Below are 230,686 nucleotides of genomic sequence, written 5' to 3' on the forward strand. Positions count from 1 at the left end.
CGGTTAACGAAAAGGAGAAGTCCAATGGCTGAAAGGACTTACAAGAGCCGAAAGTCAAACACGACCTACATCGTGACAGGCGAACCGTCCAGGGCGTTCCTTCAGGCGACAGGAGAAATGGCGACTAGCAACAAGGTAATCAAGCAGATGGAGGACATCCGCAGGGGCGCCTACGATTTCGCAACCGTCGACTGGATGGCAAGACAGCTTTCTAACACGTTCTAATTCAAATGGAGAAACGAATCATGGAACAGAAAACAAACACCGCCGTGGCGGTATCCACGGAACAGAACAGGGTCACTCAGAAGCTCCTGATGGATTACCTGAAACAGACCAACTCGAACCTGCTCCCCAACGAGCAGGCCCAGTTCATGGCGATTGCCGGAACATTCAACCTCAACCCGTGGAAGCGGGAAGTCTACGCCGTGGCGTACGGACAGGGAAACGGTCGCAAGCTCAGCATCATCGTCGGCTACGAAGTCTACCTGAGGCGTGCCGAGGAGTTCCCCCAGTACGACGGGTACGAGACAAAGTTCTTCGGCGAGGGGGCGAACATGGGGTGCACCTGCACCGTTCACCGCAAGGACAGGAACCACCCCATCGGATCCACGGTATTCCTCCGCGAGTACTCGCAGAACAACCAGATGTGGAACACCAAGCCGCACGTGATGCTCGAAAAGGTCGCCATCGCCACGGCAATGCGCAGGGCCTTCCCCAGCGAGTTCAACGGCATGCCGTACTCCAAGGACGAACTTCCCGACAACATGACCAATGGTTCTGAGGTGCTTGACCAGCAGGGCTATGTCGAGGTGGCCCCGGATTCGCAGGAAACGCCCACCGAAGCCACGAACGCAGAAGGGGGTACCAAGGCACACACACCGCTCTCCGACGCACGCAGGGCAAAGTTCTACGAGTTTGTGGCAAGGGAAAACAGGCGTGTGGGCAAGGCGGCGTTCGACGCACTCCTTGAAAAGTACGGCGGCCTCGAAAGGCTGGTGGCCGACAGCGACCTCAGCACGAAATTCGCCCACGAAATCAGCGTTGTTCCCGACTACACCGCGACGGAAGTCAACGACGAGGAGGTGCCGTTATAATGGAAGACCTGTTTGAACAGAAGGATGCCGGAGTGACCGAAACCGCTTTGCTTACCGTGCAGGAAAGTGACAAGGAATGGACGCTTGTCGGTAAAATCGACAACTGGGAAGACTTCTTCATGGACGAATGCAACTTCCTGCCCGTGCTCAACTTTGCCAAGGAAAGGGCCAGGAACCTCGTCGCGGACCCCACCACCAAGGACGGCCAGATTACCAGGAAGGCGCTCGCGAAGCGCATCGGGCAGGTAGAAAAGGCCATCGCCGAGCGTGGACTGGAAGTGGCCAGAATCCTCAAGGAAAAACCAAAGAAAATCGATGCCGTCAGAAAAAGGGTGAAGGACTCGCTCACGGCGTACAAGGAAGAAGTACTCGCCCCGCTGAAGGAAATCGAGGCACGGCAGGCAGAAATCGTCGAAATCGACAATCTCCCCGCCCAGGGCATCGGTTGTGACAGCGAAGGTCTGAAACAGCTGCTCGAACAGATTGAATCCATGGCCAAGACACCGGAATACTGGAAAGAATCGGCAGCTGATGCAGAAAGTTCCGTAAGGGAAGCGAAACGGCAGCTCACCGACATGCTTGCAAGCGCAGAAAAGGCGGAGGCCGAAAAACGCGAGCTTGAAGAGCTGAGGGCGCAGAAAGAGGCCATGGAAAGGGCTGCAAGGGAAAAGGCAGAGGCCGAACTGAAAAAGGCCCAGGAAGAGGCGGCGAAAGCCAAGGCAGAGGCGGAACGCATCGCCAACGAAAAGGCGGAAGCCGAACGCAAGGCCAAGGAAGCCGAGGAAGCCGCAAGGCAGGCTGAAATCGCCAAGGCCGAGGCGGAACGGAAGGCTACAGAAGCCATGGCGAAACTCCCCGAAGAGGAAAGGGCTAAAGTAGACTCCCCATACGTTGAACCATTGTGGCCCGAGGACGAAAGGGAACGCAAACGCAAGGTCAACCGCGAGGCGCTCGCCAGGATGGTAGAACTTACAGGCGGTGACGAGACGATGGCGAAGGCTATCATCACGGCAATCGCAAGGAACGAGGTTCCCCATGTGAAGATGATGTACCTCTAGCCGGAAAATCCGGCACCACTCCTGCCGACTACGTGCGATGTTGCACACTTTGTTTCGGTGGTGGCAGGAGTGGTGATGGTTTTTAGCTCAACGGTAGAGCAGCGACGTAGTAAGCCGCAGATTCGGGTTCGACTCCCGAAAAACCGCTAGCCCGATGGGTGCAAGTTTACACACACGCCTATAAGTTCCGCACCCGGAGGGCGACAATTTTGCACGATGGCGGCATGAACAAACAACGAACAAACAAACTTTCAAACTTTCTTCTAAGGTCTGGTCGTTGCAATAAATTACACAAAACCGCCGCCGGAGTGCAAAAATCTTGAAAATCGCGTCGCCTATAACTGGACTTTAGGGACGCATCCACTAGGCAGGACATAACTGCCCAGCGGACCGGTGGCGAGGCGGCTTAAGTTGACTCCATTTTACTTTACCGCTTAGCCTTTCAGGCGGCATACAAGCAACGGATAGCTAGAGCCGATGAAGAAAGAGGTGACGCCACCGGATAGAAATTTTTTTGACCTGGAGAAACAAATGAAACCGACTAAAGAACAGATTGAAGCGTACAACGCCATGGCGAAGCAATCGCCGCAAACAATGGAATCCATCATCAGGGCGAACCTTGAAGAAAGTTGCCAGAAGTTCAAGGGGAACGAGGACAAGTTCGACCGTTGCATTCAACACCTCCGTGACTCAGTGCTCGAAATGCTCGGCGGTAGAAAAGCCGCCAAGAACAATCAGCTGTCAGGACCCATTCCCGCAGAAACATGCTTCCGAATCTGCCAAGATTATTTCAATGACGAGGTATGGAAGGCCGAGGACGAGGAAGAAGCCAAGAAGAAAGCCGAACAGGAAGAAAAGAAACGCAAGGAAAGCGAGAAACGGTCCAAGGCTGCGCATGGTAAGAAGTATCCGAAAACAGTTTCCATTTCTGCTTCCGTCGATGACGTTGAATCTGAATGTGATAACGAAGAAGATGAAGATGTAGTCGACAAGGATCTTGAAGACCGCAACGACCTCAAGGCAGAGTCCAAAACCTGCGAAGGTCAGCTTGACATGTTCGCAATGCTGGGGGTGTAGATGTACCGCTGTATATTTGAAGAACGGATTGAACTGGAGCAAGGCAAGCTGGTGCGCATCACTAACGCAAGATGGAATGGGAAGCGTTACGGCAGCGGCAACATGGATGTATTCAAGCTCTACGAAGACGGACGCAAGTGCTGCCGAAACCTTTGTTTTTGCTACTTAGGCGGCTACATGCTGGATGACATCGTGGATCCAGACGAAGTATGGTGCGAACCGCGTATTGAATGCAAGAGCTTAGTAGAAGGATTCAGAGACATTATTGACGATGAAGAAGTCCTGCTTATAAAGGACAAGTACCCCGGTTTCAGGTGGATGCTTGATAAGTGCAGAAACTATTGTGGCAGCATCGCTTTCATTTGGGAAGCCCTTGCAGCATGGAAACTTTGGCCCGAATGTGAAAGACTTGTAAACGGCGGATTCTACAAACTCGCCCTGAGCAGCGGTTTCGCCAAGTTGCCGTACCTGCAACAGCAAAAAATTGCAGAATGGCTAAAGCGCAACCCAAGAAGCGACTACGGCCTCAGAAAAATACAGACGATGATGTCAAAGAATCTTACTTCTGAAGAATACGATTTGATGAAGCGTAGGGTGTCTTTGGACTGCATCAAGTATTTTGGAACCCAGGTAAAGAAAGGTCTGTTTGAAACTCTCCTAATAACAAGTTGTATCTACGACGATTACATCAGAATGGCCAAAAGCCTGAACCATGACACGGAAAGCGATTACTGGAAATTTCCGAACGACCTTGTAAAGGCTCACGAAAAGGTCCTTGACGAAAATGCTCGCAAGGAAACGGCACGTCAAAAGGAGAAAATGACCCGGTATCGCAGAGCCGTCGAAAGATTCCTGCCCAAAAAATATGATTACGAAGGATTGACCGTCTATGTTCCGGAAAATTACGAAACAATCGACGCTCACGCGAGAGCCCTCCACCAGTGCCTCACATACGCAGACTACATCGGCAAAGTCTCGGACGGTAAATGCCTGCTTGTATTCATCAAGTGCGGCGATACGCCAAAGGCTACCGCCGAAATCCTTCCGGACGGAAAAGTCGGACAGTTCTACGGCGACGAAAAAGACCGTGATAATTGCCAGCCTGGCGAGAAAGAAATGAAAGCGCTTGATTTTTGGATGAAAAGGTTCAAGCCGAAAATCCGAAAGGTGAAGGAGGCTGCATAATGAAGAAGATTCTTGATATGGATGATACAGATGTATCGTATGTGGGAGGCGCCGAAACCATTATAGATGTCGACGCTACTGACACGGATCACAGCCGATACCACTACAACCCGGATTCGAACAGAAAGTATTACTTCCGGTACGGAATTGTTCTTCGGGTAGCTAAGTACAAAGGGAAACTTTTCTTCGGAATAGCAACTTACAGCGGTGAAAGTTTTTGTTCGCAACACGTCTCCGTAGACAAAGATTTCGACCTTGAAAAAAGGTTCTTGGAACTGGGCATGGAACCCCCAGAATGGACTTACCGAACAAGCGAGAGTATTGACATAGCCAAAGGAAAGGACGCCATTATCGACTTCGCTCGGGAATTTGTCAAGCGCAAAAAGGTAAAAGACGATAATGTAGATGCCTATGTTGAAAAGGTTGTCGCCAAGTTCAAGGAGATGCTGTAATGATGACTTACGTATGCGACAAGTGCCTTACAAACCGAAGTGACGAAGGCGACGTATATCACCTTACGGTTACAAAGATTGAGAATCGCAAGAATTTGACTAGCAAGATTATCATGGAAATTGACATCTGCGCTACGTGCTTAACGAAGATGATGGGAGAAAAGAAATGATTAAGACGCTCTCAAACATATTCATTTGGGGCGTCGCAATCGCTTTCACGATTGCCGCGTTCTGCACCTTCGCTGCGTGGGTGGTAGGAATGACGATTTGTCTTATGAGACTAATCAATGGCTGAACCGAACGCAAGGAGAAACGAGAAAATGGAAATGAACAAAAAGAACGAACAGAAAATTGAACAGAAGCGCTGCCTGAACTGCATGCATGAGGGTAAGATCTGCATGCGCCAGGGATGGGGTGGAGACGAATACTGGAGCGAGTGCAAGCAAGGCATGCCCGAGCGCGACCGCCGCAGCTTCGGATGCGAAAAATGGGAGGCAAAATGACACAGGAAGAACTTGACAAAATCATCGAACTGCACCAGCACTGGCTCAAAAATGATTGCGAAGGCTGGGAAAATATGAAGGCCAACTTGCGCGGGGCCAACTTGTACGGTGCCGACTTGAGCGGGGCCAACTTGAGCGAGGCCAACTTGAGCGATGCCAACTTGTACGAGGCCAACTTGAGCGATGCCAACTTGAGCGGGGCCAACTTGCGCGGGGCCAACTTGTACGGTGCCGACTTGAGCGGGGCCAACTTGAGCGAAGCCAACTTGAGCGGGGCCAACTTGTACGGTGCCGACTTGAGCGGGGCCAACTTGAGCGAGGCCAACTTGAGCGATGCCAACTTGTACGAGGCCAACTTGAGCGATGCCAACTTGAGCGGGGCCGACAGATTCCGTCTTGGCAAGGTGGTGGATGGGACGCTCACGGGCTACAAGAAAACGAAGGAAGGCGTGGTCATCACTGCAGAAATTCCCGCGGGTGCTATCGTATTTTGCATCAACGGCAGCAAGTGCCGCACCAACCGGGCCAAGATTACTGATATGGCAGGCCATGATGTACTGCACTCGCAGTATGACAACAGTTTCGAATACCGCCTCGGGCAGGAAATCAATATCAAGGACTTCAACCTTATGTACAACGTAGAATGCGCGAGCGGGTTCCACTTCTTTAAGATGAGGAAGGAAGCGGAGGAGTACAGATGACCTTTGATTTAGTATGCGACTACTGTCACTGCTCGGAACAGAAAGACCTGTACATGATTACGCTTACGGGCATAAAGAACACTAAGAACACCTGTTCCAAAATAATTTATCCAAAATGTGCCTACCACATCCAGACTCTCTTGGGCGGAATCCTTGACAAACGTGACATAGACGATACGTTGAAAGGAATTGAAGGCGACATCCTGGAGGCCGACAAATGAGCACAGAATTGACAACACCAATCAAAATTGAAATACCAGGCATCGGCACGATAGAAAGTGCTGATTTGTACCTCAAGTCCGAAGCCGACAAGGTTATTGCGGAACTGGAGGAAAGCCACAAGAAGGAAGTCGAGCAGTTGCTGATTGAGACTAAACGGCTGGAGAATCTTTGTGCGAGTTACAGACACGATTGCGACAACTTGGCAATTAGAGAGGCTAACGCACTCAAAGAGATTGGACGTGATAATAGAGTCATCCGTCACCAAAAATACAAGCGGTGCCTGGCGATGGTGAGGAGGTGCGAGAACGAAGAAAAATATCTTGAAGCAATAGCACCTCTTTTTGATCCCGATAAAGAGTGCTGGGAATACAATTCGGACTATTGGTACAAATGGCGCGATCGTTGGCTGGAACTTGCCGAGAAATTCAAGGAGGCGAAGTGATTAAATGCGGTAGATGCAGAGCCGAAATCAATGGCAACAAGTGCAGTGCAATGACGCTAAACCCGCAGTACCCTCACGACGTATGGGATTACCGATGGATGCTCTTGTGCGAGCAGTGCAGTGCAGGGCTTGTGCAATGGCTTGCTAGTGGCGACCCGATACAAGCAAGAATTAACAAAGAGGAGGCGTGAGATGAATGCCCTGCTTAGATTTTTACGACTTCCTTTAATGGCTATAGGAATTGCCATAGAGTTAATGCTGATTCCGATTGTTTGGGCGGTAAGATTCGTAGAGGAACATACTGACAAGGAGGTGAAGTGATGTGCCAGTTTTGCAATTTCGGAATGCGTGGAAAATTCAAAGGTAGAACTCCAGACTTCCTAATCCTTCAGGACCGTTTTGCCGTCAAGATAGAGAAGGACGAACCGTATGTAGGTGACTACGGTCTGACCGTCAGCGACAATGAAGACGAATGCGAATTTACCGTAGCAATCAATTTCTGTCCGATGTGCGGGCGAAAACTGACGGAGGACAATTAATGGCAATAGAATTGCACCACCTACAACCCAGCCACGACAACGAACTGTCGATACTGAAAGCCCGCATAGCAGAGCTGGAATCACTGAACCACGACCTGTGCGAGCGCGTGACCGAGAACGAAAGGATGAATGTCCGAATCGCAGAGCTTGAAGAAGAACGCCGCTGGCGCAAGTTCCCCGACGAAAAGCCGAACTGGGGTGAAGAAGTAATTGTTACAGATGACGCAAGCAAACAGTTTATTGTCCGTTTTTCTTACGATATGAAATGGATTTCTTTTGGAAATATGCACACTTGCGAAAGTAAGTACGTAAAGTATTGGATGCCGCTGCCGTCGGCTCCGAAGGAGGATAAGTGATGGCTGAATTTAGCTGGCACACGGATGAAAAACCTCACATCAGCACTTATTTAAACGGGGCACCGAAGAAACGATATTTGGTCGTGGATGGCATCGCCGTCGTTGGACGTGCTGTAATGCACTACAAGCCAAACCGCAAAGGCGGTCACTGTCACAACCACATAAGGAACGCACGCAAGCGAATGCGGAAGTGCCACATCTGTGGTGAACCGATCGTGAATGGTTGCGAATATACGGACGGAATTAGCGAGTTCCAATGCAGGAGTTGCCGAACAGAAGAATGGCGAGAAGTGGCTTGCCTTGTAGGGTTGCCTTTTGGAGGTTGCTCCTTCAAGATAAAGAGGAAAAGGAAATGACAAAGGAAAAGGAGAACGATTATGAAAGTAATGACTGAATGCCCGTTGTGCAGGACAGCATCGCAGATTGAAGTCAATGAAAACGGCTACCGAGCCTGGAAAGGCGGTGTGCACATCCAGGATGCACTTCCTGAACTTACGGCATCTGACCGCGAAAAGCTGGTGAGCGGAATCTGCGAAAAATGCTGGGACAACTTCATGCCGGAGAATGACGAATGAAACGTCAAAAATGGCAGTTCATGCGTTGCAAGATGTTCGGACATTTTTGCGTCTGGGTTCCGTGCCGTCTAGCAACGAAAAGGAAAAAAGGCAAGGATGCCGACTACATTTCCCTGGATTTTAAGCAGAGCAGGAGCTACCGCAGATTTTTGCGTAGAAGGTACGAACGCGGATTCTTCACTTTTGCAAATCCGCTTTTTCGTTACTATGAAGTAGGCTGGGCAGAGATGCCCAAAGCGCCGAGGAAAAAGAAATGAGTGAATCCAAGTACCCACGTACCGCAGAAAACGCCACCGAACGCACTTCTGCGCAAAAGAACAACGACCCGAATAAAAAGCTGCTCGTATGCGTCGATGGGCGTGTTTTCGGCATAAACGACATTTTCAAGAAAGGACGCTGAGCATGGTCTACATCATATCCAGTTGCCGTAATTGCGGATACAGGAGCGCGGAGAACGAGAGCGAACTTGTTAAGCGTCCAAGGCACGTTTCAAGATGCCCGAACTGCGGAATCATATCCCTGGTGACATTCCGAAGAAGAATCTAGGCCTTCGAATACACTTCGGGAATGCTATTTCCCACGAATAAGCTGCGAATAAGAAAAATAACACGTCTTTTTTTATCCACAATATAAATAAATCTGATTTAATTAGTTATATTTATAATAAAGGAACAAATCACAAGGAGATGAAACGATGAAGTGGTTCAAGGTTCAACTGAAAGACAGGAACATCTACAGTACATGGATTTCTGCGGACGGCGAGACGCTTCCAGAAGGCCCACGTGCACAAATAACCGAACTCACGTGGAAAACTGAAAACCGGTTCCATGCCGATGTCTGGGAACGCATTGATTCCGAATTCAAGTACTGCAACATCTTCGACGGCATGAGCATGGCCCTTGACTGGGTGGCAGAAGTGTTCAAGAAAATCGAGGGAAAGTAGTATGTGGGCTATCAAGTACCGGATCAAGGGGCAGACGGCCATGTACGAGCGCAGGTATCCGCACAAGAAGCGTTGCGATGCCGAGTGGATGCTCCAACACGATTTCTACGGGTACAGGCTCCCGGTAACACCTGAGCACGGAACACTCAAAATCGAAGCCGTTACGGCAATGGAGGATTCGTAAGATGGACTTCAACGAATACACACCGAAATGCGGATGGCTTGCCTACAACAGGAGAAGGCGCTTCGCTAAAAAGGTAAAGACGGCGGCACTCGGCATCACGTTTGCCGCGCTTTATTTTATGGCCGCAGGGTTCTGCGGATACATTGAGCTTCACTAACACACTAACCGAAAGAGGTAAAACATGATTGACGAAAAAGAAAACAGCGAAAACTTCGACGTGCTGGCTGTCACCCAGGTGCAGGTGTACCCCTTCAATGAAGGCCCGAACCTCGGACACATCAAGGGCATGGCCCAGGTAATTCTCAACGACCAGCTCATTATCAGGGGTCTGCGCATCATGGACGGCGTAAACGGACTGTTCGTCGGCTACCCCGTGGACCCGTTCTTCAAGGGCGAGGATTTACGAACCTTGGCCCAGCCGGTCACCAGGGCACTCCGCGAGCACATCGAGAACTGCGTACTCGAAAAATACCAGGCCTGCATTGCCTAAAGGAGAAACAACATGCTCTATTTCGAACTGGCTATCAACAAGGAAATGTACACCGAAAAAGAGTTCTCTGAAAGGACCTCGATTGAGGTTCGTGGTCAGAACCTTCCCGACGTACTGGAAAAAGCGAAGAAGCTGTTTGATCCGAACACGGTAAATGACAGCGAGGATTACGTTGTTTTGTTTCTGCGTACTGTTGAGACTCACGACATCCTCAACCATTTCGAATGGCCAGAGATAAGACATCTTTTTGCGGCTTAGAACTTCTCGACAGCCTGAATAGGACAGGTGCAAACAACCAAGGCTAGAAAGTGCTCGCAGGGATTCACGCCCCTGCCTAGCCCTACACAACATCGAATCGAAAGGAGACGAAAAATGGAAAAAGGCCAATGGCTAAGAATCACCCACATGGACGGAGAACCGCAATACAGCGGAAAAATCGGCAAGGTTGAACACGTGGACGATGCAGGACATATTCACGGCACCTGGGGAGGGTGCGCAATTATCCCGAAGACGGATTCCTACGAGCTGCTCACCGACGAACAGGCTGAAGCTATTATCGCCGAGGAAAAACGCAAGGCAGACGAGTATGTTCCGCCATACGTCGAAAACGCCCGGAAGGTGGAAGTACCCTTCGTTGCGGTGAGGGCGTTGTCCAGGCTTGAACGCCTGAACGGAGTGCAGGCGAAACAGTACGAGTGCAAGGTTGTGCTTGACCTCAACGGGTGCTACGAAATGAACAAGAATATCGAGGCGGACGGATATAGGGGAAGAAAGTGGCTTGTATGCGGAGTACCGGACAATATGTGCGCACGAATCTATGACCGGATCAGGCGCAACATCGGACAGGATTGCTGTCCTAAGTGCCTAGTCACACCGTGCGACTTGCGGAAGAGCGAAGACGATTATCTTCCGGCGATTGACCAGGCGTGCGAACTCGCCATGAAGGTGGTGTAATGATGAAGACTACCGAAAACGGAAACATCGACATCCAAAAAGTCAAGGCGTTCCTTGACTGGATGCAGGAAGAACGCGACACGCTCCAAAGACAATTCTTGACTATGCAAGGTCTGAATGCTTATCTTCGAGAACTGATTGACAAGGACCGACGCAAACTGATTGAAGAGAACCTTTACCTGAGAAGGCTGGCCTGCCACGCCATGTGGAAGTACGCCTGTTCCGTTGAACTCTTCTACAGAAACATGTCGCTGGACGGCAAACGAGAAACCCTCGAATGCGGAGTGAAACGGAACGGAAAGACTAAGATGTTGAACGTCCGTTGCAAGAGCCACATGGAACGAGGAATCAGAATGAAGACAAGATTCAAGGAATCGTGGATAGAACTTAAAAACCGCCGATAACATTTTCCCTCTTTCATTTATCGGCGTTCCCCCGGTGCTCTACCACAGCACCGGGGGTTTTCCTATTTCAGCGCATTTGCAGCCTCGGTCAAGTCATCCTGGAGAAGGTGCGAGTACGTGTCTAGCGTTATCTGAACCTTTTCGTGCCTCATTAGCTGCTGGACCGCCTTTATATTCACTCCTGCACGAATCAAGTTTGAAGCGAAGCTATGGCGAAAACGGTGGTTCGTGCTTTCACCGCTGCTGGCTATCCCGCTGCTGGATACGGCATCCCGGATCACTGCGTTCGAACGGCTATACTTGAACTGGGGTTCATCGAACATTCCTTCATGCAGCTCACCGTACCGTTCGATTTCCTTCCGTAACCGTTCGGAAACTGGCAGAAACGCTTCCTTGTTCCCTTTCCCCACTACATGAAGTTTGCCGTCCTCGGTAAGCGAACATGGGCCAAAAGAGCACGCCTCGGCCTGCCTTAGTCCTGCAAAAGCCATGAGCGACCAGAAAAGCCTAAAACGCGGTGTAGGGGCAGCGTCAAGAATCCGTTCGATCTGCTCCACCGTCCAGAAGTCCTTTCTGCGCTTTTCAATCTTCGAAGCCTTGACTGCCAGGAACGGCGACCATCCGTCAAGCTCGTAAGTGTCGGAACACCACTTGCAGAACTGCTTCGACACCCTCAGTATTTCACGTGCCGTCTTCGAGGAGTACTCGCTGTTTATCGACAGGGCGAACCTTGAAGCCTTTTCGCGAGTAAGCTCCCTCAATGTCAGAACGCCATGTGACTCGCCCCACGCGGTCAGGTTCTTCATCTTTGTTGCGTAGGCCTTGAAAGTGAGCGAAACGGTCCCGTGCGACGACGAAACGAAATCAAGGAAGTGATTCACGGCATCGGACAGCTTGACATCCTTCTTTTCTTCCTGCATGGATTCTGGAAGGAACTTGAGGGCATTCTGACGGTTTAGCCACTCCTGGGCGTCGGCCTTCCTGGTCACTCCCAGCGACACGTACCTGATGATTCCGTTGCATGAAATACGTCCGTACCAGGTTGTATTCCCGCGACTTTTATACCTTTGGAGAATAGAGTATCGTTTCATGGTCATTGATTGAGTTCATCGGCACACAAAAGGCACACAAAAAGCACATTTTACCAAACATCGGAACAAGAACACAAAACAAAATCTACAAAAGTTAAGCAATGTTAAAACACGGTAGAGAGCCAAATTTCTCACGAAAAAACGCCCAAATTTTATCAAAAACAAAAAAAAATGCCGAAATCTTTCGAATTCCGGCATTTCCGTGGATGATGCAGGGGTCGAACCTGCGACCCGCTGATTAAGAGTCAGCTGCTCTACCAACTGAGCTAATCATCCATTGTCGCTTGGACGCGCACAATTATAGAATTATCACAAGCGGTTGTCAAGGGATTTTCTTAAAAATTTTAAGTTTTTTTATAGCTCCCTTGTCCAAGCCTCTTCTAAAGTCCCTTGAACACCTTGCGGGCCGCTTCGACGGTACGGTCAATGTCATTTTCCGTATGGGCGGCACTCACAAAAATGGCTTCGAACTGGCTCGGCGCGAGGTAGATACCTTCATTGAGCATTCCGAGGAAGTACCTACGGAACAGTTCCAAGTCCGACTTTTGCACATCGGCAAAGCATTCCACGGGCCCTTCAGTAAAGAAGATGCAGCCCATAGAACCCACCTGATTGGCAGCAAGCGGAATTCCTGCCGCCTTGGCCGCATCCAGAAGGCCCGCAATCAGGCGCTTCGTCATCGCTTCGGCATGCGCGTACAGCTCCGGATGCACCGAAAGTTCACGCATCGTGGCAAGCCCCGCCGCCATCGCGACCGGATTGCCCGACAGCGTACCCGCCTGGTAGATTCCACCGAGAGGGGCAATCTGCTGCATCACATCGAGGCGACCGCCATAGGCGCCTACCGGCATTCCACCGCCGATAATTTTTCCGAAAGTCGTCAAGTCAGGCTTGATTCCATAGAACCCCTGCGCGCAATGGACATCCACGCGAAATCCCGTCATGACTTCATCGACGATCAGGAGTGCGCCATGCTTCTTGGTTTCTTCGGAAAGCGTCTTCAGGAACTCGGGCTTTGCGGGCACGACACCCATGTTCCCCGCAACAGGTTCCACGATGACGCCAGCGATTTCGTCGCCTATCTTATCGAAAAGTTCCTTCACGCCCGCCACATCGTTGTACTGGAGCGTGAGCGTGTACTTGGCAAGGTCCGCAGGCACGCCCTTGCTGCTCGGCTTGCCCGTCGTGAGCATGCCCGAACCCGCCTTGATGAGCAGGCTGTCGCTATGGCCGTGGTAGCATCCTTCAAATTTCACAATCTTGTCGCGGCCTGTAAATCCGCGAGCCGCACGAATAGCGCTCATGGTCGCCTCGGTACCGCTGTTCACCATGCGGATCATCTCGACGCTCGGAACAAGGCTCATCACAAGCTTCGCAAGTTCCGATTCCAAGCCGCACGGAGCGCCGAAGCTGAGCCCGTTCTGCGCCGTCTCGGAGACTGCCTTGATTACAGAATCATGCGCATGCCCCAAAAGCATCGGGCCCCAGCTACCCACGTAGTCGATATAGTCGTTGCCATCTACATCGTAGATATGACTTCCCTTCGCACGGGCGATAAACGGAGGCGTCGCCCCCACATTACCGTACGCACGTACAGGGCTATTCACGCCACCGGGCATCAGGCCCTTAGCTTCTGCAAAAAGTTTTTCGCTTAAAGAATGGTTCATGCCACCAAAAATAGAAAATCCGACCCGAAGGCCGGACTCTCTTCAAAATTACTCGATGTTATTTAGCTTATTGGAGGCTATGGCCGCCCAGATCCGCACAGGAGAAATGAGCAGAGGCATCGTCATAGAAGTATTCTACCTGACCTTCCGGAGTGTTGCAAGCATTAGTGCCCTGAGCGCAGCCTGCACCAATCGTGAACTGTCTGTTATCCAATTCGCTCATCGGAGCGCACTTGGTCTTGAAAGCATCCACACCAGCATCATCAGCAGCGATAGCATAGCAGGAATGGTTAGAAATTCCGCCAGCAGTCCTAATAACATCGCAAGAAACAACGACCTTTACATCGAGCTGGGTCTTGGAGCTACCACCATTAGAGGATGCGTTAGAAGAGGAATCATCGCCGCAAGCGGTGAAAAGGGCTGCCATGCCGAGAGCGGCAATCATCATGAACTTTTTCATTTTGTTCTCCATTGAGTTTAACTTTTATCTTTAAAAGCACTGCAAATATACTTTATTTTTACAGATAAAGCGGTAAAAATTAATTTACCAACACGATTAAGAACAAATGTATACCCCATGCGGAGAAGACACTCTATTTCAGCAGGCCCCGTTCCAGCGCTTCCTTGGCGTGATAGGTAATGATAATATCGGCACCGGCGCGCTTGAAGGCCAGCAGATTTTCGCGGATGATGGCATTTTCGTCAATCCAGCCCATTTTCGCAGCCGCCTTGACCATCGAATACTCACCACTGACGTTGTACACGGCTACAGGAACATTGCTCATGTCAGCCGTCTGACACAGGACATCGAGGAACGCAAGGCCCGGCTTCACCATCACGATATCGGCTCCTTCTTCAAGATCCAGTTCCACCTCATGCAAGGCTTCTCGACCATTACGCACATCCATCTGGTAGCTCTTACGGTTACCAAAGTGCGGAGCGGAATCCGCCGCGTCGCGGAAAGGTCCGTAGTAGGCGCTCGCAAACTTCGCACTGTAGGCCATAATCGGCGTGTCCTTGAAACCTTTCTCATCTAGTTTCGAGCGTATCGCCGCCACACGGCCATCCATCATATCCGAAGGAGCCACCATATCGGCACCGGCGTCCGCATGCGAAAGAGCGGTCTTCGCCAAAAGTTCAAGCGTCGGATCGTTATCCACATCGCCATTTTCCTTGACGATACCGCAATGGCCATGACTCATGTATTCGCAAAGGCACACATCGGTAATCACATACAGTTCCGGGAACTTCGCCTTGATGGAACGCACCGCACGCTGCACAATTCCGTCGTCATCGTAAGCGGACGAAGCGATTTCATCCTTAAAGCTCGGAATTCCGAACAAAAGAATCGACTTGATGCCAAGCGCGACGCAGCTTTCAAGTTCCTTCAAGATTTCATCGATCGAGAAACGGAACTGCCCCGGCATCGACGGGATTTCTTCCTTGACGCCCTCCCCCTCTACCACGAACATCGGGTAGACGAGAGCATCGGGATTCACGGCAGTTTCAGCCACCATATTGCGGATCGTTTCATTCTTACGCAAGCGGCGAGGACGGATAACCATAGTCTTTCTCCTTATTTTGTCTTCAATATAACAAAAAATCCAGCCCGAAGGCCGGATTCTCATAAAATTCTGCATTAACTAATCTGCAATTTTACTCTTTTCGACATCCACTTCTTCGGATGCCGCAGGAACGCTGGAGGACATCAGAGTGTAGGTCATTCCACGATCGCCATCGGGATTGATCGAGAATATGCCATCTACGATTTCAAGAGGCATTTTCATCCCTTCAAATTCAACTTCAAAGGAACCATTTTCGAAGCCCTCGCTTGCACCACTCCAAGTACCTGTCATTGCGATTTTCTTTTCGAATGTAGTACGGTCCGGTCTTTCCTTCAGTTGACATTCGGTCGCTAGGAAGGTTCCGTCCTTAAACAGGTAAACCGCATCGACATAATACTTCGTCCTGTCATTTTCGACATCCGTACCTAAATCAGTGGCATACCAGGCTGCGACATCTTCTGCCTTGTACCCTGTCGGGAAGAAAGGCTCAACATCATCGATCGAATAGCTGACATTTTCAGAGGACGTAGAACCGGAACTCGAAGAATTCGGATCAGTCGTCTTGGTATCAATCGTCTTTTCGCTAGGTTCACTCGGTGTCGGTACCTTGGAGCTCATCAAAGTAAAGGTCAATTCGGTATCACCCATAGGACTGAGCGTGAACTTTCCATTCTTGATTTCAATCGGAAGTTTCATGTCTTCCGTACGGCCATCTTCACTCTTGAACACGAACGAAATTTCGAATGAGCCATTCTCGAAATCATTCTTGGCGCCAGTCCAGGTTCCCGTGGTCGCAATACCGGTGGAAAGTTTTGTTACATCCGACTTAATTTTCAGCTTGCTTTCGGTCGCAAGGAAGGATCCATCCTTAAACAGATAGACCGCATCAAGAAGCAACTTGGTCTGATCCTTTTCCAAGATGGTATCCACATTGCTTGTATACCAAGCTACGACATCTTCCGCCTTATAGCCCGTCGGGAAGAAAGCGGCAAGGGATTCCGTAACTTCGGTATCGGAGCTTGCACTGCTCTTACCCGGATCAACAGAACCGGAATCTGCCGGATTTGAAGGATTGCTCGATGAATCGTCACCACAGGCGACCAACATTCCCATAGCCAGGGCAAGACCGAAAACGAGTGTTTTTTTCATAGGAGGCTCCTTTGTTACAATTTTCTTCCGAAAAATATACTTTTCTAAAGAAAAAAGCACACGGGCCTTTATTCCAACTTGGAATACGTGACTCTAATCACGATTCGTAGAATTCTTTTTCGACCTGTTCGAGGCCTTCGGCCCACTCGGCCTGAATTTTCTGCTTGAGCTTCTTGGCGAGCGACGGGGCACGCCCCTGGGTAGAAACCGTCACCGCAATATTTTCGCCGAAATCCATACGGGCAGGCACGATAAAGTCACCGTCAAGGTAGTCACACGCGTTATTCACCAGAATGCGACGGGCGTGGGCATCGTTAGACACCTGGGCATTGACCGTGGGCTGGTCGGTGCAGATAAACACCATAAAGACGCTGCGAAGGTCGAGCGGTTCGTATGCACGTTTAATCAACGTTACGGACGTCAAAGAGTCTTTCTGAGCGGAGCCTGTCATTCTGGAATCAGGCGTAGTCAAAGAATCTAAAGACTTAAATTCAGGGTCGAACTGCGGGGCGACCACCGTAATACGGGCTCCCGTGGGCAAAAGCGTTTTCACCTTGCGGAGCGCGATACGGCCACCGCCGACCACAAGCACATTCCTGCCTTCAAGATTCAGCTCGATGGAGAAGAAATTTGAGGCATGAGCTCGCAGCATTCTAGCATCATCCCAAGCGAAGCCTGTCATTCTGGAGCCGAAGTCGATAGAATCAGGCGTAGCCGAAGAATCTAAAGAACATCTAGATTCTTCACTACGTTCAGTACGACACATTCCAACCTGTGCATTTCGGACGCCGTCCACCACCATGCTTGCAAATTCTTTCCAGTCGCCAAGACAGGGCAACAGGGTTATCGGAATTTCCGGGAATTCCGCCTGCAAGCGGGCCACTACCTTGGGCACGTCATTCTTGGTATGCTGACCGTTCAAAAGCAGGTAAGGCAACAGCGTCACGGACTCCACGTCTTCGCGCAGGAGTGCACGAAGGTCGTTTTCGAGGTCCAGAAGGCTCGTACTGGCCACGCGGGTACCCGGCATATCGTGATGCAGCCGGTCAAGAATCTCTTCAAACCCCTTATATGCCCCCGGCAAAATGCAGTGGTGCGCAATGATCAAAATCGCTTTCATCGCCCCCAAAAATAGAATTTATTGCCCCGGAAGCCCTCGACACCCTTCAAAAAACGCATTTTAGACAACTTTTTCTAAAAAAAATGAATTTTTTTCAAAAAAAATCTCCTTTTTTAGAAAAAATTTTATATCATAGCGATAAAGATTACGAAACGCCTTTACCAAGGAGAAAATATGGCAGGAAAAAAGAGCAAGAACAACCTTGACGACGATCCGATTATTCCGAACGAAGACCTCGAATTGGAAGAATCCTCCATCTTCGAAGAAGAGGAAGACGATTCCGAAGACAAGGGTATCGACGAAATTCTCGGCGGCGCTACGCTGGGCCGTGCTGCGGGCGACCTCGACGGCTGGGGCAGCTCTGAATATGAAGACAACTAAGTGAACCGCGAGGAACTTAAAGAGAAGTACGGCAAAAAGCGCGTGCCCCACCAGTGGCGGGGCACCGATTTGTTGTCTACTCTCGTCACAACGTTCTTCGGTTCGGGCATGTCGCCCAAAGCTCCAGGCACCATGGGAAGCCTCGCGGCAACCGTTGTTGCCTACCCAATGGCACTACTCGCAGTCCATTCCGGATTTTGGCCACTGTTTTTTATAGCCGCCATCGTCATTTTCTTCGCCGCGATTCCGTTCGTGAAAAAGGCGATGAAAGATACAGGTACCGAAGACCCCGGCTGGATCGTAATAGACGAAGTCTGCGGAATCTTCATGACATTCGCCTTCGTCGAACCCGGCAGGATTATCAGCGCGCCGTGGATTTTAATCATCGGCTTTGCGCTATTCCGCTTTTTCGACATTCTCAAACCGCTCGGAATCCACCGGTTCGAAAAATTTCCCGGTGCGTGGGGCGTGATGGCCGACGACCTTCTGGGCGGCTTTTATGCAGGAGTTCTGCTAGGACTCCCGCTTTAGATCATTTAGACAATTTCATCTAGCGTCACGACCGGGACATCCGTCAGGTCGTGGAACTTACCCTGATCGGTCAAGAAGCAGTCTGCACCGCAGACGAACGCCGTCGCAAGGCGAAGGGACTCTTCCGTTGAAAGGGCATTGCCGTTCTTTGCGGACTGGTTCAGGATTTCGGCAGCCTTGACCGCAATTTCGCTATTGATATCGCAGGGCTTGACGTTCCGTGAATATTCAAAAAATTCCCGGTACTGCCTCGCAAGGACACCCTCGCCCGCAGCATACGCCTTACGCGAAAGTTCAAACAAAGTAATTTGCGAAACGAGAATCGTCGCATTCTTTTCGTAGGCGCTATCCAGCACCGCCGAAATCACGGGATAGTAATCCGGATGCATCTGCAGCAGACGCACCAGGACCCCTGAGTCCAGGAACATCATCCGGGACTGTTCAAGCACCTTATTCATAGATTTCCATATAGGCGGTATCTTCGCGCATGCCGGCTCGCACCATCTTGAAACGCTGCGCCTGCGGATAGAAATACCAGATCATCCACTCGCCCGCCATATCGGTACGCTTGGTCTTGATGGCCAAGGGCTTTTCGCCATTATAGAAGTCGCGCTTGTGCGGAATCACGTGTTCGAACGGCCTGTAAATATGGGAATCTTCACCCGCGGCGCGTTCGATGAATCCGTTGCCGTCCTTACTCCAGGTGATAGTCACGGTGCCGTTGTCATCCTTCACCTTTTCGCAGCTGTCGAAGCCGCTGCCGCACCACAGGTACTTCTTGTACTTGAAGCTCTGTTCGGGCATATTGAAGGTCTCGACGACACGGCGGTTCCCTTTATAGGTGTTATATTCGCCTTCGAGCTTGTAGTTGCCGACGTTGTATTCGGAGCAGCCCCTCTGCGCCACGCGCACCTTGCGGTCGGCGATGGCGATATCGACGGTACAACCGTCTTCGGTATAAGTCAGGCGGGCATGGCCGTTAGATTCACGCAGTTCCACGTTGCTCGCTTCGAGCTCGGCACGGCCGCCAAACGGACCATTCTGGATGGTGAACGAGAAATAGCGCGGGTTGGTCGGAGACTTTTTCAGGATAACGCTTCCGGTTGAGGAGGCGTACTCGCCACTCAAGTCCAAGGAGGCCTGCTTGAAACGGGCCAGATCGGCACGCTTGACCCAGACTTCGCCCAACTTGCACTGGATCGGCACGAAACGCGGCGGTTCCGAAGGCTGAACCTTTTCCCAGGTCACCACACGCTTGCGCTGCATCTTGGTCTTTGGATTACCTTTCTTGTCCTTCTTGACACGGCCCTTCTTGTCCTTGACAACGACCTTTTCCTTGACGACGGTCACCTTCTTGACGGAATCCATCGGAATCGGGAGTTCCTTGATATAGTCGGTAAACAGAAGCGAGCCTACGGGGGTGTTTTCGTCAATCTGCCCCCTGTTTTTCTTATAAACGCTCAGCGATTCCTGGGCGAAAGAGAACGATGCGAAAAGAGCCAAACAAATAACGGAAATAAGAATCTTTTTCAAAATAAACCTCTTGTGGCAGTAAAATTAACTTTTTAATCTAAAATTATCACAAGAAACAACAAGTGAAAGATAATTTTACTAAAATTATTCCCGTGGAATACATAAAGGAGTTCCTTATATGAAGAAAATGTTTATCGCCTCCTGCATCATGGCCGCAGCAGTCTTTGCCGCCCCTGAAGCAGCCGCCCCCGCAGCAGCTCCGGCAAAAGAAGCCCCGGCTGCAGAAGCTCCCGCCGCAGCCCCGGCCGCAGCACCCGCTGCTGAAGCCGCTGCAGCCCCAGCAGAAGCACCCGCTCCGGCAGCAGAAGCAGCTGCTCCCGCTGAAGCCCCGGCCAAAGAAGAAGCCAAGGCAGAACCCGTAGCTGAACAGCCGGCCGAACAGGCCGCAGCACCGGCAGCCGAAGCCGCCCCCGCAGAAGTTGCCAAGGAAGAACCCAAGGCAGAAGCCAAGACCGAAGCAAAGGTCGAAGAAAAGGCTGAAGAAAAGGCCCCTGCTGAAGTGGCCGCCGCTGAACCCGAAAAGAAGCCCGCCAAGAAGAAAAAGCGCAAAAAGAAAAAAATGATCCAGAACGCCGTGATGACGGTGAACCAGATCAACTTCGACATCAACGCCGACTTTGAATTGGAAGCCGGCAAGGTTCTCTGGACCAGCGAAGACGATGAAATGAGCGACAACCTCGAAACCTGGAACGGTGAAGCCAACTTTGCCGTGCTCGCCGAAGCCGAAGACTTCAAGGGCAAGATTGCAGTCGCCTTCTACCCCGGCGACCTGAGACCCGCCGACGGCAACACCGACAAGGACGTGAAGAAGGAACAGCTCCGCGAAGGCACCCGCCAGTACAGCGATGACTATTTCTCGCTGGACGAAGCATGGGCCATGCAGGAAACCGACCTGTTCACTTTCAAGGTCGGTCGTTGGGACAACACCGACAAGAGCGGTGACTACTTCGGTGGCTACATTGACGGTTACCTGAACGGATTCCTTTCCACTCAGGCTCCTGAAAACCAGTTGCAATTCGGTTTCATTCCGACCGACAACATGTCCGCCTACATTTCCTTGATCAGCAAGTCTGAAAACCTGAACAAGGGTGACATCCGCGCCGCATTCAACTTCCATGACCTCGCCGGTATCTCCGCACTGAAGGTCCAGCTCGCCTACCGTAGCAACCTGTTCGACGCCGTTTACGACAGCAAGGCCGACATCAAGCACAACGCTTCCTTGAAGGCAAACCTCCCGCTCGGCACGAACGCAGTGAACCTCTTCGCCGAAGCCGCCCTGATGGACATGGCCGACGACCTGGTGATTCCGTTGACCGGTGGTCTCGCCTTCTACACTCCGGTGGTTGACCGCATCATCATCGAAGCTGAATATGTCGGCGACCGTCACGAACACAAGGACTTCGTGAACTTCGAAGCCAAGCATGTGAAGGACGTCCTGGGAGCTATCTACCTCGAAAAGGCTTTCACCGACCGCTTCAGCCTGTCTGCCGGTTTCCACAGCTACGGCAGCACCAAGGACTACATGATCTCGGGTAACCTGGTCGGCCGCATTAACTAAAAAGACCGAGCTGGCTATACTCTATAAAACAAAAAGACTCGCGGAAAGCGAGTCTTTTTTTGCAAATTCCGAACTCTGAATTCCAAATTCTGAACTAGATTCCTTTACGTTCCAGGTCGAGCAGAAGTGACTGCAGGGAGTCTTCGACGCTGGTGCGGAAATCGGCCGAACCGAGGCTGCAGGACGCAACGACATCGGCCCCCTTGGTAATGCGGATAACGGCAAAACCACCTTCGGTCGTAAAAGAAACACCAAGACCCTTATTCAAGGCTTTTTCCAAAAGATCGCGCATAAAAACTCCTTTTTTAACGCAAAAATACACTATGTCCTTAAATTAGGCTTTTTTTATCAAAAAAACAAGAAGTTTTTTGCATTTATCTATATAAAAGCACTTTTTCCAGTATATATTAAGGGTATGAACGACTTTCACCTTCATTTGGCTAGAATTTCGAACCCGGAACAACTCGCAAGGACTCTCCTGAAGCGAGGTCTTCACTTCAATGCGGTCGCCTGCGAGCCACGGGAATGGGAAATTCTACAGAAGATGGACGAAAGGCTTTTCGAAGGTTCCACCCGCAGCTACGGGATTCACCCGATGGTTGTCGGCAACGTTACCGAAGCGGACTGGGAGCGTCTGGAATCGCTCCTAGGAAACTACCCTGAAGCGGGGGTCGGCGAATGCGGACTCGACAAGCGCTACGAAGGGTATGCCGATGACAACGGAAAACCGGGGCTTCAGGAATTGGCTTTCCGGCGCCAGGTGGAACTTGCACGCGATTACAACCGCGACTTGCAAATTCACTGTGTCGGCGACTACGGGCGCATCATCAAGATTCTGAACGAATGCGGCTACCCCGGTAAAAAGTCGAACATCAAGACGCGGAAACGCGCCCCGAAGATTCATGCGATTTTCCACCGGTTCGGCGGAGACATTTCAGTTGTCCGCTCCGCACAGGGGCTGAATCCGATTTTCTCGCTGCACCAGGATTCCTTCCACAAGAAAGCGACTCTCGATGCCATTCCGCAGATTCCGGAAGAACAGATTCGTTTCGAGACGGACGCCGACGAAACCTTTATCGCGACCAACCTGCTCAAGAACGAATCCGTCGAAAAAATCGCAGACGTTCTGATGGAGCATCTCGAAGAAACGAGCCGTTTACTCAAGAAATAAACTAACGGTCAGAGGATGACGCGGCAGAAGAATTCAAGTTTTTCACCACCGTCGAATCAGCCTTGATCACCGCAAAGGCGCGGAATTCCTTGAGCGCCTTTTCGGCGAGTTCCACGGCATTTCCCTTACCGAGTTCAATCACGACTTGCAGCGGCGAGCCGCCCATGATGCGCATGGGGAACTGCGTATTCGCATACATCTCGCTGATGATTCGCGGATCGGGCGGCGGAAATTCCACGAAGGTGGCCGCAAGCATTCCCTTGCGCTGTACCAGGCCCTGAATGCGGAGCCGCCCCGCCAAGAGCCCGATTTCGGTCACCAGCAGCAACATCTTGGCGGCTTCGGGCACAGGCCCGAAACGATCCGCGAGTTCCTGCGCAAGCCCTGCAATTTCGTCGGTATGCGTTACGCGTGAAATCCGCTGGTACATCGAAATTCGAGTGAGACCATCTTGAATGTAGTCTTCGGGGAGGTAAGCGTCTACGCCGAGTTCCACACGGGGTTGAATCGGCTTTTCGGACGGACCGCCGCGCAGCTGTTCCACCGCCTCGCGCACTAGGCGCACATAAGTTTCAAAGCCCACTTCGGCAATAAAGCCGTGCTGTTCCTGGCCGAGCAAGTTGCCTGCCCCGCGGATTTCCAAGTCACGCATGGCCAGCTGATAACCGCTACCCAAATCGGTAAACTGTTCAAGCGCCTTCAGGCGGCGCATCGATTCCGCCGAGATTTCGTTCTTCGCGGGAATCACCAAAAGCGCCTTTGCAAGCACACTGCTGCGGCCCACGCGCCCACGCATCTGGTAAAGCTGGCTAATGCCAAAGTGATGCGCGTTCATGATGATAATGGTATTCGCATTCGGAACATCCAAGCCCGATTCAATAATGCTCGTGCTGACGAGGATATCGAACTTACGCGAAATAAAGGCTTCCATCGCATTTTCGAGGTCGCGGTCGTTCATCTGCCCGTGGGCAATACCGATGTGCGCTTCAGGCACGAGCTGTTCAATATCGTCCGCCAGTTCATAAATGCTTTGAACGCGATCGTTCACAATGAACACCTGGCCGCCACGGGCCAGTTCGTCTTCAATGGCCTGCTTAATCACCATGTCGTCGCGCTTCATGAGCTTGGTTTCAACCGGCAGGCGGTTCATGGGCGGCGTATTAATCAGCGAAATATCGCGCACGCCCGTCATGCTCAAGTGGAGCGAACGCGGAATCGGTGTGGCACTCATGCTGAGCGTATCGACCGCGAGGCGCATTTCACGCAGTTTTTCCTTCTGCTTCACGCCAAACTTTTGTTCTTCATCGATGATTAAAAGGCCCAGATCCTTGAACTGGTTCTTTTCGGAAAGCAGGCTGTGCGTACCGACCAAAATGTCAACCTTGCCTTCGCTCACCTGCTTGAAAATTTCCTTCTTTTCCTTGGCGCTCTTGTAGCGGTTCACTAGCGCAATGTTCACGCCGAAACCGGCAAATCGGTCCATGAAGTTTTCGTAATGCTGGGCCGCCAAAATGGTCGTCGGCACCAGGAGCACCACCTGCTTCTTGCTCACCACGCACTTGAACGCCGCACGCATGGCGACTTCGGTCTTACCAAAGCCCACATCGCCACAAATCAGGCGGTCCATCGGGCGGCGCGATTCCATATCGCGCTTGATATCTTCGGTAGCCTTCACCTGGTCGGGTGTCGGGTCGTATTCAAAGGCGTCTTCAAATTCTTTCTGCAGCTTGCCATCGGGCGGGAAATCGAAGCCTTCCACCAGTTCGCGCTTGGCATAAAGTTCCACCAGTTCGCGCGCAATCTGAATGACCTTTTTCTTGACGCGCTCCTTGAGGTTTTCCCAGGCCTTGCCGCCCAATTTATCCAACTTGGGAGGGGTTTCTTGCGTGTCGAGGCGTTCAATCTTCTGCAAGTCCGCTACAGGGAACTTGAGTTTGTCTCCGCCGGCGTATTCCAGCAAGGCACAGTCAACCATGCCGCCGTTCACGTTCACACGCACAAGCCCCAAGTACTTGCCCACGCCGTGATCTTCGTGCGAAACGAAATCGCCGCGGTTCAGCGATTCTATCATCAGGGCGCTTGAAACGGAGCCCGCTATTTTGCGTTTACGGGTCTTGTTCGAATGACGGTTGAAAATGCGGGTTTCGGTCAGGAAGGCGATTCCGTCATCTTCGAGCCAGAAGCCTTCGGACATGTTGCCGACAATGTAGTCTTCGACCGGCAAGCCCTCGAGCATCTGCTTGATGCGCCCAAGCGCACCCGCCGTCGGAGCCACCACGTAAACGGTTCCGCCGCGGGCGGTAAATTCCTCGATTTCCTTGGCCACGGAATCGGTTCCGTTCGACGAGAAATCCTGCGGTTTGCAATTCAGCTCATGACTGTTGCCGTCGTTGAGCTGCACGCGGGAAACATCCATCGAGGTACGGCCCACAAACTGGCGCAAAAGTTCGCCCATCTTGAACCAGGTATGCGCCGGGTCCACCGCTTCGGTATCGACCTCGCGAACTTCCCTGAAGGTGTTCTCGCAGTTCACATAATACCTAGCCGCATTCTCAGACAAAAGCGAAAGTTCTTCAAACACCAACGAAGCCTTCGGCAAATAGTCAAGCAAGCTGGAATTCAGCGTCTGGTAACGCCCGCGGTGCCACCAGAGCCCCGAAAGGTCGCCGTTGTAGCAGGCGGCCTCATGTTCCTTGACGGTAAACTCGCCCATCGGGAAAAGCTTCACCGACTTCATGGTCTCTACGGAACGCTGCGAGAAAATGTCGAAGCTACGGATTGATTCAATCTCGTCGCCAAAGAATTCGATACGGATCGGATGCGGGTACAGAAGGCAGTTTACGTCGACAATGCATCCGCGAATGGAGAACTCGCCCACCCCCGAAACCACAGGCTGTTCCACGAATCCGTGATCCAGGAACCAGGGGCGAAGCGACGAAGGCTCGGCAACACCGCCCACCTTGAGTTCAAGGCAATCCTTCATCACCGTATGCGGTGCCGGAAGCCGCATCAGGAACGAATCCAGCGGACAAACCGTTACAAAAGGATTCGCGCCCTCTACATCGCGGAAAAACTTGAGGCGTTCTTCGACAACGCCTTCGAACGGCACCTTCTTTTCGTAAGGTTTCAAGCCAATCGACGGGAAAAACCGGACAAAATCTTCGCCCAGCAACCCTTCCAGATTTTCGACCCAGTTCTCGGCGCTCTTGTAATCCTTGGCCACCACCAGAATCGGGTTCGGCTTTTTAAGGAACCGTGAGGCCACCATCATGGCTGCTGCCGGGACCGTCGCCCCGTTTACATGAATTGCGCCCCCTTCAGCCTTGCTGAAGAGGTTGAGCGTTTCGCTACGGGCAAACGTAATAAATTCTGAAAGGGATTCTATCACGCACCCAAAAATAGAAAAAACTATTCTTTGGCGGCTCCGCGAATCAACATCAACTGAGCAGGAACATAAGCGAGCCAGATCATATTATTCGCAATGCACGAAATCAGCTGAAGTACACTATGGTCTTCACCAGAAAGCATCGACAAACCGACAAGAACATCCCCTATAAAGAAAGCTACTACACCCCAGCGGATAAAGAGAGCGTTCTTCTTTGGGAAATAGGCCTTACGGGGAGCCAGAATACCGACAACCATCGAGGTGATGACAAAACCGCCATAGACAAGCACTTCGGCAACAATAGCGCCGATGATTCCTGCGACAGCGAGTCCGGCAAAAAGAGCCGCGAGGGCAACGATAATCCAGAACACCTTCGGGAAACTCTTGTCTTGTTCGTCTTGACGGGTATGCCTGTAAATGAGAATCGTCTGGAACACCATGAAAAAGCCTATGCCGAGTACCGTACTCAAAGACCCGTTATCGGGGAAAATGATATTGAACACACTGAATCCGAAATCAGCCAGTAGCGAGAAGCAATAGGCCAGGCGCAGAAAACGTCCATCGCGAGCACAAAAGGCCCTATTCGCCATAAGATAGGCAAGAACAGTCAGGCACGACGACATGACAAACTTCGTAATATACTGCATCTGCCCTGCCGCAGAAATGCACCGCCCCACTGCGCCGCATGTATAGAAATCGTACCAATCCTTACCGATTGTGATGCAAAGGAATGCCAAAAGTATGGCGAAAAAGATTTTTTCCAAATTTGTTCGTATAAGCATGAGCCAACAATAGCAAAATAAAGGGGGCCTAAAACAGGTTTTGTCACAAAAATGTCAAAAAAAATGTTTATCTTTGTATCGTCTAAAATTTTTAGTATAAAACAAATTTCTACTAGACTGGAGATGCCCTGTCATCCTGGAGCCTCAACGAGGCGATAGGACCGTCGGGCATGACAGGCTGGAAAAAAGAGAGTTTCTAATTACTATGGCAGCAGCAAAGTATACCGAAGACAGCATTAGAACACTGGAATGGAACGAACATATCCGTGAACGTCCGGGTATGTACATCGGCAAGCTCGGCGACGGCAACAGCCCAGACGACGGCATTTACGTGCTGGTGAAAGAAATTATCGACAACTCCATCGACGAATTCGTGATGGGTGCCGGCAAGCAGATTATTATTGACATCGAAGACCACAGCGCCCGCGTACGTGACTACGGCCGCGGCATTCCGCTGGGCAAGGTCATCGACTGCGTATCGAAGATTAACACCGGCGGTAAGTACGACTCCGAAGCCTTCCAGAAATCCGTGGGCTTGAATGGTGTGGGTACCAAGGCGGTGAACGCGCTTTCGACCAAGTTTATCGTGAAAAGTTTCCGCGACGGCCGCGTCAAGGAAGCCGAATTCAGCAAGGGCAAGCTTGTCCGCGAAGAACGCGAGAAGAACACCACCGAAAAGAACGGTACCGAAATCTATTTCGAACCGGACGCTAGCATTTTCAAGAATTTCCGATTCTTGCCTGGCTACATGGAAGAAAAGGTCTGGAACTACGCCTACCTGAACAACGGGCTTTCGCTCGTGATGAACGGCAAGACCTACAACAGCCCGAACGGGCTCCTGGACCTGTTGCAGAACCACGTGGACGATTCTATCCGTTACCCGGTGGCTCACTTTAAGGCAAACGATATCGAAGTTGCCTTTACCCACGGCAACCAGTACGGCGAGCACTACTACAGCTTTGTGAACGGCCAGCATACCACCCAGGGCGGCACGCACCAGCAGGCCTTCCGCGAAGGCATTGTGAAAGGCGCCCGCGACCACTTCAAGAAGGACCTGGACCCGGCCGACGTGCGCAACTGCATTATCGGCGCCATCTCCGTGCGAATCCAGGAACCGGTTTTCGAATCGCAGACCAAGACCAAACTCGGCTCGACAACGGTCGCTCCAGGCGGCGCCCAGCTGCGTACCTGGATTGTAGACTACGTGGCCTCGCAGCTCGACAACTACTTGCACAAGAACCCCGAAACCGAAAAGGCACTTTTAAACCGCATTACGCAGAACGAACGCGAACGCAAGGAAATCGCGGGCATCAAGAAGCTTGCGAACGACCGCGCGAAAAAGGCGAACCTGCACAACCGCAAGCTCCGCGACTGCAAGATTCACCTGACCGACACGAAGAACGCCTTGAACCGCGAAACCATGATCTTCATTACCGAAGGTGACTCTGCATCGGGTTCCATTACCAAGGCCCGAAACGTGCAGACGCAGGCCGTGTTCAGCTTGCGCGGTAAGCCGCTCAACAGCTTCGGCATGACCAAGAAGGTGGTATACGAAAACGAGGAATTCAACCTGCTGCAGCACGCACTCGATATCGAAAACGGTCTTGAAAACCTCCGCTACGACAAGGTGATTATCGCGACCGATGCCGATGTGGACGGTATGCACATTCGCCTTTTGCTGATGACCTTCTTCTTGCAGTTCTTCCCCGAGCTGGTGGAACAGAAGCACCTGTTCATTCTGCAGACGCCGCTTTTCCGCGTGCGTAATAAGCAGGTGACCAAGTACTGCTACGACGAAGTGGAACGCGACAAGGCCGCCAAGGAAATCGGCAAGACCGGTCTCGAAATCACTCGATTCAAAGGTCTCGGTGAAATTTCTCCGGAAGAATTCGGCCAGTTCATCGGTGAAGACATGCGCCTCGAAACGGTGGTGCTTCCGCCCGATGCCTCGTTCGGCAAGATGCTCGCCTACTACATGGGCAACAACACGCCGCAGCGTCAGGACCACATCGTGCAGAACCTCCGCGCCGAAGCCGTGGAAGAACTGTAAAATCACCGATTTTTACGAACTTGAAGCCCGCTCAAGGCGGGCTTTTTAGATTTTTTATCTCAATTTTTATATATTTTCACTACAAATTAAGACACTTTTTGGGAATTGAAAAGGAGAACAGGATGAAAAAAGCGTTTTTGGGCGCATCCATGGCATCTATGGCGATTCTTGCGGCTTGCGGCGACAGCGATAGTGGAACCTCCACTGCGGCATCGGAACCGCTGCCCGAAGGCATTGTGAAGACCGTGAGCGAACTCGGAGTATGCAACAAGGCCGGTGAAACCCAGCAGGTTCTCGCCACGGGAAGCTACTACCGCTGCGAAAACGGCGAATGGGTCGAAATCGGCTGGGAAAAAGATAAGCAGGTTTCCTCTAGCAGTGTTCGCCGCGACGAGACCGCCAGTTCCAGTTCGAAGGCCGTTTTCAACGAAGACGACGCCATTGTCACTCCCAAGAGTTCCTCGTCCATCGACGAAGAAAGTTCATCCTCCGAATTCGACGAAGATTCCAGTTCCAGCGAAGATTCGGCAGACTCATCAACTGACAGTTCCTCCTCCGAGGCAGACGAGGAATCCAGCTCCAGCGAAGAAGAAAGTTCTTCCTCCGAGGCAGACGAGGAATCCAGTTCCAGCGAAGAAGAAAGTTCTTCCTCCGAGGCAGACGAAAATTCCAGCTCCAGCGCCGCGGAAAGTTCTTCCTCCGAGAATGACGAGGAATCCAGTTCCAGCACCGCTGAAAGTTCCTCTTCCGAAGAAAACGACGAACTTTAAATTCCTGTTCCAACAAAGTCCGGACAGGCACATTCCATAAATAGATCCGCCAGCATCTGTTTGATTGCCGGCGGACTTTTTATACAGAAAACCCGCCGAAGAAAATCGGCGGGCCAAGGAGTTAAAAGGTTCCCTTTCTGAGGAACTTATTCAATGGTATACTTCACAGATCTTGCACCGGCGATATCGGCTTCTACGCCATCGTCATTCACCGGAAGAACGATGTAGTAAACATCCGTAACACTCGAGGAGAAGTCATCCAGGTCGATCCTGTAGGTCGTGTCCGCCGTGCTGGTATAGAAGGCGAAATCGTTGACCAGGTTCGTCTTGAGGTAGATGTTGTAGCGATAGACGTCGCCCTTAGCCTCGTTCCAGGAAAGGTGAATGTAATAGGTGTAATCCGGATCTTCCGTAATCTTGAGGCCATCGACATTACCCGGTCTTGCACTGCTACTCGTAAAACCGCCACCAACCGTAAAGGAGGCGCTCACCGTCGAAGATGAGCCATCTACGGAATAAACCGTACCGCGGACACTGTAGGTTGCACCCTTGGTCCACTTTTCGGTATACGGAGAAACGGACACAGTACGCTTGTCGCTGCTCAGGGCGACAGTCACCAGGACATCGTTACCGCCCTTCGTGACAGTCCACTTGGAAACATTGACCGAGTCGGCTTCCAGTTCGGCGGCAAAGGTGAAGGTCACGTCGGAAACCGTATCGATTTCGGAAGTGTTGTCAGCCACCTTGACGATCTGGGCTGCAGTCTTCACGAGATTGATCGCCCCCACGTTGATCAGGTCGCCAGACCTATAGGAGGCGCCACCGATAGGATGCACTGCATCGCCCACATACTTCTTGGAGTCGATGAGTTCCTGGCCCACGGAAATGGCGATTTCTACACCTTCGGGAAGGTTGTCGAAGGTGTATTCACCCTTGTCGTTGGTCTGGGTAGAAAGTTCGCTCGGAACGAACTCCGGGGGCAGGTTGGCGTAAACGGTAACCTTCGAAGCGGCATTCAGCTTGCCCTTGTCGTCGTTATACAGGACGATACCCTTGGCCAGCACGCCGGACTTGTACATCGGGACCGTCTGGACGACATCGCCCACGCGCGGAACATCGCCCTGGCCCTGTTCGGCAAGAGTCACCTGCGTATGAACGGTGGCGTAACCATCCTTGGATACCTGGAAGCTGTGGTCGCCCAAGGCACGCTTTTTCCACACGGAACGGCCCAGGGAGTCGCCCACAACCGCCTTGTCGTCGGTCACGGAATAGACTGTCGCACCGGAAAGAGCAGCTCCGGAATGGTTGTCCACCACCATGATGGTAATGTTGCCTTCGGCCTTTGCATCGTCGTTGGTGTTGGTGACGGTGCTATCGCAAGCTGCAAGCAAGGCAGCCGCTGTAACTAAAGAAAATGCATATTTCAAACGCATTTGTCCTCCTCATAAAAATACAAACAAAATATAACAAAAAAAAGCACAAAATCAAAGAAGCGATTCGGACTTTTTGTTTATTTCGTCTATACGAACTTGAGGAGAGTCAGGAGAACGGCGCTGAAAGCCAGAATGTACTTGACTGCGAAGTCAAAGAAAAAGAGTTCATTTTTTTCTTGTACAGCTATGTTCTTGATTTTCATGCCTTAAATGTATGTTTTGTCAACCCTTAATTAAAGAGACGGAAATCACACTGAGATTTCCGTCACATTAAGAATGTTCGGCAAGTTCTGCACTGGATCCCGTCCCCCCCCCTTCAAGGGTCCAGGATGACAGGCTGCGGTGCGCGGGATTACTTTTCTTCGATTTTGACGACGGGTTCGTCCATCATCTTTTCGGCGATGACTTCCGGAGTTTCTTCGGCCACAGCGGCATTCGATTCTTCGGGCATCCACGGCTTGTCGAGGTTCTTTTCCCAGGACACCGTCGGAGCCTGCTGCACTTCGTGCGAGGTATCGACAATCGGAAGGCCGAGGAGTTCGCGGGCACGGTTAAGGGCGGCATCGATATTGCCGAGGGCGTTTTCTTCGCCAAGCTGCTTGAGGACGCCTGCACGGGTAAGCGCCACCACCGGCTGAGCATGCACGCCCGAAAGCAAGAGCTGCGTCCCTTCGCGGTTGCAACGGTTCAGCAAGTCTTCGATCATCTGGATACCGGCGGCATCGATGCTAGACACGCTACGCATACGCAGGATAAGAATCTTCGGCTTGTCCGAGATGCGGGCCATGGTATCCTTGAACTTGTCCACCGCACCAAAGAAAAGGGAACCGGCGAGTTCGTACACCACCACACCCTTTGGCACCTGGCGGCTGAGATCGTTGTGGGCGGCTTCTTCGTCGTCTTCCTTGAGGGCTTCCGTCACCGTTTCCATTTCGGAAACGTCGCTCATGCGCTTAATAAAGAGCACCGCAGCAAGGAGAACGCCGACTTCAATCGCGACAGTCAGGTCGATAATCACCGTGAGGAAGAAGGCCACAAGCATCACGATGACGTCGCTCTTCGGAGCCTTGAACATCTTGATGAAGCTGCGGTAGCCGCACATGTTGAAAGCGACCTGGAAAAGCACGGCGGCAAGGGCTGCCATCGGAATCATTTCGGCGTACTTGCCGAGCACGAGCATAATAAGGAGAAGCACCACCGCATGCACCAGGCCCGAAATCGGGCTCACGGCACCGTTGCGGATGTTGGTCGCCGTACGGGCGATGGCACCCGTGGCCGGGATACCGCCAAAAATCGGCGAAAGGATATTCGCGACACCCTGGCCAAAAAGTTCGGTATTGGAACGGTGCTTGGTCGAGGTCATACCGTCAGCCACCACTGCCGAAAGAAGCGATTCAATTGCACCGAGAATAGCAATCGTCAAAGCAGGCTGGAACACCTTCTGCATCATTTCGAGGCTGATGTTCGGCAGGTGCGGCATCGGGAAACCGCTCGGGATGTGGTTTTTCATGCCGATGGTCACCACGCCGTGGCCCGTAATCGGATCGTCCCAGCCGAGAACCTTCACCATGACCGTCGCCACGATAATCGCTATCAGGGAACCGGGGACTTTCGTGGTGATCTTCGGCCACAAGATGCAGACGGCGAGCGCCACGAGGCCCACAATCACCGCATAAATGTTGATGGTATCGAGCGAAGAAGCGTAAAGCTTGATCTTACCCACGGCATCGGCCGGGTCCTTCGCCAAAAAGCGGAGCCCGAAGAAGTTCGGCACCTGGCCAAGCGCAATGATAATCGCGATACCGGCGGTAAAGCCCACGGTCACCGGGAACGGAATGAACTTGATGATGGCCCCGAATTTAGCGAGACCGAAAATAATCAGGAGGATACCGGCCAGGAGCGTCGCCGAAGCGAGGCCGTCGTAACCGTACTGGCTCACGATACCGTAAACGATCACGATGAAAGCACCGGTGGGACCGCCAATCTGGAAACGGGAACCGCCCAGGAAAGAAATCGCAAAGCCCGCGATGATGGCCGTGTAGAGGCCCCGTTCCGGACCCACGCCCGAAGCGATAGCGAACGCAATCGCAAGCGGAAGTGCGAGAATGCCCACGATGAGGCCCGACATCAGGTCGCTGATGAAGCTTTTCTTGCTATAGCCCCTGCGTACCGTGCGGAAAAGTTCAGGGGTGATGGTCGTCTTGACGCCAGCGAGGAAACTCTGGAGGGATTCTTTGGCGTGTATATTGGGCATGGGCACTCCGTTCTTAGGACGGCGCCAAATTTAAAAAAATTTACACCCTTTGTTAAGGGTGAAAATGAAAAGAATTGGGAGGCTTCGGCCGCTTTTACTTGGGTCTCCCCGGGTCGTCGGGGTTCTTGAGGATGTACAGGAGCCAGGCCGTCATCATTTTTGCCTGATCCTCGGTAAGCGGAGTGATTTCCATGGCAGGCCACTCGTCGGGGTGCTGCGGAGTCGGGTGCATCAGGTAACGCACCATGCCTTCCGGATTTCCGGCATAATGCTCCACATTGTCGCGCATCGGAGGGGCGGCAAACTTGCGCGCCCAGCGATGACACCCCTTACATTCATTATTATAATAGTCCTGCGCCTCTTTTTTGAGTTCGGGAGTAACCGGCGGAAGCACGAACGCATCCACCGCAAAAAGCGCACACACCGAAACAAAGACTATGACAGCAACACGCAGTTTCAAAACGCCATCCTTTATAAAATGTCATGCCCTGCCCAGACAGGGCATCTCCTTTCTTTTCACGAAATAATATAATTTTTTATCTTTACGTTAGGAGACACAAATGAAAAAAATCTTATTTTGCTTAATGCTTTTGGCGGGTTTTGCAGCATCAAACACCTGTACAGATTTAGTCGTCAACAATAACGAATCGTTCTTTACATTTGCGAATGTTCACCGCGATTCTTCCTATTTCTTTGTAGACAGCATGGCCGGGTCTTACAAATACTTTTGGAGCGATGGAAAACTAGATAGTATGCGTACCGACCGCATGATAGAGGGGCTGTCTTCTTCTGTCGAGTACATCTATTGGGATGTAGACGAAACCGCCTTGACAGGAAAAAATTACGAAGCCATCATCTCGCAGAGTAAATCCGGCGACACCGTTATATACACTCAAAAGAATTTCTATGTGGGTGAACTGGAAGATTCTATCACGTACAAAAAAATCGACGGTCACATTTACTCGTTGAGCTTTGCCCCCGGAGGTCCGGATTGGGATGAACTCTGGGATTTCAGCGACTTTTACCTTTCCAACGACACCGTATTCTATAAAAAGACCTATGACTACTATACGGATAATCCCAGGTACTACACACAGTTTATTGTAGGAGACCCCGAAAACGATTTGAGATGCTTTGAATACGAGATGAACGAAAACGAGGCTACGGTTCGCGATACAATAGAACTCAGCTACACCGACAAAGGATTCATGTTTAAATACTATCGAAGCACGGAGGATTACTACAACTTTCGCGAATACTTCTTTGTGTATGATGAAGAGGAAACTACGGCAATACGCAAACATCGTCCGGCGGTAAAGATTTCGCCGAAGGCTAGGTACTTCGATTTGTTGGGTAGGTATAAATTCAGTAAGTAAAATGGATTGCTTCGTCACTATCGTTCCTCGCAATGACGTTTTAAGCAACAAATATTCTACGCAATGACGTTCTTATGGGCATTATTGAAATCATCATTATCGCGATTGTAGAGGCAATGGACTGCTTCGCCGTCGCAATCGCCACGGGACTTTCTAAAAAAGGAATCAAATACAGCCGCGCCATGCTCCAGGCGGTTAGCTTCGGAGTATTCCAGGGCGGCATGACACTGCTCGGGTATTTCCTCGGGAGTTTCGCCGAGCGCTGGTTCAATTCCGTGGGCACTCCCATCGCCTGCACCATCCTCTGCATTCTGGGCGGGCGCATGATTTGGGGCGCCGTCCGCGGTGATGCGGGCGAAGAAGAAGGCGAACAGATTGCCGCGAAAAACTTGACGATTGCAAACATTTTGCTGCTTTCAGTTGCGACAAGTATTGACGCATTCGCTGTCGGAATTTCGTTTGCATTTCTGAACGCGAACATGGTGCTTGCCACCAGCGCCATTGCACTTGCAAGCTTTATCATGGGCATTATCGGCTACGAAATCGGCCGTCACGCCGCCAAGCGTTTCAAGACAAAGATTCCTGAAATCATCGCAGGAATTATCCTCATCGGCATCGGCGTAAAGATGCTCATTGCCTAAAAAACGGCACCGGCTTAATTTTCACAAAATGTAATTTCAGTAATTTTATTACACATTGTGTAATTCAATTTGTGTAAACGAAGGCGTTTTGCATTGTCGAACGCGCGATTTTAACATTTTTTGAGCGTTTTACATCTTTGGCACGATTTTTGCATTCATGGCACCGAAAACAAAATTCATAGGAGATTGCCATGAGCAACGAATACAGATTAAAAGCTATCAAGGAAATCGCCAGCGAAAACGCCGGCGCTAACCTCCCCGCAGCACCCGCAAACATCGACTTCTACGGCGAAGATGTCTTCAACGCCGAGGCCATGCGCGCATATCTTCCCAAGGACATTTGCAAAAAGCTCTTCGCCACCATCGATGGCGGCGCACCGCTTGACCCGAGCATCGCAGGCGAAGTCGCCCACGCCATGAAGAAATGGGCTATTGACCGCGGCGCCACCCACTTTACTCACTGGTTCCAGCCCCTTACCGGTTCTACCGCCGAAAAGCATGACTCCTTCCTTGAACCCGAAGACGGCAAGGCCATTCTCGCCTTCAGCGGCAAGAACCTGATCGTCGGCGAACCGGACGCATCGTCCTTCCCCAGCGGCGGCCTCCGTTCTACTTTCGAAGCCCGTGGCTATACCGCCTGGGATCCGACCTCTCCGGCCTTCATCAAGCGTCACGGCAACGGTGCCACCCTCTGCATCCCGACCGCTTTCTGTAGCTATACCGGCGAAGCCTTGGACAAGAAGACTCCGCTCCTCCGTTCCATTCAGGCTCTCCAGAAGTCCGCCGACCGCCTCATGGGTCTCTTCGGCGTGGCCCAGCAGAAGGTGACCGTCACGCTCGGTGCCGAACAGGAATATTTCTTGATTGACAAGCGTTTCTACCTGCAGCGCCCCGACCTGTACCAGGCCGGCCGCACCTTGTTCGGTGCCGCTCCGGCTAAGCACCAGCAGATGGAAGACCACTACTTCGGTAGCATTCCGGCACGCATCATCAACTTCATGAACGATGTGGAAAAGGAACTCTGGAAACTCGGCATTCCGGCCAAGACCCGCCACAACGAAGTCGCTCCGGCCCAGTTCGAACTTGCCCCGATGTTCGAGGAAGTGAACCTCGCTTGCGACCACAACATGCAGATTATGGAAGTGCTCCGCCAGGTTGCCGACCGCCACGGCCTCGTTTGCCTGCTGCACGAAAAGCCGTTCGCCGGCATCAACGGTTCCGGTAAGCACAACAACTGGTCCGTAAACTACGGCAAGACAAACCTCTTGAACCCGGGCAAGGACCCGCACCAGAACGCCATCTTCCTCACCACGCTCTGCGCTGTCATCTACGCTGTCGACACCCACGCCGACTTGCTCCGCATGGCAGTCGCTAGCGCCGGCAACGACCACCGTCTCGGTGCCAACGAAGCTCCTCCGGCAATCATCTCCATGTACCTCGGCGACCAGCTCGCCGACGTCATCGACCAGCTCGAAAAGGGCGATCCGAAGTCCAGCAAGCAGGCCGGCGCCCTCAAGCTCGGTTCCGACACGCTGCCGCCGCTCCCCCGCGACGCGACCGACCGTAACCGTACATCGCCCTTCGCCTTCACCGGCAACAAGTTTGAATTCCGCGCTCCGGGTTCCAGCCAGAGCTGCTCCGAACCGAACGTCATCTTGAACACGATCGTCGCCGAAGCCTTCGACATCATCGCCGACAAGCTCGCCAATGTTCCTGCCGACAAGTTCCACGAAGAACTGCAGAACCTGCTGCAGAAAATCGTGAAGGAACACAAGCGCGTCATTTTCAACGGCAACGGCTATACCGACGAATGGGTGGAAGAAGCGGCCAAGCGCGGCCTCCCGAATGTGCGCACCACCATGGAAGCTCTCCAGGCACTCAATAAAAAAGAAAATGTGGCCCTGTTCGAAAAGTACGGCGTGTTCAACAAGCGCGAACTCGATTCCCGCTACGAAGTCAACATGGAAGATTACCACAAGAAGATTCACATTGAAGGCAAGATTGCTTTCGATATCGCAAAGAACGTGGTGCTTCCGCAGGTGCTCTGCGCCTACAGCAACGCCCTCAAGACCAACGAAATGGCCAAGACCCAGGGTTTCTACGCTGTGGACGGTTACGCCCGCGAACTCGGCGAAAAGCTCAAGGAACTCGAAGCCGCTGTGGCCCAGATGGAAGCCGCTCTCGGCGACAAGCACGAAGCGATTCTTGATGCCATGGCTAATCTCCGCATTATCGTCGACAAGATCGAAAGCATCGTGCCCGACGAAAAGTGGCCGTTGCCGAAATATCGTGAGATGTTGTTTATTTACTAAACAACATCGGCTGCGCGTCAAAGGTGCGCAGCCAAATGCCAGTTCATCTACTAAGCAACATTGACCGTCCCAACCAAATTCATATACAGAACCTCAAAATGCAATCCGCCGGTGAAAGCCGGCGGATTTTGCGTTACTCGCATCAAATACAAATAAATTCTGTAGTGAGAATATTTTGTCGCAAATTATGTAGCGAAAAAAACTATTCCATCACGCAGCGGACAAAGTGGAAATCTTCGCGGCAAAGCATCGCTTCGCAATAGTCGGTACCGCCAAAACGATAGAACCGCAACTGTTTCACTTCGACATTTCCGTCTTCGTCAGGCCACAAGGGAATTTCCTTTGAATCCGAAGTCCAGTACGACGAAAAGGCAAACTTTTCGCTGCTTTCTTCGGAACATTCGCTATCATAGTAATGTCGCGTCAATGTGGAAAAATTCAACCCGTAGACATCGGTCGGATAGAAAAATTCCTCGACATCCGTTGCATAGCCCTGCTCGCGCCCCGGAGTCTCTTCTTCACGAATGGAATAAAGAGGCCTACGGAATGACGCCGCAAAGAAATCATCAAGAGTGGACGTTTCAGGAAACGCCGTTTTCAGGTCTACGAATTCGGATTCCGTCGGAAGGCGCCAACCTTCGGGGCAAATTCCTTCAATATCGGATTCAGGATATTCGAGTCCCGCATCGGCAGGCAAACGCAAATTAGGCGCATCAGCATCCGTAAAAGGACGACTGTCTGGTGTCTTGTAGCGCAAATCCTGGGCCATCCACACGCGTTCCCCAATCTTGACCGTCTTGTAGCTTTGGCCATCCCGAGGATCAGTCAGCTGCGACGTCTTGAGCTTACGAGGCAACCTAGGGAACCCCCAAAACTTAACGAGCGCAATGCACACATCGTTCCAGGCCTTACCCGGATAAATGTCTTCAATTTCGATAATAATCTTGAATACATTTTGCAAGGGCTTTTCGAAAACGATGATGTCGGGATGCGGATTCTTGAAACCACCCCACTTCGGCTTGGAGAGCGTGAGCGACCGCACCAAATTATCCGACGAGTTCTGGTAAATCTTTATATTCTTCGCAAGACTGAAATTCGTATAGAACGAGGAATCGCGCATGTACCCGTTGAACAAAGTTATCACGTCAAGACGCTGCGCCTCAACAATGAATTCCAATGTAATGGGCTTGTCCTTGTACTTAGCGCCCCAAACCTGATAGAACGGATGCACGTTCTTTTTCATGACCATATTTTCGGGACGGAAATTCCTCTGTCCCAAGTCAGGCAAAGTGGCCGAAGCCTTGACGCCATTAATAGGAATAGACGTAATCGCATAAGACAGCGAAAATCCGACCAAAAGGGCAAAAACAGCCACCTTTGTCGAAATTTTCAAATTATTCAAAAAATGTACCATGCGGAATCTCGTCTGGAGGTCGGGGCGAAAATATAAAATATTTTCAGACTCAAAGGCGAAATCACTCGAACACTTTCTTCTTGCGTTGGTCGCGGCCTATGACAACGAGCGCGACGACCACACCGGCGAGAAGCACGAGTGAAGTCACGATTAATGCGACGGAATGCCCACAGGTCACCTGGAAGAACAGTACCGAAAGACTCCAGCCGATAACCGTCTGAAGCACCATCATGAGCGTTCCGTAGAAGCGACCGAGTTCGCGGAAGGCGGTTCCCATGGCGGCGAGGCATGGCACATAGAGCAAGATGAACAGCAGGTAAGCCAGCACCTGGAAGCGACCGAGGTTGAAATGTGCCTGCATCGTCTTGTACGCACCTTCGTTTCCGGCATTTTCGGATTCAGCAATCGCATCCTTGACGCCCAGCGGGTTCGCAATCGAGGTAAAGACTTCTACCAGGTTCGCCGGGACACTCACGAGAGCTTCTTTCACCGTCGACTTGAGGCTAAACGACGACTCGGGTCCCTGAGCCTGCCGAAGGGCCACACTCTCGTCTGGAGCTGCGCCGGCCTCCCCCGCTTTTTCGGCAGTGTTAGCGTCGCCCGAGCCCTCGATGGCATACAGCGAGTTGAGCGTTCCGACAATCGCCTCTTTCGCGAAGAGCCCCGTAAAGAGCGCGACAGATGCAGGCCAGTTGTCGCGTTCGACACCGAAGGGTTCAAACACCGGCGTAATCACCGTACCCACGGCACTCAGCACCGACTTTTCGTTGTTGTCGTTGCCGAAACTACCGTCCGTGCCGACGGAGCCCATAAAGCCGAGCACCGTCACCATAATGAGCACGACCTTGCCCGCGCGGAAAACGAATTCCTTGAGGCGGAGCCATGCGTGGCGGAAAAGGTTGCGCACCTTGGGCAAATGGTAAGGCGGCAGTTCCATGATAAACGTCGATTCCTTGCCCATGAAAACCGTATAGCGCAAGAGCAGGCCGTAAATCAACGCAATCACAATGCCCGTCAGGTAAATCCCGAACACGAGCGTCCCCGCGCTTTCACCGAAGAACGCCGCACCGAACAGCGCATACACCGGGAGGCGCGCGCCACAGCTCATGAACGGCACTAGGAACAAAGTAAGGAACCTTTCACGCTTGTTTTCGAGCGTACGCGTGCCCATGAGCGCCGGCACCGAGCAGCCAAAGCCCACAATCATCGGCACAAAAGCCTTGCCCGGGAGCCCGAGGAACCGCATAAAGCGATCCGCCACGAAAGCCGCACGCGACATGTAGCCGGAATCTTCAAGGAACGAAAGGCAAAGGAACATGAAGAAGATAACCGGAATGAACGTCGATACCGTCTGGATGCCCGTACCGACGCCATTCGCCAAAAGCGCCACGACAACGCCCGGAGCGCCAACCTTCGTCAACAGTTCCGTCATGCCGTCCACGAAAATTCCACCGAACAAAATGTCGAAGAAATCGATGAACGCGCTGCCGACCTTCACCGCAAACCAGAACACCAGATACATGGCAATAAGGAAAAGCGGAATTCCCAGAATGCGGTTCAAGAAGAGCTTGTCGAGCTTGTCAGTTCGCGTGCGCTTGGTAGTGTTGTCGCGGATGACCGCCTTCGCGATGTCGCGGGCGTAGGAGTAGCGGGAATCGGCCAGCGCAAATTCCACCTCTTCGCCCAAGTCCTCCTCAATCTTGTCATGCGGGATTTCGACACCGAGTTCATCGGCAAGTTCCAGCACGCGCCCGCTATGTTCCAGGTACTGCACCGCCGTCCAGCGCGGGCTTGCGCCGAGTTTTTCAGCTACGGGCTTGAGTGGCTCCGCAATTTCTTCAATCAGCTTTTCAAGAACTTCGGAATGCTTGACCGCCTTAGGGAGCGGAAGTTCGCGGCTGTTATGCAGCAGCTTGTGCAAGTCATTCACGAATCCTTCGCAGCTCTTGGGCGAAACCGCCGTGAGGCCAATCGCCGTCACGCCGAGGATTTCTTCGAGCTTGTGCAGGTCCACATGGATGCCGCGACTCGCCGCAATATCCATCATGTTCACCGCCAAGACCATCGGCACGCCCTTTTCCATCAGCTGGCTCGTGAGGAACAGGTTGCGTTCCAGGTTTGTGGCATCCAGAATGTTCACGACCAGGTCCGCCTCGCCCTTGAGCAAGTAATCAAGAGCGGCGCGTTCGTCTTCGGAGTTCGCGAACAGCGCGTAGATGCCCGGCAAGTCCACCACGCGAATCGTGTGGTTGTCGAGCTTGAACTGGCCTTCTTTCTTTTCAACAGTCACGCCCGGCCAGTTGCCCACAATCTGGTTCGAGCCGGTAAGCGAGTTAAAGAGCGCAGTCTTTCCGCAGTTCGGGTTGCCCGCAATCGCAATCGTGAAAACCTCTTTCTCGATAGGCATCAGATTCTCCTCAACTTGAGCACATCGGCTTCTTGTTTACGGAGCGAAAGCCTGTACGAAAGCACGCTGACCTCGACCGGGTCACCGAGCGGGGCCACCTGCAAAACCTGCAACACCACGCCACGCACAAGCCCCATCGACAAAAGTTTGGACTTGTAATGCGAATCACCCGTGTTGTATCCAATAATTTCGGCCTTGTCGCCTTTTTTAAGTTCCGAAAACTTCGGTTCGTTATTCATACACCAACGATTTACTTTTTCTTAGATTTAGCGGCGTTCGACTTTTTCGCCGTCACACCCGTATTGGGGGAGTTCACGAACTCCTCGATTTTCTCGAGAGTTTCCGCCGAAAGAATGTGCTCCATGTTGCAGGCATCCTTGTCGGCAATTGCCTCGGACACGCCTAGCTTGATAAGAAAACCCTTCAGCAGAATGTGACGGTTCAGAATCTGGGACGCCACCAGCGCACCTTCCGAAGTGAGTTCAACACCGCTGTAAGGTTCCTGCGTCACAAGGCCGAGCTTCTTGAGTTCGATTACCGCCTTGGCAACCGACGGCATCTTCACCTTGAGCGCCGCCGCAATGTCGCGGACACGGGCAATCCCGTTCGCAAGGCGCAGCATGTGCACCATTTCCAAGTAGTCTTCAAGGCTCTGGCTTAACTTTACTTGTTCCATAGGACGGCTCCGATTAGACAAAAACACACCTTATTTATTAGTCCACGCTAAATTTAGAAAGCATAGGCTAATTAGTAAAGGCTAAACTACGGAAAATGGGGGTAAAAAGGGGGCTCTAATGAGCTCAAAACGTTCACTAGGGAACAAAAGCTTTTTCAATGCAATTTTCACGAAAAATAAGTATATTATGGTTAACCAGCCCAGGTTCAACAAGACCGTTGACGAAATCGTCGACCCCGTTGATGTTTGGCTCTACGTACTCAAGCACGCCAACGGAAAGCTGACCGATGAAGAAATCTCTGATATGTCGGAAATTCCGCTTGAAGAAATTAAGAAACGCAGGGCACTTCGTGAACGAGGGCTTTAAGCTCGGACACAAAAAACGCCATTAGCGGCTACATTTCCAATTTCAATTCAGACTGCTATTACCAGAATCCAAGCTACCTTGAAGAATACTTCAAGGCAGGAAAGTTGTTATTTCAGAATATCGAAGCGTGCGCATTCTAAGCGTTTTGGAGATTTTTTAGCTATTTTGTTAGGAAAGAGTTTTCACAAACATTATTTCAATCGACAAACAATTTCATCAACCAACGCGTTAACAGGCCATTTCCCAGAACGATCCATTCCAATCACTTTTTTAAATTTTGGATTAATAAATTTACATTCAGAATCAAGATATAGACGTTGGTGATTTTTTCTTATTTTTTCACCATCTTCTGTCAGATCATGATAAGCCCGGCCTCCCAAACATACAATCAATTTAGGTTTTACCAAATCAATTAAAGTTACTGTTTTATCAATAAAAAATTTGCGTATATTCCATCGTTGCTTCTTTCTTGATAAATTATCAGAATTCGGGAACAAAGTATTTCCAATAAATTTATTTAAAAGCGATAAAAGATTATTGAAATTGTCTGTCGCTATGGGATAAAGATTTATAAAAGAAATTTTCTTGCCAAAAGTTTCTGCCCATCGAGGCATCTTAGATTCATTTATACATTCACTTTCATTTGGATATAACTTTTCGGCACAGCCCCGTACAATATCAACAATTTGTTTGGAAAAAGAATTATTCGAATGTTCTGAAAATTCAAACCAATGCGTAGGTTCTCGTTTATTTTCGAAACGGTTCTTGTTATAACGAGCATTGTTGTCTTCAAAAAATACAGGCGGTCTTTCACCCACATCGGGAAAATGAAACACATTTTGATTCCAATTTTTTCCATAATTCGGATTTATACCAACGAACAAAATGTCTGGCTGATAAATAAGTTTTGATTGCAACCAAATCCATCCTTTATAACATTCATATTTATCCTGATTCTCGGTAAGTTCATCAATCAAAAGTCTATATTCTTTCTCAAGAAGATAAAATTCTTTACAACATTCAAATTCATTCATATCAAGATTTTTCTTTTTTAACAATTTCAAAAAAATAGCACGCAGGTTTAAGTCATTTTCTATACACTTGGGTTATTAATTCACATACAAAATTCAATCTCTTTTGAAAAGGGCCGCACCACTCGTGGCTAGACCCGGCGCAGGCCTAGTCCTTAACGCAACGGATAGAGTATCCATCGTCACTGCTCTTTCCGCCAAATGTGCGATATATACTTCCGTCAATACCATTTCCAATTTCCACTACATACATCATATTTTCGTTATACTCGTTAGGTGTTATAAAAATTGTATGAAGATCATCTCTACGATTAACAAATCTACCAGACATTCTTTCGCCAGCAGGAAGAGCGGAAAAACCATAGGTATTTGTGCCATTGCAGTCAGTATCATAGTATGAGCATTTCCAACCATACTGCGACTTAAGTTGTATGCCGGCATAAGATGTTCCACATTCAGCCGTCTTTCCTAAAACGAACTCGGAACCAACTGTAGCAAATAAGGTTTCCCATTCGGTATTATTTGGCAAATGCCAACCTTCGGGACATATTCCTCGTACTTGATTAGTGCGCCAACATGTCGTTTTATAGCCACATCCTTTTCCATGTGTACTAAAAAATCCCACGCTATCCATAGCGACAGACCATGAGTACAAACGACCATATTTTGAGCAACTGTCTATATCGTTGTTATAGCACCAGGAACGGTCTTTCATTTCTATGTATGTGGTGCTATCAGAATAATTTAAGTTCTCAGCCATCCATGTTTGTGAGCCAATAACGGTTGTTTTGTATGTCTTTCCATCTCGGTTATCCGTTAAAGAACCATATCCAACAAATTCTTTAGTAGCATTCCACAAACTATTGCTGCATGAATATACAGAATCATATGACAAAGACAAATGTATTCTTATTTCATCCCCTTCTATATAGCTGACACACCCTTTGTTAAGGGATACTTCTAAATCATTAACATCTCTGAATACTCCAGAATCGCAAACATATTTGTATGAAGAATAAATCTCACCGTTCACAATTGATCCATCTGTCAAGCAAGTTTTTCCATAGGTATTAAGTTCCAATTTTGTCGCTATAGTCCAAATCATTGACTTGCATATATAATAGTTGGTCCCAGATTTCCCTACTTCACCCTCGCGACCTATCGTGCAGCCACCCAGATTTTTTTCCACACTCGTCGCAGCCTGCCATTTGCCATTCTTGTAGATGTAATAATTATATGTATACACACTCCCTACTTTAACTTCGCCCTCCGTTCCTGCATTCCAACCATATGTATCACACTCCAATGTTGTCGCATCAGTCCAAACTTTCGACTTACAAATGTAATAACGATAGGAAGAACCGTACGACGAAGTACTCAACACCATTTTTTCAATAGAACCCTCTCTACTGACCACGCAGGCTCCCAAACTATCTTCAATTTCATTGGCAGAGGCTCGCCACGCTCCATTTTCATACACATAATGCTTATCTGCATTTACCTTTCCCGCTCTAACTTCACCTTCTGTACCAGCTTTCCAACCATAGGTATCGTATTCCAAAGCCGTTGCGACTGTCCAAGTTTTTGACTTGCAGATGTAATAGACATTATTCAATTTACTAACAATTCCCTCGTTCGTTGTAGAGCAATATCCGAGTCCAAATTCTTCAGCCGATATCTGAACCCATTTTTTTGATTCACAAAGATAATACTTACCATTGAGAGAATTCTTTTCATTCTCCCTACCAGTCACACAAGCGCCTAAGCTATCTTCAATTTCATTGGCAGAGGCTCGCCATACTCCATTTTCATACACATAAAATTTACCAGCATTCACACTCCCTGATTTCACTTCGCCTTCCGTACCAGATTTCCAGCCGTAAGTATCATACTCTAGCACAGTCGCCGTTTCCCAAGCACTATTCTTGCAGATGTAATATATTCCGTCATATTTGCTTACCACTCCTGCGTTATTTTTCGCGCAAAGGCCGATGGAGGTTTCCCTTTTAGAGACTTCCCAATTGGAGCCATTGAAAACATATATGGTATCTGTCACGTTTCCTTTCTTGAATTCGCCAGATTTTCCTGCAGACCATCCGAAGGGATCCTTCTGATAGGTGGTTGCGTCGTTCCAATGACTACCATCACAGATAAAATACTTGTTGTAGTTCTTGCTCAACTTGTTGCTATTCGGAGCAACAACATTCAGGCGCTTATCTGAACATCCGCCCAATCCATACACATTATTCCAGAAGGTTTCCAATGGGTTCTCAAACTTCGGAACATCCAGAATGTTCCAAGCCTTGACATTTGCACGAATTCCTGAAATATCAATTTTCGTTGCAAAATCAGCCATCGCAGTTTTTGTTTCAGCATCATCCCAAACGCCGTCCGATTCGAAATCTACGATAAACGAGTCTATCGCAGCCGTGATTTCAGCATCAGTTCTTTCGCCAAGGAAAAGCAGACTCAACACCATCAGACTCGCGTTGGCATAATTCATATTATCGTCCTGACTATCCTCAAAGACGCTCAGATTCTCGCTGTACTTGACTGTGGTCGGCAATTCAAAGGCGGTCATAATTTCCTGGTCAGCCTGTTTCTTTGCCGCATACACGCTATAACCCTTGCGCACCAAATATAGAGCGCGACTATATTCCAGATGGGTCAACAGATTTACATTGACCTTATTTCTAGGCTCGTTTTTCTCATCCGACAACGCAGTCTTTAAATCGGTCAAAGCAAACAAACTGATGGAGTCCCTGGAATATTCACCAGTTATTTCATTCCGGTACTGGCCATGAACCTCAACACACGCATAAGGCGAAAGCAGGCTCACATTAGGAATCACAAAATCACCCTTATTACTGCTAACTTCATCCTCATACACCATCCCGGTGTATTTCAGACTATCTTCGGTCAGTTCGCGCAAGTAAACGGGAGAACCGAACATAAAGGGGCCCTTCTGCGCCACACCAAGAATCGAACGATTCTTCACGACCAGACTATCTCCAGAGTAAGCTTCTTTGTTAAGGGACGAAGAGCTTGCAACCGATTCAGAATTTTCCGATGTCGCAGATGACGAAACCGACATGGCAGAAGATGAACCAGGCATGACATCGGGAGGATTGTTGCCATCCGAAATTTCACTCAGGTCAATCCAAGTATTGTTTTGACAAAGATAGTCCGTCAGCTTTTCGGCAACATAGACCGTATCGCCCTCGCGCTCAATAGTACAACGGCCCATTTCCGCAAGGGTTCCCACCTCACGACCATCATCGTTAACAGTCGCCTTTGATGAGTTGCTAGAATCGCCACCGCAAGCGAACAGATGGGAGCAACAAGAAATCGTCACGCCAACCTTTAGCAAGTTCATAACAACATACTTATTTTTCATACTTTTGAGCCAAGCCATGATAGCCTCCATCAATCAACATCCTTGAGACAACGAACAGAGAAACCACTACCTTTAAATTCATCTATTAGGCCCGGAAAGTCTTTGTAATAACTCAAACATATGTAGTTCGCGTAAGAAGAGCCATTCTCTGAAGACGTCCAGAAATAAGCATTGTAGCCTATGCTTGAGTAATCCCCAAAATCCCTGCCACCGACAGGGAGCGCCGAAAAACCGAAGGCATCGGAACCTTTTCCATCATCCTCCCAGCCTGTTGTAGATTTAAGGACTTTTGCCGCAATGTGTTGCCCACCAACAGCCTCAAACAAATCCATCCACTCACCAGGCGTAGGCAGATGCCATTTCTTAGGACAAGCAGTCATTGCGGCATTCCAAGAGTAAAACCGACCATAAGAAGCACAATTGGAAACTTCATCATTGTAGCACCAACTACTATCTGTTTCGTAGTTCAGGTTCTCCGCCATCCAGGTCTGCGAGCCAATAGTAACGGTCTTATAGTTCTGGCCATCGCGACCATCGGTCATATACCCCTGAGTCACTTCCGAAATCACACTAGGTGATAAAACTTTAGCAGGGCCCTTAATACAACGAACAGAATTGCCATTGGTCGAGTTAACTTCAGTCAGACCAGTGAAGTTAACATGAGACCCGCTTTCCCCATTAAGTCCAGTCCACCACCACTCCGACCATCCCACACCATACGCTTCGTAAACAGTACACTCGTCGTAAGAACCATCGCAAATTTTTGAGGCACTCCAGAAGAACGTTATATGACTACTACCATAATAGTTTTCATAGGCACCCTGGCGAATTCCTGCGGGAAGAGCAGTAAACGCGTAGGTATCTGTGCCATCCGCGTCAATCATCCAGCCTGATACAGATTTTAAGGTTTTATCTGCAGATTCAGATCCACCTACAGTTTTGATTAACGAATCCCATTCGTCATACGTGGGTAAATGCCAATTTTCAGGACAAACTTCCATAGCTGCATTCCAAGAATAGAGGCGACCATATGCCGCACAATTAACGGGATCGTCATCGTAGCACCAGCTACTGTCTACCGAATAGTTCAGATTTTCCGCCATCCAGGTCTGCGAACCGATAGTCACCGTCCTGTATGTCTGACCATCGCAAGAGTCTAACAAGATATTGTCAGTATTATCAGAAGAGGAAGACTCTCCAATATGTGAATCACTTGATTTCTCTATTTCATCTTTTATGCTGGAAGAACTCAATGCGACCGATGAGGACGATTCTTTATCGCTAGAAGAAGAGTTTGTCTTGTCCACACTACTACTGGATTCACCGCTATCACTCTGAACGGAGGAGGAAGACTCTTCTTTGTTAATTTCTTGAACGTGTGAATCTAGGGAATCTGCGTTTATCCATTTACCCTTTGTGCAGACAAAGTCGGACTTTTCGTCCTTGACAAAGACAGAATCACCCTCAAGATCATCGGAACAAGCCCCCAAGTCATCAACGGACGATACAAATTCAACTTTTTCAGGAGAGCCACTACTGCCGCTATCGCCACCACAAGCGAATAGAAGTGCGCAACTAGAAATTGCCACACTAGCCTTTAGCAAGTTTTCAATGATGTTTTTTGCATCCGTTTTCTTGTTCCAAGCCATGACCGCCTCCATCATTAAGCACCTATGGAGTTCGCCCCAATCGCAAAGAATCCTGCCATATTTTGTATGAATACAAAAAAGGCGCGAGTCGTTGCATTTACCAAAGTGAGGCTGTGCAATGCCTAAGAACGATAAACGCAAACGACCCACGCCCCATAAGGGCTGTTGCCCCTTGGCCATACGACCAAAGACCGACATAAAAATCGGTACGACAAACTGAAGTATACCGCAAAACGGCATACCTGCGTGAGCGTTCGCCCTGTCCTCGTTCTTTTGAAACTTGCACATTTCACTTTGAGAACAAGAGCAAAACTCTTTTACCCCTAAAAAATAATTTAAAAATAGGCAAATAGAACAAAAAATTTACAAGAAAACACATTATTTGACGAAATAACGCATTTTTTCAATAATCAACTAAAGCGCTCATCCAATTTGGAGTAAAATTGCATGTAATTCCTTGATTATTCAAAGCCAGGCGTTGCGGGCTGGCGTCTGAAGCCCGCATAGAAGGGGTAGCGGAAGACCCGGCTAGGGCGGGTTTAATAGGAGATGCCCGACCAAGTCGGGCATGACACCAGGGAGGGGTCGGGGCTGTAGCGAGGGGAAGACATGCCCCTCTTATTTAAAACTTTTGTATATTACCTCCTAACAGGCACTGGCAGCGGAATTCCGTCTGCAAGCCTTGACTGACGAATAAGTCGGCTTTTTGGTATATCCCCAATAATTGTTGGGGTTTAGTATATCCAAAGGCCGACTTTTTTTGTTTATAGGAGCAAAATTTGTTTATAGGAGCAAAAAAAATGAAAGAAACCGAAGAAAAAGGTGAAATCGTCCTTTACCAGCCGGAAGGTGAAGTCCGCTTGGAGGTGCGTGTTGAAAACGAGACGGTCTGGCTCACGCAGGCACAGATGGCACGATTATTCGAGAGAGACCGTTCCGTTATTGCAAAGCACATCAAAAACGCGTTCAATGAAGGCGAATTAGATTCCAAAGTGGTATGTGCAAATTTTGCACATACCACTCCGCATGGCGCAATCAAAGGGAAAACACAATCTTCGGAAGTCGTCCTATATAATTTAGATGTCATCATTTCCGTCGGCTATCGAGTCAAGTCCATTGCAGGAACACGTTTTCGCCAGTGGGCAAATAAAATCCTGAAAGACTACATGCTCAAAGGTTATGCCGTAAATCAACGAATGGTTGCGACTGGAATGCAGATCGCCAATCAGTTTCAGGAACAACGGCAATTAATTGAAAACCAGGGAACGAAACTCGAAAATGTGGACAATCGTCTTTCGACCGTTGAAAAACATATTGATTTCTTTGTCAAAGCCGTCCAAACACCCACAGGAGGCATCCTTGCGACAGGAACTCGGTTTGACGGACTTGTTCTGATTGCTGATTTGGTGAAATCCGCGAAGCGGTCCGTGGTGTTTATCGATCCATATGCAAATCTCGATGTTTTAAAATTTGCCGCGATGCGGGCAAAAGATGTTAAGGCTGTCATTTATTCCGCTCATATCACACCCGAATTTAAAGCAGCCAAGGACATGCACAATAAGCAATATCCTGGTTTGGAATTAAAAACGATGCGCACTATTCACGACCGATTTTTGCTTGTGGATGATACAGTTTATCACTTTGGGGCCTCGTTCAAGGATATGGGTAATGAAATGACGGCTTTTAGCGTTTTGAATTTCGTGACGCCGGAAGAAGTCATCTCCAAAATCCAGGCAAGTATGAAGGGAAAATAATCTCGATGCTATCCTTCTAAAAAAAAGCCACCCGCGGTTAAGCAGGGTGGCCTTATTGTATGGTGATTGGACTAGATCTTAGTCAACCATCGGAACGATGTAGTAGGCGGTTCCGGTGGTCACGTCCATCTCCTTGGCGACCTTGCCGCTTGCGATGTCGTAACGGTAGATAGCGCCGCCCTTCTTGTCGGCATGTCCCAGGAGCACGCTCTTGCCGTCGGCATCCAGGTGAATGGACGGGGCAAACCACGGGATGGTCGGAGAAAGATCCACTTTTTCGACAGTCTTCTTGTAAACATCGACAACCACAAACTGCCATTCGTAATTGTTGAAGTTGCTCGGGTCGGCAAAGCTGCCGAAGAATCCCATAAACTTGCCGTCACCCATGTAGGTGCCGCCCACCATCAGGTTGTTTTCGTTCGTTTTCTTGCCATCGTATTCGGCATCGTGCATGCGGAAAATCCAATCCTTATCGAATTCGGTTTCACCCTTCTTGATACGGATCCAGCCTTCCTTGTAGCCTTCAACGTAGCAGTAAGAGGCGTTGGAATAGAAATAGATATCACCCTTTTCATCGACAAAGGACATGGTGTTGTTCATGTCGTCCATGCCGCCAACGGCTGCAACCTTATCGCTAAAAATGGCTTTTTCGACCTTGTCTGTTTTCACGTCGATAATCACCACGGAGGCGCGCGGGCCCGCGATGAATTTGTTGAAGTCGACAAACTGGCTCAAGGTCAGGAACATCTTGCCGTCACGGATTACGGCGGAGCCCGGAACTGACGTCAAAGCGCCGCTTTCTTCATCAATGTACTCGGAAAGATCGATGGTAGCCGTGGTCTTGAGCGTTGTCGGGTCAAGGGCGGTAATGGCGTCGCCCATGGACTGTTCCACGTACATCTTGTTTTCGTCAACGAACTTCATCATGATGGCGCGGGCCCCCTGGAACTTGGCCGTAGCAGAGGCCTTGGCAGGCATATTGCCGTCTTTGTCCAGTTCATAACGCGATAGAGTGCTGTTCATGGCATCATCGGTGGCGAGCACGTAAACGGAACCGTTGAAGTAAGCGACGCCGCCTGCGTTCGGAGCTTCGATAAAGTCTTCGACAACCTTGGCTTGATTATCGGAAAGAGAAGCTGTTCCGACAAATTGAGAGGCTTCCATCATGAAGGAGAGCAGGTACTTGTCCCCCGAAGAAGAGCCGTTGTCATTAGCGGAACTGGAGCTAGAGTCATCGCCGCAGGCGGCAAGCATCAATGCGGAAGACATTGTCGCAGCAACGAGGCCCTTCGACAGGCTCAGGGACCTTGTATTATTTTTTTTGAAGAGGTTCATTTGTTTTCCTTTTGTTTATAGTGTAAACTTGACTTTGGTCGCAAAGGCACGGCCGGGCTTGGATTCGCCGTACTTGTCATACACCCGGACATCCATGAAGTTGCGCACCTCGAAATTCCAGGAGAGCATGTTAGCGAAAATGGAGTATTCCACGCCTAAATCTTGAGTGAACGAGCTGGGAATGGTGCGGTCTTGCCTTTTGGAGACCTTCCAGGAGTAATAATATTCGTCAGTGTAATTGGCAAGCCAGTAAAGTTTGAAGAAATCATCCCGGTAAAGCAAATCGCCCACATGGAATTCCGCACCAAAATTCATGTAGAGCGTAGGAATATTCGGTACGGTCAGTCCCTTGGCAATTCCGTAGGCCAAATCCGCTTCGCGGCTTTCAGCTTCTTGCCTGGTGAGGTTGTAAGAAAATGAAATGTATTCGTTCACATCAACTGCGGCATCAATTTCAAAGCCGGTCGTCTTGGTGCCAACACTGTTGTAGTACGGGCGCGGAACCGACGCGTAGTTGTTCCAATAAATGCGGTCTTCCATGAGCATGTAGAACCAGTTGAATTCCAGATGCAGCTTCAAGAGCAGCGGAATCTGCCGCATATCCAGTTCGGCACCTGCGGTAAAGTTGTCGGACTTTTCGGGTTTTAAGTTCGGGGAACACTGCACATACATTCCGTCGCCAAAGATTTCTTCGCGGGTCGGGAATCGCAGGCTATGCTGGTAGCCTCCCTTGACGGCAAACTGTTCAACTACAGACAAATTGTCAATCAATTTGACGCGGAGATTTTCGCTGTAACCGAAATCCCTATTTTCGGCATAGTCGTCTGTCAACTGCTGTATACGCTTTTCGCCGTCGTCGTCAGCCTTGATGGAGTAGTAATATCCCTTGACGCCCGCCACATTCTGGATTCGTTCGTTCCAGAAGTTATTTTCGAGAGAAAGCCCCGTTACAACGGAATGGCTGTGCCCGGGGAATCCGGCACTGTTAAGCGCCTGACCTTTAGCGACGCGCTTGTCTTCCGGATCTTGCGATTCGTAACGGTAAAGGCCGCTCCAGGTGAGAATGTGGTTTTGCGTGAACGCGTAGTCAAAATTCCAGGGCGCGACAATCGTCTGGTTTTCGCGTTCGATATGCGACGCCCCACCCATAGAAATTTCGCCAAAAGCGGTATTCGCTTCGCGAACATTCTCTTTGTCCCAGCCGTAGTAATAAGTATGGCTCGTATCTATGACTGCCTCTTTACCGAAGGCGTAGCTGAACGAGAGCGCAGCCGAAAGCCCCTTCACAAACAAATTCGCTTTTTCAAGGGAAAGGTTCACGCCATACGATTGCGCATTGGCGTTTGCCTCTTCGATGCGGTGGGAATTCGACTGGATTTCTTTATCCATCGCGTTGTAAATCACGCCCAAAGTCGCCTTGTCAAAGAAATATTTTTCGAACGAGACATACGGCAATACATTGTAACTGTAATAACGGTCGTGATCACGCGTTACGGTCGTATCCATGTAAGGAGTAGTGAATTCGTAATCATTATCGGAATAGTTGTAATAGGCCGAAAGTCCGGTGGCGATAGCGCGGTTCTTGGCAGAATCGGTTACCCACACATATTTTGCGTCGAGGGAGGCCTTGTGCGTATTGAAACTTCCGAAGCTGTAAGAGCCCGTAATGGAACTCTTGGGCAAGTCATGCGTCACGATGTTGATGACACCGCCCATGCCGTCGGTCGCAAAGCGTTCGGGCACATAGCTCTTGTAGATTTCGATGCGGTCAATCTTATCGATGGGAATATCGTTGACGGAGAAATTCCCGTTGCCGTTATCGACTGGGACTCCATCGACAAGCACCTTCACGTTCTTGCCTTCCATGCCGCGGATGTTGATTTTGCTTTCGCTGCCCATGCCGCCCGACTGGCGGATTTTCACGCCCGAAGAGCGGTTCGTGGCGTCCGCGATGGTGGCACTGGAGCCTTGCAGTTCCGTGGCATCCATCACCTTGACCGATTCGGCCTTGGTTTTCTTATCGACCGGGGCAGCCTCATTGATTCCTTCGCCCTCGATTCCCATTTCGTCGAGGACCGTTACGCCGGACGAGCCCGATTTCGCTGCGGACTGTTCTGCCAGAGCGCTTTCGTTTGTGGAGGTTTCCTCGCCAAAAACATCGTCAAAATTCGTAATTTCTTCGGTAGATTCGGTGTTTTCACCGTTCGTCGATTCCTGCGCACGCGCGGCCACAGAGGCAATCGCGACCATTACCAACACGAGAGTTGTCAATTTGTATGCAAAAATGTGTTTCATCGCGCCCAAATTGAGAAATAAGCGCAAGAAAATTCTACTCCAAAAGGTTTGGTGAAAATCCGTTTGGAGTAGAACAGAAAACGGTTTTTTCCAAAATTTGATTCAGCCCTTTTGGGAGGAAACGCTATGAAAAAGAAATCTCTGCTCTCTTGGATTTTTCTGTTTGCCAAAAACAAGAAAAAGTATTACATCGCAAGCATCTTCTTTGCGCTCTTGCGCGTCGCTTGCGGAATCGCTCCTTATATCATTATCGCAAACATCGTGCGCGAACTGCTTTCGGGCGTGCGCGATTGGGATGTTTACCTAAAAGAATGTTTGATTATTGCGGCATTCTGGTTCGGAAACGTCCTGTTTCACAGCATTTCCACGACGCTTTCGCACGTAGCGACATTCAATGTTCTCGGAAACATCCGCAAGGACCTTTGCGACAAGCTATCGCGTGTGCCGCTGGGTTCTGTTCTCGACATGCCTTCGGGCGCTCTCAAGAACATCCTGGTAGAACGCATCGACAGCATGGAAACGACGCTTGCGCACGTAGTCCCGGAATTTACCTCGAACCTAATTCTCCCTGTGCTCATGTTCGTCTATCTTTTCCATATCGATTGGCGCATGGGGCTTGCCTCGCTCGGCACGCTCCCGATTGGTATGGTCGCCATGGCGGTTATGTTTGCCGGAGCGCAGAAGTGGTTCGATAATTCTATCCAGAAAACGAAGGCCTTGAACGACACCGCGGTTGAATACATCAACGGCATCGAAGTCATCAAGGCATTTGGCAAGTCAAAGTCTTCTTACGACAAGTTTGTAGTAGCCGCAAAAGAAGGGAGCGACTGTTTTGTCGAATGGATGCGTCGCTGCATTTGGCCGCATTCCCTTGCCATTACGGTCGCTCCTGCCACGCTATTGACGGTGTTGCCGTTTGGCGGTTACTTCTATTACAACGGTTCCATTACGGCCGTCGATTTTATCACCGTCATCATCGTTTCGGTGAGTATCATGATGCCGCTCCTTACCATCATGAGCTACAGCGATGACATCAGCAAGGCGGGCGTCATTTTCGGCGAAGTCGGCTCGGTACTCGAAATGAAGGAACTTGCGCGCCCCGCGACCGACAAGCGCAAACCCGCCGACAATTCCATCACGTTGAAAGACGTGCGATTCAGCTATCATAAGGGAATCGAAGGCGAAAAAAAGAAGGAGATTCTCCACGGCATCAACATGGTTCTCCCCGAAGGGAGTTTTACCGCATTCGTGGGCCCGAGCGGTTCGGGTAAATCGACAATTGCACGCCTTATCGCCTCGCTGTGGGACGTTGACAGCGGCAACATCGAAATCGGTGGCGTGAACATCAGGGATCTTTCGCTCGAAGAATACAACCGCCGCATCGCCTACGTTTCGCAAGATAATTTCCTCTTCGACATGTCCGTCCGCGAAAACATTCGGCTCGGGCGGCCTTCGGCATCGGATGCCGAAGTCGAAGAGGTGGCGCGCCAAAGCGGCTGCTACGAATTTATCATGAGTCTCGAAAATGGGTTCGACACGATTGTCGGCGGCTCGGGCGCCCACCTCTCCGGTGGCGAGCGCCAGCGCATCGCCATCGCCCGCGCGATGATGAAAAACGCCCCCATCGTCATTCTCGACGAAGCAACCGCCTACACCGACCCCGAAAACGAAGCCATCATCCAGAAATCCGTGGCAAAACTCGTGCAAGGCAAGACGCTCATCGTCATCGCACACCGCCTTTCGACCGTCAAGGACGCCGACAAGCTCTACGTCATCAAGGACGGCAACATCGACAGCAGCGGCACGCACCAGGAACTAGTCGAAAAAGGCGGTCTCTACAAGTCCATGTGGCAGGCCCACATCAGTGCCAAGGATTCCGAGGAGGATGCATAAATGTTCGATACTCTCATCAAGTTCTTTAATTTCTGCAATGCAGAAAACCGCCACAAGTTCTACGGCTCAATCATCGTGGGAATTTTCAATTCCTTCTTCATGGCGCTCCGCATCGGAGCTATGGCTGTCATGTTGCAGGGCGTCATTCGCCATGTGCAGGGAATCGCGCCGTTTACCATGGACACCGTCTGGCTTTCGCTTGGAATCATGGTGGCAAGCCTTATCGGCGCAACCGTCACCAAGCGCATCATGAGCATGTGGCAAACCGAAGGTGGCTACCGCACTTGCGCCTCCAAGCGCATCGAAATCGCCGAACACCTACGCTACCTGCCCATGGGCTACTTCAACAAAAACAGCCTCGGCTACATTACCTCCGTCACCACCAACACTATGGAACAGCTTGGCGATGTGGCAACACGCGTTGTCATGATGGTTACGCAGGGCATTCTCGACACCATTCTCATCATCGTGATGATTGCCTTTTTCGATTGGCGAATTGCGATTGTCGCGACCATCGGCTTTGCGCTCTTCCAATTCATCAACACGCTCATGCGCATGAACGTTCGCGCTATTTCGCACGAAAAAGTGGAATGCGACAGCAAGGTCGTTGAAAAAGTTCTCGAATACATCCAGGGAATTGCCGAAGTCAAGGCCTACAACATGACCGGCAAGCGCTCCAAGGAACTGAACGAAGTCATCGACAAGTGCACTGCAGCAAACATCAGCATGGAACTCAAGTGCGTCCCGCTTTCGAACTTGCAGACCTTTATTGCAAAGCTCACTGGCGTTGCCATCATGATGTTCTCGATTCATTTCTACTTGAACGGCAGCATGGAACTTGCCAACTGCGCCGTTATGCTGGTGTGCTCCTTCATGCTCTTTGCGGCCCTGGAACTGGGCGGTAGCTACGCGGCCCTCCTCCGCACCGTAGATATCGCCGTGAACCGCGCAAACGATATCTTGAACAAGCCCACCATGGACATCGATGGCGAAGACATTGCCCCCGTGAATCACGACATCAAGGCCGACAGCATCGATTTCGCCTATGATAAGCGCAAAATCATTGACAACGTGACGCTTTCCATTCCCGAAAAGACGACCACGGCCATCGTGGGCCCGAGCGGTTCTGGCAAGACGACGCTTTGCCATTTGCTCTCTCGCTTCTGGGACGTAAACGCAGGCTCGGTGACTCTGGGCGGCCGCCGCGTGCAAGATTACAGCATGGACAGCCTGATGAAGAATTTCAGTTTCGTGTTCCAGAACGTGTATCTGTTCCGCGATACGATTGAAAACAACATCAAGTTCGGAAATCCAAGCGCCACGCACGAGCAAGTCGTGGAAGCCGCCAAGAAAGCCTGCTGCCACGACTTTATTGAAAAACTCCCCGACGGCTACAACACGGTCATTGGCGAGGGCGGCACAAGCCTCAGCGGCGGTGAACGCCAGCGCATCTCGATTGCACGCGCTATCATGAAGGATTCACCGGTCATCATTCTGGACGAAGCGACCGCGAACGTGGACCCGGAAAATGAACGCGACTTGATGAACGCTATCCAGGAACTGACCCGCGAAAAGACGGTCATCATGATCGCGCACCGCTTAAAAACCGTGCGTCACGCCGACCAGATTATCGTCTTGGATAAAGGCCGCATCGTGGAACAGGGCAAGCACGAAGAACTCGTGAAGAACGGCGGAATCTACGCCCGATTCATTGATTCCCGCCGCGATGCTGTTAGCTGGAAACTGTAATGCAGATCCAACTTTCGGACCACTTCACCTACGGGAGGCTGCTTCGCTTCGTCTTTCCGTCTATCTTGACAATGTTTTTTGCCACCATCTACAGCATTGTCGATGCCGCGTTTGTCTCGAACTTTGTCGGAAAGACTTCTTTTGCCGCCGTAAACCTCGTCATGCCGGTCCTTATGCTCATTGCTGCTCCCGGCGTGATGATGGGGGCCGGCGGGCAGCGCGCTCGTCGCAAAATTCCTCGGCGAGGGCGATAACGGAAAGGCGAACAAGGCGTTTTCAACAATCGTGTATGCGACAATCGCTTACGGAATTACCGCAAGTATCACGGCATCCTATTTTATGGAAGGATTAGCCGCATTTCTGGGGGCCGACGGCGAGTTCCTTTCGCAGGCGACTCGTTACGGGCGCATTGCTGCCCTTGGCGGAATCGCCTTCGTGTTGCAACATCTCTTTTACTGTTTCATGATTGTAGCAGAAAAGCCTAAGCTGGGTTTTGCGCTTACGGTTATAGCAGGCATCACAAACGTTGTTCTGGACCTGTTGTTCATTGTCGTTTTAGAGTGGGGCATTTCCGGAGCGGCCTTGGCGACCGTTATCGGTCAGTCCGTCGGAGGATTCACCCCGTTCGTATTTTTCCTATTGCGAAACAAGACTCCTCTCCGAATCGTGAAACCCGTTTTCGATGGCCGCGCGTTGTCGAAAGCCATGTCGAACGGTGTCTCCGAGCTGGTCACAAACATCGCCATGTCCATCGTAAGCATGCTCTACAATTTCCAGCTCATCAGAATTGCCGGAGATACGGGCGTTGCCGCATACGGGGCAATCATGTATGTAAGCTACATTTTTTCGACATTCTTTACGGGATATTCGTTTGGGCGCGCTCCCATCATAAGCTACCATTACGGAGCCCGCAATACAAGCGAACTCAAAAATCTATTCCGTATGGATTGCGTGATCGTCGCGGTTGCGGGTGTCGTGCTCACCGCCTCGTCAGAAGCGTTGGCTTTACCTTTGGCAAAAATTTTCGGCGGCTACGATCCAAACTTGTTCGAAATGATTCGCCACGGCATCGTCATCTATTCATTCGCCTACTTGCTGATGGGTGCGAACTATGCAGGTTCCTCTTTCTTTACGGCCCTGAACAACGGCCTGGTTTCGGCTATCATTTCGTTCTTGCGAACATTCGTGTTCGAAATCATCGCCGTGCTTGCGCTCCCCATTTTCTTCGGGCTTGACGGCATCTGGAGTTCGTGCGCTGTCGCTGAAATCGCCTCGTTTGCGGTTACTGCAATCTGCGTCGTGGCCTTCCGTAAAAAATATGGCTACTGTTGATTTAATATTCATGCAAAATTCTACATTTAAATCATGGACAAGAATGTCATTGCGATTGGTTATGCGATAGCGGCGGCCGCATTTTATGCACTGAATGTTCCCTGCTCCAAAATGCTACTGTCCCACATTTCGCCCGTTTTCATGGCAGGGCTGCTCTATATTGGCGCAGGGCTCGGCATCGGCATCCTCTACCTGTTCCATGTCAGGCACGAGTCCCAATCGGAACGGCTCTGCAAAAAAGATTTCCCCTACACGCTGGGCATGGTCCTGCTCGACATCGCAGCGCCCATATTGCTCATGTTCGGCGTCAAGTACGGAACCTCGAGCAACGCCTCTCTGCTCGGGAACTTCGAAATCGTCGCGACAACGCTGATTGCGCTGTTCATCTTTAGAGAAAAGGTGTCCACGCGTTTGTGGATTGCCATTTTATTTATAACGATATCCAGTTTCATTCTCTCGTTTGAAAATGTTGACGGATTTAATTTTTCCGTCGGTTCCATCTTCGTTCTCGGAGCGACCATCTGCTGGGGGCTAGAAAACAACTGCACCCGCAAAATATCGGACAAAAGCACATACCAGATTGTAACCATAAAAGGCCTCTGTTCCGGAATCGGTTCCATCGTCGTTTCGCTTACCACAGACGAAATGAACTTCGCCGCAAAATACATCCCGCTCGCCCTGCTGCTCGGCTTTGTGGCTTACGGCCTGAGCATTTTCACCTACATCCGCGCGCAACATTACCTGGGAGCCGCAAAGACCAGCGCCTTTTACGCCTTCGCGCCCTTTATCGGCGTCCTGTTTTCTGTCGTACTCCTGAACGAAAAAATCACGCTGCAATACATCGTGGCACTCTTGGTCATGATCGCCGGTACCATTTTTGTGGTTTACGATACGCTTGTCCGCTCACATTCACACATGCATCAGCATATTTTCACGCACACGCATGGTGGCATAACCCATACACACGTTGTTACGCATTCCCATTTGCACAACCATGTCTTTTCCGATGCAAAGCACGGTCACAGCCACGACATCAAGGACCTAGAGAAAATCTCAACACACTGATGAGGAATTTAATCGCCGATTACCCCTGCGAGTTCTTCTTTTTTGCCCTGTATGCGATTGCGTTCACCAACGCAGTTCAAGGCAAGCGTTTTATTCATGTAGTTTGCGCGTTCTAGTTCTATTGCGTTGCGCAGAATGCTTGTAAGAAAATCGTTAGGACTTGAGCCAGCCTCGGTCGCCAACTTTCGTACTGTTTCTTGCAAGTCGTAAGGAACCTGGACGGTCATGCTCTTCATCGGAGTTATGTACAGTTCGCCACCGACGGCCTCCGACATCTTCAACAACTGCTTGTACGAAGGGTTCGTTTTCAAGGATGCAATACGCGAGATAGCGCTTTGTGTCGTGCCCATCTTGTCGGCGACATCTTGCTGCGTGAGCCCCAAGGAATCTTTCAGGAAATCAAAATCCGTCAGGAAGGCCGACAGCGCCTCGTATGTCTTGGAGTACAAATCTAGACCTTCGTCTTCGTTTTCGAGCGAAGACATAAAATCGATGACTTGATTCTTTTTCATTGCATAACTCCCTGTTTGACAAGTTCTCTGTATCGCTTCAGTTTTGTAAATGCTGTCCCGAGTTTCATCGGTTCCTTTTTGTGCTTCAATTCCGCGCATAACAAAATGAGCGTGCTGATTTCGTTTATTGCCATGCAGAAATATATTCTAAAAACTCCGCCTTTCGCCTGCTTTGGAATCCGCATCTCGTACAAGCCGTCATATTCCTTCGGAAACTTGTAAATTTGTTCATTCAGCAAAAAAGGCGACAAATCCATAACAGCAGAAAGGACCTTCAGAAAACTCTTGACTCGTAGATACAAATCTGGACGATGCCTTGACAGATCCTTTATTTCTTTGCCGACATCTCCTGTTTCGTCTTTGGGGTCTGCTTTTTCTGCCTCAAAAAATTGCACATTCGGAAAGAACTTGAACTTCATATACTAAATATAGCATATTTGCTATATTTAGTCAATATTTTTTTGAAAAAAATTTTCTAATAAGGAATTAGTTCTGCAAGTTCGCTTTGCGCAGAAGGATTATTTGCGTAGTTTCGCATGACAGATTTCATGTCGAGGAGGATGCAGGCAATTTTGTGGTAAGGTTTTGAACGATCTTTCCAGTCGCCATAGATATAGCCGACGCGTTTCATTGCATAAACGTCATTGCGAGGGAGCTCCGCGACCGCGGCAATCTCATCCCATTTCCCAGCATCCGCGCAATATGGCATAATGAATGCGTTGTAGATAGGTTTTGGCGAGGAGTCATCCTGAGCGGAGTGTAACGAAGTCGAAGGATCTCCATTCTCTTCTAAAATTTCTTTCCAGTGCGTTTCCACATATTCCGCATAAGCCATCTGCTTACACACGGATTCGGCCCCCGGCAAATGTGAATTGAATCCGGTCAAGCCGTATTTGTAGTACTTGGAATCAAGGATATACACACCCTCCCCCACAACCATTATCGTATCTGGTCGGAGTGTGGAACGTTTCGGGTCGTTCAGAACTATTTCCTCTTCGGATTCATCAAGTTTTTCATCGCGGCATCCGTCATTCCACCGTAAATGCGGATTGAATTTATCCTTGGCAACTCCCTGCGGCAACTTCCCGAAAATTTTATCCACCATCGCTTCCCAAACGGGGGCGAAGGTGTTTACGCCAAACAACGGCTCGTTTTCACTACCATCTTCGCCACGATTTTCCTTGTTTTCCAAATAACGGACCATCTTTAGCATGGCATGGAAAAGTTCCAAATGTTTGTCATTGAATGTTGCCGCAATTTTATCCTGAATTACTTCTGCAAACAATTCGTAATCAAACAAAAGTTCCGGTTCTTCGACTTCATTTTCTGAAATGCCGTAAAGCGGACCAATCAGCCGAGCAGATTCCTTGACGCAAAACTTGTGGACGAGCGTAATCAGGTTGTCTTCACGGTAACTCGTCTTGCGCGTAATCAAGTTCAGATATACAACCTGATCGTGACCTTCTTCGTCTTTGACGACCTGCGGCTTAATTCTTTTAATTGTTCGCGGCCAGCTGATTTTGCCGGAAAAACCCTTCTTGTAAATCGTTTCGGATTCCACAAAGTAGCCGAAATCGAGATAGTACTGCAATACCGAAAGATACGCGTAGAACGGGAATTCCAGTTGGGATTTTCTCAAGTCTTCTTCGGAGAAATAGCTTTGCAAGGACTTGCCATTCAATACGGCAATAAGCTGGTAGAAATCTTGCTTGCAAATATCTTCAGACGGCTTTGATGCACGATACCCCATCGGGAAATAGATTTTGGGGCGGTCATTCTCAATCCTTATCCCGACAAACGATTTGTCCTTCTTTTCGTCACTTGAACACCAAGCGTCATACACGCAGAAATCCGCAAAAGACGTGAAAGCCTTTTGTGCGGGTTCTGCGATATGTTGTGCAAACGCGTTCATTTAAGAATTTGCCTGCTTTTGCAACTTTGCCTTATCTACGTCATTCATCTTGAAAATCTTTTCAAAGGACTCAAATCCGACGGACGTTTCAAAAGCGTCTATCAAATCCGAAAGGGCGTTGACTTTGTCGTCCTTGACGAAAATCTCGCCAGACTTATTGCGCTTGAAAACATCGTCCCATAGGTACTTGAGAACCTTTTCCGCAAAGTCTTCTTTCTTGATTTTGTCCACGTCGCCGATTTTTTCGCCTGTGATGAACCAACCGCCCAGACACTTATCATCAGCCTTCAAAACAGCCATCTGTGGCAAGAGAATCTTTTCGTTTATCCATTTACGGAAATCACCCCAGTAAACGCCTGTATCGTCAATTTCGGTCTTGTACTGGGCGGATTTTTCGTCCAAAACATTCCGAATCATCTTCGATTTGAACCGGCGTTGGAACGCATTATCCATCATGAACACGTTTTGGTCATTTGTGTTCATCGTCGCGTAGATAGAAAGATTCGGCGGCAAGCGCACAGCCGTATTGTTGATGAACTTTATTTTGTCGCCGTACGGGATGGAATCGTCGTATTCAATCTTTTCCGGATTATCCGTACTTTTCTGGCGAACATACGCGTTCACATCAATGTTTGTGACGCCATAGGAACTCCAACCCGTATTGTAAATGTTACCGGAAAGTTCTTCAGGGCCGTCTTCCGGGCGAATACGGTCTAGCAACTGGAACATCTCCCCAAAAATGGCGGCCGCATTGCCACGATTGATTTCCTCTATGATTAAGAAGAATGGCTCTGCGGGATTACGATATGCCCTGCGCACGATTTCCGCAAACGGACCTGGTTTAAAGCGATATTCGACACCGCCGTTGTCCGGCTTCACGTAAGGATAAATCTGCCCCACGAAATCCGCATTGCAGTATTCCGGGTGGAATACGCAACGAACCTTGTGATATTCCTTGTCCGCGACACCGTACTTATCCAATTCGACGTTGATGACCTTATTTACTTCATAGCTCTTGCCACACCCGGGAACACCGTAGTAGATGATTTGGGTGGGGGTGAAAGAAACATTGTTTTCCTTTTCTTGATTATCCTTTTCTGATGAGATAATAGGCGTCTCATTTTGATTTTTTTCGCGTTCTTTTAATTCCCAATCAGCCCAATCAGTCCATTCCGTTTGAGGTAAGCTCAAATTAGAATAAGTATAACTATTATCATCAACGCTCACACAATATAAATGAAGTGTATCAAAATGCTCGATGAAAAAGCCATAACACATCAAACGTTCTTGATAATGTCTTTGAATTTCTTCAAAGGATTCTTGGTTTTTTATTGTATCATAAGTTGTATGAGGAGAATATTTGATTGATCGTCTCCTGTAATGAGATTTGTTAACATCTTGTATTTTCGTTAACAATAGAATGATTGGAGTATTCCGAAAAATTTTGGCATTGTTTTGAAAATGAACAATAACATTATCAAATTTTGATGCTAATTGTATTTCCTGATATTCGGGATTTAAATACGATTCGCTTGCAGTGACGAATAATTTCTTCTTGCCTAAAATGCAAGATGTTTTAGCCAAAGGGACTGAATTAAAGTACATTCCCTTTAACATATTCTCATAACCTTCCGCTTTGAAATAATACGGAGGCATATCATCTCTAGGCTCTCGTGATTGACCAAGAGCTGTTTCCCATGAAGGACATTCTCCATTTTGTGGAGTAAAAATCAAAGATCCTTGGTCAAGTCTCATAGTTGCCTCCATATATGAGCTAAAAGAATTCCAACTATATTCACGTCCCAACCATTTCCTGCTCGTTTAGACAACTGGGAATACGATTGTCCGTCGAAGTTGATTTCGCAAATCTTTTTATCGCGAGAAATGTCAAATCCCATAAGGCGAAATTGTTCGTGAACAGACATCTTTCGAACAATTTCCTTGCCTTTGTCTTTGCCAGACTTCTTGGGAGGTTCAATAACACGAAGACTATTATGTTCCGGCTGGGTGATTGTTATGCTGTAGCCATCTTTTTTGATTTTCTTGTTATACACATCAAAACACAACGGCGTTTTTACGACAAAAGAATCAATGTGATGTTTCACCTTCAAATGAGCAATTTGATCATCCGACAGATAAAGAAATTTTTCAGGGGAAATGTCTAAGAAATCTGCCATTTTCAAATCGCTATGGATTTCTGGAGGCTTTATTTCAAAGTTTTCTGGTAATCCTCCTAACCGAGCAAACATCCAAAGGCGTTCTCGATTCTGCGGCACACCGTAATCTTTTGAATTCAAAACAACCTTTGCCAATGTGTTTTCTTCCGTCGTGCCATATCCCATTTCAATCAAGTCTTTTACAAGTTGATCGTGGATGGGCTTAAACTTTCCAGAAGTAAAGCCTTTAACATTTTCCAAAAGGATATACTTCGGCTTTTTTACTCGACATATTCGAATGATATGTCCAAGCATTGCCCCTCGACCATAGGGATCTTCGGTTCCCAATTGCATTCCTGCGGAAGAGAATGGCTGACAGGGAAATCCTCCGGTGAAGAAATCAAAATCAGGTAATTCATCAGGGTTTATTTTTGTAATGTCGCCCCAGTTCTTTATAGGATTTCCCTTCTCATCTCGATGGTTTGCGTCAAAGAGTTTTGAAGCGTATTTATCGAACTCTGAATAACCAACAACAGTGTAATCAAAATTCGTCAAAGCTTTTTTTGCTCTTTTCAATCCAAAGGATGCTCCGCCATAACCAGCAAAGCCTTCAAAAACCCTGATTACATTCTTCTTCTGTCGAGTCTGGGCCATATCGCTCCGTGTTGAAAGTGAACGAGTTCACTCTCGCGGGAGCGGTTCTGGCCGATTCGCTTGGCCGGGGTGCGGGCAAAAAGAAACGGCGGGGAGCCGACTCACTCCTCGCCTAAAAGCGCGACATTTTCAAAAGAATACAATACACCCGCAAAAACCCGGGCGTATACGGTACGCCCAGGGTACACTACGCCCATGCAATACACGGGCTGTGGCGAGTCATTGTCTTATTCTTATAGCCTTGAAAGTGTCTAGTTTTCAGATGAAGAACAAGAGCGATACTCAACGAGCGTTCACCCTCGTCCTTGCAAACTATTCCAAGCATTTTCTGGATACAAAAAAGGCGTGGAGTTGAATGCACTTACCATCTGAAGGCCTAGACTGCCTGGCTATAATAAGCACAAACAACTCACGCCCCATAATGGCCGCTTGCCTACAGGCAGATTTATCAAATATGCATGTACCAAAACGATGCGGCAGGCCTAAGCCGGTCGCAGACGTGAGCGTTCGCCTTATTCTCCATAGCCTTGAAAGTGTCTAGTTTTCAGATGGAGAACAAGAGCAAAAACTCTATTTGCCTTAAAATATAGATTATTCCGCTGTCAAAAGGTGACGCCACGCCCGGAAGGCGAGAAAAAAGCGTAAAAACGCAGATTTCAACCGCCTGCGGGGGTCGATTTCCTTCAAAATTGACAAAATTTCCGCAAAAATCGCCGATTGTCATAATATGACATCCGAGGAATGTATATTTGTATCGAGAACACTTTACCCTGCCTTTTTTGCTTGTAGGCGGAAGGAGTAGAAGATGGCTAGAAAGACCGAAAAAACGGATGATATCGCACCTAACCCGCTCATGGAGTCGGGCATCGGAAAGATGATTCAAGTCATTCGAGGCAAGCAGGTGTTGCTTGACCGCGATTTGGCGGTGCTTTACGGGGTTGAAACGAAGCGTATAAATGAGCAGGTAAAGCGCAATATTGAGCGTTTTCCTATAGATTTCTGCTTTCAACTGGATGCCACGGAGCATAAATTTTTGAGATCGCAAATTGCGACCACAAAAACCGAAACCAGAGGAGGCCGACAATATTTTCCATATGCTTTTACCGAACAAGGCGTTGCGATGCTGTCTTCGGTTCTAAAAAGCGAGACAGCAATCAAAGTCAACATCGCCATCATGCGGGCATTCGTGCAACTACGTCACCTTATGATGGGTAACGGCGGTCTTATCAACCGTCTTTCAAATGTAGAAGCAAAGGATTTGGAACAGGACTGCCGCTTGACCGGTCATGACGAGCATCTGCTTGACCATGACCGTAAATTTGACGAACTTTTCGAGGCAATGGACCGTGGCGAGCTCAAATCCAAGGGTTTATTTTACAATAACCAGGAGTTCGATGCCTATGTATTTGTCTGCGACCTGATTCGTCAGGCAAAGAAAAGAATCGTACTTGTCGACAGGTACGTGACCGAGAAGACTCTGGCCATGATGCTCAAGCGGGAAAAGGGCGTTTCTGTGACAATCTACACCTATGACAAAAGCAAAGTCCTTGAAATGGACCTAGCCACTTACAACGAGCAATATCCCGACAGCCCGATGCAAGTCTTGCCAAGTTACGGAATGCACGACCGATTCTTGTTCATAGACGATACGGCCTACCACTTCGGGGCTTCGCTCAAGGATTTGGGCAAGAATACGTTCTTTTTTACGCAGGAAGATTTCACGTTGGACGAAGTGCTGAAGAAATCGCAGAAAATTCAGGCAGAAAAAGAAAGTCAGGCATTACAAGATGACAACGCGGATTAGAGTTCTGCGGGGTTGATCTTTGTCAAAATTACCTAAATTGTCAAAATTTTCGCAAAAACCGCCGTTTGTCATAATATGACACACGAGGAATGTATATTTGCAGGCGAGAACACTTTACCCCGCCTTTTTTTGCTTGTAGGCGAATTGGAGTAGAAGATGAATAAGCGTGTACCGCCTATCGGTAAGGCCGACGGAACAACTTTTGAAATCCTTGCGGAACGGGTAAAAGACGTCCATAATGCGACAAGTTCCGTAGCCAAGGGTGCCGTAAACCAGCTTCTGACTATACGAAATTGGGCTATCGGCTGCTATATAGTCGAATACGAGCAAGAGGGGTGCGACCGCGCCAAGTACGGGCTCGTTTATTGCAAAATTTGGCTGACGAACAGTCCATCAAGGGGCTTGACCGTCAGTTGTTGAACGCATGCAGGATGTTTTACGTGAAATATCCACAGATTTGTGCGACAGTGTCGCACAAATTGCAGGGAATAGACTATTTTCCCGAAAATTTGGTTGTTATTAAGAAAAAAATCAGGGAAGCAATTTGCGAGACAGTGTCTCGCAAATTCGAAACGCCGCCGGAATTGCTTGTCACTCGGCTTTCATTCTCGCATATTAAAGAAATAATGACCATTGACGACCCTATGGAGAGGTTCTTCTATGAACTTGAATGTATCAAAGGCACATGGGGCGTGCGAGAACTTCATCGGCAAATCGACACGAAACTCTATTTCAGGAGCGGAATCAGCAAAAAGCCGGAACTGTTGCTGCAAAGGGTGGAAAAAGGCGACGTTAATGCAGCCTTGTCGGTCAAGGACGCGTATACTCTCGACTTTTTAGACCTGGATGCCAAGGATGCATTCTCCGAAACCGAATTGGAACAGGCTATCATGAACCATTTGCAGGAGTTCCTGTTGGAAATGGGCAAAGGGTTGGACGGGGATAATCCCCCGATCGGGATTTTGCTCTGTACCGAAAAGGGACCGAAAATGGTCCAATATGTGTTAAACGGTATGGACGAAAGAGTTCCAAGCCCCTAGTTAAAGGAGCCCGTGTTACTTGATGCACTCAAGCGCACTCTACATAGATCAAATCAATCCGGCCTTTGATAACGCGGGCCATCTTGATGAACCAACCATTAGATTCCAAGAAGGCCTTGTATTCTTTTTCGGTCCATTCGTGTGCGAAGCGGACGCCGACAAAGCTCAGGAATTTTTGCCACAGATTCTTCTTGCCATCTTCGCGGAAAAAGAAGTTCGGCGCAATCAGCAGGCCGCCATCCTTTAAGATACGGCGGATTTCTTCAAGCGCCTTTTCCGGATTCGGAATAATATGGAGCGCATTCGCTATCACGACGACGTCGAAGGAATTGTCCGCAAAGCATAACGAAGTTGCGTCTGCAACTTCGAAACTCAGGTTGTCAGGATTCTTCGCCTTGAGTGCGGTTTCAATCATCTTCGGCGCAAAATCAGTTGCCACCACGGACTTTGCGGCAGGCGCAATATGCCGTGCAATCATCCCGGGGCCCGTCGCCAGTTCAAGAACATCTTTGCCCTTGGCGACTTCGGCAATCCGCGCATACAGAAAATCATAGATATTCTTCTGCGAACGCATCGAGAATTCATAAACCGGTGCAAAAATGTTCCATACATTCATATCAGGCCTTACTAGGGAACAATATAGTTATAAGCGACTACCGCATTTTTACGGGCCACCGCATCGTCGAGGAATTCGAACATAGTGCGGTAAGCGTAATCGCGAACATCCTTACGAGAAAGGAACAGGTCGTGCATACCGTCTTCAACGGTCACCGTTGTGACATCGGGACCCAACTTGGGAGCCCATTTTTCCAGAAGGTTCACATCCAGCATGCAGTCGCAACGCATGTAGTCTTCGTCCCACTTGACATTATCGACCGTGCAGCCGCTACGCATCATGAGCACAGGAGCCTGAATTTGCATTCCCGCGTGAATCCACTTAATGCCTCTCGTGGTGGCGCGAAGGTAGCCGAAGTATTGCTGCGGCCATTCATCACTCTTTAATTCCGTATTGAATTCCCATTCTCCCCTTTCTGTTTTCAAAAGAGACATGTTGTACTTGGGAGATTCCTGCTTAGGCGCAGCTGCATCGGGCATCAAGAGCGCGACATCCGAAAGCACGGGGAACGCCACAGTACGAACGAACCAGCTGTTTTTATAATCAAGGAAGGGGCTGTTCAAGACGAGCGCCGCAAAATCCTCACTATTGCGTTCGTTCAGGTAATTCGGCGTAATCAAGCCACCCTGCGAATGGCCTATAATGACATACGGCAAGCTGCTAGAAATGGAGTTCCCCGCAATTTTCTTGCTGAGCGCTACGGCAGCATCCAATTCGGCGTAGTATTCCTTGACGCTCCGCATGTCGGAACGCGGCTCCCCTGCGCGGTACGAACGGCCATTGTAATGCAGGTCTATCGCAAAGAACGCGAACCCGGCAGAATCAGACTTTTCGGCCAATTCTTCTTGGAAAAAGTAATCGTTGTATCCGTGTACGTACAAGATAATTCCACGTGGGCTTGAAGCTGGCGCCACTGCTCGCGGCGAACTCCCGAAGGGGTATTCAATTAACGTCGAATGGAAAACCTTGTCGTAGGGTTTCACCTCAATCGGGTAAACCGTATAAGGCGCACCAAGTTCCGGATCAACCGACTTTTGCGGCAGGGAATTATCAACAAGGGTCTGCAAAGCCGATGTCGTAATGGGTTTACTGTAGGCCTCATCACGTTTCTTTTCTTTGCAGGCAGCAAGGCAAGCATTAGCGGATGTGGCAGAAAGAAGTGCGACCATGGTCGCGGCAATGAGTGTTTTTGTCCTATTCATGCCAATACGATAAAAAATCGTACAAGTTAACTCTACTCCAATTAGGCCAAACAAAATCCGCTATGCATTCAGCATAGCATCAATCAACTTTTCCTGATTGCCTTGCAGCAGATACTGTTCCGCGATTTTTCCGTGCTCCATGCGTATAACATTGTCGCAACAGTTTAGAATGAATTCGGGGTCGTGAGTAATCACGAGTAGCGTTTTTCCAGTGGCTGCCAAATTCTGGAGAGTCGCCGATACGGCCAGCATTTGTTTGTAATCCAGGCCGCTGGTAGGTTCGTCGAACACGACAATTTCGCGACCGCTAGAAACGCCACTGCCTATAGCCACGCGTTGCTTTTGACCGCCCGAAAGCGCCATCGGGTGGCAGCTAGCATAATCTTTCAGGTTAAGCCTTTCAAGGATTTCTTGGGCGGCGTTTTCATCTTGCGGATTCATGCCCAGCAAGATTTCGTCAAGGACGCTTTCCGTAAACAGCTGGTGGTTCACATCCTGCATAATCAGGTATGCGCCGTATTTACGCGCCCTGCGCTTTTGTTGCCAAGTTCCGCGGAGTCCACACAGCACCTGGGCCAGCGTCGATTTTCCGGCACCATTATGGCCGATGATGGCTGTGATTTGATTGCGCGGGAGTGAAAGCACCGGAATGTCTAGAACCGGGAATTTGCGGTTGTAGGCGAAATGGAGGTTGTTGAAGAGCAATGACTCTTTAAGAGATTGCTTCGCAGGCTCCTTCGAACTTTCCGGCCCTTCGGCAAGCTCAGGGACCTTATTTTTAAGTTGTTCCAAATTCATGCAGCGCAGTCCGAGGCTTGCCGCATATTCCGGGCCTTTCGCTTCGAGTTCGGCGGGAGTCCATTCGTGCGCAATGCAGCCGTCTTTTACATAGCAAATCCGGTCTGCAATGTCTCGCAGGTAATGGATGCGGTGCTCCACGATAACAACGGTCTTGCCGCGAGATTTCCAGAACTTGATGATTCCGGCGAGGTCTGCGACGGTTTTCAAGTCAAGATTAGCCGAGGGCTCGTCGAGAACGAAAATTTCCGGATCGGTCGCAGAGACCGAGGCGCAGGCGATTTTTTGCTTTTCTCCGCCAGAAAGGTGGAAGATATTTCGGCCCGCCAAATGTTCTATGTGGAATTCCTTCACGACGCGATCCACGCGTTCCCGGATTTCTTCCGGATTCATTCCCAAGTTTTCACAGCCGAAGGCAATTTCACTGTCGGTATCGATGTTGAAAAACTGCGAACGCGGATTCTGGAAAACGGAACCCACATGTCTTGAAATTTCGGCAAGCGTCATGTCGGCGGTATTCTTGTCGCCGAGCAATACATCGCCTGCCATCGTTCCCGATTGATAAAGCGGAATAAGCCCGTTGATCAGCTTAGAAATAGTCGTCTTTCCGCAACCCGACTCCCCCACAAGTACAACGCATTCGCCAGACTTGATTTCAAAATTCAATTTCTTGATGACGGCGTTGTCCAAGGAATCGGTGTAAGAAAACGAGACGTTTTTGAGGGTAATGTTCATAAATTGGGATAGACAATTAAGATAGATTGCTTCGCTACGCTCGCAATGACGTAACAGCACTAATTACGAAGTAAAAATATTACAATTACCGCAATACAATAAACAAACACGACAACATCTTGAACGTGGAACCCGATTTTGACCATGCAACTACGTCTCGTTTCAGGCGAAAGGCCTCGCGTCGTCGCCGCCACCGAAAGTTCGTCACCGATTTTCGTGAGCGACACCAGCAGCGGAATGAGCCTGTATTCGAGGAACAGGAAAGGATTTTTCAAGGTCCGCAGACTGAACAGGCGTATGCCGCGCATGCGCATTGCGTTTCCGATATCGCGGGCTTCATCGAATACTGTGGGGAAAAAGCGAATCATCACCGCCAGCGGAATCGTTACCTTGTTCGGCGAGTGCATTCGCGACATTCCCGCCATGAACTCGTTCACCTTGGTGGTCGTCATGACATAGTAAAAAATAACGCTTATCGGCATCACATGCGAAACAAGCATCATCGTCGAGACAAACAGCGTGCCCGCGAGCCCGACATCCATTGTTTTTAAATAATCAAAACTGAATGCAGATATTGCGTACAAGAAAGAAAAGAGCAGGGAAAACCGCCATCTTTTTTCAAGCACCAATAAAACCGCCGGCAAAACAACAATCATGGCGCCATAAATCACTGGCGCGGAAAGAATGATGCTGTTTCCCGCAATCGTTAAGAACAGTTTTGCCCGAGGATCCAATTTCACCGGGCAAGCCCAATTCGTTCGAAGTGTCTTTTCATGATGCGGCGGGCCACAAGTCCACCGATAACGGCACCCAAGATGCCGAAGGTGTAGATTCCGACCAGGGGCCAGATGCTGTTAGAAAGTTCCGCCAGCTTCGCAACGTAACCTTCGTCGCACATGCCACGGGTATATTCCAGATATTCCTCGGTATCAAGCCAAAGCGGAAGCATCATTGAAGAACTCATTAGGCTCAAGACAATGTTTGCCATGTACAAGCCAGCAAAATTTTTCCCTATGATTTTCAGAATTGTTCCCGACAGTAGCCCAACTGCAAGGCTTATCGCAAACATGATAATGCTCTGACCCATCACTAACATTGCGCCCCCGAAAATGCCGCAAAAAAGCAGGCAGCAGAGTATCGGCCTTTCTATTTTCGAATAGAATAGGAACATGGGAATGCTTGTCACTATCGCAACAGAAGCTGTCGCAATGACAATGAATGCGGGAATATAACCGATGCTTGAAGACATAAATCCAAGCACGATATAAAGCGCCGAAAAAATGCCTACATTCACCAGGTCGCGGACCAACGTATTCGATGATTTTTTGCCGGTCGATCTTACATTACTCATAAAAGCCTCCAATAGCAAACAAATGCACGCCAAATAGAGTTTTTTTGATGCACTTTTTTCTACTCCATTTAGACAGAAAAAGGACCGTGACAAAACGCCACAGTCCCCTTTTTGCGCATTATGCGAGGTAATTAGAAGCTGTACACCGTTTCAAGACCGAAACGCAGAGCGTCATCGTCTTCGTTATCCTGCACGGCGACATCCACCATGCCGAAAGCGGTAATTTCCAGGTTTTCGACCGGAGTGATGTAGATGCGGCCACCGACATCGAACGTTGCAGCCGTTTCGTCGTCATCATCCAAGGTGTGCGTGTGGTATTCCACAGGGATACCGAACTTGATGAATTCAGCAAGCTTGAAGGCCGGTTCGGCATACACGAAGAAGTATTCCGGAATTTCGCCGTTGTCAAGGTCGCTTGCATCTTCGGCGGCATCACCCCTGTCAACAATGGCATAGAAGGCAGTCGTCTTGATATCGAACATACCCACTTCGAAGGTCGGCTCAACCAAGAAGGCATGGGCAGTAGAAGTCCAATCCTGACCTTCCACGACATCGCCATCGTCACCCAGGTAGTCGGCATGGAAACCATACACAGCCCTGAAGCCGAAACCACCGAGAGAGAGACCCGCTTCGACACCGGCATGGAGTTCGTTATGCTGAGTGGTCTGGAAGCTCTTGTAGTCTACATACGGACGCAAGTGCTGACCGGCATAATCGAATTCGTAGGCAGCGTGCACATCGTAAACCTTGGCACCTTCTTCGTCAGCCCAGTCGTTATCGCCACGACCAAAGCCAACACCGAGAATGAAGCCAGCCAGGTCAATTTCAAGACCGCGGATATCGTGTTCCTTCATACCGGCAGCGTTATCGGCAGGATCGTCGTAGTCATAGTAGGCAACGAATGCACCTTCCGAGAAGGTCAGGTCGCCCAGCTTAACCGCGAAGAAATCAGCCGGCTGGTACTGAACATAGGCACCATTGTAAATGGCGGCCGGGTCAGTCGTTTCGTCGTCGGCTTCGAGGCCAACGAATGCAGACCACTTTTCGTTGAACTTGACTTCAAAATTCAGGTCGAAGGTAGAAGCATAGCTGTGGTTCAGGTCATCTTCTGCCCAGACATTGCCTGTGTAAGCATCGAATTCCACTTCGCCATTGTACTTGACTTCCATCTGGGCTTCCGAAGTGCCTTCGTTCATGCTAGCCTTGAGCATGCCGAGAGCGTTACCGGCGGCGTCAGCGACTTCGCCCGGGTTAGTGTTTTCGGCAGGAGCGGATTCAGCGGCTTTTTCTTCGGCAGGAGCGGCAGCGACAGGAGTTTCCTGAGCCGGAGCAGCGGCAGGGGCTTCCTGGGCAGGAGCCGCAGCGGCCTGAGTTTCAGCAGGGGCAGCAGCGGGAGCTGCAGCAGGAGCTTCCGCAACAGGCGCTGCAGCGGGGGCTTCGGCGGCAGGAGCGGCATCCTGGGCAAATGCAGACGCAGCAAAGAAGGATGCGGCTGCAAGACCGAACAAAAGATTAGACGTCAAACGGTTTTTCATTTTTCTCTCCCTTGACGGATTAATTTTCTGTTTTTGTAACACTCCGTCAGGTTTTTTACAAATAGTGCTACAAAAACGCTTGGCTATCGCCTTCTGTATGCTATTGCTGCAAAATGCGTGCCAAGATGTTTCAGTTTAGTTCCAGAAATTAGACTAATCTAATTCAAGAATTTTAATGAAGGGCTGGCAGGATTTGGGCCTACCAGCCCTGTTCTTGATTCCAAAGGTTAGTCTTCGAAACGTTTTTCTTTATTCGCCTTCATGCCGAAGAGCTTGAGGAAGATTCCCGTACCCACGAGCACCACGATGGCAGCGACAATCCATGTCACGTTTCCACCAACAGGCACCTGGTAAAGGAGTACCGCCACAGCCCAGGCAAGGAGCGTCTGCACCGTCGCCATGAGGACGGCGAGACCGAGGCCGATTTCACGGGCAACCACGCCCATGGCAGCAAGGCACGGCACATAGAGCAGGATGAAGATGAGGAATGCGAACACCTGCCAGTTAAAGCCATCCACCGGGTTACCGTTCTTATCCGGATTGTGGAAGTAAGAGCGGAGGTTCGCGTAGATGTCGGCGGTTTCGGAAAGGTCGCCTTCTTCGAGAGCGCCCATTTCGTCTTCGGAGAGTTCGAGGCCAGCGGCAGCGAGCTTGGCAAACACAGCTTCGCGGGTCTTTTCATCCTCTTCTTCTTCGCCGAAGGTTTCGATGGCTGCATATTCTTCGCAGGTCAGCACCTTGGCGTCGGTAATCTTGTCCAGAGTTTCTTTCTTGAGTTCGGCGGCTTCCTGGCCTTCCAATTCGCCGGTGGTTCCCAGCGGGTCGGTAAGCGAACCGAAGACTTCGGCGAGGTTAGCAGGAATCGAGCCGAGGGCTTCGAGCACAGCGCCCTTGATGTCGGGAGCGCCACCTTCTTCCTCTTCTTCGGCAGGGCATTCGTCGACGCCTGCGATAAGCGGCTTTTCTTCTGCGGGAGCCTCGGCAGGAGCGGCTTCGGCAACCACAGCACTATCAGTTGCAGCGGAGTCAGCAACAGCGGCGACTGTCGAATCCGCCTTCACGCTATCCGCGGCGGCAGAATCAGCGACTGCAACTTGTTCCGATTCGGGACGTTGCGGGGTGTCCCCGCTAGAAGGGGTAGCGGATGCCGCGTTAGCGGCAGGAGCGAGGGGAAGGCTTTCCCCTTCCGGTTCCGCGGCCTTGCCATCTGCAGGAGCATCGGCATTTTCCCCCACCATGGAATAGAGCGAGTTCATGGTACCGATAACGGCTTCCTTGGCCAGAAGGCCCGTGAACAGGGACACGGATGCGGGCCAGTTTTCTTTCTCGACGCCGAAGGGCTCGAATACCGGCGTAATGGCCTTACCGATAACAGAAAGCAGGCTGTTTTCGGAGTCTCCGTTACCGGCGGTGAACTCGTTTGACTTCACCACCTTGGATTCGTCAACAACGAAACCTTCGGGGAGCGCCACGTTTTCAGCCTCGCCTGCTTCGTTTTCTTGAACCATCTGGTAGCCTTCATCGGCCTGGACGATTTCGGTCGTCTTGCCGTCAACATCGACATACATTTTCTCGACAATGCCGAAGCTGTTGAGGAACCCGAGCACGGCAACGGCAAGCGTAATCACCTTACCGGCGCGCCAGATGTAGTCGCGCAGGCGCTGCCAGCAGTGAATCATCAGGGACTTGAACTTGGGCAAATGATACGGCGGAAGTTCCATCACAAAGTTAGGGGCCTGGCCCTGGAAAAGCGACTTCTTCAGGAACAAACCGTAAGCGATAGCGAACAGCACACCGGCGAGGTAAAGCAGGAACACCACCGTGCCCGCCATCTTGCCGAAGAATGCCGCCGCAAACAGCGCGTACACCGGGAGGCGCGCGCCGCAGCTCATGAACGGCACCAGGAAAATGGTGAGGAAACGTTCACGCTTGGATTCCAGCACGCGGGAGCCCATAATGCCCGGCACGCCGCAACCGAAGCCCGCCATCATGGGCACGAAGGCACGACCCGGGAGCCCGAGGAATCTCATGAAACGGTCTGCAACGAAAGCCGCGCGGGCCATGTAACCCGAGTCTTCCAAGAACGAAAGGCACAGGAACATGAAGAAGATGACCGGGATGAAGGTGGAAACCGTCTGGATACCGGTACCGATACCGTCGGCGAGAATGGCCGTGACAAAGGAGGGGCAGCCGAGTACATCGCCCAGCAGGTAGCCGAGGCCATCCACGAAAATCGCACCGAACAGCACGTCAAAGAAATCAATGAATGCAGAACCGATGGTGACCGCAATCCAGAACACCAGATACATGATGACCAGGAATATGGGGAGAGCTGCCCAGCGGTTCAAGAGAACGGCATCCAGTTTGTCGGAGAATGTCTTTTTCGTGCGGACAGAAACAGTCGCCTTGCCCGCCACGCTATGCGAAATGGAATAGCGGTTTTCAGCCATCGCAAATTCCGGCTCTTCGCCCAGAATCTTCGCGACTTCGGCCTTGTCGAGCTTTACGCCCGCTTCGGCGAATTTGTCTGCATAGCTCTTCTGGTTGCCCAAGTACATGAGCGAAACCCAGCGAGCATCCGCATCCAAAAGCTTTGCGACCGGTGCCACCTTCGGTTCCAAAACCTTCACGGCCTCTTCGACCTTGTCGCCGTAAACCATCTGCTTCGGGAGCGGCATCGGGCTAGCAAGCACGTGGCCCATCTGGCTAATAAAATTAGTGACGCTCTTTTCGCTCACGGCAGAAAGCGGAATGCACGGCACGCCGTAGAAATCAGAAAGTTCGTCGAGATCCAGCTGGATTCCGCGATTTTCGGCAATGTCCATCATGTTGACGGCAATCACCATCGGAATCTTCATGTCGGCAAGTTGGCTCGTAAGGAACAGGTTGCGTTCCAGGTTCGTCGCATCGACGATGTTGATAATCAAGCTCGCTTCGCGGCTGAGCAAGTAATCGACAGCAGCGCGTTCGTCTTCGGCATTTGCGAACAAAGCGTAAGTACCCGGAAGGTCCACCAGGCGAATCTGGCGGTCGCCCAGTTCAAAGTAACCTTCCTTCTTTTCGACCGTCACGCCGGGCCAGTTACCCACATGCTGGCGTGCACCCGTAAGGGCGTTAAAGAGAGCCGTCTTACCGCAGTTCGGGTTACCGGCAATTGCAATCGTCAAAAGTTTTCTGGCAGCCATTATACCCTCCTCAGCTTGAGAACATTGGCTTCTTCTTTACGGAGCGAGAGCCTGTAAGACAGTACGCTTACTTCAATCGGATCGCCGAGGGGGGCCACCTGCAAGACTTCCATTTGAACGCCACGCACAAGGCCCATCGAAAGCAACTTGGACTTGTAAGCAGAATCGCCCTCGTTATAACCGACGATCTCTACCTTGTCGCCCTTCTTGAGTTCCGAGAACTTGGGCTCGGTACTCCACTTTTTCGTTTGCGACTTTCCGCCGCAACCACAATTACAGCTCATATCATCCTCATATAAAAACGGGAAAACCCTTGAGCGGAGCCTTCCTGTTTACTTTGTGTTTTTGACAACCCTTAGTTTTTTTACCGAAGAAACTTTTGCCGAGGCAATCGCATTCGACGGTTTCACAAAATCTTCAATCTTACCGAGCGTTTCTGCCGAAAGGATATGTTCCATACTGCAAGCATCCTTGTCGGCAATCGCCTCGGACACGCCCAGCTTAATCAGGAATCCCTTCAGAAGAATATGACGGTTCAAAATCATGGCAGCAACGCGCTCTCCCTCTTCGGTGAGTTCTACACCGCTGTAGGGTTCCTGCCTCACAAGGCCCATTTTCTTGAGTTCCACCATGGCCTTTGCAACCGACGGCATTTTCACGCCGAGAGCCGCGGCAATATCCTTGACGCGGGCAAGCCCGTTCGCCAGGCGCAGCATGTGCACCATTTCCAAGTAGTCTTCTAAGCTTTGAGTCAGTTTTGTATGGTCCATATCAACTAGCCTTATTTAGACGAGGCTAATATAGTTTAATAAAACTAATTAGGCAAGGCTAAAAATATTACCGATTTCGTATTTATTTAGATTAGACTAATTTTATAAGAAAAAATTTACATTATTTTCGCCATTTTACCCTTGTTTTTACAGTTAGTTTTATCCAACTTTTAGTTAGACAAGTCTAATTCTGAATGTCGCCATAGCTTTCGGATTCAGGCTTGTTAGGTTGAATCAAAAAATCAATTCCCTCTTTTGTGTCTCTTTGGGAATAAAGGTGCCCCCGCTCAAGTAGCTCTGAGCAGGGGCATTTTTGTTTAGACTTCCGCAATTATACAGCTTTACATGAAAAAAATGAAGCAAATAGGGATACGACAACATTATTTGTCGCAGTAATAATGTATATTAGGTTTTAGAGGTATATTATGGCAGATATTACCCGCGCAGACCGTGTATTACAATTATTCGCACTCCTGATTTCAAATCCAGGCAGGAGCTATTCTATCAGCGACCTGATGGCGGCTCTGGAAATCCCCGAAAACGAGCGCCGCAACGTGCAGCGAGACATGCAGTCACTAACTTCCGCCAACGGGGGTACCTACATTCGTGTGAGCGGTGGCCAGCGGGCTTTCCGCTACCAGTCCGCAATTAAATCGGCGGACAACCTGTTGTTTCCGAATTTTGAAAACACCATGCTGCATTTCGTGTTTCTGCAGCGCATTGCGAACATGTACCCCGCCGCAAGCGAGACTGTCACGGATCTGCTTGAAAAAATCCAGAAAAGCCTGCCTTCGAACGAAAAAAAGGCCGTGGAACAGCTCGCTCAAGACCTGAATTCGCGAATTCTTTTTGCGGGAACCCCTCCCATGTTCGAGGAAGATTCCAGCGAAAAACTCAAGGTAATTCTGCGGGCAATTCACGAACGCCGCAAAATCCTCGTCACCTATATCAGCGAAACTGGCAACATCCCTCGCATGCGAATTCCGCTGATGGTCATCTTGTACCAGGGCGAAATCTACATCGGTTGCGAGTCGCAGTCGCACCCCGGCGAAACCTACACACTCAAGTTCCGCCGAATCCAGAAGGTCGAACTCACCAAGGAAACCTTTCAGGACAACCCAAAGACACTTGAAATGTTGCGCAAGCGTGTGCAGCTCGGTTCTGCCATTTTTGGGCCGCAAGACCCGAAAGCCGAAGATGTTGAAATTGTGTTCAGCAGCCATGCGCAGCATTACCTCGAAGAAAAGCCGTTCCAACGCTCCATGAAGATGGAAAAACTCCGCGACGGCCGTCTGTTGGTCACGATGAAGGCCCTAAACGACGAGCTCCTTTTCCGCTGGGTACTTTCGTACGCCGACAGCGCCGAAGTCATCAAACCTGTCGCCCTCCGCAAAAAACTCCGCGACTTTTCGTATTTCCTCGACAGCACCTACCGCCATAATCCCTGGCATTAAAATGCCAAACGTCATTCTATAGCTTCGCTAAGGCGATGGAATCTATTTATCAAGCCCGCCTAGAGCGGGCATTTTTCGTAAAAAAATATTTTTTACACGACATTATTTGTCGCAGTAAAAACCTATTTTGATGATAAATCAAAACTGGAGCACAAATATGAAAAAAAAGAAAGATTACGTGGAGACGCTGGGACCTAACGGGACCAGTCACATATTTACGCCAAAAGAGTACAAAACTTTTATGAAGGGACTAGACGCTTATCCCGACCAACACAAGGCAGACTTATTAAAACGCATGCTTAATCCGGTATATCACAAGCCCGAAAAAGGCTAGCAACAAAGGAGGAATTATGAGCAACAAGAAAAGCCACAAAAAAGGGAGCAAGGTTTACGAAAGCTTCTCCCTAATGGACCTGATGCATAATTTTTGGGAAGCCGGGAACGGGGAACGCCTGGTAGCGTTACCATCGTTTAATGACAACGTTCCAGGACTTTTTGACAATTATAGGCCGTTCATCGAAGACGAAGATGACGACGACCCGGACGATCCTGATTCGCTAGAGATGAGCCGAATTCAGGAGGGTACCAAAATCCGTATTTTGACAGATGTCCTCAACAAACCGGATTGGCGCACGCTTTGGGACTTTTTGCAGTATTATGATATCGAAATCAGACATATCCAAAACCTGGATATGCTTCTGTTCGTTAATCTTGGAGAAAAAAGGGCCTTCAGTATCGTGAGCCCAATGCATTGCGACGGTTCTTACGATGATTTCGAAGATAATTCCATTGCAACGGAAACCAAGGATTACAAGCCATTTCAAAGATTATTCGATAATCTTTGGGAAGATGCCGAACCGATTACATGTGAAAAAATCGAGCATTTCAACAAGCTGTGGAGCGACGATAGAAAAGATTCCGACAAGGAACTCCTGCAACACACCTATTTCCTTTTCCCGAAGGGGAAAAAGGATGACTATGAATTATGGGAGGATAGGGAGGTATGCTCATTATGCCGAAGCGCCTTCAGTGGCGAAATAGAGCGAGGTGACGTCGGCATCTATAGACTTGCCTACATCGTGGGAATCAAGATTCCCAAAGATGCGGAACAAATCGTCATTTGCCATATAGACGAAAAGACAAAGTGCATCAAGCATGACCAGACCTTCCGTGTTTTCGGAAACGATCCCATCCGCGAAATAGACGAGACTCTTGAATTCTATTACCCAGAGCACGGTTTTTCCATCATTCAGGGATGGAACGATGATTCATCGGTTGCGAATACTTACCCACGCCCCAAACGCTACTACAGCAAGAATATCTACATGGCAATGCAAGTGTATGACTTTGTTCTTGACAAATACACAAAGAAAATCGAGAAAACGCTAAACAAAAAATTTCAAACGAATGCCACATTTGCCGATTCACTCAAGAAAACATGTTTCATAAAATGGAGCGAGATCATGCAATGAGAAACAATTCATAACATCCCTATAAATAGGACTTTATTATGGGTACAGAAACTTTCGATTTAATTAAACCTTTCGGCAATGGAGAAAATCACGTTGATTACGGTTTCGTCTTTGGCGGTGACCGTCAAAAGGTTTTGCTGATAAAGGCGGGACAAGGCGGTTCCATTTATGGGTATCGCAACAAGTACCTGAAACTTGCCTGCGAAATGCGCGAGCTGTGCGGATTCTCGGTGGTTTGCGCGTCCACTCCATCATCTGACATCAGCCAGATGGCGCAATTCGCCGAAGTGGTAAAATCGGAATTTGAAATCGGTGGCCATACCCAAATCTATTTTATGGGAATGTCAATGGGCGCCTCCATCGGGTGCATTGGTCGATCTCTATTTCCGGAAATCAGCCGATTCCTGTTGGTGAATCCCCCGCTCATGATTAACACGACTCGGATATGCCGCAGCGCCAAGGCATTTGACGGAGACATGATGACATTCGTTTTCGGGAGTCTTGATCCTTCAGCACATTTAGCAGGGCTTCTCAAGCTCCACGAATGTGAAAACATGCACGTTGTGGTTGTGCCAGGGCAAGACCATCATTTTTCAAGAAATGAATTTCGACTAATAGAGTTGATGAAGCTGCTAAATTCTGAAGATAAATTAAAATAAGGAGTGCGAATATGAACACCGTTCAAACATCAACACAAAAGTACAATGACTTAAAAGCCCTGGTAAAGCGTTCATACGCAGATGAGAATATGCGAAATGAAATATGGGAATATATCACGGGCTACATTCTTACGGATGACAAAAAACAAATTCAAGAGGACCGTCTAGAACAATTTACGACATTTCTCAGCCACGAAGAATGCCTAACCCACAATGACATCGTTCTCAACGCGACCGATTTCGACAAATACTCTGCCGAAAGGGATAAGGCATTTGTCAATGCCATTGAGAAAGTGTGGCCGAGTCCATGGGTTTCCATCTGCTATGGAGAATCAATCGGAACTGACCACGAACTGAACCGATTCTTCTATATGAAAAAGGAGGGGTGATGAAACTTTTTATCTCCGGTTCAAAGTCAATTTCGGCATTGCCCGAAGAAGTAAAATCTTTACTTGACGAGCATATTGCCCTGGGTACAGAATTTCTTGTAGGAGATTGTTACGGCGTTGACGCTGCGGTACAAAAATACCTGGAATCCAAAGGATACAGCAACGTAATCGTTTACTGCAGCGGTGAAACACCAAGGAATAATTTTGTTACGGGAGCAAAAGCATGTTCTTGCGCAGAAGCCGCCAAAGGCCTTACAGGCAGCGCATTCCAGTATGTGAAAGACATCCAAATGGCGCAAGACTGCGATACGGCTCTCATGATTTGGGACGGAAAAAGCAAAGGCACTGGCGAAAACATCCGCCGGATGAAAGAAATGGGGAAACCGTACAGAATTATAAACGAGAATTGACCAATCCACTAAAAATAGCCAATGACTGCGACAAATAGCGTCGCATAAGAATGCATCCGTAAAAACACGAAAAAAGTGGCATTACACCACCTTTTAAAGAGATTTTATAGCTTTTGTGGCGATACGGCCCAAAATTTTTTACACCGCATAAAGCGGAACATTCGTCAAAGACGCTTGTTCCTTATAGGGGCGCATGGAGTAGCGAATTGCCTGGAGTCCTGGCGTGTTTTGCAGCAGCGTCGAAAGGGAGTTGGAGCGCACTGATTCTCCGGACTTGACTTCGATGGGCAAGAGGCGGCCTTCCGACTGTATCAGGAAATCTAATTCTAGCCTTGAATCGTCCGTCGAGTGGTAGTAAATCGGGTCAATCCGTTTACTTTTCATTTGTTGCAAAATAAACTGTTCTGCAAGTCCGCCATTGAATTCTGCAATCAGGTCGCTCTTGATTAGAATCTGCGAAGAATCTGTATTTGCCATCGCACCCAACAGACCGACATCCAATGCATATAACTTGAAAATGTTCATTTCTTCATAAATGCTTAATGGCAAAGCGGGTTTAGAAACGCGAGACACCTTGTAAAGCAAGCCGGAATCCACAAGCCATTCGATAGCTTCTTCGTATTGCGTTGCACGGGCGCCCTTGCGGAGTGCCCCGTAAATAAACTTCTTGTTTTCCTTGAACAGTTGCGAGGGAACGCTTTTCCAAACAAGCTTTATCTTTGCAACCTGGTCTTTGGGCGCATGTTTTGAAAAATCCTGCTCATATCCACGCAAGATGCTTTTCTGTATTTCGCGCACGCTCTGCAGAGCCCCGGTTTCAGCATACTGTTTAACTGCTTCGGGCATGCCGCCCACATAGTAGTATTGCCTGAGCAAATCGACGCACTTTTCGTGCAACGGAGCAATGCTAGCAAAATCTCTTTTTGCAATGAGATCCGCAGTGTTCTGTTCGCCGATGGCGTCAAGGAATTCCATAAAATTCATCGGGAAAATGTCAAGCTCGTCCACCTTTCCGACAGGGAACGACACTCCCTGATGGAGCGAAATTCCAAGCAACGATCCCGCAACGGCAATATGATATTCGGGCGCTTGCTCGTAAAAATATTTAAGCGCCTCGATGGCTTCGGGAACATCTTGAACTTCGTCCAAAATAATCAACGTGTCACCGGGGGTGATGTCAACCTTGCTTAAGGCCCTTAAATCGCGCAAGATTCGTTTAATGTCAAAATCGCGGGCGAACACCTGTTTCACTAGTTCGTTTTTGCGACATACGATATAGGCTTCTTTCTGATATGCCGTCTTGGCAAATTCCCGCAAAAGCCAGGTCTTGCCGACTTGACGCGCCCCGTTAAGAATCAAGGGCTTTCGGTTTGCACTTTCTTTCCATTTAAGCAGATTTTCTAGGGCGATTCGCTTCATTTTACATTTTTCCGCATATATTTCACCCTGTAAAATACATTTTTCCGCACATAAAATCAAGTCACTAATACATTTTTCCGCACTTTAAGCAGTGAACAAATGTATAGAATTCCATCAAAAACTAAGCAAAAAGGCAGTCCATAGACTACCTTTTTGGCGATTTTGGCGTAATTTAGACGATTTTGGGTGTTGCAGCCCTACGTGCGCTTCAGCGGCGTCATGCTCTTGGCGCAAATCGCCATGGTCGAGAGGTTATGCAGCAGGGCCGAGGTCGAGGGGGCAAGTATTCCGAAGAATCCTGCGGCCAGGAGCGACGTGTTGAAGGCGACGATAAAGCGGTAATTCGCCTGGATGCGTTCCATAAGTTGCGTGCTCAACGTACGGAGTTCCGCGAGGTCGCGCAGGTCTTCGCTGCGAAGCGTCACGTCGGCGGTTTCGCGGGCAATGTCGCTGGCATCGCTCATGGCGACCGACACGTTCGCGGCGGCCAATGCGGGCGCATCGTTGATTCCATCGCCCACCATAATCACGCGGCGGCCTTCGGCCTTCATTTTTTCCACATAGCGGTGCTTGTCTTCGGGCAGCACCTGCGCAAAGAAGGTATCAATGCCCAAAAGTTGCGCCGTACGTTCGGCGGCCTTTTGGCTGTCGCCGGTAATCATCGCAACATGCTTGATTCCGCGTTCACGGAGCATGCGGATGGCCTCGGCCGCCTCGTCACGCGGAGGGTCGCTAATGCAAAGCACTCCCGCGAGGTTCCCGCCAATGGCAAGGTAGATCACGGATGCGGCTCCGGCGAGTTCGTCGATTTTTTTCTGCTCCGCCTCGCCCACTGCAATTTTTTCGTCTTCGACAACGAAATGCTTGCTACCGATAACGGCGCGTTCACCGTCAAGAGTCGTTGCGATTCCATGTGCCACGATGTACTTCACGTCAGCATGTTCTTCTTCGTGGTCGATTCCCCGTTCGGCGGCACCGCGCACAATGGCGCGCGCCATGCTATGCGGGAAATGCTCTTCGATGCAGGCCGCGATGCGGAGGATTTCTTCTTCGCTGCGGTTACCGAACGGAATCACGCGTTCGAGTTTCGGTTCCGCCTTGGTGAGCGTTCCCGTCTTGTCGAAAACGATGGTGTCGGCAAGCGCAAATTCTTCCAGGTACTTGCCGCCCTTTACGGTCATATTGCGGTCAGCCGCTTCGCGCAGCGCCGAAATCACCGAAATCGGGGTGGAAAGCTTGATGGCGCAAGAATAGTCCACCATCAGAATCGAGACTGCCTTGGTGATGTTGCGCGTAAACAGGAGCGTGAGCCCGAATCCGATAAAGCTGAACGGCACGATACCATCGGCAAGGCGTTCGGCGCGGCTTTGGATAGAAGCCTTCAGGTCTTCGGAGCGATCGATGAGTTCAATGATTTTTTGAATTTTAGTGTTGCCACTCACGGCTCGGACAGATACTACGATGGAACCTTCGTCCACGACGGTACCTGCAAAAACGGACTTTCCGACCGTCTTGTGCACCGCCTGCGATTCGCCCGTCATGGTCGCTTCGTTCACGAACGCATCGCCTTCGGCAACGGTTCCGTCCACCGGAATCATGCTGCCGGAACGCACACGCACGAGGTCGCCCACCTGAACATCCTGCATACGCACCTGGACATCGACACCGTCCTTGACAACCCACACCTTGTCCACCTTAACGGCAAGGCTTGCGGTAAGGGCGGTGCGGGTACGCGCCTTGGTGTAATCTTCCAGAAGGCTGCTCACGTTCAGCAGGAACATGATGGTCCCAGCCGATTCGTAATTGCGTTGCAAGATGCTCGCCCCGATGGCGGCACCGTCCAACACCTCGACAGAAAGTTTCCCTTCACCTAGGCAATTCAGGCCCTTCGCCACAAACTTGAGGCCCCTATAAATCAGGTGTGCCGTACGAATGGGGGCAGGAATCAGCAATTTGGCCAGGTAACGCCGCACAATCATGAACGCGAGCTTATTCTTGAAATCAGAATCAAGAGCCTGCAGTTGATATTCAGTATCGGGCTCGCTCTCAGGAAGGTTCGCGACGTCCAGATTCCGGACGAAATCAATCACCTGTTCACGATAGCCGTTTTCGTATTCCAGCAGAATGCCGCCGTTTTCCGAATGGACTACCGCTTTCTGGACATAAGGTTCACTCACGCATGCCTTATGGATGCGCGGTTCATGCATTTTTTCAAACGCGTAGGCCCCCGCCCGAAAGCGGATACGCCCCGGCTGATCGTAAACGATTCTAGACTTCATAACTCAAGTGGTTGGTGGTTGGTGATTAGTGGTTAGGATTACTATTAGAATGTTCTTTCTTCATTCCTGTTTACTAACCACTAGCCACTATTTACTTACCCGCTTCTTTCTTCGCGTCGTTGCAGATGTCTGCAGCCTGGTCCTTCATATCTTGGAAAGTGGCCTTGGCGTCGGCAGTAATCTTCATGCCTTCGGCAAGTCCCTTGACGGCATACTCGCGGGTCTTCGGAGCCTTGAGAATCTTCTTGATGATAGCCGGGCCAACGACACCAGCCACCACACACCAGAACTTTTCATTTTTCCATACGGACATAGCTTACTCCTTTTGTTTCGCCCTAATGTCATCCCTGACTTGGTCGGGGATCTCCATTAAAGCTTTGTTGTTCTTTGCTTAATAATCTATCTAAATTTTTATCAAAAAGCAACTTACATACAAATTAACAAACAGACTTCAAGTCCAAGTCCTGTATGGCTTCCGTGTGACTAACTTTGTTGCAAATTTGCAAATTAGTTCACGTTACACAACTTAGTTTCCATATAAATAACTTAGTTAGCGTAAACTATCCGAAGTTAGATATATCTACCTGAAGCTGTAACGAATCTTTGTAGCGAAGGTGCGTCCCAGTTTAGATTCTCCGTACTTGTCGTAAACGGTTTCGTCCAAGAAGTTGTCAACCTCGAAACTCCAGGCGAGCTTATTATCCCACACGGAATATTCAATACCCAAATCCTGCGTGAACGAAGCGTCTATTTTCCGGCTCTGGCGAGAACTGATTTTCCAGCCATAGTAATATTCATCGGTATAGTTTGCGGCCCACCAGAACTTGACAAAATCGTTCTTATTGAATATATCGCCCATGTGGAATTCAGCGAGGTAGTTCATGAAGAATCGTGGAATGTTTGGGATAATGGCATCTTCGGGAATCCCTTGCTTGGCATTGTAATCAATGTTGCGCAAATCCTGGAAAGTCCAGTTTGTGCCAAGCAGCACCCATTCATTCACATCCAGTTTCACATCGCCCTCGTAGCCCCAGCCGCGAATCGGATTCATATTAAAATACGGCACCGACATCTGAGAAGCGCCCATATAGTGAATACGGTTCTTGTAATAGGAATAGAAAACGTCGCCATCAAATCGGAATCGCGCCATTAACGGAATTTCTTGCAAATCCAAGGAGAGACCTACGTTAAAATTGTCCGCTTCTTCGGGCTTGAGGTTTGTCGCAGCACTCACGCGGATTCCATCGCCAAAGAGTTCATCGGGCTTGGGCAGGCGTACTGCATGCTGGTAAGAGCCCTTGAGCGCAAGCGGTTTCACAATCCGGAACATCAAGCTTTCATCATAGCTAAAGTCCGTATAATCATTCGTTTCCAAAGACGCCTGCTGTATCATACTTGTGGACGTATTTGAAATTTCTGCCTTCAGGTAATGGAACTTGAAGCCCAGCAGGTTCTGGAGTCTTGAATCAAAGAAATTATCTTCAACCGAAAGCCCCGTCGTCACCGAAATCGTCTTTCCCGGATACCCCGCTGTATTGAATCCGACCATTTCGGAACCCAAGTCATCTTCAGGATCTTCCTTGTGATACCGGAAAAGCGTATTCCAGTAAACAAACTGATTTTTAATAAACTGATAATCCAGATTCAGCAAATTATTGAAATCGTACGCCTGCACAGTGCGGAATTTCGGAAGTCCCATCGAAGAAAGTTCGCCCACATTCTTTTTGGCGGTATCGCAACTATACCAGTTGCGGCAATGGACACGACTCGTGTCAATAATTTTATTTTCATTATAACCAAACGAAAAATGGTCACCGAAATTCAAGTCTTTTACAAACAAATTTTTCTTATCTAATCCGAAAGTCGCTCCTAAATTATACCCTTCGGCAGTTGCTTCAACAATGCGGTTCGTTTCGCCCTGAATTTCCTTATCAAAAGCGCCATAGCTGGCACCCAGCGAAATCTGGTCAAACCAAGTGTTCATTAGGTTTGCGAAAGCCTGCACATTGTAAGAGGTGTAACGGTCATGATCGCGAACGACACTCGTATCTTTACCAGTCGAACTTTTCATGTAAGGCGAAGTAAACTTGTAATCATTATCGGAATGATTAAAATAGCCCGAAACACCTACTTCTAGGCCAACACCACCCGCAATGCTATCGATTAAATGGCTCGCACTTACCGACGCCTTGTGCGTATTGAAACTTGAAAGGCTGTAGGACGCATCCACCGAATTGGCGGGACGCTTCTTGGTAATGATATTGATGGCACCGCCCGCACCGTCCGTAGCAAAACGTGCCGGAACATAGCCCTTGTAAACTTCAATGTCTGCAATCTGGTCAATAGGGATATCGTCAAGACCCAAGTTGCCTTGCGTCTCTACGGGGACGCCATTTACCAGCACCTTGATGTTCTTGCCTTCCATGCCGCGAATGTTGATTTTACCTTCGCTGCCCATGCCACCGGACTTGCGCACCTTAACGCCCGAGGCTGAATTGACCGCCTTCGAAACGGTCTTACTCGTATTCTGCATCTCGGCTGCGTCAATCGTCGCAACCGATTCCGCCTTTTTGGCCTGCTTCGCCTGTTCCGCTTCTATTTCAGATTCCACCGAGAGTTCGTCCAACTGCGTGACGCCCGAAGCATTAGCGGCAGAAACATCTGATTGCCCCACACCATTTGCGTCATCAGTTGTCGCATTGTTTTCCGTAGCAGATTCTTCAAGAAAATCGTCTATCGAGGTAATTTCGTCATCTTGGGCACGGGCCGGAACAGCCCCCACCATAGCAAATATAAGGGCAAGCGTTGCCGCCTTGTAAATAAACATCTTTTTCATCGCAGCGCAATTGAGCAATTTTTAGGTCAAAAATCTACTCCAAACGGTTTGCTGAAAACCCAAATAGCTTTTTGAATTTTGAATTTGCGAATCAAAAAAATTCCGCCCTTGCTTGAGCAAGAACGGAAGTTTGTGTTTATGAGGATATTAGGGGTTTATGGAGAAATTTTACTTGAGCGGCACAAGCCACATCGGAATCTGCTTTACATCGGCGATCTTTTCCGCCTTTTCGGACTTAGGATCATAGCGGAAGTAGGCGTTGCCGTCTTTTTTGGTAGAGACCGCAAAAATCACGGTGCCGTCGTCATCGACGTACTTGCCGTAGCTAGCCCAGCTAGAAGTATAATCAATCGGGAGTGCCTTCATGGTTTTCTTGGCAAGATCGATTTCTACCGGCTTGCAGGTGTTGTTGTGGTAGCTATCCATATCGGTCCAAACCTGCTGCAGGTCCACCATCACGTTCAAGAAGGAATACACCTTGGTTCCATTGGCGTAGGTAGTGGGGCTCAGGTATTTGAAGTTGTCTTTCTTGGTGACGCCGTCGATGGCGACATCCTTGGTCACGAACCACTGATAATCCTTGTCAAATTCGGTTTCGCCCACCTTGATGCGCAGGAACCCGTCGACCTGGCCCGGAGCGTAGCCCCAGGAGGCATTGCTGTAGCAGTAAATGTAACCGTCAGCAACGATAAACGACTGGTTCTGGGAATCATCCAGGGAGCCCACAGCCGCGACGCGGTCATCTTCAGCCACGGCAATCACGGAATCCTTTTTGATGTCAATGATGGCAACCTGAGCCGTATTGCCGGTAGCATAGTCGCTCACATTCTGCAACAGGCCAACATAGAGCCGACCGTCCACGATTACGCCTGTACCCGGGCTCACCACGAGAGCGTCCTTGTTCTTGTATTTGGACAGGTCAATCGCGCCCGTGCGCTTCATGGTCTTCGGGTTGATGATGAGCAGCGAGTCAAGCATGCCGCCCAAGTAGGCTTTTTCTTCATTCACGAAGTAAAGGTGATTTGCCCATGCGCCAGCAAGCGAAAGTTCAGCCGTCTTGCTACCAATCTTGTTGTTTGCATCGAGGCTGTAGCGTGCAATGGTTCCCACATCAAGGTCGGCAATGAACAGGGAATTGTCGTAATAGACAACGCCTGCGCGGGTTCCGACTTCGATATAATCCGTACCGATTTCATCAGTATGGTCCAGCGACATCGTGCCGATGAACATCGTTTCGCCGGTAGAGATCGATGTCGCAAAGTCGCGCTTGTAATCGCCATTTTCACCATTGGCAGAAGAAGAGGAATCGTCGCCGCAAGCAGCGAGCATGCCAAGCGAAATAGCAAGTGCCGCCATGAATCTTTTTTTCATAAATACTCCTTGAAATTGATGCGGAAAAACCGCGTTTGTTAATTTTGCGGAGCATTTTAGAAATGATTTGAGGGGCGTTCTACTCCAAAAAGGAATGAAAAAATCCAATTGGATTATAAAGCCAAAACTTCATTTTATCAATGTTAGGCCACCATTTAACCCCATTTAGTCATTTTTTAATCCATTTAGACAGAATCGTATTCAAAATATGATAAGCTCAAAACAAAATTAGCCTTGACGAAGTTTTATTTACTAATTAGATTTGGCTTACTTTTTAAGACTAGACTAACAAAGCCAGTTTAAAGAGATTTTTGAGGGAAATATGTTGAATATTAACGGAATTGAATGGATGCACAAAGTCGGGTGCTACCATACAACGCTTGAAAGGGATCCGCTCCTGGTTCTTGAATTTTGCCGAAAGGGGCAAATCAGCTGGGCCGGCGGAGCACTCCCCTGCAATCAGCTGAAGGCAGGAGAAATGCTGGTTTACGATGCGTGGACTTCGGGAGCGCTGACGCGTTCTGCCGATTACTGCGGCGACCGCATTTTGTTCTTTGAAGAATCGATAAGGTACATCCGCGAACATTTTGCAGGATTTCTGATTGACATCAAGATGCTCGCACAGAAAATGTGCCGGCCGGGCCGACCGTTCATCGTCCACACCAAGGAAGAAGTCGCTAGCGCCTTCGAAAAAGTCGACAACAAGTCAAAGAATTTGCAGGCGGAATACGGCAGACTCGCCATTTTGGAGCTTTTGCTCACCCTGAAAAACCTAGACACGCAGCGAGAATCCATTTGTCGCGAATGCAATTTATCTTCGATGCAAATTGAAAAAATCTACTGCATCCGTTCGTTTATCTGCGAAAACATGGACAGTCATTTCACCATCGAAGAACTTTCCGACAAATTTGACATGCCGCCTACTGCAATGAAACTCTGCTTCAAGAACGTGTTCGGTTTGCCGGTATTCACTTACGCTCGCCGCGAGCGCATGAAACTGGCTGCCAAGCAACTTCGCGAGTGCGACCGTGGAATTCTCGAGATTGCAGGCGAAGTCGGTTACAACAACGGGAGCAAGTTCGCCCACGCCTTCCAGGATGTGATGGGCATGACCCCGAAGGAATACAGGAAAAAATACAGACTCACGAATGTAGCATAATAGGTATGAGCAATGAGGTCGTGCTTCGCACTCTGAGGTCGCCTTGCAAAGCAAGGCTTTGAGTAAAGTAAGACACCTTCGGCGCATTTATAAAACCTCACACCTCAAAGGGAGCGTTAGCGACCGAGCTCACACCTCACAACCTCTAGAATAATTATGAAAAAGACTTTCTCTAAACTCTACGCTTACATGGGTTCGCGAAAACCGCTGTTCCCACTAGCATTGATTCTCTCGGCATTGAGCGCCATCGCGGGGCTCGTGCCGTTTTTACTGATGTGGCTCATTGTCCGCGAGGTTATCTCTGGCGGTGACATGACGAACATCAAGATTTTCGACTACTCCATCGGAGCGGTTCTCGCATCGGTCGCAAGCGTTCTGCTCTACTTTGCGGCCCTCGCCTGCTCGCACCTGGTAGCATTCAGGCTCGAAGGAGACCTGCGTCGGTTTGCCATGAAAAAACTGATGAGTGCGCCTCTCGGATTTTTCGACAAGAATCCGACCGGCAAACTCCGCAAGATTATTGACGACAACGCCGCGATTACGCACACCTTCATTGCGCACCAGATGCCCGACATTTCGGGCACCATCTTGATTCCCATCGTGGCGCTCGTGATGATGTTCAGCTTTGACTGGCGACTTGGCCTCGCCTCTTTGGTGCCTATCGCCTACGCCATGTTCATTTTAGGCACCCTTGGCCGCAGGGGAACCAAGTTCATGGAACGCTACATGCAGGCCCTCGAAGAGATGAACTCCGAAGCGGTGGAATACGTGCGCGGGATACCCGTAGTCAAGGTTTTCCAGCAGACCATTTTTTCATTCAAGAGTTTCTACAACAGCATCGCGACCTACCACAAGATGGTGACTGCCTATTCCGACAATTGGAAAGTTCCTTACTGCATCTACACGACCCTCGTGAACGGTTTCGTACTGTTCCTGGTGCCGACGGCAGCGCTCATTATCGGTAACGACGGCGATGTAAAACTCACCATCGTGAACATGATGATTTACGTGTTGGTGACGCCGCTGTTTTCGCAGTGCGTCATGCGCAGCATGTACCTAAGCAACGCTACGAACCAGGCGGGGCTTGCCATTGACCGCATCAACGATATCGCACGCACCAAGGATTTGGAGGTTTGCGAAAATCCGGTACCGATGCAAAAGTTCGATGTAGAATTCCGGAACGTGAACTTTACCTACCCCGATACCGACAAACAGGTACTGAGCGACATCTCACTCACGGTACCGGCGGGCCATACGGTAGCACTTGTCGGACCTTCGGGCGGCGGCAAGAGTACGATTGCAAAACTCCTGCCACGATTCTTCGATGTCGATAGCGGCGAGATTACCATTGGCGGTGTTCCCGTAAAGCAGATTGACCCGAAGGAACTGATGAAGAACGTTTCGTTCGTGTTCCAGAATACACGTCTTTTCAAGATGAGCATTTTGGACAACGTTCGCTACGGCATGCCCGATGCGACTCTCGAGCAGGTAAACAAGGCGCTCGATTTTGCGCAGTGCCGCGAAATCATTGATAAATTGCCTGCTGGCATTAATACCGTTATCGGAAGCAAGGGAACTTATCTTTCGGGTGGCGAGCAGCAGCGAGTGGTGCTTGCGCGCGCTATCTTGAAAAACGCTCCCATCGTGGTGCTAGACGAGGCGACCGCCTTTGCTGACCCTGAAAACGAACGCCTGATTCAAGAAGCTTTGCACAAACTGGCCGCAGGCAAGACCGTGCTGATGATTGCCCACAGGCTTACAAGCGTGGTGAACGCCGACCAGATTATCGTTGTGGAAGATGGCGAAATCGCTGAACGCGGAACGCACAACGAATTACTTGAAAAGAACGGCATTTACGCCAAGATGTGGGCCGAATACCAGCAGTCCGTCACATGGACCCTCGACAATTCCAAGAATAATGAAGGAGGCGAAAATGTATAAGTGGGTTCAGAATACTTTTGCTCTTTCGGAAGAAGGCTCGCGCACGTTTGTCCGTGGCGTCATCTGGACATTCCTGCACTTTATTTCGCTCATGTTCCCGATGATGATGCTCTTTTACTTTTTGATGGAGCAGATGGGCGTCGGTGAATTTGCAGGCAAAACTCCGCACGGGACCTTGTTCTATGTGGGAATTGCGGTAGTCCTGTTTGTCGTGATGCTTGTCATTTACAGGTTCTCGTACAGCGCCACCTACGATAGCGTGTACGACGAAAGCATGCGCCGTCGCGTCTCGATTGCCGAAAAGCTCCGCAAGTTGCCGCTCTCGTTCTTCGGCAAAAAGAACCTTTCAGACTTGACATCGACCATCATGGACGACTGCAATGCTCTCGAAATGATTTTCTCGCATGCGGTGCCGGAACTTTTCGCCGCCATCGGAAGCGTCACCATAATCGGAATCATGCTGTTCTGCTACAATTGGAAAATGTCTATCGCGCTTTTCTGGGTGGTACCCGCAGCGGCATTGCTCATTGCGCTTTCCAAGAAAATTCAGGACCGTTGGTTCGAAAATTCATATAACGCCCGCCGCGTGATTATGGAAGATATCCAGGAAGGTCTCGAAAACGTGCAGGAAATCCGCTCGTATTCGGGCGAAGCCGCCTACCTCAATCATTTTGACAAGGATTGCATCAAATACGAAAAATCGCAGATGGACTCCGACGTGAAGGTGGGTTCGTTCTTGAATTCGGCGCAAGGCATTCTCAAGATGGGCCTTGCCACGGTGCTGATTACGGGCGCTCGCCTCTGGACCAAGGGCGAAATCGATGTATTCACCTATCTGGTGTTTATCGTGTGCGCGGCAACGGTCTACAATCCGGTTTTCCTAGTGTTCAACAACCTCGCCGAACTGTTCTTTGTGAATGTGCGCCTGCGCCGGTTCCGCGAAATGGACCAGATGAAACCTCAGGATGGCGTAACTGTATTCACTCCGCAGAATTACGATATCGAATTCAAGGATGTCGACTTCAATTACAACGAGAACAAGCAAGTCCTGAAAAAAGTTTCGTTCACGGCAAAGCAGGGCGAAATCACCGCACTTGTTGGCCCGAGCGGCAGCGGAAAGACGACTGCTGCAAAACTTGCAGCACGCTTCTGGGATATTCAGGGCGGCAAGGTGACCCTCGGCGGGCAGGACATCAGCAAGATTGACCCTGAAACGCTCCTCAAGAATTTCTCCATCGTCTTCCAGGACGTGGTGCTGTTCAACACGAGCATCAAGGACAACATCCGCATCGGCAAGCGCGATGCCAGCGACGAAGAAATCCTGAAGGTGGCAAAACTCGCGGGCTGCGACGAATTTGTGCAGAAAATGCCGCAGGGCTACGACACTGTCATCGGCGAAAACGGCGAAACGCTCTCGGGCGGTGAACGCCAGCGAATCTCGATTGCACGCGCCCTGCTAAAAGACGCGCCCATCATCTTGCTCGACGAAGCGACCGCAAGCCTCGACGTAGAAAACGAATCCAAGATCCAGCGCGGCATTTCGCAGTTGGTGAAGGGCAAGACCGTCATCATCATCGCGCACCGCATGCGCACTATCGCAAACGCCGACAAGGTCGTAGTGCTGCAAGACGGTCGCATCGCCGAAACAGGCTCCCCCGCCGAACTCAAGGCGAAAGGCGGCCTATTCAGCAAGATGCTCGAATTGCAAATGAACAAAAATTAATACAAAATTAGCCTTGACAAACATCAAGGCTTTTTTTATATATTTGTTAGAGAAATCTAACTTTACAATTTATTTGTAGTTTGCAATAAAAATGAATCGCCTTTTAGACCACCGTCTCGTTCGCCAATGCGCGCCAACACTCGCCGGACTCAAGGTCGGAAGTTTATTCTGCCTTGAATCTTCATCCAGCGAAACGCTGTGTAAACAACTCGCCCACTGGAACAAGGAACTCAACCCTCGCGGCGTGTGCGTGCGCGTTATCGCAGAACGCTGCGGTCGCAGTTTTATTTACGTCTATCGCGAAGACGCCCTGAAAAAGCTTATTGCCGAGCCGGAAATCCGCCATTTTCTCGCCGCCTACGGCTACACAGACTTTAGCACCGACTGTGCACTCGCATACATGACGGCGCGCATCCGCAAATGCCACTGTTTTCCGCACGAAGTCGGACTTTTCTTGGGCTACCCCCTCGAAGACGTGAAAGGATTCATTATCAACGGCGGCAGGAATAGCAAATATACGGGCTACTGGAAAGTTTACGGCGATGTAACCGAATGCGAAAAACGGTTCGCCTGCTTTCGCAAGTGCTTCGATGTTTTCAACAAACTATTTGAAAAAGGATATTCGCTGCCGATGCTGACCGTCCGAAACGCAGCATAGTCAACACCAACGTCATATCGAAGCAATTCAACCTCTGTGTCATCCTGAGCGAAGCGCAGCGTAGCCGAAGGATCTATAACTAAAATAATAGGAGAATCACAATGGAAAAAATCGCAGTCATTTATTGGAGCGGAACCGGCAACACCGAACTGATGGCAAAATACGTCGCCGAAGGTGCAAAGGCCGCCGGCGCCGAAGCCGACGTGTTCAGCGTCTCGGACTTTTCGCAGGGCCAATTGGGCGAATACGCCCGCTACGCGCTGGGTTGCCCCGCCATGGGCGCCGAGGAACTCGAAGATTCCGAATTCCAGCCCTTCTATGAAGCAATCAAACCCGCACTCAACGGCAAGAAAGTCGCCCTGTTCGGCTCTTACGGCTGGGGTGGCGGCGAATGGATGAACCCGTGGAAGGCCGACGCGGAAGCCGCCGGACTCGTGCTTGTGGCAGACCCGCTCGCCATCGAGAACGCACCCGATGACGCCGGCAAGGCCGCCTGCCAGGAACTCGGCAAGGCACTCGCCACCGCCTAAAAAGACTTTTTCTTTCTTATAGTGTTTTGGATTGAAGTAGCCCTGACGGAATCACACTCCGTTGGGGCTTTGCCGTTCCCCATTTTTCTATCTTTTTGCTAGTTATGTCCTATTTCGACTACACGGCAAATACCCCGGCATGCGAAGAAGCCTTGCAACGATTCTGCGAAGTTGAACGCGGGTTTATCGGCAACGCCAATTCGAATCACGAAGCAGGGCATGCAGCAAAAGCATTTCTCGCCCAGGTGACCGATTCCATCGCGAAACTTTTGGGCGTAAACCCCGACGAAATCATTTACACCTCGGCCGCCAGCGAAAGCAACAATACCGCCATCCGCGGCATCGTCCAGGCCAAGCGCCATGTGGGCAAGCACATCGTCACGAACCCGCTGGAACACTCTTCGGTAAGCGCAACGCTCACGGCCCTGCAAGAAGCGGGCTACGAAATCGAGATGGCAAAAATCGGTACCGACGGGAAAATCGACCTGGAAGACTTGAAGAGCCTGCTCCGCAAAGATACGGTGCTCGTAACAGCGAATGCAGTCGATTGCGAACTCGGGACGGTACAACCGCTGGAAGCCATCAGCAAAATTGTCCGCGAGTTCCCGAACTGCAGCCTTCACGTGGATGCAACGCAGGCCATCGGCAAAACGCCTATAAACCTGAATTTGGCAGACACGGCAAGCATCGGCGCGCACAAGTTCTACGGGCTTTCGGGCAGCGGGCTTTTGTACAAGAAAAGCAGAATCGCCATGGAACCGCTCATTTACGGCGGAGCAAGCACCACCATTTACCGCAGCGGCACCCCGACACTCGCGTTGGACGAATCCCTCGAAACGGCACTGTCGCTTGCCGTGGAGCATTTCGAAGAACGGTTTGCCCGCGTCAAGGAGCTGCGAAAGATTTTGCAAGAAAAACTCTGCGGCTATCCGAAAGTCCGCATCAATTCGCCCGCAGACGCTGTTCCGCACATTTTGAACCTGAGTGTCGCGGGAGTCCGCGGGAACATTTTCCAGAAAGCTCTTTCGGACAAAGGAATTTACGTGTCGGTCAAGTCCGCCTGCAGCGTAGATGCGCTCCCCTCCCGCGCCGTTTTTGCAGTCTGCCGCGACCGCAAAAATGCTTTGAACTCCTGGCGCATAAGCCTTTCGCACCTCACCACCGAAAAAGAAATCGACGAATTCATGTCCGCATTCGACAGCTGCTACAGGGAACTTTGCAAATAAACGCAAAAAAGGTAATGAAAATGGCAAGAGAACTTTCATTTGTCCAAAGTGTAGAACGGAGCATTTCGAAAACATACCGCGAAAGGCTCTGGACGCCATTCATTACCGCCATCAAGAACTACAAGCTCATCGAAGAAGGCGACAAAATCGCCGTCTGCATCTCTGGCGGCAAGGATTCCATGCTCATGGCGAAGCTCATCCAGATGCTTCACCGCCACAGCGACGTGAAATTCGACGTGGAATACCTGGTGATGGACCCCGGTTACAACGAAATCAACCGCCAGAAAATCGAAAGCAACGCGAAGCTCCTGGAAATTCCCATCACCGTTTTCGAGACGAACATTTTCGACGTGGCAAACAACACCGAACGTTCCCCCTGCTACGTTTGCGCCAAGATGCGCCGCGGCCATCTCTACCACAAGGCAAAAGACCTAGGCTGCAACAAGATTGCGCTGGGTCACCACCTCTCCGACGTCATCGAGACCACCGTCATGGCGATGTTCTACGGCTCGCAACTGCAGGGCATGATGCCCAAACTCCACAGCCTGAATTTCGGCGGCATGGAACTCATCCGCCCCATGTATTGCATCAACGAGCAGGATATCATCAACTGGAAAAATTACAACGGGATGCAGTTTATCCAGTGCGCCTGCCGCTTTACCGAAAGTTGCACCGTCTGTGACAACGGCGGTGGCGGTAGCAAGCGGCAAGAAATCAAGATGCTCATCAAGCGCCTCAAGCGCGAAAACCCGAACATCGAAAAGAGCATCTTCAACAGCCTGCACTCCGTCTGCATCGAGACGTTCCCCGGCTACAAGGCCGGCGGCGAACTGCATTCGTTCTTGGACGATTACGAGGAACGCCTACCGCAGAAAGGGTAAATGAGTCGTATTTTTGAACCCGTCCGTTTGGAGTAGAAAAAACGGCGCTATGGCTCTATTTTTCCCTCAAAAAATTGAGGGTTTTATGCAAGTTTCTCGTGTCAACAAGGTTTTTGCCCGATTGGGGTGTTTTCAGGTCAAGTTTCGCTGGTTAATTCTGCTAATAACGCTGGTCGTGACAGTTTTGGCGTGCCTCGGGCTCCCGCAACTGCAGATGAGCAGCAGCGAAGAAGAATGGTTCGATGACTGGGACCAGGTAAAAATCGACCAGGCGCATTTCAACGACATTTTCGGGAGCGAGGATACCTACATGGTGATGGTGCGCGCCGACGACGTTTTTGCGCCGGAGGTGTTGCAGGCAATCGACCGGCTTTCGCGCAGGCTCGAAAGCGAGGTGCCCTACGCCGACCGCGTGGTTTCGCTGACGCGCAATTTGTCGATTCCGGTCGCAAACGACGAAGGCTTCGAGGTCATTGATCCGTTCGAGGGCGGCATTCCCGATAACCCGCAGGAGCTAGCCGAAAAACGCAAACTGATTATGACCCGCGAATCGCTGGTGAACAACATCGTCTCCGATGACGCGAAGGAGACCTGGGTGATTCTTTCGCTCAAGACTTACGAGGGCGGCATCGAATTCGGCAAGGACAGCATTGCGCCATTTGCCCGCGAAGTCATCTATTCCGACGAATTCAAGAGCGACAGATACACCTTGATGCCCACGGGCATGAGCTACACCGAGATGGAAGAAGACGAGGTGGTTTCGAGAGTGTGCGCAATGCGCATTGGAATCGGTTTTGCCGTAATGCTTTTGTGCCTTATCCTGTTCGTGCGTTCGCTGCGCGGCGTGGTGGTGCCCGCAATCGCTACCGCGGGGGGCATCGCCTCGGTGCTCGGGATTAACGGTTGGCTGGGCTTTGTCGGCGACAAGACCATGGTGGCGCTCCCGGTGCTTCTGGGAATGGCTCTTTCGGTGGGCTATTCCATCCACTACATCAATTCGTTCCGCATGCATTTTAGGCGCACGGGCAACCGTCGCGAATCCGTGATTTGCGCCGTCGAGGGGACGGGCTGGCCCATTCTCTTTACCGTCATTACTACGGTCGCATCGTTGATTTCGTTCCTGTTCGCGGGAATCCGCCCCATCCGCTGGATCGGCGGCATTTCGGCAGGCATCGTCACGATGGTTTATCTGTACGTCATCATCCTGATTCCGGTTCTCATGAGTTTCGAGAAAAATGCGAAGCCGGAACCCGAGATGGTCAAGAGCGCGGGAGCCACCAAGGCGGACATCCTCTTTGAATTTTTCGGGCGCAAGGTGTGCAGGCACAGCATTGTTATCGCAGTGATTTCGGCGGCGGTAATGTTGCTGCAGATTCCGGGAATGATGCGCATCGACGTGAACATGGACTACACCGAAACCATGGGCGAAAAGATTCCCTTCGTGGTGCGGCTCAAGGACATGCTCAGCGGAAAGCTCGGAAGCCTTTACGACTTTAACGTGATGGTGGAATTCAATGACGCGGACGCGCTCAAGGACCCCGCCAACATGAAACGCATCGAGCAACTTGAACAGAAACTCGGAACGCTCCAGCTCACGAAAATTTCGGGCGACAAGCCGCGCGTGCAATCGGTGACGCGTCTCGTGAAAGAGATGAACCGCACGCTGAACGCCGACAGTATCGAGTATTACAAGATTCCTGACGCACAGGACATGCTCACGCAATTGCTTTTCCTGTACGAGATTTCGGACCCGGAAGCGCTTTTCGAATATATGGACGAAGATTACAAGACCTCATTCATCCATATAGAACTTTCGGGCTACAACGCCAACAAAATCGTCGAGGACCTGGATTCGGCCAAAAGCTACGGCGCACATATTTTCCCCGACGCAAAAGTTTCTGTCGTGGGCGAAGTCGTGAATTACGCCGAAATGAACGGCAAGCTGGTCGGCGGGCTATTGCGCTCGTTCGGAGGGTCGTTCGTGATTATCGCCATCATGATGATTCTCGCATTCGGGAGCATCAAGGCGGGCCTTATCGGGATGATTCCAAACGTCGCGCCGGTACTCCTGATCGGCGGCATCATGGGCTATTCGGGTATGCCACTCGACATGATCACGATGATCGTAATGCCAATGATTTTGGGCATCGCCGTCGACGACACCATCCACATGAACAACCACATCAAATACGGTTACGAGCGCACGGGCAGCTACAGGCACGCGCTACTGCTTTCTTACCGCGAAATCGGAAAGACCATGGGCATGACCACCTTCATCCTTTGCGCAATGTTCTTCGTGTTCATCTTCAGCCCCATGGGCGCGCTCCACAACGTGGGCCTGCTCTCCATCGTGGGCCTAGGTGCCGCACTCCTTGCCGACTACACGCTCACCACGGCACTTGTTTACCTGTGCAAGCCATATGGGAAAGGTTAATACTATCTTTATGGCATGAACGAACCTGTCTTACAAATTGCCCAAGGTCTTGCCATTCCGTTTTTAGGGACGGTTCTCGGAGCCGCATGTGTTTTCTTTATGAAGAAGCAGATGGGGCAAAATCTCAAGCGGGGTCTACTCTCGTTTGCGGCGGGAGTCATGGTGGCAGCTTCTGTATGGAGCCTGCTTTTGCCCGCAATCAGCGCGAGCGAATCGATGGGCAAACTGGCTTTCATCCCGGCGACGGTTGGATTCTGGGCCGGCATCCTGTTCCTGTACATTTTGGATAAAATAACGCCGCACTTGCATTTGGGTAGCGCCACGCCAGAAGGCCCCAAGGCAAAACTCAAGCGCACGACCATGCTCACGCTAGCAGTAACTTTGCACAACTTGCCCGAGGGCATGGCAGTCGGTATCGTTTTCGCAGGCTGGCTTTCGGGGAATGTGGCCATCACGCTTTCGGGGGCGTTTGCGCTTGCCATAGGCATCGCCATCCAGAATTTCCCTGAAGGGGCGGTGGTTTCGCTCCCGCTCCGTGCCGAAGGGGCTTCCCGCAAAAAGGCTTTCGCCTTGGGAGCGCTCTCCGGAGCGGTAGAACCCGTAGGAGCCTTAATCACGCTGCTTGCGGCTGAGGCGCTCTCGCCGTTCATGCCCTACCTGCTCTCACTTGCGGCGGGCGCCATGATTTATGTCGTAATCGAAGAAATGCTCCCCGAAGTCAGCGAGGGAGAGCATTTTGATGCCGGCACCATCCTTTTTGCCGTGGGCTTCACGCTCATGATGGTGCTCGACAGCGCGCTATAAAATTTCACTTAGAAAATCAGTAATCCGATGTGGTAGCCGATAAAGGCGAGCCCCAAAGAAAGCGCCAAATAATACCCCATGATGGTGGCTAGCCACTTGAACGAGCCGGCCTCACGGTAGGTCGTACCCATCGCCAGCACGCAGGGAACGTTGAACATCGACGCAAACAGGAATGCGAGCGCTTCGGGCTTGCTGATGGTACTTGCAAGCGCCTCGCCCAAGTTTTCACTTGCCGCCACGCGGGTCACAAGAGAGAACGCCTCGCCGGTGTGGTTGAAGAGCGTGCTCATGATGCCAAGCGATGCTTCCTTGCTGAACATGCCGCCCAGATAAGAGACGAACAGCTCCCAGCGCATTCCGAAGAACATCGTCACCGGCTCAATCGCATTGCCAATCTTGTACAGGAGCGTGTTTTCCACATTGCCGTCGCCTGCGTAAGAGAGCGCCCAGAAAAGGGCCGCCACCATCAGGATCATCTTCAAGGCCTTCTTGAAAATACCCCAGGTGCTGCGCCCGACCATCGCGGCAATCATCTTCCAATGCGGCTTGTGATACGGCGGCAGCTCCATAATCATACCCACTCGTTCATTCTGCGGGACAAGCTTTTTGCCGAACAGGCGCGAAGACAGGTAAAAGCTTGCAAAAATCAGTGCCACATAGCCGATGCCGAACAGCGGAGCCGCTGACCCGAAGAAAGTCGACGCCAGGAACAGCACCACCGCCACCTTGCTCCCGCACGGAATCGCCCACAACAGGACGAGCGCAAGCAGGCGTTGTCCGCGGGTATCGAGTACGCGCGTACCGCAAACCGCACCCGCCGTGCAGCCAATTCCAGAGAAAAGCGGCATAATCGCCTTGCCCTGCAAACCGAGGCGCGAAAGCCAGTTGTCGAACGCATACGAGAAACGCGCCATGTAACCGATTTCTTCGAGAATGCGGAATACGAAAATGATGGAGAAAATGAAACTCGTCATACAAATTGTAATACAAGTTCCACCAACAAGCACCAAGTTGATGAACGAGATTACCACAGGCCAGACGCCAAGCGCATTGCCAGCGCGTTCTACGAGCGACTGCAATACAGGCTGCATTCCAAAACCGATTCCCATGCCCGGGAAAGCGAGAATCATGCACGCAATCAGCGAGACAACCATGATGCCGAACGCAAAGAACTTGCCCTTGATATGGTGCGTCGCGATGCGGTCCCACTTGCTAAAGACCTTCTCGATGGACTTGGGCGTCGCCGATTCGCGTACGATTTTTGAGACCCAGCGGTACTTGGCCTCACCGGTGAGAATTCCGCCGTCGCGCCCTTCGTCGCTATCGAGGATCGCGTCAATCGCATTCTTCCTCGCAAACGGAAGCGATTCATTCACGATACCGCAAATGAGCTTGTCTTTTTCGAGGAGTTTTTCTGCAATCCAGATTCTTTCGCAAACGCCATATTCAAAATCACCGAGGGCGGCTTCAATGCGGCTAATGATATCATCCGTTTTTTCGCCAAGCTCTCCCCCGCTAACGAGTTCCTCGCGCAGGCTCCCGCTATCGAGGCAAACAGGCGTCTTGATGGCCGAAACCATCTTCTTGAAAAATTCAGGATAACGTTCCGTTTCGGCCGCGCTGAAACCGAGCACCGGAACGCCGAGGCGCTTTTCAATCGCAGTCACGTCAATCTTCTTGCCCGCCGCTTCGGCCACATCCATCATGTTGAGCACCAGCATCACGGGCATGCGAATGCCCACAAAATCTGCCAACATGTAAAGGCTGCGTTCCAGCTGCGACGCATCTACCAGAATGCACACGAGGTCCGCCTTGCCGCTCTGAATGTAGTCACGCGTGACGACTTCTTCTTCGGAGTTCGCCGAAAGCCCGTAACTGCCCGGAAGGTCAATTACTTTATATGTCGTACCGTCAAAAACAAATTCACCCTCGGCCTGCTCCACCGTTTTGCCGGGCCAGTTGCCCACTCGCTGGTGAAGCCCCGTTAAGTTGTTAAAAAGTGTCGATTTACCGGAATTGGGTTGCCCGAGCAAAGCAATAGTCTTGATTTCGCTCATCTTTACGATTCTACCTTGACAAAAATCTGTGAACTTTCCTTGTGGTTGACAGCGATAACCGTATCGCGGCAAAAAACGAGCACCGGCGAACGCTTGTCGTTCTTGAGGAGGGTAAAGTCGGAACCCGGCGTAAGCCCGATAGAAACAATTCTTGAAATAAAGCGGGAATCGCCCTCGATCTGGGCGATTGTCCCGCAACGATTCTCACACATTTCGGCGAGACTCAAACGGTCAATAAATTCAGCGTTTTTCATGCGCCAAAAGTAGCCGAAAAGCGCTCAAAAAACCGCTCCAAATAGGTTTTGAATACTCCGAGGAGATTGAAGGGGAAAGTGTTCCCCTCGCTTCAGCCTTGCCTAGAGCGTCATCCTGAGCGTAGGCGCAAAGCGCCGAAGTCGAAGGATCTAGGGCAAGTCTTCCGCTACCCTTTCTAGCGGGCTTCAGTCGCCAGCCCGCAACGCCTGGCTTTGAAGCCAAAGGTTCATTCCAAGTTGGACTATGCCATAAATGCCTTTTTATTGAAATTTGGCCGATTTGGGTGCTTTGCAGTGATTTTTTATAGTGGACAGTGTTCGTTTTTGTAAATATTTATGTATTTTTTAAGCAAAATAGAGTTTAGCTCTTGTTCTCACCTTGAAATCTGCAAATTTCACTTTACCGAGAGCAAGGCGAACGCTCACGCAGGCATACCGTTTTAGCGGTGTGTTTCAGTTTGTCGCACCGACTTAATAGTCGGTCTTTGGTCATTTGGCCATTGGGCAACAGCCCTTTTGGGGCGTGGGTCGTTTGCGTTTATCGGTAATAGGCTTTGCAGAGCCTCAAGGTGGTAAATGCAACGACTCGCGCCTTTTTTGTATTCAGACAAAATTTGGCAGGATTCTTTGCAACAGGGGAAGACTCCATAGGTTTTTAAACAAAGGAGTTCTATATGAGTAAGAATTTTGATTTCTTAGGCGATTTAGCAAACGCGCTGAAAAAGAATAATTGGAGCATTATGCACATATCTAGAGTTGCAGAATTGCTTAATCTGAATGGTATAAAAAATAAAAGAGGGAATGAATATAAAGAGACTGGGCGAGGAATATTCAAACTAGTATCATCTGCCTATGCCTATTTTACAAAAAAAGGTGACAAAGAAACAGCGACCAATGTTGCCAGCGCATTCACTAATGATAAGAATCAACATGTTTGGAAAAAGTAAGTCTTTTTTACACCATTTACCTAATAAAGGAAAAAAATGAAACAATTTCTTTTTGCCGTGATTGGCTTATTTTCATTAAGTTTTGCAGATGTTCATCCTGGATTAAAGAACGCCATTGACAATGGTGATGTAAAGACTGCCGAAAATCTTGTTAAGAAATTCGGCGTTAAAGACATGTATTGTCCAGCAAACCTTTCTTTTGAAAATGCAATGACTATTTATGAGAATGCGTTTTCAACAAATCCTTTAATCATGTGGAAAAACTGCGCATCTGTTTTTATAAAAAATGCAGAAAATAATGTTTGTGGAGAATCACTTCCTTTATGCAAACATTATTTGGAAACACTCTTTCAAAAAGGGGATGTTGATAAGATTGATTCTGTCTTTGCGCAAATTATCCAATCAAAGCTATACATTCAAAAGGAAAAAAGAGAAGTTGAACAACTTGAAATTGTGAAAGCATCAAAGCAAGAATGTATGGACCAACTCGATTTACATCGAAAAGAAACTGTTGATTCTCTTATAAATTGGCACGATATTGATTGCAAAATATTGTTTGATGCAACAATATGCTCAAAGTTATTTTCCACATATGGTATGGTCCATATTGATTCAATAAACAAAGTGTTTTCGTCAAAATCAAAAAATTGTAAGAAGAAGCCAACCATGACTGTAAAAAAACGTTTAGAACAAGAAGTTTTAGTTAATCCATTTCTATACGAAATCGAATATTATGGATTACTTTTATCAAACAAAATGAAGGATCCCTTTTACACAAATCCCAAGGCTGTAGAAATGTACAAAAAACTAAAAAGCATTAATATTGCAGCACAAAATTCAATAAAGAATATTAAAATATATTCAGATGTTTTAAATACAAATACAGCGGCATATTGCTTATCGATTCCTGAAAGAGGATTCAACGAAAATGCCTGTAATAAAGTAATAAATTATGTTACCAAAAATTTTAATTTAACATCTAGCAAAAATTCTCTAATCAAAGAAATATCTAATCTGTACGCAATGAACGCCTCTGTGCCTGATTCGCTAATAGCATTTTCATGTAAACTTTATCCAGATATCGACAAGTATTTTTATAAAATTATGGATGTAAACATTTTTGACTGTAATACAATAAATGAATACATGTCACGCAATGAGGCTTGCAAAAATTCAAATGAAAATTACTTTTGGACAGCGCCTTCAGGAATCCGATACGTTTGTGAAAATAGAAAGATGAGAGAACCAAGATCAAAAGAATTAGAAAATGGAATATGCGTAAATGACGCTGAAATAAAAAATGGTATGTACTGTTCAATAAAAAATGGATGGATTGAAAATACGGGGTACAAAAGATTTACTGATAAGCGTGATAGTCAAATATATCGTGCAACAAAAATTGGTGATCAAATATGGATGGCTGAAAATTTAAATTATAACATTACCGACAGCTACTGCTATGAAAATAACCCCGACAATTGTCTAAAACATGGTCGATTGTACACCTGGAATTCCATTATGTCAAAATCTGATAATGGATGTAAGAATAATTATGAGAAATGCTTAGAGAAACAACCTATCAAAGGAATTTGTCCTGATGGATGGCATTTGCCATCTGTAGAAGATTTTAATCATTTATTAGAAAATGTGGGAACAAGCAGATCGTCATATGTAGTAAAATTAAAGGCTTCCGATGAATGGGATAATGGGAAGAAAGGAAGCAATACATATGGATTTAATGCCTATCCTGCCGGATCTATGCTATTAACAGAGGAAAAACAAATATACTTCATTAATCAAAAAAAATCAACATCATTTTGGACTGTCGTAGGAGGAAGTGGCAACGCAGAAGCTTATGCCTTTTTTATCGAAAATGAATCCGATAAAAGTTCTGGTTTTTCTTATGATTGGAAAAAAAATGGTCATTCTGTTCGCTGCCTAAAAGATAAAAAATAACTTTATTGTTCGCAAAAGCATGCTGTTACAATCAACAAAAGGCCTTTTCATAATTCTTATAGCATCGTATTTCGCCATCGCAGAACAGGATGCCAGTTTGTCAAAAGAAAAAAGATGTGTTAAAACAATTATGCACTCCAATGATGGTTTTTCTGAAACAGGAAACAGATACGACGGATATTATTGTGGTGATACAACTTCAAAAGATCTTTTTGCTCGCGCATCATGTAAAGAGGGTGACTTATATTTTGCGGGAGATAAATTAGCAACATTGGAATGGGGTCAAGGTGTAGAACCGTCCGTAATCTGCGTGCCATCAAATTTCAAATGTCCTAAAGGGCGCTTTTTAGCAGAGTACAAATATGGAAAACAAATATTTTACGCATGCGTTGAACCGCCTAACAACGCCCATTTTGATTCGCAGTTAAAAAGAATTACTTGTGATAATAATTTTTCCAATCATGAATACCGTAATTGTGAAAGTGAATTTTGTGACGATAACAGCGATGACCTAATGCTAAAATGTATTCCTAAATGTTCAAAAGATAAATATCTTGATTTTATGGAAGAAAAATGCAAAGCTATACCAATGGGTGCGCGCAAAATTGATGAATACACTTGGGAATGCGATAAGAAATTTTCTCGATACAACGATAAAGATGAATGCAGACCTTGGCCTAAGAACGCTGAGCCGTCAAAAGGTTGCTGGTATAGCTCCATAAAAATTTCAGATTTAGCAATAAAAGCTAAAGAGTGTCCAGAATCCATAATAATTGATGGTGAAGAGTATTATTGTTATGATCCAGTTGATGGAGAAAATGGCTGTACATTAATCAATTGTCTTGAAAAAATGGGAAATAGCTTGCGTGCTCCTTTGGGAACTGAAGTCATCTTCAATTTTTCCAATGAAAAAATTTCTGTGAGAATGAAGCAGATCTTTACTCAAAATGAGTTACTTGGCAGATGGTCCGGATGCTGGAAATGCCCTAAAGGAACCTCTTTCAACATGAGTAAAAACGAATGTGTTCCAAAATAGTAGCCCTTTTGCGTTAGGGGGCGTCGCACCTTTGTGGCGAGACGCGTAGCGGCTCGATGAGCCGAAGGCGAGCAGCACCCGACCCGGCGCCCTTCGACAAGCTCAGGGACCTTAGCCGGGGAACGCCAAAAAAAAATACCTACGGATTTTCTTTTCCGTAGGCGTTCTTTTTTGAAAACTTCTCTAAGCTACTTTTTTAGAGCCTCGAGTTTGGCTTTGAACTCGGCGATTTTTTCAGGAGTCAAGCCCATGTCCTGCAACACGCTGATTGCATCGGCACGCTCCTCGTCGCGGGCCTTTTCAGCCTTTTCTTCAGCTTTTTGGCGTTCTTCGGCGCGAGCATCGGCAATTCGCTGGCGGTAAACGTCGCCGGCGCTAACGAAACCGTATTTCTGTCCTACGCTAACGAAAGCCATATCCAACTCCTTTTGAATATCTTCAGTGAGATACTCTGATAAATATACACTCATTTTCTGCAAAAGGCAAGTCGCCTCATTGTGGGGAATCGTTTTCAAGGCATCCTTAAACTTCGGCAGAATTTCAACCAGTTTTTCGGCATTATAGGCATATTTCATAGCGACAATCCCGTAAGAACCATTCCGCTATTTCACCCATTCGGTTTTGCACAAAACCATTTGGAGTAGAAATTTTAGGCTCATCTCTCTACTTTTTGCTCCGCAAAAAAAAGAGGATACAATGAGCCTTCCAAAGATTAACATTGAAAGAATCAACGAGCGGTTCGGCCGTTTTGGCGAATTCTTGCTCAATCACCGCGCCATTTTGCTGGTGGCGTTTGTCGTTTTGCTTGCGGTTTCGATCGTGGGCATGAAAAAAATCTACGTCGAGGCGTCTTGGGACAGCTACTTTATCGAGGGCGACCCGATGCTTGTCGAAACGGACAAGTTCAAGGAAACTTTCGGTAACGACTATTTCGTAGGCGTACTGGTCGAGAGCGACCATTCCATCTTGACGCCGGACAACCTGAAGCTTTTGCGCGAACTTTCGAACGAACTGCGCGACAGCCTCTCGTATTCCGACGGCAAGGCGACTTCAATTGTCGATTTGGAATACATGCTCGGCACCGAAGAGGGCATGGAAATCACGCAGATTGTTCCCGAAGAAATTCCGACGGACGAGGCGGGACTTGCCGAAATCGAGAAGCGCCTGGCTGACAAGCCGGAACTGGCGAAGAAGTTGATTTCGAGCGACCGCAAGCAGGCCTTCATCAACATCAAGCTGCGCCCCTTCCCCGAAGATTCCGTGTGGAAGGCCGAAGGCGAAGCGAAGGGCGTGAAGGCTGAAGCGCCCGACATGCAAACGGGCCGCGAAACGGCTGAAATCATCGCGAAGGAAAAGTATGCGCCTTTGCACCCGCGTGCCACAGGCATGCCCTACCTGAGTTTCCAAAAGCTGAAATACATCGGCGAAGAAATGGGCCGCATTTTCATCATGACGATTCTCTGCGCCATCATCGTGATGTTCCTCGTGACGCGTTCGCTCCGCGGAATTGTCTCTCCGCTGATTACGACTTTTGCGGGCGTCATCATGACCTTTGGCCTGGTGGGTTATCTCGGACTTTACATGGATGCGACCAACATCATGGTGCCCGTGATTTTGGCCTTCGCCGTTTCGATTGCATACAACATTCACATCAACTCGTTCTTCCGCAAGAACATGATGCTTACGGGCAAGCGCAAGGAATCAGTACTTTACGCCATGCGTGAAACCGGCTGGTCGGTGCTGTTCTCGGGCCTTACCACGATTGTCGCGTTGCTCAGTTTCCTTTCGGTGATGCTCAAGCCGATTCGCTCCGTGGGCATTCTCTCGTCGATTGCGGTCGGATTCATTTTGCTTGTAGCGTTGACCATTTCGCCGATTCTCCTGAGTTTCGGTAAAGACAAGAAGCCAAACGCCAAGGCACTTGAACGCGGCGACACGCGCATGGGAGTCATTCTCGATTCTATCGGCAAGTTCGTTCTCGGGCACGGAAAGCCCATCGCCATCGTATTCGCCGTCGTGACAGCGATTTCTGTTTTCGGGCTCACCAAGATAGAACCCGCCTTTGACGTGGAACGCACCATGGGCCGCAAGGTCGAATATGTGAACAAGATGCTCTATGTGGCCGAATCCGAAATCGGAAGCTTCTATTCGTACGACCTGGTGATTGACTTTGGTACAAACGACAAGGCCAAGGAAGTCGAGAATCTGAAAAAGCTCGAACAGTTGCAGGATCATGCCGGCAAGCACCCGCTCACCAAGCGTTCCACATCCATTCTTGACATCGTCAAGGATTTGGACCGCACGCTGAACGAAAACCGCCAGGACAAATACGCCATTCCCGAAACCGAAGAAGAAGTCGCGCAGTTGCTTTTGCTCTACGAAAACGCGGGCGGCAGCGAGGCAACTTACTGGATGGATTACGATTACAGGAAACTCCGCCTGATGATTGAAATTTCGAGCTACAACTCCAACGAACTCCAGAAGGAAATCGAGGACTTGCAGGATTTCGCACGCAAGCTTTACCCGAACGCGAAGGTGACTGCCGTGGGTAACTTGCCGCAATTCACCGCCATGCAACAGTACCTGGAAGTGGGCCAGATGACATCGTTCCTGATTTCCGTGGTCATCGTGGCAGTTCTTTTGATGATCGTTTTCGGCAGCATTCGCACGGGCCTTATCGGCATGATTCCGAACATTGCGCCGGGTATTTTCGTGGGCGGTTACCTCGGGCTCACGGACATTCCGCTTGACATGATGACAGCGACGCTCATCCCGATGATCATTGGCCTTTCCGTTGACGACACGATTCACTTCATCAATCACGGGCATGTGGAATTTGACCGCACCCACGATTACCGCGAATCGATTCTCAATGTGTTCCGCACGGCGGGCCCGGCTCTCGTAATGACGACGATTATCATGGTGGCGACCTTTGCGGGCTTTACCACCTCGGCCGCAACGCAGATGTTCAACTTCGGTTTCGTGGTGTTCGTGGGCCTTGTCTCGGCACTGCTCGCCGACCTGTTCGTGACACCGCTTTTAATCAAGAAATTCAAAATTTTTGGAAAATAGGAGAAAAATATGAATATGAAATTCGCAAAAACAGCCGCGACAATTATTATCGCTTTAAGCGCCATGGTAAGCGCAGAAACATTGACCGGCCGCGACATTGTGCAAAAAGTGCATGACCGCCCCGATGGCGACACCCGCAGTTCCGAACTCTCGATGACACTCATCAACAAGAGCGGAGCCAAGCGCGAACGCAAGATTACCTCGTTCGCGATGGATGTGGGCAAAGATACCAAGCAGATTATGTTCTTCCGCTACCCCAACGACGTGAAGGGCACGGGATTCCTGACAGTCGATTACGACGACATCAACAAGGATGACGACAAGTGGCTTTATCTGCCCGCCATGAAAAAGACGCGCCGCATTAGCGGAAAGAGCTCCAAGACAGATTACTTCATGGGTTCCGACTTCACTTACGACGACGTGGGCCAGCGCAACATCGACGAAGACACCCACAAGCTCCTCCGCGAAGAAAAGGTCGACGGAATCGATTGCTGGGTAGTTGAATCCGTGCCGAAAAAGGGCGACGAAATTTTCTCGAAGAAAATTTCCTGGATTCGCAAGGACTGCCTGATTGCCGCCAAGGTGGAATACTACGACAAGCTCGGCAAGTTGCACCGCTCGCTAAAAGTCGAAAACGTGGTTCAGGTTGACGGCTTCTGGTCTATCGCCAAGATGAGCATGGAAAACGTTCAGACCAACCACAAGACGCTCCTTGAATTCGGCGACATCAAGTTCAACATCCCGCTGGACGCAAAGACATTCACCGTGCCGAGATTGGAAAGAGGACTGTAATAGTGGCTAGTGGTTGGTGGTTAGTGGTTGGGGCGGCCGCTGTCGCAGCCTTCGCCCAAGAAAACCCGTTTCAATTTAACGGGTTCGTGGATACGTATCATGCCGTTCAGACGCAGCATCCTCACGATTTTACCACGTCGCGGACGCGCCTGCGCGCTGAACTTCGCGTGGATTACGAGAACGCTTACCTGTTTGCAAGTCTGAATGGCGTGCACAACAGCATTCTCGAAGACCGCACCGGCGTGCAGTTGCAAGAAGCGTATTTCAACTACCAGAACGACTTTCTTGAAATCCGTGCAGGCCGCCAGATTGTGGTATGGGGCGTCGCCGACGGGCTTCGCGTTACCGACTTGATTTCGCCTGTTGATTACACCGAATTCATGTCGAGCGATTACGACGACATGCGCATGGCCGTTGACGGTTTCCGCATCAAGTACCCCGGCGAGCGCGTGAACGCCGAAATCGTTTACGTGCCCGTGCCGCGATACTTCCAAATGCCCATGCAAGAAGAAAACCCCTGGCGTCCTGAATTGCCCGAAAAAGCGAGCATCGATTTCCCAGAAGGTCCCGATGCCAAATTCAAGAACGGAGATTTCGGAACGCGAGTTTCGTTCTTCCTCTCGAATCTGGATTTCTCCATTTCGGCGCTTCATACGCATAACCAGTCGCCCGTTACGGTCGCAGGCTACGACCCCGTCAAGGATTCTATTGTCATCCACGGCATTCACGAAACCATGACCATGATCGGTGGCGACCTCTCGATGCCTGTCGGCGAATTCGTGCTGCGTGCCGAAATCGCAGAATACTTCGGTGAAGCGCTCGGTTACGCAAGCAACCTCGATTACGCTCGCAAGAACACCTTCAATGCGCTCGGTGGAATCGACTGGTACGCCGGCGACAATTGGACTTTCATGGTGCAGTACTTACACAAGTACATCGCCGACTATTCGCATAACTTGGCCGCCGAAAAGAATTCTTCTGAAATGACCTTCCGCATTTCAAAGGAACTGCTGAACAACACGCTCAAACTTTCGCTCTACGGAATGTTCGATATTGACAACCTCGCCTATTACGCACGCGTTTCGGGCGATTACTCCGTTACTGACCAAGTCATGCTCTCGCTCGGTTACGACCACTTTGGCGGCAAGCGCGGACAACTCGCTGGCTACGACAAAAATCGCGAAATCTGGGCGAAAGCGAAATACTACTTCTAATAAGATCTAATGAATTTTGAAATTGAACCGACATCGCGCCCGCGCAATCCCTATTCTGCATTCACGATGCGGCGCGTGTTTTGCGTCGGCATTGTTGTTGCCGTCTTGCTGCATGCGGGCTTTTACGCCTGGGGATTTTTAAAGCGGACGCAGGTGGTTACCACCCGCGAAGATGCCGAGGTGATTCATGTGGAGCGTTTGCTCTTGCAGCCGCCTCCGCCACCGCCTGAAGTCAAGAAAATCGTGAAGAAGGTGGTTCGCGCGAAAATTATTCCGAACATCGTACAAGATACCGTTCCGGAACCTGAACCCGAGCCAGAGCCGGAACCGATTGTGGTTACGGATGCCGAACCCGTTGTCGAAGCGCCTCCTGAACCTGTGGCACCGCCCCCGCCGCCACCTCCACCGCCGAAGCCCTCGAAGGATTCGCTGATGAAGGTGACGAAAGCCTACCTTATCGGGCTTTCCAAGGCGTTCGAAAAGCAGAAGGACTACCCCGCTACGGCCCGCCGCTTAAAGCAGGAAGGCACTGTGCGCGTGCAGTTCACCGTTGCAAAAGACGGAAGCATCAGCGGAGCGGTTGTGGCAAAGCCCTGTCCGTATTCTTCACTGAACGAAAGCGCGCTTGCCGCCGTGCAAGCCGTGCCAAAGTTCGACCCGATTCCAGCTGTACTTGGTAAGGACACCTGGAAAATGGAGATTCCAATCAAGTATAACCTTCACTAACAAAGGAGATTCCGGCTCGGAGGCCGGAATGACATAAACATGAACTACATCTTAGACTTTATTCAACAGGGCGGCGTTATCGCCTACGTACTCGTGGCGATGAACTTCGTCGGTTATTCCATCATCGTATGGAAAATCATTTCGCTGATCCTCTTCAACAGGAGCATCCGCAAGCGCCTCCCCTCCAAAATTCTGCATCGCGTGGTGAGCCACAACACCGACCACCACATCATCATGGAAAGCATCCGCACCGAAATCGCGCTCGCCTTCTCGCCGTTACAGAAGGGCATGACCACGATTGAAAACATTGCCAGCATTTCTCCGCTGCTCGGCCTTTTGGGCACCGTGTTCGGCATCTTCAACGCCTTCAGTGTCATCGCCGTTTCAGGTCTTTCTGATGCAGGCGCATTCGCCACAGGCATCAAGCTAGCCCTCATTACGACGGTGATTGGCCTCGTGGTCGCCATTCCGCATGTAATCGCATTCAACTACCTGAACGCAAGCATGGAATCGGAACAGGACAACGTGGAAAACGATGTGCTTTTGCAGCTGGGCCGCATTCTCAAGGAAAAAGACCACCTTCGTTCCCAAAACGAGGATGCATAAATGGCCAAGCGCACCCGCCGAATCCGCCCCGACATGACGCCGCTGATTGACTGCGTCTTCTTGCTGCTCGTATTCTTCTTGGTAACCTCCGTCTTTAAGCAAGACGAATCGGTGCTCAAGCTGATTCTGCCCGAAACTCAGACCGAAACCAAGCGCGACACGCCCGAGGGCCTGTACATTGAACTTTCCGAGACGGAACTCGCATTTAACGGCCAGCGCGGAACCCCCGACGAACTCCGCGAAAAGGCGGCAACGGTGCAGAACAAGAAATCCCCTGTCGCCATCAAGATCGACAAGGGGACGACTTACGAACGCATCGCCGTTATCCTCGATATTTTACAGGTGCAAAAACTGTACAATATCCAGCTGATTAACGAAATGGAAAGCGCGGAATAAGGCCGCTTGCGGCGTCGCTACACGCGGCCCGCGAACTGGTTCGTAAACAACAACAGCCCCGAAATAAAGATTATAACACCGCCTGCGAGAGTCGCGACGGTGTATATTTTTGTCGCGATACGCGTGTGGGCACTCCCCTTGTCAATCCCCTTGCGGAAGGCAACAGCAGCAATGCCAAAAGCCACATTCGTAATCGTCATGCCGATGCAAATGACAAGCGCCCCCAAGAGCGAAAGCGCCACCATGGAATTCAGCAGGCAGAAGAGCACAATCAACGCCACAGCCGGGCAAGGTACGATTCCCGTAACGGCGGCAACGCCCAAGATTTCACGCCAGCGGGCAATCGGCGGAAGCGCAATTCCAGAGCCAGATTCCACGCACGCACCATCTTGCGCGGCCTCTTCCGCGGAATCAATCCGAGCACAACATCCACAGCCCTTATGCGACTTAATCACATCGCGAATCGCAAGCGCCACGAGCAGCACTCCCGTAAGCATAATCAGCGCATAACTCGCCCGTTCAATGCCGATACGGCCCGTCTCGAACGCGTTAAACACAGTCGCCTTGAAAATCGCGTACAAAATAAGCAGCAAGAGAACCGCACTCATGGTGTGCGTTACGGTAATGCCCGCACCAAGCGCCACACCCTGCCGCCAGCGACCCCGACGCGCTATAAAGTAACCTACCACAATCGACTTGCCATGTCCGGGGCCAAGCGCATGCAACATACCGTACACAAGGCAAATCGCGAGAAACTTCCAGATGGCATCCCAATCACCGCTCTTCATCGCCGAAATCGCCGCCGTCAACTTTTCGCGAAGCACCTTCTGCTCGTCCGCAATCACCGTATACAAAGACCGCGAATTTGCCACTGTTTTTCCAGGCTCAGCCACTGATTTCGCAGCAGGTTTCGCGACAATCTCCGATGTAACAGGCATAGGCACAGCCGTCTCGACAGAGGCACTTTCCGCAGGAGCAACCGATTCGACCGTCGTTTCCGCAGCAGTCGGAGTATCTCCCCCACCCATGTCAAAACGTTTCTTCTTGACAGCCGCCGAAGCCGCCACCGCAAGCAAAAATACAAGCAAAATTACAATAGACTTTTTCATAGAATTCCCATACAATTACACCCCGCGCATGTCGGGATCCCAAATGACCTTGTGTAGTTGCACCTGAAAGCGGGCGTTATTCTGAACCATCACCTTTTCAGAAAGCATCCACTCTACAATTTTTTCATATTCCAGTTTGCCAAAAACCGGTGAGACAAAAATGTACGGCATCGTATTCAACGTTTGTCCGACCACACAGCCATGGGTCTTGCGTTGGTGCAGTTCGCCCACCACCCTAGCGGTTTCGTCGAGGTCTTCTACGCAGCCGACAACAAACTTAAGCACATCTTCGGCTCCGAGCGTTTCAAGATTTTCCATGCGCATCTTAGCGGACATTCCGCTACTTTCGCATTTCCAGTCCATTGTGTAAAACAGCCCCGGAAAACGCCACTTGCACGGCACGGTTCCATTGGTTTCCACATTGACCAGGAACCCCTTTTCGCTCAAGGCTCGCAGCAAGTCATCGACTTCTGCGTGCAGCATCGGTTCGCCACCGGTGAGCGTCACGGCATCTACGCCACACTCGGCGCGATAGGATTCTACTGCTGCGACCACCTCGTCTACACTCATTTGTCTATAATCATCACCTTCAACAGCATACATCGTGTCGCAATAACTGCAACGCAAATTGCAGCCGTGAAGCCTGACAAACACAGCGGCAAGGCCCGTTCTCAGCCCTTCGCCTTCGATGCTCTTGAAAATTTCATTGACCTTCATGTGCCGCAAAATTCCCGCTACGAGCTAAACTTCGTATTCCACCAGGTTGCCTTCGCTTTCTTGAATCTGCACCTTGTAGCAGTGCGGGACCTGCTCGCAAATCCAGCGGGCCATGTTTTCGGCAGTCGGATTTGCATCCATCACATCGTTCAGGAACTTGTGGTCAAGCTTGCCCTTCACGATTTCTTTGATGTGCGAGAAATCGACCACCATGCCGTTTTCGTCGAGAGTTTCACTTTGGCAGTACACCGTGATAATCCAGTTGTGGCCATGAAGACCGCTACACTTACTTTCGTACGGGAGGTTCAGCCGGTGCGCACCCGAAATTTCCATTCGCTTGATGACTCTGTACATATTACCCCTCGTATTCCGTCGTATCTTCGACACCCGCTTCAGCAAGAGCCGCCTTACGTTCTAGGCAGGTTGCACACTTTCCACAATGGATTTTTCCACCCTTGTAGCAGGACCAGGTTTGAGCATAATCGATTCCGAGCATCTTACCCCTGCGGGCAATATCGGCCTTCGAAATATTCGTGTAGGGAGCATCAATCGTGATGCCCGCATAAGTTCCCGCCGCAATCGCCGCCGACATATTCTTGACAAACTCTTCGCGACAGTCAGGATAAATAGCGTGGTCACCAAAATGGTTCGCCATCATCACCTTGGTCAAGTCTCGGCTTTCGGCAAGACCCGCCGCCACAGAAAGCATAATCCCGTTACGGAAAGGAACCACGGTCGACTTCATATTTTCATCGGCATAAGTACCTTCGGGAATCGCATCCGCCCCCGACAGGAGCGACGACTTGAAATAATCGTGCATGAACTTGAGCGGAATAGTGATGTGCGGAATCCCAAGTTTTTCGCAATGAAGTTTAGCGAAGGGAATTTCACAGTCGTTATGATTGCTTCCGTAATCGAACGAGACAGCAAGGGCGATTTCGTCAGCACGGTCATAGAGCAATGTCGTGCTATCCATACCGCCAGACAGAACCAGCAAGGCGTTTTTCATATAGGCTCCTAGTTTTGTTTATCGTCAGGATGGATTTCGAACTGACGTACTCTTATATAAGCAAATATAAATATAGTTATTTACGACAGGATTAGCGAACGCATTTGGACTCCACCACAGCGGTTTTACATTTTTTGTATTTTTACGGCTATCGCGGCATCCTGTTTTACATAAAATGAAATAGTTAAAATTTTTTCTAAAAAATAAAAGCGAAACTGCTTGCGAGCGCACCTTCTTTTTACTACATTATGGTCCCGATGAAAGTATCGGAATCCATAGAGGCACATTTGAGCGCAGCCGTTGCAGGAATCTCGCAGCGGAATCAAGCGACTCTCCCCGGTTTCCACAAAATTTTTCTTATTTCCGTTTTTAATCGTCTTTATCATTTGGCAAAAGCTTTTGGCTTTTGCCTTTATTTTTTACTGTCGTTGTCATTCTGGAGCCTCGCAGAGGCGATAGAATCCATAGCATTTGACCCTACCGCCCTTACAGGGCTCCGGGGTGACAATTCAACGAAGCATTTTCATTACACAGCGAGCAATATATGACTGACAAGTTCAACTGGAAAGCGAAACGCGAAAAGAAGGCGTTTCTAGCATTGGCGGATGGCGCCGTGTTCCACGGGTATGCCTTTGGTAGTGCTACCGATACCGTCGGCGAAGCGGTGTTCAACACCGGCATGGCGGGCTACAAGCAGATTTTGACGGACCCCTCCTATGCGGGGCAGTTCGTGGTGTTCACCACGGCCGAAGTCGGCGCCTACGCGGCGAACCTCGAAAAGTCCGAATCCCGCGACGTATTCCTGAACGGCATTGTCGTGAACTCGCTGGACGACGTGAGCAAGGAAATCGGCGAAGAAAGCCTGCACGACTACATGCTCGCCCACAAGAAGCCTGGCATCGCGGGCGTGGATACTCGCGCACTCACCATCCACCTGCGTGACCATGGCGCACAGAAAGCTTACTTCCACGTAGACGGTACCGACATGAGCGAAGCCGATGCAATCGCAAAGGCAAAAGCCTGGGAAGGCCTCGACGGCCAGGACTACGCCAGCAAGGTCAGCGACCCGAAGGGTTACGAGTTCAGTACCGAAGGCGACCTGAACGTTGTCGCTCTCGATTTCGGTATCAAGACGAACATCCTGAGGAATCTTGCCGCGCAGAACATGAAGGTGACGGTGCTCCCGATTAACGCCACCTACGAACAAATTATGGCGAAGAATCCGGACGGGGTGTTCCTCTCGAACGGCCCTGCCGACCCGAACAGCCTCCCGCAAGTGGCAGCAGTCGTAAAGCAGCTGCTGGGCAAGGTCCCGCTGATGGGCATCTGCCTCGGTAACCAGTTGCTCGGTCTCGCTCTCGGCGCGAAGGTTTCCAAACTCAAGTTCGGCCATCACGGCTGCAACCATCCGGTGAAAAACTTGAAGACCGGCGCCGTGGAAATCACGAGCCAGAACCACAACTACGCCATCGAAGAATCCAGCCTCCCCGCGAATGTGGAAGTCAGCCACATCAACCTGAACGACAACACCGTTGAGGGCATTCGCCACAAGGAACTCCCCGCGTTCAGCGTGCAGTACCACCCGGAATCCGCTCCGGGCCCGAACGATTCCTACTACCTGTTCGGCGAATTCAGACAAATGATTCTCGACTTCAAGGGAGCAAAATAATGACGAAGGCCGCCCCCAAAAAACAGACCAAGTACATCTTTATTACCGGCGGCGTGGTCAGCTCGCTGGGTAAGGGAATCACCTCGGCCTCGCTGGCATTGCTCCTCAAGAGCCGCGGCTACAAGGTGTTCATGCAGAAGCTGGACCCGTACCTGAACGTGGACCCGGGCACCATGAGCCCCTACCAGCACGGTGAAGTCTTCGTAACCGACGACGGCTACGAAACCGACCTTGATTTGGGCCACTACGAACGTTTTGCAGGTGTGCAGTGCTCCAAGGCTTCCAGCTACACTTCGGGCCGCATCTATTCTTCCGTACTCGCGAAGGAACGCGCGGGCAAGTACCTCGGCGGTACGGTGCAGGTGATTCCGCACATTACCAACGAAATCAAGGACGCCTTCCGTTCTGCAGCCGAAAGCGGCGCCGACATCGTGCTCTGCGAAATCGGCGGAGTCGCAGGCGACATCGAATCGCTTCCGTTCCTCGAAGCCGCAAGACAGTTCCGCTTTGAAGTCGGCGTGGAAAACACCTGCTTTGTCCACCTGGTTTTGGTGCCTTACCTCAAGGCCGCCGGTGAACTCAAGACAAAACCTTCGCAGCACTCGGTTGCCGAACTTCGCAACATCGGTATTTTCCCGGACATTCTGGTGTGCCGCACCGAAATGACGATCCCGCAGGATCACTTGGACAAACTCGCGCTCTTCTGCAACGTGAAGCCCGAATGCGTCATCGAAGAAAAGGACGTGACGGATTCCGTCTACGCTGTACCTCGCGAACTTTCCAAGCAGGAACTCGACCTCCGCGTGCTTGAACAGCTCCACTTGAGCGTACACCCCATCATCCACTCCGAATGGGACAAACTCGTCAAGAAGGCCACCCAGCCCAAGTACGAATGCACCATCGCGCTGGTGGGCAAGTACATCGCCATCCGCGACGCCTACAAGTCCGTACACGAAGCCCTGCAGCACGCCGGCATGGAACACAACGCCAAGGTAAAGGTGGAATGCATCGAGGCCGAAGAGCTGGAAAAGAATCCGAACCTCATCAAGAATGCAGACGGCATCTTGATTCCGGGAGGCTTCGGTAGCCGCGGCGTGAACGGCAAATGCGTGGCCATCAAGTACGCCCGGGAACACAAAGTCCCGCTGCTGGGCATCTGCCTCGGCATGCAATGCTGCGTGATTGAATTTGCACGCGATGTGCTCGGCTGGAAGGACGCCAACTCCACGGAATTCGACGAAAAGACGGCCCATCCGGTCATCGACCTGATGGACGAACAGAAGAACGTCACCGAAAAGGGCGGCACCATGCGCCTCGGCGCTTACCCATGCAAGCTCATGAAGGATTCCAACGCGGCAAAGCTTTACAAGAGCGAAAAGATTAGCGAACGTCACCGTCACCGCTACGAATTCAACTACAACAGCGAATTCCGCATCGCCTTGGAAAAGGCCGGTCTGAAGATTGCCGGCACATCGCCCGACGGAAAGCTTGTCGAAATGGTGGAAATCAAGAACCACCCCTACTTTGAAGCCTGCCAGTTCCATCCGGAATTCAAGAGCAGACCCACCGCGCCGCACCCGCTATTCAGCGGACTTGTAAAGGCGGCTCTCGCACAAAAAAATGGCAAAGTAAAAACCGCGACCGCAAAAGCCGCGCAGAAGAATTTGAATGGAGGCAAAAAGAATGCCTAAGCGTACCGACATCAAGAAGATTATGCTCATTGGCTCCGGCCCGATCGTGATTGGCCAGGGCTGCGAATTCGACTACTCCGGCGTGCAAGCCTGCAAGGTGCTGCGCCGCGAAGGTTACGAAGTGGTGCTCGTGAACTCCAACCCGGCCACCATCATGACCGACCCCGAAATGGCCGACCGCACCTACATTGAACCGCTGAGCGTCGATATCCTGCACGAAATCATCCGCCGTGAACGCCCGGACGCCTTGCTCCCCACACTCGGTGGCCAGACCGCCTTGAACCTCGCGATGGAACTGAACGAACGCGGCATTTTGGACCGCTACCAGGTGGAACTCATCGGTGCGAAGGCTGAATCCATCCAGCGCGCTGAAGACCGTCACTTGTTCAAGGAAGCCATGCTCAAGATTGGGCTGGATCTCCCCCGCTCCGGTTCGGCGCACTCCATGTCTGAGGCGACCGCAATCGCCCACACTATCGGCAGCTGGCCGCTGATTATCCGTCCGGGCTTTACCCTTGGCGGCACGGGTGGCGGTATCGCCCACAACCCCGAAGAATTCGAGACCATCGTGAACCGCGGTCTTGACGCATCGCTCAACAACGAAGTCCTTATCGAAGAATCGCTGCTTGGCTGGAAAGAATTCGAAATGGAAGTCATGCGCGACAAGAAGGGCAACGCCGTTATCGTGTGCTCCATCGAAAACTTGGACCCCATGGGCGTTCACACCGGCGACTCCATCACGGTTGCTCCGATCCAGAGCCTTGATGACCGCGCTTACCAGGCCATGCGTGACGACTCCCTGAAGGTCATGGAAGCTATCGGCGTGGAAACCGGCGGATCCAATGTTCAGTGGGCAATCGAACCCAAGACTGGCCGCCGCATCATTATCGAAATGAACCCCCGCGTGAGCCGTTCTTCTGCGCTTGCCTCCAAGGCAACGGGCTTCCCCATCGCAAAGATTGCAGCGCTGCTCGCTGTGGGCTACACCCTCGACGAACTCCGCAACGACATTACGCAGACGACCCCGAGTTGCTTTGAACCGGCTCTCGACTACGTTGTCGTGAAGGTCCCGCGCTTCACCTTCGAAAAGTTCCCGAAGGCCGATTCAACGCTCGGCACCCAGATGAAATCCGTGGGCGAAGCGATGGCCATCGGTACCAACTTCAAGCAGGCCATGCAGAAGGCGCTCCGCTCTCTCGAAACGGGATTCGGCGGATTCGGTGCCTGCGCCAAGTGCGAAAAGTTCGCCGCCTACGACGACGAAACGCTTGCCAAGGAAGTCGCCCGTCCGAGCGCCGAACGCATCTTCGTGCTGCACGAAGCATTGCGCCGCAAGTGGGGTGTCGAGAAGTTGTACGAAATCACGAAAATCGACCGCTACTTCCTGCGCCACCTTGAAGAACTCGCCCTCTACGAAGACGAAATCCTTTCTGCAGGCTCGCTAGAAGCGCTCGCCAAAGACTTGCCGCTCTTCCGCCAGGCCAAGGAACTCGGCTACAGCGATATCCAGATTGGTTACCTGTTCCACAAGACTCCCGAAGAAGTCATGGCGGTGCGCAAGCAGATTGGCCTCGTTCCGAGCTACTACTCCGTCGATACTTGCGCCGGCGAATTCGAAGCCATCACGCCGTATTACTACAGCTGCTATGCTGAAAATTCCGAGCCCGTCCGCGAAATTCCGGGTCACGGCCACAAGAAGCGCATTATGGTGCTGGGTGGCGGCCCGAACAGAATCGGTCAGGGTATCGAATTTGACTACTGCTGCTGCCACGCCGCCTTTACGCTGCGTCGCGAAGGCTACGAAGTCATCATGGTGAACTCCAACCCCGAAACGGTCTCTACCGACTACGACACTTCGGACAAACTATACTTTGAGCCGCTCACGCTCGAAGACGTGATGGGCATTTACGAACGCGAAAAGTGTTCGGGCGTCATCGTGCAATTCGGCGGCCAGACTCCGCTGAACCTCGCCATGCGCCTGAAGAAGGCCGGTGCGAACGTGGTCGGCACGAGCCCCGAAGACATCGACCTCGCCGAAGACCGCGACTTCTTCAAGCAGTTGGTTGACAAGGTCGGCATCAAGCAGGCAGAAAGCGGCATCGCCCACAACGTGGAAGAAGCCCTCGCCATCGTCGAGAAAATCGGCTACCCCGTTTTGGTGCGCCCGAGTTTCGTTCTCGGCGGCCGCGGCATGGTGATTGTCTACAAGGAAAAATACCTCCGCAAGTTCGTGGAAGAAGCCGCCGCCATTGGTGAAGGCAAGCCGATTCTCATCGACCGTTTCCTCGAAGACGCAACCGAACTCGACGTGGACTGCATCAGCGACGGCAAGCACACCGTGGTGGGCGCCATCATGGAACACGTGGAACCCGCAGGCATCCACTCCGGCGACTCCGCAAGCGTCATCCCGCCCATGACGCTCTCCAAGGAAATCCAGGACAAGGTTCGCGCCTACGCCAAGGAATTCGCGAAGGAACTCCACGTTTGCGGCCTCATGAACATGCAACTCGCCGTAAAGGACGGCGAACTCTACATGATCGAAGTGAACCCGCGTGCATCCCGCACCGTGCCGTTCGTTTCCAAGTCCATCGGCGTCCCGCTTGCAAGTTATGCAAGCCGCTGCATGCTCGGCGAAACCCTCGAACAAATCGGCTTTACCGAAGAAGTCCACGTGCCTTACGTGAGCGTCAAGGAAGCCGTGTTCCCCTTCGTCAAGTTCCCGGGTGTCGATATCACGCTTTCTCCGGAAATGAAATCCACCGGCGAAGTCATGAGCATCGATCGTGACCGCGGCCTTGCCTACCTCAAGAGCCAGCTGGCATCGGGCAACAAGGTCCCGAGCCAGGGCAACATCTTCGTCTCGCTCAAAGACGAAGACAAGCAGAAGGCAGTCCCGCTCATTAAGCGCCTCGTGGACATGGGCTACAACATCTACGCCACCCGCGGCACCTCTACGATGCTCTACAACGAAGGCATCAAGACCCGCGCCGTGTTCCGCATCTCCCGTGGCCGCCCGAACCTCTTGGACCTCATCCACGACAAGGAAGTCCAGTGGATCGTGAACACCACCGAGAACGGCGCCGAAGCCATGGTCGATGAAATCCAGATGCGCTCCAAGGCCGTTGTGTCCGGCATCCCCATCACCACGACCATCGCCGCCCTCACCTCTACCGTGGAAGGCCTCATGGACAAACACGACTTCGGAAGATTCGAGGTGTGCAGCTTGCAAGAGTACCATAGACACGTAAAAAAATAACGCGACAGTGACTCGTCTGTAGCCTGCAGGAATAGCGTGCAAGGCGAGTAAGCCACAAGGCGAATGCAGTAATTATGCTTGCGTAATTATTGCTGAGCCGTAAACATGACGCGTTAGCGTCCATGCCGCGCCAGAGAACTTGTTCTCTGGCATGGCTGAGCCGAAGCCGCGGACGCCGTAGGCGTCAATACCACAGGCACGTGAAGAAGTGACACCCACTCGACAAGCTCAGGGCAGGCTCTGTGTCATCCTGAGCGGAGAGGCATAAGCCTCGAAGTCTCTTTGACCACTTGGCAACTTGTTGCCTTAATGGGCATGATCCCCGAATGGGGAGAAGGATCTAGAGCATTATAAAAAAGAGAATTGCTTATTAGCAGTTCTTTTTTTCATATGGAGGGGAAAGCCTTCCCCTCGCTTGAAGTCCATCATAAAAATATGTTCTTCAAAAACGATTGTCAATAGAGCTGTGTTTCCAAAGAAGTCTGTTCGAAAAAAAAGCAAAAATCAAAGATTCGTGAGGAAATTGTGATGTCACGCCGTTGCAGCCAAGATCAATCTTTACCGTTCTCTTTTCAAGGGGTCGGCAAGCAGGCGGGCATTCCGCAGCCTGTCGCCGAAAAGAAGGTGTTCACGATCTTTATCCGCTAAAATCAGTGTTTCCTGTCACGGCATTTTGCAAAATGCGGCGAGCCTCTTGGCGCTTGTCGCATTATTATTTAATTTAAAGAAAAAAACGGAGGGAACCATGTTTATCCGCAAATCCAAATTCTTTTTAATGGCAGGAATTGCCGCGTTGTGCATGTCCTGTAGCGACGACAGCAACAGCCTTAATGCCAGCGACGCGGGCAAGGATGACGGCAAAATCGCCGATACAATCATCCAAAAAAATCCGAACATCGAAACCGAAAATGGAGCCACCTTCGAAACCAAAGGCACGACCTCCTACAATGGAGACGTCATGGCGCCCACCTTGTCTGGTGCTATTTATGACGAAGCCGTAACCCCTACTAGAGAAGCCATCACCGATGAATACCTTGCGGTAGACGGAGCCCCCATCGAATATTATGACGGCGGAGTTTATGAAGGAGATTATAACGGCAAAACATACGGTCTGCTCACGGCTTCCGAATGGAACGATCTGGACAATTGGAAAGACTGGGGCGAAATCCTGACAGGCGAATTTTACGATAAGGCTAGCTACTGGGAATTCTACCCGCACACACTCGTGGCCGTACAAGTCGTTGACGAAAGCGGCACCGGCCTCGCCAACGTTTCAGTAGAACTTCTTAAGAACGAGAATGTGGAATTCGCTACTAGAACCGACAACAAGGGATTCGCCTACTGTTGGGCAAATTTGTTCGACGGCTACACCGAAGAAGTTTTGAAGAGCGAAGATTTCTCCTTGAAGGTCAACGGCAAAGTATCCGAAGATCCCGTCAAGCTAACCACCAAGAACGACGAGTCGCTCAACGTAAACACTATCACCAGCGATGCCAAGCAAGCCGATGCCAAGGCAGATGTCGCCTTCATCGTCGACGCCACCGGTTCCATGGGCGACGAAATCCGCTTTCTGCAGTCGGACCTGAGCTACATTATTGACCACGCCTCTTCGGCAACCAACGTTGCGTTACGCACGGCAGTCGTGTTCTACCGCGACGACGGCGACGAATATCTCACCCGCGGCAAGGACTTTTCCACCAACGTCGCCAACACGCAGGCATTCATCAAGGAACAGGAAGCCAACGGCGGCGGCGACTATCCCGAAGCAGTGCATTCCGCGCTCGAAGCTACATTGCAGAACTTCTCCTGGAACGAATCGGCTCGTGCACGCATCGCCTTCCTGATTCTTGACGCTCCCCCACACCATCAGGACAGCATCATCGAAAGCCTCAAGAGTTCCATCACCTTCTACGCCAAGAACGGCATCAAGCTTATTCCCGTAGCCGCAAGCGGCATCGGTTATTCCCATATCGAAGCATCCGTAGGCGAATCCGATGTAGAAAAGCTCGCCGACCTGATGTTACGGCTGATCAAAAAGTACGTAGAATAGAAAGCGGCATCAGGTTTTACATTTCCTGACTTCACTCCCATTTTTGTAAAAGCAAAAAATGTAATCGCAGCTTAACACGCTGCGATTTTTCTTATAAGCTTACCACTTTTTTGTTCTGAATTGTTGTTTTTGCCCCATTTTCACGGATTTGGGTACTTCAAACCATTTTGGCACGCCTTTTGCAATAGGTTGGGCAAAACAAGAAACAAACCCTAACAAAGGATAGGAACATGAAGCTAATTACAGCTTATATCCAACCCGAACGATTAAACATCGTAAAGCAAGAACTTTACGAAAACAAGATCTACAAGATGTCTGTCACGAACGTGCTTGGCTGCGGGCAGCAGCGCGGTTACAACCAACGTTTCCGCGGCGTGGTGACTGAGGTTAATTTGCTCAAAAAGATCTGCTTGAAGATTGCTGTGAACGACGAATTCGTACAGCCCTGCATCGACGCCATCATCAAGGGCGCACGCACAGGCGCCATCGGCGACGGCAAGATTTTCGTTACCGAACTTGAACAGTGCATCCGCATTCGCACCGGAGAAACTGGCCCCGAGGCAATCGGCTAAGTAAACAGTGATTAGTGGTTAGTGATTAGGAAGTTTCCTGTTTACTAACCACTGCATACTAACCACTACTAAAAGGATTTAAACAATGAACGAAGCAGCAACTGTCGTACCTGTCAGCGACGCCATCTTTATGACAGAAAACATTTGGATCATGATTAGCGCCATGCTGGTGTTTATCATGGGCCTGGGCTTTGCCTGTGTCGAAGCGGGTCTTGTTCGCGCGAAGTGCGCGGCCAACGTCGCTTTCAAAAACATCGCGGTTCCCGCCATAGGTATCACGATGTACGCCGCCATCGGCTTTGCCCTCATGTACCCCGGAACGTTCAACGCGATTTCCGGCGTACTTGGATTTGCCGGATTCGGTATCGGTGACTGGGCAGACCCCTCCAAGTTCACCGCCGCCTACAACGGCCACTTCACCCTCTTCACCGACTGGCTGTTCCAGGCGATGTTCGCAGCAACCGCCGCAACGATCGTCTCGGGCGCCGTCGCCGAACGCGTGAAGCTGAACTCCTTCCTCGTCTTCACCATCATCTACGTGGCCTTCGTCTACCCCATCGTGGGTAGCTGGACATGGGGCGGTGGCTGGCTTTCGACCATCGGCAAGGCCGGTTTCCATGACCTCGCCGGTTCTACGCTCGTCCACTCCGTGGGCGGCTGGGCAGCTCTCGCCGGTGTCATGATCCTCGGACCGCGTATCGGTAAGTATGTCGGCGGCAAGGTGCACGCCATTCCGGCCCACAACATTCCGCTTGCTACCATCGGCGTGTTCATGCTGTGGTTCGGTTGGTGGGGATTCAACGCCGGTTCTGCTCTCTCCGGCGATGCAAAGGCTACTAGCTGGATTCTCGTGACCACGAACATCGCCGCTGTTGCCGGCATCATCACCGCAACGCTTACGAGCTGGATTGTTTCGAAGAAGCCGGACGCCACCATGGCTCTCAACGGCTGCCTTGCAGGTCTCGTCGCCATCACTGCCGGTGCAGACGTGGTTACCCCGCTTTCTTCCTGGATTATCGGTGCCATCGCCGGTGTGCTCGTAGTCGGCGCAGTCTTCATGTTCGACCGCCTGCACTTGGATGACCCGGTCGGTGCTCTCTCGGTTCACCTGGTGAACGGTGTGTGGGGTACGCTCGCTGTCGGTATCTTCGATATCACTGGCGACTACTCCCTCGGCACCCAGGCCATCGGCGTGATCGCTTACGCGGTTCCCTGCTTCGGTGCTGCTAGCCTCATCTTCTACGCTATCAAGAAGACCATGGGACTGCGCGTTACCGAGCGTCAAGAACTCCGCGGCCTCGACCAAAGCGAACACGGACAAGAATCCTACAGCGGCTTCCAAATCTTCAGCAACATGTAATTTGGGCGCAAGCAAGAAACTTCATACTGTCACTCAACAGATACACAAGAAGGGATGTCGCAAGACATCCCTTCTTGTGTATCTATAAAAAACATTCAAAGGCGACACCCTACAGACAACTTTGCCGCTCTCTGAACGACCGCTTTGGAACAAAGACCAATTTCATTACATACTAAATGATCACAAGAGAGAACTTAGTATGTAATTTTCAAAAAATGCCAAACAGGCTTACATACTAAACACTCTAAAAAACATTTTAGTATGTAAAAAACAAAAAAAACAGCCTTAAAAACAAGATAAAAACGGCCTTAAAACGACTTTTTCCCTCAAATGAGCCCTAAAAACACTCTTTGACACATCATAATTACATACTAAACATCTTCAAAAAGAAAATAGTATGTAATGGCAACTGAACAACATCATAAATTACATACTAAACCACATCAAAACAGAGGTTTGTATGTAAAGCCAGTATTTTACCCATCCGAGTGCAAACCGATTGTTGATATTAAACAAAGAAACCGATGGGTACACCCCCATCGGTTTTCTTTGACGGGAAAAACAACAGTTTACTTTCCCGCAATTTCCTTGGCCTTCGCCTCGATTTCAGCGATGGCTTTTGCGCGGCCTTCGGCAGTGTCTTCGTTATTGAGCACGAGGTTCACGAACACGGAGCCCGCCACCACAGCGTACACATGCTTCGAAAGCACTTTGGACTGTTCGCCGTTACGAATACCGAAACCGCCGAGCACCTTGGCGCCACCCTTACCGACCGTGTCGATAAAGTCGAGCGTTGCCTGGTCAATTGTGGTTTCGCTTCCAGTGGTACCAGCGCGGAGTGCAGCGTAGATGTACTTGAAGCCCTTGGAGGCCATCGTTTCGAGGCGCTCCTTGGTCATGCTAGGAGCCGCCACGGGGATGTTTTCCAGGCCGTGCTTCTTGCAAGCTTCAGTCAGGCCTTCGTCGCCGTCGAACGGCAAGTCCGGAATGATGCAAGCGGATACGCCCGCGTCCTTGCACATCTTGACGAAATTTTCGACGCCAGGGGTAAAAGCGAGCGAGCCGTAAGTCATGATGTAGATTGGCGTTTCAGGGTGACGGTCGTGAATTTTCCTAACGATTTCAAGCCCCTGCTTGGTGGAGTAACCCTTATCGAGCGCAATGGTCGATGCCGTCTGGATGGCGGGACCGTCGGCGCTCGGATCGCTGAAGGCAAGCTGAATTTCAAGGATGTTGGCGCCACCCTTCACAAGAGCGTCGGCGATGGCGATAGAAGTTTCTGCGTCCGGAAACCCGGCAATGAGATGAGACATTAAGTTCATAGTGGTTAGTGGTTAGTGATTAGTGGTTGGTGGGCCGTAAGGCCGTTAGCGGTTAGTGGTTGCTGGTTAGGAATTCTTGATACCCGCGTCCCAGTATACTAACCACTGTTTACTAATCACTGTTTACTTATTCATTATCTCCGCGTCGTGGATGTCTTCGTTATTTTCGAGGCGCTTGAGTTCGGCCTTCAGGAATTCCTTCCACTTTTCGGGGCGGAACACGGGGCTCGTGATAAAGATGTCCTTGTCGCCGCGGCCACTCATGTTGATGACGAGCGCCTTGTCCTTCGGAAGTTCCTTCGCAATCTTCATAGCGGCAGCCCCTGCATGCGCACTTTCGAGCGCGAAGAGGATGCCTTCGTTACGGGCAAAGAACTTGACCGCTTCGAGAGCCTCCTTGTCGAGAATCGCCGTGAATTCCACGCGGCCCGATTCGCCGAGGGCGGCAAGCTGCGGGCCAATGCCCATGTAGTCAAGCCCCGCCGAGATGGAACGAGTCGGCAGCGACTGACCGTCTTCATCAATCAGGAAGCGGCTCTTGTAACCCTGCAGAATGCCTTCGCGACTTGCGTTACCCGTCATGCGGGCAGCGTTTTCTCCCTTGTTCGGGCCAACACCACCGGCTTCGGCACCGATCAGGCGCACGTTCGCATCGTTGATGAACGGAGTGAAAACGCCGATGGAATTGCTACCGCCTCCCACGCAAGCGACAACGGCCGCAATGTCGATGTTGCGCTCGGCAGCCTGGCGCTTGACTTCTTCACCGATAATCGACTGGAAGGTACGAACGATATCCGGGAACGGAGCCGGACCAAGAGCGGAACCTAGTACATAATGGGTGTTCTTGAAATTCGTGGCCCAGTCGCGCATGGCTTCGTTCACGGCATCCTTAAGGGTGCGGGCACCGCTCGTGACCGGCACGACCTTGGCACCGTACATTTCCATGGTCGCCACGTTCGGCTGCTGACGGCGCACGTCCACCTCACCCATGTACACCACACATTCGAGGCCAAGCTTAGCGCAAGCGGCAGCCGTCGCAAGGCCATGCTGACCGGCACCCGTTTCGGCAATGATACGAGTCTTGCCCATCTTCTTCGCCAAAAGGCACTGACCGATGGCGTTGTTGATCTTGTGCGCACCCGTATTGGCAAGGCCTTCCAGCTTGATGTAAATCTGCGCACCACCCAGAAGTTCCGTTGCGGTCGGAGCGTAATACAGCGGGGTCTCGCGCCCAATGTAGTCGCGCTGAATAATGCGGAGCTCTTTGAGGAATTCCGGATCGTGAATGTACTTGTTGAATGCCGCTTCGAGGTCGTCGAGCGGGCGGCGGATGATTTCGGCAACATACTTGCCGCCGAACTTGTCAAAGAAACCGTTGTCAGAGGTTATGAGGTGTGAGGTCGCGCCTACGGCGCTTTGAGGTGTGGGGGTTATAGTTGCGTGAGTCATTTTGAGCGGAGGGGTTGGGGTTAAAAGTTCTCAGGGTAAAAAATTAAAGGCCTTCGGGAGTCCGAAAGCCTTTTACAAACACTTGATGAAATCAGCAAAACGGACTCTATTTAGTAGAGCCCCACCACCAACGGTTGAAACGGATTGCTGAATTCATCTTCATGTGCGCTAATTTAGGAATGTCTCTTTAGTGTGGCAAGGGGTTAATCGAATAAAAATAAAGAATTTTTTCAACTTTTCATAAAGTGTAATAACACAAACAAATGAACAAAAAAAAAGAAAGACTCTCATTTTCCAGAGAGCCTTTCACTAAACACTTGATGAAAAGGGCAATTCCTAAATCCCGATTCGTGAGAACTTCGCTGTAGAGAGCCGAAGCGGATTGCCTCATTTCATCTTTATGCTCCTAATATACATAATAACTCATTGACTGTCAATAGGTTAACGATCATTTTTTGTAAAAAATTCTTCTACAATTTACTCAAAACAATCCAAAATCGACCATTTGGAGCGAATACCAGGCACAATCCCCCGTGATTCTAATCATATCATCGATTTCGAGTTCTCAAAAAATTTGGAAATAGATGCTCGTTTTATTATATTTACATTGACATAGTTTAGAGTTCGCTCTTATTCGGACAGCTGGAAAACGACCAAAATTTCATCGTCTAGGAATAAGGCCGATTACTCGCACCCCGTGGTGTGGGTCGTTTGTGCCTATTAGACGATAAGGTTTACTTGGTCGTTACCTCAGCTGTTTAGGGCACCTGCGATTCCACACTTTTTTTTGTTTGGATTGCATCCTTGAACAAGACGAACTCCGCAGTAGAATTTTTCAAAAACGGAGATGACATGAAATCGAACCAAATCTTGGGCATTGCAAGCCTCCTCACCCTAGGAGTTCTTCCTTTCCTCGCCGCCTGCAGTAGCGACGAGAGCAGCACATCTTCACCCCATATTCCTGAATTCAGCGCAATAAGCAGTTCAAGCGCAAAAAAAACAAGCGTGAAAACAACCTTTGAGCTGGGTAGTTGCACATACGAAAATATGGACGAACGAATCTATGTTTCTAATGAAAACGACTACTACACCTGTACTTACAGTTACACAAGCTATGACTACACCTGGGTCGGAGAAAAAGTTAAAAGCTCCAGCAGCATTACAGTTTCCTCGAGTAGCAGCGATATCTGCGATGTATTCTATTGCTGGGATGAAACGGAATCCAGCAGTTCCATCAAATCCAGTAGTTCTACCAAATCCTCCAGTAGTGTCAGCACATTCACAAATGTTTCTGATGTATGGAACGGCAAAATGGTTAAGCCTTCGACCGATTATATCGACGGCAAGACCTACATGCTCATCTACACCGCCGAAGAACTCGCCTACTTCGCCGATCAGGTGACCAACAAGGGTGAAGAAAAACTCAACGCAAAGTTGATGAAGCACATCCGCCTCAATCCCGACAACATGGTCGACGAAAAAGGCAACCTCCTGATTTCGCAAAGCAAGCTTAACGAATGGACTCCCATTGGCGGCGGTACAAACAACGTTATATTTAAGGGAATTTTTGACGGCAACGGCTATACCATTTCGGGCATCTATGTCAACAAACCCGCCTTCGAACGCGCAGGCTTCATCGGCACCCTCGGCGGCACGAGCACCAGCGACAGCGGACATGTCATGTTCCTTGGAATCGAAAACTCTTACATTGTCGGTGGCGAACAGGTCGGTGGCATTGTCGGCAGAATGAACTACTCGGAAGTCCAACAAGTATTCAATAGAAAGTCCTACGTGAAGGGCACCAAGTATGCCGGCGGCATTGTCGGTTACAAAAATAACGGATGGCTCTACTATTCCTATAATTCAGGTATGGTCGTTTCCTCGGAAGACCGCGCCTCGGGTATCGCCGGCTACAACGCCAATGCGTCTACATCAGTTATCGTCTCTTACAATGTGGGATTCCTCATTGCACCGAACAAGGGTACTACGGCAGGCATTTCTACAACGGCAAACAGCTCTAAGGACTGTTTCTACATCGACCAAGATGACCGCGAAATCGTTGCCAACGGCGCTGCTGAAAAAACGGAATATTTCTTGTCAAGCGAAGAATTCGTGAGCACCTTGAACGGACTTTCGTTCAGCAACATCTGGACTACCGATGATGACGAAGTAAATGACGACTACCCCGTATTCAAATGGGAAAAGATCCGATACTAAAACAAACCTTATTTCAAGGGCTTCTGAATTAACAAGAAGCCTTTTGAATTTATATTTACATTTAATCCTAGAGAGTTTATATGATCAAACACGCATCCAATTTTGTCATGGGAGGTCTTTTCCTCCTCGGAATTTCACTAACCGCTTGCTCTGGTGAAAATGGAGCCGACGGTCGCGACGCAGATCCGGTGAACATTGACTCCCTGGCAACGGCTATCCGCAACGAGATTTCGGACAACCTCCGCGACACCCTCACCTCCATCCGCGAAGACGCAACCGGAACACTCTGGGACTCCCTCTACGCAGAACCCTACGTAGACACCGTATACAAGATTCTTTTCGACAACGCCTACGGCACCGCCTGGATGGATTCAACACGGCAATCCCTGCTAGACAGCCTCAATCAGGCTAATTACGATTCGCTCTATGCAGCTCTTTACGATTCCGTCTATTATGACATTTACAGCCAAACCGTCACCAGGCAGCTTGATGCTTTCTCCTGGACATCCAAGGACGACATCTATTTAGCTTTCGCCAACCAATATCCCCTGATGTATAATGGATTCGTCGGAGACAAGGGCGAACCACACCCCGTCCCCATCTCCATAAAAGTCAGAAACCAGTGCGCCGCAAGGTCGGACAAATCCGTTCCCTGCAACTGGAAAAAGATCATGGTCAAGGCCTGGATCACCGACTGGACCGATACGGGAAGCGTCACCGGATTCGTAAATCCCGATACCGCGAACATTTTCGCCCCCGCACTAACATTTGACATGAGCAAGGCTGTCACACTGACCGCCCCTCAACAGGCCAATATCCAAATTCAGGCTTACGCCCTGGAGAACGACCACGAAATTCTGTTCTACTCCGCATCCGAGCCGACCACGCTTCACCCTGTACAAATTAACGGATGGGAACTTAAAGGCGTTCAAAATAAGAACTGGTGGTATGGAGTTTGGGTCACCCCCAACATGGATTCCATCCCGAATATTCTGAATGACCTGAAGAAGAAACTCCCCGAAGGATCCGTAAAGATTTACCAAAAATACAGCGACGACGAAACCATCACCGAAAGTTCCAAGCGCGTTGTCAAGGCTGTCTACGAAGTCCTGCAAGCAAGAAAAATCACCTATCTCCAGAACAATGGTGCAGGAAGTACCGGACAAAAAATAAACTACCCCATTGAAGTTCTCCGCAGCCGCGACGGTCTGTGCATCGAGACAGCCGCCCTGTTCGCCTCCGTCTTGGAAGCATTAGGAATGCAGGTTTTCATCGTTCACATTCCTGAACACGCTTTTGTTGGGTGGCGCACCGACAAAAACAGCAATACGTTGGATTTTGTCGAAACCACATTGATTGGCGGCGAATCAACGTTCTCTTACGCAAACAAGTCCGGCATAGACAAATTCAACGCACAGAAAGAAGCCGGAAACTTTGAATCCGGCGAAGCAGAACTCATCGACATCGAAGCCGTCCGCAAGTACGGCATCATGCCCAACGATATTCCGTAGTAAATTTTCTGTAGGTTTTCTAAAACAAAAACCGCCGATTCAATCAAATCGACGGTTTCTTTTTTTTAAGTTCGCAACTAAAGAGAAGTCAACGCAGCGAATAGTGCTTTCAACTTTTCGCTATTTTTTATTCCGGGAGCATCCTCGACACCGCTCGACACATCGATAAGTTCGGGGGAAAACTTGCCAACGAGTTCAGCGACATTCGTCGGGGTGATGCCACCAGCGAGCCAAAGAGGGATATCCCCCGCTTTTTCGCGGAGCAAGTTTTCGGGAATGGTCTTGCCCGTGCCGCCTGGGATTCCTTCGACTTTCGCATCCAGCAGGATGCGGGGTTCGCCGTTCTTGCGGAGGGCGGTCACCTTGTCGAAATCCGATTCTTCACCGATGCGGGCGGCGCAGTAGTAGGGAATTCCAATTTTATTTGTCCCTTCGACAAGCTCAGGGACCTTATCATCCGCCAGCTCTAGGCTCTTTGTCGGCTCGATTCCGTGAAGCTGCACCGCATCAAGCACACCTTCGCGGGCGAGCTTGATGGCGGTCTTGCCTTCGGGGGATTTCGGGTCGGTAATGACACCCACGAGAATCGGGGTTTCTGATTTGTCATTGCGAGCGGAGCGAAGCAATCTCTCCTTAAAACTGCGCACGAATTCTTCAGTGGTCAAGCGCTTCGTCGTACTGAAAACAAAACCGAGCATGTCCGCCCCGAGTTCAGCCGCAAGCATTCCGTCTTCGACACGGGTGATGCCGCAGATCTTTACGAGGGGACGGTTACGGTGCAACGGTTCTGCAAAAGGTTGGTGAGCTTGCCGAACCACACCGACCTTAAATGGTCCTTGATTGGTACGCTGAGCCTGCCAAAGAGCTGCAAATTTTCTCCAGAAACCGCCACGAGCATTTTCGCGACCGCTTTCAAAAGCAGAAACAACATCCTTTGCAAGCGCAGGATTTTTCGCAACCGCCTCCCCCACGAGAATTCCCGTAAAGCCAAGGCTACGCGCATAGTCGGCGTCGGCCGGCGTGTGGATACCCGACTCAAACACAGCCTTCGCAGGAAGCTTGCTACGCACCGACGCGGGAATCAGCGGGTCGGTGTGGAACGTAGCCAGGTCGCGGGAGTTCACGCCTGCGACAATCGTTTTTGCGGCATCGGCCCCGAGCGCGCTCGTGACAACCGAAAGCTTGCGGAAGTCGTCTTTTTCACGAACTTCGACAAAAGCCTGCATATCAAACGATGCAGCACGCTTCGCCATGCGTACAAGCTGTTCGTCATCCAGAATACGGGCAATGAGGAGCACCGCGTCGGCGCCGCAACGGAATGCGACATCGATTTCGTCTTCATAGAGCAAGAAATCCTTGCGGAGTACGGCGCAGGTATGCAACCCCTGCTTACGACGGAGTTCCATCAGGTCGGCCACCGCAATCAAGTCGCGGAGCGTTCCCTTAAAGAAATTGCCTTCGGTAAGCACCGACACCGCCTGCGCATGCGCTTCGGCATAAGTCGTCGCAAGCGCCACCGGATCCAAGTCCGGAGCGATGTCGCCTTTGGATGGCGATGCTCGCTTGACTTCGAGAATCGCACCGGCGTTCCCGAGGAATTCTGTATGACCTACGCGACGCTTTTCCGGAATTTCGATACCGAAATTCAGACCCAGCCGCTCGATATCGGCCTTGCGCATGCGCACGATTTTTGCAAGAATATCTTCACTCATTTTTTTGCCATTGTCATGACCGGTGGATCCTATCGGCCTGCGGCCTCCAGGATGACAGGGCATCTCCTTTACGAATTCGTTGCAGCCTTGACTTCTTCAATCTTTTTCAGGACCGAGCCGTCTTCCATCGCCTTCATGGCCTTGTCGAAGCCTTCCTTGAGGCTGGCTGCCTTCTTGCTGATGTAAAGGGCGGCACCGGCGTTCAGGGCGCAGGCATACTTGATGCCCGGGCGGCCCTTGCCGTTCAGCACGTCGAGAGCGAGGTTGAAGTTGTCGACACCCGTACCGCCGGCGAGGTCTTCGGGATCCACGGAGGGGATGCCGAAGTCCTTGGGGTCGATGCGGTAAATCTTGTACTCGCCATCTTCCAAAATTTCGGCGATGGTCGTCGGCACGCAGGGTGAAATTTCGTCGTAGCCGTCGTCACTGATGGCGACCATCACGCGCTTCGCGCCGAGGGCCTTTGCCGCCTTGGTGAACGGTTCCAGCACGGTCGTGCTATAGACGCCGAGCATCAGGTACTTGGCTTCGGCCGGGTTCGTGAGGGGGCCGAGCAGGTTCATGATGGTCTTCACGCCGAGAACGCCGCGAACCGGGCCCGCAAAGCGCATGGCACTGTGGTAAACAGGCGCCATCAGGAACACGAAATTCGTCTTGTCGATGACGGAGGCAGCCTTTTCGGGAACCATGTCGAGCTTGAAGCCTGCAGCCGTGTAGAAGTCGGCAGCACCGGACTTGCTGGAAACCGCACGGTTGCCATGCTTTGCAATTTTTGCGCCACAGCTGGCGGCAATCAGGCCGGAAAGCGAACTCACGTTAAAGCTGCCCTTGCCGTCGCCACCGGTACCCACAATATCGGTGAGTTCGTCGCCGCTGTAGGGGAACTTGCGCTTCTTGCTGCTGAGTACCTTCGCGCATCCGGCGATTTCGTCGGCAACAGGGCCCTTGCTGGAAAGTGCGGTAAGGATTGCAGCCATCTGGCGTTCGTCCATGATGCCGTCGGTCAAGTCTTCCATGAACATTTCGGCGGTTTCGCGGCTCAAGTCCTTACCTTCGGTAAGCGTGTTCAAGATTCCGCGCACGTCAAGCGGTTCGCGACGGTAGTTGAGGAACGCCTTGAAGAATTCGTCGGCGCGGCCGCTGGCGATAGATTCCGGGTGGAACTGCACGCCTTCAATCGGGAGCGTCTTGTGGCGAATGCCCATGATGTCGCCGTCGGTAGCGCGGGCGGTCACTTCGAAGTCAGAAGAGAGCGTCGATTCGTTGATGACCAAGCTGTGGTAACGCGTGAAGATGTTCTTCTTGCCGATGGTGCGGAAGAGGCCCTTGCCGTCGAGGTCGATTTCTTCGGCGATGCCGTGCTTGATAAACTTGGCCTGCACAATCTTTGCACCAAAGGCGTAACCGATGGCCTGGTGACCGAGGCACACGCCGAGAATCGGGAGCTTGCCAGCAAAGTGCTTGATGGCTTCGACAGAGACGCCAGCATCTTCGGGGCGACCCGGACCCGGGCTCACAATGAGACGGCTCGGATTCAGTTTTTCGATGTCTGCAATGGTGCATTCGCGGCTACGGAGCACGCGGATTTCTTCGTTAGTGATTTTTGCCAACGCCTGATAGACGTTGTAAGTAAAGGAATCGTAGTTGTCGATGATGATGATCATAGTGAAAATCCTTTGTTCAATATGTGGAGAGTGAGGTGTGAGGTATGGGGTCGCTCGCGTTGCTCGCTTTGAGGTCTTTATAATCGCAGCTTTGCCTCCTAACTATAACGCTCATAGCTCAGAGCGAAGCGCGCTCAAACCTCAGAGGGCCGCAGGTCCGACCTAGTTCTCCCCCTCCAGCACAGCTCTGATTGCTCCGAGCTTTTCATTCGTTTCTTCAAATTCGCGGTCAGCATTCGAGGCCGCGACAATGCCACCACCGGCCTGCAGGCTGATGGTCTTGCCCTGCTTGAGGCAGCAACGGATAGCGATACAGAAATCCAAATCACCGTCAGATTCCATATAGCCTACCGCACCCGCATAGAAACGACGCTTGACTTTTTCGAGGCCGGAGAGAATTTCAATCGCACTGATTTTCGGAGCACCGCTCACCGTACCAGCCGGGAAGCTAGAGCGCAGCACTTCGATGGCCTTCTTGTTCTTTGCCACACGGCCCTGCACGTCAGAGACCAGGTGAATCACGTGGCTGAACTTTTCGCATTCCATGTACTTGGTCGTTTCCACTGTACCGGCTTCGCAGACGCGGCCGAGGTCGTTACGGGCTAGGTCCACGAGCATCAGGTGTTCGGCGCGTTCCTTCGGGTCGCCCTTCAGGTTCTTCATCAGGGCTTCGTCTTCCGCGTCGTCCTTGCCGCGGCGGCGGGTACCTGCAATCGGGTGAATCGTTGCAATGCCTTCGCGCACGCGCACGAGGCTTTCGGGCGAGGCCCCGATAAACTGATGCGTGCCGTAATCGAGGAAGAACATGTACGGAGACGGGTTTACCGTGCGGAGGCGGCGGTAAATGTCAAGTGCTTCGATATCGCTTGCAAACTGGATGCGGCGGGACGGTACGGCCTGCACGATGTTGCCTGCGACAATATGCTTCTGCAAGGCTTCGACCTTTTCTACGTATTCCTTGCGGGACTGTTCCAGGTCGGTCATGGTAATGCCCTTGCCATACTGCTGTTCCGGGGCGAGGTAGCTGAAGTCGAGGTCAGCGAGGCGGGCCTTCACCTTTTCGATGGCAACCTTCAAGTCAATCTGGTGCTCCTCGTAGTTCAAGGCGAACAAGTGAAGCTTTTCGGTAAAATGGTCAAACACGATGTAGATGTGACCCACCAAAAATTCCGCTTCGGGGATGTTAAGTTCGTCCACCTGCGGGGCAAGGCGAATGGTATCGCAGCGGGCGCAGAATTCGTAACCGAGGTAGCCCACACCCGAAGAAGGAATAGGAATCTGGTTAGGCGGCACCGTATTTTCGGCAGAAATCAGCGTGAGGGCATCGAGAATGTCCCCTTCGCCTTCCTTGAGGAACACGCTTTCCTTGCCGTCGACAACGATGCTCACGTCCTTGTCGTTCTGGCGCAGACGGAAGCCTTCGTCTACCATCAGGGTCGAATAGCGGCTGCGACCGTGGGAGAAACTTGCGGATTCGAAAATAGCCTTCGCACCGAGCTTCTTGCCCAGCGAAAACGGAGTGTAACGTTCACCAGGCAGTGCCACGTAGATACTGTCGGTACGGGGTTCGAAGTTAGGGCTTTCAGTGATGTGCCTTATGTTCGTTGTCATTTTGATCCTCTGGTTTTAAAAAGGTTTGGGGTATGAGGTCGCTCGCAAGCTCGCTTTGAGGTTTGATGAATTGACATCTCAAGAGCAACGAGGGCTATATCCATTCTGTTTAAACTTTTGCGTTCCTTGGTTTAGGGTTTCGCAAAGGCTTAGGTCCCGGAGGATTTCAATGATTTTGGTAAAAGAGAAAGGCCTCCGTGAGTCCGGAAGCCTTTGCTTTAAAATCTTGGGTGATTTGCGACAAATACCGGGCTCTATGTCAGAGTCCGCGCCACCAACGACGGTTAAGGGTTGCACATGTCACAAAATTCATCATGGCACCAAAAATATCAAACGAAAATTCCCTTGGCAAGGGGTTACTCAAAAAAATTTTCATTTTTTTAAGAGCCACTCTTTAAGTCCATCCAGATTACGCCTTTGAAAACCTGCTCAGGAACTGAGCCAGGCGCTCGTTGCCCGATTCGCGGAACACGTGGTCGGGAGTTCCCTGCTCCACGATGACACCGCCATCCATAAAGATGACCTTGTCGGCCACATCGCGGGCAAAAGCCATCTCGTGAGTCACGATGACCATGGTCATCTTGTCTTCGGCAAGCTTCTTGATAATCTTGAGCACTTCGCCGGTCAGTTCCGGGTCCAGCGCAGAGGTCGGCTCGTCGAAGAAAAGAATCTTCGGGTTCATCGCGAGGGCGCGGGCAATGGACACGCGCTGCTGCTGACCACCGCTGAGCTCGCAGGGGTAAGCCTTTTCCTTACCCTCAAGGCCCATGCGTTTGAGCAAGAATTGACCCTTCGCACGGGCATCTTTGCGTTCGTCTCCCAACACGCGCACCGGAGCGAGGCAAAGGTTCTGCAGCACCGTCAGGTGCGGGAACAAATTGAAGTTCTGGAACACGAGCCCCGTAGAAAGGCGAATTTCGCGAAGCGTTTTCACCGGAGCGTACTTGACCGGAGCACCAGAGCCTAAAGGTCCCTTCGCCGAATCATTCGGCACCACCATGTCCTTGCCATTGACCTGCACAAAGCCGCCGTCAACCGTTTCGAGCTGGGTAAGGCAGCGCAACAGCGTACTCTTGCCGGAGCCGCTAGGCCCAATAATCGAGAGCACCTCGCCCGCCTTCAGGTCAAACGAGATATCCTTGAGCACATGCAAGTCGCCAAAGGACTTCTTGACGTGTTCTACCTTGAGGATCGGCGCAGATTCATTCACGTTTTCCATTCCACGCCTCACTTATAGTAATTGAGCTTGCGTTCCACGTAGGCAAAAAGCACACTCAGCAAAAGGTTCGCCACATAGTAGAATACGCCCGCCACGAACAGCGGATAAATGCTCGCGTAGGCGGCCTGCTGTTTCTTGGCCAGCGCAAAAAGTTCCGTCACCGCAATCACCTGCGCAAGGGAAGTATCCTTCACCAGCGTGATGACTTCGTTCGCGCTCGCGGGTACCACGCGCTTGACCACCTGCGGGAGGATAATACGGAAGAACGTCTGCGTGCGGGTCATGCCCAGCATGTAGGCCGCCTCGTACTGCCCCTTGGGTATGGACTGGATGCCGCCGCGGAAAATTTCGGCAAAGTAGGCCGCATAGTTTATCGAAAACGCCACGATTACCGCCGGGAAGCGGTCAAACGAAAAATCCACGCCCGCATATTCGCTCAGGTAGTAGGAGCCAAAGTAAATCGCCACAATCTGGAGCAGCAAAGGGGTGCCGCGCATCACCGAGATGTAGAACGACACCGGGTAACGCACCACGCGCCACTTGCTCATCTTGAGGACCGCAATGAGCAGACCCAGCGGAATCGAGAACAGGAGCGTAAGCCCGAAAATGGCGAGCGTCGTGCAGAAGCCGCCCCAAAGGATAGGCAAAAGCGTTGACAATTCCGACATGAATAACCTCAGAGGCGCACTGCGCCGAGCTCATACCTCAAAGCTCCCGTAGGGAGCGACCTCACACCTATTTGCCGAACCACTTGGCAGAGATTTCGTCAAACTTGCCGTCGGCCTTCATGGCAGCCAGGGTGGAATTCACGGCATCTCGCAGGGCCTGGTCCTTCTTGCGGAAACCCACGGCGTAGACTTCGTCGGAGAGGCCTTCCTCGAGCACCGTGTAGTCCTTCGCGTTCGTCACAATCCAGTACTTGGCCACAATTTCGTCCAGGAACACGGCGTCGACACCGCCCTTGTCCAAATCCATGAGCGCCGTCTGGTTGTCATCAAACGGGACGATTTCCTTGGCGGCCTTGCCCGCCTCGGAGGCATCCAGGAGCTTCTGGGCAGTAGAGCCGTTCTGCACGGCGATCTTCTTGCCGGCGAGGGCAGCGAGATTTGCAAGAGCCTTGTCCTTCACCGTGAAAATCATGCGGTTCTTGAGGTACGGGTCGCTCAAGTTCATCGCTTTCGCGCGGGCACTGTCCACGCTCATGCCGTTCCAGATGCAGTCAATCTTGCCGGTGTTCAGTTCCTGTTCCTTCGCGTCCCAAGAAATCGGCTGCGTCTTGAGTTTCACGCCCAGGCGCGCACAAACTTCGGTGGCGAGGTCGATATCGAAACCCACGATGTTGTTGTCCTTGTCGCGGAAACCCATCGGCGGGAAGGAATCGTCGAGACCGAGCACAAACTCGCCCGCCGCCTTCACCTTGTTCAGGGATTCATCGGCTTGAGCCTTGGATTCCGCCTTCTGGTCGTTACAGGCAGAAAGAACCGCGGCACACGCAACCGCCGCAAACATCGCTAAAAGTTTTTTCATCTTGAAGTCCTCTTTTTGATTTACAAGAGAAATATAGAAAAAGGGCCGCATTTCAATGAATACGGATAATCAAGCAGCCCTTTTATTTAACGCCTGTATGATTCAACCTTTCTTATTGCATCATATTGCGGAAGTCCGCTAACTTGATAATTTTTGTCTGTTTATGATGCTGAAGTTCTAGCAAATCCTTATCCCCAGATACAATATACGCCGCATCGATTGCTTCTGCAAGAGTGAGCAGGTAAAGGTCCTTGGGGTCACGAATTGGGGTTTGCGTATTCTCTCCGATAATAGCAAATTGACAATAGTCATAGATGATGCCAAGCAAATCAGCGACATCATCCATTCGGATATACTTCTTTATTTTTTCACGGCTACAAACATCCTGAATTTCTTCAAGCAACCGCTCACAAGCATACACTTGAAACCGTTCGTCATTCAACAATTGACGAACAAAAGCAATCTGATGCCCAATCAGGAACGAAATCCAGATATTGCAGTCTAGGACTACCTTCATTTTGCGTATCGGACAGCGCTTACTTCCGCCATAATTTCCTCTTCGCTAAGGAGAGGTTCCTTAGGGCGAGTGGCGATAAAGCGTTCGAGCATCTGCTCTTTGGTTCTTGTCCGCCATCCAAACTTTCGGATAAGTTCACTAAACAGAGTCCAGTCCTTTTCAGGGACATCCAGATAAATTCCTTTTGTCGCTTGCTCCGCTAGCATATTATACCTTTGTGTTAAAACCTACAATCAATATATATTTTCCTCAGAAGAAATGCAAGTTGCCCATATGGAAAAGAGCCCTGTATTAAGCAAAAAGGGCCGCATCGCTGCGGTCCCTTTTTAATGCTTTGGATCCTATCGGGGCTACGCCCCTCCAGGATGACATGCTCAAAGGCCTGAAGCCCCACACCTCAAAGGGAGCGAAGCGACCGACCTCACACCTCTTAGTCCTTTCCGTACACCTTTTCGGCATACGTGACTGTTGCACCGAGGTATTCGCGGTTCATCTTGGCGATGTAATCCACGGTGATACCCTTCGGGCATGCGGCCTGGCATTCGTAAAGGTTCGTGCAGTTGCCGAAGCCTTCCTTGTCCATCTGGGCGACCATGGCCAAGACGCGCTTCTTCGCCTCGACCTTGCCCTGCGGCAGGAAGCTGAGGTGAGAGACCTTCGCAGATACGAACAACATAGCGGACGCGTTCTTACAGGCAGCCACGCAGGCACCGCAACCGATACAGGCGGCAGCGTCAAAGGCGCGGTCGGCATCAGCCTTGGGAACCGGAATGGTGGAAGCTTCAGGAGCGGCACCGGTATTCACAGAAACGAAGCCACCGGCAGCGATGATGCGGTCGAAAGCGGTACGGTCAACAGCGCAGTCACGGATAACCGGGAATGCGGCGGCGCGCCACGGTTCGATCACGATGGTGTCGCCATCCTTGAACTTGCGCATGTGAAGCTGGCAGGTAGTCGTTGCATGGTCAGGACCGTGCGGCATACCGTTGATGACGAGAGAGCACATACCACAGATACCTTCGCGGCAGTCGTGGTCGAAAGCGAAGCCTTCCTTGCCCTGCTTCATCTGTTCTTCGTTCACGATGTCGAGCATTTCCAGGAAGGACATGTCCGGAGAAACATCGTTGATCTTGACAGTTTCGAACTGTCCCTTGGTCTTGGCATCCTTCTGACGCCAAATCTTCAAAGTCAAATTCAGTCCGCTCATTATTTGTAGCTCCTAGTAGCGAGGTGGACGTTATCAAAGGTAAGAGGTTCCTTGGAAAGTTCCGGTGCGACACCGTCGCCCTTGTACTCCCAGGCACCCACGTAGCAGAAGTTTTCGTCGTCGCGCTTGGCTTCGCCTTCCGGAGTCTGGCTTTCTTCGCGGAAGTGGCCGCCGCAAGATTCCTTGCGGTGCAGGGCGTCGAGAGTGAGGACTTCGGCGAACTCGAGGAAGTCAGCCACGCGGCCGGCGCGTTCGAGGTTCTGGTTGAAGGAACCTTCGGAACCGAGCACGTTGACGTTTTCCCAGAATTCGGCACGGAGGGCCGGAATCTTCTCGAGGGCGGTCTTGAGGCCGGCTTCGTTACGAGCCATGCCCACGTATTCCCACATGATGTTACCGAGTTCACGATGGATATCGTTAACAGTGCGGTGACCCTTGATGGAGAGGAGCTTGTGGATGCGTTCTTCGGTCTGCTTCTTGCAGTCTTCGAACGCGGCATCGGATTCGGAGACCTTCTCGAGCTTGGTGCCCGCGAAGTAACCGCCGATGGTGAACGGAATGACGAAGTAACCGTCGGAGAGGCCCTGCATAAGAGCAGAAGCACCGAGGCGGTTTGCACCGTGGTCGGAGAAGTTGGCTTCACCGAGAACGAAGCAGCCCGGAATCGTGGACATCAGATCGTAGTCCACCCAGAGGCCGCCCATGGTATAGTGGATGGCCGGGAAGATACGCATCGGAACCTTGTACGGGTCTTCGTCGGTAATCTTTTCGTACATCTGGAAGAGGTTGCCGTACTTGGCAGAGACACCGGCAACGCCCATGCGCTGGATAGCGTCGGCGAAGTCGAGGTACACGGCCTGCTTGGTGTTACCCACGCCGAGGCCTGCGTCGCAAACCTGCTTGGCGTTACGGGATGCCACGTCACGGGGCACGAGGTTACCGAAGCTCGGATACTTTTCTTCGAGATAGTAGTAACGATCTTCTTCGGGGATCTGGTCCGGAGAACGGGTGTCGCCAGCCTTGCGCGGAACCCAAATACGGCCGTCGTTACGGAGAGATTCGCTCATCAAGGTGAGCTTCGACTGCAGGTCGCCGTGGCGAGGAATGCAAGTCGGGTGAATCTGCGTGTAGCAGGGGTTAGCGAACAGGGCGCCGCGCTTGTAGGCACGGAAAGCGGCCGTCACGTTGGAACCCTGGGCGTTTGTAGAAAGGTAGTAGACGTTACCATAACCGCCGGTGCAAAGGCAGACAGCGTCACCCACGTGGCTTTCGAGTTCGCCAGTGATGAGGTTACGGACGATGATACCGCGGGCCTTGCCGTCGATCACGACGAGGTCCATCATTTCGCGACGGGGGAACATCTTCACCTTACCGGCGGCAACCTGGCGCATAAGTGCCTGGTAGGCACCGAGCAAGAGCTGCTGACCCGTCTGACCGCGGGCGTAGAACGTACGGGAAACCTGCGTACCACCGAAGGAACGGTTGTCGAGGAGGCCACCGTATTCACGACCGAACGGAACACCCTGGGCGACGCACTGGTCGATGATGAGGTTCGAGTTTTCGGCCAAGCGGTGCACGTTAGCTTCGCGAGCGCGGAAGTCACCGCCCTTCACGGTATCGTAGAACAGACGGTAAACGGAGTCGCCGTCGTTCTTGTAGTTCTTGGCAGCGTTGATACCACCCTGGGCAGCAATGGAGTGTGCGCGGCGGGGGCTATCCTGGATGCAGAAAGACTTGACATTGTAACCAAGTTCGGCGAGGGATGCGGCGGCAGAAGCACCGGCAAGGCCAGTACCCACCACAATCACGGTGAACTTACGCTTGTTGGCGGGGTTCACGAGCTTGAGTTCGAACTTGTGCTTGGTCCACTTTTCTTCGATGGAACCACCGGGGATTTTAGAATCAAGAATCATTAGTGGGCTCCTTAAAATTAAGCGTTAAAAGAAACTTCGACGGTGCCGACAGAAGGAATCACGAAAGAAGTCTTGGCGGCTTCCTTGTCCTTCTTCATCTGTTCGTACTGCGGCTGGAGGCTGCGGGACTTTTCGATGAGGGCCTGGGTACCCGGCTGGTTAGCGAGGTAGAAGGCTGCAACGGCGGTGATACCGAAACCGAGGGCAACGATAATGCTGTAAGCGATACCAGCGATGTCGATAATCGGGGTCCACTTCTGGTGAGCAATGCCCATGGTCTGGAAGGCCGAAGAAATAGCGTGGAACAGGTGCATACCGATCACGAACATGCTGACCACGTAGAATGCAGCCCAAGCCGGGTTAGCAAACATTTCGATGGTGGTGAGCCACATGTCGCGGACGATTTCGCCCTTGTCGTTCAGGTACAGGTAGTGTTCACCGAACTTGAGCATCATGAGGTGCTGCACGAGGAAGCCGAGAATGAAGAGACCGGACCAGATCATGGTGAAGGTTGCGAAAGTCTTCTTGCCCTTGCGAGCGTTGACTTCGTAGTCGATGCCACCGCGAGCCTTCTTGTTCTCGATCTTCAGCTTGATAGCAAGGAAGATGTGAAGAGCGAAAGCAGCCACCAGCACCAGTTCGACGAGATAAATCATCTTGATCGGGAAGTGGAGCGGGTTGAATCCGGTCAGGAATTCGGTGTAGGCATTGTAAGATGCCTGAGCCGCGGCCTGATCGAAATTCAGAAGCTGGAAGTTACCACACATGTGGCCGAAGATGAACAGGGCGAGGAACGCGCCAGTGCATCCCATGATCTGCTTCTTACCGATAGAGGAGGTAAGATACTTGACGATCCATTGCATTGAGTTGTGTCTCCTTGAGGGGGGTTAAAAAAATTTGGTCGCCGCAAAACCAGTTTGCGGCTGGCCGCGCCTACCAGTAGGCGCGGTTTAAAATCGCTTAGAGGACGCAGCAAGCCTTGAGGCTCGGCATTTCGTAAGCGTAGCGTTCGTCTTCCTTGAACCAGAAGTCCAGTTCGCGCTTGGCGGATTCAGGACTGTCGGAGCTGTGCACGACGTTTTCGGTCATGGAAGGGGCAAAATCGTAGCGGAGGGTACCGGGTTCCGCCTTAGCCGGATTGGTGGCACCGTTGATGGCGCGAACCTTGGCAATGGCATTTTCGCCGCCGAGGGCGAGCATCACGGACGGGCCCTTGGTCATGTAGGCTTCAAGTTCGCCGAAGAACGGCTTTTCCACGTGTTCGGCGTAGAAACCGCGAGCATCGGCAGAGGTCATCTGGTGCATCTTCACGGCGCAGACGGAGAGGCCTGCAGCGATGTAACGGTCGATAATGCGTCCGATGAGGCCAGACTTGACCGCATTGGGCTTGATCATTGCAAATGTCATTTCCATAGTAGGTACCTTTTGTTTTAAGATGTGGGAAATATAGATATAATTCGGATTTCGGAATTCAGATTTCAGAATTATAAACGTCATTGCGGACGCAGCCGAAGTAATTCACTCCGAATTCCGAATTCTGAATTCAGAATTTACTCTTCCGCCTCGATTTTCTTCATCAAATCATCGGCAAGTTTGCCGTTGCTCTTGATGTTGTCGACGAGCCACTGGGCAGATTCCTTGAGTTCGCTATTCGGATACTTCTGGAGGAACTCTTCGAGCACGACCTGCGCACGCGTATTCATTCCAAGATTTTCATTCAGAATGAACCCGCGGCTGAACATAGCCTTTTCGGCATTCGGGCTTTCGGGCCAAATGCTATAGAAAGCATAATACCCCGCTTCCGCCTGCTTGAAATCCTCGTTTTCGCTCTGGGCAAGCGCCATTTCGTAAGTAGCCTTTTCCAGGAGCGAATCAACATCGGCGAAAGCCATCTGCAACTTGCGGTAAGTTTCGATAGCCGCAGAACGGTTGTTCGCCTTGAAAAGCGAATCCGCTTTCTTTAGCAACACATCCGCCACCATTTCAGGCTTATACTCGGGAGTGTCCATGTTGTAGATGTGAACCGTCGCCGCCTCGTAAGCTTCAGCAGACTTACGACCGATCCAGTTCTTTTTGTATTCCGAACGGATTCGAGAGTACGTTTCAGGAATGCTCTGTTCCAGGGATTTTCCGAAAGTCATCAGGCGGTAACCCGTGTAGTATTCGTACTTGTAGAGGTTCTCGGGGATATCGGATTCCGAGAGCGCATTCCCTGCCTTCTGCGAATAATTCTTTATAATGTAATCCCAGCGGGTATCACGGGCAATAGCGCGGGATTCCCAGCTATGATTCAGACGATCCTTCTCGGCCAAATCCTCGTAAGCGAAGAATTCTGTCCACATGCGGACCATCCGATCGTGAGAGAACTTGTTCAAGCGAGTTCTTGCATACTCTTCATTAAAGCGCAGTAAATCCTTTTCGGTAAGCAGCGGCTTTCCGTTTTTGGAAATGAGCACGAATGCGGAATCTACTTCGAAAAGTTCACCCGACTTGATTCCGGCTTCAATTCCGGCCTGGACGCGCTCAAAGGGTTTCAGCGTAGACGGAACTCGAGATGCTAGATAGAACACGTGGAACAAGCCCTTGTTGTCCTGCAAAGCCGGAGTTACATAGCCCGCTTCATGGTCCTTGAGTTCCTCGGACAGATTCGGGACCATACCGATATCGTAAGGCATGGCATAATCCTGCTTCACGCCCCCCACATATCCACTGTCCTTAGAGGTCAAAGCATTCTGACTGACAGCGGCAGCCTTCTGCTTAAATGCGTCCAAGGAAGGAGTCGTTTCAAACAAACTAGCAAGAGAATCCTTGTTCGTTCCCTGAATATGATACAGTTCATAGCCAGGAACCGTCATGAAAGAATCCTTGTGACTGTCGTAATAAGCTCTCGGCTCCGGCTTGGGAATTTCATGAACGACAATATTCTTGTTTTCCTTCACAAGAGTCGAAATGGAATCACGAAGGTGTTCCCTGTATTCTCCTACAAAGCGCTTCTGCAAGACGAGCGTATCCTTGGAACCCTTGGACAAATTTTCGGCCAAATAAGCCAGCCATTTTTCCTGATTCTTCGACACGTAATACGATTCAGCAACACTTCCACGAACACTATAGAAACCGGCGGTTGAATCACTATCGAAAAGCGCACGGTTCATGTCATAATGCTGCCGCAAGGTTTCGTCATCGTACTTCAGGCATTCCATCACGTAGAAGCGCTGGTACACCATCGTCAAAATACGAGGCTTAAGATCCTTGTAGGCACTCTCCCACTCCTGTTCCAATTCCGGATATTCCGAAACGGCCCTAGACACCAGTGCCGCTCTGGAATACAGATTATCGTACAAGAATTTACCCTTGTCTTCCTTGGGAAAGCCTTCATTCTTTAGAAGCAACTGATAGTCTTCCTGATAGACTTTTTCTTTATCGATACGAGCAAGGATTGTATCCTTGTCGCCGATACAGTTACAGCCGTTCAGAAAAAACAGCGATGCCAATGAAGCGAGAGCCAGAAGTTTTGCCTTCATAAATCCTCTTAATTCAAATAAACTCACGAATTGTCATTGCGAGGCCCCGCAGGGGGCGCGGCAAACTCTCAACGACAAAAACAACTTACAAAAAATTAGCCTACAAAGATACGGCCATTGCGGAACAGCTGCATCCACGGGCCGTCTTCACCCCATTCTGCCGGGTGCCAGGAGTACTGGCAGGTACGGAACACGCGTTCGGGGTGCGGCATCATCACAAGGGCGCGACCGTCTTCGGAGCAGAGGCCGTTGATGCCAAACGGAGAACCGTTGGGGTTCAGCGGGTAGCGTTCGGTGTATTCGTGCTTGCCGTCCACGTAACGCAGCGCCACGAGACCAGTTTTTAAGCATTCCTCGGCGGCGACCCGGCTAGCGAACTCCGCGCGGCCTTCGCCGTGTGCAACCGCAATCGGGAGCACGGAGCCTGCCATACCCTTGAGGAGCACGGCCGGAGTGTCTTCGACCTTGAGCGTGCAGAAGCGAGCCTCGAAGCGTTCGGAGAGGTTTTGCACAAAGCGTGGCCAGTGCTTGGCGCCCGGAATCAAATCCTTGAGGTTAGAAACCATCTGGCAGCCGTTGCAAACACCGAGCGTGAAGGTATCCTTGCGGTTGAAGTAAGCTTCGAATTCGGCGCGGGCCTTCGGGTTGAAGAGAATGCTCTTGGCCCAGCCTTCACCGGCACCGAGAACGTCACCGTAGCTGAAGCCACCGCAAGCAGCGAGACCGTTGAAATCCTTGAGGCTTACGCGACCTTCGAGAATGTCGGTCATGTGAACGTCGATGGATTCGAAACCAGCCTTCTGGAAAGCGGCAGCCATTTCGAGTTCGCCGTTGACGCCCTGTTCGCGCAGGATCGCCATCTTCGGACGGCTTGCGAAATCCTTCACAATCTTGGCGGACGCCGCCACGTCGAAGGTGACCTTCGGCGTGATACCCGGATTGTCCTGTTCCAGCTTGAGTTTGTATTCGCTTTCGGCACAATCCGGGTTATCGCGGAGGGCCGCGATGCGGCGGGTCGTGTCGCTCCAGATGGCGCGGAGGTCCGAGAGGCCTTCAGCGTAGTCGCCGATGACCAGGTTGTAAGTATCGTTGAGCGTTGCAATTTCAGAAACAGTGTCGCCGAGGCCAGCGGCGGCAAATGCGTCGCGCACAGCCGCGAGGTCGGCATTCTTCACCTGGAGCACGGCACCGAGTTCTTCGTTGAAGAGGGCGTCGATGAGATTACCCTTGAGGGCATCGGCCTTCACCGTCACACCCACGTGGCCGGCGAACGCCATTTCGGCGAGCGTCGTGTAGAGGCCGCCATCGCTCTTGTCGTGGTAGGCCATAATCTTGCCAGCCGCATTGAGCTTCTGGATGTTTTCGAAGAAGGCGCGGAGTTCCTTAGCGCTGTCCACATCCGGAGCCTTGTCGCCGAGGTTGTTGTAAACCTGAGCGGCAATGGAGGCGCCCATGCGGTTCTTACCGCGAGCGAGATCCACGAGCACAAGGGTCGTATCCTTCTTCTGCAAGAGTTGCGGCGTGAGCGTCTTGCGCACGTCAGCACACGGAGCAAACGCACTAATCACGAGCGAAATCGGAGCGGTCACGCGGTGGCTACCCTTGTCATCCTGCCACACGGTGCTCATGCTCATGGAGTCCTTACCCACCGGAATCGTGATGCCAAGTTCCGGGCAGAGTTCCATACCGATAGACTTCACGGCTTCGTACAAGTCGGCACCATCGCCTTCGTAGTTCGGCGTGGCCATCCAGTTTGCGGACAAGTTCACGCGGCCCATATCAGGCACGCAAGCGGCAGCCATATTCGTGAGGGATTCAGCCACCGTCATGCGGGCAGCGGCCGCCGGAGAAATCAAGGCAACCGGGGCGCGTTCGCCCATGCTCATCACTTCACCTTCGTAAGTATCAAGAGTTGCAGATGTCACGGCGCAGTCAGCGACCGGCACCTGCCACGGACCAACCATCTGGTCGCGGCAAATCATACCCGTCACGGAACGGTCACCGATAGAAATGAGGAACGTCTTGTCGGCGACGGTCGGGTTTGCAAGCACGCGGTGAGCCACGTCCTTGATAGTTGCATCGGCCGGAACCACCGTGGAATTGAGCGGGCGCTTCTGGCTCTTTTCGTTGCGGATCATGCGGGGCGGCTTACCGAGGAGCACACCCAGCGGCATGTCAATCGGAGTCGTACCGAAGTACTTATCGGTCAGAGTCAAGTGCTTTTCAGGGATTGCCTCGCCCACCACAGCATACGGGCAGCGTTCACGCTTACAGATAGCGTCGAACACATCCAACTTATCGCCAGCAATAGCGATCACATAACGTTCCTGGGATTCGTTACTCCAGATTTCGAACGGGCTCATACCCGGTTCGTCGTTGGGGACGTTACGCAATTCAAACTTACCGCCGAGACCGCCATCGTTCACCAGTTCCGGGAAGGCGTTAGAAAGTCCACCTGCACCCACGTCGTGAATAAAGGTAATCGGGTTTTCTTCGTCCATCGCCCAGCAGCGGTCGATGACTTCCTGGCAGCGGCGTTCCATTTCGGGGTTTTCACGCTGCACAGAAGCAAAGTCGAGAGATTCGTTACCGGCTCCGTTAGCCACAGAGCTAGCAGCACCACCACCAAGACCAATGAGCATGGCCGGACCACCGAGCACGATCAGGTGGTCACCCGGATCGATGTGGCCCTTTTCGATATGTTCATGCTTGATGTTACCGAGACCACCAGCCAGCATAATCGGCTTGTGGTAACCGCGGACTTCCTTGCCGTTCTGGGCATCGACTTCCTGTTCGAAAGTACGGAAGTAACCGAGGATGTTCGGACGGCCGTATTCGTTGTTGAACGCAGCGCCACCCAGCGGGCCTTCGATCATGATGTCGAGGGCAGACGCAATGCGGGACGGGCTTCCAAAGTCCTTTTCCCAAGGTTGGACTGCACCCGGCAGTTTCAAGTTCGAAACACTGAAGCCCGTGAGGCCGGCCTTCGGCTTACTGCCCTTACCCGTGGCACCTTCGTCACGGATTTCGCCACCACTACCGGTAGCGGCACCCGGGAACGGAGAAATGGCAGTCGGGTGGTTGTGGGTTTCGACCTTCATGAGGATGTCGACTTCTTCGTTGTGGAAGTCATACTTGTTGTTGCGCGGGTCGGCATAGTAGCGGCCAGCGACAGCGCCCTTCATCACGGCGGCGTTGTCCTTGTAGGCGCTAAAGATATTGGAGTTGTGGAGCTGGTAGGTGTTCTTGATCATCTGGAACAGGGACTTGTCCTGCTTGACACCATCAATCGTCCATTCGGCACCGAACACCTTGTGGCGGCAGTGCTCCGAGTTGGCCTGCGCGAACATGTAGAGTTCCACGTCGGTGGGGTTGCGCTTGAGTTCGGTGAAGTTCTTCACCAAGTAGTCGATTTCATCCGGAGAGAGCGCGAGGCCCATTTCCTTGTCAGCCTTCACGAGGGCGTCGCGACCCTGGTCGAGCACCGGAATCACGTTCAGCGGACGCGGTTCTTCCTTGCTAAAGAGGACTTCCAAGGAGGCGGTGTCGGCAAACACGGCCTGGGTCATGCGGTCGTGAATCTTGGCGGAGATTTTTTCACGGGCACCAGCCGGTGCAGCACCTTCAAACTTTACATAGTATGCAATAGCGCGTTCGATGCGCTTGATGGCCGGGAGGCCGCAGATGTGAGCGATATCGGTAGCCTTCGAGCTCCACGGGCTAATAGTACCCGGACGCGGGCACACCACAAAGAGTTCGCCTTCGAGAGCCTTGGGTTCGCGGGCCGGACCGTAGTGCAGCACCTTCTTCAAGGTTTCGGTTTCCGCATCGGTCAAGTTGGCGGACAGATCCACCACGTGCAGGAATTCGGCATAGACGGAAGCGACAGAGAGCCCCGCAGCCTTGAAATCGGAAGAAAGTTTCTGGAGACGGAAATCCGACAAAGCCGGCGTACCACGAAGAATGAGCATTATAAACCTCGGTTTAAATTTTACGCCGTAAATTTAGAAATTAGGTATGAGGTATGAGGTCGCTTCGCTTTGAGCTATGAGCTTTTATAATCGCGCCTTCGGCGCCATGCTTTAACTCAATACTCAGACCTCAAAGCCTTCCTAAGCAAGGCGCGCTCATAACTAAGAAACGGCCCGCAGAGCAGGTCGTTTCTTACGATTTTCTAACTCGTTGAGAGTCAAGCGATTAGCGCTTTTTGCCCTTTTTGCCTTTCTTACCCTTGGCGGCCTTGGCGGGCTTCTTCGGTGCCGGAGCTTCTTCAACAGCCTCTTCACCTTCTTCGCCTTCCGCTTCCTCGATTTCTTCGCCCGGATTGCCGACGAGAGCGTTCACGTTCACAGAGACGAGGCCAGCCAGAGACTTGACTTCGGTCTTCTTGTCGACTTCGACCTTGGCAAACTTGGAAACGATGTAGTAGGCACCCGTAGCTTCAAAGCGGCGAGTCATGTTCACAATGCTCATGGAGCCCTTGGTAGACGGGAAATACTTGGCTTCGAGGCGAGCTTGGTCTTGCGAAGTCTTGACAGACTGTACCGCTTCGCATGCAAGCGCCCAAACGCCCTTGTTCGTCTCGATGGAATTGTTCACATATTCCACAATCTGGGACGCTCCCTTGTACGACTTGGTCGTGGTCTTTTCATAATGTTCCGTAGCCTGAGAAACATAACCACTCTTCTGCATCAAGATCGTCGCAAGGAGGGCCACCACCAGAACCGTGAGTGCAATCGAAATAGTCTTTACGTTCATTGGTACAACTCCTTATTCAAAGTGGAATGCCGCAGGGGCTTCGAGCTTAAAGTTTTCAGCCATGTTGTAGCCAGCAAGAGCCTTGTAGTCGCTGGACTTCAGCTTGCCCTTCGCGAAAGTGAAGGTAATCACGCAGTTCTTTCCGCAAGCGACTTCCTTGACGCCACCTTCGTTCTTCAGCAGGAACTTGTCAGCAAGGCCAGCCTTTTCGTAAATGGAATTCTGAGCCTGGGCAGGAATACCGGCTGCTTCGTACATGTAAGAAAGCTGCTTGAAACGGGCATCCTTGTCTTCTTCGATAGCCTTAACAGCGGCATCGAAGGCGGCTTCGGTCTTTACAGTGGTCAAAGTCGCATAAACGAGGCGCCATGCCATGCCATACTGGTCCACCGACTTCCACTGATCCTGGACGACTCCGTTGGACTGTTCAAGATAGGCACCCACCTGTTCATTCACCGACTTCTGAGCCTGGTCGTTATACTGGCCCTTGAGAACCATCATCAAGGCAAAAATGCCGATAATGAGCACAATATCGACAATCATCAAAATTTTGAATTTCTTTTTGTCCATAAGTTTCCTTTTTGCATGTTTTTGCAAGTAGAATTTACTTCCTAATTTACAAAAAACAAACAAAGTTTTGAAAATTTTTTCTTTTTTTACAGAGATATGCCCCTTTTTTAGTATATTGCAGCCCATGAGCGAACAAGATTGCAAAGATATGCTCCCCTCCCAGGTCATTTTCGAGAACCTCAAGGAACTGATAAGGGCAAAAAACACGGCCCACGAATCCATGTTCAAATTCCATTGGAAAAAGATGTGGCCGTTCAGCCTGTTCTGGCCGCAAGTGGATTACGAGCGCATTGTTCGCCTGATGAGTGAAATCCGCAAGAACGCCATCAACCAGAACAACCTCGTCCTGCAAGCAAAGTCCAAGGCAAAGCCATTCGAAAAGACTTTCCTTGATGCGGTTCCCGCCTACCTAGAAGCCCTCGACGTCTCTTGCCAGAAGCTTTCCGCAGCGGCGCAATGGAAACAGGACATGCTCCTCCGTCGCATCAACAAGGACGTCAAACTCCGCCGCGACGTAGCGGAATGGAGCCAAATCCTTAAAGAGTACGAAGATGCCCAAGGGAACCTTGTCCGCGCAGGAGCGATTGTCCAGATGGGCTGGGGCGAAGTCGCCCAAGCCGTCGCACAAGCCACTAAATAATCGCTTTCAGCAAGTCCACTCGCCACTTAATTTTTTGAAGAACTCCTGCAGGTGATTTTTCGATATGCGTTGCATTGGAAGAATGTTGGCGATATTCCACCAACGGTTCATTGACATAGCTGACCTTGAAATATTTCTCGGCAACAAGCCCTAACCATTGGTCATGCATCGGAAGATTCTTAGGGAACGGAAGAGCCTTGTCCAAGACGTTACGACGGAACGCCATGCAGCATCCCGTAAATGAATTCTTCCACCAGTTGGCAACTACCCCACTCCTGTAGGTGCGAATATCACTCAATTTTCCAGTGCGAGTCCAAGTGAAATCTGACGCACCGGAAGGGCTGAGCATCCATGCATCGTGAGTCACGAGGTCGGCATCATTCAGCGCCGCAAGAACTTTCTCCACTTTTCCCGGAAGCCAAACATCATCTTGGTCTGCAAGGAAAATAATTTCTCCCTTGGATGCCTGCAGGGTGCGTTCATAATTGTAGATAACACCAAAGTGTTTTTCAGCAGGCAACACACGAATGCGAGAGTCCCCGAGCGATGCCACAACAGAAAGCGTATCGTCTGTCGAGCCATCATCGGCGACGACGATTTCGGCATCAGACGACAACTGCGAAAGAATGCTTTCCAGCTGTTCGCGGATAAACTTGCCGCCGTTGTATGTCGCCATGCAGACTGAAATCATTTTTGCCCTACCGTTTTAACAGAGACCTCGGAATGAACAATTTCGGCAAACGCTTCAGGAATGCAGAACTGAACGACGCTAGTTGCGGCAATCGTTTGAGCGCCTCGCCCTTTTGCGAATAGGCCAGCGACGAGAACCAGTTCGCCTTCCAGTTCCGAACCGCCTGCGAGTAAAGCTTATGATCCTTGTACAGTTCTACAATCCGCAAAATCTCGGAATACATACGATTGTGATTGGCGTGCATATTGTCCCCGTGCTCACGGTAATGGCAACACACCACATCAGGGAGCACCGGCTGAGGGCCGCACTCATAAAGCACCTTCAGGTACAGCGGATAATCTTCAAAAAAGAAGCGCGAATCGTAACCGCCCAAGCGACGCACCACATCGGTCACGAACATTTCAGCGCAGCCGTGCAAAGGTTTCAGCCCCAAGAAGAATTCATCAAAGCTGATTTCAGGAACAGACTTCAAAAACGCAGGGTCCAAATTTTCCGAAGCAATTCCGTCTTCGCTCATAGGCTTAACCTGCCCAAAACAGGCAACCGCATTCGGATGCGAAAGCAGATAATCAGACTGTTTCTTTAAGCGGTCCGGCGGCATGATATCGTCGGAAGAAAAGGTGCAGAAGTACTTTCCGCGAGCCAACTCAAGCATTTCGTTCAAGGTCGCGATGACGCCCTTGTTTTCGCGATGAATGTAGCGGAACTTGAATTCTTCAGCGAGTTTTTCAAGTATTTCGGGAGACTTATCTTTACTACCGTCGTCAAGGACAATCAGTTCAAAGGCAACACCCTTCTGCGACAAGACCGAACGCACCGCCGCTTCCACGTACTTTTCATGATTGTAGCTAGCCAGGAGCACCGATACGACCGGCGGAAGTTCCCGTTGCTCCATCTCTTCACCTTGGGCAAAAGCTTTCACATAGACATTTTCGGTCATTTTCTGTGCAAACATGTTCGTTACGGAGTATTCCATTTAAGCCTCCTCACCAATATGTACAACACCACGAAATAGACGAAGTTCTCGAAGGCATAAGAGGCCATCGGACCGTTAAATTCAACAAACCTTATGCCGACAAAAGTCCCTACCGCAAGCAACAATTCAGAACAAACTTCGACAGCGAGAAAAGTCTTCGTTTCGGTGCGGGCAATCAACACTAGCGCAAGCGCAAAACCGCCGGCTCTAAAGAAATCCCCCACGAGTTGCAAAGGCAAGTAATCGACAGCACCCATGTACGCCTGCGAAAACAGCACCTGTACCAAGATGCTGCGGCCAAAATACAGAGCCGCAACCATCGCGAGCGAGATTCCCATAATTCGGAACAGCAACGGATGGAACATTCTGAAAAAGTCCCCGCGGCTCATCTTGGACGAAACCCGCGGCAAGATAATGACCGTCAAAACGGCTGACATCGCCATGAACAAAAAATCAGAAACTTTCCAGACACTCTGCCAAATCCCCGCTGCGTCGTTTCCGAAATTAGAAGCAACGGTCATTCGCATCACCGTAAGTACCAGCGGCGAAAGAACCATCGGTACAAGGCCCATGAGCGCATAAGAAAGCCACGGGCCTCGCGTATCAAGAGCCGTTTTCCAAATCTGCTTGACGCTAAAACCGGCTCGGCTAGAAATCTGGATTGCAAAAATAGCGGCTACGATAGACTGGGTCGCGATAATCGAAAGCACCGAGAGTCGCCCCGTATAAAGGAAGAAAGCCACCCAAAGCACTTGCCACACCGAAGTCACGATATTAATCAACGCCCACTTGCGATTTTCGCCAAGGCCGTTCATGACCGCCGCAGAAATCGTGATGATGTTTGTTGCGAAAACACCTGGCAAGGCAAAGAGAATGGCGGCCTGCGCAAGACGCGTCGGGACTCCGGGCAAAAGCGAATCGAGAGGCGCCATAAAACAGAACAAAAGTGCAACGACAAAGGTCAACAGGCTCGCAAAAGTCGTCAAGCGAAGTCCGCCGCGCCAAATGCCAAGAAGCTTTTCGCGATTACCCTTATTCTGGGCAGTCAGTGCAGTCCAACCGTTCTGTAACGCCAGCGAAGACGTCGCCGAACCGATGCTCATCAAATTCAAGAACTGCCCCACGCAAGCAAATGCCGCCGGCGGCAGGAATATAGCGAGCAACTTGTTAATCGCAAACGCACGAAGCGCATTGAACAACGTGACGACACCGGAGCCGGCAAAGAGTTTCGCAAATTTCAAATCTGAGGGCATCATTAAACTTCTTCTATAGATTGCTTCTCCACAAAGAGGATAACTCTACTAAGGCAACAAGTTGCCAAGTATCGTATAGCTACGCTCGCAATGACATTAGGCAAAAATGTTAATGGATTCGACAACATACGCGACCTGTTCATCGGTCATACCAGGGCCCATGGGAATGCTGAGTTCCGTCTTCGCCAGCTTTTCGGCTATCGGGAGTGGCCCGTAGCGGAGTTCCCCACGAGAAAGAGCCCCGTCAAAGGCTTCTTGCAAGTGCGGCGGAATCGGATAATGAATCAGCGTTTCTACACCGCGCTCTTTCAAGAACCTTTGCAATTCGTCGCGAGTTTCACAAAATACCGGGAACACATGCCACACATGGGACTTGGGATTTTCAGGAACAGGCGTTACACGTACCAGCGGGTTCTTGATTTCGGCACAATAATGGGCCGCAATTTCTTGACGACGGGCATTCCAAGAATCCAAATGCGGAAGTTTCGCAAGCAGCACCGCCGCCTGGACTTCATCCAATCGGGAATTTACGCCCACATACTTGTTCACATACTTTTCGACAGAGCCGTAATTGCCGAGAGACTTTACCACTTGGGCAAGCTCCAGATCGTCAGTCACCACCGCTCCCCCGTCGCCCATGGCGCCGAGGTTTTTTGTCGGATAAAAGCTGTAGGCTGCTGCATTAGATTGCTTCGCAGAGTTTACCCTGAGCTCGTCGAATGGGCTCGCAATGACGTTTCTATCGTCTAAAGCAGCCCCGTGAGATTGAGCAGCATCTTCGAACACCAGCAGGTTATGCGCCTTTGCAAATTCACAAATCGCGGGCATATCCGCCAGGCGACCGTACAGATGTACCACCAAAATGGCACGGGTCTTTTCAGAGCAGGCTTCCGCCAATCGAGAAGTATCCAGCACGCAAGTGTCGCGATTCGGTTCCACAAGTACCGGCACAAGTCCCGCAGCACGTACCGCGAGAACGGTCGCCACGAATGTATTCGCCGGAACAATCACCTCATCGCCCAGTTGCAAGCGCCCCAGTTGAATAGACGCCTTCAGCATCAGGGTCAGCGCATCGAGCCCATTACCGACTCCGACGCAAGCCTTTTTACCACAATAGGCTGCAAAAGCCTCTTCGAACGCAGCACAACGCGAACCGCGAATAAACCACTTAGAATCAAGGACATCAGAAAAAGATTCGCGCAGGGCATCGCCCAAAGCGCGATTCACATAATCCAGCGAATAAAACGGGACATTCATCATTATTCATGAAAATAGCAAATTAGTAGGAAGTAGGAAGTAGAAAGTAGACAGTGATTAGTGGTTAGGAATTTACTATTTTAGGAAATATGTACGAAATTTTGCCCTACAGCCCCGAACTAGACAAGCGACTGGATCACTTTGTGGAATGCGAATCTGTCAACGGGACGTTCTTGCAAACCAGACGGTTCTTGAACTACCACCCGACAGGCCGCTTTACCGACGCCAGTTTTGCGCTAGAAAAAAGCGGTACCATTGTCGCCTATTTCCCGGGCGTGGCAAAGGAGCAAACCTTCATCTCCCATGCGGGTACTACCTTTGGCGGACCCATTATCGCAAAATCGTTCTACAGCGGTTCCAGGCTCCTTGAAATCTTGAAAGAAGCAGACCAGCACCTTACAAGCCGATTCAAAAACATTCGTTTCAAGATTACTCCAGCCATTTTCGCCGAAGAAAGTCCAGACCTTCTGGAATATATGCTGGAACACATGGGATACACACGCCATACGGAACTCAGTTCCTATTGCACGCTGCAATCCGGCGTAGACCCGCTCGAGAACTGCGACAAGGAATGCCGCCGCATTTTCAAGAAATCCGAAATCGAAAGCATCCGGTTCGGAAACCTGGAAAAGACCGAAGACTTCGAAACCTTCTACCATTTTCTGGAAATTTCAAAATCCAAGCACAACGTCCATCCGGTCCATACCTTGCAGGAACTCTACGACCTGAAGGACAACCGCATCCCAGACCACATCCGATTCCGCGGAATCTGGGACAAAGACACGCTAGTTGCCGCCATGATGCTGTTCAGATTCGAAAAGACCAAGACCATTCACGCCCAATACATCGCCCCCAATCCCGACTACGAGAAGTTCCAACCCACCATAGCCCTATATGTGCGCGTCATGCGAGAAGCCGCCCTCGAAGGGTTCCAGAAAATCTCCTGGGGTATTTCTACCGAAAACGGGGGTGAATTTTTGAACGAAAACCTGCACCGATTCAAGGAATCCCTCGGCGCCAAAGCCAGCGTCAACGCATTTTATACAAAGTAAAAATTAGCGAGTAGAAGCTTCTTTCACAAAAGCATCGTATTCGTAGATATAGTCGGATTCATCGTAATGCTCCGACGCAAGCACCATACACACCGCACCCGACGAGAAGTTCTCGATTTCACGCCAATGCATGGTGGGAATATAGAGTCCGTGGTAGGAACGGTTCAGCGAATATTTGGTACGGGTTTTGCCGTCATCCAGAATCACATCGAAACTACCGCTGGCGGCAATAATCAGCTGGCGTAGGTTCCTGTGAGCATGACCTCCACGGGTCGTTCCACCGGGAACATCGTACAGATAATACACTCGCTTGATATCGAAGGGCACCAGTTCGCCCCCTTCCACCACACTCAGGTTACCCCGCTGGTCGTGAGCAATAGGGATATCAATTAATTGCGGCTCGTTGAGATTCGATTCGTTCCAAATCATGGCACTAATATAATAATAGTTGGTAGAGCTTAGTTGGTAGAACTTAGTTAGTAGAGCTTAGCCAAGAGAGATCATTCTAAGTTCCCACCTAAAGGTGGCCATGTCCACCTAAGTGCTAAAGCACTAAGTGGCCAAAGGTAAGCTCTAAGCTCTAAGTTCTAAGCTCTAAAAATCTGTCCTCTAGGGGTGGTTCGGGGCATTTTTGGGGGTGGCTCGGTTGAAAACCGGCCAATTTATTTCTATATATGTCACACCAATGAGTGCATGTCGCGCCAAGCTCTGCCAACATGCATGTTAACCAAAGAGCTTCCTTTAACGAGGTAAAAATGTCCTCTTTCCGTGGACCAAAAGGTAAGGTAGCCCGTTCTCTCGGACTCGCCGTCTCTCAGAAGACTCAGAAGGCTCTCGATCGCCGTAACTTTGCACCCGGCCAGCATGGCCAGACCCGCAAGAAGTCTTCTTCTGTGTACAAGCAGCAGCTCGTTGAAAAGCAGCGTCTGCGTTTCACCTACAACATTTCCGAAGCTCAGTTGGCCAAGGCTTATGACGAAGCCAACCGTCGCGCCGGTTCTGCTGGTGACAACCTGATGATCTTGCTCGAAACCCGTCTGGACGCCCTCGTCTACCGCATGGGCTTTGCTCGCACGATTTTCGCTGCTCGTCAGTATGTCGCTCACGGCCACTTCACCGTGAACGGTGTTCGCAGCTACTCTCCCGCTCGCCAGATCAAGGCCGGCGACGTGATTGCAGTTCGCGAAGGTTCTAAGGAACACGTGCAGATCAAGGAAGCCATTGCTAACGCTCCGGCTGCCCCTGAATACGTGACTGTTGACGCAGGCAAGATGGAAGGCTCTCTCGTGAAGCTCCCGCTCCGCGATCAGATTCCGGTCAAGCTCGAAGAACAGCTCGTCGTGGAATACTACTCCAGGTAGTTTCTACACAAACGAAACGTTTGGGAAGCTCGGCTCTGCCGGGCTTCTTTTTTTTGTATCTTGTGGTTATGAAAGATTTGATTTTCAAGATGACCGCCAACCTGAAGGGATATCTAAAATCCCTGAACTGGATTTTTTTGCTCGGGCTTGCCGCATTCAGCATAGCGCTTGCCATCATCAACAACATCCGCGTCGAAGACTCGCATTCCGTTGAGTGGATCGGCAGCCAGGAAATTCTAGAGAAACCGGACGAGGTGCTGTAATGAAAAAGACAATCTTTTCTGCTGCACTCCTTGCCGTAGCCTCGATTCTTGTCGCAATCGGAGTTGCCGAGATTTCGTTCCCGGAATCGTTCTTGACTTTTACCGACCAAGACTGGTTGATGGAAATTTGGCCCAAGGCATACCGCTATAACATCCATGTGGGACTTGCCGCCATTATTATTGCCACGGGCATCTGCGTTCCCGCCTACCGCCTACAAAAGGACTTTGCCATCCGCGCGCTAGAAACACTGTTCCGCGTGGGAATCGGAGGCATGTTCATCTTTGCAAGCGTCTACAAGATTCAGGATCCGCACCAGTTTGCCGTTCTCGTGGCCCAGTACCAGTTCTTCCCTGCTCTGCACCTGGAAAACCTGAACAACTTCTTTGCGCTCGTCTATCCGCAGTTTGAATTCTGGTTTGGCCTCGCCATGATTGTAACGCCGTTCGTGCGCGAATCTGCGTTCGCTATTTTCTGGATGTTCATCAGTTTCATCATCGCTCTCAGCTGGGCGCTCGGCAACGATCTAGGCATCACCTGCGGATGTTTCGAACTTGAAGACGGCGCCGCTCACGACAAGGCCGAAGCCTGGACTAGCCTCATCCGCGACCTCATTCTTATTTGGCCGACACTCTGGCTCGCCACCCGCAAGCACCGCAGCCTAATCAAAGTCTGGCGAGAAAAATAAACCGAGACCATTTGAGCGAAACGATAATCCAAACGAGTATTTAGTTTCAAAATAAATAGAGATCCACCCGCACCAGCGGGTGGTTTTCTTGATATAATTAAACCGCGAGCAAATGCCTGCGGCTTTTTATATGCAAATAAAGAAAACACCCCGGCTTATTGCCGAGGCGTTTTCATAGGAGGATTCCGGCTGTTAAGCCGGAATGATAATCCTTATTCCACCGTGATGAGGGTGACGGTGCGCTTGCCGACCTTGATCGGCTTGCTGACGTCAACACCCTTCTTGGCCTTCTTGGACGGATCGTTTGCCCAGCCTTCCTTCAGCTTTTCGGTGCTGCGGTCGAGCGTCTGGACAGTGGCCTTGCCCTTGAAGCCCGGAATGTTCAACTTGAGTTCGTAGTCGCTGTACGGGCTCTTGTTGATCACGAGCAGGCTCTTCTTCTTGCCGTTTTCGGTGTAGTAGGTCGTGATGAGCGATTCCTTGTCACCGGTGATTTCGGTCTTGAGGAGCTTGCCGCGGAGAGCGTCAGAAGCCATCTGGAATGCCCAGTAGCTCGGACGTGGGCAGTTCATGCATTCTTCTGCAGAACGAGTCAGGTAACCGTAGTCACCGCCTTCCGGAGTGATATCGTTGTGGATATCCCAGTACTGTGCGTTGTCCACGTTTTCAGTGGCGAGCATAGCGAGGTAGTCAGCAACGAACAGACCGTTTTCGAGAGAAATGGTCTGCGGACCCGGGTTGAAGTCCACGGAGTTCCATTCGGTGAGCCAGAGTTCAATCTTCTTGTCCTTCTTGAAGTGGCTGGTCCACTTGTCCACCACCTTGTGGAGACGGCTGTAGATAGGAACGAGGTCCTGCGGAGCAGAGAGCATGGCGAAGTCATTTTCTTCACCGAAGTGCTGCGGATAGTGGTGAACAATGAGACCGTCGGCAATGTCGCCGGTTTCCTTGAGCACGTTGTCGTTCCACTGGCCATCGAGCACGCCGAGAACAGCGACCTTGATAGTCGGGTCAACCTTCTTCATGGCTTCGATGAACTTACGGGCGCGCTTACCATAAATGGTACCGCCGTCCTTACCATACTTTTCATAGTACGGGTGCCAGTTACCATAGACTTCGTTACCGATTTCCCAGTAAACGATTCCGGCCTTCTTGTCGATGTTGGTGTGCTTCACCCAAGCGGCTGCTTCCTGTTCGGTGCCAGAACCGAAGTTCACGGTGAACATAGCGTTAGAACCGGTCTTCTTCAACCAGGCGAGGAATTCGTCGGTATCGACCATCCAGTCATGGTTGTCGAGGATTTCCTTCCAGTGGTCGTCATCGGCACGGAGACCACCCGGATAACGGATGATGCCGTGGTTGATGCGCTTGGCGTATTCGGCAGTCTGAACCTTGAACTTCGGATTGTCAAGCATATCGCCATCCCAAAGGGCAGCGTTGATACCGAAGAGGCCACCCGAGATGTTCGGGTTGAGCACGTCGCCGGTACCCTTGACTTCAACCTTCACGAGAGCCGGACGTTCAGCAGCCTTGACTTCCTTCTGGTTGGTGAGCTTGATGTTATCGATTTCGAAGCTACCGTTAGAGCCTTCTCCACCCGGTTTGAAGTCGAGGGATACAACACCCTTGAGGTCAAACTGGCCATTTTCCTTGGCTTCAGGCGGCTGGTAGTACGGGAACTTGGAGAATGCACGGAACGGCACGATTACCGTGGTGCGACCGCGAGGTACACCCGTGTTGGCAACGAAGAGTTCCTTGCCAGCATCACCGACCTGCACCGTAATGGACTGCCATGCGCGTTCGGAGTAGACGTCGAACATGATGCCCCAGTGGTTGGTCCAGTCACGCTGCTTGTTATCGTGGTTGGCTGTATTCTTGGAGAAGTCGAGCACAACGTCAACCCAGTCGGACATTTCGAAGTGCTTCACGTTGAGGGAGTTGCCATCAAGCTTGGAGCTCTTGAACGGCATTTCCACTTCGACCTTGGACTTCGGACCCTTGGACGGTTCCCAGTTGTCCTTGGCGAACTTGCCTTCGAAGTCGGAAATCACGACATCCGGAGCCTTGGACTTCCAGTTGTCCCACTTGATATCCGGGTCAACCCAGTCGATGGTTTCGGTGAAGGTAATCTGGTCCACAAAGATGGTCACAGGAGCCGGCTTGCCCGGTTCACCAGCGTTTTCACCCTTGCCCACGGAGAAACGGATTTCCTGAATCTTGTTCCACTGCACGTCCTTGGCAACTTCGGCCTGCTTGTTAGCGTCCCAAGCCTTACCCTTGTCGTTGAACTTCTTCAGAGGAATCTTCACGAGCTTCCAGTCGGTGCCGACCTTGGAGCCTTCGATCCAGTCGTTCAGGCTGATCTTGGTCTGGCTCTTGATGTCGTTGCCCTGGTTGTCGAGGATACCCACGTAGACCTTTTCGCCGCCGAGCTTACCCTTGATCCAGAAGTAGAGACCGCCCTTGTTGCGAACCTTGGAGAGGTCAATGTACTTGCCTTCGCCAAGAGAGTACGTCACACCGGACCAGTCGTTGTTATCGATGTAGAGAGCAAGCACGTTCTTGTTGCCAGCCGTCTTGGAGTCAGCTTCGCGCTGAGCAGAAAGACCACCGTAGCTGTAGCTGAAGCCCTTCAAACCATCGGAGTAGAACACGCCATTAGCAACCGGCTTGACCTTGCCGTCGAGCTTTTCGGGGTTCTTGGGTCCGTTGATTACGTCGTTGTTTTCGTCCCAGTAGACGATCTTGGCCTTGGGCTTGGCCTTCTTGTTGCCCTTCACGATTTCGATATTGTCGACCCAGACTTCGAAATCCTTCGCACCGCTCTTGTCAATGGAGAAACGGACTTCAGCAATCTTGTCCCAGTCGATACGGGCCGGGAATTCGGACTTGCGGGTGTTGTCCCAGTAGAGACCGCGATCCGGGAAATCGATAAGAGGAATAGAAACCTTCTTCCATTCCGTCGTCACGGCGCCGCCTTCGATATACTTGTTCATCGGGAGAACGACCTGGGTCTTCTTGCCATCGGAAATTTCTTCATCCAAGAGGCCGACCTTGACAGACTCGCCACCCTTCTTGCCCTTGATCATGAATTCGAGCTTGGAATCCAAGAGGAACTTGTTCAAGTCGAAAGTTTCGTTGTAAAGGCAAACGGAAGCACCCGAATATTCACTCGGGTCGAGCTTGATGTTGAGGGCAGCCTTGGACTTGTAGCCGCCGTCCTTAGTGATAGTGATACCCTTGCTCTTGCCGCCGTAAGCGTAGTCGAAGCCACCCTGACGATATTGATCGTCAAAGAACTTGTAAGGAACTACGCGCGGAGCTTTCGGCTGAGCCATTGTAGCCGTCACGCCGAAGCCGAGGAGGGCGACGGTAGCGGCAGTCAATGTACGCTTCATCATATATCGTATCCTTTTGGTTGTGTTTAGTTTGGTTTGAAATTAAAAAAATTGAGTAAAAAAAGGAAGCACGCGACTTTAAGTCGCGTTTACAGATTGAACCGCCAATGCGATTACTTGGCTTCCTTCAGGAGTTTTTCGACGAGGTCCGGGCTGAAACGGTCCTGACGCTTGCCGTTGATGTAGAAGTTCGGGGTACCCTGCACGCCGACTTCGGCACCGAGCTGGAAATCCTTGTCGATGCGGGCGTTCATAGCGGAGTCAAGCACCATGTCCTTCTTGAACTGTTCAATGTTCAGGCCAACTTCCTTGGCGACGGCGAGATAAACGGAATCGCCGAGTTCGCGGCTATGCGGAGCGAGCGCGTAGCGGTATTCCCAGAACTTGCCCTGCTTGTGTGCTGCGATAGAAGAGGCTGCTGCAGAGCGGGCGTTCGCATGGAAGCTGAGCGGGAAGTGCTTGTACACGAACTTGATCTGGTCGGGATACTTCTTGTTGAGTTCCTGCATCACAGGAGCGATACGGGAGCAGTACGGGCACTGGAACTCGGTAAATTCAACAATCGTGAGCTTCGGGTTCTTGGTGTTGCCAAAGACCGGGCTGTCTTCGTCGGGAATGTCCCAGACCTTGTTGTCCGCTTCCATTTCGGCACGGGCCTGTTCCAGGGAAATGCCGCGCTTGTCGAGAGCGTACTTGATGATCTCGAATTCTTCCTTGACCTGCTTGAATTCCTTTTCCAGGTTGTCGAGCCTGGCCTGCTGGTTGAACGAACCGCCGGCGGAAGCCTGATTACAGGCGACGAGACCAGCGAAGCATACTGCGATAGCAACAATGGGGAGACGTTTCATGTTTTTCCTTTTGATGTTAAAAAATCTGGGCAAGCACAATACTCGCCTGTGTAAGGGAAATATATAAAAAGTTATTAGTTACTAGTTGGCAGTTAGCAGAACTTAGAGCTTAGAACTTAGATAAGTTACTAGAAACTTTAAGTTAAATCGTCAACGGGAAATGTAAAGAAAAATCAACCCTAAGATCTGAGAACTTAGAGCTTAAAACTTAGAATTTAGAGCTTAGTGTTATTCTACTAAGCTCTAAGAGCGAAGCGGTCTAAGTTCTACCAACTGTCGCGAAGCGACCCTACCCCTGCGAGGTAGCCGCGAAGGTCAGCTTTTCGTAGTTCTTGATAGCAAGGTTCAGACGGTATTCGTTGGGGAACAGGCAAACGAGGTTGCGTTCCTTGTCCATCATGCAGTCCATGGCGTATTCTTCGGCGAACTTGGCCACATCGGCTTCGGGGCCGGACACCCAGCGGATTCCGTGAGCGGGCACGCGGTCCAGCGACACATCGGCGCCGTATTCGCTCTGCAGGCGGAACTTGAGCACGTCAAACTGCAACTCGCCCACCACGCCAATCACAGGAATAGCGGACTTGAGCGGTTCGTACAGCTGAGTCGCACCTTCTTCGCTAAGTTCGGCAAGGCCCTTCGCCATCTGCTTACTCTTAAGCGGGTTCAGCAAAGTCACTCGGGCAAAATGTTCCGGAGCAAAATCCGGAATGCCGGTAAAGTTGATTTTTTCGCCGTCAGTCAACGTATCGCCGATGCGGAACAGTCCCGGGTCGTTAATACCCACGATATCGCCCGCCCAGGCGTGGTCGATAACTTCCTTGTCTTTCGCGAGGAACGCCGTCGGGGCGGCGAGGCGGATTTCGCGACCCGTGCGCACGTGGTAAACCTTTTCGCCACGGGTAAAGCTGCCCGAGCAAATGCGCAGGAATGCAGTGCGGTCACGGTGCTTGGGGTCCATGTTCGCTTGAATCTTGAACACAAACGCACTAAAGTCGTTTTCGTCGGGGCTCACCGGACGCTTATCGGTTTCGCGCACCATCGGCGGCGGCGCAAGCTTTGCAAAAGCGTTCAAGAGCTGACGCACGCCGAAGTTGTTCACCGCAGAACCGAAGAACACGGGGCACATTTCGCCCTTCAGGAACTTTTCGTGATCGAACGGATCCATGGCACCGGTCACCATTTCGTATTCTTCCTTGAACTGAGCAACCCAGTTTTCGCCGCACATTTCTACAAGGCGCGGATCGTCGGGGCCTTCCATCTGGATGATTTCCTGATGGCCTTCTTCTTTATTGAAGGTGTGGAAGGTGTTTTCGGCAATGGAATACACGCCCTTGAAGAGCTTACCCACGCCAATCGGGAGTGTAAAGGGGGCGACCTTGATTTTCAAGATGCTTTCGATTTCGTCGAGCAGGTCGAGTACGTGGCGACCATCCAAGTCCATCTTGTTGATGAACGTGATGATGGGCGTATGACGCATGCGGCACACGTCCATGAGCTTGATGGTCTGCTTTTCAACACCGTTCACGCTATCGATAAGCACGAGGGCAGCATCCACGGCGGTGAGTGCGCGGTAGGTATCTTCGCAGAAGTCCTGGTGCCCCGGGGTATCGACCAGATTGAACATGCAACCTTCGAAGGGGAAATTCAGCACGGAACTCGAAACCGAAATACCACGCTGCTGTTCAATCTTCATCCAGTCACTCACGGTGTAGCTGCGGTTTGCCTTGGCGCGCACGTGGCCCGCTTCGCGGATGACATTTCCGTACCAGAGGAACTTTTCGGTGATAGTGGTTTTACCCGCGTCAGGGTGGCTGACAATAGCAAAAGTGCGGCGTTTTTCGATTTCTGCGTTCATAGAACCGTAAATAGTGGTTAGTGATTAGTGATTAGGACACAATCATTTTCGAGTGCAAATATAGCAATTCGTGTTCTTTTCTATATTTAGCCCCGAAAGAAAAAGAGGTATACATTGGATTCTCTGCTTAAACCTTTTATGAATTCCCGCAAGGTGTATGTGCCGGGAAAAATGTACCCGGACATCCGTGTGGGAATGCGCGAAATTTTGACCGAGGACCCCGAAACGCCGGTGGTTCCCGTGTACGACACGAGCGGCCCTTACAGCGATGTAGACGCCAAGCTTGACGTGACGAAGGGCATCGAGCGTTTCCGTGAATCGTGGATTATGGAACGTGGCGACGCCGAACAGCTTGACGACATGACATCGGCATACGGACGCGCCCGCCGTGCAAACCACGAACTCGACCATTTGCGCTTCAACGCGGAACACCATCCGCTCCGTGCCAAGGCAGGCCATCACCTGACGCAGCTCGATTACGCCCGCAAGGGAATCGTCACCAAGGAAATGGAATACGTGGCCATCCGCGAAAACCAGCGCCTTGACGAATTGCAGGCCCAGGGCAAAATCAAGATTGAAGGCTCCCCCATTACGCCGGAATTCGTGCGCGACGAAATCGCCGCGGGCCGCGCGATTCTGCCGGGGAACATTAACCACCCGGAATGCGAACCGATGATTATCGGTAACCGCTTCCTCACGAAAATCAACAGCAACATCGGCAATTCCGCCATCACTTCTTCTATCGAAGAAGAAGTCGAGAAAATGGCGTGGTCGGTGCGCTGGGGCGCCGACACCGTGATGGATCTTTCCACCGGAAAACACATCCACGAAACGCGCGAATGGATTATCCGTAACAGCCCCGTACCTATCGGAACAGTGCCTATCTATCAGGCACTCGAGAAGGTGAACGGCAAGGCCGAAGAACTCACGTGGGAACTGTACCGCGACACACTCATTGAGCAGGCGGAACAGGGCGTGGACTACTTCACTATCCACGCGGGCCTCTTGCTGGAACACATTCCGCTGACCGCGAAGCGCACCACGGGCATCGTGAGCCGCGGCGGTTCCATCCTTGCTCTCTGGCAGATGCGCCACCACCAGCAGAACTTCTTGTACACGCACTTCCGCGAAATCTGCGAGATTCTCGCCGCTTACGACGTTGCCGTTTCTTTGGGCGATGGTCTGCGTCCGGGAAGCCTAGCCGATGCCAACGACGCGGCCCAGTTCGGAGAACTGGACACGCTCGGCGAGCTCACGAGGATTGCCTGGGAATACGGTGTGCAGGTGATTATCGAAGGCCCGGGTCACGTGCCCATGCACAAGATTCAGGACAATATGGCCCGCCAGCTCGAAAAGTGCCACGGCGCCCCGTTCTATACGCTCGGCCCCCTCACCACCGACATCGCCCCCGGTTACGACCACATTACGTCGGCCATCGGCGCGGCACAAATCGGCTGGTACGGCACTGCGATGCTCTGCTACGTGACGCCCAAGGAACACCTCGGGCTCCCCGACCGCGACGACGTGCGCGCGGGGGTCGTCACCTACAAGCTCGCCGCTCACGCGGCCGACCTTGCAAAGGGCCATTTCGCAGCGCAGTTCCGCGACGACGCCCTTTCCCGCGCCCGTTTCGACTTCCGCTGGAACGACCAGTTCGCGCTATCGCTCGACCCCGAGAAGGCGATGGAATTCCACGACAAGACGCTCCCCGGCAGCCAGGCCAAGGCAAGCCACTTCTGCAGCATGTGTGGGCCGAACTTCTGCAGCATGCGCATCACACGCGCCGTGCGGAATTTCGTCAAGACCGGCGAAGTAGGTGACGTTTAAAGCTTTCGAAAAGCGGAAACAGGGATTCTCAATCCCTGTTTTTCTATAATTACCCCTGTAAAACATTCCAAGACAGGTTACCCTTATGGAAATCAACAAGGACATTGCCGACATCCGAGCAGCCGAAGCCATTCTTCACAAAAAGAAGAAGTACCTGCTGTGCTATCATAATTTTAACGTGAAAAACTGCAAGAAATCCGCCGAAGAAATTCGAAAGATTGCCGCTGCCGCCGGTTCACCCATCTCGATTGCCGTCGTTCCCTCTATCGGGGGCGTTCCCGAATCCGAAGCCGACGCCTTCCGTGAAGAAATCGGCAAGTTCGTGCAGGAAGGCTACGAAATCTTGCTCCACGGAGTGCGCCACAACGCAGACCTGTTCATCAAGCGTAATCCCATCGGCAAGCTCGCGCTCGCCATTTCGCACAACGGGGCCGAATTTGCAGGCCTGAACAAGAAACTTTCGCAAATGCTCCTGAACCGAAGCATCGCCCTCTGGAAGGCACACGGCTTTGGCCGCCCATCCGGATTCATTGCCCCGGTCTGGCTCGACAACAAGCACCTCAAGAAACAGGTGCTCGAAGAATTCAACTTTTACGAAGACATGCTCTACATTTACCGTAAAGTCGGTAAGAAAGTAAAGCAGTCTTTCTCGCAGATTTTGACCTTCTCAATTTTCCCTCAGGCCCTCCTCGGAGCCATGCAGGTCTTCTCGCGCCTCGCCCTCCTCATTTACAGGGGTACACCTCGCCTGGTGATCCACGCCGGTGATATGAAGGCCATGGGCGAACAAAACCTTCTCTCGCTCGTCAAATTCGCCTCGAACCACCGTGAAAAGATCATGTACCAGGATCTATAAGAGACCGGAGAGACACAAATGATACTCAATAGATTCCTAACACGAACCGAGTACTCCTCTTACGAGGATCTCTACGAAAACTTTAAGCTCAATATTCCCGATGACTTTAACTTCGCCTACGACGTGGTCGACGAATACGCGAAGACCGAACCCAAGCGTGAAGCTTTAGTCTGGTGCGATGACAACGACGAAAGCCATATTTTTACCTTCAAGGACCTTTCGATCGCCTCGCAGCGTACCGCGAACTTTTTGATAGAAAAGGGAATCAAGAAAGGCGACCGCGTGATGCTGATTTTGCGCCGTCGCTACGAATTCTGGTTCTTCCTCTTGGCGCTCCACCGCATTGGTGCCATTGCCATTCCGGCAACGAACATGCTCGCCGCCGAAGACCTGGAATACCGCTTTAAGGCCGCCGACATCAAGATGGTCGTCTCTTATGACGATCCGGCACTCCAAAAGGAAATCGACACCGCCTGCGAACACACGCACATTGTCGAAACGCTCGTGACCATCGGACAGTCCCGTCAGAACTGGATTAGCTTCTACGACGACTACGAAATCTGCCCGCCGAGTTTCCCGCGCCCCACAGGCGATGCCGCCACGCACAACGACGACATCATGATCGTCTACTTTACCAGCGGCACCAGCAGCAACCCGAAAATGGTCGCCCACACCTTCAGCTACCCACTCGGCCACATTGTGACCGCCAAGTACTGGCAGAACGTGATTGACGGAGGCCGCCACCTGACCGTTGCCGAAACCGGCTGGGCCAAGGCGCTCTGGGGCAAAATTTACGGCCAGTGGATTGCAGGCTCTGCCGTATTCACCTACGACATGAACGTGTTCATTCCTGGCAAGCTGCTCGAAAAGATGCAGGAATACAAGGTGACCACCTTCTGTGCGCCGCCGACCGTTTACCGCTACATACTGCAGCACGGCGTCGAAAAGTACGACCTTTCTAGCCTCAAGTACTGCACCACCGCAGGCGAGGCTTTGAACCTCGACATTTACAAGAAGTTCTTCGAAAAGACGGGGCTCCGCCTGCACGAAGGCTACGGCCAGACCGAACTGACGCTTACGGCGGGCAACTTCGAATGGATGGAACCGCGCCCGGGTTCTATGGGCAAGCCCTCCCCCGGCTACCGTATGGATGTCGTAGATGCCGACGGCAAGAGCTGCGGTCCCGACGAAGTCGGCGAAATCATCATCAAGATTGACGAAGGCAAGCCCTTCGGCATGTTCGGCGGCTACTACCGCGACGAAGAACGCACCCAGAAAGTATTCGAGGGCGGCGTTTACCATACCGGTGACACCGCTACCCGCGACAAGGACGGTTTCTTCTGGTTCGTGGGCCGTACCGACGACTTGATCAAGAGTTCCGGCTACCGCATCAGCCCCTTCGAAGTCGAAGAAGTGCTCCACAAGCACCCGGCCGTCTTGGAAGTAGCTGTGACTGGCGTCGAAGACAAGTCCCGCGGACAGGCCGTGAAGGCAACCGTCGTGCTCCAGAAGGGCTACGAAGCCTCCAAGGAACTCGCGAAGGAAATCCAGCTGTTCGCAAAGAACGTGGCCGCCTCTTACAAGAGCCCGCGTATCATCGACTTTGTGTCGGAGCTGCCGAAGACCATCAGCGGAAAAATCCGCCGCGCCTCAATCCGCGACAAGGATAAGGAAGACGCTAACGCTGCTAACGCCGCCAAGGACACCGCCAACACGGAACAGTCCAAGACCGACGAAAGCGCGTCCTCCTGAATGACTCGCAAAACAGTCCGAAACTAGCCGAAAGGTCTATAATGAAAAGTCCCCAGCATAAAAGCTGGGGGCTTTCAATTTCATACAGCTACTGTTCTGCCGGATTCTCGACCGGAGTATCCTCTGAAGCTTCTTTCGGTACTTCAGCCGAAACCTCATTTGGGACCCTTGTCAAGTCTAGCGATGTCGCATACAGAGAGCCATCCTCATTCAAGCGAAGAGCGGCCCATTTCATCGCATCATCCTTGATTTCGATATCCCAACATTCAGAATCGCCACCCGTGGAATCGGCCCAGCGAGAGCAAAGCAGTTTTCCATAGACAAAATACTCCGAAACCGCATTCGACGTAAGCTCCCAATTTTCGCCGGTTTTCAGGTAATGGGCAAAAGTACCATCGGTATTGTACTGCCAACGATGCAGTTCTTCGATATTAACCGGTTGCACATCTTCAACAATCTTGTCCTTTTTGCCCTTTCTGGCTTTTTTGTTCTCGGCAGCTTTTTCCATTTCGGCCGGTTCATCTTGTTCTACAATCAACTTACCTTCCCATGTTCCGATAATTTCTTTGGCAAAATCATCCGTCACACGAGTGAACCGCGTTCTGATGGGTCCAACATTTTTGATTGTATCGCCATTGTCGATAACGATGGCATGAGATGTCGCGTCCAATTCGTTGTCATTGACAAAATTGATTGCATGTCTGTGGAAACTCTGCACATTTTCGTTGGGTTGTACGCTCCAGAAGAGAACATTTTCTTCTATTTCGAGTTTAAATTCAGCCTTGTTCAGCCATATCTTATTGCCAAAGGCTGCGCTCTGAAAACCCTTCTGGGCCGAATAAATGGTGAACGCCTCCTTACCATTTGTCGGCAAAGCCTTCCCATCTATATCAGTCATCACCCAACGACCGATTACCTTTTTGTCAATTTTATCTGTCGGAAAATCGAAATCCGATTTCTTTTTTTCGGAACACGACATCAGCATCCCGACACCGACAATCACCGCTCCAACGAGCAATTTTTGCATCGTTTTCATAATTCCCTCCTTTCTTAGGTTAATTTTACTTAACATTTATAAAATAACCTTTTTTTTTCAAATAAGCTAAAAAAAATGATTTTTCCGATGTTTTTTTCGACTTTATCTAAAAAATCATCCCCAAAAAGGCCTAATCCCCTTAAATTTGTTACTTAAATGCAATTTGTCGATTTCGTCTCTCGGCACAAACCTGGAAATTGTCAGGACGGGGCAAGACAACAAAAAACATAATTAAAATCGCAGCAAAACTATACAAGTAAGTATAAATAAAACAAGAAACCATCTTTTGTGCGGCAGTGATTTTTTTCTATATTCCCAGCCATGACTAAAAGACGCGTAGTAATCACAGGTATGGGAGCCGTGACTCCCATTGGCAAGAACATTAACGATTTTTGGGCTGCCATTCGCGAAGGCAAGTGCGGAGTCGGCCCCATCACCCTTTTTGACGCAAGCAGCTGTCCGGTAAAGATTGCGGCCGAGGTCAAGGACTTTAAGCCCGAAGAACACGATATCGACCCCAAGGAAGCCCGCCGCATGGCCCGCTTCACGCAATTCCTGCTCGCCGCCTCCAAAGAAGCGGTCAAAGACGCAAGCCTTACGCCCGAAGACTTAGCCCAGGATACCACGGGTATTGTCGCTGGTACGGGCCTCGGCGGTATGGACATTATCGATTCCACCTACACGCAGTATATGAATGGCGGCAAGCGCAAGGTTTCGCCCCTCGCCATGCCGCAGCTGATTCCGAACGAAGCAGGCGCAAATGTGTCTATCGCCCTCGGCATCACGGGTCAGGCCCACACGGTCTGCACCGCCTGTGCCTCGGGCACCGACGCCATCGGTGTCGCCCTCGACGCCATCCGCTCGGGTCGCCTGGACATCTGCCTTGCCGGTGGTTCCGAAAGCGGCATTACCGACTACAGCATCAAGAGCTTTGCCGGCATGCACGCCCTTACAGACAAATTCAACGATTGTCCCGAAAAGGCCAGCCGCCCGTTCGACTTGAACCGCTCCGGTTTTGTGATGGGTGAAGGCGGTGCAGTGATGATTCTCGAAGAATTGGAACATGCCAAAGCCCGCGGCGCTAAGATTTACGCCGAGCTCGCCGGCTACGGTGCTTCTGCCGACGCTTACCACATCACAAGCCCGCGCCCGGGTGGAGAAACCTGCGCGAAGGCTCTCACCCGCGCCATCAAGGATGCAGGCATTGCCCCGACCGACATCGACTACTACAATGCCCATGGAACCTCGACGCACTTGAACGACGCCACCGAAACCGCTATGCTCAAGGTCGCCCTCGGTGATCACGCCTACAAGATCAAGGTGTCCAGCACCAAAAGCATGACAGGCCACTGCGTCGGTGCCGCCGGTGTGTGCGAGGCCATCGTCTCGACTCTTGCGATTCGCGACTCGTTCTACCCCGCCACCATCAACTACGAGACTCCGGATCCGGAATGCGACCTCGATTACGTTCCGAACAAAGGCGTCGAAGGCAACATCGACGTCGCCGCGTCCGCCTCACTTGGGTTCGGCGGCCATAACGGCGTCGTGATTATCAAGAAATACAAATAGAACTTAGTTGGAAGAACTTAGAGCTTAGAGAAATCTCTAAGCTTGTTCATCAAGCCATCGTTGTAAAATAATCGCAGCGGCCAACTGGTCAATGACCGCCTTATTCTTTTGCTTTTTCTTCTTGCTAAAGTAAGAGGTTTTTTCTTGCGCCTGCACGCTGGAATACGATTCGTCCTGCGTGTACACAGGCATGCCCGGAAAACGCGTTTTCAAGTCTTCGATGAACTTCTCCACCACCACGTTCTTGCCGTCTTTACGGCCATCGGGGTGATACGGCATTCCCACCACAAAAGCGTCAACCTTATTGATTTTCACCAACTCATCCAGGCGAACAAACAGGTTTGTCGTCTTCTGGTCAATCGTTTCTCGCGAAAAAGCCATACGGAACTCGGAATCGGCAAAAGCGACCCCGACGCGGTGTTCACCATAATCAAGCGCAAGGTAGTTCATAATTAGATATAATTATAAAAAAATAACGGGGCATAGCCCCGCTATTTTCATTGTTTAGGAGATCCTTCGACTGAGTTTACCCCGGACTTGTTCCGGGGCTCAGGATGACACTTTGTCCTACGACACGAGCATCATGGAGAACACCATGACGAACAGTGCGACGGTTTCGCCGACGCCGAGCACCATGAGGTAGTTCACCAGGCCCTTGCCGGTTTCGCCGAGGGCGTTGCAGGCGTCCGCAGCGGACTTGCCCACGTACCAGGCAGAGGCCATCATGCCGATGCCACCGAAGATACCGACACCCAGGTATGCCGCCCAGTTGGCCGGAGCCGCCTGGGACTTGTTCAGGATGTACATCATCAGGAGCATTCCGTAGATTGTCTGCGCAATCGGCGCGCCCACGAAGATGAGCAGCGTAAACAGCGCGTTCTTACCCTTGAGATACGCCTTCTTCCAGGCCCCGATGGCCGCCATGCCGGCAGTCCCGCAGCCCAGCGCAGAACCCACCGCGGCAAGGCCCAGGGCCGCCACCGCGCCGAGTTTCGCGAGCGTTAAAAGTTGAGCTTGATCCATACGTGTTACCTCGCTGGATTAAAGCACCATCATGGAGAACACGAGAACGAACAGGGCCACGGTTTCCACGATACCGAGCACCATCAGGTAGTTCACCATGCCCTTGCCGGTTTCACCGAGGGCGTCGCAGGCCACGGCCGCGGACTTGCCCTGGTACCAGGCAGAAGCCATCATGCCGAGACCGCCGAAGATACCGGCGCCGAGGCAGCCGCCCCAGTTGGTAAAGCCGGATTCAGCAGCCTTGCTCAGGATGAAGTTCATCAAGAGCATGCCGTAAATCGTCTGGGAAATCGGGGCACCCACGAACACCAAGAGTGTGAAGAGAGCAGACTTGCCCTGGGCATAAGCCTTCTTCCACATGGTGATGGCGGACATACCAGCCGTTCCGCAACCAAGGGCGGAGCCCATTGCCGAAATGCCGAGAGCGGCAGCAGCACCCATTTTAGCGAGAGTAACCATTGTATTCGGTTCCATTGTTTTTTCCTCATTAAGTAGCGGGAATCATCCCTTGGTTTAATTTTTCTGCTTGGCGAAGGGCGCGAACGCGAATCCGCTCCATTCCTGGCCAAGTCCATTTGAAAATTCGAGTGTGTTAAGACGTACGGCGTGGACGGCGACGCCCATGACCGCAAGTGCGATGTTCAGGCCATGCACAAACAGCAGCAGGAAGGCAGCCCCGGCGATACCGACAGCGGAGCCGAACAGCGGCGAAAGCATGTCGTTGAACGCCTCGGCGATGGCCGCACCGGACATGCCCACGGCAAACAGACGGATGTAACTGATCACGTCGGTAAAGCTGTTCACCACGTCGAGCACGAGCATCGGGATGCTGATGAAGTCCTGCTTGAGCCTCTTGGGCGGCACCGTAAAGAGCACCAGGAGTACCGCTTCCACGATGAACATCGGGATGACGAACTTCGGCATGTCGATACCGAGCACCATCTGGCAGGCCAGGAAGAACATCACCCAGCAGCCGATGAGCCAGCCCACCTGCGCCATGAACGTGGAGTCCTTGCGCTTGATGCGCACGCACACGTTCCAGATATGGGCAATACTCAGGTGGACCACGGCGATGCAGAAGCAGAACAGCTGGATATGCTGCATCTGGGAGGCACCCGCTGCCTTCGGCACGAAGCTTTCGGGCAGAATCGTAATCGACTGGGCGAAAGCCTTGTAGGCTTCGAACTTCGCCGGGTCAGTCGGGGCGCTGGTGCGGATCCAGAGCATCGCGTTCTTCAGCGGTTCAGGCAACCAGCCGTAGTTGGTGATGTCCAGGTAATACGTCCACCCCGCAAGCGCTGGGCTAAGCCCCAAGAAGCTTGCGTTGATGACACCCCACACGATGGTGGCGATGCTCATGAGGTAGATAAAGTGGAAACCAGCAGGGTTCGCTTTCGGCATCTTGGAGCGGGCAAAGAGTGCCAGACCGAGGAACAACAGGCCGTAAGCCGAGTCGCCCACGATCATCGCAAAGAAGATGCTGAAGAAGCAAAGGAACACGGCCGACACGTCCACTTCCTTGTACCCCGGCGAAATGCCGATGATATCGTACAGAAACTGCATGGGACGGCTGAGCTTGCTGTAGGTAAGCAGCGTCGGAATATCGTCGCCGTCGGCTGGGTCGTCCACCAGGAGGCCCCAGCCGTGCTCGCGGGCGGCCTTCTCGAGTTCGCCCACGCGAGGCGCAGGGCAGAAGCCCTGCACGGCGGCGACGTTCTTGTCGCCCACCATCGAGGCTTCGGCTTCGACCATGCGGTAGTCGTCACCCACTTCGAGAAGCTTGTCCTCGATAGATTCGCGGGCACCCGAAAGTTCACCCAGGCGTTTCTCGACGCGGGCAAGCGTTTCCTTGGCTTTCGCTTCCATTTCGCGGTATTCGGCAAGGGATTTGGGCGGCATCGAGAGTTCCGTGAAGTTTCCCTTCACGGCCACAGGGGCATCTCCCCTGCTCACCACAGCTACATACTTGCCGTTTTCATCCTGGCCGAATTCCTCGATAGAACCTTCGCCATCGAGTTCGAACGGGATTTTACCGTCATGGAGCTGGTACAGTTTGACATAGATACCCTTCGCCGCGAGTGCTGCTGCCGTTGCGGGGTCCAGGTTCTTGAACATGGAAAGTTTGGTGAGTTCCTCTTCGGCCTGTTCCTTGTCGATTTCCGCCTGCTTGCTTTCGGCAACCAGTTGCTGGATTTCATCGATAAGGCTTGCAGCCGGAGCGGCTTCCTTCACAGGAGTCACACCCTTCGGGGCCTTCTCGGGCACCACTTCCAAGGCCTTCTGCACGCGGTTTACTTCACCGCGGGCATGGTTCAGCTTGGCGCCTGCAGCCGCCTTGAGGGGCGTGAGGTGCAAAATTTCAAGCGTACGGAGCGCCTGGAGCGTCTCTTCAACCGCACCTGCAACCGTCAGCACCGTCACTTTCTTCATAGGAGTAATCATGCGGCGGCCTCCTTCGCGAGTGCATCCTGGGCAGCGGTACGGGCGGTAGCCTTACCCTTGGCAAGCTTGCTGCGGGCAACGCCGCTGGTCTGCTGGTCGCCCAGGAAGATGTTGATGACGCGGATATTTTCCTTCGCCTCGGGAATCTTCACCTTTTCGAACAGGTTCACGCGCTGGCTCGTGGTACGCAGTTCCTTCGAGAGGAGTTCGTATTGACGCTCGAGCACGCGGCGTTCGAGACGCAGCGAAATCAGGCCCTGGAGGCTTCTGATACCGTCGTCCAGCCACACGGGCGTGGTAAAGAAATCCGGAATCGAGATATTAAAATCTACCCCGTCGTATGTCGGAATCTTCACGCCGGCGATGTTTCCTTCACCCTGGCGCACTTCCTTCACCGACAGGTACTTTGACCATTCGATGGGTTCGGCAAACAGCGAAATCCAGGAAGCCATGCTCTTGCGGAGCTTGTCCTCCTCTTCTCGCTTAGCCATCACCCTCTCCTGGATCGTGCGCATTTCCATCTGCAGCTGCTGCTTTTTCAACAGCAACGTGGGCAGATAGCGCTGGAAGCGCTTCAACGCGTCACGTTCCGCCTTGAGGGCGTTCTTTGTTAACTTGACCTTCGCCATATTACCCCTTCTTGGGCCAATATTCGTTGATCATCTTGGTCGGAATACCGGTTTCTTCAGGAGCGAAGCAGTCGGCAAGGATTTCCCAGCCAAGGTCCAATGCCTTTTCAAGAGGAATGTTCACGGAGAGGTCCATCATTTCCTTCTCGAAACGGGCACCGTATTTCAGCAGTTTCTGGTCCCAGTTACTCATGTTGAAGCCCATGGACTGCTTTTCCAAAGTTTCCTTGTAGCTTGCGTACAGCTGGATCATGGTGTTCATGATGGTACGGTGGTCGCTACGGGTCTTGCCGTTCACCTGCTGCTTCAAACGGCTCAAAGAACCGAACGGTTCAATACGGCCCTTACGCAGGTAGAACTGACCTTCGGTAATGTAACCGGTGTTATCCGGAACCGGGTGGGTCACGTCGTCGCCAGGCATGGTGGTCACGGCGAGAATGGTAATGGAACCGGCATCGCTGAAGTCCACGGCCTTTTCGTAACGGCTGGCCAGCTGAGAGTAAAGGTCGCCAGGGTAACCGCGGTTCGACGGAATCTGTTCCATCGTAATGGCGATTTCCTTCATGGCGTCGGCAAAGTTCGTCATGTCGGTAAGGAGCACGAGCACGTTCTTGCCTTCGGTAGCAAACTTTTCAGCCACGGCAAGGGATGCATCCGGCACGAGCAAGCATTCCACAATCGGGTCAGAGGCGGTGTGCATGAACATCACCGTACGGCTCAAAGCACCGTTCTTTTCGAGGAAGTCCTTCAGGTACAGGTAGTCATCGTGCTTCAGGCCCATACCGCCGAGGATAATCACGTCCACTTCGGCCTGCAAGGCGATGCGGGCCAAGAGTTCGTTATACGGTTCACCGGCGATAGAGAAAATCGGGAGCTTCTGGGAAACGACGAGCGTGTTGAACACGTCGATCATCGGGATACCCGTACGCACCATCGTCTTCGGGATGATACGCTTGGCGGGGTTCACGGAAGGACCGCCGATAGTAATGCGTTCGCCATCCACTTCGGGACCGTTGTCGCGGGGCTTGCCGGCACCGTTAAACACGCGGCCAAGCAAGGCTTCGCTGTACGGAACCTTCATCGGTTCGCCCAAGAAGCGAACTTCGGAGTCGGTGGAAATACCGCGGGCACCTGCGAACACCTGCAAGTCCACCATGTCGCCGTCAATACGGATCACGCGGGCAAGGGATGTTCCGAACGAGCTTGTCACCTGGGCAAGTTCCTGGTTTGCTACACCTTCGGCACGGAGCGTAATCACGGAACCGGCGATGCGTTCAATACGATGGTATGCCACATTATGCATTAGCGGAAACCTCCTTCACGGAAGCGAAAATACTTTGTTCAAGGTCCTTGAATTCCTGGGAATCGAACTTGACGCGGTTCCAGTCCTTCGTCGACTGAGTGAGCTTGAGGAAGAACGTACGGGCGACGTCCTTTTCGCTGAACTTCATCGGGGTCTTGAGGATGGTGTAAACCTTGTCGAACACGTACTTCTGACGTTCAGCGGAGCAGGCGGCGTCGATTTCGTTGTAGGCGTCCTGCTGCAGGTAAACGGCATCGAGGTATTCGGACTTCAGGTAAATCACGAAGTCGTCGATCGAGGTACCTTCTTCGCCCACCACCTTCATCATGTTGTTCACGTCCACGCCGTTTGCGAGGATGTGACGGGCTTCGGCAACCTTCTTGCTGTCGATGATGCCTTCGTACTTGGACCAGGAATCCAGCGGGTGGATTGCCGGGAAGCGGCGCTGGTCGGAACGTTCACGGCTAAGGCCGAGGAATGCGCCCACCACCTTCAGGGTTGCCTGGGTCACCGGTTCTTCGAAGTTACCACCTGCAGGCGACACGGAACCGCAAATCGTCACGGAACCGGTAGAGCCGTCCTTGAGGCGAACCACGCCACCGCGTTCATAGAAGGCGGCAATCACGGATTCGAGGTAGGCCGGGAAGGCTTCTTCGCCCGGAATTTCTTCCAAGCGGCCGCTCATTTCACGCAAGGCCTGTGCCCAACGGGAAGTCGAGTCAGCCAAGAGGAGCACGTTCAGGCCCATTTGGCGGTAGTATTCGGCGAGAGTCACGCCCGTATAAACGGAAGCTTCACGGGCAGCCACCGGCATCGAAGACGTGTTACAAATAATCAGCGTACGTTCCATCAGGGACTTGCCGGTACGCGGGTCAATCAGTTCAGGGAATTCGCGGAGGGTTTCCACCACTTCACCTGCACGTTCACCGCAAGCGGCCAAGATCACGATATCCACGTCGGCGTAGCGGCTCATGAGCTGCTGAAGCACGGTCTTACCGGCACCGAAGGGGCCCGGCGTACAGAACGTACCGCCCTGCATCACGGGGAAGAACGTATCGATAATGCGCTGCTGCATGGTCAGAGGCTTGCTCGGGCGCAGGCGTTCTTCGTAGGCCTTGATCGGCATCTTCACCGGCCAGGTCTGCACCATGGTCACGTCCTGGGTTTCGCCCTTGTCGTTCTTGAGCTTGGCGACCACATCTTCAACCACATGTTCGCCAGCGGCAGAGACCGATTCCACGGTCCACTTGCCGAGCAGGCGGAACGGCACCATGATGCGGTGCGTGAACACGCCTTCGGGCACGGTGCCGAGCGTATCGCCCGCGACCACCACATCGCCCGCCTTCGCGACCGGGGTAAACGCCCACTTCTTGTCGCGGGGGAGCGCCTTCAAGTACTTACCGCGCTGCAGGAAGAAGCCGCATTCTTCGGCAAGCTTCGGGAGCGGGTTCTGCAGACCGTCAAACACCTGGGTCAAAAGGCCGGGGCCAAGTTCTACGGACAAAAGTTCGCCGGTGAATTCCACCTCGTCACCCGTCTTTAAACCCGTGGTGTCTTCGAACACCTGGAGTTCGGCGTAGTCACCGCGGATACGGATGACTTCGCTCTTGAGGGGGATAACTTCGGACTTGCCGTCCTTGTTTTTCTGAGTAAGCTTGGCATACGCCACTTCGTTCTGGGACACGGCGCTTTCGAACTTGACGCGAATCAGGTTACCGTTGACGCCGATGATTTTTCCGATACTAGCCATTGAAAATGGACCTCCGGTCATTCCTGTGCCGCCGCAGGGGCGTACGCAGGATCGTTTGCATTAATAACATTCAACACGGCAGCGTCGCCCGCTTGTTCGGAGAGGCGCGCCCAACGTTCACAAATCTTCAGTTTGATCGCATAAGCGTAAACATGCTTGACGGTACCCTCGCCCACACCTGCAAGCGAGTCCACAAGCCAGAAACGGGCCTTGTCGATATCCTGCTCTTTTTCCATAGGATTCGACTTGGCAAACGCATCTTGAATCATCTTGGCAAAGGCGACATCGTAACCCGGGAAGGACTTTTCCGTAAAACGGATATCGGGCCCCCATGCGCTTGCACGGAGCCTGCCCGAAACGTTCTTCATCTGGATTTCGTGGGCCTTGTAGGCGCGCACGAACTCGTCGTCGCACTCTTCGCATTCACCGTCATCCAGAAGCGCGTCCAGAGCCGCAAGTTCCGGCTCGGACAGCACGCCGATGCAGCGGTGGCGAAAATCTTCCATACTGAGCGGGGCTGGATCGCCGAACTCAATCATCGGAAGAGATGCCATCAAGTAAGAAGGACTGCTCATCAAGTACCCGCGTTACTTCGCCTGTGCGGCAGCGTTTACCACTCTGGCAAGTTGCGGACGGAGCAGGGCCGAAAGAGCGTCGGCCATTGCAGCTTCTGTAAATTCGTGGGTGACCTTGCCGCCATCGAGCTTGATGCGGAAGCCGAACTTGACACCCTTGTCGCTTTCGACCTTCACGCCGGCGGAAAGCTGCTTGGCAAACTCGCCCATCACAAAGGATGTAAGCTTCTTGGCATCGGCTTCGGAGAAATCCACCTCGATGTCGGAGGTATAGGACTTAGCTACCGTGAGGAGCATGCTCTTGACAGTGGATTCGTCCAGGGACTTTTCCACCTGGAGGTTCAAAAGGTCCATAATCATCTTTTCGAGATTCTTGCCTACCGAAAGCAAAAGGTCGCGGGCGGACTGTTCCAGGGTGCGTTCGCTACGTTCCGTGAACGCTTCGGCGTCCTTGTCGGCCTTTTCCAGACGGGCGGACGCTTCGGCCTCGGCAGCCTTCACGATATCGGCCGCCTTTTCCTTGGCCTTGGCAATGATCGCCGCCGCCTCGTTTTCTGCTTTATCGACAGCATCTTTCTGGATGCGTTCCATAAGGTATTGCAAGTCTTCTGCCATATATATCTCCAATAACAGATTTAGGGGTCAAAAGACCCCTTTCGGATTTTTTGATACTAATATACAAGTAATTTTGGCAAAAAGTTCAAAAAAAACGCAAATTTTTCAAAAAAAACGACGAATTTTCATTTTTTGCCGATGAATGCGTAAGATTAATGTAAAAAAGTGAAAACCTTTGAACAAAGAAAGCGAAAAGTGTAAAAGCATCGTCAAACACGCCATCTCTGCATTTCGTAGTCGCGGAGAAACTCTAGCGCTTTACGGATTATTTTTCGACGGTTCGGGGTAGATTTCGAGGAATCCTGTGGAGCGTCAAGTTTCGCAATTTCAGCATCGAGTTGCCGCAGAAAACAGCCAACGGTTTCGCCTGTTTCACGACGGAACCCCACCTTGGCAAGTTCCTTTTCGCACCGGTCAAGGCGCTTGACCCAGAGGACGGCCCGCGGCGAAACAAAGCTCCGTTTTTTTTCGCTTTGTCTATATAATATATAGAGTTTCCTGCCAACAAAGGCAGCGACTAGTACAACAAGCACCGCATACAGAATCGGGCTTTCCAAGAGAGCGGTCGACTGATTCTGCCAACTATCGACGACTCGACGCCACTCGCCTTCTTTAAGGGCATGCATCACGCGGGCTAGGCGCCCGCGCACGCCCTCCCATTTGACGCTCCACCAGCTGGGTGCATCCGCAAACTGCGGCAAAATGGGAGGCGTCGGGTCGAAGATCACCCAGCGGTTATCCACAAAAGCTTCGACCCATGCATGCGAATGCTTGCGCCGGAAAATACTATAAGGCAGCCCCTCGACCACTTCAGGATTTGCAAAGCCCGTCACATACCGCGAGGGAATTCCCAGGCGGCGAAGCACCAGCGTCGAAAGCGTCGCATAGTATTCGCAGAAGCCCTGCTTTTCACGCCAGAAAACAGCTAACGGCTCATTCTTCGCCCCATTCCAGCGCGTAATTCCCGGCACCGAGAGCGAGTAGGTGAAATTTGCGAGGTAATAAGCCAACATTTTCTGCAACACCAGCGCGTCCGGCATCGATTTTGCAAGTGCTGCAGAATCCACCGCCGCAGAGTCGCGCAATCCCATCGCCGCAATCACGGTATCAATCAGCGGCAAGTACCGCTCGCCCACCAGCAAATCACCTTCACTCGGTGCCATCAGAGAATCCGGCAACGAGCATGCCTCCGGCACAATTTCGGCCGAGACAGGCTTGCACTTGAAATAATGCCAGTCAGAACGTTTTCCGTTTCCGTCCAAGCCCTGCACCATGCCGCCCGCGTAATAGGTCAGCGAATCCACATCTTTCGCCGCAAAGCCCACGGCACCGTACGGCGCAAACACAAAGCCAAAGTTATTGAGCGTCGATTGCACCCAGATTTGTTCTACATCGCGCAATGAATCGGCCTTCGTCAGCGAATCCGCGGTTTCAAATACCGCATAGTCCACCTGGTAATAAGCCGGATAAAGGCGTTTCGCAAATTTTGTCGGCAACTTCCAAATGCCCGCCACATACTTTTCGTAGCTGGCCGCCTTAAAGTAACGCGACGGTTGCTTATCCCACACGCGCAATACCACCTGGCTATTGTAGCGGGAATTGTAATTGCTCCCGAAGCTTCCCAACGCCGCGACCGGATCAAAGCCCATCATTCGTTCGCGCTGGTAATAGTTTTCGGCCATCTGCGCGCCATAACGGTAACGCTGCGTTTTCCAGTATTGCCAACCACCGTAGGAGATGGCGCCAAGGGCCGCTATCACGAGCAAAAAGAGCCCGTACTTGTAGGGCGCTGTACCGCGGCGGCTATAGGCGCAAAGAGCCAGCAAGAATCCGACAAACCCCACAAAGCCCCAGCCGTGCGGCACCATGTACATTCCAAAGAGTAACGCGCCCACGCCATCGAAGGCGACAAAAACCTCAAAGCCGCCGTTTCCGCGGCTCCGTTCCTGCAAAGCCGCCAAATACAGCAAGTAAATTCCCGGCAAGAATATCAGATATGGCGACACGCCGTTTTCAACGGACGGAGTCATCACCCAGAAAAGCGCTAGCGGTACAATCGCGCCGTAAGCGAGAATCTTATTGTAACGCGGGCGCTTCGCAAATTCGCGGCGGCGCGTCGCATTCAACACGCCAACGACCGCAAAGTAAATTGCAAATAAAAGTCCAAGCCACAAAAAGTCAAACGTATGCCCCAGATTCACCGAGGCAAGGCAAAGGAATAACACCTTGAAGGCGTAGCGGATGTCAACTTTTTCGCTAGCCATCATAAAGTCACCACCCCGCGTTCAAGGCCATCCAATTCTTCAGGCGATACCACCAGCAATTTATCTTCCGTCGAAGCCGGATATTTTCCGACCACGATATGCTTATTCACAAGCGGTTCTTCGTTTTCGTAAAGTCCGATGCGAAGTACCGGATCCATCGGGCGCGCCGCAGGTGCCCAAGGTACCGGCAGTTTTGCATGCGCAAGCGATGCCGGCGGAATTCTCGCCAAGGCATCCAGCAAATTCTTGCGGCTTTCGCTACCGCCATCCAGCGCAATTTCTTCGCTGTCAATAAAAAATCTTCCGAGAATTTCGCGATCCAAAAGCCACTCGCCCACCGCCGCCGTCATGCGAATCGCCTGCTCCAAGTATTGCCGCGACTTGAAATTCGGTGTCGCCGTATCCAACAGCAGAATCACACCCGCACCGCGTTCGACCTCGAATTCCTTGGTGAAAGGCTTTCCGTAGCGGGCAAAAGCCTTATGGTGCAAGTCGCGCAGGGAATCGCCTTCGCGGTAAGGCCGCACGCCTATAAAATTCATGCCGCGGGTAAGACTCGGCATCAAAAACGGCGCAAACGCCATGCCCGAAGCGCCTTGAGTGAGGAACGGGAAATCTTGCACCTTGAGTGCACGCGGGTACACCAGCAATTCCACCGAGCCGTTAAAGCCATAAGGCCAGCGCAAAAGTCCCATGATTTCGGGCACATTCGCCGAGACCTTATTCAGCATAAAGGAGCCGCGGCGCGTTGTACGCACTTGGCATTCCATCTTGCGCGGCGGCTCGCCCTTCTTAATCTTTGCGCGGTCCGATTCAAAGCCTGTAAGCGAGGGCGGCAAACGGTTCGCTCCCAAAGTCACGCAGTCAATCGTCGAGCGCACCGCCACAAAAGCCGTTACCGTAGCTGTTTCGCCTTCGCGCACACGATTCACCGAAACGCTTTCAATCCAGATCTTGCTCCGCTTCGCCGTCACGAACAGGCTAAAGACAAGCCCCAGGAACAGCAGAAAAACAATTCCTGCAAAAATCCACGCCGCCCAGAATCCAGGCACTGCGCCTGCAAACATCGCCAGCAAAAAAAGCGAGGCAAAGGCGCGACCTGCCGGAGTAAAATAGTCAAGCCACCAGAAGTATACCGCCATCAGGAGTCCCGATTTTTTCGGGGCCCGCGGAATAGAACGAATAAACCAGTGGAAGAAGGACATTGTTGGAAGTAGGGATGTGAGGTACGAGGTATGAGGTTTGAGGTCGGCGCAATGCGCCTTTGAGATGTAAGGTGTGGGATGTGAAATGATTAGTCATTACACACCACACATTACACATTGTTTTTATTTGGGTACGTTCACCTGCTTTAATATTCCCTGCAAAATCTTTTTGCTGGCGTCGGGGTCGCCGCTGTCCTTGGCGAACACGCGGTGCTCCATCACCGGGAAAAACACACGCTGAATGTCATCGGAATTCACAAAGTCGCGGTCATTCACATACGCACACGCCTGCGCCATACGCACCAGATTCAATCCAGCACGCGGGCTAGCCGCCAGACGTACGCTGCCGTCGTTACGCGTCGCCTGCACCAGTGAAATCACATAGCGCTCCAACGATTCATCAATATGAATGCCGCGCACCGTGGCACGGGCCTTCAAAATTTCTTCGGGATTCGTTACCGCCTTCAAAGTATCAATCGGGCGACTTGTACGATGCGCTCGCAAAATTTCAAGTTCCGTCTCCGCACTCGGATAACCCACGGAAATACGCACCATAAAGCGGTCCATCTGCGCTTCGGGCAGCGGGAACACGCCGTGGAATTCCACCGGGTTCTCTGTCGCAAGCACCATAAAAAGTTCCGGCAACTTGTACCGTTCGCCTTCCAGCGACACCTGGCGCTCTTCCATCGCTTCCAAGAGCGCACTCTGCGTACGCGGCGAGGCTCGGTTGATTTCGTCGGCCAAAAGCACCTGCGTAAACACAGGGCCCTTCTTGATTTCAAATTCGCCCGTATTCGCCTTGAATACCGCACCGCCCGTCACATCGGCAGGCAATAAATCCGGCGTAAACTGGATTCGCGCAAAGTCCGCGCCAATCGCCGCGGCAAGCGCCTTCGAAAGCGTCGTCTTACCTGTGCCGGGAACATCTTCTACCAGCACGTGGCCGTCCGCCAACAGCGCCATCACCAAAAGCTCCACCGTCTCGGACTTTCCGAGCAGCACCCCATTCAAAGCATGAATTAAATCTTTAACCATGCTTTAAATATATATTAAAAATAGGGAAAAAATCAAGCAACAATACGGCGGACAACCTGTCGTAAAACGCGTAAGCCGTAAGTAACCACGTTCAGATTAGACTTTTCACCGGCATAACGAGTTGGAATCGGGAGTTCCGCAAGTTTAAAGCCTCGTGCATCGGCAATCGAAATCATTTCGAGATCAATATCAAAACTCGGGCTCAGTTTTGCAAGATTGAGGGTCTTCAAGAATTCCGAGGAATAAACGATAAATCCACTGTGACGATCCGTCAACTTCTGTTTGAAGGCAAGATTTTCAACTGCGGTCAGGATTTTTCCGCCCATTCGCTTGTACAGGGGCATTTTACCCGCCTTGGCTCCGCCTCGAATCAGATGGCGCGATCCCTGCACCAACGCAAGTTTTTTCGTTGACTCTGTTGCCATTTTCTCTTGCGATTCCATATACTTAAAGAACTCATCCAACTGTTCGGCCGGATACTGGCCATCGCCATGCAAGCAGGCAACACATTTTGCACCGGAACGGAGCCCTTCGGAAATTCCTTTCTTGACCACAGCACCGTAGCCGTTATTTTGTTCAAACCGCATATAGCGAAGGTGCTTTTTTTTCTGGACGCCAGCGGATTCGCCGTTGAGAGCCTCCACAAAATTTTCAAAGGAACCGCGCGTATCGTCGGCGGAACCGTCGTCAATGACCAAAACAATCGAACGGTTCCAAACTTCGTCTGAAATCTTTTGCAGGACAAGCGCAAGGGTCGTCGCAACGTTATAGGCGGGAATGAAAATAAAATAATCAAAGGGCATAATGACCAATGAACCACCGGAGCGACTCTTCAAGAGCTTCTTTCAGCGGAATTTTTGCCTTAAAGCCAACAAGGCGTTCTGCTTTTTCGACAGAAGGCAGGCGACGCAAGGAATCATCGTAACCCTTGCCGTAATAATCTTCGCCCGAGACCGTTTCGACTCCAGGCACAGCACTTTCGGGAATTCCCTTAAGATTGGCATACACCGAACGCATCAGCTGCGCAAGTTCTTCAACGGTTACTTCGTTCGTCGCATTACCGACATTGAAAGCCTGCGAAAGAACTCTTTCGCAACGTTCTGAATCGCAACCCGCCGCAAACACGCAGAACATAAAGTCCACCGCATCGTGCACCGAGGTAAAGCAACGTTTCGCGACCCCGCCATTTACAAGCTTAAGTGTTTCGCCGCGTACAAGCTCCGTCGAGAAATTCGCGAGCACCCGCGGAATTCCCTCGCCATCGACCCCCGGCATAAAATCCATGAAAGGCCCCACGAAATTGAACGGGCGAACTACCGTCCAACTCAAGTCGGCAAGCCCCGCCAAGTAGCGTTCGGTCAAGAGTTTTGCAGTCGCATAACTCCATCGGCTAGCGGTAACAGGTCCAAGCACAATTTCGGATTCATCTTCTACGAGCGCACCGGAATTCGCAGCCGTCTTACCGTAAATTTCAGAAGTGGAAAAATGAATCAGCCAGCTTCCGCTCTTGGCACAAGCATCAGCCAAGGCACGCGGATGGTCATAATTGCTACGAATCACCTCAGCCGCTTCGGCCATATATCGCCCTGGTGTACAGATAGCCGCCAAATTCACCACTACCGGATACTGCGCAATACGCTTCACCACCTCGGGATCCGCAAGGTCTGCACATAAAAATTCAAACCTTGGATTAGCCAAATGCTCCTGAATGCGGTACGAATCCAGGTCTACGCCGAAAACACGCCAGCGGGTTCGTTCAAAGATTGCCCGCAACAGGTGGCTACCAATAAAACCACCGCAACCCACAAGGGCTACGGTGATTGAAGAATCTTCAAATTCAAGAGTCGCGTTCAATTACTCGGTCAACTTGAAGGAACCGGAGTTTGCACCCTTGGCAGTCTTGTTATAAGGAGAGACGCGAATCAAAGCCTTCAAGAGAGGCAATTCGACGCTATCTGGCAGAAAATCCATTTTCACAACGACTTTCTGTTCGTTGCAAGTTTTTCCATCCAGATGGGCAGGATCAAGAGACTCATCCAGCATATCCATACCGGCATCATCTTCATCCGTCTTAAGAAGGATACGGTATCCCGAATCTTCAACGTCAGCACCATAAACAACAGTAACAGTGTCACCAATCTTAAAAGTTTCGCCACCCTTCGGATAAGCGACCTTTACGCCATCCTTGACAGAGCAATCATAAGAGCCCTTGCCTTCATCGGATGCCGAAGAAGAATCATCACAAGCGGTAAAAGAAACAGCGGCGGCCAGAGCGCACACAGATGCAGTCAACTTAAAAAGCTTCATAAAGCCTCCATTTTTCACTTAATATACAAAAAAGAAGACATTACGACTCGACCATCCAGTTGCACCCGCACAAAATAGCGTCCATTCGGCATCCTTGCGTCTTTTTGCAGCAGGGAAACCGTTCCCGGAGCAACCTGACGCATCTCCTGGGCAACCATCTTTCCCAAGGCATCCGTTATTTGAACCTTGAGCAAGCCTCCAGAAGTCGTCACGGTCTTGTGAGTCGCATCAAAAAGGAATCCTGCAACAGTGCGATTGTCGAAAGCGATCGTTTCGCCACTTTCCGAAGAAGATGATTCCACACCGCCTTTTACCTTTGCAGGACTGCAACCGGTACGGTAAACGCCCTTGATATCGAAGGCAATCATGTCGATATTCGGGCCGCCGTCTGCCGAAGCAGAAGCCAGTTTCACCTTAAAGTCAAGAGCATCCACCCACACGTCCTCGACGTAAGCGGTATCCCACTTGTCCCAGCTTCCGGTAGACTTGAATGTCACATCGTACTCACCATTATCGACAGTCAGCTTCATATCGCGATCCGTATTTCCCTGGAACGAATAACGGATCATCACGCGGGCGTTCGATGCAGACTGGTCCGAAGTCACATTGTAAGTAGCCGTGCTGTAGGCGGAGTTGTCAAAGTTAAAGAAGCCCTGGCCCGTAAAGCCTTCATGATTCGCCTCGGTCCAACCATCCCCCGCTTCGGGGCTAGCCATGTCTATCGGAGAAGGCCAGGCTTCGTCGGCAACACCCGCAAAACAGAGCGCCGTGTCAATAGAGGCCGAAGATTCCGGTCCCTCGGAACTAGAAGAAGTCGGATTGTCACCGGAGCCTTCTTCACCGTGCGAAGTCGGCTGACAGGCGGGACCACCGTCAAAGACAGCCGTATAGGTTGCCGCGCGGTAGAGGGTCTTTTTGCCGTAATAGTTCGAATCGGCCGAAAGCTTATTGCAGTCGTCATCGTACCAGCCAACGAACTTTTTGCCAAAGCTGCCGGGGCTTACATGCAAAGTAAGCGGAGCGCCGCCGGGGAGTTGCTGGTTATGCGTAATGAGCCCCTTGCTGTTCGAAACATTCGCCTTAACCGTAAAGGCATAACGCGGCTTGAGGGCAGACACAAGCTGTGTCAAATTCGCCTTGTTATCGGCAGAAATGTACGATTCATTTTTCAGGGCGCTTTCAAGTTCCTCGGCAATCCACTGGCAATGCGCAATGGAACCCGATTCCTGGAAGTGCGTCGTCCCATCGTTGGTGACACCATCCTTGTAATTCGGGTATTCTCCAGCCAGGAACATCTTGAACTGGTAACGGGAAACATACGCCGGGTCCCAGCTTTTGCTGTAGGCATTGTAGGATTTTGCGTTCAGATTCACGTAGACGGCGCCGTTTTTCTTGGCAAGTTCCTCCATTTTGCCGACAACATTGTATTCCGTAAACACATTGCGGCCATTCACCCCCATGTTCATGTTCATCGGGGTCACGTACACCAAAGTAACGCCCGCACCTTTAGCCACATCAGCATATTGCTGCAGCCAGTAGCCAAGCGAATCAAAGGGAACCTCGCGAGCCTTGCTCCCAAAATAGCGATCATTATGTCCAAACTGGACCATCATGACATCGCCCTTCTGGAGATTCTTCTTCACTTCGTCTAGGCGACCTTCCTGCACGAACGTCTTGGAGCTGCGACCACCGATAGCGTAGTTCACCACCTGGACGCGGGAACCGTCAAAGAAACTCCCCAGAATCTGTCCCCAACCTGTTTGCGGGTAAGCATTGTCCTTGTAGTTACAGACCGTAGAGTCGCCAATCACGTGAACCTTGAAACTCGTGGAATCGCTCACGGCGACGCCCGCGAACACGGCAGCAGCGATGAGAAGTTTGAACAACGATTTCATTTTTCCAGCCACTCCTTGCGTCATCTTGAGCGAAGCTTTAGCGAAGTCGAAAGATCTCATAAAAAGAGTTCCTTAGATCCTTCGACTACGAACCTTCGGTTCTGCGCTCAGGATGACACTTTGTATCCTATTTAACCTTGACCCAGTTTGCGTTAAACTTTTCACTACCCTGGCGCACCACAACGCGGTAGAGTCCGGCAGACTTCACCATAGTCGTAAGCGAAACTTCAGAAGCGTTTTCGACGATTCGCTTTGCCACCAAACGGCCACGCAAGTCGAACACATTCACATGGGCGCGTTCCGTACCGGACAGGCGCAAGGTTTCTCCCTGCAAGCCGAAACGACCCAAACAGATTTCGTTCTTAATAGCCGTTTTCGAAGTATCGGTCGAGTCATTAACTTCGGGGCACTCTTCTCCAACACGGCAAACGCCATTGATGCTAAAGCCAAAGGCATCAATATTAGGACCTCCATCATTCGACATCGAAATAAACTGAAGCGTATTTTCACCACTCAGCAAATCAATATCAACATAGGCTGTATCCCATTCATCCCAGCTACCCGTCGGTTCAAAGAACACATAGTAATCATGATCCAAATAAACATTCACCATCCTATCCGCATTTCCTGCAAAAGAATAGCGAATCGCCATCGTCACTCGTGAGGCCTTCGGGAAAACCATTTTATAATTGGCATAGGAATTCATCTCGTTTGCAAAGTTGAAAAAACCTTCACCCGTATAATTTTCATGGTTATTTTCTGAAAAGCCTACACCTTCATCAGGTGCATGAGCATCAAAATATCTCTTAATGTCGAGACTTACGTGAGACGACGAACTTTCGTCATCGAAAGAACTTGACGAAGTCGGTGTTATCGAAGAACTGGATACATTCCCCGAGCAACCTCCAATACACTTTGGAACATCCGTCGGGAAAGTCTTCCGCGCAGAACCATCGCCCGTGTATTTAATAGCGGATCCGCCTTCATACACAGCCGTATATTGCGTAGATTTATTTCCCATCGCAAAGGAATACATGTAATTGGAGCGGATCTGGGTTACCGCATTGCCGCTCACCTTGTTTCCATTGCCATCAAACCACCCCACGAACTTTTTCCCTGCCTTGGGAATCGTCTTGAGAGTAACCTTCATGCCCTGCGGATAATAAGCACTCAACGTAGTCGCAGAATCGCTTCCCGCCGGGCTAACCTTGACATCAACCTGATACATGGGCGCCAAATAGTTCGCCAAAGCTTTGACATCCGCATCAGTATGAATACGCATCTGCTCTGTCACCATACGCGCCATGTCATTTGCGCCCATCTGCTGCAAATGCTGGTTATCTGTCTGCGCGCCACTCGTTGAATACTCGCCATCATTGATGAACATATTGACAAAACGATGGGCATAAAGTTCACCCGTAGAGATTAGATAATTCCTAGAAAGGGTATCCAAATCAATCAAGGGGACCTTCAAGGAATCCGCTACCTGCCGCATATAGATTGGGTATGCATGGTAGGATTCATATATAGAATCCTTGTTGGTAAAGCTAGAACGGCGAATCGGAGCGAGTAGAATCGGGATTGCGCCCTTGGCCCTCGATTCCGTAACCATTCCACCTATGCTCTTCTTGAAATTTGCCTCCCCCGTTTTGTATCCATTGTCATTTGCACCAAACATGATGAACACATAGTCCCCTTTCCGGACTAGGCCAGACACAGCAGGATATGTCACACCATTCTTCTTGAAATCAACTTTCCAATGGCCATCGTAATAAGTTTGCGAGGTTGTGCCTCCGCGGCCAGCGTTGTAGACCGAAATTGCATTGGCATCAAAGAAATAGCCAAAATCCTGGCCCATTCCCTGCTTGGGATAGTAGCCCTCGTTCCAATCCTGCATGGTGGAGTCGCCACACATATAAATGGTCACCGCCGACCATGTGAGCGGAGCCACGACCATCGAGGCGATTACGGCAGACTGCCAAATTTTATTAAACATCTTCATAACCAAGACCCTAAATTGCCTAGCCCCAGTTCAACACTCGAAAGACCAGGGCTAGGCAGTGAGGTGTTTTATTGCTTCGCAAATTTCTTTGCGAAAACAGCCTTTCCGTTAAGTTTAACCTTCACCAAGTACATTCCCTTCGGGAGCTGTTCTTGGTCGAGTGCCATCGCTGTCGATCCCGCAGAAACATTCTTCGAGATACCCAGGCGCATCGCACCGGACATGTCGTAGAAGTAAATTTCAGCAAGGCCTGCTTTCGGGGTGTACAACACACCCGTCGAGGGATTGAACACCATTCCTCGCACAGAAGCTGCAACAGGCTTTATCGTGGTCTGCTCGTCAACCTGGCCCGCATAGGCGCTCACGCCTTCGATATCGAAGTAGAACATATCCACATTCGCGCCACCATCGGCAGTCGTCGACTTGAGCGTAATCGTATTGAGTCCCTTCGCCAAATCAATCTTCGCATCGGTCGTAAGCCAAGTCGTCCAGCCGCCGGTCGCATCCATAGAGACTGTCCCTACCTTGACTCCGTTCACCACAAGTTCCATATCGCGTGCGGCACTGCCACCATTTGCAAAGCGGATGCTGATGGTGGTAGAAGCAGTATGTTCGGAATACAGGTTCCACGTTCCGTAGCTTGCGGTGGAGTTGTCAAAGTTGAAGTATCCCTTCTCGACAAAGCCCGTATTGGTCGTCTCGGACCAGCCGATTCCCGCATCCGGCGTAGAAGCATCGACCTTGGAGGCCTCCTTCTTCGTCGCAACCTCTTCAGCATTTCCCGGAGCGGCAACAGAGAGCACACCCTTCGCAGACGCGGCATCACCCTCACCACCTTCGGTTACAACGGTGTAGGCAAATACGCCCGCTTCCGTCGGAGTTCCCGAAATGGTCACGGTCGAACCCTCTACCTTCGCGGTCACGCCCTTCGGGAGTCCAGTCACCTTCACGCCATCGCAGCCGATAAACTTGTAGCCGAAGCTCTCGATTGCATTACCTAGCAGGATTCCCTGGTTTTCAAGCCCATCGCCCACCTTCGAAATAGAAGGAGCGAGGCCCGCGACACCTTCGGTACCAAGCATGTAAATGTCGGGTTTCTTCAGGTTTTTCACCATGTCGGGCAGGTAGTAGCTCACGTGGGGCGGCTGGTTATAGGCAACATTCTGCCAAGCGACACTCACGCGGTATTGCGGGTCGTGCATCAGCGTGTAGAGCCTGTGCGGAGTCGTCACGGGAGTCTGGAAAATCGTAATCGTCGAAGGATCCGTGCTGGAACGCGCAATGAATTCTTCGCGCCAGTCGCCGAACAGGTCGGCCACAATACAGGGATTCGCCTTAGTGGAGTTGTTCAGAGTCGAACTATTCACTTCATAGAAGCTGAAGTAGCGATCGACCGTCTTCTTGCCAGAATTCCACTTTTCAATCTTTCCTCCGCTGCCGCCACTGCCTGTAGCATCCAGCAGTTCATCCTGTAAGTCACCATCAAAGTAAATGCGGAAATTGACCGAAGGAGTCGTAGCCGAAAGCGTCGTTCCAGTTACCGTTCGGATTCCTCCGCTGGTTCCCGACCACATTTCAAAGCCACGATTCGTGGAATCGATATCAGCAGCAAGACCTCGGCCATTGTCGCAGCCAACATGTTCGTTTCCGTTTTTATCCTTACATTTCAACGTACTTTGCAATGTTCCCCACACCACATTGCCATCCTTGTCCCGGAATTCTTCGCTGTACTTGTTGGAAGTTTCTTCGTGAACGTCGTACACTTCCAATCCCGGCTTGTCGGGATCCATGTCGGACAGGTGCATGGCATCGCCATGGCCAAACCCGGTACGGTAAAGGAGGGTTCCGTCGTGCTTGAGTGCCGCAGAGCCCATGACGATTTCGTCAAAACCGTCGCCATCCAGGTCACCCACGGAAAGGTTGTGGTTGCCTTCGCCGTAAAGTCCTTGGCCAGCTTTGTCGGAACTGTGCTGCCAGCGAGTCTTGAGTTCCTTGCCGTCAAAGTCATAGGCGGCCACAAAGAATTCGGTATAGTAACCGCGGCTCATAATCACACTCGGGTGAACCCCGTCGAGGTAGGCAATCGCCGCCAGCATGCGGTTGTCACGGTTGCCGTAGGTATCCCCCGAAATCTTTCCACGGGCGGGCCAGTAGTTAATCGTATGGACAGCCTCGCCGGTATTTCCCTTGAACACCGTCAGGTACTCGTTACCCGACATAATGGTTCCCGAAGAGGTCCGGTAATCCTTGGAACCGTCGCCAATGACCTTGCCCTTGCCATCGACCGTTCCATCCGAAGTTTTCATCACGATTTCGGCAATTCCGTCACCATCCAGGTCATAGACCATGAACTGCGTGTAATGGGCGCCAGCACGGATATTCTTGCCGAGGTCGATACGCCACAGGAGGGTCCCGTCCATCTTCAAGCCGTCAATAAACACGGTACCCGTGTAACCCGACTGGGAATTGTCCTTGGAATTGTTCGGATCCCATTTGAGAACCAAATCCAGTTCGCCATCGCCATCCAGGTCACCCACGCTCATGTCGTTGGGGCTGTAGCTGCATGTAGAACCGTCCGGCATCGTCTGGTTCTTAGGTACATTGAGACCCTTGATGGTCTTGTACGGGAACCCCTTGCTGTTCTGGTCCAACACGATAAGTGCGCCTTCCGCCTTGCCCTCCTTGCCGTTCACCACGGCAGCGACCGTGTACTTGGAAGTCGTCTTGCCGTCAGCATCCAGGTAGTTCGTGCCAGCAGTCTTACTGATGGACGCAATTTTCGTTCCGTCGCGATAAAGGTTGAATTCCGTGTCCGGATTCTCGGTACCCAAGAGGCGCCAACTCACAAGCATTCCCTTGCCCGTATTCGCTACAGCAAGGCCACGCGAAAGTTTTTCCATTTGGCGGGTCGCCGCGAAAGAGGGCGACGCAAGACCAAAAGCCAGGACTGCTCCAGCAAAAATTGTCGATGTTTTTAAACCAATACCCATATAAACTCCATTTTTTTGGCAACCTCTAAGCAAATCTATCCTCAAAAAACAAAAAAAGGTTCACGGCACATTCCTTTTTTGTAGTCCAAAGACAACTGTCTACAATAGCTGCACTCTTCAAATATAATCAAATTTTTTATAAAAAGTCTACATAACTTCGTAATTTTTACATATTTCACTTTATTTTGCAGCAGCGTAACAAAAATAAAAAGTCCACATTTTAGGATAAAAACGAGCAAACTGTAGACATCAATCAATAAAAGTCCCATTTTTTTCTAGATTTGCGACCAATGATGCCAGAATGGTTCACGAATTTTTCCTGGGAAAAGATGTTCGACGCGATAGCCGCGCGTTCCGTCACTCCCGTAAAAATCGCGATTATTGCAGGAAAATCCTTCCTGTACTTCCACGGCCTGACCCGTGCAGCAGCACTCACCTACACAACATTCCTGGCGGTGGTCCCTCTGCTCATTCTCCTGACTTCGATTACCATTGCGGTCGGATTCGGCAATTTTGTCTCGGACTACCTCCCCCACCTCCTGAACATTCTGAATCTAGACTGGCCTATCGACCCTATCATCGCCATCGTGAAGAATGCAGAACATGTCCCCATCGGCAAGCTCGGATTCATCGGCGCCATGGGCCTTTTCGTAACCTTCATTCTCGCCTTCGGTAGCTTAGAATCAAATTTTAACGTGGTGTGGGAAAACAAGGTTTCTCGCCCGTTGCACAAGCAGATTCGCATCTACACCCCGTTGTTGCTTATTTTTGCCGGTATCATCGGCCTATACGCCGGCTTCGTAAATCACGTGCAAAATGTCCTTTCGGTCATCGTCGTAGACGGCCTGCATTTTGACCCGTCCGTACTTCATACGTTGATAGACGCCTTCTGGTACGTAACGTTTCACGGGGCGATTATCTTAATCATCTTCCTCACGCTTTACGCACTTCCGGCGCGACCAGACCCCAAGAACTACACCAAGAAAAAGCTGCTCCTTTCCTCCATCGGAATTTCCTTCCTGGCATGGTTCAGCATCATGATTTACGTGAGAATCCTAATGCTCATCCAGGCAACACTTGTCACCAGGATGTCCATTTTCTACGGTTCTCTCGCGTTTATCCCCCTTATCCTGTTCCTCGTTTTCGGTATCTGGACCATCGTTCTTTGCGGGAATTCCATTGTCTGGACCATTTGTACCTGGCCAGAATCCAGGGACCGCATCTGGAACTGGGAAGGATCCCCCACCGAAGGACTGAACATGACCAAAGACCGTCTCTAGTTCGAAGTTCAGAATTCGGAATTAAAAAGCGACGCAAGGCGGCAATCTGACCAAGAGCCATTTGCGGATTATTTTTATACATTGTACAAAAAGGACTTTGCTTATGAAAAAAATTCTGTTGTTCCTCACGGCACTGGTGGCTTTTGCAAACGCTGAACTGCAGAGCGTAAAATACACCCCCGAAGAAAAGTCGAACGACGGCCTGAAGGCTTTCATCGGCGTGAGTGGCGGTAACGTGCTCGTGGCTGACGACGGCGCCATTTTCGCCAATATCCGAATCGGCCTCGACATCTTGCCGCAGATTTCTACCGGCGTTTGGGTTTCAAGACTCCTGAGCGATGTCCGCAACTACAATGTCGCCGAAAAACAGATGATCAAGTACATGTCGTTCGGCGGGTTCGTGGAACTCTTCCCGCTCAGACTCGGCGACTTCGCAATTTCCGTGCCGATTGAAGTCGGCGGCGGAGCCCTCTACGTGATGGAACCGGATGACGAAGCCTTCGAATCTGAAGACTACTTCTTTACCGCCGACATGTCCGTACATTTCAACTATCGCATAACCAGGATGCTCGAAGTGTCTATCGGTGGTGGCTACCGCATGTTCAACGGCATTGAGACCAACGGCCTCGAGAACCTCGACTTCTGCACTCCGTTTGGCGAACTGAGATTTACGATTAGGGAGTAATGCCCAACTTCATCAGCATACGCGGATGCAGGCTGCATAACCTGAAGAATATCGACGCGCAGTTTCCGCTGGGCAAGATTTCTGTGGTATGCGGACCTTCGGGCTGCGGAAAGTCGACGCTTGTACTTGATACCCTGCACGGAGAATCCAAGCGTCGCTATCTGGAAACACTCTCGCCTTTTGCCGCTGAACTCTTGGGCGGCCGCCGCATTATTCCGCTGGATAGCGCCGAAGGTTTGCCCGCAAGCCTAGCCGTAGGCCCGAGTCACGGAGAAACGCCTGCGAAGGCTTATGCGCTCAGCATCTCGGAATGCGATTCTACATTACGCGCGTTGTTTGCGGCTTATGCGAAGCCCGCCTGCCCTATTTGCGGAAAGCCTATGGAAAGCATGAGCCGCGAAGACATAATTCGCGAGATTGCGAGCCTTCCGCAAGGGAGTAAGTTGCAATTTTTTGCACGGATTGAAGCTGATAAGCACGCGACTCTCGATAAGCTGTCGGCGGTGTTCCTGGCGCAGGGCTTTACGCGAGCTTTAGCCGATGGTGTCAGCTATTCGCTCGCTGACTTGACTGCGGCCGAGCGCAAAATCGTACCGCAAGAATTCTTTATCGTCGTAGACCGCGTGATTGTTCGCGAGAACACGCGTACCCGTATTGCCGAGGCGGTCGACGGAGTCTTGAAGCTCACCCACGGCGAATTGATTCTAGACATCAACGGGAGTCGCAAGCTTTTCAGCACGGTGCCGCGTTGCCCTGAGCACGGAGCGCAACTTTCCAGGCCGCTTGCGTCTGAAGATTTGTCGCCGTATTCCCGTACGAGCGTTTGCGAAAAATGTGGCGGAACCGGAATCATCGAAGACGGCGACAGCAGCGAAGAATGCCCCGAATGCAAGGGCCTTCGACTCAAGCAGAATTTTTTGAATGCGGCGATTGAAAGCATTTCAAGTGAAGATGACCGCGAAAACAAAAGCAGCGAAGATCGCAAAGATAAGCCGCGCAAAATCCGTACCACTTGGCAAGACATTTTAAGCACGCCTTTCGCGGAACTCGAAAGCCGGCTGCACGCCCTGTTCGACAATCGACTGACGGCAAAGCAGCAGCCCGCCTTCCGCACGTTAATCGACCGCATCCAGGCGATTGTCGATTTGGATATCGGTTACCTTACGGCAGGGCGTGCAGGCGCCACCCTATCGGGTGGCGAAGTCCAGAGACTTCGGCTTTCGAGCCTCAGCACCGGACACCTGAACAACCTCTTGATTGTTCTCGACGAACCCGCCAGCGGTTTGCACCAAAGCGATGTGGAAGCCCTCTGGAAAGTCCTCAAGAAGGTACAGTCCCGCGGGAACACACTCGTCCTTATTGACCATAACCCGGCCCTCATCAAGAAAGCCGACTGGATTATTGAAATGGGACCAGGCGCCGGCGAAAAGGGCGGTGAGATTTTATTCCAGGGGACAGCCAAGGAAGTCTTGGATAATCCGCAGTCGCCGACAGGGAATTGGATTAGAGAATTAGGAATTCGGAGTTCAGAATTCGGAATTAATAATTTGAAAACTAAGCCGAAGGTTCCAAAGAAAAACGCCGCGGCCATCGATATCAAGAACTTCGCGATGTTCGATATGAAGCCGGTCACCGCGCATTTTCCGATTCAAAAGTTCAGCGTCATCACTGGCCAAAGCGGTAGCGGCAAGTCCACGATTTTCTTCAGGAACTTAGCCCCGCGTGCCTCCAAGGGCGAATTCGAAAGCCTCGGCATCCAGACACTATCGATCCTTTCAACAGGCGATTTCCACGGAAACCGCCGCAGCACCGTCGCCTCGGCCATCAACCTGAACACGATTCTCCGCGACCTGTTCGCGAAACTCCCCGAAAGCAAGGTCCGCGGCTACACCGCCAGCAAGTTCGCGACGCACGACCCCGGGGGCCGCTGCGAAAACTGCAAAGGCGAAGGCGTAATCCTCGACCCCGCGGGCTACGAAGAATCCGAATGTCCCGTATGCCTCGGCAGGCGTTTCAAAGATGAAATTCTTGAAGTCCGCTTCAAGTCGCATTCCATCGCCGACATCTATGACCTAGAAGTCGGTGAAGCCTACAAATTGTTCATTAACATGAAGCCTTTCGCCGACAAGCTCAAGCCGCTTGTAGATACGGGACTCGACTACCTGAAACTCGGACAAACCACGTCGCACCTTTCCGGCGGCGAACGCGCCCGTTTGCGCCTTTCCATCGCCCTCGCTCGCGCGAAGGCTCCGAACACACTCTTCCTTTTCGACGAGCCCGCCCGCGGGCTCCATCAAAAGGACATCCAGCATCTACTCGAACTGATTCGCGGCCTCACCGAGGCGGGCCACACCGTCATCGCCATTGAACATGCGCAAGACTTCGTGAACGCCGCCGACTACGTGGTGGAACTGAGCCGATAATTTCACAAGCAAGCGCTTGACCGTTAGCGCAATGCGGCCTTCGCGCTTTCCAGCGTCGCAATCACCTTGTCGCACCAGGCATCAAATTCGGGATCTTCTTTCTGGAATTCCGGATGCGCAAGCACATAATCAATGGTGCGGCGGATACCCTCATCAAAGCGAACTTCGGAACGGAATGTGGGCACAGCCCGCTTGAGTTTAGAATTGTCAAAAACCACGGAGTTCGCCTTGTCGCCGATGAGGCTCCCGAGCAAATCGTAGTCGCTCACATCCGCAAGGAACTGCGAAGACACGTAGTAGGGTTTGAGTTCAACACCCAGCGCATCGGCAACCGCCTTGTAAATCTGATTCCAGGTAAGCGTCTCGTCGCTTGTAATCTGGAACGTTTCACCGATGGCGTGCACATTCCCCATCAAGCCCACAAAACCGCGGGCAAAATCGGTATTGAAGGTCATCGTCCAAAGGCTCGTACCGTCGCCGTGAATAATGACGGGCTTGCCCTCGAGCATGCGCTTTGCCACCTGCCAGCTGCCGTTCTTGCCGTGGACACCCAGCGGGATGCTGCGCTCGTCGTAAGTGTGGCTCGGGCGCACAATCGTTATGGGGAAACCTTCTTCGCGGTACATCTTCATCAAGAATTCCTCCCCCGCAATCTTGTTGCGGGAGTATTCCCAGTACGGATTCGCAAGAGGCGTTCCTTCGGTAATGCGATAGTCCGAAAGCGGCTTTTGGTAGGCGCTCGCGGAACTGATGTACATGAACTGCTTGGCCTTGCCCTTAAACAGACGGTAATCGCGTTCAAGCGCACTCGGGTGGAATACGATAAAATCGCAGACCACATCGAACTGCATCCCCTTGATTTTTTCGGCAACGTCCGACTCATTGTAAATGTCGGCGTTAATGATTTCAACCCCTGCGGGGATATCTTCTGCGGGGCGGTTCCTGCGATTGAGCAGGTATAGTTTCCAGCCCTGGGATGCTGCAAGGCGCGTGATGGCCATGCTGATAGTTCCTGTACCGCCGATGAATAGTGCAATCATATTGAGTATGTGAGGTATGAGGTATGAGCACGGCCGCCTTCGGTGTCCTTTGAGGTTATAATCACGCCTACAAGCGCCTCAAACCTCAAAGTGCGAAGCACGACCTCACTGCTCATAGCTAGTTACACCGTTGCGTGGGCCGCAATTTTGTAAATCTCAGTCACGTCCTTCGCCTTGAGCGGGACAAAGCCCCAGCCGTCGCCCGGATTCAGCTTTTCGACCATCTTCGGGATGTCTTCTTCCTTCGCGCCGAGTTCTGCAAAGTTGATGGGCATACCGATAGAATGCAGGAACTTGCGGAAGGCCTTGATACCTTCGAGGGCGGTGGACTTCGGGTTCTCAAAATTCATCTGGCAGCCAAATACACGCGTTGCCATCTGCGCAAAACGCATTACGTTGTGATCGACGACGTATTCCATCCAGGCAGGCATGATGACTGCTAGGCCCGCGCCATGGGCGCAGTCGTAAAGAGCCGATAGTTCATGTTCGATGGCGTGGCTGTTCCAGTCCTGACTGCGCCCGCAGCCCACAACGCCGTTGTGGGCTACCGTCCCCGCCCACATGATGTTTGCACGCACCTGGTAGTTGGCGGGGTCGGCAATGGCGCGGGGGCCTTCCTTCACCATCGTGAGGAGCACCGCTTCGCACAGGCGGTCGGTAATTTCCACTTCCAGCGTATTCGTGAAGTAGCGTTCAAAAACGTGAGCCATGATATCGGTAATGCCGCAGGCCGTCTGGTAGGCAGGCAACGTGCAAAGGAGCGCCGGATTCTGCACCGCGAACTTCGGGCGAATGTGTTCGCTACTTGCACCGCGCTTGAGCATGCCGTCTTCCTTGGTAATCACGGAGTCGCCGCTACCTTCGGAACCGGCAGCCGCAATCGTCTGCACCACGCCAATCGGGAGCGCACATGCAGCAGAAGCCTTTCCTTCGTAAAAGTCCCAGAAATCGCCCTTGTAAGGAACGCCCATCGCGATGGCCTTGGAGCTGTCTATCGTAGAGCCGCCGCCTACCGCCAAAATAAAATCAATCCCATTTTCACGGACAACTTCAATACCCTTGTACACGAGCGAATCATGCGGATTCGGCTTCACGCCACCGAGTTCCACATGCGGGATTCCAGCAGCATCGAGGCTTGCCTTCACGCGGTCAATCAATCCCGAACGCACCGCAGAGCCACCACCGTAATGAATCAGCACCTTGGTGCCGCCATACTTTTTGATGAGTTCACCGCATTCATTTTCGCGGTTCATACCGAATACGAATTCTGTGGGGCTGTAGAAGTTGAAATTATCCATGTTCCGTCCTTTTTTTAGTTTTACCTAAAAATACAAGAAAATCCCGCCCGAAAGCGGGATTCCAAGATTATTTTTGTTCACGGATGAAAACGGCCGCAAAGAAAGCCAATTTATATGACTTTCGGACGTCCAGTCTGCATTTTCAGCAGCATATCGACAATTTCATTCCAATGGTCCAGCGCCACCTTGCCAATAGCCGGATCATACATGATTCCCAGATTTTTCTCGATTTCCTTGCGGCAATAATCGAGCGACATCGCATCACGGTAAACACGCTTACTCGTCATGGCGTCAATCGAATCCGCAACGGCAATGATACGGGCTCCGATCGGGATTTCTTCACCCTTAAGGCCTTCGGGATATCCACGACCATCGAAACGTTCATGGTGATGCAACACAATCTGCACCAGTTCGTGCGTATAGTTCGACTGCATCAAAATTTTTGCACCAATTACCGGGTGTTGCCTGATAATCGCGAATTCTTCATCAGTCAGCTTTCCCGGTTTACCAAGCACATTGTCGCTGATACCCATCTTGCCGATATCATGCAGGTGAGCTGCATGCGTAATCAATGACACCGAAGCCTCGGAAAGCCCCAACAAACGCGCGAGCAATTCCGTATACGCCTTGACGCGTTCGGAATGGTGCGCCGTATAAGAGTCTTTCGCTTCTTCCACCGAAATAAGGCAGGTTATCAAATCTTTCAAGTTCTGATTTTCGCTATTTTCGGTCGGCTTATGGTAACGCACCTTGTCGCGATACATGTTCAGGTCCGCTTCCATCTTCCAGTCACTAATGGACTTGCGGATGCCCGAATCGCTGCGAAGCCTACTTTCGCCAACAGCGATCGACAAATGATAAAGAGCATCCTTGTTGTATTCCTCAATACTCTTTTGCAAATTGGTATACAGCAAGAACAGGGAATCCAAAGGCGCCTTCGTCACTACGGCAAATTCATCGCCACCGATTCTAAAACAGTTCCCATAAAGCCCATAAGCCTTCTTGATAGACTTTCCTGCAGCGACAATCAAGACGTCGCCAGCCTGATGTCCAAAGGTATCATTGGCGTACTTGAGGCCGTTCACATCCATCAGGACCATCGTCCAGTTTCCGGCATCGGAGTCTTCCTGGGCAATGTTTTTTAGCAATTCGTCAAATGCAAGCCTATTTTCGAGTCCCGTCAGAGAATCCGTCGTCGCGACATCTTGCAGGTGCTCGTTCATCACGCGGAGCTTACTGTTAATTTGTTCAAGCTCAAATGAAGTTTCACGAATGAAAGTCGCCATACGGGCCGCGAGCGGAAGCCTAGTCGTCATTTCGGATCGGATATCGTCAGACCTTTCACGGTTTTTCCCTACCGCAGGACCTTCTCGCATCGAGGCAATTACAAGCGTAATGTTGTGTTGGTTCAAATGCCCCTTTTCGCGTAGGAATTCCCCATGCGAGAAAAATCCCGTACTCGAAGCCAAACCCTTGAACGGCGTAATTTCGTAAGTCGGCTCACGCTGCGACCAGAACGCCTTTCGCGCCGCACACGAGAAAATGTGCTGCACCTGGGGTCCGAATTCACCGCATTTTTCACTTTCTTCCCTGATGCGGTCTACAATCAATCCCGGTTCACCATACGAAAGCCTGATAATGGAGCCTTCATCGATATCGGAAGACATCGTGAGCGAACCATCAGGATTACTGGAACCTGGAGCACGTACGATGGAGACCCCGTTATGCTCATACAGCATCGGGAACTCAAGTGCATTGTAGAAGAAATTCTGATCGTTCTTGATATTCAGATACTTGTTATAGACCTCGTAAGCAGGAATTCCTCCCAATTCATAAAGGATGTTGCCTTCAGAACGGGTCACATGGAAATTACGGCCAATCGGTTTCCACCCGCTAATTTTACGGGAATCGACATAAAAATCGGGGCCGCCAAAAAACAATACCAAAAGACCGGATTTCGTATAGCCCTCTTCCGACGAGAATACACAGGAATTCGGGCTTGTAATGTCGGGAGAACAGACGATGCCTCCAAACACCTGAATATCAGATGCCAGGCCATCGAGACCTTCGCAAAGAGCCGTCGTCGAGAACGGGGAAATGCAATGGTAAATTTCAACCGCCTTGACCCAGGGATTTTCCTTGGTTTCCCCGACTATATTCTAGGCAATTCCTCCCACAGATTCGCGACTATAATCATACTGGCGGACAAAGAACTTGCTCGTCGGCTTTTCGAAAATAACAGCCGACACCGAAATCTCTGCGGCAACCTCGCAGTCTACGATATTGCCACTCGTAGAATTGCCAACCCATGGCACGTCCGGGAAAAAGTTTTCCAAACAGTCCCAAACCGGTTTTAGCTTTTCCGGTTCCAGAATAGCCGAATGGATTTGGAAATACATCGTCGGCGATCCATGTTCTTTATACCATTTGCTGAACAGGGACAGTTCTCCTTCGAACTGCATCATGTCTTTAAAGGCAAATATTCTGTTTTTCATACATTTTTCCCAATACACAGGGTCGACTAGAACCTGTCATACAAAATATACTTTACAATTCATCCAAAAAGCACACAACACGTTAATATTATTACCAAAAAAACAGTTTTTCTTACTCCAATTTGGAATATTCTAAAAAAAAGGTCCCCGAGCATACCGGAGACCTTAACAAAGGGAAATCAGGACTGTCTATTAAAAAACAACTAAATCATTCTTGTGGATGAGTTCGTCGGCGACATCCTTGCCCAACAGCTCATGAACCTGGGCGGTCTTCTTGTGGAGCACAAGCTTCAAGGTTTCGCTGTCGAACTTCGCGACACCGCGTGCCACCGGCTCGCCGGTCTCGCTCAAGACTTCAATCAGGTCGCCCTTGTCGAAATGCTTCTTGACGGCGCACACGCCCACGGGAAGCAGGCTCGAGTGCTTTTCGCGCAGAGCCTTCACGCCACCTTCGTCCACCACCACGGCCCCGCGCGGAGTCGTAATGAAGCTTAGCCAGCGCTGACGGCTGTTGAGCTTTTTCTTGGAGCCCACAAAGAGCGTTCCTTCGGCGTTTTCAAAAATCACCTGATGCGGCAACACCTTCATGCCACTGGCGAGGAAGGCGTTGCAGCCGCTCTTGGTCACGTTGCGGATAGCTTCGAGCTTGCTGCGCATACCGCCGGTACTCACGGCAGAACCCGTTTCGCCGGGCTTACCCGCAAGGGCGAGCACAGCAGGCGTAATTTCGGGCACAAAGCGGAGCAGGCGGGCGTTCGGGTTCTTCTTCGGATTGTCATCGAAGAGACCATCTTCGTCCGTGAAAATCAAAAGCAGGTCGGCATCAAGGAAGAGCGCTACATCGCTTGAAAGCTTGTCGTTATCACCCACCTTGATTTCGGCAACAGCGAGCGAGTCGTTCTCGTTGATAATCGGGACAATCTTGCGGGCAAGCATCGCCTTGATGGTGTTCTGCAAATTCTTGTAGCGATTGCGGTCGCGGAAATCTTCGGCCGACAAAAGGATCTGTCCCACGGAAAGTTGCATCCAGCGGAACATTTCACGGTAGGCATACATCAAGTCAATCTGACCCACGGCAGCGCAAGCCTGCTTTTCGGCAAGCACGGTCGGCTTTTCCTTGTAACCGAGCTGGCTCATGCCAGTGCCCACGGCACCACTCGTCACCACAACGACTTCCTTGCCAGCTTCCATCAGGCGAGCGACCGAGTCTGCAAGTTTCTGGATGTAGCGGGTGCGAACGCCGCCCTTTTCGGAATCGACCAAAATACGCGAGCCGATCTTTACGACAATGCGGCGGGATTCATCGAGAATATTATTTCTTAATTCACTCATAATCTTATTCAAAAATGCTTTAGATCCTTCGACTTCGCAACTTCGTTGCTCCTCCCCAAAGAGGATAACTCAACTTTGGAACTAAAGTTCCTAGTTTCGTATAGCTCAGGATGACACCATTCCTTTTTCATTCAAAACTACCTGCAAACAAGCAATCTAATCGCGTCTAGGCGAATCTGCGGGTTCGAAATAATCTTTTTCCATTCCTGCGCATTCTTGCGGAGCTGTTGCAGCTGGGCGTTGTTGCCCGCCTTGCCACGCATCGAAAGCAAATGGTTCATACGCTGGTATTCCTGCTCAGCGCGGGCCTCTACCGCAGCGGCAGCCTCTTCGGCATATTCCTTCGCCTTTGCAGAAACAATGCGGCGGGCAATCGCGAGGCCGTCTTTGCCGAAATACTTGAGCGTCATGTTCACAGCGGCATTGCCCTGCGGAACAGGAACATCCTTGAAACAGGCGTTCTTTAAATCATCGAGTTTCGCAGACATGTCCTCGCCCATCGGGTTCACGAGCACGCTCAGGTAGCGAGGCCCTGCGATATCGGAAACGCCCCATTCTTCGGCAATGGAGAAATCAACCGCAAAGTTATACTGCATCATGAGTCCGCGCATTCCGGAATTCGGCCAGATATTGCAGGAAACAGCACCATTGTCAAGCGTCGTCTCGAAGTCGATGACGCCCTGCGACAGCGGATGTTCCAAGCTTACGAAATCTACTTCGTCGTGAATCATCGCGACGTTGCGGTCAAAAGTCACCGTCAGGCTAGACGTATCGCAGAAACGAGAATCCTCGTCGCCGTCACCCGAACTTTCTTCGAAGTTTCCGACCGACTGCGTGATGCGGCCGCCACCACCGGTTCCGGCCATTCCCACCGATTCAGGCATTCCCGGCACAGAACCCGCTTCGACCTGCGTTCCCATGCTGATTACATAGCAGCCCTTAATCTTACTCTTTTCGATTTCAAGACCGCGATCCATCAACGACGAGAACACGAGCGTCTGCAAATTCTGGTCCGCATCGATCTTCAAGATTTCGTCGGTGATTTCCTTCGCCTTCGCAGGGTTACGTGAATTGAATTCCAACAGACGGTCACGCCCCTTCTCGATATTCTTGCGCATGGTATCGCAATCCTTCTTGACCTTCGGGATTACAGTATCAACAAAGTTCTGAAGAAGGTCCTTAGGATCGGCAAGGGCGGCTATCAGTTCGTCCGTATACTTGAGGAAGAGTTCACCACCGCTCATCATCGGAGTGCCGAAGGCGTTCAAGCCGTTGTGGTACCAGCGGAACATGACTTCCTGGCCGGAGCCCTTTACATAAGGCACGTGGATGATAATGTTTTCGGTCTGGCCGATACGGTCAAGACGGCCAATACGCTGTTCCACCAACGAGGCATCCAAAGGCAAGTCAAACAGGACCAGGTGATGGGCAAACTGGAAGTTGCGGCCTTCGGAACCGATTTCGGAGGCAATCAGCAGGTTCGCGCCGTTTTCACGGCTGAAATTCGCAGCAGCCTTGTCGCGGGCCATAATCGTCATATTCTCGTGGAACATCGAGAAGGCGCCTTCGCCCATAAATTCCGTCAGGAGCGTTTCAAGAGCCTGCACCACCTGAATCGATTCGCAAATCAGGAGCACCTTGTCGTTCGCATGTTCCTTCAAGAATCCCTTGAGCCACACGTAGCGTTCATCGAGTGCCCAGGCATCGGAATAGCTCGTGCAGAGGAGGCCGTTTTCTTGAATGTCGGTGGACATGTCGAGATCGTTTTCGGCAGCCACGTTCACCATATCACGGTAGTTCTGGTTCGGTTCCAGCGGAATTTCGTCGAGCACGCGCTTCGGGAATCCGCCCACGCCCTTACGGGTATTGCGGAACACCACCGAGCCCGTACCCACGGCATCCACGATGCGACGGATCCATTCGTCAGCAGGCATGCTCTTCGCACTTTCCTGTTCAAGCCAAGGACGGATCATCGACTTCTTGGGCACGCATTCGTTCAGGTCGTCCCAACTCATCTGTTCGCCCGGATCGGTCGGCAGCTTGGAAAGCTCGTTGACCAGCTTGCGGTAAGCATCCTGGTCCTTGATAAAGCTGTTGTAATCGCTGAAGCGTACCGGATCAAGCATCTTGAGTCGGTTGAACTGCGATTCCGGCTGGAACTGCAGCGGCGTACCCGTCAACAGGAGTACGCCCTTGGAACGCTGAACCACCGCATTGGCAAGCAGATACTCGTGGCTGGTAAAGCCATCTTCGCAAACCAGGTGGTGCGCTTCGTCGATAATCACCATGTCCCAGTTCGTCTTGAGCAGGTCCTCGATAAGCGCCGGCTGCTTGATCAGAAAATCAATGGAACAAATAATATCGTTTGCAATCGTGAACGGATTCGGGCGGTCATCGTCGTCGTTCACGAACAAACCCTTAATATAGCCTTCGTCCACCAGCGTAAAGAGATGGTTGAAGCGACGCTTCATTTCGATGAGCCACTGGTGCTTCAAGGTTTCAGGCACAATAATCAAGGTGCGGGTCAAGCGACCGCGGGACTTGAGCGCATGCCAAATCATTCCAGCTTCGATAGTCTTACCGAGGCCCACTTCGTCCGAAAGCATCAAGCGCGGGAGGGTCGAGCTATCGCAAGCTCGGCTACACAGATAATACTGGTGCGGAATCATGGAAGTGCGCGGTCCGATCATGCCTCGTACCGGCGACGAAATCCACTTGCAAGAAAGTTCCATGGCGCTTTCGCGACGGGCAAACAGCGCACTATTCGAAATGCGGTTTTCACGGAGTGCACGGAACAAATCTTCGGGACGGGCAATCGAAATTTTGCCGCTCAATTCCGATTCTTTCATCTGCCTACCGCCACGGCCCGTATAGACAAGCAGGCCGTCGACATCCTTGACAGATTCTACCGTAAAAGACAGTCCCTTTTCGCTTTTTGCCGTATCGCCTACCGAAAGTTCAAAACGATCTACAGGAGCCCCCATAGAACGGTAGCAACGGACATCACGGACAGCAGGGAAAGAAATCTTAACAATACGGTCTTGCACCTCGGTGACAATACCAAGCCCGAGTGTAGGTTCCGATTGACTTACATAGCGTTGGCCAATCTTGAAATTCATCATACCTCCAAAATGTAGTTTTTTTTTAATTAGTTGATAGATCTTAGTTGGTAGAACTAGAGAAAATCCAAGTTCCATACCACAAATTTGATGTTCTAAGTTCTAGGTTCTAAGTTCTAAGTTCTATATTTACCTCGTATGATATGGTACTACATAGATGAATCCGTGACAGACGGTGAACGACGCAAGGGTCCTTATAATATCGACGAAATCAGGGACTTTGTCAAAAACGGCACCATCAAGGAAGAAACTTTGGTGTGGCATTCGGGTATGGAATCCTGGACCCACTGGAAAGACACCGAAGAATCCAAGGAAGTTCCGCTTTCCGAAGAAGAACAAATCAAGGCCGCATTGGAAGCTATCATTGCCGAGCACAATAAAGGCAAGCACTATGCGGGATTCCTTATCCGCGGAATCGCCTACCTGGTCGACAACATCATCTTGAGCGCCATCGGTCTCCTGATTCTGATGACCATGAGCAAAACGCAGCTGATAGACCTGAACGCCATCGGCGAAGCCATGAACGCCTATGTCAACAACCCGACCTCTGACGAAGCCCTGATGAACGTGCTGAACTTCCCCGGAATGCATGTATTCCTCATTATTTGGGGCGTGCTTCAGGCGGCCTACTACGTCATCTTCACCGCAATCAAGGCTGCAACTCCCGGCAAGATGCTGGTGCATGTCCATGTAGAATCTGCGGCAGGCGAAAAAATCAGCTGGATAGAATCTGCCATCCGGTTTATCGCCAGCCTGTTTACCCAATGCACACTTGCATTCTACGGTCTAGGCTACCTTATCGTAATGATTGACCCCAAGCGTCGCGCCCTACACGATTTTGTCGCACACACCCGCGTGGTCTACAACAAGAAGAACAAGTAAGCGGTGGCACCGTTACAGGGTCTTGAAGAACTCGACAACCCTCTGCCGGAAAGCATCCATGGAACAGCGGTCCAACAAAGCGACCGCTTTTTCGTTATCCAGGACATTTTCTCCCGCAAGGACGCGGTCCAATACGCATGCAAAAGCCTCGGCATCTGTAGGCGGGTCTACCAACGGGCAGACTCCCTCGAGATTTTCTTTGACAGCCGAAGTCGACGCCCCGACAGCAGGTGTTCCGCAAGCGATAGCCTCGATAGGAGGAAGACCGAACCCTTCCAATAAAGACGGATAAACCATCAAGTCGGCATGGCGATAAAAATCGCGCAATTCCTCCGCATGGAACTCGCTGAAATGGTACACATTGTAGAGTTTCTTTTCATTCACGATGGCACGCAGGCGTTCCGAGAACTTGCCTACACGAACAAAGGCGACATGCGGCCTGAGACGTGCCATTTCGAAGAAAGTCTCGATATTCTTGCGCGGTTCGTCGAGGCTCACATTTAGGCACATACCATCAAAATTCTTGATACCGTACTTGCGGAGAAATTTTTTCTTTTCTTCGAAAGTCGGCCTAGATTCAGGCTTATTGAACAGGGCGCTATCAATGGGACAGCCGATGACGGAGCCCGGTTTTTGCGACATCTGCGGTCCAAAATAGCTAGAGGCTTCTTCGCGGGTCCAGCCCGAGTTATAGACAAAATAATCAGCCCTGACCGTCGGCCGGATATAGAACAAATTAAGCAGTCTAAATTTAAGAGAATTCGGATAAAGCGTTTCGGCAAAGGTGTCGTGAACAAACATCACAGTCTTGGCACATCCCTTGACCACGGGAACCAAGAAGCCCAATTCTGGACGGATAAAGAAAACGATTTCCGGTTGGATTTTCTTGACCAGTTTTTTTAGCGGTGAACGGAATCCGATGAAACCCGTATAAAGCGACTTTGCCCACACCTCATGAGAAACATAAGGATTCTCAAGCTTTGAAGCGTCAAGTTTTTTTCCATTATCCTTGTCGCCAAAGAACTTCGGAGTCTTGAGCCATAGCACATGGGGTTCGAACTCCCCCGCCACAGCCTTGACGAGGTTCATTGTCAGGCGTCCAAAACTGGTACATTCGTTCTTGTCACAGACAAACAGGATTTTTCGCTTCTCGGGCATAACGCAAATATAGAATTTAAAGTTTAAGATTCCCGATCACGGCAGCCTTCACCGACTTCGATTTACTATATTCGTAGCATGGTAAAAATCGGCATCGTTCTTGCAACCTATAACGGCGAAAAGTATCTTAGACAGATGCTCGATTCCCTATTGGCACAAACAAGGCCCGCCGACTTCATTGTCGCCGTGGATGACGGTTCTAAAGACAGTACTCCAGAAATCCTGAAAAGCTACCAGGATCGCCTGCCACTCCAGATATGCATTTCGCCCCAGAACATGGGACATCGCAGCGCCTTTTCGAAGTCGCTGGAACTCGCCCGCCCGCAACTGGGCGACGACGACCTGATTGCCCTTGCCGACCAGGACGATGTATGGCTTCCGCAGAAACTCGAAATTCTAGAAAAGGCCATCGAAACGAGTGACGGACTTTCGAAGAAGCCCGACCTGGTTTTCGGAGATGCACAAGTCATCGATGCCGAAGGAAAAATCATCGGAAATTCTTGGCGAGAGATGGACGGCATTCCCGAGCACCTGTCCCTCAGGGCACTTCTGACCGGATTTACCAATGTAACCGGCTGCATGACCCTCTTTAGGGCAAACCTCCTCGAAAAGATTTTACCCATTCCCGAGCAGGTTCCCGTCCATGACCAATGGATTACATTCTGCGCCTGCGCCCGTAACGGATATGTTTCTATTTCCGACCCGGTCATCCAATACAGGATTCACGGGCAAAACGCAATCGGTCTTGGACACTCGCACACTTGGACGGGCAATCTGAAGCTGAACCTGCAATGGGCTCGCATGATCACGGGAACACCCCTTTTCGGCGAACTTTCTGAAGACGACCAGAAATTTTTGAAACGCTACATCGGTTACATTCAAGACCGACTCGACAAGCCAATTATTCCGCAGTACACCGCCTGGGTCGCCCGAAATGCCCGTAGCCTTTACCCTCATGTTTCGGGGCTTTTCGGTCTTATTCCGAGAATCCTTTACGGCATTATCGGCGCTCCTATCATCACCAAGTTTTTCGGAAAGAAATAATGAATTCCGTCTGCGTTGTCCTAGTCAATTACAAGAACAAAGAAAAGACCGTAGACTGCCTACGCGCCCTCGAAAAGAGTTCTGTACAGCCAAGCTGCGTCTATATTATCGACAACGCCAGCACCGAAGAATCAAGGCAATACTTCTGGACCTTCACCTTCAAGTTCAAGGTCCGCTGGATTTGGAACGACGAAAACCGCGGTTTCGCGGCGGCCTGTAACCAAGGAATCTGTGCCGCACAAGGTGACTTTGCAGGAAGTTTTATCTGGTTGCTCAACAACGACACGCTGCCCGAAGCAGACGCGCTTGAAAAAATACTCAGCAAGGCCCTTGCAACGGGAGCAGGAATCACGGGTTCCCTTATCAAGAAGGCTAACGGAGAATTCTCGGGAGGCGTTTGCGTCATCCACCCGAAGTTTGCAACCGTGCAACGCGTCTCTTCGCCCGAAGCCACAAAATTCGACTACGTTGAAGGTTCCTCTTTCTTGATTTCGCCCGAGTGCCTGAAAAAGACGGGACTCCTGAGCGAAGACTATTTTCTGTATTTCGAGGAAAGCGATTACTGTATGCATGCAAAGAAAAACGGATTTTCTCTTGCATGGGCTACTGACAGTATTATCTGGCACGATATCGGATCTTCGACTGGCAGCGAAATTGCCAAGGGCGGAGTTCCCTACTTTATTGACTGCCTGATGATCCGCAACCGAATCCATTTCGGTTTCAGGAACGGTTTCTCTGCGGTGAGCCTGTTTGCAGGACTGCTGATCAGTCTCGGTCTACGATTCAAAAGACTGCAATTTTCTAGAATCGCCACCATTCTCGTCATCTGTCTATCCGAAAGGGCTTTTAAAAAGTTTATTGAAAAGAACGGGGGATCTTATGAAATTAGGCATTAAGAAGGTCATCGGTTTTACCTTGTTCTTCGGGGCAGCTCAACTCGCCTGCGCCACGGGTATGGACTGGCCCTCCCACATTTCTTTTGCTGATTCCACTCGCCACCACGAAATTGTTATCGGCGCGCAGTTGGTCGACTCACTTGCGATTACGAACCTGACGAACGCCCCGACGCACTACGACAATTCCGCCTCGGTCCGCCTTTTCTTGAACGGGCATTTTACCGAGCGATTCTTGTTCAACGCCCGCGTCAAGGTGAGTACCGACCACACCAACAGGGATATCGCCGACAATTTCTACCATCCCGACGAAGGCATACCCTACAACAAGCAGAGCGAAAACAAGCGCACATGGGACATTTTTGCCGCTAACGCCAGCTACGACTTGGATGCCGTCAAGTTGCTTGCAGGATTCGACTATCTGAGTATGGGCCCCGCCCGTCGCAACCATGTGATTCTTCGCGGTGAACAGAGCAATTACCGCCCGTGGCAGGATTCCACAAGTCGCATATTTGAACCGGCGCCGACACCGTATTTCGGCTACCGTTTCGAACTCGGTCCCATCGCCTACTCGCAGTACGCCATGAAACTGTTCGAGAAGAAGAACTTCGGCAAGTACATGCACGTACACCGCCTCGACCTTTCCCTCCCCTTCAATATCACCTTCGGGCTTTCGGAAACGGCGCTCTACGGAAGCACCACCGAAACGGAACCGAACCCGAACGAAGATGCGGACAGCTCCGGCCGTGAATTTGAATGGGCCTACGTGATTCCTTTTATCCCTTACGTGTTCCAGGAACACCTGCAAGGCGACCAGGACAACATTTCCCTAGCATTCGATCTGAGTGTCAAGACAATTCCCCATTGGGAATTCTACGGGGAACTCCTTTGGGACGACATGAAGTCCCCGACCTCGATGTTTGACGACAGCTGGTGGGGCAACAAGTGGGCCACCTCCGTTGGAATCGCCCGCGACAGTATCCGCCTCGGCAGCACGCTTTGGAACTGGTACATGGAATACACCCGCGTCGAACCCTGGGTTTACACGCACCACAAGGGCGGCGGATACACCTACCGCAGTTACGCCCAAAGTCTCGGAACCGATCTCGGGCCGAACAGCCAGGAAATCTACAGCGAAATTTCTGCCCAGTATAAGGTGGAAAGCGGACTTCTAAAGGACGCAATCCTTCTGGGGTCCGTTCATGCCAGCGCTGTCGCCAGGGACACCGCTTTCGGCGGAAACATCACCGACATGCATACGCCCGAAAGCGCCACAGACAAGAAGTTTCTCGCCGACAAAACCACACTCCATTATGTTGAAATCGGCGGAAAACTTGAATTCAAGCCGTTCGACTGGATGAGCATTCGTGCCGGATACGACCGCTACTTCGGAGATTACGAAGGATTCCGCGCCATGGTGGGCGGAAGTTTCCAGTATTAATACCGGAAAAAGCAGAAATTCATTCTTCAAATAATTTCAACAGATCTTCGGAAGTATTTGCGGCCAGCGCCTTTTCACGCCAAGCCGGATTCAATAGTTTATATGCAATTTTAGCAATAAACTGCGTATATGCCGTCGCCGATTCTGCCGGCGAAAGCAACAGACACATAAACCGAGGAACCTGCCCCGCCTTGACTTGGATATCCGTAAAGCCTTGCGGACAAACCACAAAAGCGAACAGAGGTTCCTTTAGGCCCGCCACACGGGTATGCGGCAACAGGAGACCTTCGCCCATATAAATACCCTGGGATACCCTTTCCGACAAGGACTTCCACACCGTCATGGCATCGAAAGCGACGGGACCATGCACCAGGGCATCGTAAGCGAGTCCCAATGCTTTCGGGAACGCAACCGATTCCGGGTAATTCTTTACATAAAACGGGGTCATGCGTTACAGTAACTAGACCAAAGCCTTGTCCATAAAGTCGAACACCTGCGGAGACGTAGCCTTCGCCATCTTCTTGAATTCATCGAAGACAATTCGCAGTTGGCGCTTGCCCGGCTCGATGAACTGTTCGAACTTTTCAATTTTTTTGACCCTGCTCAAGAAGCAGTAGGCGCCCATCGCCTGCATGACGCGTTGCAAACTCGCATGGATAAAGGCTTCCCAGGCGTCATCCTTGGAATAGGTTTTCGCCTCACGATAAGATATTCGCCAATACTCGAAGAAATCCTTTATTTCGGTCAGCGACAGTTCCACATAGGGATCCCACAGGAGGGAGGCGAGGTCGTAGAACATCGCACCGCGGCGTGCACCCTGGAAATCAACAAAGGCAATTTCGGAATTGGGCTTCACCATAATGTTCTGGCTCTGGAAATCACGGTGCATCAGCACCTTGTGCTGCGCCTCGACAGAAATAGCCAACAGGGAATAGAACTGGCGGACACATTCCGGAATTTCGGCAATACCCTTGTGAGCCTTGAGATAATTTTCAGTAAAGTAGTCCGTTTCCCACTTCAGCGCGTCGAAATCGAAACGGCGCAACCACAAATCGGAACGGGAGCTGAACAACGAACGGGAAACATCCTGCCACTTAATCAGAGAATCGATGACCTCCGGATAGAGGATTCGAACATTGCCCGTCTTCTTTTCGTGTCCCGGCGGCAAGATATTATCGAGCAAGTTATGTTCGCCCAAGTCTTCCTGCAGCACGGAACAGGAGGATTCATCGACGCAATAGATGCGCGGAACCGGTAGTCCAAAAGAACTGAAGGATTCGGAATAGTCAACAAAGCGTTTGAAGTCTTCGTCAACAGAGGCGGAGACCTGCAAGACGGAACTACGATTATCCGTTGCAACACGGTAATACTTGCGGCCCGAACCGGCACCGGCAATAGGGGTCACTTCATAATCGGCATAGCCGTGGGACGACAAAAACTGTTGAATAGCGGGCGAAACAACTTGATTCATATCATTCAATATAGCAAATTACGATTTTTCGTAAACAGTCAACACATCCGGTCCAATCATAAAGGATTCCCTCGCAACGACCCCATGGGGCAATTCAGGATAAGGAATTCCGGAAAGGCCCGAAGACTCCAGCGAACGATCGACAGCGGCATCGGAGGATTGCCACAGATCCAGACGATTCCACCCACCACATTCGAACAGGGCCGCCGCAAGGCGCGCCCCCGGTTCCACCATCAGGCGATGCATTCCCCGACAAGCAAGGTTCGCAAGCATCTCTTTCCAATTCTCGGCGAACGTTGCGTGAGGAAGCAGGATGACTTCAATTCCCTGAATATTCGGCTGTTCGACGCATGAAAACACGAGCCGGGAATCGGCGGACGCGTCGGTACAGTCAAAGAAACGGAGTCCGGCGATTTCGGGCGCAGAGAAAGTCCGATGCCCCGCCCAGAGGATTTTCACCGGATTGTTCCCGCGGGCAAAGCGCACGTCCAAGCCGGGATTATCCGCCAGAAGCGTTCCTGCACCTACGAGGACCGCATCGCTCATCGCGCGAAGTTCGTGATTCCAGCAGTTGGCCCCCTGAGCGGTAATTTTTAAAGGGGCGCGCGAGCCATCGGCAAGGAGAGTTCCTATGACTCCCTCCTGCGATACGGCAGACTTGATTTCGACGAAGGTCGCCTTGTTGCGAACAAAATAATCGTAGGCTTCGAAGAAACGTTCTATCTCGTGAAAAAGCATCCGACTCTCGGCACGGGATTCGGCTCGGGACGCAGCAGGATCCACCGGTCCCGAAAGGACCTTGCAGCCTTCGTCACCGCAAACATCGTCCCACGATTCCTCCGCTACAGCCTTCTCGCAAGCTTCAAGCCCCTCAAAGACCTTGATACCGGCCTCTTCGAGAATCTTGCGGCTCTTGCCACGAACGAGCGGATTCGGATCCGCATGAGCAAAGTAGACTTCCGCAATTCCGGCTTCGATAATCGCCTTGGTGCAGGGGGGCGTGCGGCCATAATGGCAGCAGGGTTCAAGCGTCACGAAAATGGCCGCGCCGCGGGCGTTCTCGCCCGCGTCACGCAGCGCCATCACTTCGGCATGCGCGTTTCCCGGGCGCTGCGTCCGCCCCTTCCCGACGACAATCCCGTCCTTCACAACCACCGCACCCACCGCAGGGTTCGGCCGACTAATCCCTACCGCCAGGAGGGATTCATCAAAAGCTAGTTGCAAAAAGTTCATTCGCTTTCCGAAAAAGGCCATTTCGGTTTATTTTTTCGGGAAAGCAAGATAACCGCCAAGCACGTTATACACGCGATCGTAACCCTGTTCCATCAGGATTCGAGTGGCGGCTTCGCTACGACGGCCAGAACGGCAGTAAATCAGCAAGTCCTTGTCCTTGGGAAGTTCTCCCACACGTTGCTTGAGTTCAGGAAGCGGAATGTTCACCGCATTCGGCGCATAGCCCTCGTTCAATTCAGGAGGATTGCGTACATCCACAAAGACCGCTCCGGCAGCATTCATTTCAAGCGCCTTGTTCCAATCAATGGACTTGATGGCATTCTGTTCAGCAACCTGCTGTGTGGCAGAAACGGTCTGGTTCACAACCGCCGGCGCAGCCGTTTTAACATCGGCAGCCTTTTCAGACTTGTTCTCTTCGCAACCTGCCATCATAAACAGTGCAGAAACAGCAATCAGCATCAACCTTTTCATAGTATCTCCGTATTATTTGTACTTGCTTTTTTAAAATCATTCTCATCCAACTGCATGTACACCCCAAGCACAGAATGGGTGTAACCGTCAGAACGCTTGATAGGAACCGCATTAAACCACAGCAAGCGCTTTTCCACCCCGAACGGGCCTTTCCACGCCTTGGAAAGCCCTCGTTCAAAAACATCAGAAAGGATGCCGTGGAACATCGAGAAATACTTGGGTCGCACCACTTCCAAAAGGCGCTTGCCTTCCACTTCTTTCGGGAACGACATACCAAACGCCAGCGAGAAAGCCTGGTTGCAGCCACACACCTTGTAATCGCGGTCAATCCAGAACACTCGCACGTCCGGGAACGAGAACACGGAAAACAGCATATTCTCGTTCACGACATCATCGGCCGTTATCGGATTTTCCAGCAACATGTCCAGACGGCGAGCCGCCCCCTTGAAAACGATTTTTGCATTTTCTTCGGAACAGAGCCTTCCCGAAAAGGCAAACCTAGTCAGCTTGCCATTTTCGCCGTACAGGCGCAAACGGACGCCCCGGTTTTCACTAATATCGTGACCAGCCGCTCTAAAATCAACAATACGCTTGTTCAGGTGCTTTTCAAAAAAAGCATAATCTTCTTCCGGCATCAACAACCGAAGGTCCTGCACGCCCATGGACCTAGGAATGACACGGCCTTCGTCATCGACCAACGGCGTAATAAAGGAAAAACGGCGGGAATCAATATCCAAGGACCACAGGAAATCCCCGGTACAGCGCAGGAACATATCGATGTTGTCCTTCAGCTGGTCTCGCTGACGGCTCGTTTCAATTTCAATGGTGACATTCTTGAGAAAAAGCACCATATTCACGTCGCTACCTCGCTTATGCATATAGGCGCGTAGCTCGTACCAGTTTTTTCTTGATTCTTCGCCAAACGAAAAAACAAAAGGAATATCCGGATGCGCATCCCACCCGCGGACATATTCCTGAAGTCTCAAATAATCACTTTCCGAAAGAATCGGCTTAAAATAGTGTTTCTGGAGAATCTGTTCATAAAGGGGATCCGACACATACTTGGGGGTCGCATCGAGCAACCGCCCATCCTTGGACATCGTTATCAGGAAATCGCCCAAATACCCCGAAAAAACGGTATAGGCCTTTTGCTTTTCCTGGTTTTCCTTGAGCAACATAGCCACAAGAAGCAATGCCACCAGCAACAGGAGGAGCAAAAAGAGAAATGCGACAACGATGCTAAAGGATACCTGCATAACAAATCCAATCCTCATCTACAATATAGTCTTTTTGCGAATTTGTTTCGAGAACGAAAACCCGAACCAGTCCCAATTTGACGATTTCACTCCATACGCCCCTTCCGCAAACATACCTCCCAACCCAAACGAGAGCGACAGGGCCATCCCAAATTCCGGGAAACGGTACGACGAGCGAACTTCAAGAAACTCGAACCGCACGGAACAACCCACATCAAATGAGGTTCCATCCCATTCCACAAAACCGGCAAACCGCCCATTGACATCAACCCCCGAACCCAAGTAATAATCCCGTTCGGACCAAGGAGCATCGGTCCAGCCCGAAAGCATCGCCGATAACGAAAGGACTTTCCAAAGCAAGGCGACCCCCGACTTATAGCGGTGTCGCCCCCAATGATCCAGCCCAGGGGCCCATTCGGCAGAAAAACCATAACCAGCCCCCACGGCAAACCACGTCCCTGATACAGAAAAATCCAATTCCGTATAGACTCGCCGATAAATCGAATCCAACTCGAGAAAGGAACTTGAAAAGGCGACGCGCCCGGCCATACTGCGAGAAGTTTCTAGATTCACCAACTTGCAACCAAGACAGATTTCCGCAGCGACCCCCGCCGCCTGCATTCCGACTTCCCCAAGACGCACATACGAGAGCCCAAAACCAGGCATTCCCTGTCGCGCAGGTGTCGAAGAATATCCCGGCAGTCCAAACAGGGCTAGATTTCCTCCCGGATTTTGAACAAACTCCGCAGGATAGTCCATCGAGTACACTCGGGATATCCAAAGGAATAAAAGCACCCCCACAAATTGACGAAAAGCAACAAAGTTCATCATAGGCACCCTACGGTCTCAGCAAGATGCCGATTCGTTTTTCGAACTTGCCCACAGAAAGTTCCACGTAAGCCACCCCCACCTTCGGAAGACTATCCAGCGGGATCACCCACCAAGCATTGGAACGAGCAGGAAGGAGGCGTCCCCATTCCGAACGCCCCGACGAATCCAGCAGACGGACCTGAACCGAAGCGTCACTTTCGACATAGACCCGCAAAGGCGCACCCCCGCGCCGAACCACGCGCGAAGACAGTTTCCATTCGAACGGGAAATCGGAGGAGGGCTCCTTTGAAGACTTCGCTACTCCCTGGAAGCCCGGCGTATTTTCACTCCGGAGAGTCTGCGGGTTAAAGCCCGAGGGACACTTGACCGTATTCTTGTCCCACGACACACTATCGACAACCGTTTCGTCCGCGCAAATCGCGATAGAACCCGCTGTGTTATTGAGATAGCCCAACGCCACCTGAACGAGGCGCACATCACGAAAACCGATGAACTCGCGCAGCATGAAAGTATCCCTACTCAAAAGGAACGATTCGTAAGGTGCCAAGGAATCGCGCAAGGAGCCCCACACCCCGCCACGGCCACAAAAGTGGAATTTTGACAAAGGCTGAGGTGCCACCCCCGCATTGTAGATTTCCACCCACTCCGGCTCCGGTTCCGCCGGACAGTGGTGGACTTCGGTGATGCGAAGAGGCGCAATCGGAGCTGACGAATCGCTTTCGGGATCCACTCCGTACTCATTATATTCATCCGGAACCCCCGGAGTCGGCTCGGATACGACCCATTCATCCGTTTCCTTGACCCGCTGCAACGACTTGCCGGGTTTCGGCTTGGGAACGACCACCGAATCCCGACAAGAACCCGCCTCAAGAAGCCAGGACGATTCGCGAGAATTAGGGAGCGAAACCGATCCCAACAGCCCGCAAGCAACCCCCGTCCCAGAACAAGAGGCGCTGTCGTGAACCAGCAACAGGCGGTTTCCTTGAGGAAATTCAAGACGAAACGGTTCCTTACCCTCAAACTTCACTAGCAGGCTCTCGGGCCGGTACACAATATCTTCCGAAGGAGCCGACAGGCGAATCTCGACGAATTCCCCCTGCTGATCCGGGACATCGACCGGATCGGAATAGAATTCCACGAACTGCGGACAGGCGTATGCCGGAGTCCCACACTCTGCCAGCACAATCCCGACAAAATAGAGGCAGTATCCAAGATACCGCTCCAAAACAATTTTTAGCAAAATCACCCCCTAGGGGTGGAACTATCCTTAGCCGGTCAAGCCGACGCCATTTTTTCGGATAGGGGCGTTACCCTAACACCATCAGTCGACGGTATAGCCGTTGGGCAACATGTAAGCAAGCGGGTTAACCGGGGCGTTATGCACCCAAACCTCGTAATGGAGGTGCGGGCCCACGGAGCGGCCGGTATTTCCCATATAACCAATCACCTGGTAGCGGTGAACAAACTGGCCCGGATGCACGATCGACAGTTGCATGTGACCGTAGCGAGTCTTGATGCTGTTTCCGTGGTCAATCGTCACGAAGTTACCGAAGGTCGAACTCATCTGGGCGACTTCCACCACACCATCGGCAGAGGCGTAAATCGGAGTCCAGCGTTCATTCGCGATATCCACACCCTGGTGCATCTTGCCGACTTCACCCGTGATCGGATGGACTCGGGGACCAAAAGCAGAAGCGTAGCGGCCATTTGTCGGAGAAATCGACGGCACGAATCGCCAGGCAGACATCTTCTGGTCCATATATTTGTTCAGGTTGCGGAAAGAAGCGTCGTTATTCGCAAGCTTGCCCTGAATGCGCTGGGCTGTCTCGCCGAGAATTGACATCCGTTCGAAAACCGGAGACGTCTTGCGGAGCAAGAGCGAATCGGCACTGATGGAACCGCCCGTTCCCAATTCCCTGGAAGCCTCGTCCTGCATCGGCAGACTGAATCGGGCATAGAGGCGGTTTTCGTCGTTAAAGAAGGAATTTGTCGTATTGGACAGGTAATCGAGGGTTCCCTGAATCTGGGTCATTTCGCGATCCAGCTTGGCGCGTTCGTTCAGCTGGTGATTCAGGACTCCGTCGTAGATAGTCGTGGAGACCATCTGCACAATAAACAGCAAGACACCAATCGCCACGAAGAAGCGGAGCACCGGCCATGCCTTGAAGAGGATCGCCGGCATGTGCAGCGTCACGGACTTCGAGGAATTCTGGAAGTGTATGGTTGTCTTGTAAAAATTCACGGCGGAAAAGATAGTAAAAGACCTCCAAAAAGCCAAACAAAAAACGTGATAATCATCAACCACGTCCCGAGACGATACAAAAAGCGCCGTTTTCGAGCAAAAAACGGCATTTTGTCAAAATCAATGCAAGAAAAAAGTAAGTTTTTATACAGGATTGTCGATATCGACAAACTTGGCCGGAATACCTAGTTCGGCCTGGATTTTATGAGCCAGATTGAGCACCCCGAAAATCTCGGTACGATGGTGCCCGCAACTGACAAGATTGAATCCCAGTTCTTCGCAAGTAATCGGAACCGCCTCCTTGATTTCCCCAGTCACAAAAGCATCGCACCCGAGAGAAATCGCTTCCTGGATTCCGCTCGCTCCCGAACCGCTACAGACGGCAACCTTGCGGATAATCCCGTTCCCGTAGAAAAGCGACTGCTGCACGCCGTGTTCGAATACCCCGTTCAGGCATGTCAGCAAAGCCTCGCGCGAAACCTTCGTCGGAAACTGCCCCACCACACCGATCGTGCGTTCCCCCTCCTGCATAAACCCTTCGATTTTTTCCAGCCCCATTGCGCGGGCAATCGACACGTTGTTTCCCACTTCCATGTGGCCGTCGAGCGGAAGGTGGTAGCCGTACAGAGAGATGCCGTTCTGCATCAGTCGGCGCATACGCTCGCCGAATTTCCCGACCAAGACACGATTTTCGCCATTCCAGAAACCGTTCGGATGGTGTACTATAATACAGTCGGCCTGTTCCTCGATAGCCGCATCGATCAGACGGTCACGGAAAGAAACTCCCGTCACGATTCGGGTCACCTTGTCGGACGCCTCTACGCAGAGGCCATTATTGCAATAATCCTTAAATGCCTGCGGGACTAGCAGGTCGTTCAGCCAAGTGGAAAAATCAGACAATTTCATAGGACGGAAAATAGTAAAAAAGCCCATTTTAAAAGACAGGCCGCAGAAAAAGGCTGTTCTCTTTTTTGGAGTTGCCAATCTTTATGCGTTTTTGTAGATTTATGCATAGAAAAATCTCAAACCCGTTTTTTCAGCGCTTGGGAATGCTCAAAAATGCGACATTCTTTTTGGTGCTGGAAACATCAAGGAGCCTACATGGCACATTATCTCTTTACTTCTGAATCCGTGTCCAAGGGACACCCGGACAAAGTCTGCGACCAGATTTCGGACGCAATCCTCGACGCATGCCTTGCGCAGGACCCGAACAGCCGCGTCGCTTGCGAAACGCTCGTGAACACGGGCCTCGTCGTGATTTCCGGCGAAATCACCACCAAGGCAGTCATCGACTACCAGCAGATTGCCCGCAAGACCATCAAGGGCATCGGTTACGTGAATCCGGAACTCGCCTTCGACTACAAGGGCTGCTCCGTGCTCGTCGCTATGGACAAGCAGTCTCCGGACATTGCCCAGGGCGTGGACGCCAAGGCCGCCGACGGTAAGGAAGACGACAAGCAGGGTGCCGGTGACCAGGGCATGATGTTCGGCTACGCCGTGAAGGAAACCAAGGAACTGATGCCGCTCCCAATCAGCCTCGCCCACAAGCTCATGGAAGAAATCCAGAACCTCCGCGAAAAGGGCAAGATCAAGTGGCTCCGCCCGGACGCCAAGTCCCAGGTGACGGTCGAATACGACGAAAACGACAAGCCGGTTCGCGTGGACACGGTCGTGATTTCTACCCAGCACGACGAATTCGTGAACGGCAAGGAACTCAAGCATTCGACCATCGAAAAGGAAATCATCGAAAAGCTCATCAAGAAGGTGATTCCGGCCAAGTTGCTCGACAAGAAGACCCGTTACCTCGTGAACCCCACCGGCAAGTTCGTGGTCGGCGGTCCGCACGGTGACTGCGGCCTCACCGGTCGTAAGATTATCGTCGACACCTACGGCGGCATGGGCCGCCACGGTGGTGGCGCCTTCAGCGGCAAGGACCCGAGTAAGGTGGACCGTAGCGCCGCCTACGCCGCTCGCTACGTGGCAAAGAACATCGTCGCCGCAGACCTCGCCTACCGTTGCGAAGTGCAGCTCGCCTACGCCATCGGTTATTCCAAGCCGGTTTCCGTACTCGTGAACACCTTCGGCACGGGCAAGATCAGCGACCGCGAAATCGAAGCAATCGTTTCCAAGACCTTCGACCTTTCTCCGGCCGGCATCGTGAAGATGCTCGACCTGAAGAAGCCGGGCTACCAGTCCACTGCCGCGCTTGGCCACTTCGGCCGCACCGGCGCACGCTTCACCTGGGAAAAGACCGACAAGGCTGCTACACTCAAGAAATTGGCCAAGGTCTAAAGACCGCTAAAGCGCGAAAAAAAATTCAATTATCCAAACACCTCTGGATATTGCAAGGCTCCCGAAATTTTTTCGGGAGCTTTTTTTAGATCCTTCGACTCCACCCTACGGGTTCCGCTCAGGATGACACCCTGCATTTCTAATTGAATTATCGCGACCTCTAGAACTGGAAATACAGGAACGGGTTGTAGCTCTGCGTAAAGAGCGCAAGCACGGCCACCACAAAAATCAGGAGCGCCACCGCCACTCGCTGCGGAGACACCTTGTCACACCAGTCGTAGCTGCGGAACTTCCAGAACGAAAGCATAAAGGCGAGCGCCATGAAGAACTGGCAACTCGGCGTGAAGATTTCGGCAGAAAGAATGGCATCGGCGGCACTCACCGCATTCAAGCCTAGCAAGCATTTCCACATACGCCAAGCTTCACCGATAGTATCGGCGCGGAAAAGTACCCAGCCGAATAGCACAATAATCTGTGTCGCCGCAAGCTGCACGATCTTGGGCAACTTGTAGTAAAGCGCCTGCTTGTTGTTCGCGCGTTCTACAATCATGAAAAACGCGTGGTACAGTCCCCAGCAAACAAAAGTCCAGTTAGCGCCGTGCCACACACCACTCACGAACATCACCAAGAACAAGTTGAAATACAGGCGGGCCGTTCCGACACGATTGCCTCCCATCGGAATGTACAGATAATCGCGGAACCAACTCGTGAGTGAAATATGCCAGCGCTTCCAGAATTCGGTAATACTCTTGGAACGGTACGGGCCGTCGAAGTTGCGCGGGAAATGGAACCCGAGCATAAGCCCAAGGCCAATCGCCATATTCGAATACGCCGAGAAATCAAAATAAATCTGGAACATGTACGCGAGGGAACCCCACCAACTATTGAGCACGCCGGGCGCATCTGCCGCAAACACGCGGTCAGCAATGATGCCCACTTGGTTTGCAAGGAATATCTTTTCGGCAAAGCCAAAACAGAAAAACGATATGCCGCGCACAAAGTTTTCGAGCGTATGCGTACGGGTCGCCAGTTCTTCGGCCACGGTATTGTAACGGACAATCGGACCTGCCACCAACTGCGGAAACAAGGCCACGTAGCAGGCAAAAGTCGCAAAGTCCTTTACCGGAGGCGCAGTCCCACGCCACACGTCAATCGCATAACTCATCGACTGGAACGAATAGAACGAAATACCTACCGGCAAAAGCACCGTCATTACCGAGAACGGCTCACAACCGAGCTTGGTCGCCACATCGTTAATGATCCCCATGCCAAACATGTAATACTTGAAATAAGCTAGCGCACCGAGGTTTACCGCGACCGCAACTCCAAGTGCCAGATTCCGTTGCAGCTTCGAGGCTCCCGGCGCCGAAATAAAGCGCCCCGCCACATACACCACCAAGGTGCAGCCAAACATCAGGAACACAAGCCACGGTTCAAGCCACCCATAAAAGATATAGCTGAAGACCGTGATGAAAAAGTTCAGCAGCGAATGCTTCGCGTGCAGCTTGTACAACACGAAATAGCCAACAAGGAACGTCGGCAAGAAATAGAACAGGAAAATCTGGGAAGAGAAAACCATAAGAAATTCAGAGTTCCGAGTTCAGATTTCGGAATTGTTTTTCAACGCAAAAACTCTGAATTCCGAATTCCGAATTCCGAATTATTATTCATTCACCTCGATAGCCAAATAACGCGGAGACTCATCGTCAAAGTATTCGTCCTCGACGGCACCGTCCCAGTTGCCTTCGAGCGGCACAAGTTTGAGCTTATGCTTGGCCTTCGCCTTGAACTCGCCCACGTTGCCCTTGGACTTGTCGGCCATCTTGTCTTTTACCTTGCCGCGGGCGATCAGCGGATTGTAGACACCCACCAGAACTTCCTTGGCATCGAGCGAACCCGATTCCACCTTGAGTACCTTGTACTTGAAAACATAAACGTAACTGTACAGGTCATTACTAGGCATCTTGCCCGGGATTTCGGTCAAACGGCCCTCGATAGAAATGGGATCGGCCACCGCAAAGGCGACCACGGCCAGCAAAATGAACATCAGCTTCTTGAGCATAGGGATTCCTCGTTGTTAAAAATTCAAGTGTAACACGGAGCCGTTCGCATGACGGTCGGCATAGAAAATATGCAAATGGTGCCAGGTGTCATCTTTCCAAGCGCCACCGTCTTCAATTTTTCCTTCGCAGTAAGCCTGCAACGGTTCATCCGCATGGCAGCCATGGCTATTTTTCGCAAGCAATTCCAAATCAACCATTCCCTGCTTCGCCAAATCTGAACCGCCCAGATCCAGGACCATTACGCCATCGACAAAAACCCACATATCGGCAAGCGAAGTAAACTCAAGAACCTTACCCGCTCCCTTCTTATACTTGAACGGAGCATACCCTACCATCGTAAAGCCGGAATTACGGAAATTGCGCAAACCAACATTCAAGTGCAAGGCAGTCATGGCAGCGTCGCCAACTCTCGGTCCTCCGGAAGTCAACCACTGCCTGCAAATCTGGGCAGAGCTCTCCCCTAGCCGGTCTGTCTGGGTCGCTGCATACATATAACGATAGGGAGGACAGTTAATTGTCAAGCTTTGCGGACCAAATTGGTTCTGGAACTGGGGATTCAACGACACCCAATTTCCCGTACTGGCGTCCACGGAATCCAGCGGATAGAAACCGCCGTTATTCCAGTCATACCAGAGCCCCATTGCCGACGAAGTTTCATTCGGCCCAAGCACCAGGGTGCCTTCGGAGCGCTTATTAAGTTCGTTGTCGGTAAACCACTGTTCAAAATACTTGTTGTCGCAAGCGGTGCGCGCCTTCGTGATAACCGGTTCACGCAAGTTCAGCTTTCCATCTTCGCCTTTCGCAAACGAAAGTCTCTGCTTGACCATGCCCGGCGTGATATAGACCTTCTGCGCCCAAATGTATGCATTGCAAATTTTATCGCAGCGACGGCCCTCGTCAGAATCAGTCCAACTGTCTGTCGCATCGGAACACAGTTCATGCGCAAAG

General features: G+C 51.1%; 203 protein-coding genes, 2 tRNA genes and 1 pseudogene (2 of these 206 running past the window's edge). 93 read left to right on the top strand and 113 right to left on the bottom strand.

Features of this window, described 5'->3' with window-relative positions; all coding sequences use genetic code 11:
* The 25 genes from BUA93_RS16240 to BUA93_RS08265 all read left to right on the top strand — a co-directional run.
* Window positions 1–32: the end of a hypothetical protein gene (locus BUA93_RS16240; protein ID WP_175547399.1), read on the top strand. It extends 127 nt beyond the left edge of the window; the window shows 32 of its 159 coding nt (coding positions 128–159); the start codon falls outside the window, past its left edge; its stop codon occupies window positions 30–32.
* The gene (locus BUA93_RS08165; RefSeq protein WP_072978681.1) at window positions 25–225 is read left to right on the top strand and encodes a hypothetical protein; all 201 of its coding nucleotides are present in this window, start codon (window positions 25–27) and stop codon (window positions 223–225) included. Before BUA93_RS16240 ends, BUA93_RS08165 begins: the two co-directional genes overlap by 8 nt.
* A gap of 20 nt (window positions 226–245) precedes the next feature.
* Entirely contained in the window at window positions 246–1,094 is an 849-nt protein-coding gene (gene bet / locus BUA93_RS08170) for a phage recombination protein Bet (RefSeq protein WP_072978682.1), read from the top strand.
* Window positions 1,094–2,152 carry a hypothetical protein gene (locus BUA93_RS08175; protein WP_072978683.1) on the top strand — a complete coding sequence of 353 codons (1,059 nt, stop codon included), beginning with the start codon at window positions 1,094–1,096 and terminating at the stop codon, window positions 2,150–2,152. The genes bet and BUA93_RS08175 overlap by 1 nt, the downstream gene beginning before the upstream one ends.
* Before the next feature lie 76 nt (window positions 2,153–2,228).
* A tRNA-Thr gene (locus BUA93_RS08180) sits at window positions 2,229–2,299 on the top strand.
* Window positions 2,300–2,683: 384 nt separating this feature from the next.
* Window positions 2,684–3,229: a hypothetical protein gene (locus BUA93_RS08185; RefSeq protein WP_072978684.1), complete on the top strand. Its 546-nt coding sequence runs from the start codon at window positions 2,684–2,686 to the stop codon at window positions 3,227–3,229.
* Complete coding sequence (locus BUA93_RS08190) at window positions 3,230–4,414, top strand: PcfJ domain-containing protein (RefSeq protein WP_072978685.1); 1,185 nt, start codon at window positions 3,230–3,232, stop codon at window positions 4,412–4,414.
* Window positions 4,414–4,866, top strand: a complete 453-nt coding sequence (locus BUA93_RS08195) for a hypothetical protein (protein WP_072978686.1) — start codon at window positions 4,414–4,416, stop codon at window positions 4,864–4,866. Before BUA93_RS08190 ends, BUA93_RS08195 begins: the two co-directional genes overlap by 1 nt.
* Window positions 4,866–5,036, top strand: a complete 171-nt coding sequence (locus BUA93_RS16245; protein WP_175547400.1) for a hypothetical protein — start codon at window positions 4,866–4,868, stop codon at window positions 5,034–5,036. The genes BUA93_RS08195 and BUA93_RS16245 overlap by 1 nt, the downstream gene beginning before the upstream one ends.
* 150 nt (window positions 5,037–5,186) lie before the next feature.
* Window positions 5,187–5,369 carry a hypothetical protein gene (locus tag BUA93_RS16395; RefSeq protein ID WP_072978687.1) on the top strand — a complete coding sequence of 61 codons (183 nt, stop codon included), beginning with the start codon at window positions 5,187–5,189 and terminating at the stop codon, window positions 5,367–5,369.
* A complete protein-coding gene (locus BUA93_RS15750) occupies window positions 5,366–6,070 on the top strand; it encodes a pentapeptide repeat-containing protein (protein WP_217650995.1) in 705 nt (234 codons plus the stop codon). The genes BUA93_RS16395 and BUA93_RS15750 overlap by 4 nt, the downstream gene beginning before the upstream one ends.
* Complete coding sequence (locus BUA93_RS08210) at window positions 6,067–6,291, top strand: hypothetical protein (protein WP_072978688.1); 225 nt, start codon at window positions 6,067–6,069, stop codon at window positions 6,289–6,291. Before BUA93_RS15750 ends, BUA93_RS08210 begins: the two co-directional genes overlap by 4 nt.
* Window positions 6,288–6,734 carry a hypothetical protein gene (locus tag BUA93_RS08215; RefSeq protein ID WP_072978689.1) on the top strand — a complete coding sequence of 149 codons (447 nt, stop codon included), beginning with the start codon at window positions 6,288–6,290 and terminating at the stop codon, window positions 6,732–6,734. Before BUA93_RS08210 ends, BUA93_RS08215 begins: the two co-directional genes overlap by 4 nt.
* Window positions 6,735–7,054: 320 nt before the next feature.
* Entirely contained in the window at window positions 7,055–7,273 is a 219-nt protein-coding gene (locus tag BUA93_RS08220) for a hypothetical protein (protein WP_072978690.1), read from the top strand.
* Window positions 7,273–7,629: a hypothetical protein gene (locus BUA93_RS08225; RefSeq protein ID WP_072978691.1), complete on the top strand. Its 357-nt coding sequence runs from the start codon at window positions 7,273–7,275 to the stop codon at window positions 7,627–7,629. The genes BUA93_RS08220 and BUA93_RS08225 overlap by 1 nt, the downstream gene beginning before the upstream one ends.
* A gap of 377 nt (window positions 7,630–8,006) precedes the next feature.
* Window positions 8,007–8,204 carry a hypothetical protein gene (locus BUA93_RS08230; protein WP_139257897.1) on the top strand — a complete coding sequence of 66 codons (198 nt, stop codon included), beginning with the start codon at window positions 8,007–8,009 and terminating at the stop codon, window positions 8,202–8,204.
* Complete coding sequence (locus BUA93_RS08235) at window positions 8,201–8,461, top strand: hypothetical protein (protein WP_072978693.1); 261 nt, start codon at window positions 8,201–8,203, stop codon at window positions 8,459–8,461. Before BUA93_RS08230 ends, BUA93_RS08235 begins: the two co-directional genes overlap by 4 nt.
* On the top strand, window positions 8,458–8,604 hold the full coding sequence (locus BUA93_RS16250; protein WP_175547402.1) for a hypothetical protein: 147 nt from the start codon (window positions 8,458–8,460) through the stop codon (window positions 8,602–8,604). Before BUA93_RS08235 ends, BUA93_RS16250 begins: the two co-directional genes overlap by 4 nt.
* 294 nt (window positions 8,605–8,898) lie before the next feature.
* A complete protein-coding gene (locus BUA93_RS08240) occupies window positions 8,899–9,147 on the top strand; it encodes a hypothetical protein (protein ID WP_072978694.1) in 249 nt (82 codons plus the stop codon).
* A 1-nt stretch (window position 9,148) separates the two neighbouring features.
* Entirely contained in the window at window positions 9,149–9,331 is a 183-nt protein-coding gene (locus BUA93_RS08245) for a hypothetical protein (protein ID WP_072978695.1), read from the top strand.
* A 1-nt stretch (window position 9,332) separates the two neighbouring features.
* Window positions 9,333–9,488 carry a hypothetical protein gene (locus BUA93_RS16255; protein ID WP_175547403.1) on the top strand — a complete coding sequence of 52 codons (156 nt, stop codon included), beginning with the start codon at window positions 9,333–9,335 and terminating at the stop codon, window positions 9,486–9,488.
* A 24-nt stretch (window positions 9,489–9,512) separates the two neighbouring features.
* Window positions 9,513–9,821 (top strand): SpoVG family protein, encoded by a 309-nt coding sequence (locus BUA93_RS08250; RefSeq protein ID WP_072978696.1) that lies wholly within the window; start codon window positions 9,513–9,515, stop codon window positions 9,819–9,821.
* A 12-nt stretch (window positions 9,822–9,833) separates the two neighbouring features.
* Window positions 9,834–10,079 carry a hypothetical protein gene (locus BUA93_RS08255; RefSeq protein ID WP_072978697.1) on the top strand — a complete coding sequence of 82 codons (246 nt, stop codon included), beginning with the start codon at window positions 9,834–9,836 and terminating at the stop codon, window positions 10,077–10,079.
* Between the two features lie 114 nt (window positions 10,080–10,193).
* Window positions 10,194–10,775, top strand: coding sequence for a hypothetical protein (locus BUA93_RS08260; RefSeq protein ID WP_139257898.1), 582 nt, complete (start codon window positions 10,194–10,196; stop codon window positions 10,773–10,775).
* Complete coding sequence (locus tag BUA93_RS08265) at window positions 10,775–11,179, top strand: hypothetical protein (protein WP_072978699.1); 405 nt, start codon at window positions 10,775–10,777, stop codon at window positions 11,177–11,179. The genes BUA93_RS08260 and BUA93_RS08265 overlap by 1 nt, the downstream gene beginning before the upstream one ends.
* 62 nt (window positions 11,180–11,241) lie before the next feature.
* On the opposite strand, the gene BUA93_RS08270 is transcribed toward BUA93_RS08265, so the two are convergent.
* The 7 genes from BUA93_RS08270 to BUA93_RS08300 form a co-directional block, all read right to left on the bottom strand.
* On the bottom strand, window positions 11,242–12,270 hold the full coding sequence (locus BUA93_RS08270; RefSeq protein WP_175547404.1) for a tyrosine-type recombinase/integrase: 1,029 nt from the start codon (window positions 12,268–12,270) through the stop codon (window positions 11,242–11,244).
* 203 nt (window positions 12,271–12,473) lie between these two features.
* Window positions 12,474–12,546: transfer RNA gene (locus BUA93_RS08275), tRNA-Lys, on the bottom strand.
* A 104-nt stretch (window positions 12,547–12,650) separates the two neighbouring features.
* Window positions 12,651–13,937: a glutamate-1-semialdehyde 2,1-aminomutase gene (gene hemL, locus BUA93_RS08280; protein WP_072978701.1), complete on the bottom strand. Its 1,287-nt coding sequence runs from the start codon at window positions 13,935–13,937 to the stop codon at window positions 12,651–12,653.
* A gap of 67 nt (window positions 13,938–14,004) precedes the next feature.
* Window positions 14,005–14,397 (bottom strand): hypothetical protein, encoded by a 393-nt coding sequence (locus BUA93_RS08285; protein ID WP_139257899.1) that lies wholly within the window; start codon window positions 14,395–14,397, stop codon window positions 14,005–14,007.
* A 133-nt stretch (window positions 14,398–14,530) separates the two neighbouring features.
* On the bottom strand, window positions 14,531–15,502 hold the full coding sequence (gene hemB / locus BUA93_RS08290) for a porphobilinogen synthase (protein ID WP_072978703.1): 972 nt from the start codon (window positions 15,500–15,502) through the stop codon (window positions 14,531–14,533).
* Window positions 15,503–15,580: 78 nt separating this feature from the next.
* Window positions 15,581–16,651: a hypothetical protein gene (locus BUA93_RS08295; protein ID WP_139257900.1), complete on the bottom strand. Its 1,071-nt coding sequence runs from the start codon at window positions 16,649–16,651 to the stop codon at window positions 15,581–15,583.
* A 97-nt stretch (window positions 16,652–16,748) separates the two neighbouring features.
* A complete protein-coding gene (locus tag BUA93_RS08300) occupies window positions 16,749–17,771 on the bottom strand; it encodes an NAD(P)-dependent oxidoreductase (protein ID WP_072978705.1) in 1,023 nt (340 codons plus the stop codon).
* Between the two features lie 174 nt (window positions 17,772–17,945).
* On the opposite strand from BUA93_RS08300, the gene BUA93_RS08305 reads away from it, so the two are divergent.
* Entirely contained in the window at window positions 17,946–18,152 is a 207-nt protein-coding gene (locus BUA93_RS08305; RefSeq protein ID WP_072978706.1) for a hypothetical protein, read from the top strand.
* Window positions 18,153–18,683, top strand: coding sequence for a phosphatidylglycerophosphatase A family protein (locus BUA93_RS08310; RefSeq protein WP_072978707.1), 531 nt, complete (start codon window positions 18,153–18,155; stop codon window positions 18,681–18,683).
* 5 nt (window positions 18,684–18,688) lie between these two features.
* Here BUA93_RS08310 and BUA93_RS08315 read toward each other — a convergent pair whose 3' ends face one another.
* Both BUA93_RS08315 and BUA93_RS08320 read right to left on the bottom strand, forming a co-directional pair.
* Complete coding sequence (locus tag BUA93_RS08315) at window positions 18,689–19,141, bottom strand: type II toxin-antitoxin system VapC family toxin (protein ID WP_072978708.1); 453 nt, start codon at window positions 19,139–19,141, stop codon at window positions 18,689–18,691.
* Window positions 19,134–20,216, bottom strand: coding sequence for a hypothetical protein (locus BUA93_RS08320; RefSeq protein WP_072978709.1), 1,083 nt, complete (start codon window positions 20,214–20,216; stop codon window positions 19,134–19,136). The genes BUA93_RS08315 and BUA93_RS08320 overlap by 8 nt, the downstream gene beginning before the upstream one ends.
* 118 nt (window positions 20,217–20,334) lie before the next feature.
* Here BUA93_RS08320 and BUA93_RS08325 point away from each other — a divergent pair, with 118 nt between their 5' ends.
* Window positions 20,335–21,774, top strand: coding sequence for a hypothetical protein (locus BUA93_RS08325; RefSeq protein WP_072978710.1), 1,440 nt, complete (start codon window positions 20,335–20,337; stop codon window positions 21,772–21,774).
* 94 nt (window positions 21,775–21,868) lie between these two features.
* On the opposite strand, the gene BUA93_RS08330 is transcribed toward BUA93_RS08325, so the two are convergent.
* A complete protein-coding gene (locus BUA93_RS08330; RefSeq protein WP_072978711.1) occupies window positions 21,869–22,066 on the bottom strand; it encodes a hypothetical protein in 198 nt (65 codons plus the stop codon).
* A gap of 123 nt (window positions 22,067–22,189) precedes the next feature.
* On the opposite strand from BUA93_RS08330, the gene BUA93_RS08335 reads away from it, so the two are divergent.
* Window positions 22,190–22,945 (top strand): TatD family hydrolase, encoded by a 756-nt coding sequence (locus BUA93_RS08335; RefSeq protein ID WP_072978712.1) that lies wholly within the window; start codon window positions 22,190–22,192, stop codon window positions 22,943–22,945.
* A gap of 1 nt (window position 22,946) precedes the next feature.
* On the opposite strand, the gene mfd is transcribed toward BUA93_RS08335, so the two are convergent.
* Together mfd and BUA93_RS08345 are read right to left on the bottom strand one after the other, a co-directional pair.
* Window positions 22,947–26,333, bottom strand: coding sequence for a transcription-repair coupling factor (mfd, locus tag BUA93_RS08340; RefSeq protein ID WP_254793909.1), 3,387 nt, complete (start codon window positions 26,331–26,333; stop codon window positions 22,947–22,949).
* A 20-nt stretch (window positions 26,334–26,353) separates the two neighbouring features.
* Entirely contained in the window at window positions 26,354–27,094 is a 741-nt protein-coding gene (locus BUA93_RS08345) for a hypothetical protein (protein WP_072978713.1), read from the bottom strand.
* A 223-nt stretch (window positions 27,095–27,317) separates the two neighbouring features.
* Here BUA93_RS08345 and BUA93_RS08350 point away from each other — a divergent pair, with 223 nt between their 5' ends.
* Window positions 27,318–29,162 carry a DNA topoisomerase IV subunit B gene (locus tag BUA93_RS08350; RefSeq protein ID WP_072978714.1) on the top strand — a complete coding sequence of 615 codons (1,845 nt, stop codon included), beginning with the start codon at window positions 27,318–27,320 and terminating at the stop codon, window positions 29,160–29,162.
* 122 nt (window positions 29,163–29,284) lie between these two features.
* Entirely contained in the window at window positions 29,285–29,932 is a 648-nt protein-coding gene (locus BUA93_RS08355) for a hypothetical protein (RefSeq protein WP_072978715.1), read from the top strand.
* Window positions 29,933–30,078: 146 nt separating this feature from the next.
* On the opposite strand, the gene BUA93_RS08360 is transcribed toward BUA93_RS08355, so the two are convergent.
* The 3 genes from BUA93_RS08360 to BUA93_RS08375 all read right to left on the bottom strand — a co-directional run bounded on the left by BUA93_RS08360 (window position 30,079) and on the right by BUA93_RS08375 (window position 34,079).
* Window positions 30,079–31,365 (bottom strand): hypothetical protein, encoded by a 1,287-nt coding sequence (locus BUA93_RS08360; RefSeq protein WP_139257901.1) that lies wholly within the window; start codon window positions 31,363–31,365, stop codon window positions 30,079–30,081.
* 352 nt (window positions 31,366–31,717) lie between these two features.
* Window positions 31,718–33,619, bottom strand: a complete 1,902-nt coding sequence (locus tag BUA93_RS08370) for a SulP family inorganic anion transporter (RefSeq protein ID WP_072978718.1) — start codon at window positions 33,617–33,619, stop codon at window positions 31,718–31,720.
* A gap of 94 nt (window positions 33,620–33,713) precedes the next feature.
* Window positions 33,714–34,079, bottom strand: coding sequence for a c-type cytochrome (locus BUA93_RS08375; protein WP_139257902.1), 366 nt, complete (start codon window positions 34,077–34,079; stop codon window positions 33,714–33,716).
* A gap of 100 nt (window positions 34,080–34,179) precedes the next feature.
* Between BUA93_RS08375 and BUA93_RS08380 the strand changes: the two genes are divergently transcribed.
* The 3 genes from BUA93_RS08380 to BUA93_RS08390 all read left to right on the top strand — a co-directional run bounded on the left by BUA93_RS08380 (window position 34,180) and on the right by BUA93_RS08390 (window position 37,948).
* Window positions 34,180–34,995, top strand: a complete 816-nt coding sequence (locus BUA93_RS08380; RefSeq protein WP_139257903.1) for a hypothetical protein — start codon at window positions 34,180–34,182, stop codon at window positions 34,993–34,995.
* A gap of 74 nt (window positions 34,996–35,069) precedes the next feature.
* A complete protein-coding gene (locus BUA93_RS08385; RefSeq protein WP_072978721.1) occupies window positions 35,070–35,636 on the top strand; it encodes a manganese efflux pump MntP in 567 nt (188 codons plus the stop codon).
* A gap of 191 nt (window positions 35,637–35,827) precedes the next feature.
* The gene (locus BUA93_RS08390; RefSeq protein ID WP_072978722.1) at window positions 35,828–37,948 is read left to right on the top strand and encodes a glutamine synthetase III family protein; all 2,121 of its coding nucleotides are present in this window, start codon (window positions 35,828–35,830) and stop codon (window positions 37,946–37,948) included.
* A gap of 202 nt (window positions 37,949–38,150) precedes the next feature.
* On the opposite strand, the gene BUA93_RS08395 is transcribed toward BUA93_RS08390, so the two are convergent.
* The 4 genes from BUA93_RS08395 to BUA93_RS08410 form a co-directional block, all read right to left on the bottom strand.
* Window positions 38,151–39,362 carry an FISUMP domain-containing protein gene (locus BUA93_RS08395; RefSeq protein WP_072978723.1) on the bottom strand — a complete coding sequence of 404 codons (1,212 nt, stop codon included), beginning with the start codon at window positions 39,360–39,362 and terminating at the stop codon, window positions 38,151–38,153.
* A 61-nt stretch (window positions 39,363–39,423) separates the two neighbouring features.
* Window positions 39,424–41,769, bottom strand: a complete 2,346-nt coding sequence (gene feoB, locus BUA93_RS08400) for a ferrous iron transport protein B (protein ID WP_072978724.1) — start codon at window positions 41,767–41,769, stop codon at window positions 39,424–39,426.
* Complete coding sequence (locus BUA93_RS08405) at window positions 41,769–42,008, bottom strand: FeoA family protein (RefSeq protein ID WP_072978725.1); 240 nt, start codon at window positions 42,006–42,008, stop codon at window positions 41,769–41,771. The genes feoB (BUA93_RS08400) and BUA93_RS08405 overlap by 1 nt, the downstream gene beginning before the upstream one ends.
* A gap of 11 nt (window positions 42,009–42,019) precedes the next feature.
* Window positions 42,020–42,445, bottom strand: a complete 426-nt coding sequence (locus tag BUA93_RS08410) for a metal-dependent transcriptional regulator (protein WP_072978726.1) — start codon at window positions 42,443–42,445, stop codon at window positions 42,020–42,022.
* A 187-nt stretch (window positions 42,446–42,632) separates the two neighbouring features.
* Here BUA93_RS08410 and BUA93_RS08415 point away from each other — a divergent pair, with 187 nt between their 5' ends.
* Complete coding sequence (locus BUA93_RS08415; RefSeq protein ID WP_175547405.1) at window positions 42,633–42,812, top strand: hypothetical protein; 180 nt, start codon at window positions 42,633–42,635, stop codon at window positions 42,810–42,812.
* Window positions 42,813–43,003: 191 nt separating this feature from the next.
* Here BUA93_RS08415 and BUA93_RS08420 read toward each other — a convergent pair whose 3' ends face one another.
* The 3 genes from BUA93_RS08420 to BUA93_RS08430 all read right to left on the bottom strand — a co-directional run bounded on the left by BUA93_RS08420 (window position 43,004) and on the right by BUA93_RS08430 (window position 48,889).
* Window positions 43,004–43,870: a hypothetical protein gene (locus BUA93_RS08420; protein WP_139257904.1), complete on the bottom strand. Its 867-nt coding sequence runs from the start codon at window positions 43,868–43,870 to the stop codon at window positions 43,004–43,006.
* 121 nt (window positions 43,871–43,991) lie between these two features.
* Window positions 43,992–47,258 carry a fibrobacter succinogenes major paralogous domain-containing protein gene (locus BUA93_RS08425; RefSeq protein ID WP_175547406.1) on the bottom strand — a complete coding sequence of 1,089 codons (3,267 nt, stop codon included), beginning with the start codon at window positions 47,256–47,258 and terminating at the stop codon, window positions 43,992–43,994.
* 11 nt (window positions 47,259–47,269) lie between these two features.
* Window positions 47,270–48,889 (bottom strand): fibrobacter succinogenes major paralogous domain-containing protein, encoded by a 1,620-nt coding sequence (locus BUA93_RS08430; protein ID WP_175547407.1) that lies wholly within the window; start codon window positions 48,887–48,889, stop codon window positions 47,270–47,272.
* 800 nt (window positions 48,890–49,689) lie between these two features.
* On the opposite strand from BUA93_RS08430, the gene BUA93_RS08435 reads away from it, so the two are divergent.
* Window positions 49,690–50,643, top strand: a complete 954-nt coding sequence (locus BUA93_RS08435) for a virulence RhuM family protein (protein ID WP_072978731.1) — start codon at window positions 49,690–49,692, stop codon at window positions 50,641–50,643.
* Between the two features lie 78 nt (window positions 50,644–50,721).
* Here the strand turns inward: BUA93_RS08435 and BUA93_RS16260 are convergent, their stop codons facing one another.
* Window positions 50,722–51,978, bottom strand: coding sequence for a hypothetical protein (locus BUA93_RS16260; RefSeq protein WP_072978732.1), 1,257 nt, complete (start codon window positions 51,976–51,978; stop codon window positions 50,722–50,724).
* A 15-nt stretch (window positions 51,979–51,993) separates the two neighbouring features.
* The gene (locus tag BUA93_RS08445) at window positions 51,994–54,273 is read right to left on the bottom strand and encodes a TonB-dependent receptor (RefSeq protein ID WP_072978733.1); all 2,280 of its coding nucleotides are present in this window, start codon (window positions 54,271–54,273) and stop codon (window positions 51,994–51,996) included.
* Window positions 54,274–54,399: 126 nt separating this feature from the next.
* Between BUA93_RS08445 and BUA93_RS08450 the strand changes: the two genes are divergently transcribed.
* The 5 genes and pseudogenes from BUA93_RS08450 (at window position 54,400) to BUA93_RS08465 (ending at window position 60,312) form a co-directional block, all read left to right on the top strand.
* On the top strand, window positions 54,400–56,166 hold the full coding sequence (locus BUA93_RS08450) for an ABC transporter ATP-binding protein (protein WP_072978734.1): 1,767 nt from the start codon (window positions 54,400–54,402) through the stop codon (window positions 56,164–56,166).
* Window positions 56,167–57,915, top strand: a complete 1,749-nt coding sequence (locus tag BUA93_RS08455) for an ABC transporter ATP-binding protein (RefSeq protein ID WP_072978735.1) — start codon at window positions 56,167–56,169, stop codon at window positions 57,913–57,915. It begins immediately after the preceding gene.
* Complete coding sequence (locus BUA93_RS16400; protein ID WP_217650996.1) at window positions 57,915–58,169, top strand: MATE family efflux transporter; 255 nt, start codon at window positions 57,915–57,917, stop codon at window positions 58,167–58,169. The genes BUA93_RS08455 and BUA93_RS16400 overlap by 1 nt, the downstream gene beginning before the upstream one ends.
* 16 nt (window positions 58,170–58,185) lie before the next feature.
* A pseudogene (locus tag BUA93_RS16670) lies at window positions 58,186–59,247 on the top strand (MATE family efflux transporter); the annotation flags it as partial.
* 33 nt (window positions 59,248–59,280) lie between these two features.
* Window positions 59,281–60,312, top strand: a complete 1,032-nt coding sequence (locus BUA93_RS08465) for a DMT family transporter (RefSeq protein ID WP_072978736.1) — start codon at window positions 59,281–59,283, stop codon at window positions 60,310–60,312.
* 8 nt (window positions 60,313–60,320) lie between these two features.
* Here the strand turns inward: BUA93_RS08465 and BUA93_RS08470 are convergent, their stop codons facing one another.
* From BUA93_RS08470 to dcm, 5 genes are all read right to left on the bottom strand, one after another.
* Window positions 60,321–60,824: a helix-turn-helix domain-containing protein gene (locus BUA93_RS08470; RefSeq protein ID WP_072978737.1), complete on the bottom strand. Its 504-nt coding sequence runs from the start codon at window positions 60,822–60,824 to the stop codon at window positions 60,321–60,323.
* Window positions 60,821–61,243, bottom strand: a complete 423-nt coding sequence (locus tag BUA93_RS16265) for a hypothetical protein (RefSeq protein WP_072978738.1) — start codon at window positions 61,241–61,243, stop codon at window positions 60,821–60,823. The genes BUA93_RS08470 and BUA93_RS16265 overlap by 4 nt, the downstream gene beginning before the upstream one ends.
* Window positions 61,244–61,299: 56 nt before the next feature.
* On the bottom strand, window positions 61,300–62,736 hold the full coding sequence (locus tag BUA93_RS08480; RefSeq protein ID WP_072978739.1) for an LlaJI family restriction endonuclease: 1,437 nt from the start codon (window positions 62,734–62,736) through the stop codon (window positions 61,300–61,302).
* Window positions 62,737–63,927: an AAA family ATPase gene (locus tag BUA93_RS08485; protein WP_072978740.1), complete on the bottom strand. Its 1,191-nt coding sequence runs from the start codon at window positions 63,925–63,927 to the stop codon at window positions 62,737–62,739. It lies immediately after the preceding gene.
* Window positions 63,928–64,487: 560 nt separating this feature from the next.
* Entirely contained in the window at window positions 64,488–65,546 is a 1,059-nt protein-coding gene (gene dcm, locus BUA93_RS08490) for a DNA (cytosine-5-)-methyltransferase (protein WP_072978741.1), read from the bottom strand.
* An 805-nt stretch (window positions 65,547–66,351) separates the two neighbouring features.
* Here dcm and BUA93_RS08495 point away from each other — a divergent pair.
* From BUA93_RS08495 to BUA93_RS08505, 3 genes are all read left to right on the top strand, one after another.
* Window positions 66,352–67,350: an ORF6N domain-containing protein gene (locus BUA93_RS08495; RefSeq protein ID WP_072978742.1), complete on the top strand. Its 999-nt coding sequence runs from the start codon at window positions 66,352–66,354 to the stop codon at window positions 67,348–67,350.
* A gap of 156 nt (window positions 67,351–67,506) precedes the next feature.
* A complete protein-coding gene (locus BUA93_RS16270) occupies window positions 67,507–67,770 on the top strand; it encodes a DUF1016 N-terminal domain-containing protein (protein WP_175547408.1) in 264 nt (87 codons plus the stop codon).
* Window positions 67,725–68,390: a PDDEXK nuclease domain-containing protein gene (locus BUA93_RS08505; protein ID WP_175547409.1), complete on the top strand. Its 666-nt coding sequence runs from the start codon at window positions 67,725–67,727 to the stop codon at window positions 68,388–68,390. Before BUA93_RS16270 ends, BUA93_RS08505 begins: the two co-directional genes overlap by 46 nt.
* A gap of 28 nt (window positions 68,391–68,418) precedes the next feature.
* On the opposite strand, the gene BUA93_RS08510 is transcribed toward BUA93_RS08505, so the two are convergent.
* The 9 genes from BUA93_RS08510 to BUA93_RS08550 all read right to left on the bottom strand — a co-directional run bounded on the left by BUA93_RS08510 (window position 68,419) and on the right by BUA93_RS08550 (window position 78,582).
* The gene (locus BUA93_RS08510) at window positions 68,419–69,006 is read right to left on the bottom strand and encodes a class I SAM-dependent methyltransferase (protein WP_072978745.1); all 588 of its coding nucleotides are present in this window, start codon (window positions 69,004–69,006) and stop codon (window positions 68,419–68,421) included.
* A gap of 11 nt (window positions 69,007–69,017) precedes the next feature.
* Complete coding sequence (locus BUA93_RS08515) at window positions 69,018–70,208, bottom strand: alpha/beta hydrolase (RefSeq protein ID WP_083597273.1); 1,191 nt, start codon at window positions 70,206–70,208, stop codon at window positions 69,018–69,020.
* A 60-nt stretch (window positions 70,209–70,268) separates the two neighbouring features.
* Window positions 70,269–71,741: an ABC transporter ATP-binding protein gene (locus tag BUA93_RS08520; RefSeq protein WP_072978746.1), complete on the bottom strand. Its 1,473-nt coding sequence runs from the start codon at window positions 71,739–71,741 to the stop codon at window positions 70,269–70,271.
* 59 nt (window positions 71,742–71,800) lie between these two features.
* The gene (locus BUA93_RS08525) at window positions 71,801–72,481 is read right to left on the bottom strand and encodes an energy-coupling factor transporter transmembrane component T (protein WP_072978747.1); all 681 of its coding nucleotides are present in this window, start codon (window positions 72,479–72,481) and stop codon (window positions 71,801–71,803) included.
* On the bottom strand, window positions 72,478–73,092 hold the full coding sequence (locus BUA93_RS08530; RefSeq protein WP_072978980.1) for an MptD family putative ECF transporter S component: 615 nt from the start codon (window positions 73,090–73,092) through the stop codon (window positions 72,478–72,480). The genes BUA93_RS08525 and BUA93_RS08530 overlap by 4 nt, the downstream gene beginning before the upstream one ends.
* A 131-nt stretch (window positions 73,093–73,223) precedes the next feature.
* The gene (locus BUA93_RS16275; RefSeq protein WP_175547410.1) at window positions 73,224–74,627 is read right to left on the bottom strand and encodes a hypothetical protein; all 1,404 of its coding nucleotides are present in this window, start codon (window positions 74,625–74,627) and stop codon (window positions 73,224–73,226) included.
* A gap of 227 nt (window positions 74,628–74,854) precedes the next feature.
* Window positions 74,855–77,812, bottom strand: a complete 2,958-nt coding sequence (gene feoB / locus BUA93_RS08540; protein ID WP_072978749.1) for a ferrous iron transport protein B — start codon at window positions 77,810–77,812, stop codon at window positions 74,855–74,857.
* The gene (locus BUA93_RS08545) at window positions 77,812–78,096 is read right to left on the bottom strand and encodes a FeoA family protein (RefSeq protein WP_072978750.1); all 285 of its coding nucleotides are present in this window, start codon (window positions 78,094–78,096) and stop codon (window positions 77,812–77,814) included. Before BUA93_RS08545 ends, feoB (BUA93_RS08540) begins: the two co-directional genes overlap by 1 nt.
* 48 nt (window positions 78,097–78,144) lie before the next feature.
* Window positions 78,145–78,582 carry a metal-dependent transcriptional regulator gene (locus tag BUA93_RS08550; protein WP_072978751.1) on the bottom strand — a complete coding sequence of 146 codons (438 nt, stop codon included), beginning with the start codon at window positions 78,580–78,582 and terminating at the stop codon, window positions 78,145–78,147.
* A gap of 425 nt (window positions 78,583–79,007) precedes the next feature.
* Here BUA93_RS08550 and BUA93_RS08555 point away from each other — a divergent pair, with 425 nt between their 5' ends.
* From BUA93_RS08555 to BUA93_RS08580, 6 genes are all read left to right on the top strand, one after another.
* Entirely contained in the window at window positions 79,008–80,036 is a 1,029-nt protein-coding gene (locus BUA93_RS08555; RefSeq protein ID WP_072978752.1) for a helix-turn-helix transcriptional regulator, read from the top strand.
* Window positions 80,037–80,193: 157 nt separating this feature from the next.
* A complete protein-coding gene (locus BUA93_RS16280; RefSeq protein WP_175547411.1) occupies window positions 80,194–80,370 on the top strand; it encodes a hypothetical protein in 177 nt (58 codons plus the stop codon).
* Between the two features lie 16 nt (window positions 80,371–80,386).
* Complete coding sequence (locus BUA93_RS08565) at window positions 80,387–81,508, top strand: hypothetical protein (protein ID WP_072978754.1); 1,122 nt, start codon at window positions 80,387–80,389, stop codon at window positions 81,506–81,508.
* Between the two features lie 38 nt (window positions 81,509–81,546).
* Complete coding sequence (locus BUA93_RS08570) at window positions 81,547–82,167, top strand: alpha/beta hydrolase (protein ID WP_072978755.1); 621 nt, start codon at window positions 81,547–81,549, stop codon at window positions 82,165–82,167.
* Between the two features lie 11 nt (window positions 82,168–82,178).
* A complete protein-coding gene (locus BUA93_RS08575; RefSeq protein ID WP_072978756.1) occupies window positions 82,179–82,556 on the top strand; it encodes a hypothetical protein in 378 nt (125 codons plus the stop codon).
* Window positions 82,556–82,966: a hypothetical protein gene (locus BUA93_RS08580; protein ID WP_072978757.1), complete on the top strand. Its 411-nt coding sequence runs from the start codon at window positions 82,556–82,558 to the stop codon at window positions 82,964–82,966. Before BUA93_RS08575 ends, BUA93_RS08580 begins: the two co-directional genes overlap by 1 nt.
* Window positions 82,967–83,104: 138 nt before the next feature.
* Here BUA93_RS08580 and BUA93_RS08585 read toward each other — a convergent pair whose 3' ends face one another.
* The 5 genes from BUA93_RS08585 to BUA93_RS08605 all read right to left on the bottom strand — a co-directional run bounded on the left by BUA93_RS08585 (window position 83,105) and on the right by BUA93_RS08605 (window position 90,871).
* Window positions 83,105–84,385 carry an ATP-binding protein gene (locus tag BUA93_RS08585; protein ID WP_072978758.1) on the bottom strand — a complete coding sequence of 427 codons (1,281 nt, stop codon included), beginning with the start codon at window positions 84,383–84,385 and terminating at the stop codon, window positions 83,105–83,107.
* 197 nt (window positions 84,386–84,582) lie between these two features.
* Window positions 84,583–86,664 (bottom strand): heavy metal translocating P-type ATPase, encoded by a 2,082-nt coding sequence (locus BUA93_RS08590; RefSeq protein WP_072978759.1) that lies wholly within the window; start codon window positions 86,662–86,664, stop codon window positions 84,583–84,585.
* Window positions 86,665–86,755: 91 nt separating this feature from the next.
* Window positions 86,756–86,977 carry a DUF1490 domain-containing protein gene (locus BUA93_RS08595; protein WP_072978760.1) on the bottom strand — a complete coding sequence of 74 codons (222 nt, stop codon included), beginning with the start codon at window positions 86,975–86,977 and terminating at the stop codon, window positions 86,756–86,758.
* Window positions 86,978–87,244: 267 nt separating this feature from the next.
* Window positions 87,245–89,500, bottom strand: a complete 2,256-nt coding sequence (locus tag BUA93_RS08600) for a TonB-dependent receptor (protein ID WP_254793910.1) — start codon at window positions 89,498–89,500, stop codon at window positions 87,245–87,247.
* Between the two features lie 168 nt (window positions 89,501–89,668).
* Entirely contained in the window at window positions 89,669–90,871 is a 1,203-nt protein-coding gene (locus BUA93_RS08605) for a hypothetical protein (protein WP_139257906.1), read from the bottom strand.
* 322 nt (window positions 90,872–91,193) lie between these two features.
* Here BUA93_RS08605 and BUA93_RS08610 point away from each other — a divergent pair, with 322 nt between their 5' ends.
* From BUA93_RS08610 to BUA93_RS08650, 9 genes are all read left to right on the top strand, one after another.
* Window positions 91,194–92,030 (top strand): helix-turn-helix domain-containing protein, encoded by an 837-nt coding sequence (locus BUA93_RS08610; protein ID WP_072978762.1) that lies wholly within the window; start codon window positions 91,194–91,196, stop codon window positions 92,028–92,030.
* A gap of 156 nt (window positions 92,031–92,186) precedes the next feature.
* Entirely contained in the window at window positions 92,187–93,971 is a 1,785-nt protein-coding gene (locus BUA93_RS08615) for an ABC transporter ATP-binding protein (protein ID WP_072978763.1), read from the top strand.
* Window positions 93,964–95,694: an ABC transporter ATP-binding protein gene (locus BUA93_RS08620; RefSeq protein WP_072978982.1), complete on the top strand. Its 1,731-nt coding sequence runs from the start codon at window positions 93,964–93,966 to the stop codon at window positions 95,692–95,694. Before BUA93_RS08615 ends, BUA93_RS08620 begins: the two co-directional genes overlap by 8 nt.
* A gap of 91 nt (window positions 95,695–95,785) precedes the next feature.
* Window positions 95,786–96,352, top strand: a complete 567-nt coding sequence (locus BUA93_RS08625; protein WP_072978764.1) for a DUF3793 family protein — start codon at window positions 95,786–95,788, stop codon at window positions 96,350–96,352.
* Between the two features lie 101 nt (window positions 96,353–96,453).
* A complete protein-coding gene (locus tag BUA93_RS08630; protein WP_072978765.1) occupies window positions 96,454–96,882 on the top strand; it encodes a flavodoxin in 429 nt (142 codons plus the stop codon).
* A gap of 104 nt (window positions 96,883–96,986) precedes the next feature.
* A complete protein-coding gene (locus BUA93_RS08635) occupies window positions 96,987–98,108 on the top strand; it encodes a cysteine desulfurase family protein (RefSeq protein WP_072978766.1) in 1,122 nt (373 codons plus the stop codon).
* 20 nt (window positions 98,109–98,128) lie between these two features.
* Window positions 98,129–98,989: a tRNA 2-thiocytidine biosynthesis TtcA family protein gene (locus BUA93_RS08640; protein ID WP_072978983.1), complete on the top strand. Its 861-nt coding sequence runs from the start codon at window positions 98,129–98,131 to the stop codon at window positions 98,987–98,989.
* Window positions 98,990–99,074: 85 nt separating this feature from the next.
* Window positions 99,075–101,423 (top strand): efflux RND transporter permease subunit, encoded by a 2,349-nt coding sequence (locus tag BUA93_RS08645; protein ID WP_072978767.1) that lies wholly within the window; start codon window positions 99,075–99,077, stop codon window positions 101,421–101,423.
* Window positions 101,424–101,438: 15 nt separating this feature from the next.
* The gene (locus tag BUA93_RS08650; protein ID WP_072978768.1) at window positions 101,439–102,227 is read left to right on the top strand and encodes a ZIP family metal transporter; all 789 of its coding nucleotides are present in this window, start codon (window positions 101,439–101,441) and stop codon (window positions 102,225–102,227) included.
* 8 nt (window positions 102,228–102,235) lie between these two features.
* Here the strand turns inward: BUA93_RS08650 and feoB (BUA93_RS08655) are convergent, their stop codons facing one another.
* Entirely contained in the window at window positions 102,236–104,284 is a 2,049-nt protein-coding gene (gene feoB, locus BUA93_RS08655; RefSeq protein ID WP_072978769.1) for a ferrous iron transport protein B, read from the bottom strand.
* Window positions 104,285–104,286: 2 nt separating this feature from the next.
* Window positions 104,287–104,538 carry a FeoA family protein gene (locus tag BUA93_RS08660; RefSeq protein ID WP_254793911.1) on the bottom strand — a complete coding sequence of 84 codons (252 nt, stop codon included), beginning with the start codon at window positions 104,536–104,538 and terminating at the stop codon, window positions 104,287–104,289.
* A 674-nt stretch (window positions 104,539–105,212) separates the two neighbouring features.
* Here BUA93_RS08660 and BUA93_RS08665 point away from each other — a divergent pair.
* The 3 genes from BUA93_RS08665 to BUA93_RS08675 all read left to right on the top strand — a co-directional run bounded on the left by BUA93_RS08665 (window position 105,213) and on the right by BUA93_RS08675 (window position 108,477).
* Window positions 105,213–105,485, top strand: coding sequence for a hypothetical protein (locus tag BUA93_RS08665; protein ID WP_072978770.1), 273 nt, complete (start codon window positions 105,213–105,215; stop codon window positions 105,483–105,485).
* A 36-nt stretch (window positions 105,486–105,521) separates the two neighbouring features.
* On the top strand, window positions 105,522–107,441 hold the full coding sequence (locus tag BUA93_RS08670; RefSeq protein WP_072978771.1) for a fibrobacter succinogenes major paralogous domain-containing protein: 1,920 nt from the start codon (window positions 105,522–105,524) through the stop codon (window positions 107,439–107,441).
* Window positions 107,442–107,538: 97 nt separating this feature from the next.
* Window positions 107,539–108,477 carry a hypothetical protein gene (locus BUA93_RS08675; RefSeq protein ID WP_139257907.1) on the top strand — a complete coding sequence of 313 codons (939 nt, stop codon included), beginning with the start codon at window positions 107,539–107,541 and terminating at the stop codon, window positions 108,475–108,477.
* A gap of 188 nt (window positions 108,478–108,665) precedes the next feature.
* Here BUA93_RS08675 and BUA93_RS15940 read toward each other — a convergent pair whose 3' ends face one another.
* A complete protein-coding gene (locus BUA93_RS15940) occupies window positions 108,666–108,893 on the bottom strand; it encodes a hypothetical protein (protein ID WP_139257908.1) in 228 nt (75 codons plus the stop codon).
* Between the two features lie 241 nt (window positions 108,894–109,134).
* Between BUA93_RS15940 and BUA93_RS08685 the strand changes: the two genes are divergently transcribed.
* The 6 genes from BUA93_RS08685 to BUA93_RS08710 are packed head-to-tail and all read left to right on the top strand — an operon-like array spanning window position 109,135 to window position 115,283.
* Window positions 109,135–111,549 (top strand): efflux RND transporter permease subunit, encoded by a 2,415-nt coding sequence (locus tag BUA93_RS08685; RefSeq protein WP_371359301.1) that lies wholly within the window; start codon window positions 109,135–109,137, stop codon window positions 111,547–111,549.
* 9 nt (window positions 111,550–111,558) lie between these two features.
* Entirely contained in the window at window positions 111,559–112,341 is a 783-nt protein-coding gene (locus tag BUA93_RS08690; RefSeq protein ID WP_254793912.1) for an outer membrane lipoprotein-sorting protein, read from the top strand.
* 2 nt (window positions 112,342–112,343) lie between these two features.
* Complete coding sequence (locus tag BUA93_RS08695) at window positions 112,344–113,555, top strand: DUF1302 family protein (protein WP_254793913.1); 1,212 nt, start codon at window positions 112,344–112,346, stop codon at window positions 113,553–113,555.
* A 9-nt stretch (window positions 113,556–113,564) separates the two neighbouring features.
* Window positions 113,565–114,281, top strand: a complete 717-nt coding sequence (locus BUA93_RS08700) for an energy transducer TonB (protein ID WP_072978775.1) — start codon at window positions 113,565–113,567, stop codon at window positions 114,279–114,281.
* 39 nt (window positions 114,282–114,320) lie between these two features.
* Window positions 114,321–114,887 (top strand): MotA/TolQ/ExbB proton channel family protein, encoded by a 567-nt coding sequence (locus BUA93_RS08705; protein ID WP_072809021.1) that lies wholly within the window; start codon window positions 114,321–114,323, stop codon window positions 114,885–114,887.
* Entirely contained in the window at window positions 114,888–115,283 is a 396-nt protein-coding gene (locus BUA93_RS08710; protein WP_072809024.1) for an ExbD/TolR family protein, read from the top strand. It abuts the gene before it with no gap.
* 17 nt (window positions 115,284–115,300) lie between these two features.
* Here BUA93_RS08710 and BUA93_RS08715 read toward each other — a convergent pair whose 3' ends face one another.
* From BUA93_RS08715 to queC, 4 genes are read right to left on the bottom strand one after another with little or no spacing between them, the layout of a single operon-like run.
* Entirely contained in the window at window positions 115,301–116,392 is a 1,092-nt protein-coding gene (locus BUA93_RS08715; protein WP_083597279.1) for a nickel/cobalt transporter, read from the bottom strand.
* 15 nt (window positions 116,393–116,407) lie between these two features.
* Window positions 116,408–117,109, bottom strand: a complete 702-nt coding sequence (locus tag BUA93_RS08720; protein ID WP_072978777.1) for a radical SAM protein — start codon at window positions 117,107–117,109, stop codon at window positions 116,408–116,410.
* Window positions 117,110–117,133: 24 nt separating this feature from the next.
* On the bottom strand, window positions 117,134–117,463 hold the full coding sequence (gene queD, locus BUA93_RS08725; protein ID WP_072978778.1) for a 6-carboxytetrahydropterin synthase QueD: 330 nt from the start codon (window positions 117,461–117,463) through the stop codon (window positions 117,134–117,136).
* 1 nt (window position 117,464) lies between these two features.
* Window positions 117,465–118,118, bottom strand: a complete 654-nt coding sequence (gene queC / locus BUA93_RS08730) for a 7-cyano-7-deazaguanine synthase QueC (RefSeq protein ID WP_072978779.1) — start codon at window positions 118,116–118,118, stop codon at window positions 117,465–117,467.
* Between the two features lie 544 nt (window positions 118,119–118,662).
* On the opposite strand from queC, the gene carA reads away from it, so the two are divergent.
* The 6 genes from carA (at window position 118,663) to BUA93_RS08765 (ending at window position 128,716) form a co-directional block, all read left to right on the top strand.
* On the top strand, window positions 118,663–119,787 hold the full coding sequence (gene carA, locus BUA93_RS08740; RefSeq protein ID WP_072978781.1) for a glutamine-hydrolyzing carbamoyl-phosphate synthase small subunit: 1,125 nt from the start codon (window positions 118,663–118,665) through the stop codon (window positions 119,785–119,787).
* Window positions 119,787–121,478, top strand: coding sequence for a CTP synthase (locus BUA93_RS08745; protein WP_072978782.1), 1,692 nt, complete (start codon window positions 119,787–119,789; stop codon window positions 121,476–121,478). The genes carA and BUA93_RS08745 overlap by 1 nt, the downstream gene beginning before the upstream one ends.
* Window positions 121,471–124,734, top strand: a complete 3,264-nt coding sequence (carB, locus tag BUA93_RS08750; protein WP_072978783.1) for a carbamoyl-phosphate synthase large subunit — start codon at window positions 121,471–121,473, stop codon at window positions 124,732–124,734. Before BUA93_RS08745 ends, carB begins: the two co-directional genes overlap by 8 nt.
* Before the next feature lie 775 nt (window positions 124,735–125,509).
* A complete protein-coding gene (locus BUA93_RS08755; protein WP_139257909.1) occupies window positions 125,510–126,784 on the top strand; it encodes a vWA domain-containing protein in 1,275 nt (424 codons plus the stop codon).
* A 230-nt stretch (window positions 126,785–127,014) separates the two neighbouring features.
* The gene (locus BUA93_RS08760) at window positions 127,015–127,356 is read left to right on the top strand and encodes a P-II family nitrogen regulator (RefSeq protein ID WP_072978785.1); all 342 of its coding nucleotides are present in this window, start codon (window positions 127,015–127,017) and stop codon (window positions 127,354–127,356) included.
* A gap of 85 nt (window positions 127,357–127,441) precedes the next feature.
* The gene (locus tag BUA93_RS08765) at window positions 127,442–128,716 is read left to right on the top strand and encodes an ammonium transporter (protein WP_072978786.1); all 1,275 of its coding nucleotides are present in this window, start codon (window positions 127,442–127,444) and stop codon (window positions 128,714–128,716) included.
* A 569-nt stretch (window positions 128,717–129,285) separates the two neighbouring features.
* On the opposite strand, the gene trpA is transcribed toward BUA93_RS08765, so the two are convergent.
* Both trpA and trpB read right to left on the bottom strand, forming a co-directional pair.
* Complete coding sequence (gene trpA, locus BUA93_RS08770) at window positions 129,286–130,038, bottom strand: tryptophan synthase subunit alpha (protein ID WP_072978787.1); 753 nt, start codon at window positions 130,036–130,038, stop codon at window positions 129,286–129,288.
* 123 nt (window positions 130,039–130,161) lie between these two features.
* A complete protein-coding gene (gene trpB, locus BUA93_RS08775; protein WP_083597281.1) occupies window positions 130,162–131,487 on the bottom strand; it encodes a tryptophan synthase subunit beta in 1,326 nt (441 codons plus the stop codon).
* Between the two features lie 852 nt (window positions 131,488–132,339).
* Between trpB and BUA93_RS08785 the strand changes: the two genes are divergently transcribed.
* A complete protein-coding gene (locus BUA93_RS08785; protein ID WP_139257911.1) occupies window positions 132,340–133,704 on the top strand; it encodes a hypothetical protein in 1,365 nt (454 codons plus the stop codon).
* Window positions 133,705–133,784: 80 nt separating this feature from the next.
* Window positions 133,785–135,215, top strand: coding sequence for a hypothetical protein (locus BUA93_RS08790; RefSeq protein WP_139257912.1), 1,431 nt, complete (start codon window positions 133,785–133,787; stop codon window positions 135,213–135,215).
* A 77-nt stretch (window positions 135,216–135,292) separates the two neighbouring features.
* Here the strand turns inward: BUA93_RS08790 and BUA93_RS08795 are convergent, their stop codons facing one another.
* The 15 genes from BUA93_RS08795 to BUA93_RS08870 form a co-directional block, all read right to left on the bottom strand.
* Window positions 135,293–136,927, bottom strand: a complete 1,635-nt coding sequence (locus BUA93_RS08795; protein WP_072978791.1) for a bifunctional indole-3-glycerol phosphate synthase/phosphoribosylanthranilate isomerase — start codon at window positions 136,925–136,927, stop codon at window positions 135,293–135,295.
* A 68-nt stretch (window positions 136,928–136,995) separates the two neighbouring features.
* Complete coding sequence (locus BUA93_RS08800; RefSeq protein ID WP_072978792.1) at window positions 136,996–138,591, bottom strand: bifunctional anthranilate synthase component II/anthranilate phosphoribosyltransferase; 1,596 nt, start codon at window positions 138,589–138,591, stop codon at window positions 136,996–136,998.
* A 162-nt stretch (window positions 138,592–138,753) separates the two neighbouring features.
* A complete protein-coding gene (locus BUA93_RS08805) occupies window positions 138,754–140,202 on the bottom strand; it encodes an anthranilate synthase component I family protein (RefSeq protein ID WP_072978793.1) in 1,449 nt (482 codons plus the stop codon).
* 409 nt (window positions 140,203–140,611) lie between these two features.
* A complete protein-coding gene (locus BUA93_RS08810; RefSeq protein WP_072978794.1) occupies window positions 140,612–141,421 on the bottom strand; it encodes an amino acid ABC transporter ATP-binding protein in 810 nt (269 codons plus the stop codon).
* 8 nt (window positions 141,422–141,429) lie between these two features.
* Window positions 141,430–142,089 (bottom strand): amino acid ABC transporter permease, encoded by a 660-nt coding sequence (locus BUA93_RS08815; protein WP_072978795.1) that lies wholly within the window; start codon window positions 142,087–142,089, stop codon window positions 141,430–141,432.
* Window positions 142,090–142,156: 67 nt separating this feature from the next.
* The gene (locus BUA93_RS08820) at window positions 142,157–142,948 is read right to left on the bottom strand and encodes an amino acid ABC transporter substrate-binding protein (protein WP_072978796.1); all 792 of its coding nucleotides are present in this window, start codon (window positions 142,946–142,948) and stop codon (window positions 142,157–142,159) included.
* A gap of 112 nt (window positions 142,949–143,060) precedes the next feature.
* A complete protein-coding gene (locus tag BUA93_RS08825) occupies window positions 143,061–143,465 on the bottom strand; it encodes a putative toxin-antitoxin system toxin component, PIN family (RefSeq protein ID WP_072978797.1) in 405 nt (134 codons plus the stop codon).
* 430 nt (window positions 143,466–143,895) lie between these two features.
* A complete protein-coding gene (locus BUA93_RS08835) occupies window positions 143,896–144,672 on the bottom strand; it encodes a succinate dehydrogenase/fumarate reductase iron-sulfur subunit (protein WP_072811006.1) in 777 nt (258 codons plus the stop codon).
* Window positions 144,672–146,585, bottom strand: coding sequence for a fumarate reductase/succinate dehydrogenase flavoprotein subunit (locus tag BUA93_RS08840; RefSeq protein WP_072978799.1), 1,914 nt, complete (start codon window positions 146,583–146,585; stop codon window positions 144,672–144,674). The genes BUA93_RS08835 and BUA93_RS08840 overlap by 1 nt, the downstream gene beginning before the upstream one ends.
* Window positions 146,586–146,602: 17 nt before the next feature.
* On the bottom strand, window positions 146,603–147,448 hold the full coding sequence (locus BUA93_RS08845; protein ID WP_072978800.1) for a succinate dehydrogenase cytochrome b subunit: 846 nt from the start codon (window positions 147,446–147,448) through the stop codon (window positions 146,603–146,605).
* Window positions 147,449–147,545: 97 nt separating this feature from the next.
* Window positions 147,546–147,998, bottom strand: coding sequence for a nucleoside-diphosphate kinase (ndk, locus tag BUA93_RS08850; RefSeq protein ID WP_072978801.1), 453 nt, complete (start codon window positions 147,996–147,998; stop codon window positions 147,546–147,548).
* 137 nt (window positions 147,999–148,135) lie between these two features.
* On the bottom strand, window positions 148,136–150,106 hold the full coding sequence (locus tag BUA93_RS08855) for a tetratricopeptide repeat protein (RefSeq protein WP_072978802.1): 1,971 nt from the start codon (window positions 150,104–150,106) through the stop codon (window positions 148,136–148,138).
* A gap of 95 nt (window positions 150,107–150,201) precedes the next feature.
* A complete protein-coding gene (purL, locus tag BUA93_RS08860) occupies window positions 150,202–154,077 on the bottom strand; it encodes a phosphoribosylformylglycinamidine synthase (protein ID WP_072978803.1) in 3,876 nt (1,291 codons plus the stop codon).
* A 226-nt stretch (window positions 154,078–154,303) separates the two neighbouring features.
* Complete coding sequence (locus tag BUA93_RS08865) at window positions 154,304–154,864, bottom strand: hypothetical protein (RefSeq protein ID WP_072978804.1); 561 nt, start codon at window positions 154,862–154,864, stop codon at window positions 154,304–154,306.
* 12 nt (window positions 154,865–154,876) lie between these two features.
* The gene (locus BUA93_RS08870) at window positions 154,877–155,434 is read right to left on the bottom strand and encodes a hypothetical protein (RefSeq protein WP_072978805.1); all 558 of its coding nucleotides are present in this window, start codon (window positions 155,432–155,434) and stop codon (window positions 154,877–154,879) included.
* Window positions 155,435–155,558: 124 nt separating this feature from the next.
* Between BUA93_RS08870 and BUA93_RS08875 the strand changes: the two genes are divergently transcribed.
* On the top strand, window positions 155,559–156,074 hold the full coding sequence (locus BUA93_RS08875) for a hypothetical protein (RefSeq protein ID WP_139257914.1): 516 nt from the start codon (window positions 155,559–155,561) through the stop codon (window positions 156,072–156,074).
* On the opposite strand, the gene BUA93_RS08880 is transcribed toward BUA93_RS08875, so the two are convergent.
* The 4 genes from BUA93_RS08880 to BUA93_RS08895 all read right to left on the bottom strand — a co-directional run bounded on the left by BUA93_RS08880 (window position 156,067) and on the right by BUA93_RS08895 (window position 160,254).
* Window positions 156,067–156,765 carry a glycosyltransferase family 2 protein gene (locus BUA93_RS08880; protein WP_072978807.1) on the bottom strand — a complete coding sequence of 233 codons (699 nt, stop codon included), beginning with the start codon at window positions 156,763–156,765 and terminating at the stop codon, window positions 156,067–156,069. The two genes, BUA93_RS08875 and BUA93_RS08880, sit on opposite strands and share 8 nt — an antisense overlap.
* A 7-nt stretch (window positions 156,766–156,772) precedes the next feature.
* Window positions 156,773–157,741, bottom strand: coding sequence for a glycosyltransferase family 2 protein (locus tag BUA93_RS08885; RefSeq protein ID WP_254793914.1), 969 nt, complete (start codon window positions 157,739–157,741; stop codon window positions 156,773–156,775).
* Window positions 157,726–158,997, bottom strand: a complete 1,272-nt coding sequence (locus BUA93_RS08890; RefSeq protein ID WP_254793915.1) for an O-antigen translocase — start codon at window positions 158,995–158,997, stop codon at window positions 157,726–157,728. Before BUA93_RS08890 ends, BUA93_RS08885 begins: the two co-directional genes overlap by 16 nt.
* Before the next feature lie 93 nt (window positions 158,998–159,090).
* Window positions 159,091–160,254: a DegT/DnrJ/EryC1/StrS family aminotransferase gene (locus BUA93_RS08895; RefSeq protein WP_072978808.1), complete on the bottom strand. Its 1,164-nt coding sequence runs from the start codon at window positions 160,252–160,254 to the stop codon at window positions 159,091–159,093.
* An 86-nt stretch (window positions 160,255–160,340) separates the two neighbouring features.
* Here BUA93_RS08895 and BUA93_RS08900 point away from each other — a divergent pair, with 86 nt between their 5' ends.
* Window positions 160,341–161,303, top strand: coding sequence for a GNAT family N-acetyltransferase (locus tag BUA93_RS08900; protein ID WP_072978809.1), 963 nt, complete (start codon window positions 160,341–160,343; stop codon window positions 161,301–161,303).
* Between the two features lie 3 nt (window positions 161,304–161,306).
* On the opposite strand, the gene BUA93_RS08905 is transcribed toward BUA93_RS08900, so the two are convergent.
* A complete protein-coding gene (locus BUA93_RS08905) occupies window positions 161,307–161,732 on the bottom strand; it encodes a sugar 3,4-ketoisomerase (RefSeq protein ID WP_072978810.1) in 426 nt (141 codons plus the stop codon).
* A gap of 326 nt (window positions 161,733–162,058) precedes the next feature.
* Between BUA93_RS08905 and rpsD the strand changes: the two genes are divergently transcribed.
* The 3 genes from rpsD (at window position 162,059) to BUA93_RS08920 (ending at window position 163,613) form a co-directional block, all read left to right on the top strand.
* Window positions 162,059–162,664 (top strand): 30S ribosomal protein S4, encoded by a 606-nt coding sequence (gene rpsD, locus BUA93_RS08910; RefSeq protein ID WP_072978811.1) that lies wholly within the window; start codon window positions 162,059–162,061, stop codon window positions 162,662–162,664.
* A gap of 68 nt (window positions 162,665–162,732) precedes the next feature.
* Window positions 162,733–162,927, top strand: a complete 195-nt coding sequence (locus BUA93_RS08915; protein ID WP_139257916.1) for a hypothetical protein — start codon at window positions 162,733–162,735, stop codon at window positions 162,925–162,927.
* On the top strand, window positions 162,927–163,613 hold the full coding sequence (locus tag BUA93_RS08920) for a MauE/DoxX family redox-associated membrane protein (protein ID WP_072978813.1): 687 nt from the start codon (window positions 162,927–162,929) through the stop codon (window positions 163,611–163,613). The genes BUA93_RS08915 and BUA93_RS08920 overlap by 1 nt, the downstream gene beginning before the upstream one ends.
* A gap of 212 nt (window positions 163,614–163,825) precedes the next feature.
* On the opposite strand, the gene BUA93_RS08925 is transcribed toward BUA93_RS08920, so the two are convergent.
* The 3 genes from BUA93_RS08925 to BUA93_RS08935 form a co-directional block, all read right to left on the bottom strand.
* Window positions 163,826–167,014: a carbohydrate binding domain-containing protein gene (locus BUA93_RS08925; protein ID WP_072978814.1), complete on the bottom strand. Its 3,189-nt coding sequence runs from the start codon at window positions 167,012–167,014 to the stop codon at window positions 163,826–163,828.
* Between the two features lie 110 nt (window positions 167,015–167,124).
* Window positions 167,125–167,859, bottom strand: a complete 735-nt coding sequence (locus BUA93_RS08930) for a DsbA family protein (RefSeq protein WP_072978815.1) — start codon at window positions 167,857–167,859, stop codon at window positions 167,125–167,127.
* Between the two features lie 289 nt (window positions 167,860–168,148).
* Complete coding sequence (locus tag BUA93_RS08935) at window positions 168,149–169,714, bottom strand: peptide chain release factor 3 (RefSeq protein WP_072978816.1); 1,566 nt, start codon at window positions 169,712–169,714, stop codon at window positions 168,149–168,151.
* A 138-nt stretch (window positions 169,715–169,852) separates the two neighbouring features.
* On the opposite strand from BUA93_RS08935, the gene thiC reads away from it, so the two are divergent.
* From thiC to BUA93_RS08950, 3 genes are all read left to right on the top strand, one after another.
* The gene (gene thiC / locus BUA93_RS08940) at window positions 169,853–171,541 is read left to right on the top strand and encodes a phosphomethylpyrimidine synthase ThiC (protein WP_083597283.1); all 1,689 of its coding nucleotides are present in this window, start codon (window positions 169,853–169,855) and stop codon (window positions 171,539–171,541) included.
* A gap of 85 nt (window positions 171,542–171,626) precedes the next feature.
* Entirely contained in the window at window positions 171,627–172,397 is a 771-nt protein-coding gene (locus tag BUA93_RS08945; RefSeq protein WP_072978817.1) for a DUF2334 domain-containing protein, read from the top strand.
* 18 nt (window positions 172,398–172,415) lie between these two features.
* Window positions 172,416–174,149, top strand: coding sequence for an AMP-binding protein (locus BUA93_RS08950; RefSeq protein ID WP_072978818.1), 1,734 nt, complete (start codon window positions 172,416–172,418; stop codon window positions 174,147–174,149).
* Between the two features lie 88 nt (window positions 174,150–174,237).
* On the opposite strand, the gene BUA93_RS08955 is transcribed toward BUA93_RS08950, so the two are convergent.
* Complete coding sequence (locus BUA93_RS08955; protein WP_139257917.1) at window positions 174,238–175,185, bottom strand: hypothetical protein; 948 nt, start codon at window positions 175,183–175,185, stop codon at window positions 174,238–174,240.
* A 321-nt stretch (window positions 175,186–175,506) separates the two neighbouring features.
* On the opposite strand from BUA93_RS08955, the gene fabF reads away from it, so the two are divergent.
* Entirely contained in the window at window positions 175,507–176,754 is a 1,248-nt protein-coding gene (fabF, locus tag BUA93_RS08960) for a beta-ketoacyl-ACP synthase II (protein ID WP_072978820.1), read from the top strand.
* A gap of 36 nt (window positions 176,755–176,790) precedes the next feature.
* On the opposite strand, the gene ruvX is transcribed toward fabF, so the two are convergent.
* The 18 genes from ruvX to BUA93_RS09050 form a co-directional block, all read right to left on the bottom strand.
* Window positions 176,791–177,204: a Holliday junction resolvase RuvX gene (gene ruvX, locus BUA93_RS08965; protein ID WP_072978821.1), complete on the bottom strand. Its 414-nt coding sequence runs from the start codon at window positions 177,202–177,204 to the stop codon at window positions 176,791–176,793.
* Between the two features lie 117 nt (window positions 177,205–177,321).
* Complete coding sequence (locus tag BUA93_RS08970; protein WP_072799628.1) at window positions 177,322–177,777, bottom strand: V-type ATP synthase subunit K; 456 nt, start codon at window positions 177,775–177,777, stop codon at window positions 177,322–177,324.
* Window positions 177,778–177,795: 18 nt separating this feature from the next.
* Window positions 177,796–178,251: a V-type ATP synthase subunit K gene (locus BUA93_RS08975; protein ID WP_083535590.1), complete on the bottom strand. Its 456-nt coding sequence runs from the start codon at window positions 178,249–178,251 to the stop codon at window positions 177,796–177,798.
* Between the two features lie 39 nt (window positions 178,252–178,290).
* On the bottom strand, window positions 178,291–180,219 hold the full coding sequence (locus BUA93_RS08980) for a V-type ATP synthase subunit I (protein ID WP_072978822.1): 1,929 nt from the start codon (window positions 180,217–180,219) through the stop codon (window positions 178,291–178,293).
* Window positions 180,216–180,848, bottom strand: a complete 633-nt coding sequence (locus tag BUA93_RS08985) for a V-type ATP synthase subunit D (RefSeq protein WP_072978823.1) — start codon at window positions 180,846–180,848, stop codon at window positions 180,216–180,218. Before BUA93_RS08985 ends, BUA93_RS08980 begins: the two co-directional genes overlap by 4 nt.
* Before the next feature lies 1 nt (window position 180,849).
* On the bottom strand, window positions 180,850–182,151 hold the full coding sequence (locus BUA93_RS08990) for a V-type ATP synthase subunit B (RefSeq protein ID WP_072978824.1): 1,302 nt from the start codon (window positions 182,149–182,151) through the stop codon (window positions 180,850–180,852).
* Window positions 182,144–183,901, bottom strand: a complete 1,758-nt coding sequence (locus BUA93_RS08995) for a V-type ATP synthase subunit A (protein WP_072978991.1) — start codon at window positions 183,899–183,901, stop codon at window positions 182,144–182,146. The genes BUA93_RS08990 and BUA93_RS08995 overlap by 8 nt, the downstream gene beginning before the upstream one ends.
* A 17-nt stretch (window positions 183,902–183,918) precedes the next feature.
* The gene (locus BUA93_RS09000) at window positions 183,919–184,476 is read right to left on the bottom strand and encodes a DUF2764 family protein (protein ID WP_072812537.1); all 558 of its coding nucleotides are present in this window, start codon (window positions 184,474–184,476) and stop codon (window positions 183,919–183,921) included.
* Window positions 184,477–184,488: 12 nt separating this feature from the next.
* Window positions 184,489–185,091 carry an ATPase gene (locus tag BUA93_RS09005; protein WP_072978825.1) on the bottom strand — a complete coding sequence of 201 codons (603 nt, stop codon included), beginning with the start codon at window positions 185,089–185,091 and terminating at the stop codon, window positions 184,489–184,491.
* Between the two features lie 209 nt (window positions 185,092–185,300).
* Window positions 185,301–187,358, bottom strand: coding sequence for a transglutaminase-like domain-containing protein (locus tag BUA93_RS09010; RefSeq protein ID WP_254793916.1), 2,058 nt, complete (start codon window positions 187,356–187,358; stop codon window positions 185,301–185,303).
* On the bottom strand, window positions 187,355–188,560 hold the full coding sequence (locus BUA93_RS09015; RefSeq protein WP_083597285.1) for a DUF58 domain-containing protein: 1,206 nt from the start codon (window positions 188,558–188,560) through the stop codon (window positions 187,355–187,357). Before BUA93_RS09015 ends, BUA93_RS09010 begins: the two co-directional genes overlap by 4 nt.
* Window positions 188,561–188,683: 123 nt before the next feature.
* Complete coding sequence (locus tag BUA93_RS09020) at window positions 188,684–189,595, bottom strand: AAA family ATPase (RefSeq protein ID WP_072978827.1); 912 nt, start codon at window positions 189,593–189,595, stop codon at window positions 188,684–188,686.
* Window positions 189,596–189,627: 32 nt separating this feature from the next.
* Window positions 189,628–190,398 (bottom strand): glycosyltransferase family 2 protein, encoded by a 771-nt coding sequence (locus tag BUA93_RS09025; protein WP_072978828.1) that lies wholly within the window; start codon window positions 190,396–190,398, stop codon window positions 189,628–189,630.
* Window positions 190,388–191,449: an NAD-dependent epimerase/dehydratase family protein gene (locus tag BUA93_RS09030; RefSeq protein WP_072978829.1), complete on the bottom strand. Its 1,062-nt coding sequence runs from the start codon at window positions 191,447–191,449 to the stop codon at window positions 190,388–190,390. Before BUA93_RS09030 ends, BUA93_RS09025 begins: the two co-directional genes overlap by 11 nt.
* Window positions 191,450–191,902, bottom strand: a complete 453-nt coding sequence (locus BUA93_RS09035; RefSeq protein WP_072978830.1) for a hypothetical protein — start codon at window positions 191,900–191,902, stop codon at window positions 191,450–191,452.
* Between the two features lie 14 nt (window positions 191,903–191,916).
* Window positions 191,917–193,797: an SGNH/GDSL hydrolase family protein gene (locus BUA93_RS09040; RefSeq protein ID WP_072978831.1), complete on the bottom strand. Its 1,881-nt coding sequence runs from the start codon at window positions 193,795–193,797 to the stop codon at window positions 191,917–191,919.
* Between the two features lie 127 nt (window positions 193,798–193,924).
* Window positions 193,925–195,799 carry a GDSL-type esterase/lipase family protein gene (locus BUA93_RS09045; RefSeq protein ID WP_072978832.1) on the bottom strand — a complete coding sequence of 625 codons (1,875 nt, stop codon included), beginning with the start codon at window positions 195,797–195,799 and terminating at the stop codon, window positions 193,925–193,927.
* Between the two features lie 68 nt (window positions 195,800–195,867).
* A complete protein-coding gene (locus tag BUA93_RS09050; RefSeq protein ID WP_072978833.1) occupies window positions 195,868–198,789 on the bottom strand; it encodes a rhamnogalacturonan lyase family protein in 2,922 nt (973 codons plus the stop codon).
* Between the two features lie 290 nt (window positions 198,790–199,079).
* Here BUA93_RS09050 and BUA93_RS09060 point away from each other — a divergent pair, with 290 nt between their 5' ends.
* The 3 genes from BUA93_RS09060 to BUA93_RS09070 all read left to right on the top strand — a co-directional run bounded on the left by BUA93_RS09060 (window position 199,080) and on the right by BUA93_RS09070 (window position 203,177).
* Entirely contained in the window at window positions 199,080–200,069 is a 990-nt protein-coding gene (locus BUA93_RS09060; RefSeq protein ID WP_254793917.1) for a YihY/virulence factor BrkB family protein, read from the top strand.
* Window positions 200,070–200,172: 103 nt separating this feature from the next.
* Window positions 200,173–200,754 (top strand): hypothetical protein, encoded by a 582-nt coding sequence (locus BUA93_RS09065; protein ID WP_072978835.1) that lies wholly within the window; start codon window positions 200,173–200,175, stop codon window positions 200,752–200,754.
* The gene (locus BUA93_RS09070; RefSeq protein ID WP_072978836.1) at window positions 200,754–203,177 is read left to right on the top strand and encodes an excinuclease ABC subunit UvrA; all 2,424 of its coding nucleotides are present in this window, start codon (window positions 200,754–200,756) and stop codon (window positions 203,175–203,177) included. The genes BUA93_RS09065 and BUA93_RS09070 overlap by 1 nt, the downstream gene beginning before the upstream one ends.
* A 23-nt stretch (window positions 203,178–203,200) precedes the next feature.
* On the opposite strand, the gene BUA93_RS09075 is transcribed toward BUA93_RS09070, so the two are convergent.
* The 6 genes from BUA93_RS09075 to rapA form a co-directional block, all read right to left on the bottom strand.
* Window positions 203,201–204,217 carry an NAD-dependent epimerase/dehydratase family protein gene (locus BUA93_RS09075; RefSeq protein ID WP_072978837.1) on the bottom strand — a complete coding sequence of 339 codons (1,017 nt, stop codon included), beginning with the start codon at window positions 204,215–204,217 and terminating at the stop codon, window positions 203,201–203,203.
* 122 nt (window positions 204,218–204,339) lie between these two features.
* A complete protein-coding gene (locus BUA93_RS09080; protein WP_072978838.1) occupies window positions 204,340–205,515 on the bottom strand; it encodes an iron-containing alcohol dehydrogenase in 1,176 nt (391 codons plus the stop codon).
* Between the two features lie 110 nt (window positions 205,516–205,625).
* Entirely contained in the window at window positions 205,626–207,671 is a 2,046-nt protein-coding gene (locus BUA93_RS09085; protein ID WP_371359302.1) for an HD domain-containing phosphohydrolase, read from the bottom strand.
* Window positions 207,672–207,674: 3 nt separating this feature from the next.
* Window positions 207,675–208,010 carry a hypothetical protein gene (locus tag BUA93_RS16565; RefSeq protein ID WP_254793919.1) on the bottom strand — a complete coding sequence of 112 codons (336 nt, stop codon included), beginning with the start codon at window positions 208,008–208,010 and terminating at the stop codon, window positions 207,675–207,677.
* Window positions 208,011–208,202: 192 nt separating this feature from the next.
* On the bottom strand, window positions 208,203–209,342 hold the full coding sequence (gene proB, locus BUA93_RS09090; RefSeq protein ID WP_072978839.1) for a glutamate 5-kinase: 1,140 nt from the start codon (window positions 209,340–209,342) through the stop codon (window positions 208,203–208,205).
* 137 nt (window positions 209,343–209,479) lie between these two features.
* Window positions 209,480–212,464 carry an RNA polymerase-associated protein RapA gene (gene rapA / locus BUA93_RS09095; protein WP_072978840.1) on the bottom strand — a complete coding sequence of 995 codons (2,985 nt, stop codon included), beginning with the start codon at window positions 212,462–212,464 and terminating at the stop codon, window positions 209,480–209,482.
* Between the two features lie 135 nt (window positions 212,465–212,599).
* Here rapA and BUA93_RS09100 point away from each other — a divergent pair, with 135 nt between their 5' ends.
* Window positions 212,600–213,343 (top strand): RDD family protein, encoded by a 744-nt coding sequence (locus tag BUA93_RS09100; RefSeq protein WP_072978841.1) that lies wholly within the window; start codon window positions 212,600–212,602, stop codon window positions 213,341–213,343.
* 12 nt (window positions 213,344–213,355) lie between these two features.
* On the opposite strand, the gene BUA93_RS09105 is transcribed toward BUA93_RS09100, so the two are convergent.
* Complete coding sequence (locus BUA93_RS09105) at window positions 213,356–214,501, bottom strand: glycosyltransferase (RefSeq protein WP_072978842.1); 1,146 nt, start codon at window positions 214,499–214,501, stop codon at window positions 213,356–213,358.
* Between the two features lie 78 nt (window positions 214,502–214,579).
* Between BUA93_RS09105 and BUA93_RS09110 the strand changes: the two genes are divergently transcribed.
* From BUA93_RS09110 to BUA93_RS09120, 3 genes are read left to right on the top strand one after another with little or no spacing between them, the layout of a single operon-like run.
* Complete coding sequence (locus BUA93_RS09110) at window positions 214,580–215,545, top strand: glycosyltransferase (RefSeq protein ID WP_072978843.1); 966 nt, start codon at window positions 214,580–214,582, stop codon at window positions 215,543–215,545.
* Window positions 215,545–216,441 carry a glycosyltransferase family 2 protein gene (locus BUA93_RS09115; RefSeq protein ID WP_072978844.1) on the top strand — a complete coding sequence of 299 codons (897 nt, stop codon included), beginning with the start codon at window positions 215,545–215,547 and terminating at the stop codon, window positions 216,439–216,441. The genes BUA93_RS09110 and BUA93_RS09115 overlap by 1 nt, the downstream gene beginning before the upstream one ends.
* Window positions 216,425–217,879, top strand: a complete 1,455-nt coding sequence (locus BUA93_RS09120) for a hypothetical protein (RefSeq protein ID WP_072978845.1) — start codon at window positions 216,425–216,427, stop codon at window positions 217,877–217,879. Before BUA93_RS09115 ends, BUA93_RS09120 begins: the two co-directional genes overlap by 17 nt.
* A gap of 19 nt (window positions 217,880–217,898) precedes the next feature.
* Here the strand turns inward: BUA93_RS09120 and BUA93_RS09125 are convergent, their stop codons facing one another.
* From BUA93_RS09125 to BUA93_RS09165, 9 genes are all read right to left on the bottom strand, one after another.
* Window positions 217,899–218,327, bottom strand: coding sequence for a PTS sugar transporter subunit IIA (locus BUA93_RS09125; protein ID WP_072978846.1), 429 nt, complete (start codon window positions 218,325–218,327; stop codon window positions 217,899–217,901).
* A gap of 12 nt (window positions 218,328–218,339) precedes the next feature.
* Window positions 218,340–219,350, bottom strand: a complete 1,011-nt coding sequence (locus BUA93_RS09130; protein ID WP_254793920.1) for an aminoglycoside phosphotransferase family protein — start codon at window positions 219,348–219,350, stop codon at window positions 218,340–218,342.
* Between the two features lie 18 nt (window positions 219,351–219,368).
* Window positions 219,369–220,583, bottom strand: a complete 1,215-nt coding sequence (gene ribD, locus BUA93_RS09135; RefSeq protein WP_072978994.1) for a bifunctional diaminohydroxyphosphoribosylaminopyrimidine deaminase/5-amino-6-(5-phosphoribosylamino)uracil reductase RibD — start codon at window positions 220,581–220,583, stop codon at window positions 219,369–219,371.
* A 27-nt stretch (window positions 220,584–220,610) separates the two neighbouring features.
* Window positions 220,611–221,054, bottom strand: coding sequence for a rhodanese-like domain-containing protein (locus BUA93_RS09140; RefSeq protein ID WP_072978848.1), 444 nt, complete (start codon window positions 221,052–221,054; stop codon window positions 220,611–220,613).
* On the bottom strand, window positions 221,051–222,310 hold the full coding sequence (locus BUA93_RS09145; protein ID WP_139257919.1) for a nitrogen regulation protein NR(II): 1,260 nt from the start codon (window positions 222,308–222,310) through the stop codon (window positions 221,051–221,053). The genes BUA93_RS09140 and BUA93_RS09145 overlap by 4 nt, the downstream gene beginning before the upstream one ends.
* 18 nt (window positions 222,311–222,328) lie before the next feature.
* Entirely contained in the window at window positions 222,329–223,141 is an 813-nt protein-coding gene (locus BUA93_RS09150) for a hypothetical protein (protein WP_139257921.1), read from the bottom strand.
* A 7-nt stretch (window positions 223,142–223,148) separates the two neighbouring features.
* Window positions 223,149–224,324 (bottom strand): lamin tail domain-containing protein, encoded by a 1,176-nt coding sequence (locus BUA93_RS09155; protein WP_254793921.1) that lies wholly within the window; start codon window positions 224,322–224,324, stop codon window positions 223,149–223,151.
* A 138-nt stretch (window positions 224,325–224,462) separates the two neighbouring features.
* Window positions 224,463–225,383, bottom strand: coding sequence for a M23 family metallopeptidase (locus tag BUA93_RS09160; protein WP_072978995.1), 921 nt, complete (start codon window positions 225,381–225,383; stop codon window positions 224,463–224,465).
* Window positions 225,384–225,527: 144 nt separating this feature from the next.
* Window positions 225,528–226,289 (bottom strand): Nif3-like dinuclear metal center hexameric protein, encoded by a 762-nt coding sequence (locus tag BUA93_RS09165; RefSeq protein WP_072978852.1) that lies wholly within the window; start codon window positions 226,287–226,289, stop codon window positions 225,528–225,530.
* A gap of 195 nt (window positions 226,290–226,484) precedes the next feature.
* On the opposite strand from BUA93_RS09165, the gene metK reads away from it, so the two are divergent.
* Window positions 226,485–227,675, top strand: a complete 1,191-nt coding sequence (gene metK / locus BUA93_RS09170; protein ID WP_072978853.1) for a methionine adenosyltransferase — start codon at window positions 226,485–226,487, stop codon at window positions 227,673–227,675.
* Window positions 227,676–227,835: 160 nt separating this feature from the next.
* On the opposite strand, the gene BUA93_RS09175 is transcribed toward metK, so the two are convergent.
* The 3 genes from BUA93_RS09175 to BUA93_RS16765 all read right to left on the bottom strand — a co-directional run.
* A complete protein-coding gene (locus BUA93_RS09175) occupies window positions 227,836–229,254 on the bottom strand; it encodes an MBOAT family O-acyltransferase (protein ID WP_072978854.1) in 1,419 nt (472 codons plus the stop codon).
* A gap of 84 nt (window positions 229,255–229,338) precedes the next feature.
* A complete protein-coding gene (locus BUA93_RS09180; RefSeq protein WP_072978855.1) occupies window positions 229,339–229,737 on the bottom strand; it encodes a hypothetical protein in 399 nt (132 codons plus the stop codon).
* Between the two features lie 15 nt (window positions 229,738–229,752).
* Window positions 229,753–230,686 carry the 3' portion of a fibro-slime domain-containing protein gene (locus BUA93_RS16765; RefSeq protein WP_371359303.1) on the bottom strand. 8 nt of this gene lie beyond the right edge of the window, so only the last 934 of its 942 coding nucleotides appear in the window; the start codon falls outside the window, past its right edge; it ends in the stop codon at window positions 229,753–229,755.

Origin of the sequence: Fibrobacter sp. UWH4, assembly GCF_900142475.1 — a bacterium.
Classification (GTDB): Bacteria; Fibrobacterota; Fibrobacteria; order Fibrobacterales; family Fibrobacteraceae; genus Fibrobacter.

Excerpts from the sequence above, each read along its gene's own strand:
- BUA93_RS08855 (WP_072978802.1), bottom strand. The coding sequence starts at position 150,106 with ATGAAGGCAAAACTTCTGGCTCTCGCTTCATTGGCATCGCTGTTTTTT.
- BUA93_RS08825 (WP_072978797.1), bottom strand. The coding sequence starts at position 143,465 with ATGAAGGTAGTCCTAGACTGCAATATCTGGATTTCGTTCCTGATTGGG.
- BUA93_RS08875 (WP_139257914.1), top strand. The coding sequence starts at position 155,559 with ATGAGCGAACAAGATTGCAAAGATATGCTCCCCTCCCAGGTCATTTTC.
- BUA93_RS08300 (WP_072978705.1), bottom strand. The coding sequence starts at position 17,771 with ATGAAAGCGATTTTGATCATTGCGCACCACTGCATTTTGCCGGGGGCA.
- BUA93_RS08590 (WP_072978759.1), bottom strand. The coding sequence starts at position 86,664 with ATGAAGTCTAGAATCGTTTACGATCAGCCGGGGCGTATCCGCTTTCGG.
- BUA93_RS08945 (WP_072978817.1), top strand. The coding sequence starts at position 171,627 with ATGGAAATCAACAAGGACATTGCCGACATCCGAGCAGCCGAAGCCATT.
- BUA93_RS15750 (WP_217650995.1), top strand. The coding sequence starts at position 5,366 with ATGACACAGGAAGAACTTGACAAAATCATCGAACTGCACCAGCACTGG.
- BUA93_RS08810 (WP_072978794.1), bottom strand. The coding sequence starts at position 141,421 with ATGGAAAACGTGAATGAATCTGCGCCGATCCTCAAGGTAGAACACGTC.
- rapA (WP_072978840.1), bottom strand. The coding sequence starts at position 212,464 with ATGATGAATTTCAAGATTGGCCAACGCTATGTAAGTCAATCGGAACCT.
- BUA93_RS08600 (WP_254793910.1), bottom strand. The coding sequence starts at position 89,500 with ATGAAAAAGATGTTTATTTACAAGGCGGCAACGCTTGCCCTTATATTT.
- BUA93_RS08605 (WP_139257906.1), bottom strand. The coding sequence starts at position 90,871 with ATGAAAAAAAGATTCATGGCGGCACTTGCTATTTCGCTTGGCATGCTC.
- BUA93_RS08975 (WP_083535590.1), bottom strand. The coding sequence starts at position 178,251 with ATGGAACCGAATACAATGGTTACTCTCGCTAAAATGGGTGCTGCTGCC.
- BUA93_RS08880 (WP_072978807.1), bottom strand. The coding sequence starts at position 156,765 with ATGATTTCAGTCTGCATGGCGACATACAACGGCGGCAAGTTTATCCGC.
- BUA93_RS08990 (WP_072978824.1), bottom strand. The coding sequence starts at position 182,151 with ATGCATAATGTGGCATACCATCGTATTGAACGCATCGCCGGTTCCGTG.
- BUA93_RS08610 (WP_072978762.1), top strand. The coding sequence starts at position 91,194 with ATGTTGAATATTAACGGAATTGAATGGATGCACAAAGTCGGGTGCTAC.
- BUA93_RS16260 (WP_072978732.1), bottom strand. The coding sequence starts at position 51,978 with ATGAACCTCTTCAAAAAAAATAATACAAGGTCCCTGAGCCTGTCGAAG.
- BUA93_RS08265 (WP_072978699.1), top strand. The coding sequence starts at position 10,775 with ATGATGAAGACTACCGAAAACGGAAACATCGACATCCAAAAAGTCAAG.
- BUA93_RS08195 (WP_072978686.1), top strand. The coding sequence starts at position 4,414 with ATGAAGAAGATTCTTGATATGGATGATACAGATGTATCGTATGTGGGA.
- dcm (WP_072978741.1), bottom strand. The coding sequence starts at position 65,546 with ATGGCCCAGACTCGACAGAAGAAGAATGTAATCAGGGTTTTTGAAGGC.
- BUA93_RS08445 (WP_072978733.1), bottom strand. The coding sequence starts at position 54,273 with ATGAAACACATTTTTGCATACAAATTGACAACTCTCGTGTTGGTAATG.
- BUA93_RS08805 (WP_072978793.1), bottom strand. The coding sequence starts at position 140,202 with ATGACAACGAACATAAGGCACATCACTGAAAGCCCTAACTTCGAACCC.
- ribD (WP_072978994.1), bottom strand. The coding sequence starts at position 220,583 with ATGAACTTTTTGCAACTAGCTTTTGATGAATCCCTCCTGGCGGTAGGG.
- BUA93_RS08315 (WP_072978708.1), bottom strand. The coding sequence starts at position 19,141 with ATGAATAAGGTGCTTGAACAGTCCCGGATGATGTTCCTGGACTCAGGG.
- BUA93_RS09145 (WP_139257919.1), bottom strand. The coding sequence starts at position 222,310 with ATGCAGGTATCCTTTAGCATCGTTGTCGCATTTCTCTTTTTGCTCCTC.
- BUA93_RS08190 (WP_072978685.1), top strand. The coding sequence starts at position 3,230 with ATGTACCGCTGTATATTTGAAGAACGGATTGAACTGGAGCAAGGCAAG.
- BUA93_RS08930 (WP_072978815.1), bottom strand. The coding sequence starts at position 167,859 with ATGAAACGTCTCCCCATTGTTGCTATCGCAGTATGCTTCGCTGGTCTC.
- feoB (WP_072978769.1), bottom strand. The coding sequence starts at position 104,284 with ATGAGCGAAATCAAGACTATTGCTTTGCTCGGGCAACCCAATTCCGGT.
- BUA93_RS08795 (WP_072978791.1), bottom strand. The coding sequence starts at position 136,927 with ATGAGTGAAGATATTCTTGCAAAAATCGTGCGCATGCGCAAGGCCGAT.
- purL (WP_072978803.1), bottom strand. The coding sequence starts at position 154,077 with ATGCTCATTCTTCGTGGTACGCCGGCTTTGTCGGATTTCCGTCTCCAG.
- BUA93_RS08985 (WP_072978823.1), bottom strand. The coding sequence starts at position 180,848 with ATGGCGAAGGTCAAGTTAACAAAGAACGCCCTCAAGGCGGAACGTGAC.
- BUA93_RS09025 (WP_072978828.1), bottom strand. The coding sequence starts at position 190,398 with ATGCCCTTTGATTATTTTATTTTCATTCCCGCCTATAACGTTGCGACG.
- BUA93_RS08510 (WP_072978745.1), bottom strand. The coding sequence starts at position 69,006 with ATGAATGTATGGAACATTTTTGCACCGGTTTATGAATTCTCGATGCGT.
- BUA93_RS09125 (WP_072978846.1), bottom strand. The coding sequence starts at position 218,327 with ATGACCCCGTTTTATGTAAAGAATTACCCGGAATCGGTTGCGTTCCCG.
- BUA93_RS09180 (WP_072978855.1), bottom strand. The coding sequence starts at position 229,737 with ATGCTCAAGAAGCTGATGTTCATTTTGCTGGCCGTGGTCGCCTTTGCG.
- BUA93_RS08765 (WP_072978786.1), top strand. The coding sequence starts at position 127,442 with ATGAACGAAGCAGCAACTGTCGTACCTGTCAGCGACGCCATCTTTATG.
- BUA93_RS08935 (WP_072978816.1), bottom strand. The coding sequence starts at position 169,714 with ATGAACGCAGAAATCGAAAAACGCCGCACTTTTGCTATTGTCAGCCAC.
- BUA93_RS08250 (WP_072978696.1), top strand. The coding sequence starts at position 9,513 with ATGATTGACGAAAAAGAAAACAGCGAAAACTTCGACGTGCTGGCTGTC.
- BUA93_RS08980 (WP_072978822.1), bottom strand. The coding sequence starts at position 180,219 with ATGATTACTCCTATGAAGAAAGTGACGGTGCTGACGGTTGCAGGTGCG.
- BUA93_RS08840 (WP_072978799.1), bottom strand. The coding sequence starts at position 146,585 with ATGATTCTTGATTCTAAAATCCCCGGTGGTTCCATCGAAGAAAAGTGG.
- BUA93_RS09075 (WP_072978837.1), bottom strand. The coding sequence starts at position 204,217 with ATGATTGCACTATTCATCGGCGGTACAGGAACTATCAGCATGGCCATC.
- BUA93_RS16400 (WP_217650996.1), top strand. The coding sequence starts at position 57,915 with ATGCAGATCCAACTTTCGGACCACTTCACCTACGGGAGGCTGCTTCGC.
- BUA93_RS08865 (WP_072978804.1), bottom strand. The coding sequence starts at position 154,864 with ATGAACGTAAAGACTATTTCGATTGCACTCACGGTTCTGGTGGTGGCC.
- BUA93_RS08745 (WP_072978782.1), top strand. The coding sequence starts at position 119,787 with ATGACGAAGGCCGCCCCCAAAAAACAGACCAAGTACATCTTTATTACC.
- BUA93_RS08380 (WP_139257903.1), top strand. The coding sequence starts at position 34,180 with ATGAAAAAAATCTTATTTTGCTTAATGCTTTTGGCGGGTTTTGCAGCA.
- BUA93_RS08890 (WP_254793915.1), bottom strand. The coding sequence starts at position 158,997 with ATGATGCCCTCAGATTTGAAATTTGCGAAACTCTTTGCCGGCTCCGGT.
- trpB (WP_083597281.1), bottom strand. The coding sequence starts at position 131,487 with ATGACTCACGCAACTATAACCCCCACACCTCAAAGCGCCGTAGGCGCG.
- BUA93_RS08815 (WP_072978795.1), bottom strand. The coding sequence starts at position 142,089 with ATGTCGGAATTGTCAACGCTTTTGCCTATCCTTTGGGGCGGCTTCTGC.
- BUA93_RS08350 (WP_072978714.1), top strand. The coding sequence starts at position 27,318 with ATGGCAGCAGCAAAGTATACCGAAGACAGCATTAGAACACTGGAATGG.
- BUA93_RS08925 (WP_072978814.1), bottom strand. The coding sequence starts at position 167,014 with ATGATGAAGCGTACATTGACTGCCGCTACCGTCGCCCTCCTCGGCTTC.
- BUA93_RS08870 (WP_072978805.1), bottom strand. The coding sequence starts at position 155,434 with ATGGACAAAAAGAAATTCAAAATTTTGATGATTGTCGATATTGTGCTC.
- BUA93_RS08670 (WP_072978771.1), top strand. The coding sequence starts at position 105,522 with ATGAAACAATTTCTTTTTGCCGTGATTGGCTTATTTTCATTAAGTTTT.
- BUA93_RS08480 (WP_072978739.1), bottom strand. The coding sequence starts at position 62,736 with ATGAACGCGTTTGCACAACATATCGCAGAACCCGCACAAAAGGCTTTC.
- BUA93_RS08955 (WP_139257917.1), bottom strand. The coding sequence starts at position 175,185 with ATGAAAACGATGCAAAAATTGCTCGTTGGAGCGGTGATTGTCGGTGTC.
- BUA93_RS08495 (WP_072978742.1), top strand. The coding sequence starts at position 66,352 with ATGGCTAGAAAGACCGAAAAAACGGATGATATCGCACCTAACCCGCTC.
- BUA93_RS08915 (WP_139257916.1), top strand. The coding sequence starts at position 162,733 with ATGAAAGATTTGATTTTCAAGATGACCGCCAACCTGAAGGGATATCTA.
- BUA93_RS09015 (WP_083597285.1), bottom strand. The coding sequence starts at position 188,560 with ATGTCCTTCTTCCACTGGTTTATTCGTTCTATTCCGCGGGCCCCGAAA.
- BUA93_RS09000 (WP_072812537.1), bottom strand. The coding sequence starts at position 184,476 with ATGAGCAGTCCTTCTTACTTGATGGCATCTCTTCCGATGATTGAGTTC.
- BUA93_RS08220 (WP_072978690.1), top strand. The coding sequence starts at position 7,055 with ATGTGCCAGTTTTGCAATTTCGGAATGCGTGGAAAATTCAAAGGTAGA.
- BUA93_RS08185 (WP_072978684.1), top strand. The coding sequence starts at position 2,684 with ATGAAACCGACTAAAGAACAGATTGAAGCGTACAACGCCATGGCGAAG.
- BUA93_RS08355 (WP_072978715.1), top strand. The coding sequence starts at position 29,285 with ATGAAAAAAGCGTTTTTGGGCGCATCCATGGCATCTATGGCGATTCTT.
- BUA93_RS08530 (WP_072978980.1), bottom strand. The coding sequence starts at position 73,092 with ATGAGTAATGTAAGATCGACCGGCAAAAAATCATCGAATACGTTGGTC.
- BUA93_RS08710 (WP_072809024.1), top strand. The coding sequence starts at position 114,888 with ATGGCCAAGCGCACCCGCCGAATCCGCCCCGACATGACGCCGCTGATT.
- BUA93_RS08630 (WP_072978765.1), top strand. The coding sequence starts at position 96,454 with ATGGAAAAAATCGCAGTCATTTATTGGAGCGGAACCGGCAACACCGAA.
- BUA93_RS08665 (WP_072978770.1), top strand. The coding sequence starts at position 105,213 with ATGAGTAAGAATTTTGATTTCTTAGGCGATTTAGCAAACGCGCTGAAA.
- BUA93_RS16565 (WP_254793919.1), bottom strand. The coding sequence starts at position 208,010 with ATGAAAAACAGAATATTTGCCTTTAAAGACATGATGCAGTTCGAAGGA.
- BUA93_RS08715 (WP_083597279.1), bottom strand. The coding sequence starts at position 116,392 with ATGAAAAAGTCTATTGTAATTTTGCTTGTATTTTTGCTTGCGGTGGCG.
- BUA93_RS08790 (WP_139257912.1), top strand. The coding sequence starts at position 133,785 with ATGATCAAACACGCATCCAATTTTGTCATGGGAGGTCTTTTCCTCCTC.
- BUA93_RS08330 (WP_072978711.1), bottom strand. The coding sequence starts at position 22,066 with ATGCGCGATCTTTTGGAAAAAGCCTTGAATAAGGGTCTTGGTGTTTCT.
- BUA93_RS08335 (WP_072978712.1), top strand. The coding sequence starts at position 22,190 with ATGAACGACTTTCACCTTCATTTGGCTAGAATTTCGAACCCGGAACAA.
- BUA93_RS08705 (WP_072809021.1), top strand. The coding sequence starts at position 114,321 with ATGAACTACATCTTAGACTTTATTCAACAGGGCGGCGTTATCGCCTAC.
- BUA93_RS08820 (WP_072978796.1), bottom strand. The coding sequence starts at position 142,948 with ATGAAAAAACTTTTAGCGATGTTTGCGGCGGTTGCGTGTGCCGCGGTT.
- hemL (WP_072978701.1), bottom strand. The coding sequence starts at position 13,937 with ATGAACCATTCTTTAAGCGAAAAACTTTTTGCAGAAGCTAAGGGCCTG.
- BUA93_RS09070 (WP_072978836.1), top strand. The coding sequence starts at position 200,754 with ATGCCCAACTTCATCAGCATACGCGGATGCAGGCTGCATAACCTGAAG.
- BUA93_RS08435 (WP_072978731.1), top strand. The coding sequence starts at position 49,690 with ATGAAAGAAACCGAAGAAAAAGGTGAAATCGTCCTTTACCAGCCGGAA.
- BUA93_RS08515 (WP_083597273.1), bottom strand. The coding sequence starts at position 70,208 with ATGAATAGGACAAAAACACTCATTGCCGCGACCATGGTCGCACTTCTT.
- BUA93_RS08595 (WP_072978760.1), bottom strand. The coding sequence starts at position 86,977 with ATGTCCGTATGGAAAAATGAAAAGTTCTGGTGTGTGGTGGCTGGTGTC.
- queC (WP_072978779.1), bottom strand. The coding sequence starts at position 118,118 with ATGAAAAACGCCTTGCTGGTTCTGTCTGGCGGTATGGATAGCACGACA.
- BUA93_RS08575 (WP_072978756.1), top strand. The coding sequence starts at position 82,179 with ATGAACACCGTTCAAACATCAACACAAAAGTACAATGACTTAAAAGCC.
- trpA (WP_072978787.1), bottom strand. The coding sequence starts at position 130,038 with ATGAACTTAATGTCTCATCTCATTGCCGGGTTTCCGGACGCAGAAACT.
- BUA93_RS16270 (WP_175547408.1), top strand. The coding sequence starts at position 67,507 with ATGAATAAGCGTGTACCGCCTATCGGTAAGGCCGACGGAACAACTTTT.
- BUA93_RS09105 (WP_072978842.1), bottom strand. The coding sequence starts at position 214,501 with ATGCCCGAGAAGCGAAAAATCCTGTTTGTCTGTGACAAGAACGAATGT.
- carA (WP_072978781.1), top strand. The coding sequence starts at position 118,663 with ATGACTGACAAGTTCAACTGGAAAGCGAAACGCGAAAAGAAGGCGTTT.
- BUA93_RS08410 (WP_072978726.1), bottom strand. The coding sequence starts at position 42,445 with ATGGAACAAGTAAAGTTAAGCCAGAGCCTTGAAGACTACTTGGAAATG.
- BUA93_RS08970 (WP_072799628.1), bottom strand. The coding sequence starts at position 177,777 with ATGGATCAAGCTCAACTTTTAACGCTCGCGAAACTCGGCGCGGTGGCG.
- BUA93_RS08295 (WP_139257900.1), bottom strand. The coding sequence starts at position 16,651 with ATGAAAAAAACACTCGTTTTCGGTCTTGCCCTGGCTATGGGAATGTTG.
- BUA93_RS09050 (WP_072978833.1), bottom strand. The coding sequence starts at position 198,789 with ATGGGTATTGGTTTAAAAACATCGACAATTTTTGCTGGAGCAGTCCTG.
- proB (WP_072978839.1), bottom strand. The coding sequence starts at position 209,342 with ATGAGTGAATTAAGAAATAATATTCTCGATGAATCCCGCCGCATTGTC.
- thiC (WP_083597283.1), top strand. The coding sequence starts at position 169,853 with ATGAATTCCCGCAAGGTGTATGTGCCGGGAAAAATGTACCCGGACATC.
- BUA93_RS08690 (WP_254793912.1), top strand. The coding sequence starts at position 111,559 with ATGAATATGAAATTCGCAAAAACAGCCGCGACAATTATTATCGCTTTA.
- BUA93_RS09175 (WP_072978854.1), bottom strand. The coding sequence starts at position 229,254 with ATGGTTTTCTCTTCCCAGATTTTCCTGTTCTATTTCTTGCCGACGTTC.
- BUA93_RS08700 (WP_072978775.1), top strand. The coding sequence starts at position 113,565 with ATGAATTTTGAAATTGAACCGACATCGCGCCCGCGCAATCCCTATTCT.
- BUA93_RS08895 (WP_072978808.1), bottom strand. The coding sequence starts at position 160,254 with ATGATGAATGTCCCGTTTTATTCGCTGGATTATGTGAATCGCGCTTTG.
- feoB (WP_072978724.1), bottom strand. The coding sequence starts at position 41,769 with ATGCCTATCGAGAAAGAGGTTTTCACGATTGCGATTGCGGGCAACCCG.
- BUA93_RS08370 (WP_072978718.1), bottom strand. The coding sequence starts at position 33,619 with ATGCCCAATATACACGCCAAAGAATCCCTCCAGAGTTTCCTCGCTGGC.
- BUA93_RS08225 (WP_072978691.1), top strand. The coding sequence starts at position 7,273 with ATGGCAATAGAATTGCACCACCTACAACCCAGCCACGACAACGAACTG.
- BUA93_RS08620 (WP_072978982.1), top strand. The coding sequence starts at position 93,964 with ATGTATAAGTGGGTTCAGAATACTTTTGCTCTTTCGGAAGAAGGCTCG.
- BUA93_RS08845 (WP_072978800.1), bottom strand. The coding sequence starts at position 147,448 with ATGCAATGGATCGTCAAGTATCTTACCTCCTCTATCGGTAAGAAGCAG.
- BUA93_RS08585 (WP_072978758.1), bottom strand. The coding sequence starts at position 84,385 with ATGAAGCGAATCGCCCTAGAAAATCTGCTTAAATGGAAAGAAAGTGCA.
- carB (WP_072978783.1), top strand. The coding sequence starts at position 121,471 with ATGCCTAAGCGTACCGACATCAAGAAGATTATGCTCATTGGCTCCGGC.
- BUA93_RS08920 (WP_072978813.1), top strand. The coding sequence starts at position 162,927 with ATGAAAAAGACAATCTTTTCTGCTGCACTCCTTGCCGTAGCCTCGATT.
- BUA93_RS16250 (WP_175547402.1), top strand. The coding sequence starts at position 8,458 with ATGAGTGAATCCAAGTACCCACGTACCGCAGAAAACGCCACCGAACGC.
- BUA93_RS08240 (WP_072978694.1), top strand. The coding sequence starts at position 8,899 with ATGAAGTGGTTCAAGGTTCAACTGAAAGACAGGAACATCTACAGTACA.
- hemB (WP_072978703.1), bottom strand. The coding sequence starts at position 15,502 with ATGGTTATCCGTCCTCGCCGCTTGCGTAAGAATGAAACGATCCGCAAT.
- ruvX (WP_072978821.1), bottom strand. The coding sequence starts at position 177,204 with ATGAACTACCTTGCGCTTGATTATGGTGAACACCGCGTCGGGGTCGCT.
- BUA93_RS08215 (WP_072978689.1), top strand. The coding sequence starts at position 6,288 with ATGAGCACAGAATTGACAACACCAATCAAAATTGAAATACCAGGCATC.
- BUA93_RS08545 (WP_072978750.1), bottom strand. The coding sequence starts at position 78,096 with ATGAGCTGTAATTGTGGTTGCGGCGGAAAGTCGCAAACGAAAAAGTGG.
- BUA93_RS09005 (WP_072978825.1), bottom strand. The coding sequence starts at position 185,091 with ATGGCAGAAGACTTGCAATACCTTATGGAACGCATCCAGAAAGATGCT.
- BUA93_RS08905 (WP_072978810.1), bottom strand. The coding sequence starts at position 161,732 with ATGATTTGGAACGAATCGAATCTCAACGAGCCGCAATTAATTGATATC.
- BUA93_RS09010 (WP_254793916.1), bottom strand. The coding sequence starts at position 187,358 with ATGATGGCTAGCGAAAAAGTTGACATCCGCTACGCCTTCAAGGTGTTA.
- BUA93_RS08405 (WP_072978725.1), bottom strand. The coding sequence starts at position 42,008 with ATGAATAACGAACCGAAGTTTTCGGAACTTAAAAAAGGCGACAAGGCC.
- BUA93_RS08210 (WP_072978688.1), top strand. The coding sequence starts at position 6,067 with ATGACCTTTGATTTAGTATGCGACTACTGTCACTGCTCGGAACAGAAA.
- BUA93_RS09130 (WP_254793920.1), bottom strand. The coding sequence starts at position 219,350 with ATGAATCAAGTTGTTTCGCCCGCTATTCAACAGTTTTTGTCGTCCCAC.
- fabF (WP_072978820.1), top strand. The coding sequence starts at position 175,507 with ATGACTAAAAGACGCGTAGTAATCACAGGTATGGGAGCCGTGACTCCC.
- BUA93_RS08230 (WP_139257897.1), top strand. The coding sequence starts at position 8,007 with ATGAAAGTAATGACTGAATGCCCGTTGTGCAGGACAGCATCGCAGATT.
- BUA93_RS08555 (WP_072978752.1), top strand. The coding sequence starts at position 79,008 with ATGGCAGATATTACCCGCGCAGACCGTGTATTACAATTATTCGCACTC.
- feoB (WP_072978749.1), bottom strand. The coding sequence starts at position 77,812 with ATGGCTGCCAGAAAACTTTTGACGATTGCAATTGCCGGTAACCCGAAC.
- BUA93_RS08270 (WP_175547404.1), bottom strand. The coding sequence starts at position 12,270 with ATGAAACGATACTCTATTCTCCAAAGGTATAAAAGTCGCGGGAATACA.
- BUA93_RS09035 (WP_072978830.1), bottom strand. The coding sequence starts at position 191,902 with ATGAAGCTTTTTAAGTTGACTGCATCTGTGTGCGCTCTGGCCGCCGCT.
- BUA93_RS08835 (WP_072811006.1), bottom strand. The coding sequence starts at position 144,672 with ATGAGCGGACTGAATTTGACTTTGAAGATTTGGCGTCAGAAGGATGCC.
- BUA93_RS08520 (WP_072978746.1), bottom strand. The coding sequence starts at position 71,741 with ATGAACATTACCCTCAAAAACGTCTCGTTTTCTTACACCGATTCCTTG.
- BUA93_RS09080 (WP_072978838.1), bottom strand. The coding sequence starts at position 205,515 with ATGGATAATTTCAACTTCTACAGCCCCACAGAATTCGTATTCGGTATG.
- BUA93_RS08395 (WP_072978723.1), bottom strand. The coding sequence starts at position 39,362 with ATGGTACATTTTTTGAATAATTTGAAAATTTCGACAAAGGTGGCTGTT.
- BUA93_RS08615 (WP_072978763.1), top strand. The coding sequence starts at position 92,187 with ATGAAAAAGACTTTCTCTAAACTCTACGCTTACATGGGTTCGCGAAAA.
- BUA93_RS16245 (WP_175547400.1), top strand. The coding sequence starts at position 4,866 with ATGATGACTTACGTATGCGACAAGTGCCTTACAAACCGAAGTGACGAA.
- BUA93_RS08640 (WP_072978983.1), top strand. The coding sequence starts at position 98,129 with ATGGCAAGAGAACTTTCATTTGTCCAAAGTGTAGAACGGAGCATTTCG.
- BUA93_RS16395 (WP_072978687.1), top strand. The coding sequence starts at position 5,187 with ATGGAAATGAACAAAAAGAACGAACAGAAAATTGAACAGAAGCGCTGC.
- BUA93_RS08390 (WP_072978722.1), top strand. The coding sequence starts at position 35,828 with ATGAGCAACGAATACAGATTAAAAGCTATCAAGGAAATCGCCAGCGAA.
- BUA93_RS08245 (WP_072978695.1), top strand. The coding sequence starts at position 9,149 with ATGTGGGCTATCAAGTACCGGATCAAGGGGCAGACGGCCATGTACGAG.
- BUA93_RS09110 (WP_072978843.1), top strand. The coding sequence starts at position 214,580 with ATGGTAAAAATCGGCATCGTTCTTGCAACCTATAACGGCGAAAAGTAT.
- BUA93_RS08565 (WP_072978754.1), top strand. The coding sequence starts at position 80,387 with ATGAGCAACAAGAAAAGCCACAAAAAAGGGAGCAAGGTTTACGAAAGC.
- BUA93_RS09060 (WP_254793917.1), top strand. The coding sequence starts at position 199,080 with ATGATGCCAGAATGGTTCACGAATTTTTCCTGGGAAAAGATGTTCGAC.
- BUA93_RS09165 (WP_072978852.1), bottom strand. The coding sequence starts at position 226,289 with ATGAAATTGTCTGATTTTTCCACTTGGCTGAACGACCTGCTAGTCCCG.
- BUA93_RS09020 (WP_072978827.1), bottom strand. The coding sequence starts at position 189,595 with ATGGTTAAAGATTTAATTCATGCTTTGAATGGGGTGCTGCTCGGAAAG.
- BUA93_RS08635 (WP_072978766.1), top strand. The coding sequence starts at position 96,987 with ATGTCCTATTTCGACTACACGGCAAATACCCCGGCATGCGAAGAAGCC.
- BUA93_RS16265 (WP_072978738.1), bottom strand. The coding sequence starts at position 61,243 with ATGAAGTTCAAGTTCTTTCCGAATGTGCAATTTTTTGAGGCAGAAAAA.
- BUA93_RS08450 (WP_072978734.1), top strand. The coding sequence starts at position 54,400 with ATGAAAAAGAAATCTCTGCTCTCTTGGATTTTTCTGTTTGCCAAAAAC.
- rpsD (WP_072978811.1), top strand. The coding sequence starts at position 162,059 with ATGTCCTCTTTCCGTGGACCAAAAGGTAAGGTAGCCCGTTCTCTCGGA.
- BUA93_RS09100 (WP_072978841.1), top strand. The coding sequence starts at position 212,600 with ATGATATGGTACTACATAGATGAATCCGTGACAGACGGTGAACGACGC.
- BUA93_RS08900 (WP_072978809.1), top strand. The coding sequence starts at position 160,341 with ATGTACGAAATTTTGCCCTACAGCCCCGAACTAGACAAGCGACTGGAT.
- BUA93_RS08325 (WP_072978710.1), top strand. The coding sequence starts at position 20,335 with ATGAAGAAAATGTTTATCGCCTCCTGCATCATGGCCGCAGCAGTCTTT.
- BUA93_RS08570 (WP_072978755.1), top strand. The coding sequence starts at position 81,547 with ATGGGTACAGAAACTTTCGATTTAATTAAACCTTTCGGCAATGGAGAA.
- queD (WP_072978778.1), bottom strand. The coding sequence starts at position 117,463 with ATGTACAGAGTCATCAAGCGAATGGAAATTTCGGGTGCGCACCGGCTG.
- BUA93_RS08260 (WP_139257898.1), top strand. The coding sequence starts at position 10,194 with ATGGAAAAAGGCCAATGGCTAAGAATCACCCACATGGACGGAGAACCG.
- BUA93_RS09045 (WP_072978832.1), bottom strand. The coding sequence starts at position 195,799 with ATGAAGATGTTTAATAAAATTTGGCAGTCTGCCGTAATCGCCTCGATG.
- BUA93_RS08415 (WP_175547405.1), top strand. The coding sequence starts at position 42,633 with ATGGTTAACCAGCCCAGGTTCAACAAGACCGTTGACGAAATCGTCGAC.
- BUA93_RS08165 (WP_072978681.1), top strand. The coding sequence starts at position 25 with ATGGCTGAAAGGACTTACAAGAGCCGAAAGTCAAACACGACCTACATC.
- BUA93_RS08625 (WP_072978764.1), top strand. The coding sequence starts at position 95,786 with ATGAATCGCCTTTTAGACCACCGTCTCGTTCGCCAATGCGCGCCAACA.
- BUA93_RS09120 (WP_072978845.1), top strand. The coding sequence starts at position 216,425 with ATGAAATTAGGCATTAAGAAGGTCATCGGTTTTACCTTGTTCTTCGGG.
- BUA93_RS08550 (WP_072978751.1), bottom strand. The coding sequence starts at position 78,582 with ATGGACCATACAAAACTGACTCAAAGCTTAGAAGACTACTTGGAAATG.
- BUA93_RS08360 (WP_139257901.1), bottom strand. The coding sequence starts at position 31,365 with ATGCGTTTGAAATATGCATTTTCTTTAGTTACAGCGGCTGCCTTGCTT.
- BUA93_RS09065 (WP_072978835.1), top strand. The coding sequence starts at position 200,173 with ATGAAAAAAATTCTGTTGTTCCTCACGGCACTGGTGGCTTTTGCAAAC.
- BUA93_RS08885 (WP_254793914.1), bottom strand. The coding sequence starts at position 157,741 with ATGGAATACTCCGTAACGAACATGTTTGCACAGAAAATGACCGAAAAT.
- BUA93_RS09150 (WP_139257921.1), bottom strand. The coding sequence starts at position 223,141 with ATGATGAACTTTGTTGCTTTTCGTCAATTTGTGGGGGTGCTTTTATTC.
- BUA93_RS09140 (WP_072978848.1), bottom strand. The coding sequence starts at position 221,054 with ATGAAAAGGTTGATGCTGATTGCTGTTTCTGCACTGTTTATGATGGCA.
- BUA93_RS08760 (WP_072978785.1), top strand. The coding sequence starts at position 127,015 with ATGAAGCTAATTACAGCTTATATCCAACCCGAACGATTAAACATCGTA.
- BUA93_RS09115 (WP_072978844.1), top strand. The coding sequence starts at position 215,545 with ATGAATTCCGTCTGCGTTGTCCTAGTCAATTACAAGAACAAAGAAAAG.
- BUA93_RS08950 (WP_072978818.1), top strand. The coding sequence starts at position 172,416 with ATGATACTCAATAGATTCCTAACACGAACCGAGTACTCCTCTTACGAG.
- BUA93_RS08255 (WP_072978697.1), top strand. The coding sequence starts at position 9,834 with ATGCTCTATTTCGAACTGGCTATCAACAAGGAAATGTACACCGAAAAA.
- BUA93_RS15940 (WP_139257908.1), bottom strand. The coding sequence starts at position 108,893 with ATGGCTTTCGTTAGCGTAGGACAGAAATACGGTTTCGTTAGCGCCGGC.
- BUA93_RS08580 (WP_072978757.1), top strand. The coding sequence starts at position 82,556 with ATGAAACTTTTTATCTCCGGTTCAAAGTCAATTTCGGCATTGCCCGAA.
- BUA93_RS08755 (WP_139257909.1), top strand. The coding sequence starts at position 125,510 with ATGGCAGGAATTGCCGCGTTGTGCATGTCCTGTAGCGACGACAGCAAC.
- BUA93_RS08785 (WP_139257911.1), top strand. The coding sequence starts at position 132,340 with ATGAAATCGAACCAAATCTTGGGCATTGCAAGCCTCCTCACCCTAGGA.
- BUA93_RS08455 (WP_072978735.1), top strand. The coding sequence starts at position 56,167 with ATGTTCGATACTCTCATCAAGTTCTTTAATTTCTGCAATGCAGAAAAC.
- BUA93_RS08285 (WP_139257899.1), bottom strand. The coding sequence starts at position 14,397 with ATGAAAAAGTTCATGATGATTGCCGCTCTCGGCATGGCAGCCCTTTTC.
- BUA93_RS16275 (WP_175547410.1), bottom strand. The coding sequence starts at position 74,627 with ATGAAAAACCGTTTGACGTCTAATCTTTTGTTCGGTCTTGCAGCCGCA.
- BUA93_RS08660 (WP_254793911.1), bottom strand. The coding sequence starts at position 104,538 with ATGAAAAACGCTGAATTTATTGACCGTTTGAGTCTCGCCGAAATGTGT.
- ndk (WP_072978801.1), bottom strand. The coding sequence starts at position 147,998 with ATGGAAATGACATTTGCAATGATCAAGCCCAATGCGGTCAAGTCTGGC.
- BUA93_RS08800 (WP_072978792.1), bottom strand. The coding sequence starts at position 138,591 with ATGATCATCATCATCGACAACTACGATTCCTTTACTTACAACGTCTAT.
- BUA93_RS08645 (WP_072978767.1), top strand. The coding sequence starts at position 99,075 with ATGCAAGTTTCTCGTGTCAACAAGGTTTTTGCCCGATTGGGGTGTTTT.
- BUA93_RS08235 (WP_072978693.1), top strand. The coding sequence starts at position 8,201 with ATGAAACGTCAAAAATGGCAGTTCATGCGTTGCAAGATGTTCGGACAT.
- BUA93_RS08650 (WP_072978768.1), top strand. The coding sequence starts at position 101,439 with ATGAACGAACCTGTCTTACAAATTGCCCAAGGTCTTGCCATTCCGTTT.
- BUA93_RS08995 (WP_072978991.1), bottom strand. The coding sequence starts at position 183,901 with ATGGCTAGTATCGGAAAAATCATCGGCGTCAACGGTAACCTGATTCGC.
- metK (WP_072978853.1), top strand. The coding sequence starts at position 226,485 with ATGGCACATTATCTCTTTACTTCTGAATCCGTGTCCAAGGGACACCCG.
- BUA93_RS08720 (WP_072978777.1), bottom strand. The coding sequence starts at position 117,109 with ATGAAGGTCAATGAAATTTTCAAGAGCATCGAAGGCGAAGGGCTGAGA.
- bet (WP_072978682.1), top strand. The coding sequence starts at position 246 with ATGGAACAGAAAACAAACACCGCCGTGGCGGTATCCACGGAACAGAAC.
- BUA93_RS16280 (WP_175547411.1), top strand. The coding sequence starts at position 80,194 with ATGAAAAAAAAGAAAGATTACGTGGAGACGCTGGGACCTAACGGGACC.
- BUA93_RS08465 (WP_072978736.1), top strand. The coding sequence starts at position 59,281 with ATGGACAAGAATGTCATTGCGATTGGTTATGCGATAGCGGCGGCCGCA.
- BUA93_RS08175 (WP_072978683.1), top strand. The coding sequence starts at position 1,094 with ATGGAAGACCTGTTTGAACAGAAGGATGCCGGAGTGACCGAAACCGCT.
- BUA93_RS16255 (WP_175547403.1), top strand. The coding sequence starts at position 9,333 with ATGGACTTCAACGAATACACACCGAAATGCGGATGGCTTGCCTACAAC.
- BUA93_RS08470 (WP_072978737.1), bottom strand. The coding sequence starts at position 60,824 with ATGAAAAAGAATCAAGTCATCGATTTTATGTCTTCGCTCGAAAACGAA.
- BUA93_RS08430 (WP_175547407.1), bottom strand. The coding sequence starts at position 48,889 with ATGGCTTGGAACAAGAAAACGGATGCAAAAAACATCATTGAAAACTTG.
- BUA93_RS08425 (WP_175547406.1), bottom strand. The coding sequence starts at position 47,258 with ATGGCTTGGCTCAAAAGTATGAAAAATAAGTATGTTGTTATGAACTTG.
- BUA93_RS08385 (WP_072978721.1), top strand. The coding sequence starts at position 35,070 with ATGGGCATTATTGAAATCATCATTATCGCGATTGTAGAGGCAATGGAC.
- BUA93_RS09040 (WP_072978831.1), bottom strand. The coding sequence starts at position 193,797 with ATGAAATCGTTGTTCAAACTTCTCATCGCTGCTGCCGTGTTCGCGGGC.
- BUA93_RS08305 (WP_072978706.1), top strand. The coding sequence starts at position 17,946 with ATGGCAGGAAAAAAGAGCAAGAACAACCTTGACGACGATCCGATTATT.